This window comes from Actinomycetospora aurantiaca (assembly GCF_037401875.1).
Classification (GTDB): Bacteria; Actinomycetota; Actinomycetes; order Mycobacteriales; family Pseudonocardiaceae; genus Actinomycetospora; species Actinomycetospora aurantiaca.
This window is the reverse complement of sequence record NZ_JBBEGN010000007.1, coordinates 1-225,017: the sequence shown is the minus strand read 5'-3', so window position 1 is coordinate 225,017 and position 225,017 is coordinate 1. Positions and strand designations below refer to the sequence as shown.

At 74.4% G+C, this 225,017-nt stretch carries 233 protein-coding genes and 1 pseudogene (1 of these 234 running past the window's edge); 119 read left to right on the top strand and 115 right to left on the bottom strand.

The features are described from left to right. From WCD74_RS16500 to WCD74_RS16480, 5 genes are all read left to right on the top strand, one after another. Positions 1–1,008: the 3' portion of an NAD(P)/FAD-dependent oxidoreductase gene (locus tag WCD74_RS16500; protein ID WP_337695949.1), read on the top strand. It extends 135 nt beyond the left edge of the window; 1,008 of the gene's 1,143 nt are visible here — the last part of the coding sequence; its start codon lies off the left edge, out of view; the stop codon is at positions 1,006–1,008. Further along, on the top strand, positions 1,005–1,943 hold the full coding sequence (locus WCD74_RS16495) for a sigma-70 family RNA polymerase sigma factor (protein ID WP_337695948.1): 939 nt from the start codon (positions 1,005–1,007) through the stop codon (positions 1,941–1,943). Before WCD74_RS16500 ends, WCD74_RS16495 begins: the two co-directional genes overlap by 4 nt. Beyond that, a complete protein-coding gene (locus tag WCD74_RS16490) occupies positions 1,885–2,697 on the top strand; it encodes a hypothetical protein (protein ID WP_337695947.1) in 813 nt (270 codons plus the stop codon). Before WCD74_RS16495 ends, WCD74_RS16490 begins: the two co-directional genes overlap by 59 nt. Before the next feature lie 42 nt (positions 2,698–2,739). Continuing rightward, positions 2,740–3,645, top strand: coding sequence for an esterase-like activity of phytase family protein (locus tag WCD74_RS16485; RefSeq protein ID WP_337695946.1), 906 nt, complete (start codon positions 2,740–2,742; stop codon positions 3,643–3,645). 96 nt (positions 3,646–3,741) lie between these two features. Next, positions 3,742–5,055, top strand: a complete 1,314-nt coding sequence (locus tag WCD74_RS16480) for a ferredoxin reductase family protein (protein ID WP_337695945.1) — start codon at positions 3,742–3,744, stop codon at positions 5,053–5,055. Positions 5,056–5,068: 13 nt separating this feature from the next. On the opposite strand, the gene WCD74_RS16475 is transcribed toward WCD74_RS16480, so the two are convergent. Both WCD74_RS16475 and WCD74_RS16470 read right to left on the bottom strand, forming a co-directional pair. Beyond that, positions 5,069–5,464: a hypothetical protein gene (locus WCD74_RS16475; protein ID WP_337695944.1), complete on the bottom strand. Its 396-nt coding sequence runs from the start codon at positions 5,462–5,464 to the stop codon at positions 5,069–5,071. Positions 5,465–5,622: 158 nt separating this feature from the next. Continuing rightward, complete coding sequence (locus WCD74_RS16470; protein WP_337695943.1) at positions 5,623–6,051, bottom strand: PaaI family thioesterase; 429 nt, start codon at positions 6,049–6,051, stop codon at positions 5,623–5,625. 101 nt (positions 6,052–6,152) lie between these two features. Here WCD74_RS16470 and ppk2 point away from each other — a divergent pair, with 101 nt between their 5' ends. Further along, positions 6,153–7,091 carry a polyphosphate kinase 2 gene (gene ppk2, locus WCD74_RS16465; protein WP_373696087.1) on the top strand — a complete coding sequence of 313 codons (939 nt, stop codon included), beginning with the start codon at positions 6,153–6,155 and terminating at the stop codon, positions 7,089–7,091. Positions 7,092–7,137: 46 nt separating this feature from the next. On the opposite strand, the gene WCD74_RS16460 is transcribed toward ppk2, so the two are convergent. From WCD74_RS16460 to WCD74_RS16440, 5 genes are read right to left on the bottom strand one after another with little or no spacing between them, the layout of a single operon-like run. After that, positions 7,138–8,229, bottom strand: a complete 1,092-nt coding sequence (locus WCD74_RS16460; RefSeq protein ID WP_337695942.1) for a CHAD domain-containing protein — start codon at positions 8,227–8,229, stop codon at positions 7,138–7,140. After that, positions 8,216–8,479, bottom strand: coding sequence for a hypothetical protein (locus WCD74_RS16455; RefSeq protein WP_337695941.1), 264 nt, complete (start codon positions 8,477–8,479; stop codon positions 8,216–8,218). Before WCD74_RS16455 ends, WCD74_RS16460 begins: the two co-directional genes overlap by 14 nt. 52 nt (positions 8,480–8,531) lie before the next feature. After that, the gene (locus WCD74_RS16450) at positions 8,532–9,413 is read right to left on the bottom strand and encodes a LysR family transcriptional regulator (protein ID WP_337695940.1); all 882 of its coding nucleotides are present in this window, start codon (positions 9,411–9,413) and stop codon (positions 8,532–8,534) included. A 29-nt stretch (positions 9,414–9,442) separates the two neighbouring features. Next, positions 9,443–9,874: an anthrone oxygenase family protein gene (locus WCD74_RS16445; RefSeq protein ID WP_337695939.1), complete on the bottom strand. Its 432-nt coding sequence runs from the start codon at positions 9,872–9,874 to the stop codon at positions 9,443–9,445. Then, positions 9,871–10,176, bottom strand: coding sequence for an NAD-dependent epimerase/dehydratase family protein (locus tag WCD74_RS16440; RefSeq protein ID WP_337695938.1), 306 nt, complete (start codon positions 10,174–10,176; stop codon positions 9,871–9,873). The genes WCD74_RS16445 and WCD74_RS16440 overlap by 4 nt, the downstream gene beginning before the upstream one ends. Before the next feature lie 74 nt (positions 10,177–10,250). Between WCD74_RS16440 and WCD74_RS16435 the strand changes: the two genes are divergently transcribed. The 4 genes from WCD74_RS16435 (at position 10,251) to WCD74_RS16420 (ending at position 13,818) form a co-directional block, all read left to right on the top strand. Beyond that, the gene (locus WCD74_RS16435) at positions 10,251–11,180 is read left to right on the top strand and encodes an AraC family transcriptional regulator (RefSeq protein ID WP_337695937.1); all 930 of its coding nucleotides are present in this window, start codon (positions 10,251–10,253) and stop codon (positions 11,178–11,180) included. A 26-nt stretch (positions 11,181–11,206) separates the two neighbouring features. Further along, positions 11,207–11,947 carry an SDR family oxidoreductase gene (locus WCD74_RS16430; RefSeq protein ID WP_337695936.1) on the top strand — a complete coding sequence of 247 codons (741 nt, stop codon included), beginning with the start codon at positions 11,207–11,209 and terminating at the stop codon, positions 11,945–11,947. A gap of 48 nt (positions 11,948–11,995) precedes the next feature. Next, positions 11,996–13,501 (top strand): mannitol dehydrogenase family protein, encoded by a 1,506-nt coding sequence (locus WCD74_RS16425; RefSeq protein WP_337695935.1) that lies wholly within the window; start codon positions 11,996–11,998, stop codon positions 13,499–13,501. Between the two features lie 77 nt (positions 13,502–13,578). Next, the gene (locus WCD74_RS16420) at positions 13,579–13,818 is read left to right on the top strand and encodes a hypothetical protein (RefSeq protein WP_337695934.1); all 240 of its coding nucleotides are present in this window, start codon (positions 13,579–13,581) and stop codon (positions 13,816–13,818) included. 31 nt (positions 13,819–13,849) lie between these two features. Here WCD74_RS16420 and WCD74_RS16415 read toward each other — a convergent pair whose 3' ends face one another. Genes WCD74_RS16415 through WCD74_RS16400 form a run of 4 tightly spaced genes read right to left on the bottom strand, consistent with a single transcriptional unit; the run spans position 13,850 to position 18,174 of the window. Beyond that, entirely contained in the window at positions 13,850–14,932 is a 1,083-nt protein-coding gene (locus tag WCD74_RS16415; RefSeq protein WP_337695933.1) for an ABC transporter ATP-binding protein, read from the bottom strand. A 13-nt stretch (positions 14,933–14,945) separates the two neighbouring features. After that, positions 14,946–15,827: a carbohydrate ABC transporter permease gene (locus WCD74_RS16410; RefSeq protein ID WP_337695932.1), complete on the bottom strand. Its 882-nt coding sequence runs from the start codon at positions 15,825–15,827 to the stop codon at positions 14,946–14,948. Further along, positions 15,827–16,783: a carbohydrate ABC transporter permease gene (locus WCD74_RS16405; RefSeq protein WP_337695931.1), complete on the bottom strand. Its 957-nt coding sequence runs from the start codon at positions 16,781–16,783 to the stop codon at positions 15,827–15,829. The genes WCD74_RS16410 and WCD74_RS16405 overlap by 1 nt, the downstream gene beginning before the upstream one ends. Beyond that, positions 16,780–18,174 carry an ABC transporter substrate-binding protein gene (locus WCD74_RS16400; protein WP_337695930.1) on the bottom strand — a complete coding sequence of 465 codons (1,395 nt, stop codon included), beginning with the start codon at positions 18,172–18,174 and terminating at the stop codon, positions 16,780–16,782. The genes WCD74_RS16405 and WCD74_RS16400 overlap by 4 nt, the downstream gene beginning before the upstream one ends. A 219-nt stretch (positions 18,175–18,393) precedes the next feature. Between WCD74_RS16400 and WCD74_RS16395 the strand changes: the two genes are divergently transcribed. From WCD74_RS16395 to WCD74_RS16385, 3 genes are read left to right on the top strand one after another with little or no spacing between them, the layout of a single operon-like run. After that, on the top strand, positions 18,394–19,395 hold the full coding sequence (locus WCD74_RS16395) for a LacI family DNA-binding transcriptional regulator (RefSeq protein ID WP_337696012.1): 1,002 nt from the start codon (positions 18,394–18,396) through the stop codon (positions 19,393–19,395). A 46-nt stretch (positions 19,396–19,441) separates the two neighbouring features. After that, a complete protein-coding gene (xylB, locus tag WCD74_RS16390; protein ID WP_337696011.1) occupies positions 19,442–20,848 on the top strand; it encodes a xylulokinase in 1,407 nt (468 codons plus the stop codon). After that, positions 20,845–21,597 (top strand): nucleoside phosphorylase, encoded by a 753-nt coding sequence (locus WCD74_RS16385; RefSeq protein ID WP_337695929.1) that lies wholly within the window; start codon positions 20,845–20,847, stop codon positions 21,595–21,597. The genes xylB and WCD74_RS16385 overlap by 4 nt, the downstream gene beginning before the upstream one ends. Here WCD74_RS16385 and WCD74_RS16380 read toward each other — a convergent pair. After that, positions 21,584–22,561 carry a S1 family peptidase gene (locus WCD74_RS16380; protein WP_337695928.1) on the bottom strand — a complete coding sequence of 326 codons (978 nt, stop codon included), beginning with the start codon at positions 22,559–22,561 and terminating at the stop codon, positions 21,584–21,586. The two genes, WCD74_RS16385 and WCD74_RS16380, sit on opposite strands and share 14 nt — an antisense overlap. Positions 22,562–22,821: 260 nt before the next feature. Between WCD74_RS16380 and WCD74_RS16375 the strand changes: the two genes are divergently transcribed. Further along, complete coding sequence (locus WCD74_RS16375; RefSeq protein WP_337695927.1) at positions 22,822–23,286, top strand: DUF6542 domain-containing protein; 465 nt, start codon at positions 22,822–22,824, stop codon at positions 23,284–23,286. A 452-nt stretch (positions 23,287–23,738) separates the two neighbouring features. Then, entirely contained in the window at positions 23,739–24,923 is a 1,185-nt protein-coding gene (locus WCD74_RS16370) for an LCP family protein (RefSeq protein WP_337695926.1), read from the top strand. Here WCD74_RS16370 and WCD74_RS16365 read toward each other — a convergent pair. Next, complete coding sequence (locus WCD74_RS16365) at positions 24,916–25,251, bottom strand: GNAT family N-acetyltransferase (protein WP_337695925.1); 336 nt, start codon at positions 25,249–25,251, stop codon at positions 24,916–24,918. The two genes, WCD74_RS16370 and WCD74_RS16365, sit on opposite strands and share 8 nt — an antisense overlap. A 31-nt stretch (positions 25,252–25,282) precedes the next feature. Here WCD74_RS16365 and WCD74_RS16360 point away from each other — a divergent pair, with 31 nt between their 5' ends. Next, the gene (locus tag WCD74_RS16360; protein ID WP_337695924.1) at positions 25,283–25,855 is read left to right on the top strand and encodes a mycothiol-dependent nitroreductase Rv2466c family protein; all 573 of its coding nucleotides are present in this window, start codon (positions 25,283–25,285) and stop codon (positions 25,853–25,855) included. Between the two features lie 86 nt (positions 25,856–25,941). After that, positions 25,942–28,194 carry an HNH endonuclease signature motif containing protein gene (locus WCD74_RS16355; protein WP_337695923.1) on the top strand — a complete coding sequence of 751 codons (2,253 nt, stop codon included), beginning with the start codon at positions 25,942–25,944 and terminating at the stop codon, positions 28,192–28,194. 127 nt (positions 28,195–28,321) lie between these two features. On the opposite strand, the gene WCD74_RS16350 is transcribed toward WCD74_RS16355, so the two are convergent. The 5 genes from WCD74_RS16350 to WCD74_RS16330 form a co-directional block, all read right to left on the bottom strand. Continuing rightward, the gene (locus WCD74_RS16350) at positions 28,322–29,173 is read right to left on the bottom strand and encodes a CbtA family protein (RefSeq protein ID WP_337695922.1); all 852 of its coding nucleotides are present in this window, start codon (positions 29,171–29,173) and stop codon (positions 28,322–28,324) included. Next, a complete protein-coding gene (locus WCD74_RS16345) occupies positions 29,173–29,385 on the bottom strand; it encodes a CbtB domain-containing protein (protein ID WP_337695921.1) in 213 nt (70 codons plus the stop codon). The genes WCD74_RS16350 and WCD74_RS16345 overlap by 1 nt, the downstream gene beginning before the upstream one ends. Positions 29,386–29,483: 98 nt before the next feature. After that, complete coding sequence (locus WCD74_RS16340) at positions 29,484–30,530, bottom strand: PIN domain-containing protein (protein ID WP_337695920.1); 1,047 nt, start codon at positions 30,528–30,530, stop codon at positions 29,484–29,486. 13 nt (positions 30,531–30,543) lie between these two features. After that, positions 30,544–31,047, bottom strand: a complete 504-nt coding sequence (locus WCD74_RS16335) for a L,D-transpeptidase (RefSeq protein ID WP_337695919.1) — start codon at positions 31,045–31,047, stop codon at positions 30,544–30,546. Positions 31,048–31,351: 304 nt separating this feature from the next. After that, on the bottom strand, positions 31,352–31,615 hold the full coding sequence (locus WCD74_RS16330; RefSeq protein ID WP_337695918.1) for a hypothetical protein: 264 nt from the start codon (positions 31,613–31,615) through the stop codon (positions 31,352–31,354). A 185-nt stretch (positions 31,616–31,800) separates the two neighbouring features. Between WCD74_RS16330 and WCD74_RS16325 the strand changes: the two genes are divergently transcribed. Beyond that, positions 31,801–33,459, top strand: a complete 1,659-nt coding sequence (locus WCD74_RS16325; RefSeq protein WP_337695917.1) for a class I adenylate-forming enzyme family protein — start codon at positions 31,801–31,803, stop codon at positions 33,457–33,459. Here the strand turns inward: WCD74_RS16325 and WCD74_RS16320 are convergent. Beyond that, entirely contained in the window at positions 33,446–34,123 is a 678-nt protein-coding gene (locus tag WCD74_RS16320) for an SDR family NAD(P)-dependent oxidoreductase (RefSeq protein WP_337695916.1), read from the bottom strand. The genes WCD74_RS16325 and WCD74_RS16320 overlap by 14 nt on opposite strands. An 87-nt stretch (positions 34,124–34,210) precedes the next feature. Here WCD74_RS16320 and WCD74_RS16315 point away from each other — a divergent pair, with 87 nt between their 5' ends. After that, positions 34,211–35,053: a helix-turn-helix transcriptional regulator gene (locus WCD74_RS16315; protein ID WP_337695915.1), complete on the top strand. Its 843-nt coding sequence runs from the start codon at positions 34,211–34,213 to the stop codon at positions 35,051–35,053. Here the strand turns inward: WCD74_RS16315 and WCD74_RS16310 are convergent, their stop codons facing one another. Next, positions 35,054–35,878: an enoyl-CoA hydratase/isomerase family protein gene (locus tag WCD74_RS16310; RefSeq protein WP_337695914.1), complete on the bottom strand. Its 825-nt coding sequence runs from the start codon at positions 35,876–35,878 to the stop codon at positions 35,054–35,056. It abuts the gene before it with no gap. A gap of 33 nt (positions 35,879–35,911) precedes the next feature. Between WCD74_RS16310 and WCD74_RS16305 the strand changes: the two genes are divergently transcribed. Both WCD74_RS16305 and WCD74_RS16300 read left to right on the top strand, forming a co-directional pair. Further along, complete coding sequence (locus WCD74_RS16305) at positions 35,912–36,445, top strand: hypothetical protein (protein ID WP_337695913.1); 534 nt, start codon at positions 35,912–35,914, stop codon at positions 36,443–36,445. Then, on the top strand, positions 36,442–37,056 hold the full coding sequence (locus tag WCD74_RS16300; RefSeq protein WP_337695912.1) for a ferric reductase-like transmembrane domain-containing protein: 615 nt from the start codon (positions 36,442–36,444) through the stop codon (positions 37,054–37,056). Before WCD74_RS16305 ends, WCD74_RS16300 begins: the two co-directional genes overlap by 4 nt. Here the strand turns inward: WCD74_RS16300 and WCD74_RS16295 are convergent. From WCD74_RS16295 to WCD74_RS16285, 3 genes are all read right to left on the bottom strand, one after another. Beyond that, on the bottom strand, positions 36,974–37,633 hold the full coding sequence (locus WCD74_RS16295; protein WP_337695911.1) for a winged helix-turn-helix transcriptional regulator: 660 nt from the start codon (positions 37,631–37,633) through the stop codon (positions 36,974–36,976). The genes WCD74_RS16300 and WCD74_RS16295 overlap by 83 nt on opposite strands. 77 nt (positions 37,634–37,710) lie before the next feature. After that, a complete protein-coding gene (locus WCD74_RS16290; protein ID WP_337695910.1) occupies positions 37,711–38,361 on the bottom strand; it encodes a response regulator transcription factor in 651 nt (216 codons plus the stop codon). Further along, a complete protein-coding gene (locus WCD74_RS16285; protein ID WP_337695909.1) occupies positions 38,358–39,509 on the bottom strand; it encodes a sensor histidine kinase in 1,152 nt (383 codons plus the stop codon). The genes WCD74_RS16290 and WCD74_RS16285 overlap by 4 nt, the downstream gene beginning before the upstream one ends. A 177-nt stretch (positions 39,510–39,686) precedes the next feature. Here WCD74_RS16285 and WCD74_RS16280 point away from each other — a divergent pair, with 177 nt between their 5' ends. Continuing rightward, the gene (locus WCD74_RS16280) at positions 39,687–40,373 is read left to right on the top strand and encodes a hypothetical protein (protein ID WP_337695908.1); all 687 of its coding nucleotides are present in this window, start codon (positions 39,687–39,689) and stop codon (positions 40,371–40,373) included. Positions 40,374–40,453: 80 nt separating this feature from the next. Here the strand turns inward: WCD74_RS16280 and WCD74_RS16275 are convergent, their stop codons facing one another. The 3 genes from WCD74_RS16275 to WCD74_RS16265 all read right to left on the bottom strand — a co-directional run bounded on the left by WCD74_RS16275 (position 40,454) and on the right by WCD74_RS16265 (position 42,463). After that, complete coding sequence (locus WCD74_RS16275) at positions 40,454–40,855, bottom strand: VOC family protein (RefSeq protein ID WP_337695907.1); 402 nt, start codon at positions 40,853–40,855, stop codon at positions 40,454–40,456. Positions 40,856–40,875: 20 nt separating this feature from the next. After that, positions 40,876–41,688 carry an enoyl-CoA hydratase gene (locus WCD74_RS16270; RefSeq protein ID WP_337695906.1) on the bottom strand — a complete coding sequence of 271 codons (813 nt, stop codon included), beginning with the start codon at positions 41,686–41,688 and terminating at the stop codon, positions 40,876–40,878. Between the two features lie 79 nt (positions 41,689–41,767). Next, positions 41,768–42,463: a DUF4383 domain-containing protein gene (locus tag WCD74_RS16265; protein WP_337695905.1), complete on the bottom strand. Its 696-nt coding sequence runs from the start codon at positions 42,461–42,463 to the stop codon at positions 41,768–41,770. Between the two features lie 134 nt (positions 42,464–42,597). On the opposite strand from WCD74_RS16265, the gene WCD74_RS16260 reads away from it, so the two are divergent. Genes WCD74_RS16260 through WCD74_RS16250 form a run of 3 tightly spaced genes read left to right on the top strand, consistent with a single transcriptional unit; the run spans position 42,598 to position 44,983 of the window. Continuing rightward, the gene (locus tag WCD74_RS16260; RefSeq protein ID WP_337695904.1) at positions 42,598–43,518 is read left to right on the top strand and encodes an acetaldehyde dehydrogenase (acetylating); all 921 of its coding nucleotides are present in this window, start codon (positions 42,598–42,600) and stop codon (positions 43,516–43,518) included. Continuing rightward, a complete protein-coding gene (gene dmpG, locus WCD74_RS16255) occupies positions 43,515–44,549 on the top strand; it encodes a 4-hydroxy-2-oxovalerate aldolase (protein WP_337695903.1) in 1,035 nt (344 codons plus the stop codon). The genes WCD74_RS16260 and dmpG overlap by 4 nt, the downstream gene beginning before the upstream one ends. Before the next feature lie 17 nt (positions 44,550–44,566). Then, positions 44,567–44,983: a tautomerase family protein gene (locus tag WCD74_RS16250; protein WP_337695902.1), complete on the top strand. Its 417-nt coding sequence runs from the start codon at positions 44,567–44,569 to the stop codon at positions 44,981–44,983. Between the two features lie 6 nt (positions 44,984–44,989). Here WCD74_RS16250 and WCD74_RS16245 read toward each other — a convergent pair whose 3' ends face one another. Genes WCD74_RS16245 through WCD74_RS16235 form a run of 3 tightly spaced genes read right to left on the bottom strand, consistent with a single transcriptional unit; the run spans position 44,990 to position 47,340 of the window. Next, the gene (locus WCD74_RS16245) at positions 44,990–45,694 is read right to left on the bottom strand and encodes a M24 family metallopeptidase (RefSeq protein WP_337695901.1); all 705 of its coding nucleotides are present in this window, start codon (positions 45,692–45,694) and stop codon (positions 44,990–44,992) included. 14 nt (positions 45,695–45,708) lie between these two features. Beyond that, complete coding sequence (locus WCD74_RS16240) at positions 45,709–46,470, bottom strand: SDR family oxidoreductase (protein WP_337695900.1); 762 nt, start codon at positions 46,468–46,470, stop codon at positions 45,709–45,711. A gap of 18 nt (positions 46,471–46,488) precedes the next feature. After that, positions 46,489–47,340, bottom strand: coding sequence for a DUF1003 domain-containing protein (locus WCD74_RS16235; RefSeq protein ID WP_337695899.1), 852 nt, complete (start codon positions 47,338–47,340; stop codon positions 46,489–46,491). A 189-nt stretch (positions 47,341–47,529) separates the two neighbouring features. Here WCD74_RS16235 and WCD74_RS16230 point away from each other — a divergent pair, with 189 nt between their 5' ends. From WCD74_RS16230 to WCD74_RS16220, 3 genes are all read left to right on the top strand, one after another. Then, the gene (locus tag WCD74_RS16230; RefSeq protein ID WP_337695898.1) at positions 47,530–47,832 is read left to right on the top strand and encodes an ArsR/SmtB family transcription factor; all 303 of its coding nucleotides are present in this window, start codon (positions 47,530–47,532) and stop codon (positions 47,830–47,832) included. Then, positions 47,829–48,347, top strand: coding sequence for an SRPBCC domain-containing protein (locus WCD74_RS16225; protein WP_337695897.1), 519 nt, complete (start codon positions 47,829–47,831; stop codon positions 48,345–48,347). The genes WCD74_RS16230 and WCD74_RS16225 overlap by 4 nt, the downstream gene beginning before the upstream one ends. 177 nt (positions 48,348–48,524) lie before the next feature. Beyond that, a complete protein-coding gene (locus tag WCD74_RS16220) occupies positions 48,525–49,418 on the top strand; it encodes a serine protein kinase RIO (protein ID WP_337695896.1) in 894 nt (297 codons plus the stop codon). On the opposite strand, the gene WCD74_RS16215 is transcribed toward WCD74_RS16220, so the two are convergent. Together WCD74_RS16215 and WCD74_RS16210 are read right to left on the bottom strand one after the other, a co-directional pair. After that, positions 49,415–50,155 carry an SDR family NAD(P)-dependent oxidoreductase gene (locus tag WCD74_RS16215; protein WP_337695895.1) on the bottom strand — a complete coding sequence of 247 codons (741 nt, stop codon included), beginning with the start codon at positions 50,153–50,155 and terminating at the stop codon, positions 49,415–49,417. The genes WCD74_RS16220 and WCD74_RS16215 overlap by 4 nt on opposite strands. Continuing rightward, positions 50,152–50,793 carry an HAD family hydrolase gene (locus WCD74_RS16210; RefSeq protein ID WP_337695894.1) on the bottom strand — a complete coding sequence of 214 codons (642 nt, stop codon included), beginning with the start codon at positions 50,791–50,793 and terminating at the stop codon, positions 50,152–50,154. Before WCD74_RS16210 ends, WCD74_RS16215 begins: the two co-directional genes overlap by 4 nt. A gap of 147 nt (positions 50,794–50,940) precedes the next feature. Here WCD74_RS16210 and WCD74_RS16205 point away from each other — a divergent pair, with 147 nt between their 5' ends. From WCD74_RS16205 to WCD74_RS16195, 3 genes are all read left to right on the top strand, one after another. Beyond that, a complete protein-coding gene (locus tag WCD74_RS16205; RefSeq protein ID WP_337695893.1) occupies positions 50,941–52,731 on the top strand; it encodes a PEP-utilizing enzyme in 1,791 nt (596 codons plus the stop codon). Continuing rightward, positions 52,728–53,879 (top strand): PEP/pyruvate-binding domain-containing protein, encoded by a 1,152-nt coding sequence (locus WCD74_RS16200; protein WP_337695892.1) that lies wholly within the window; start codon positions 52,728–52,730, stop codon positions 53,877–53,879. Before WCD74_RS16205 ends, WCD74_RS16200 begins: the two co-directional genes overlap by 4 nt. A gap of 141 nt (positions 53,880–54,020) precedes the next feature. Beyond that, a complete protein-coding gene (locus tag WCD74_RS16195; protein ID WP_337695891.1) occupies positions 54,021–55,214 on the top strand; it encodes a L,D-transpeptidase in 1,194 nt (397 codons plus the stop codon). Here the strand turns inward: WCD74_RS16195 and WCD74_RS16190 are convergent. Continuing rightward, entirely contained in the window at positions 55,211–56,134 is a 924-nt protein-coding gene (locus WCD74_RS16190) for an NADP-dependent oxidoreductase (protein WP_337695890.1), read from the bottom strand. The two genes, WCD74_RS16195 and WCD74_RS16190, sit on opposite strands and share 4 nt — an antisense overlap. A 52-nt stretch (positions 56,135–56,186) precedes the next feature. Here WCD74_RS16190 and WCD74_RS16185 point away from each other — a divergent pair, with 52 nt between their 5' ends. The 4 genes from WCD74_RS16185 (at position 56,187) to WCD74_RS16170 (ending at position 59,299) form a co-directional block, all read left to right on the top strand. After that, positions 56,187–57,113: a cytochrome c oxidase assembly protein gene (locus WCD74_RS16185; RefSeq protein WP_337696010.1), complete on the top strand. Its 927-nt coding sequence runs from the start codon at positions 56,187–56,189 to the stop codon at positions 57,111–57,113. Positions 57,114–57,265: 152 nt separating this feature from the next. Continuing rightward, complete coding sequence (locus WCD74_RS16180; RefSeq protein WP_337695889.1) at positions 57,266–58,627, top strand: Rieske 2Fe-2S domain-containing protein; 1,362 nt, start codon at positions 57,266–57,268, stop codon at positions 58,625–58,627. Continuing rightward, entirely contained in the window at positions 58,624–58,839 is a 216-nt protein-coding gene (locus WCD74_RS16175; RefSeq protein ID WP_337695888.1) for a hypothetical protein, read from the top strand. Before WCD74_RS16180 ends, WCD74_RS16175 begins: the two co-directional genes overlap by 4 nt. A 16-nt stretch (positions 58,840–58,855) precedes the next feature. Continuing rightward, positions 58,856–59,299 carry a universal stress protein gene (locus WCD74_RS16170; RefSeq protein WP_337695887.1) on the top strand — a complete coding sequence of 148 codons (444 nt, stop codon included), beginning with the start codon at positions 58,856–58,858 and terminating at the stop codon, positions 59,297–59,299. Between the two features lies 1 nt (position 59,300). Here WCD74_RS16170 and WCD74_RS16165 read toward each other — a convergent pair whose 3' ends face one another. From WCD74_RS16165 to WCD74_RS16130, 8 genes are all read right to left on the bottom strand, one after another. Next, on the bottom strand, positions 59,301–60,074 hold the full coding sequence (locus WCD74_RS16165) for an endonuclease/exonuclease/phosphatase family protein (RefSeq protein WP_337695886.1): 774 nt from the start codon (positions 60,072–60,074) through the stop codon (positions 59,301–59,303). 58 nt (positions 60,075–60,132) lie between these two features. Then, positions 60,133–61,320: a cytochrome P450 gene (locus WCD74_RS16160; RefSeq protein WP_337695885.1), complete on the bottom strand. Its 1,188-nt coding sequence runs from the start codon at positions 61,318–61,320 to the stop codon at positions 60,133–60,135. A 65-nt stretch (positions 61,321–61,385) separates the two neighbouring features. Continuing rightward, positions 61,386–61,745 carry a Rieske (2Fe-2S) protein gene (locus WCD74_RS16155; protein WP_337695884.1) on the bottom strand — a complete coding sequence of 120 codons (360 nt, stop codon included), beginning with the start codon at positions 61,743–61,745 and terminating at the stop codon, positions 61,386–61,388. An 8-nt stretch (positions 61,746–61,753) separates the two neighbouring features. Further along, on the bottom strand, positions 61,754–61,957 hold the full coding sequence (gene thmT, locus WCD74_RS16150) for a 2-hydroxymuconate tautomerase (protein ID WP_286055050.1): 204 nt from the start codon (positions 61,955–61,957) through the stop codon (positions 61,754–61,756). Between the two features lie 9 nt (positions 61,958–61,966). Further along, positions 61,967–62,725, bottom strand: a complete 759-nt coding sequence (locus tag WCD74_RS16145; protein ID WP_337695883.1) for a 2-keto-4-pentenoate hydratase — start codon at positions 62,723–62,725, stop codon at positions 61,967–61,969. Then, positions 62,722–63,519 (bottom strand): 2-keto-4-pentenoate hydratase, encoded by a 798-nt coding sequence (locus WCD74_RS16140; protein ID WP_337695882.1) that lies wholly within the window; start codon positions 63,517–63,519, stop codon positions 62,722–62,724. The genes WCD74_RS16145 and WCD74_RS16140 overlap by 4 nt, the downstream gene beginning before the upstream one ends. Then, positions 63,506–64,309, bottom strand: a complete 804-nt coding sequence (locus WCD74_RS16135) for an IclR family transcriptional regulator (protein ID WP_337695881.1) — start codon at positions 64,307–64,309, stop codon at positions 63,506–63,508. Before WCD74_RS16135 ends, WCD74_RS16140 begins: the two co-directional genes overlap by 14 nt. 1 nt (position 64,310) lies before the next feature. Beyond that, positions 64,311–65,018 carry a hypothetical protein gene (locus WCD74_RS16130; RefSeq protein ID WP_337695880.1) on the bottom strand — a complete coding sequence of 236 codons (708 nt, stop codon included), beginning with the start codon at positions 65,016–65,018 and terminating at the stop codon, positions 64,311–64,313. Positions 65,019–65,121: 103 nt separating this feature from the next. Between WCD74_RS16130 and WCD74_RS16125 the strand changes: the two genes are divergently transcribed. From WCD74_RS16125 to WCD74_RS16110, 4 genes are read left to right on the top strand one after another with little or no spacing between them, the layout of a single operon-like run. After that, positions 65,122–66,036 carry a catechol 2,3-dioxygenase gene (locus tag WCD74_RS16125; protein WP_337695879.1) on the top strand — a complete coding sequence of 305 codons (915 nt, stop codon included), beginning with the start codon at positions 65,122–65,124 and terminating at the stop codon, positions 66,034–66,036. Positions 66,037–66,047: 11 nt separating this feature from the next. After that, positions 66,048–66,995, top strand: a complete 948-nt coding sequence (locus WCD74_RS16120; protein WP_337695878.1) for a catechol 2,3-dioxygenase — start codon at positions 66,048–66,050, stop codon at positions 66,993–66,995. Further along, positions 66,995–68,020, top strand: coding sequence for a histidine phosphatase family protein (locus WCD74_RS16115; protein ID WP_337695877.1), 1,026 nt, complete (start codon positions 66,995–66,997; stop codon positions 68,018–68,020). The genes WCD74_RS16120 and WCD74_RS16115 overlap by 1 nt, the downstream gene beginning before the upstream one ends. A gap of 1 nt (position 68,021) precedes the next feature. Beyond that, on the top strand, positions 68,022–68,828 hold the full coding sequence (locus WCD74_RS16110; protein ID WP_337695876.1) for an IclR family transcriptional regulator: 807 nt from the start codon (positions 68,022–68,024) through the stop codon (positions 68,826–68,828). Positions 68,829–68,917: 89 nt separating this feature from the next. On the opposite strand, the gene WCD74_RS16105 is transcribed toward WCD74_RS16110, so the two are convergent. From WCD74_RS16105 to WCD74_RS16090, 4 genes are all read right to left on the bottom strand, one after another. Beyond that, positions 68,918–69,349, bottom strand: coding sequence for a hypothetical protein (locus WCD74_RS16105; protein WP_337695875.1), 432 nt, complete (start codon positions 69,347–69,349; stop codon positions 68,918–68,920). Between the two features lie 110 nt (positions 69,350–69,459). Further along, a complete protein-coding gene (locus WCD74_RS16100) occupies positions 69,460–70,056 on the bottom strand; it encodes a nitrile hydratase subunit alpha (RefSeq protein WP_337695874.1) in 597 nt (198 codons plus the stop codon). Further along, positions 70,053–70,292, bottom strand: coding sequence for an SH3-like domain-containing protein (locus WCD74_RS16095; RefSeq protein ID WP_337695873.1), 240 nt, complete (start codon positions 70,290–70,292; stop codon positions 70,053–70,055). The genes WCD74_RS16100 and WCD74_RS16095 overlap by 4 nt, the downstream gene beginning before the upstream one ends. A gap of 26 nt (positions 70,293–70,318) precedes the next feature. Then, entirely contained in the window at positions 70,319–70,558 is a 240-nt protein-coding gene (locus WCD74_RS16090) for a hypothetical protein (protein ID WP_337695872.1), read from the bottom strand. A 110-nt stretch (positions 70,559–70,668) separates the two neighbouring features. Between WCD74_RS16090 and WCD74_RS16085 the strand changes: the two genes are divergently transcribed. The 4 genes from WCD74_RS16085 to WCD74_RS16070 all read left to right on the top strand — a co-directional run bounded on the left by WCD74_RS16085 (position 70,669) and on the right by WCD74_RS16070 (position 74,566). Beyond that, on the top strand, positions 70,669–71,499 hold the full coding sequence (locus tag WCD74_RS16085; RefSeq protein WP_337695871.1) for a TetR/AcrR family transcriptional regulator: 831 nt from the start codon (positions 70,669–70,671) through the stop codon (positions 71,497–71,499). A 5-nt stretch (positions 71,500–71,504) separates the two neighbouring features. Continuing rightward, complete coding sequence (locus tag WCD74_RS16080) at positions 71,505–72,386, top strand: beta-keto acid cleavage family enzyme (protein ID WP_337696009.1); 882 nt, start codon at positions 71,505–71,507, stop codon at positions 72,384–72,386. Then, complete coding sequence (locus WCD74_RS16075; protein ID WP_337695870.1) at positions 72,383–73,297, top strand: 3-hydroxyacyl-CoA dehydrogenase NAD-binding domain-containing protein; 915 nt, start codon at positions 72,383–72,385, stop codon at positions 73,295–73,297. The genes WCD74_RS16080 and WCD74_RS16075 overlap by 4 nt, the downstream gene beginning before the upstream one ends. A gap of 123 nt (positions 73,298–73,420) precedes the next feature. Further along, entirely contained in the window at positions 73,421–74,566 is a 1,146-nt protein-coding gene (locus WCD74_RS16070) for a cobalamin-independent methionine synthase II family protein (protein ID WP_337695869.1), read from the top strand. On the opposite strand, the gene WCD74_RS16065 is transcribed toward WCD74_RS16070, so the two are convergent. After that, positions 74,563–75,582: a maleylacetate reductase gene (locus WCD74_RS16065; protein ID WP_337695868.1), complete on the bottom strand. Its 1,020-nt coding sequence runs from the start codon at positions 75,580–75,582 to the stop codon at positions 74,563–74,565. The two genes, WCD74_RS16070 and WCD74_RS16065, sit on opposite strands and share 4 nt — an antisense overlap. A gap of 59 nt (positions 75,583–75,641) precedes the next feature. On the opposite strand from WCD74_RS16065, the gene WCD74_RS16060 reads away from it, so the two are divergent. The 7 genes from WCD74_RS16060 to WCD74_RS16030 all read left to right on the top strand — a co-directional run bounded on the left by WCD74_RS16060 (position 75,642) and on the right by WCD74_RS16030 (position 81,859). Then, complete coding sequence (locus tag WCD74_RS16060) at positions 75,642–76,724, top strand: SDR family oxidoreductase (protein WP_337695867.1); 1,083 nt, start codon at positions 75,642–75,644, stop codon at positions 76,722–76,724. A gap of 50 nt (positions 76,725–76,774) precedes the next feature. Beyond that, the gene (locus WCD74_RS16055; RefSeq protein WP_337695866.1) at positions 76,775–77,974 is read left to right on the top strand and encodes an acyl-CoA dehydrogenase family protein; all 1,200 of its coding nucleotides are present in this window, start codon (positions 76,775–76,777) and stop codon (positions 77,972–77,974) included. A 117-nt stretch (positions 77,975–78,091) separates the two neighbouring features. Next, positions 78,092–79,090, top strand: a complete 999-nt coding sequence (locus tag WCD74_RS16050) for a pseudouridine synthase (RefSeq protein ID WP_337695865.1) — start codon at positions 78,092–78,094, stop codon at positions 79,088–79,090. Positions 79,091–79,121: 31 nt separating this feature from the next. Beyond that, the gene (locus tag WCD74_RS16045) at positions 79,122–79,631 is read left to right on the top strand and encodes a 2'-5' RNA ligase family protein (protein WP_337695864.1); all 510 of its coding nucleotides are present in this window, start codon (positions 79,122–79,124) and stop codon (positions 79,629–79,631) included. Positions 79,632–79,635: 4 nt separating this feature from the next. Further along, positions 79,636–80,658, top strand: coding sequence for an NAD(P)H-dependent flavin oxidoreductase (locus WCD74_RS16040; RefSeq protein ID WP_337695863.1), 1,023 nt, complete (start codon positions 79,636–79,638; stop codon positions 80,656–80,658). A gap of 62 nt (positions 80,659–80,720) precedes the next feature. Then, positions 80,721–81,248 carry a hypothetical protein gene (locus tag WCD74_RS16035; protein WP_337695862.1) on the top strand — a complete coding sequence of 176 codons (528 nt, stop codon included), beginning with the start codon at positions 80,721–80,723 and terminating at the stop codon, positions 81,246–81,248. After that, positions 81,245–81,859: a hypothetical protein gene (locus WCD74_RS16030; protein ID WP_337695861.1), complete on the top strand. Its 615-nt coding sequence runs from the start codon at positions 81,245–81,247 to the stop codon at positions 81,857–81,859. Before WCD74_RS16035 ends, WCD74_RS16030 begins: the two co-directional genes overlap by 4 nt. A 46-nt stretch (positions 81,860–81,905) precedes the next feature. Here the strand turns inward: WCD74_RS16030 and WCD74_RS16025 are convergent, their stop codons facing one another. After that, entirely contained in the window at positions 81,906–82,181 is a 276-nt protein-coding gene (locus WCD74_RS16025; RefSeq protein ID WP_337695860.1) for a hypothetical protein, read from the bottom strand. A 44-nt stretch (positions 82,182–82,225) separates the two neighbouring features. Here WCD74_RS16025 and WCD74_RS16020 point away from each other — a divergent pair, with 44 nt between their 5' ends. Both WCD74_RS16020 and WCD74_RS16015 read left to right on the top strand, forming a co-directional pair. Next, entirely contained in the window at positions 82,226–82,813 is a 588-nt protein-coding gene (locus tag WCD74_RS16020) for a TetR/AcrR family transcriptional regulator (protein ID WP_337695859.1), read from the top strand. A 9-nt stretch (positions 82,814–82,822) separates the two neighbouring features. After that, positions 82,823–84,640, top strand: a complete 1,818-nt coding sequence (locus tag WCD74_RS16015) for a glycoside hydrolase family 15 protein (protein ID WP_337695858.1) — start codon at positions 82,823–82,825, stop codon at positions 84,638–84,640. On the opposite strand, the gene WCD74_RS16010 is transcribed toward WCD74_RS16015, so the two are convergent. Then, a complete protein-coding gene (locus WCD74_RS16010; protein WP_337695857.1) occupies positions 84,603–85,136 on the bottom strand; it encodes a hypothetical protein in 534 nt (177 codons plus the stop codon). The genes WCD74_RS16015 and WCD74_RS16010 overlap by 38 nt on opposite strands. A 148-nt stretch (positions 85,137–85,284) precedes the next feature. Beyond that, entirely contained in the window at positions 85,285–85,440 is a 156-nt protein-coding gene (locus tag WCD74_RS16005) for a hypothetical protein (protein WP_018333901.1), read from the bottom strand. 189 nt (positions 85,441–85,629) lie between these two features. Here WCD74_RS16005 and WCD74_RS16000 point away from each other — a divergent pair, with 189 nt between their 5' ends. Both WCD74_RS16000 and icmF read left to right on the top strand, forming a co-directional pair. Continuing rightward, on the top strand, positions 85,630–86,166 hold the full coding sequence (locus WCD74_RS16000) for an NUDIX domain-containing protein (protein ID WP_337695856.1): 537 nt from the start codon (positions 85,630–85,632) through the stop codon (positions 86,164–86,166). Positions 86,167–86,231: 65 nt separating this feature from the next. Next, complete coding sequence (gene icmF, locus WCD74_RS15995) at positions 86,232–89,465, top strand: fused isobutyryl-CoA mutase/GTPase IcmF (protein ID WP_337695855.1); 3,234 nt, start codon at positions 86,232–86,234, stop codon at positions 89,463–89,465. A gap of 47 nt (positions 89,466–89,512) precedes the next feature. On the opposite strand, the gene WCD74_RS15990 is transcribed toward icmF, so the two are convergent. Continuing rightward, positions 89,513–90,148, bottom strand: coding sequence for an FMN-dependent NADH-azoreductase (locus WCD74_RS15990; RefSeq protein ID WP_337695854.1), 636 nt, complete (start codon positions 90,146–90,148; stop codon positions 89,513–89,515). Between the two features lie 92 nt (positions 90,149–90,240). Here WCD74_RS15990 and WCD74_RS15985 point away from each other — a divergent pair, with 92 nt between their 5' ends. Next, positions 90,241–90,729: a MarR family winged helix-turn-helix transcriptional regulator gene (locus WCD74_RS15985; protein WP_337695853.1), complete on the top strand. Its 489-nt coding sequence runs from the start codon at positions 90,241–90,243 to the stop codon at positions 90,727–90,729. A gap of 102 nt (positions 90,730–90,831) precedes the next feature. Then, the gene (locus tag WCD74_RS15980; RefSeq protein WP_337695852.1) at positions 90,832–91,761 is read left to right on the top strand and encodes a DUF389 domain-containing protein; all 930 of its coding nucleotides are present in this window, start codon (positions 90,832–90,834) and stop codon (positions 91,759–91,761) included. Here the strand turns inward: WCD74_RS15980 and WCD74_RS15975 are convergent, their stop codons facing one another. Together WCD74_RS15975 and WCD74_RS15970 are read right to left on the bottom strand one after the other, a co-directional pair. Then, complete coding sequence (locus WCD74_RS15975) at positions 91,762–93,288, bottom strand: hypothetical protein (RefSeq protein ID WP_337695851.1); 1,527 nt, start codon at positions 93,286–93,288, stop codon at positions 91,762–91,764. 5 nt (positions 93,289–93,293) lie between these two features. Further along, positions 93,294–95,054: a flavin-containing monooxygenase gene (locus WCD74_RS15970; RefSeq protein WP_337695850.1), complete on the bottom strand. Its 1,761-nt coding sequence runs from the start codon at positions 95,052–95,054 to the stop codon at positions 93,294–93,296. A gap of 95 nt (positions 95,055–95,149) precedes the next feature. On the opposite strand from WCD74_RS15970, the gene WCD74_RS15965 reads away from it, so the two are divergent. From WCD74_RS15965 to WCD74_RS15950, 4 genes are all read left to right on the top strand, one after another. Beyond that, positions 95,150–95,965 (top strand): mycofactocin-coupled SDR family oxidoreductase, encoded by an 816-nt coding sequence (locus WCD74_RS15965; protein ID WP_337695849.1) that lies wholly within the window; start codon positions 95,150–95,152, stop codon positions 95,963–95,965. A 72-nt stretch (positions 95,966–96,037) separates the two neighbouring features. Beyond that, a complete protein-coding gene (locus WCD74_RS15960; RefSeq protein WP_337695848.1) occupies positions 96,038–96,925 on the top strand; it encodes a GlcNAc-transferase family protein in 888 nt (295 codons plus the stop codon). Further along, positions 96,922–97,521 carry a 2OG-Fe(II) oxygenase gene (locus WCD74_RS15955; protein WP_337695847.1) on the top strand — a complete coding sequence of 200 codons (600 nt, stop codon included), beginning with the start codon at positions 96,922–96,924 and terminating at the stop codon, positions 97,519–97,521. Before WCD74_RS15960 ends, WCD74_RS15955 begins: the two co-directional genes overlap by 4 nt. After that, positions 97,518–97,850, top strand: coding sequence for a hypothetical protein (locus WCD74_RS15950; RefSeq protein ID WP_337695846.1), 333 nt, complete (start codon positions 97,518–97,520; stop codon positions 97,848–97,850). The genes WCD74_RS15955 and WCD74_RS15950 overlap by 4 nt, the downstream gene beginning before the upstream one ends. 7 nt (positions 97,851–97,857) lie before the next feature. Here WCD74_RS15950 and WCD74_RS15945 read toward each other — a convergent pair whose 3' ends face one another. Then, positions 97,858–99,261 carry a WS/DGAT domain-containing protein gene (locus WCD74_RS15945; RefSeq protein ID WP_337695845.1) on the bottom strand — a complete coding sequence of 468 codons (1,404 nt, stop codon included), beginning with the start codon at positions 99,259–99,261 and terminating at the stop codon, positions 97,858–97,860. 82 nt (positions 99,262–99,343) lie between these two features. On the opposite strand from WCD74_RS15945, the gene WCD74_RS15940 reads away from it, so the two are divergent. Continuing rightward, a complete protein-coding gene (locus tag WCD74_RS15940) occupies positions 99,344–100,138 on the top strand; it encodes a helical backbone metal receptor (protein WP_337695844.1) in 795 nt (264 codons plus the stop codon). Here the strand turns inward: WCD74_RS15940 and WCD74_RS15935 are convergent. The 3 genes from WCD74_RS15935 to glsA are packed head-to-tail and all read right to left on the bottom strand — an operon-like array spanning position 100,131 to position 102,952. Beyond that, positions 100,131–101,033, bottom strand: a complete 903-nt coding sequence (locus tag WCD74_RS15935; protein ID WP_337695843.1) for an alpha/beta hydrolase — start codon at positions 101,031–101,033, stop codon at positions 100,131–100,133. The two genes, WCD74_RS15940 and WCD74_RS15935, sit on opposite strands and share 8 nt — an antisense overlap. Positions 101,034–101,044: 11 nt before the next feature. Continuing rightward, positions 101,045–101,806, bottom strand: coding sequence for an SDR family NAD(P)-dependent oxidoreductase (locus WCD74_RS15930; RefSeq protein WP_337695842.1), 762 nt, complete (start codon positions 101,804–101,806; stop codon positions 101,045–101,047). A gap of 30 nt (positions 101,807–101,836) precedes the next feature. Beyond that, complete coding sequence (gene glsA / locus WCD74_RS15925) at positions 101,837–102,952, bottom strand: glutaminase A (RefSeq protein ID WP_337696008.1); 1,116 nt, start codon at positions 102,950–102,952, stop codon at positions 101,837–101,839. A 62-nt stretch (positions 102,953–103,014) separates the two neighbouring features. On the opposite strand from glsA, the gene WCD74_RS15920 reads away from it, so the two are divergent. Together WCD74_RS15920 and WCD74_RS15915 are read left to right on the top strand one after the other, a co-directional pair. After that, the gene (locus tag WCD74_RS15920; RefSeq protein ID WP_337695841.1) at positions 103,015–103,845 is read left to right on the top strand and encodes an LLM class F420-dependent oxidoreductase; all 831 of its coding nucleotides are present in this window, start codon (positions 103,015–103,017) and stop codon (positions 103,843–103,845) included. Continuing rightward, entirely contained in the window at positions 103,845–104,258 is a 414-nt protein-coding gene (locus WCD74_RS15915) for a TIGR03668 family PPOX class F420-dependent oxidoreductase (RefSeq protein ID WP_337695840.1), read from the top strand. The genes WCD74_RS15920 and WCD74_RS15915 overlap by 1 nt, the downstream gene beginning before the upstream one ends. 992 nt (positions 104,259–105,250) lie before the next feature. Here the strand turns inward: WCD74_RS15915 and WCD74_RS15910 are convergent. Beyond that, positions 105,251–105,604: a DUF3099 domain-containing protein gene (locus tag WCD74_RS15910; protein WP_337695839.1), complete on the bottom strand. Its 354-nt coding sequence runs from the start codon at positions 105,602–105,604 to the stop codon at positions 105,251–105,253. A 142-nt stretch (positions 105,605–105,746) separates the two neighbouring features. Then, positions 105,747–106,955 (bottom strand): MFS transporter, encoded by a 1,209-nt coding sequence (locus WCD74_RS15905; protein ID WP_337695838.1) that lies wholly within the window; start codon positions 106,953–106,955, stop codon positions 105,747–105,749. Positions 106,956–107,073: 118 nt separating this feature from the next. Here WCD74_RS15905 and WCD74_RS15900 point away from each other — a divergent pair, with 118 nt between their 5' ends. From WCD74_RS15900 to WCD74_RS15890, 3 genes are all read left to right on the top strand, one after another. Then, the gene (locus WCD74_RS15900) at positions 107,074–107,982 is read left to right on the top strand and encodes a LysR family transcriptional regulator (protein ID WP_337695837.1); all 909 of its coding nucleotides are present in this window, start codon (positions 107,074–107,076) and stop codon (positions 107,980–107,982) included. Between the two features lie 172 nt (positions 107,983–108,154). Then, a complete protein-coding gene (locus WCD74_RS15895) occupies positions 108,155–108,943 on the top strand; it encodes an SDR family NAD(P)-dependent oxidoreductase (protein WP_337695836.1) in 789 nt (262 codons plus the stop codon). 569 nt (positions 108,944–109,512) lie between these two features. Next, positions 109,513–110,562 carry a phenylacetaldoxime dehydratase family protein gene (locus WCD74_RS15890; protein ID WP_337695835.1) on the top strand — a complete coding sequence of 350 codons (1,050 nt, stop codon included), beginning with the start codon at positions 109,513–109,515 and terminating at the stop codon, positions 110,560–110,562. Here WCD74_RS15890 and WCD74_RS15885 read toward each other — a convergent pair. From WCD74_RS15885 to WCD74_RS15865, 5 genes are read right to left on the bottom strand one after another with little or no spacing between them, the layout of a single operon-like run. Further along, complete coding sequence (locus WCD74_RS15885; protein WP_337695834.1) at positions 110,549–111,367, bottom strand: SDR family oxidoreductase; 819 nt, start codon at positions 111,365–111,367, stop codon at positions 110,549–110,551. The two genes, WCD74_RS15890 and WCD74_RS15885, sit on opposite strands and share 14 nt — an antisense overlap. A 23-nt stretch (positions 111,368–111,390) precedes the next feature. Continuing rightward, on the bottom strand, positions 111,391–112,401 hold the full coding sequence (locus tag WCD74_RS15880; RefSeq protein ID WP_337695833.1) for an endonuclease/exonuclease/phosphatase family protein: 1,011 nt from the start codon (positions 112,399–112,401) through the stop codon (positions 111,391–111,393). A gap of 16 nt (positions 112,402–112,417) precedes the next feature. After that, positions 112,418–112,765: an alpha/beta hydrolase gene (locus tag WCD74_RS15875; protein WP_337695832.1), complete on the bottom strand. Its 348-nt coding sequence runs from the start codon at positions 112,763–112,765 to the stop codon at positions 112,418–112,420. Beyond that, positions 112,762–113,592: an alpha/beta hydrolase gene (locus tag WCD74_RS15870; RefSeq protein WP_337695831.1), complete on the bottom strand. Its 831-nt coding sequence runs from the start codon at positions 113,590–113,592 to the stop codon at positions 112,762–112,764. The genes WCD74_RS15875 and WCD74_RS15870 overlap by 4 nt, the downstream gene beginning before the upstream one ends. Before the next feature lie 52 nt (positions 113,593–113,644). Continuing rightward, entirely contained in the window at positions 113,645–114,421 is a 777-nt protein-coding gene (locus tag WCD74_RS15865; protein WP_337695830.1) for a TspO-related membrane protein, read from the bottom strand. A 60-nt stretch (positions 114,422–114,481) separates the two neighbouring features. Here WCD74_RS15865 and WCD74_RS15860 point away from each other — a divergent pair, with 60 nt between their 5' ends. Both WCD74_RS15860 and WCD74_RS15855 read left to right on the top strand, forming a co-directional pair. Then, positions 114,482–115,321, top strand: coding sequence for a hypothetical protein (locus WCD74_RS15860; RefSeq protein ID WP_337695829.1), 840 nt, complete (start codon positions 114,482–114,484; stop codon positions 115,319–115,321). Between the two features lie 32 nt (positions 115,322–115,353). Continuing rightward, positions 115,354–117,594: a molybdopterin-dependent oxidoreductase gene (locus tag WCD74_RS15855; RefSeq protein WP_337695828.1), complete on the top strand. Its 2,241-nt coding sequence runs from the start codon at positions 115,354–115,356 to the stop codon at positions 117,592–117,594. Here WCD74_RS15855 and WCD74_RS15850 read toward each other — a convergent pair. Beyond that, positions 117,591–119,234, bottom strand: a complete 1,644-nt coding sequence (locus WCD74_RS15850) for an L-lactate permease (protein WP_337695827.1) — start codon at positions 119,232–119,234, stop codon at positions 117,591–117,593. The genes WCD74_RS15855 and WCD74_RS15850 overlap by 4 nt on opposite strands. A 193-nt stretch (positions 119,235–119,427) precedes the next feature. On the opposite strand from WCD74_RS15850, the gene WCD74_RS15845 reads away from it, so the two are divergent. Continuing rightward, complete coding sequence (locus tag WCD74_RS15845; protein WP_337696007.1) at positions 119,428–120,894, top strand: peptide MFS transporter; 1,467 nt, start codon at positions 119,428–119,430, stop codon at positions 120,892–120,894. Positions 120,895–120,979: 85 nt separating this feature from the next. On the opposite strand, the gene ypfJ is transcribed toward WCD74_RS15845, so the two are convergent. Together ypfJ and WCD74_RS15835 are read right to left on the bottom strand one after the other, a co-directional pair. Further along, positions 120,980–121,960, bottom strand: a complete 981-nt coding sequence (ypfJ, locus tag WCD74_RS15840; RefSeq protein ID WP_337695826.1) for a KPN_02809 family neutral zinc metallopeptidase — start codon at positions 121,958–121,960, stop codon at positions 120,980–120,982. A 141-nt stretch (positions 121,961–122,101) separates the two neighbouring features. After that, positions 122,102–123,529 (bottom strand): glycoside hydrolase family 183 protein, encoded by a 1,428-nt coding sequence (locus tag WCD74_RS15835; protein WP_337695825.1) that lies wholly within the window; start codon positions 123,527–123,529, stop codon positions 122,102–122,104. Between the two features lie 150 nt (positions 123,530–123,679). Here WCD74_RS15835 and WCD74_RS15830 point away from each other — a divergent pair, with 150 nt between their 5' ends. The 5 genes and pseudogenes from WCD74_RS15830 (at position 123,680) to WCD74_RS15810 (ending at position 128,109) form a co-directional block, all read left to right on the top strand. Further along, positions 123,680–124,864 (top strand): acetyl-CoA hydrolase/transferase C-terminal domain-containing protein, encoded by a 1,185-nt coding sequence (locus tag WCD74_RS15830; RefSeq protein WP_337695824.1) that lies wholly within the window; start codon positions 123,680–123,682, stop codon positions 124,862–124,864. A gap of 84 nt (positions 124,865–124,948) precedes the next feature. Beyond that, positions 124,949–125,287 carry a hypothetical protein gene (locus WCD74_RS15825; RefSeq protein ID WP_337695823.1) on the top strand — a complete coding sequence of 113 codons (339 nt, stop codon included), beginning with the start codon at positions 124,949–124,951 and terminating at the stop codon, positions 125,285–125,287. Between the two features lie 57 nt (positions 125,288–125,344). Next, a pseudogene (locus tag WCD74_RS29965) lies at positions 125,345–125,701 on the top strand (PAS domain-containing protein); the annotation flags it as partial. 82 nt (positions 125,702–125,783) lie between these two features. Then, complete coding sequence (locus WCD74_RS15815; protein WP_337696006.1) at positions 125,784–127,301, top strand: SpoIIE family protein phosphatase; 1,518 nt, start codon at positions 125,784–125,786, stop codon at positions 127,299–127,301. A 79-nt stretch (positions 127,302–127,380) separates the two neighbouring features. Beyond that, positions 127,381–128,109, top strand: a complete 729-nt coding sequence (locus tag WCD74_RS15810; RefSeq protein ID WP_337695821.1) for an ANTAR domain-containing protein — start codon at positions 127,381–127,383, stop codon at positions 128,107–128,109. Here WCD74_RS15810 and WCD74_RS15805 read toward each other — a convergent pair. Then, positions 128,106–128,399: a metal-sensitive transcriptional regulator gene (locus WCD74_RS15805; protein ID WP_337695820.1), complete on the bottom strand. Its 294-nt coding sequence runs from the start codon at positions 128,397–128,399 to the stop codon at positions 128,106–128,108. The two genes, WCD74_RS15810 and WCD74_RS15805, sit on opposite strands and share 4 nt — an antisense overlap. 74 nt (positions 128,400–128,473) lie before the next feature. Between WCD74_RS15805 and WCD74_RS15800 the strand changes: the two genes are divergently transcribed. Genes WCD74_RS15800 through WCD74_RS15745 form a run of 12 tightly spaced genes read left to right on the top strand, consistent with a single transcriptional unit; the run spans position 128,474 to position 140,564 of the window. Continuing rightward, entirely contained in the window at positions 128,474–130,663 is a 2,190-nt protein-coding gene (locus WCD74_RS15800) for a heavy metal translocating P-type ATPase (RefSeq protein ID WP_337695819.1), read from the top strand. Continuing rightward, positions 130,660–131,019 carry an NADH-quinone oxidoreductase subunit A gene (locus tag WCD74_RS15795; protein WP_337695818.1) on the top strand — a complete coding sequence of 120 codons (360 nt, stop codon included), beginning with the start codon at positions 130,660–130,662 and terminating at the stop codon, positions 131,017–131,019. The genes WCD74_RS15800 and WCD74_RS15795 overlap by 4 nt, the downstream gene beginning before the upstream one ends. Continuing rightward, a complete protein-coding gene (locus WCD74_RS15790) occupies positions 131,010–132,023 on the top strand; it encodes a hypothetical protein (protein ID WP_337695817.1) in 1,014 nt (337 codons plus the stop codon). The genes WCD74_RS15795 and WCD74_RS15790 overlap by 10 nt, the downstream gene beginning before the upstream one ends. Before the next feature lie 7 nt (positions 132,024–132,030). Continuing rightward, positions 132,031–132,921, top strand: coding sequence for an NADH-quinone oxidoreductase subunit H (locus WCD74_RS15785; protein ID WP_337695816.1), 891 nt, complete (start codon positions 132,031–132,033; stop codon positions 132,919–132,921). Further along, the gene (locus WCD74_RS15780; protein WP_337695815.1) at positions 132,918–133,403 is read left to right on the top strand and encodes an NADH-quinone oxidoreductase subunit J; all 486 of its coding nucleotides are present in this window, start codon (positions 132,918–132,920) and stop codon (positions 133,401–133,403) included. Before WCD74_RS15785 ends, WCD74_RS15780 begins: the two co-directional genes overlap by 4 nt. Then, positions 133,400–133,714 carry an NADH-quinone oxidoreductase subunit K gene (locus tag WCD74_RS15775; protein WP_337695814.1) on the top strand — a complete coding sequence of 105 codons (315 nt, stop codon included), beginning with the start codon at positions 133,400–133,402 and terminating at the stop codon, positions 133,712–133,714. The genes WCD74_RS15780 and WCD74_RS15775 overlap by 4 nt, the downstream gene beginning before the upstream one ends. Continuing rightward, positions 133,711–135,582 carry a proton-conducting transporter transmembrane domain-containing protein gene (locus WCD74_RS15770; protein ID WP_337695813.1) on the top strand — a complete coding sequence of 624 codons (1,872 nt, stop codon included), beginning with the start codon at positions 133,711–133,713 and terminating at the stop codon, positions 135,580–135,582. Before WCD74_RS15775 ends, WCD74_RS15770 begins: the two co-directional genes overlap by 4 nt. A gap of 1 nt (position 135,583) precedes the next feature. Next, positions 135,584–137,158: a complex I subunit 4 family protein gene (locus tag WCD74_RS15765; protein ID WP_337695812.1), complete on the top strand. Its 1,575-nt coding sequence runs from the start codon at positions 135,584–135,586 to the stop codon at positions 137,156–137,158. Then, complete coding sequence (locus WCD74_RS15760; RefSeq protein ID WP_337695811.1) at positions 137,155–138,546, top strand: NADH-quinone oxidoreductase subunit N; 1,392 nt, start codon at positions 137,155–137,157, stop codon at positions 138,544–138,546. Before WCD74_RS15765 ends, WCD74_RS15760 begins: the two co-directional genes overlap by 4 nt. Before the next feature lie 10 nt (positions 138,547–138,556). Further along, positions 138,557–139,558, top strand: coding sequence for an aminotransferase class V-fold PLP-dependent enzyme (locus WCD74_RS15755; protein WP_337695810.1), 1,002 nt, complete (start codon positions 138,557–138,559; stop codon positions 139,556–139,558). Next, on the top strand, positions 139,555–140,265 hold the full coding sequence (locus WCD74_RS15750) for a TetR/AcrR family transcriptional regulator (protein WP_337695809.1): 711 nt from the start codon (positions 139,555–139,557) through the stop codon (positions 140,263–140,265). Before WCD74_RS15755 ends, WCD74_RS15750 begins: the two co-directional genes overlap by 4 nt. Next, entirely contained in the window at positions 140,262–140,564 is a 303-nt protein-coding gene (locus tag WCD74_RS15745) for a hypothetical protein (RefSeq protein ID WP_337695808.1), read from the top strand. Before WCD74_RS15750 ends, WCD74_RS15745 begins: the two co-directional genes overlap by 4 nt. Here WCD74_RS15745 and WCD74_RS15740 read toward each other — a convergent pair. From WCD74_RS15740 to WCD74_RS15730, 3 genes are read right to left on the bottom strand one after another with little or no spacing between them, the layout of a single operon-like run. Continuing rightward, the gene (locus WCD74_RS15740) at positions 140,550–142,001 is read right to left on the bottom strand and encodes a glucose-6-phosphate dehydrogenase (RefSeq protein WP_337695807.1); all 1,452 of its coding nucleotides are present in this window, start codon (positions 141,999–142,001) and stop codon (positions 140,550–140,552) included. The genes WCD74_RS15745 and WCD74_RS15740 overlap by 15 nt on opposite strands. Next, complete coding sequence (locus WCD74_RS15735) at positions 141,998–142,393, bottom strand: ACT domain-containing protein (RefSeq protein ID WP_337695806.1); 396 nt, start codon at positions 142,391–142,393, stop codon at positions 141,998–142,000. The genes WCD74_RS15740 and WCD74_RS15735 overlap by 4 nt, the downstream gene beginning before the upstream one ends. Beyond that, positions 142,390–143,865 (bottom strand): MFS transporter, encoded by a 1,476-nt coding sequence (locus WCD74_RS15730; protein ID WP_337695805.1) that lies wholly within the window; start codon positions 143,863–143,865, stop codon positions 142,390–142,392. Before WCD74_RS15730 ends, WCD74_RS15735 begins: the two co-directional genes overlap by 4 nt. Positions 143,866–143,893: 28 nt before the next feature. Between WCD74_RS15730 and WCD74_RS15725 the strand changes: the two genes are divergently transcribed. Beyond that, positions 143,894–144,607, top strand: coding sequence for a M50 family metallopeptidase (locus WCD74_RS15725; RefSeq protein ID WP_337695804.1), 714 nt, complete (start codon positions 143,894–143,896; stop codon positions 144,605–144,607). Here the strand turns inward: WCD74_RS15725 and WCD74_RS15720 are convergent. Continuing rightward, entirely contained in the window at positions 144,599–145,303 is a 705-nt protein-coding gene (locus WCD74_RS15720) for a (2Fe-2S)-binding protein (protein WP_337695803.1), read from the bottom strand. The genes WCD74_RS15725 and WCD74_RS15720 overlap by 9 nt on opposite strands. A 60-nt stretch (positions 145,304–145,363) precedes the next feature. Here WCD74_RS15720 and WCD74_RS15715 point away from each other — a divergent pair, with 60 nt between their 5' ends. After that, on the top strand, positions 145,364–146,959 hold the full coding sequence (locus WCD74_RS15715) for a hypothetical protein (RefSeq protein ID WP_337695802.1): 1,596 nt from the start codon (positions 145,364–145,366) through the stop codon (positions 146,957–146,959). Between the two features lie 27 nt (positions 146,960–146,986). Here WCD74_RS15715 and WCD74_RS15710 read toward each other — a convergent pair whose 3' ends face one another. The 9 genes from WCD74_RS15710 to WCD74_RS15670 form a co-directional block, all read right to left on the bottom strand. Beyond that, positions 146,987–147,745: an urease accessory protein UreD gene (locus tag WCD74_RS15710; protein ID WP_337695801.1), complete on the bottom strand. Its 759-nt coding sequence runs from the start codon at positions 147,743–147,745 to the stop codon at positions 146,987–146,989. Then, positions 147,742–148,407: an urease accessory protein UreG gene (gene ureG, locus WCD74_RS15705; protein WP_337695800.1), complete on the bottom strand. Its 666-nt coding sequence runs from the start codon at positions 148,405–148,407 to the stop codon at positions 147,742–147,744. Before ureG ends, WCD74_RS15710 begins: the two co-directional genes overlap by 4 nt. After that, positions 148,397–149,209, bottom strand: a complete 813-nt coding sequence (locus WCD74_RS15700) for an urease accessory protein UreF (protein WP_337695799.1) — start codon at positions 149,207–149,209, stop codon at positions 148,397–148,399. The genes ureG and WCD74_RS15700 overlap by 11 nt, the downstream gene beginning before the upstream one ends. A 111-nt stretch (positions 149,210–149,320) precedes the next feature. Then, positions 149,321–149,794 (bottom strand): methylated-DNA--[protein]-cysteine S-methyltransferase, encoded by a 474-nt coding sequence (locus WCD74_RS15695; RefSeq protein WP_337695798.1) that lies wholly within the window; start codon positions 149,792–149,794, stop codon positions 149,321–149,323. An 85-nt stretch (positions 149,795–149,879) separates the two neighbouring features. Continuing rightward, positions 149,880–151,937 (bottom strand): urease subunit alpha, encoded by a 2,058-nt coding sequence (locus WCD74_RS15690; protein ID WP_337695797.1) that lies wholly within the window; start codon positions 151,935–151,937, stop codon positions 149,880–149,882. After that, positions 151,934–152,236 (bottom strand): urease subunit gamma, encoded by a 303-nt coding sequence (locus WCD74_RS15685; RefSeq protein WP_286055161.1) that lies wholly within the window; start codon positions 152,234–152,236, stop codon positions 151,934–151,936. The genes WCD74_RS15690 and WCD74_RS15685 overlap by 4 nt, the downstream gene beginning before the upstream one ends. Positions 152,237–152,267: 31 nt before the next feature. Next, positions 152,268–153,914 (bottom strand): purine-cytosine permease family protein, encoded by a 1,647-nt coding sequence (locus WCD74_RS15680; protein ID WP_337695796.1) that lies wholly within the window; start codon positions 153,912–153,914, stop codon positions 152,268–152,270. Between the two features lie 67 nt (positions 153,915–153,981). Continuing rightward, on the bottom strand, positions 153,982–154,974 hold the full coding sequence (locus WCD74_RS15675; protein WP_337695795.1) for a cation diffusion facilitator family transporter: 993 nt from the start codon (positions 154,972–154,974) through the stop codon (positions 153,982–153,984). Between the two features lie 379 nt (positions 154,975–155,353). Next, entirely contained in the window at positions 155,354–155,728 is a 375-nt protein-coding gene (locus WCD74_RS15670) for a Uma2 family endonuclease (protein WP_337695794.1), read from the bottom strand. Between the two features lie 228 nt (positions 155,729–155,956). On the opposite strand from WCD74_RS15670, the gene WCD74_RS15665 reads away from it, so the two are divergent. After that, on the top strand, positions 155,957–156,493 hold the full coding sequence (locus tag WCD74_RS15665; protein ID WP_337695793.1) for a GNAT family N-acetyltransferase: 537 nt from the start codon (positions 155,957–155,959) through the stop codon (positions 156,491–156,493). A 13-nt stretch (positions 156,494–156,506) separates the two neighbouring features. Here the strand turns inward: WCD74_RS15665 and WCD74_RS15660 are convergent, their stop codons facing one another. Together WCD74_RS15660 and WCD74_RS15655 are read right to left on the bottom strand one after the other, a co-directional pair. Beyond that, a complete protein-coding gene (locus WCD74_RS15660; RefSeq protein WP_337695792.1) occupies positions 156,507–157,172 on the bottom strand; it encodes a response regulator in 666 nt (221 codons plus the stop codon). Positions 157,173–157,185: 13 nt separating this feature from the next. Continuing rightward, a complete protein-coding gene (locus WCD74_RS15655; RefSeq protein ID WP_337695791.1) occupies positions 157,186–158,340 on the bottom strand; it encodes a sensor histidine kinase in 1,155 nt (384 codons plus the stop codon). A gap of 185 nt (positions 158,341–158,525) precedes the next feature. Between WCD74_RS15655 and WCD74_RS15650 the strand changes: the two genes are divergently transcribed. From WCD74_RS15650 to WCD74_RS15630, 5 genes are read left to right on the top strand one after another with little or no spacing between them, the layout of a single operon-like run. Next, complete coding sequence (locus WCD74_RS15650) at positions 158,526–158,981, top strand: hypothetical protein (RefSeq protein ID WP_337695790.1); 456 nt, start codon at positions 158,526–158,528, stop codon at positions 158,979–158,981. Positions 158,982–159,031: 50 nt separating this feature from the next. Beyond that, entirely contained in the window at positions 159,032–159,664 is a 633-nt protein-coding gene (locus tag WCD74_RS15645) for a class I SAM-dependent methyltransferase (protein ID WP_337695789.1), read from the top strand. Next, positions 159,661–161,241: a Na+/H+ antiporter gene (locus tag WCD74_RS15640; protein ID WP_337695788.1), complete on the top strand. Its 1,581-nt coding sequence runs from the start codon at positions 159,661–159,663 to the stop codon at positions 161,239–161,241. The genes WCD74_RS15645 and WCD74_RS15640 overlap by 4 nt, the downstream gene beginning before the upstream one ends. Before the next feature lie 17 nt (positions 161,242–161,258). After that, positions 161,259–162,530: an ATP-binding protein gene (locus WCD74_RS15635; protein WP_337695787.1), complete on the top strand. Its 1,272-nt coding sequence runs from the start codon at positions 161,259–161,261 to the stop codon at positions 162,528–162,530. After that, positions 162,527–163,684 carry a tetratricopeptide repeat protein gene (locus WCD74_RS15630; protein WP_337695786.1) on the top strand — a complete coding sequence of 386 codons (1,158 nt, stop codon included), beginning with the start codon at positions 162,527–162,529 and terminating at the stop codon, positions 163,682–163,684. Before WCD74_RS15635 ends, WCD74_RS15630 begins: the two co-directional genes overlap by 4 nt. Here the strand turns inward: WCD74_RS15630 and WCD74_RS15625 are convergent. The 6 genes from WCD74_RS15625 to WCD74_RS15600 all read right to left on the bottom strand — a co-directional run bounded on the left by WCD74_RS15625 (position 163,668) and on the right by WCD74_RS15600 (position 167,653). Continuing rightward, on the bottom strand, positions 163,668–163,976 hold the full coding sequence (locus WCD74_RS15625) for an EthD family reductase (protein WP_337695785.1): 309 nt from the start codon (positions 163,974–163,976) through the stop codon (positions 163,668–163,670). The genes WCD74_RS15630 and WCD74_RS15625 overlap by 17 nt on opposite strands. A 29-nt stretch (positions 163,977–164,005) precedes the next feature. Next, positions 164,006–164,992 (bottom strand): phytanoyl-CoA dioxygenase family protein, encoded by a 987-nt coding sequence (locus WCD74_RS15620; protein WP_337695784.1) that lies wholly within the window; start codon positions 164,990–164,992, stop codon positions 164,006–164,008. Then, on the bottom strand, positions 164,989–165,825 hold the full coding sequence (locus tag WCD74_RS15615; RefSeq protein WP_337695783.1) for a class I SAM-dependent methyltransferase: 837 nt from the start codon (positions 165,823–165,825) through the stop codon (positions 164,989–164,991). Before WCD74_RS15615 ends, WCD74_RS15620 begins: the two co-directional genes overlap by 4 nt. 122 nt (positions 165,826–165,947) lie before the next feature. Next, positions 165,948–166,586 carry a TMEM175 family protein gene (locus WCD74_RS15610; RefSeq protein WP_337695782.1) on the bottom strand — a complete coding sequence of 213 codons (639 nt, stop codon included), beginning with the start codon at positions 166,584–166,586 and terminating at the stop codon, positions 165,948–165,950. Then, positions 166,583–167,197 (bottom strand): histidine phosphatase family protein, encoded by a 615-nt coding sequence (locus WCD74_RS15605; protein ID WP_337695781.1) that lies wholly within the window; start codon positions 167,195–167,197, stop codon positions 166,583–166,585. Before WCD74_RS15605 ends, WCD74_RS15610 begins: the two co-directional genes overlap by 4 nt. A gap of 30 nt (positions 167,198–167,227) precedes the next feature. Further along, positions 167,228–167,653: an HIT family protein gene (locus WCD74_RS15600; RefSeq protein ID WP_337695780.1), complete on the bottom strand. Its 426-nt coding sequence runs from the start codon at positions 167,651–167,653 to the stop codon at positions 167,228–167,230. Positions 167,654–167,733: 80 nt separating this feature from the next. Here WCD74_RS15600 and glgX point away from each other — a divergent pair, with 80 nt between their 5' ends. Both glgX and treY read left to right on the top strand, forming a co-directional pair. After that, positions 167,734–169,947, top strand: coding sequence for a glycogen debranching protein GlgX (glgX, locus tag WCD74_RS15595; protein ID WP_337695779.1), 2,214 nt, complete (start codon positions 167,734–167,736; stop codon positions 169,945–169,947). Continuing rightward, positions 169,944–172,307: a malto-oligosyltrehalose synthase gene (gene treY, locus WCD74_RS15590; protein ID WP_337695778.1), complete on the top strand. Its 2,364-nt coding sequence runs from the start codon at positions 169,944–169,946 to the stop codon at positions 172,305–172,307. The genes glgX and treY overlap by 4 nt, the downstream gene beginning before the upstream one ends. A gap of 220 nt (positions 172,308–172,527) precedes the next feature. Here the strand turns inward: treY and WCD74_RS15585 are convergent, their stop codons facing one another. Genes WCD74_RS15585 through WCD74_RS15570 form a run of 4 tightly spaced genes read right to left on the bottom strand, consistent with a single transcriptional unit; the run spans position 172,528 to position 175,391 of the window. Continuing rightward, a complete protein-coding gene (locus WCD74_RS15585) occupies positions 172,528–173,280 on the bottom strand; it encodes a ferric reductase-like transmembrane domain-containing protein (RefSeq protein ID WP_337695777.1) in 753 nt (250 codons plus the stop codon). A gap of 4 nt (positions 173,281–173,284) precedes the next feature. Further along, the gene (locus WCD74_RS15580) at positions 173,285–173,533 is read right to left on the bottom strand and encodes a hypothetical protein (protein ID WP_337695776.1); all 249 of its coding nucleotides are present in this window, start codon (positions 173,531–173,533) and stop codon (positions 173,285–173,287) included. Positions 173,534–173,593: 60 nt separating this feature from the next. Next, entirely contained in the window at positions 173,594–174,634 is a 1,041-nt protein-coding gene (locus WCD74_RS15575; protein ID WP_337695775.1) for an aldo/keto reductase, read from the bottom strand. Positions 174,635–174,689: 55 nt separating this feature from the next. Continuing rightward, complete coding sequence (locus WCD74_RS15570; protein ID WP_337695774.1) at positions 174,690–175,391, bottom strand: hypothetical protein; 702 nt, start codon at positions 175,389–175,391, stop codon at positions 174,690–174,692. A gap of 144 nt (positions 175,392–175,535) precedes the next feature. Here WCD74_RS15570 and WCD74_RS15565 point away from each other — a divergent pair, with 144 nt between their 5' ends. Both WCD74_RS15565 and WCD74_RS15560 read left to right on the top strand, forming a co-directional pair. Further along, positions 175,536–177,614 carry a sensor histidine kinase gene (locus WCD74_RS15565; protein ID WP_337695773.1) on the top strand — a complete coding sequence of 693 codons (2,079 nt, stop codon included), beginning with the start codon at positions 175,536–175,538 and terminating at the stop codon, positions 177,612–177,614. Then, a complete protein-coding gene (locus tag WCD74_RS15560) occupies positions 177,611–178,315 on the top strand; it encodes a response regulator (protein WP_337695772.1) in 705 nt (234 codons plus the stop codon). Before WCD74_RS15565 ends, WCD74_RS15560 begins: the two co-directional genes overlap by 4 nt. Here WCD74_RS15560 and WCD74_RS15555 read toward each other — a convergent pair. Beyond that, positions 178,283–183,214 (bottom strand): SpoIIE family protein phosphatase, encoded by a 4,932-nt coding sequence (locus tag WCD74_RS15555; protein ID WP_337695771.1) that lies wholly within the window; start codon positions 183,212–183,214, stop codon positions 178,283–178,285. The genes WCD74_RS15560 and WCD74_RS15555 overlap by 33 nt on opposite strands. A 104-nt stretch (positions 183,215–183,318) precedes the next feature. Between WCD74_RS15555 and treZ the strand changes: the two genes are divergently transcribed. Continuing rightward, on the top strand, positions 183,319–185,055 hold the full coding sequence (gene treZ / locus WCD74_RS15550) for a malto-oligosyltrehalose trehalohydrolase (RefSeq protein ID WP_337695770.1): 1,737 nt from the start codon (positions 183,319–183,321) through the stop codon (positions 185,053–185,055). Here the strand turns inward: treZ and acs are convergent. Further along, the gene (acs, locus tag WCD74_RS15545) at positions 185,042–186,994 is read right to left on the bottom strand and encodes an acetate--CoA ligase (RefSeq protein WP_337695769.1); all 1,953 of its coding nucleotides are present in this window, start codon (positions 186,992–186,994) and stop codon (positions 185,042–185,044) included. The two genes, treZ and acs, sit on opposite strands and share 14 nt — an antisense overlap. 70 nt (positions 186,995–187,064) lie before the next feature. Next, the gene (locus tag WCD74_RS15540; protein WP_337695768.1) at positions 187,065–187,277 is read right to left on the bottom strand and encodes a hypothetical protein; all 213 of its coding nucleotides are present in this window, start codon (positions 187,275–187,277) and stop codon (positions 187,065–187,067) included. 36 nt (positions 187,278–187,313) lie between these two features. Between WCD74_RS15540 and WCD74_RS15535 the strand changes: the two genes are divergently transcribed. Further along, positions 187,314–187,916, top strand: coding sequence for a GNAT family N-acetyltransferase (locus WCD74_RS15535; RefSeq protein ID WP_337695767.1), 603 nt, complete (start codon positions 187,314–187,316; stop codon positions 187,914–187,916). On the opposite strand, the gene WCD74_RS15530 is transcribed toward WCD74_RS15535, so the two are convergent. Beyond that, entirely contained in the window at positions 187,840–189,015 is a 1,176-nt protein-coding gene (locus tag WCD74_RS15530) for a MalY/PatB family protein (RefSeq protein ID WP_337695766.1), read from the bottom strand. The genes WCD74_RS15535 and WCD74_RS15530 overlap by 77 nt on opposite strands. Positions 189,016–189,041: 26 nt before the next feature. Further along, positions 189,042–190,460: a pyruvate kinase gene (pyk, locus tag WCD74_RS15525; RefSeq protein WP_337695765.1), complete on the bottom strand. Its 1,419-nt coding sequence runs from the start codon at positions 190,458–190,460 to the stop codon at positions 189,042–189,044. Between the two features lie 146 nt (positions 190,461–190,606). Between pyk and WCD74_RS15520 the strand changes: the two genes are divergently transcribed. Beyond that, positions 190,607–191,875, top strand: a complete 1,269-nt coding sequence (locus WCD74_RS15520) for an AI-2E family transporter (RefSeq protein ID WP_337695764.1) — start codon at positions 190,607–190,609, stop codon at positions 191,873–191,875. Here the strand turns inward: WCD74_RS15520 and WCD74_RS15515 are convergent. From WCD74_RS15515 to WCD74_RS15500, 4 genes are read right to left on the bottom strand one after another with little or no spacing between them, the layout of a single operon-like run. Then, on the bottom strand, positions 191,850–192,665 hold the full coding sequence (locus WCD74_RS15515) for an enoyl-CoA hydratase/isomerase family protein (protein WP_337695763.1): 816 nt from the start codon (positions 192,663–192,665) through the stop codon (positions 191,850–191,852). The genes WCD74_RS15520 and WCD74_RS15515 overlap by 26 nt on opposite strands. Then, positions 192,652–194,286, bottom strand: a complete 1,635-nt coding sequence (locus tag WCD74_RS15510) for a class I adenylate-forming enzyme family protein (RefSeq protein ID WP_337695762.1) — start codon at positions 194,284–194,286, stop codon at positions 192,652–192,654. Before WCD74_RS15510 ends, WCD74_RS15515 begins: the two co-directional genes overlap by 14 nt. After that, entirely contained in the window at positions 194,283–195,023 is a 741-nt protein-coding gene (locus WCD74_RS15505; protein ID WP_337695761.1) for an SDR family NAD(P)-dependent oxidoreductase, read from the bottom strand. Before WCD74_RS15505 ends, WCD74_RS15510 begins: the two co-directional genes overlap by 4 nt. Positions 195,024–195,034: 11 nt before the next feature. Further along, positions 195,035–196,177, bottom strand: a complete 1,143-nt coding sequence (locus tag WCD74_RS15500) for an acyl-CoA dehydrogenase family protein (protein ID WP_337695760.1) — start codon at positions 196,175–196,177, stop codon at positions 195,035–195,037. An 84-nt stretch (positions 196,178–196,261) separates the two neighbouring features. Here WCD74_RS15500 and WCD74_RS15495 point away from each other — a divergent pair, with 84 nt between their 5' ends. Further along, complete coding sequence (locus tag WCD74_RS15495) at positions 196,262–196,861, top strand: TetR/AcrR family transcriptional regulator (RefSeq protein ID WP_337695759.1); 600 nt, start codon at positions 196,262–196,264, stop codon at positions 196,859–196,861. Here WCD74_RS15495 and WCD74_RS15490 read toward each other — a convergent pair. From WCD74_RS15490 to ruvC, 9 genes are all read right to left on the bottom strand, one after another. Continuing rightward, positions 196,845–199,148, bottom strand: a complete 2,304-nt coding sequence (locus tag WCD74_RS15490) for a RelA/SpoT family protein (protein WP_337696005.1) — start codon at positions 199,146–199,148, stop codon at positions 196,845–196,847. The two genes, WCD74_RS15495 and WCD74_RS15490, sit on opposite strands and share 17 nt — an antisense overlap. Before the next feature lie 237 nt (positions 199,149–199,385). After that, positions 199,386–201,803: an FUSC family protein gene (locus tag WCD74_RS15485; protein ID WP_337695758.1), complete on the bottom strand. Its 2,418-nt coding sequence runs from the start codon at positions 201,801–201,803 to the stop codon at positions 199,386–199,388. Between the two features lie 103 nt (positions 201,804–201,906). After that, positions 201,907–202,443, bottom strand: coding sequence for an adenine phosphoribosyltransferase (locus WCD74_RS15480; RefSeq protein ID WP_337695757.1), 537 nt, complete (start codon positions 202,441–202,443; stop codon positions 201,907–201,909). Further along, positions 202,440–203,771, bottom strand: coding sequence for a protein translocase subunit SecF (gene secF / locus WCD74_RS15475; RefSeq protein WP_337695756.1), 1,332 nt, complete (start codon positions 203,769–203,771; stop codon positions 202,440–202,442). Before secF ends, WCD74_RS15480 begins: the two co-directional genes overlap by 4 nt. Beyond that, a complete protein-coding gene (secD, locus tag WCD74_RS15470) occupies positions 203,768–205,513 on the bottom strand; it encodes a protein translocase subunit SecD (RefSeq protein WP_337695755.1) in 1,746 nt (581 codons plus the stop codon). Before secD ends, secF begins: the two co-directional genes overlap by 4 nt. Positions 205,514–205,731: 218 nt before the next feature. Further along, positions 205,732–206,163 (bottom strand): preprotein translocase subunit YajC, encoded by a 432-nt coding sequence (gene yajC / locus WCD74_RS15465; RefSeq protein WP_337695754.1) that lies wholly within the window; start codon positions 206,161–206,163, stop codon positions 205,732–205,734. A 50-nt stretch (positions 206,164–206,213) separates the two neighbouring features. After that, positions 206,214–207,287 (bottom strand): Holliday junction branch migration DNA helicase RuvB, encoded by a 1,074-nt coding sequence (gene ruvB, locus WCD74_RS15460; protein WP_337695753.1) that lies wholly within the window; start codon positions 207,285–207,287, stop codon positions 206,214–206,216. Then, positions 207,284–207,910, bottom strand: coding sequence for a Holliday junction branch migration protein RuvA (gene ruvA / locus WCD74_RS15455; RefSeq protein WP_337695752.1), 627 nt, complete (start codon positions 207,908–207,910; stop codon positions 207,284–207,286). Before ruvA ends, ruvB begins: the two co-directional genes overlap by 4 nt. Positions 207,911–208,004: 94 nt before the next feature. Further along, complete coding sequence (ruvC, locus tag WCD74_RS15450; RefSeq protein WP_337695751.1) at positions 208,005–208,574, bottom strand: crossover junction endodeoxyribonuclease RuvC; 570 nt, start codon at positions 208,572–208,574, stop codon at positions 208,005–208,007. A gap of 94 nt (positions 208,575–208,668) precedes the next feature. On the opposite strand from ruvC, the gene WCD74_RS15445 reads away from it, so the two are divergent. Beyond that, positions 208,669–209,136 carry a nuclear transport factor 2 family protein gene (locus WCD74_RS15445; protein WP_337695750.1) on the top strand — a complete coding sequence of 156 codons (468 nt, stop codon included), beginning with the start codon at positions 208,669–208,671 and terminating at the stop codon, positions 209,134–209,136. 12 nt (positions 209,137–209,148) lie between these two features. Here the strand turns inward: WCD74_RS15445 and WCD74_RS15440 are convergent, their stop codons facing one another. Further along, positions 209,149–209,820, bottom strand: a complete 672-nt coding sequence (locus tag WCD74_RS15440) for an alpha-ketoglutarate-dependent dioxygenase AlkB (protein ID WP_337695749.1) — start codon at positions 209,818–209,820, stop codon at positions 209,149–209,151. Between the two features lie 75 nt (positions 209,821–209,895). On the opposite strand from WCD74_RS15440, the gene WCD74_RS15435 reads away from it, so the two are divergent. The 4 genes from WCD74_RS15435 to WCD74_RS15420 all read left to right on the top strand — a co-directional run bounded on the left by WCD74_RS15435 (position 209,896) and on the right by WCD74_RS15420 (position 212,749). Further along, positions 209,896–210,162 (top strand): acylphosphatase, encoded by a 267-nt coding sequence (locus WCD74_RS15435; RefSeq protein ID WP_337695748.1) that lies wholly within the window; start codon positions 209,896–209,898, stop codon positions 210,160–210,162. Between the two features lie 15 nt (positions 210,163–210,177). After that, positions 210,178–211,287: a DNA glycosylase AlkZ-like family protein gene (locus tag WCD74_RS15430; RefSeq protein ID WP_337695747.1), complete on the top strand. Its 1,110-nt coding sequence runs from the start codon at positions 210,178–210,180 to the stop codon at positions 211,285–211,287. A 104-nt stretch (positions 211,288–211,391) separates the two neighbouring features. Beyond that, the gene (locus WCD74_RS15425) at positions 211,392–211,565 is read left to right on the top strand and encodes a CsbD family protein (RefSeq protein ID WP_337695746.1); all 174 of its coding nucleotides are present in this window, start codon (positions 211,392–211,394) and stop codon (positions 211,563–211,565) included. A 179-nt stretch (positions 211,566–211,744) separates the two neighbouring features. Beyond that, positions 211,745–212,749, top strand: a complete 1,005-nt coding sequence (locus WCD74_RS15420) for an FAD-dependent oxidoreductase (RefSeq protein ID WP_337695745.1) — start codon at positions 211,745–211,747, stop codon at positions 212,747–212,749. On the opposite strand, the gene WCD74_RS15415 is transcribed toward WCD74_RS15420, so the two are convergent. Beyond that, entirely contained in the window at positions 212,746–213,510 is a 765-nt protein-coding gene (locus tag WCD74_RS15415) for a uracil-DNA glycosylase family protein (protein WP_337695744.1), read from the bottom strand. The two genes, WCD74_RS15420 and WCD74_RS15415, sit on opposite strands and share 4 nt — an antisense overlap. A gap of 24 nt (positions 213,511–213,534) precedes the next feature. On the opposite strand from WCD74_RS15415, the gene WCD74_RS15410 reads away from it, so the two are divergent. From WCD74_RS15410 to WCD74_RS15385, 6 genes are all read left to right on the top strand, one after another. Beyond that, positions 213,535–214,131: an ASCH domain-containing protein gene (locus WCD74_RS15410; protein ID WP_337695743.1), complete on the top strand. Its 597-nt coding sequence runs from the start codon at positions 213,535–213,537 to the stop codon at positions 214,129–214,131. Then, entirely contained in the window at positions 214,131–214,871 is a 741-nt protein-coding gene (locus WCD74_RS15405; RefSeq protein ID WP_337695742.1) for a hypothetical protein, read from the top strand. The genes WCD74_RS15410 and WCD74_RS15405 overlap by 1 nt, the downstream gene beginning before the upstream one ends. A gap of 82 nt (positions 214,872–214,953) precedes the next feature. After that, positions 214,954–215,568, top strand: coding sequence for a type 1 glutamine amidotransferase family protein (locus tag WCD74_RS15400; RefSeq protein ID WP_337695741.1), 615 nt, complete (start codon positions 214,954–214,956; stop codon positions 215,566–215,568). After that, complete coding sequence (locus WCD74_RS15395) at positions 215,565–216,209, top strand: hypothetical protein (RefSeq protein WP_337695740.1); 645 nt, start codon at positions 215,565–215,567, stop codon at positions 216,207–216,209. The genes WCD74_RS15400 and WCD74_RS15395 overlap by 4 nt, the downstream gene beginning before the upstream one ends. A gap of 28 nt (positions 216,210–216,237) precedes the next feature. Then, complete coding sequence (locus WCD74_RS15390) at positions 216,238–216,729, top strand: hypothetical protein (RefSeq protein WP_337695739.1); 492 nt, start codon at positions 216,238–216,240, stop codon at positions 216,727–216,729. Positions 216,730–216,791: 62 nt separating this feature from the next. Beyond that, positions 216,792–217,067: a hypothetical protein gene (locus WCD74_RS15385; protein ID WP_337695738.1), complete on the top strand. Its 276-nt coding sequence runs from the start codon at positions 216,792–216,794 to the stop codon at positions 217,065–217,067. 9 nt (positions 217,068–217,076) lie between these two features. On the opposite strand, the gene WCD74_RS15380 is transcribed toward WCD74_RS15385, so the two are convergent. Then, positions 217,077–217,511, bottom strand: a complete 435-nt coding sequence (locus WCD74_RS15380) for a DUF3293 domain-containing protein (RefSeq protein ID WP_337695737.1) — start codon at positions 217,509–217,511, stop codon at positions 217,077–217,079. 171 nt (positions 217,512–217,682) lie between these two features. On the opposite strand from WCD74_RS15380, the gene WCD74_RS15375 reads away from it, so the two are divergent. Then, positions 217,683–218,066 carry a hypothetical protein gene (locus WCD74_RS15375; RefSeq protein ID WP_337695736.1) on the top strand — a complete coding sequence of 128 codons (384 nt, stop codon included), beginning with the start codon at positions 217,683–217,685 and terminating at the stop codon, positions 218,064–218,066. A 112-nt stretch (positions 218,067–218,178) separates the two neighbouring features. Then, on the top strand, positions 218,179–218,997 hold the full coding sequence (locus WCD74_RS15370; RefSeq protein ID WP_337695735.1) for an acyl-CoA thioesterase domain-containing protein: 819 nt from the start codon (positions 218,179–218,181) through the stop codon (positions 218,995–218,997). A gap of 11 nt (positions 218,998–219,008) precedes the next feature. Here WCD74_RS15370 and WCD74_RS15365 read toward each other — a convergent pair whose 3' ends face one another. Further along, positions 219,009–219,998 (bottom strand): sensor domain-containing diguanylate cyclase, encoded by a 990-nt coding sequence (locus tag WCD74_RS15365; protein ID WP_373696086.1) that lies wholly within the window; start codon positions 219,996–219,998, stop codon positions 219,009–219,011. Positions 219,999–220,079: 81 nt separating this feature from the next. Then, positions 220,080–220,514, bottom strand: coding sequence for a GNAT family N-acetyltransferase (locus WCD74_RS15360; RefSeq protein ID WP_337695733.1), 435 nt, complete (start codon positions 220,512–220,514; stop codon positions 220,080–220,082). A gap of 77 nt (positions 220,515–220,591) precedes the next feature. Here WCD74_RS15360 and WCD74_RS15355 point away from each other — a divergent pair, with 77 nt between their 5' ends. From WCD74_RS15355 to WCD74_RS15340, 4 genes are all read left to right on the top strand, one after another. Further along, positions 220,592–221,350: a MerR family transcriptional regulator gene (locus WCD74_RS15355; protein WP_337695732.1), complete on the top strand. Its 759-nt coding sequence runs from the start codon at positions 220,592–220,594 to the stop codon at positions 221,348–221,350. A 94-nt stretch (positions 221,351–221,444) separates the two neighbouring features. Beyond that, complete coding sequence (locus WCD74_RS15350) at positions 221,445–221,960, top strand: Uma2 family endonuclease (protein WP_337695731.1); 516 nt, start codon at positions 221,445–221,447, stop codon at positions 221,958–221,960. Positions 221,961–222,029: 69 nt separating this feature from the next. Beyond that, positions 222,030–222,548: a Uma2 family endonuclease gene (locus WCD74_RS15345; RefSeq protein ID WP_337695730.1), complete on the top strand. Its 519-nt coding sequence runs from the start codon at positions 222,030–222,032 to the stop codon at positions 222,546–222,548. A gap of 1 nt (position 222,549) precedes the next feature. Next, a complete protein-coding gene (locus WCD74_RS15340) occupies positions 222,550–224,001 on the top strand; it encodes an FGGY-family carbohydrate kinase (RefSeq protein WP_337695729.1) in 1,452 nt (483 codons plus the stop codon). Here WCD74_RS15340 and WCD74_RS15335 read toward each other — a convergent pair. Next, on the bottom strand, positions 223,991–225,017 hold a 1,027-nt coding region (locus tag WCD74_RS15335; RefSeq protein WP_337695728.1), incomplete at its 5' end, for a zinc-binding alcohol dehydrogenase family protein. The two genes, WCD74_RS15340 and WCD74_RS15335, sit on opposite strands and share 11 nt — an antisense overlap.

The window sequence follows — 225,017 nt, the reverse complement described above, 5'->3', positions numbered from 1 at the left end:
CTGGTCAACGACGGCGACCGGTTCACCCAGCGGATCCGCCTGCACGAGCTGGCCGCGGGTGGGGCGCCGGCGGCGCCGCGACTCACCGACCTGCTCGCCGGGACGGGCGTGACCTTCACCGACGACCGCGCCGAGGCCCTCGACCCGTCCCGACGCCGGGTCCTCCTGCGCGACGGCGGCGCACTCGGCTACGACCAGCTCGTCCTCGCTCTCGGCAGCCGCGCCGACCCGACGGCCCTGCCCGGCCCGGTCCACGACGTCTCCACCGCCTCCGGTGCCGAGAGGCTCCGCGCCCGGCTGGCGGGGCGTCGCCGGACGGTGGCCGTGGTCGGGGGCGGGCTCACCGGGCTCGAGCTGGTCACCGAGCTCGCGGAGGCCGGGCACGCGACGACGCTCGTCACCGCCGAGGAGCTCGGCGCCGACCTCTCCCCCCGCGGCGCCCGCCACGTCCGCGCGGTCTGCGAGCGGCTCGGGGTGACCGTGCTCGACGGACGTCGCGCCGCAGCTGCCCACGACGGCGGGCTCACGCTCGCCGACGGGACCGAGGTGGCCGCCGAGGTCGTCGTCGGGACGGTCGGCTTCGCCGTGCCGGACCTCGCCCGCCGGGCGGGCCTCGCCGTCGACGACCACGGCCGGGTCCGCGTGGACCCCACCCTCCGGTCGACCTCGCACCCGGACGTCCTCGCGGTCGGCGACGCGTCCGCGGCGACCCGGCCGGACGGGCAGCCGCTGCGGATGGCGTGCGCGACCGGCCTCCCCCAGGCCCAGCAGGTCGCGCGCACCGTGGCGTCCGTGCTCGCCGGGACGACGCCCGCGCCACTGCGCTTCCGGTACGCGTTGCGCTGCGTCAGCCTGGGGCGCCGGGACGGCCTGGTGCAGTTCGTGCACGCCGACGACTCGCCCCGCGACGTCGTGGTGACCGGCCGGCTCGCGGCCGCGGTGAAGGAGGCCATCGTCGTGAACGCCCTGCGGGTGCAGCGCCACCCCCGGATCCCGACCAGCGCATGACCACGGGCACCGACGCCTTCGAGGCCGAGCGCGGCCGCCTGACCGGTCTCGCGTACCGGATGCTGGGTGAGCTGCACGAGGCGCAGGACGTGGTGCAGGACGCGTGGCTGCGGTGGTCCGGCGCGCAGGACGAGGTCCGGGATCCGGCAGCCTGGCTGACCAGGGTCGTGGTCAACCTGTGCCGCACCCGGCTCACGTCCCTGCGCGCCCGGCGGACGGACTACGTCGGGCCGTGGCTGCCAGAACCGGTGACGGCGGGACCGTCCGGCGTGGACCTCGGCCCGAGCGAGACCCTCGAGCAGCGCGAGACGCTCTCGCTCGGCGTGCTGCGGCTGATGGAGTCGCTCTCCGGCACCGAGCGTGCGGTCTTCGTCCTGCACGAGGCGTTCGGACACCCGCACGCCGAGGTGGCCACGCTGCTCGACCTGCCGGAGGCGACGGTGCGGCAGCACCTGCACCGGGCGCGGGAGCGGGTGCGGGGTCGCCGCCGCTACGAGGCCGACCCGGAGCAGGCCGCCCACCTGCTGGCCCGCTTCCTCGCCGCGGCCGCCGGGAACGACGTCCCGGCCCTGGAGCGGATGCTGGCCGACGACGCCGTCGCGGTCTCCGACGGCGGGGGGATCGTGAGTGCCGCCCGGCGCCCGGTCGAGGGCCGCGAACGCGTGGCGCGGTTCGTCGCGGGTCTGGCGCGCCAGGCGGCGGCCGCCACGACTGAGATCGGCCGGGCCAACGCCGCGCCGGCGGTGTTCGTGCGCGTCGGCGGGGTGTTGACGGTCGTCATGCAGGCGGACTTCGACGCCGAGACCGGCGAGCTGATCACCCTGTGCGCCCAGTTGAACCCCGCGAAGCTCGTCGCGGCCGGGGAGGATGGCCGCGATGGACACCTCGCGCGAGGCGGTGGCACGCCGCTACGGGGAGCACCTGACCGATCGTGACCTGCTCGCCCTGACCGGCGACCGACCCGACCAGGTCCCGGCCCTGCGGCGACGGCCCGAGCTCGTCCTCGACCTGCTCGACCGTCCCGCGGTGGCCGATGCCGTGCTCTCCGCGACGCGGGACCCGGACGAGCGCTTCCGGTACGTCTCGCCGTTCCTGCTCTTCGCCGCGGCGGTGCACCGCGCGGCCGGCGCACTCGTGGGCCGCGCGTCCGTGCTCGACCGCACCGCGCCGCGCAGCCGCATCCCGGTCCTCGACGGTCCCGTGCTCGCCGCCTTCGCCACGGAGCCCGTCCACCGGCTGTTCCTGGCCGAGCTGCTGAGCTCCTACGCGCGCCTGTCCTCGGGCGTCGTCTGGCGGCGCGACGAGCGCGGGTGGCACCGCCGTCGCTGGGACGACCTGGACCTGACCCGCCTCGCCGAGCTGCTCACCGACCTGCCCGAGTCCGAGCGTCCCGGGGTCTGGCGGCGCATCGGCGACGGGGCGCTGTTCCTGGCCGCGGTGTTCCCGGAGTACGCGGAGCGCACCTACGGCTCGACCGGGACGCTGCACCTGCGGCGGGCCACGCGCATGCGCCTGCCCGGGGAGGGCCCGGTCACCGATCTCCTGGAGGACCTCGCCGGCCGTGCCTACCGGCAGGCCGCGGACGCGATCCCGCCCGGTGTCGTCGAGAGCCCGCACTCCGCGCGCCGGGTCCTGACGGTCGTCGCCGACCGGTACCTGCACCGCGACGCGGTCGTCGGCCCCGGCTGATCGTTCACCGTCCCGCCACCCGGACCGGGCAGGCTCCGCTCCGTGCGCCGCCTGCTGCTCGTCGCCGTCCTCGTCCTCGCCGGCTGCGGCGCACCCGCCCCGACCGCGCCGCCACCACCGGCCGTCGGGAACGCGTGTTCACCGAGCACGACGATCGAGTCGTTCTCCGACGTGCTCGAGGGGCAGGTGGCGAACCTGTCCGCCCTGGCGGCCCGGCCGGACGGGACCGTGTACGCGCTCTCCGACCGCTCCGTGCTGTACACGCTCGACGCCGGCGCCACCCGCCCGCTCGCCACGGTCCCGCTCGCCGACCCCACCGGGAAGCCCGTGGACTCCGAGTCCCTGGTGGTCGACCCGGACGGGACGCTGACGATCGGCGACGAGACCGGACCCCAGGTCCTGCGCTACGCGCCGGACGGGCAGTTGCTCGGGGCGCTGGGCATTCCGGCGAACGTCGCGGGCCGCACCCAGGACAACGCGTCGTTCGAGGGCCTCGCCCGCCAGCCCGACGGGACGCTGATCGCCGCCCTGGAGAAGCCGCTCGTCGGGGAGACCGACAGCCGCCTCGTCACCGTGCCGGACGGCCCGCAGATCCGGGTGCCGCTCGCGCCCGGCCTCGGCATCGCCGAGCTCGTCGCCCTCGGCGACGGCCGCCTGCTCGCGCTCGAGCGCGGGTACGACCCGGCCACCGGCAACACCGTGGCGCTGGTGCTGCTCGACCCGCGGACGGACCCGGCCGGCACCACGCTCGTCGCCGACCTCGGCGCCTGCCCCACGCTCGGCGCGACGTCGCAGCAGCCGCAGCGCAACCCGCTGCTCGACAACGTCGAGGGCATGACGATCACCGGGCGCGCCCCGGACGGCGCGCTGGAGCTGCTGCTGGTGAGCGACGACAACGACGACCCGGAGCAGGTGACCCGGCTCTACCGGCTGCAGGTCCGTCTCTGAACGCACCCCGCCTCTCGTCGCGCGGGCCCCGCCGTTGATCGTCGACGCTCTCAGGTTCGGGGGTCGTCACCGACCGCGTCCCTAGCGTCGCGGCCCGTGCACCTCGCGACACGACGGACGGTCTGGACGGCGGTGGCGGCCCTCGTGGTCCTCGGGCCGGTGGCGCTCTACGCGTGGCGGGCCGAGGGCCGGCCGCTCTCGACGGTCCTGGTGGTGGCCGGGCTGCTCGGGCTGGTGACGATGGCGCTGACGATCGTCGCGCCGGCCCGGCTGCGGTCCCTGACCCGCACGTTCGGCATCGACCGCATCATCCGCGCCCACCGCCTGCTCGGCGTCGTCGCGATCGTCGCGGTGCTCGTGCACCTCGCCACCGTGGTGGTCCGCTCGCCGCGGCTGCTCAACCCGTTCGCGGCGTCGACCGCGGTGCAGTGGGGCTGGCTGGCGACGGTCTGCATGGTGGGCGTCGGCCTGGTGGCCTGGCGGGGCCGTCGCTCCGGGCGGCGCTACGAGGTCTGGGCCCGGATGCACGTCCTGCTCGCCGCGGCCGCGATCGTCCTGGCGGCGATGCACGTGTTCTTCCTCGGCGACCTGCTCTCCGACCCCGTCCTGCGCGTGGTGCTCTCCGCGCTGGCGCTGGGCTTCCTCGCGCTGATGTTCCTGCGCTGGGTCTGGCGCCCGCTGTTCTCCCGGCACGGCGCCTACGTCGTCTACGGCGTGCGCCCGGAGGGCCCGTCGACCGCCACGCTGGTGCTCGCCCCGGTCCACCTGCAGCGCGGGATGCGCTTTCACGCCGGCCAGTTCGTGTGGCTGCGCCTGCGCCGCTCCGTGCTCGGCACCGAGGAGCACCCGTTCACGATCGCGTCGTCGGCCGAGGTCACCGGCCGCCTCGAGCTGACGATCCGGGGCAGCGGGGACTTCTCGACGACGCTGGCGTCGCTGCCGCCCGGGTCCAAGGTGTGGCTGGACGGCCCGCACGGCTCGTTCACCGCCGCGCCGGAGGCGGCCGGGCTGGTGCTGGTCGCGGGCGGCGTCGGGATCACGCCGATGATGTCGATGCTGCGCACCCTGGCCGACCAGGCCGATCCCCGACCGGTGCACATGATCGTCGCGCAGCGCCCGGACGAGCCCCTCTTCGAGCCCGAGCTGGCCTCCCTCGCCCGCCGCCTGGACCTGCACGTCACCCGCACCGCGGGCCGCCGTGTCGACGCCGCCCTGCTCGACGACGCCGTTCCCGGCCGCGGTCGCCGGCACCTGGACTGGTTCGTGTGCGGTTCGCCGTCGCTGCTCGCCGGCTCGCTCGCCGCGATCGAGCAGCTCGGCGTCCCGGCCGAGGCGGTGCACTCCGAGCAGTTCGGCTGGTCGGGTCCGATCCCGGTGCAGGGCTCCCGTCGGCCCGTGCAGTCGCGCTGACGGCGGGGCCCCGTCACGCCCCCCGGACGCAGGTCACCACGAGCCGGACGGCCCCCTCCCGGGGGATCTCGGTCCGCGCTTCCCCTCCCCCGCTCCCCGGTAGACCGAGGAACCCCGGGGCCCACCGGAAGATGCGGACCGTCCGACCGGCGACGTCAGCGGGCAGTCCCCGCATCGTCATCCGGGACAGTCCCGGGTCGATCCGCGGGGTGTCGAGGAGCCGCACGAACGGATCGTCCACGGTCTCGATGACGACGGTGACCCAGTCGACATCATTGTTCCGGACGTCGATCCGCAGGGTGTTCTCGATCCGCTCGTCCCCGAACGTCACGGAGCCGACGGCCTCGATGACGCACCGCGGCGGCGGCGGATCGAACGCGACGTCGAGGACACCCACCCGGATCGACACGTCGTCCCCCCTCGGCCCGGGCCCTGCCGGACGGCCCCGGGGACGATGGTGAGCCCTCGACGCTGCGTGCCGTGCAGTAGTCCGGTACTGCATCACCCGCGGTCCACGCCTCGGGACCGGGAGCGACGGAAGCCCCGGTCGCGAGGACCGGTCCAGCCTCAGAACTCCACGACCGACTTGGTGATCTGCCCCTGCGCGACGACGACGCCGTCGTGCTCGCGGCGGGCGGTGACGCCGACGAAGGCCAGCGACCGGGTGCGGCGCGCGAGCTCGGCGTCGACGCGGACGCGCTGCCCGGCGGTCGCCGCGCGCAGGTACTGCGTGGAGATCTGGTGGGTGACGGCGTGCTCGGCCGTGGTGAGGGTGGGCAGCACCGCGAGGTAGCCCGCGAGCTCGAGCGCAGCGGCCAGGGCGGCCGCGTGCAGGGTCGCGGCCGGCGTCATGGCGACGCCGGCGACCTCGAGGGCCACGCCCGCCAGCGGGTCGGTGGGGTCGACGAACTCGACCCGCAGGGCGTCGGGGAGGGCCACCGCGAGGGCGGCCTCCGCGCGGGCGAGCAGGGCGTCCCCGGCGAGCAGTGCGGCCATGCGGCCCAGCGTGCCCCGGCCCGACGTCGGGAACGTGACGGCGGACCCACGGCCGGGCGACGTTCACCTGACGGCCACCTGCCGCGGCGATCATCGCGCGCGTGACCACCGACGACGAGCTCGCTCCCCTCAGCGACATCCCGATCGACCAGCTCTCCGTGGCCACCGACGGCGCCGAGGACGACGACCCCGCGCTGCTCGGGCCGGACGGCCGCCCGGTGGACACCTGGCGGGAGGGCTACCCCTACGACGAGCGGCTGCCGCGACAGGAGTACGAGCAGCAGAAGCGGCTGCTGCAGATCGAACTGCTCAAGCTCCAGGCGTGGGTCAAGGGCACCGGCCAGAAGGTGGTCCTGCTCTTCGAGGGACGGGACGCGGCCGGCAAGGGCGGCACGATCAAGCGCTTCACCGAGCACCTCAACCCCCGCGGCACCCGCGTGGTCGCGCTGGAGAAGCCGACCGACCGCGAGCGCACGCAGTGGTACTTCCAGCGCTACCTCACCCACCTGCCCGCGGCCGGCGAGATCGTCCTGTTCGACCGCAGCTGGTACAACCGCGCCGGCGTCGAGCGGGTCATGGGCTACGCCGAGGCCCGGGAGTACATGGAGTTCATGCGCGAGGCGCCCGAGCTCGAGCGGATGCTCGTGCGCAGCGGCATCCACCTGGTGAAGTTCTGGTTCTCGGTGTCGCAGTCCGAGCAGCGGACCCGCTTCCTCATCCGCCAGGTCGACCCGGTGCGCCGGTGGAAGCTCTCCCCCAACGACCTCGCCTCGATCCACCGCTGGACGGACTACACCGCGGCGAAGGAGGCGATGTTCTTCTACACCGACACCGCGGACGCCCCGTGGACCGTCGTGAAGTCCAACGACAAGAAGCGCGCCCGCCTCGAGGCGATGCGCCACGTGCTCGCCCGGTTCGACTACCCGGAGAAGGACCCCGAGGTCGCGTACCCGGCCGACCCGGCCGTGGTCGGGCCCGCCTCCGAGCTCTTCGAGCACGGCGAGCAGGCCGGCGCCCGGCAGGCCCCGCCGCTGCGCTGAACCGGCCGGGCCGGGGCACGGGCCACCGTGCCCCGCCCCGCGTAGATCACAGGCCCTTGTGCAGCTTGGGCTTCGTGTAGGCCGTGACCGCCTTCGCCAGGGCCTCGTCGGCCCGCTCCCGCCGCGCCCGCGCCTCGGTGTGGAGCACGCCGTAGGTGAAGCTCGGCTCCCCCGCGCGGTGGGCGAGGTCGGCGAGGTCGACCAGCCAGTGCGCGGCGGACTCGGCGCGGCGGCGCTCGTCCAGGGCGCCCGCCAGCGCCTCCGCGGCGTCCGCGAGGCGCCGGGCCTGCTTGCCGAGCACCGGACGGACCGCGCGGGCGGTCGTCGCCACCGTGGTCGCCGCCGAGATGACGGGACCCAGCTGCGGTCCCCCGGCCAGGTCGGCGTCCCGGGCCTGCGCCACGGCCGCGTCGGCGGCCTCCCGGGCGGCCGCGTCGGCGTCGGCCAGGGCCTTGGCCAGGACCTTCTCGGTGTTCTTCGGCTTGGTGCCGGCGATCGGCGCGGTGAGGACGAGCCGGTCGGCGTGCTCCATCAGGCTCGCCCACTCCGGCTGCGCCAGCATCGCGGTCACGGCGTCGCGCCGCTCCTCGCTGCGACCGGTGACGACGAGCCGCAGCCGCTCGCGGACGGGGCCGAGGCGCAGCGTGGGGTCGAGGTCCTCGACGAGCTCGGAGAGCACGTCGACCGTGCCCTCCAGGCCGTGCGCCTCGTCGACGATCGCACGCGCCCAGGCCAGCTCGGCGCGCAGCGCGGTCACGTCCGGCCCCTCGATCAGGGAGGCGAACCCGGCGGTGACGGCGTCCAGGTCGGCCAGGACCTCCGCGAGGCCCTCCACGTCGATGCCGGCGGCGACGACGGACTCGTCGGAGTCGTCGTCGGAGTCGTCATCTTCGTTGGGGACCTCGTCGGGCATGGCCGGGACGGTCACCGAGGTGCCGCCGTCGGCGTCGTCGGACGGCGCGTCCCCGGAATCGCCGGAATTGCCGGTGTCGCCGGTGACCTCGTCGTCCGCGAGGCTCGGAACCGGTTCGTCGGTGTCGAGCTCCACGGCGGCGTGGAGGGCGGCGACGCGCTCGCGCAGCGCGGCGAGGACGAGGGTCGAGGCGGTCAGATGCTTGCCGGGGTCACTCTTGGCCACGTGCGGGCAGGTACCCCGTCGCACCGTCCGGTGCACCGGCGTCGCCGGACCGATCCGCGCTCGTCACCGGCCGTCCACCCCGCAGCAGGACCGTCCTGCCGACGATGACGCCCGCGGGCGGAACGACCGCGATCAGGGCGGCCGCGAGACCGGCGGCGCCCACCCCGGCCGCGAGGGCCCCCGAGCACACCACCGCCACCGTGAGCAGGAGTGGCAGCAGGCCGGACGACGACGGACGCTCGGAGGGCATGACCGCAGTCTGGGCGCCGCGTGCGGGGTGCTCCTAGACGCGATCGCGGAAGTCAGCCTTCGACTGGGGCAGAGGCTGCCGCCTGGCGCAGGTGATCGGCGAGCGCCTCCGTCCCCGCGGCCGGGTGGGCGCCACGCCGCAGGGCCAACGTCCGGTGCGCCCACGGTTCGGCCAGGTCGGACACGACCAGCCCGAGGGCCGGGTCCACCACGTGCCGCGGCACGATCGCGAGCCCGACCCCCGCCGCCGCGAGCGCGACGACCGCCGTGAGGCCGACCGCGCGGGCCCGGTAGCGCACCTGCGGCGCCCGCTCGGAGAGGTTCGCCTCCAGGGTCAGCTGCAGCGGCGACTCCTCGGGCAGGCCGACCATCGGGTGCTCGGCGACGTCCGCGAACGCGACGAGCCCGCCGTCGAGACCCGAGCCGGGCGCGCCGACGACGACCAGCGAGTCGTCACCGAGCGAGTCCTCCGGGTCGACCGGCCCGCCCGCGATCACCACGCCGAGGTCGGCCTCGCCCGCGGCCAGCCCCCGTACCTGGTCGGCGCTGCGCCGCTCCGCGGTGACCACGTCCAGGTCGGGCCGGGCGGTGAGGAACGAGACCAGGGCCCGCGGGACGAGCCGCTGCATCGCCGAGCTCCCTGCGAGGAGGGTCAGCCGCCCGGCGGCCGGCCTGCTGTAGGTCGCGACGGCGCCGTCCAGGCGCCGCATCCCGGCGACGACCTCCCGGGCGTGCCGCCCGAACGCCACCCCGGCCGGGGTCGGCCGCACCCCGCGGCGGCCGCGCACCAGCAGGTCCAACCCCACCCGCGACTCCAGCCCCCGGACGCGGGCGCTCGCCGACGGGAGACTCAGCGGGACGCGCGCGGCTCCGGCCGTGATGGACCCCTCGTCGAGCACGGCGACGAACAGGGTGAGGTCGAGCAGGTCGTACACCGGCCACAGCCTACGGCGGCGCCGAACCCTCAGAGCAGGCCCGCGACGACGGCGAGCAGGGTCGCGGCCGTGCGCACGCGGTGGGCGCGCACCCAGGGCCCGACGAACCGCTCCCAGGGGCCGCCCGCGTCGAGCCGGCCGTTGAGGGGCACGTTGACCGTCATCGTCACGACGAGGCCCGCGACCTGCAGCGCCGCCGCCGTGACCGTCCAGGGGGTCGGCCCCGCCACCGCAGCGGTGACCGCGAGCACCGGCACCCCGAGGAGCAGCGCCAGGAACGCCGGTCGCACGATCGCGACGTTGATCGCCCGCATCGTCGCGGCCGGGTCCGGGGCGGGCCCGGGCCCCCCGACCGGGACCCGGGTGCGCCGCAGCGCGGGCATCACGGCGAGGTCGAAGGCGAGGTACACGCCGGCGAGCACCCCACCGGCCACGGGAGCGACCACCCCGAGCAGGCTCATCGCGCACCCGCCGTCGGGAACGCGTCGGCGAGGGCGGCGGAGAACGACCGGGGCGCGCGGCCGAGGGCGCGGGCCACCCCGTCGGTCGGTCGGGCGTTGCGACCGTCGAACAGTTCCGCGAACAACGCCGTGAGTCCCGCCGCGTCGGGCGCGAGGACGGCGGGCCACGTGGTCCGGTCGGCCCAGTCGTGGCGGGGCTCGGAGGTCCGGCCGACGGCACGGACCTGCGTGCCCGCGGCACGGAGGCGGGGGACGATGCGGCGGCCGGTCTTGCCCGTGGCGCCGGTGACGACGATCAGCATGGGCCTATTCGACCCCGGGACGCCTGGACGTTCCATGATTGCGCCGCGCTCGTGCATGCGCGATCGTCTCACGGGTGGACCACGTCACCGGGCTGCTGGACGGACCGCGTGCCCGCGGCGCGTTCCTGCTGCGGTGCCTGCTGGAGCCGCCGTTCGCCGTCCGGATCGAGGACGGCGCGCCGCTGACGCTCGTCGTCGTCACCCGCGGGGGGACGTCGTTGCGCGCCGACGCCGGCACCACCGCGGAGGCCGGTCGTGGCGACGTGATCGTCCTGCGCGGGCCGACGCCGTACACGGTCGTCTCCGACGCGGACGCGCCGCTCCAGGCCGTGATCGGGGCGGGCGAGCGGTGCAGCGTCCCGCCCGGTGCCGTGCGGCCGCCCGGCTCGCTCGGGGTGCGCACGTGGGGACACCACCCGAACGCCTCCACCGCGCTGCTCGTGGGGACCTACCCGGTCGGCGGCGACGTCGGGGCGCGGCTGGTGCGGTCGCTGCCCGCGGTCACCGTCCTGCACCCCGCCGACCTGGACGGCGCGCCGGACGGGCTGGTCACGCTGCTGGACGCCGAGCTCGACCGCGACGCCGCCGGGCAGGACGTCGTCCTCGACCGCGCACTCGACCTGCTCCTCGTGACGGTGCTGCGCGCGTGGTTCGCGGGCCCGGCGGCCCCGTCCGCGGCGCTCGCCCGCCGGGACCCGGCCGTCGGACCGGTGCTGCGGGCGATGGAGACGGAGCCGGCTCGCGGCTGGACCGTCGAGGGCCTCGCCCGCGGCGCGGGGCTCTCCCGGGCGGCCTTCGCGCGCCGCTTCACCGCGCTGGTCGGCGAGCCGCCGATGGCCTGGCTGACCGACCTGCGGCTCTCGCTGGCCGCCGACCTGCTCCGGGGCACGGACCTCACGCTCGCGGTGATCGCCGACCGGGTCGGCTACGGCAGCCCGTTCGCGCTCTCCACCGCGTTCCACCGCGAGCGCGGCGTCCGCCCGGCGGCTCTGCGCGCGGGATGACCACGGCACGCGGGATGATCGGCGCCATGCGAAGCATGCTCGTGACCGGAGGCAGCCGCGGGATCGGCGCCGCCACCGCCCGGCGGGCCGCCGCCGCGGGCTGGGCGGTGTGCCTGACCTACCGCTCCGACCAGAACGCCGCGGCCGCCGTCGTCGCCGCGATCGAGAGCGACGGTGGCCGCGCGGCGGCGATCCGGGCGGACGTCGCGGTCGAGGCCGACGTCGTCGCGGCGGTCGAGGCGACCACCACGTTGGGCCCGCTCGGCGCGGTCGTCGCGAACGCCGGGATCGTCGGGGAACGGACCCGGGTCGACGCGCTGACCGTGGAACGCGTCTCGACGATGCTCGCCACCAACGTCACCGGCGCGATCGTGACCTGCCGCGAGGCCGTCCGGCGGATGTCCACCGCGCACGGTCACGACGGCGGGTCGATCGTCCTGGTGTCCTCGGCCGCGGCCCGGCTCGGCTCGCCCGGCGAGTACGTCGACTACGCCGCGTCGAAGGCCGCCGTCGACACCCTCGGGCTCGGGCTGGCGAAGGAGGTCGCGGGCGAGGGGATCCGGGTCAACGTGGTCCGGCCCGGGATCATCGACACCGGGCTGCACGCCTCCGGCGGCCAGCCCGACCGGGTCGCGCGCCTCGGGCCGGACGTGCCGGTGGGCCGGGCGGGGACCGCCGACGAGATCGCCGCGGCGATCGTGTGGCTGTCCTCCGCGGACGCCTCGTACACCACCGGCAGCACCCTCGACGTCGCCGGTGGACGCTGACCCGACGGGACCCGTGACGGCAAGCGCTTGCGCTCCTAGGGTGGGCGGATGAGCGCCGACGCTGTCGCCCTGAACCGCGCCGCCCTTCCGCAGCTGGACGTCCCGGTCCCGGAGTACGACCGGGACGCGCTCGAGGTCGGGATCGTGCACGTCGGGGTCGGCGGCTTCCACCGGGCGCACCAGGCGATGTACCTCGACCGGCTGTTCACGGCCGGGCAGGACCGGGGCTGGGCGCTGTGCGGGGTCGGGGTGCTCGACGCCGACCGCGCCATGGGCGAGGTCATGGCGCGACAGGACGATCTCTACACGCTCGTGCTCAAGCACGCCGACGGCTCGCGCGAGCCGCGCGTCATCGGGTCGATGGTCGACTACCTGGTCGCCCCGGACGACCCGGACGCGGTCCTGGACCGCATGACCGACCCGGCCACGCGCATCGTGAGCCTGACCGTCACTGAGGGCGGCTACCACGTCAACACCGCGACCGGGGAGTTCGACGGCTCGGAGGAGTCGGTCGCGCACGACATCGCCCGCGAAGCCGGGAGCGTCCCGCGCTCGGCCTTCGGCTTCCTGGTCGAGGCCCTGCGGCGGCGCCGCGCGGACGGGACCGGCCCGTTCACCGTCATGAGCTGCGACAACATCGCCGGCAACGGTGACGTCGCGCACCGGATGATCACCGCGTTCGCGCGGCAGCGCGACGAGCGGACCTCCGACGACCTCGCGGACTGGATCGAGCGCGAGGTGCCGTTCCCGAACTCGATGGTCGACCGGATTACCCCGCGCACCACCGACGACGACCGCCGCGAGCTCGCCGAGCGCTTCGGGGTCGACGACGGCTGGCCCGTGGTGTGCGAGTCGTTCACCCAGTGGGTGCTCGAGGACCGGTTCGCCGCCGGACGTCCGGCGTTCGAGGAGGCCGGCGTCCAGGTCGTGGCCGACGTCGAGCCCTACGAGCTGATGAAGCTGCGGCTGCTCAACGCCTCCCACCAGGCGATCGCCTACCTCGGCTACCTCGCCGGTCACCGCTACGCCCACGAGGTCTGCACCGACGAGGAGTTCGTCCGCTTCGTGCGCGGCTACATGGACGACGAGGCCACGCCCACGCTGCTGCCGGTGCCCGGCGTCGACCTCGAGGACTACAAGGCGACGCTGATCGAGCGGTTCGCGAACCCGGAGATCAAGGACACCCTCGCCCGGCTGGCCGCCGAGTCGAGCGACCGGATCCCGCCGTGGCTGGTGCCGGTGATCCGCCAGAACCTGCGTGACGGCGGGTCGGTCGAGCGGTCCGCCCTGATCGTCGCCGCGTGGGCCCGGTACGCCGAGGCGGTCGACGAGGCCGGGGAGCCGATCGAGGTCGTCGACACCGGCCGGGCGGACGACCGCATCGCCGCGGCGCGCCGCTACCCCGACGAGCCCCTGGCCTTCCTCGAGGACCGCTCGCTGTTCGGCGACCTGATCGACGACGAGCGGTTCACCGAGGCCTACCGGCGCCACCTCGACCGGCTGCACACCGACGGCGCCCGTGCCGCGCTGCGGGCGGTCCTCGCGGAGGCGTGACGCCGCCGGGAATGATGTGCGTGCTATCTTGTTGAACGATTCAGTACCGAGCACGCACCACCCGTGAAGGAGACCCCGTGGCCGTCCCCGACGCCGCCACCGACGCGCCCGTCGCCGACCCGTACGTCACCCGCGCGACCCCGCGCCTCCCCGAGACCGAGGCCGCCCGCGACGCGCTGATCGACAGCGAGACCGCCGAGCTCACGCAGCTGCTGGACCGTATCGACGGTCTGACCTACGAGGCCCGGCGCCGGCTGCGCCGCCTCGAGCACCACCGGCGCGGCGTCGCCGTGCAGTGGACCGACCTGCACGGCTGACCCGCCGTCGGGAACCCGCCCCGAGGATCGCTCAGGCGCCGAGACGCTCCCCCGAGGAGGCGTCGAAGGCGTGCACCGCGTCCGGGTCCACCCGGACCGCGATCGTCTCGCCGTAGCGCACCCGCGTCCGGCCGGGCCCCCGCACCACCAGCGTGGTGTCGGGGTGCTCGGCCATGTGCGCGTAGAGGTAGGACTCGCTGCCGAGCTCCTCGACGACGTCGACCACGGCCTTGACGCCGTCGCCGTTCGAGGTCAACGAGAGGTCCTCCGGGCGCAGGCCGACGGTGACGGTGTCCGCCGACCCGGCCGCGTCCGCGACCTCCCGCGACAGCGGGATGCTGGACCCGCCGAGCGTCACCCCGTCACCCGAGCGGTGCAGGTCCATGAGGTTCATCGCCGGCGACCCGATGAAGCCCGCCACGAAGGCGTTGACCGGGTGGTCGTAGAGCTCCGACGGGGTCGCGTACTGCTGCAGCTTCCCGTCGCGCAGCACCGCGACCCGGTCGCCCATGGTCATGGCCTCGACCTGGTCGTGGGTGACGTAGACCGTGGTGACGTCGAGCCGGTTCTGCAGGCCGGCGATCTGCGCGCGGGTCTGCACGCGCATCTTCGCGTCCAGGTTGGACAGCGGCTCGTCCATGAGGAAGACCTGCGGTTCACGCACGATCGCCCGGCCCATGGCCACGCGCTGGCGCTGGCCGCCCGAGAGCGCCTTGGGCTTACGGTCGAGGTACTCGGTGAGCCCGAGGATCTCGGCCGCGTCGTTCACGCGCTTGGCCTGCTCGCTCTTGTCCATCCCGCGCATCTTGAGCGGGAACGCCATGTTGTCCCGCACCGTCTTCGACGGGTAGAGCGCGTAGCTCTGGAACACCATCGCGATGTCCCGGTCCTTGCTCGCCACGTCGACGACGTCGCGCCCGTTGATCCGCAGGTGCCCCTGGTCGATGGGCTCGAGGCCCGCGAGCATCCGCAGGGCCGTCGACTTCCCCGAGCCCGAGGGCCCGACGAGGACGACCAGTTCGCCGTCGTTCACGGTCAGGCTCAGCTTGTCCACCGCGGGCGTCGCGCCCGGGGTGTAGATGCGCGAGGCCTCGTCGAACACCACTTCGGCCATCAGTCCCAGCTCCCTACTTCACTGCGCCGAACGACAGACCCTGCACCAGCTTGTTCTGCGCCACCCACCCGGCGATGATCACCGGCAGCGCCGCCAGTGTCGCGGCCGCCGAGAGCTGGGCGAAGTACAGGCCCTGCGACGTCACGAACTGGACCAGGAACGTGGGCATCGTGCCCGCGTTCGCCGAGGTCAGGTTGACCGCGAAGAAGAACTCGTTCCACGAGAAGATCACGCAGATCAGCGCGGTGGCGAAGATGCCGGGCGAGATGATCGGCAGCACCACCTCGCGCAGCGTGCGGGCCAGCGACGCCCCGTCCATGGAGGCGGCCTCCAGCAGTTCGCTCGGGACCTCCAGGAAGAACGAGCGCATCATCCACACCGCGATCGGCAGGTTCATCGCGGTGTAGAGGACGATCAGCGTCCAGATGTTGTCCAGCAGGCCGATGTTGTTGACCACGACGTAGATCGGCACGATCGCCGCGACCACCGGCAGCATCTTCGTGGAGATGAAGAAGAACAGGACGTCCTGGGTCTTCTCCACCGGCCGCATCGACAGCGCGAAGGCCGCCGGGGTCGCGAGGAGCAGCACCAGCAGCGTCGAGATGACGGTCGCGCCGAGCGAGTTCGCGAGGTAGGGCCCGATGCCGGCGTCGAACACCGTCGCGAACTGCTCGAAGGTCGGGGTGAACACGAACGTCGGCGGGCTGGACTGGGCGTCGCCCTCGGTCTTGAACGCGGTCAGCACCATCCACAGCACCGGGAAGAAGAACCCGATGCCGAGGATCCAGGTCAGCGTGGTCAGCAGGACCGGGCCGGTGCGCCGGGACCGGCGCGGCTCCTCCGTGTCCGTCCTCGACGAGGCGGTGGCCGGTTCGCGCTCGGTGGTGGTGGCCATCATCGACTCCCCTCCGCGGCGCCGAAGCTCCGGAACACCAGTCGCAGCGCGAACGTCGCCACGATGATCGTCATGACGACGACCACGACACCCATGGCCGCGGACTGGCCGATGTCGAAGCCGAGGAACGCCCGCTGGTAGATGTAGAAGGGCAGGTTCGCCGACGCCGTTCCCGGTCCGCCCTGCGTGATCATGTAGACCGCGTCGAAGGTGTTGACCAGGTAGATCGCGCCGAGCACGGTGCCCAGCTCGATGAACCGGCGCAGGTGCGGCAGCGTGAGCTCGCGGAAGATCGCCCACGCCCCGGCGCCGTCCATCCGCGCCGCCTCGATCTGGTCGGTCGGCATCGACTGCAGGCCGGCCAGGAGCAGCAGCATCATGAACGGCGTCCACTGCCAGATCAGCGCGACCATCACCGACGCCAGCGGGTAGTTCGAGATCCACGCCTGCTCGCCCACGCCGAACGGCGAGAGGATGAAGTTGATCAGGCCGTAGGTCGGGTCGAGCAGCGTGGTCTTCCACAGCAGCGCCGCCGCCACCGGCGTGATGAGGAACGGCGTCACGAGCAGGGTGCGCACCACGCCGCGGCCGATGAAGTGCCGGTTGAGCAGCAGCGCGAGCACGAGGCCGAGCACCAGCGCGATGAGCACCGACCCGAGCGTCATGACGACCGTGTTCAGCGCGACGCCGCGGAACTGCGAGTCCTGGAAGACGCTGACGTAGTTGTCGAACCAGACCCACTGCTGGGAGCCCGGGCGGACCAGGTTCCACGACTGCAGCGAGTAGAAGATCGTCAGCAGGAACGGGATCTGCGTGACGATGATCGTGAAGACCAGCGCCGGCAGGAGCGGGGCGCGGCGCACCCAGCCCTCGGCGCGGGCGGAGCGCGTGGGTGTCTGGCCCGGTGCCGGTGGTGGCCCGGACGGCGCCGGGGGACGTTCGAGCGTACTGGTCATGGCTGGTAGCTCTCCCCCACCGTCGTCGCGTACGTCTGGGACTGGTCCAGCGCCTCGGCGGGCGTGATCTGCCCGGCGATCGCGGCGGACAGCTGCTGGCTGACGCGGGTGCCGAGGTCCTGGAACTCGGGGATGCGCAGGAACTGGACGCCCTGGTAGGGCACCGGCTCCACGGTCGGCTGCTGCGGGTTGGCCCGCACGATCGCGTCGCGCACGGTGTTGGCGAAGGCGCCGGCCGCCTGCTGGTACTGCGGGCTGTCGTAGGTCGAGGTGCGCGACCCGGGCGGCGCGGACTCCCACCCGAGCTCGTTGCCGACGCGCTGGATGTACTGCTTGGAGGTCATCCAGCTCATGAACTTCCAGGCGGCGTCGACCCGCGGCGAGGTCTTCGGGATCGCGAGCGACCAGGAGTAGAGCCAGCCCGAGCTCGGCGTCGCGACCACCGGGGCGGAGGCGAACCCGACGTTCCCGACGACGCGGGACTCCTCGGGGTCGATCACGGTGCCGGCGGCGGACGTCGAGTCGTACCACATCGCGACGTTGCCCTGGCCGAACGCGGTGCCGCACTCGGAGAACCCGGCCTGCGACCCGCCGGGGATGCCGTGGGCGCGGGCCAGGTCGACGTAGAACTGCGTCGCCTGCTCGAACTGCGGGCTGGTGAGCTGCGCGTTCCACTGCGGGTCGTACCAGCGGCCGCCGAAGGTGTTCACCACGGTGTTGAACGGCGCCATCATCTCGCCCCAGCCGGGCTTGCCGCGCAGACAGATGCCGGCGGTGTTCCCGCCGCGCTGACGGTCGTCGAGCCGGGCGGCCGCGTCCGCGACCTGCTGCCAGGTCGGCTGCGGCGGCATGGTCAGGCCGGCCTGCGCGAACAGGTCCGTGCGGTACATCAGGAACGACGACTCGGCGTAGAACGGCACCGAGTACATCCGGCCCTCGTAGGAGAGCGCGTCGCGCACGGTGGGCAGGAAGTCGTTCCGGTCGTAGCCGGGGGTCTGCGCCATGAGCGGCTCGAGGTCGGTCAGCCAGCCGTTCTGCGCCCACTGCGGGGTCTCGTAGTTCGAGATCATCACGACGTCGAACTCGCCGCCGCCGGTCGCGACCGACGCGGTGATCTTGGCCCGGGCCTCGTTCTCCGAGAGCGTCACGAACCGGAGCCGGATCCCGGGGTTCTCCCGCTCGAACTCCGGCGAGAGCGTGATCGCGTCCTCCATCTGCGGGTTGGACACGATCGCGACCGTCACCGTCTCGACGCCCTCCTCGGCGCCGAGCGCTCCGGCCCCGGAGCATCCCGCGACCAGCGCGAGCAGGGCGGTCGCGACGAGCGCGAGCGCGGGCCTGCCGCGCCGGCCGGGTCGCGGAGTCCGCTCCGGTGGTGTCCGTCTGAGCACGCCCCGCCCCCGTCCGGTCGGTGAGTGACCTGGTTCACCTCCACGTCACGTCGGGCGACCGTAGGACTCCGATACGTACCGACGCAAGCGCTTGACCGTTCCGGTCGTGCCGTTCGGCGGGATGCGCCCCTGCCCCCGCGCACCTGCCTGGGGGCATCATCGGCGCACGAGGGCTGCGGAGCGTTCCGTACGCCGGAAGGAGGTCCGCCCGTGGTCACGATGGCGGACGTCGCGCGTCGGGCCGGCGTCTCGACGGCCACGGTGTCCCACGTCCTGAACAACACCCGTGCGGTCAGCGCCGACACCCGCGCGGCGGTGATGTCCGCGGTCGAGGAGACCGCCTACACCCCGAACACCGTCGCCCGCTCGCTCGCCACCAACCGGACGACGACGATCGGTCTCGTCCTCTCGGCGATCTCCAACCCGTACTTCGGCGAGCTGCTCTCCTCCGCCGAGTCCGCCGCCGCGGCCGCCGGCTACACGCTGCTGCTGGTGGACCCGCACGAGGACCCCGCCTACGAGCGCACCGTGGTGGCCCGGCTGCACCACCACCGGGTCGACGGGGTCGTCCTCGCCCCGTCCGCCGACCCGACGGAGGCCCTCGACTACCTCGCCCGGCACGAGGTGCCCACAGTGCTGCTGGACCGACTGGTGCCGGACGGGCGTGCCGCGACGCTGGACCAGGTCGGCAGCGAGAACCACGACGCGACCGCGACCCTCACCCGGCACCTCGTCGAGCACGGCCACCGGCGGATCGCCCTGGTGGCCGGGCTCTCCGGGCTGACCACCACCGAGGAGCGACGCCGGGGGTTCGCCCACGCCCTCGACGACGCGCACGTGCCGCGCGACCCCGCCCTGGAGGTCTCGGGCGAGTCGGCCACCGACCCCGCCCGGGCCGCCATGGCGAAGCTGCTCGCGCTGCCCGAGCCGCCCACCGCCGTCGTCGTCGGGAACAACAGCATGACCATCGGGGTCGTCGCCGCGCTGCGCGAGGCCGGCGCGCGCGTCCCCGACGACGTCGCCGTGGTCGCCTTCGACGACTTCGCGTGGGCCGACCTGTTCTCGCCGCGCCTCACCGTGATGGCCCAGCCGTTCGAACGGATCGCGGCCGAGGCCGTCCGGCTCCTGCTGCGCCGCCGCGCCCGGCCGGAGGCGTCGCCGGAGGTGCTCCGCCTCCCGCCGTCGTTCGTGGTCCGGGAGAGCTGCGGCTGCACCGGCTGAGTCCGTCGGTGGCGCCATCGACCCGCCGGGTGCTCACATGGGCGTCATGCCCTCCTACGTCGCAGGCGTCGACTCGTCCACCCAGGCGACCAAGGTCGTCGTCGTCGATCCCGAGAACGGGTCGGTCGTGCGGGAGGCCCGCCGGGCCCATCCCGAGGGGACCGAGGTCGACCCCCGGGCCTGGTGGACGGCGCTGTGCGAGGCGCTCGACGAGGTCGGCACGGGCGACGTCGCCGCGATCGCGGTGGCGGGCCAGCAGCACGGGATGGTGCTGGTCGACGGGCGCGGCGAGCCGGTCCGCGAGGCCCTGCTGTGGAACGACAACCGCTCCGCCGACGCCGCCCACGACCTGATCTCCGAGCTCGGCGGCGCCGCAGCCTGGGCCGACGCCGTCGGCACCGTGCCGGTCGCGAGCATCACCGCGACGAAGCTGCGCTGGACCGCCCGCGCGGAGCCGGAGAACGCCGGGCGCGCCCGGTCGGTGATGCTCCCGCACGACTGGCTGACCTGGCGGCTGCGCGGCGGGGCGCGGGCCGGGGCGGACGCCGTCACCGACCGCGGCGACGCGTCCGGCACCGGGTACTGGTCGCCGCACACCGAGGACTACCGGCCCGACCTGCTGGAGCTCGCCTTCGGCCGGGCGCTGGACGTGCCGCGGGTGGCGGCCCCGGGCGAGGCGGTCGGTCGGGGGCACGAGCACGGTCCGGTCCCGGGGGCGGTCGTGGCCCCGGGGACCGGGGACAACATGGGCGCGGCCCTCGCCATCGGGACCGCGCCGGGCGAGCTGATCGTCTCGATCGGCACCTCCGGGACCGTGTTCGCCTCCGCCGCGAAGCCGACCGCGGACCCGTCCGGGCTGGTCGCGGGCTTCGCCGACGCGCGGGGGCGCCACCTGCCCCTGGTGTGCACCCTCAACGCCGCGCGCGTGCTCGGGGTCGGCGCCACGCTCCTGGGCGTCGACCCCGCCGGGTTCGACGAGCTCGCGCTGGCCGCCGCCCCCGGGGCCGGTGGACTGGTGCTCGTGCCCTACCTGGAGGGCGAGCGGACCCCCGACCGCCCGGACGCCACCGGCACGGTCGCCGGGCTGACGATCGCGAACGGCACGCGGGAGAACCTGGCCCGGGCCACCGTCGAGGGGATGCTCTGCGGGCTGGCCGCGGGCGTGGAGGCGCTGGCCGACGTCGGGGTGGAGGGCTCGCGGGTGCTGCTCATCGGCGGGGGCAGCCGGTCGCGGGCGGTCGCCACGATCGCGCCCGCGGTGTTCGGGCTCGACGTCGAGGTCCTCGCGCCGGCGGAGTACGTCGCGCTCGGGGCGGCCCGCCAGGCGGCCTGGGCGCTGACCGGGGGCGAGCCGGACTGGCGCATCGAGCGGGACACCGTGGTGGAGGCCACCGACGCCGACCGCGAGGCGGCCCGGCAGGTACGGGAGGCCTACGCGACGATCACCGGGTGACCGAGCCCCTCCCCCTCGTCGAGGACGACCTGGACCAGCCGGGCATCATCGCCCCGGGCGCGATGCGCACCCACGGGAGCGTCCCGCCCGACGTCGTCCTGTGCTTCTTCCCGGAGGTCATGGCCGCTCTCGCGCAGGAGCACCCGGAGGTCGCCGCCCTGCACTCGGAGAACGGCCGCTCGCCGGTGTACGGGGTGCCGCTGCCCGACGGCCGGACCGTCGCGGTCGCCCACCCCGGCGTCGGCGCGCCCATGGCGGCGGCCAGCCTGGAGGAGCTGATCGTGCTCGGCGGGCGGCGCTTCGCCGCGGTCGGCGGCGCCGGGGTGCTGGTGCCCGACCTGGTGCTGGGGCACGCGGTCGTCGTGTCCTCGGCCCTGCGCGACGAGGGCACGTCGTTCCACTACCTGGCCCCCGGCCGGGTCGTCGAGGCCGACCCCGACGGCGTCGAGGCGCTGGTGACGGCGCTGCACACGGCCGACGTGGCGCACACCGTCGGGCGGACCTGGACCACGGACGCGGTCTACCGGGAGGCCCGGACCCGCACCGACCGCCGTCGGGACGAGGGGTGCCTGACCGTGGAGATGGAGGCCTCGGCCCTCATCGCCGTCGCGCGCTACCGCGGCGTGGCGATCTCCCAGGTGCTGTTCGCGGGCGACTCGCTGGCCGGCGAGCAGTGGGACCACCGCCGCTGGACGACCGCCCGCGAGGCCCGGGCCGCCCTGGTGGACGTGCTGGTCAGCTCCCGGTGACCAGGGTGAGCCCGAACTGGTTGAGCACCGGGCGCAGCGGCTGGAAGTAGCTGGTCCCGCCGCTGGTGCAGCTGCCGGTGCCCCCGGACAGCGTGCCCTGGGCCTGCTTGGTCGCGGGCGCGAGGAACGACCCGCCGGAGTCGCCGGTCTCCGCGCACGCACTGGTCTGCGTCAGGCCCTGCACCGTCAGCCCGTTGCCGTAGTTGACGGTGACGTTCTTCGCCTGTACCACCCCGCAGCGGTAGCCCGTCGTCGAGCCCGACCGGCACACCTGGGTGCCGACGGGGGCCTCGGTCGCGCCCGTGACGGTGGGGCCGCCCTGGACCTGGCCGGAGCCGCGCCACGCCGTGGTGTTGGTGACCTGGATCAGTCCGTAGTCGGCGCTCGGCCACTGGGTGCGGACGACCCGGCCGATCTCCTGCCGGTTCGCGCCGGACCACGTCGTCGTGTTCTGCGTGCAGTGTCCGGCGGTGAGCAGGTAGGTCGTGGTGCCGCGCCGCACGGACCAGCCGTCGGAGCAGCGCAGGCCGCTGGTGGTGGTCGTCCCGCCCGTGGTGCGGGTGCTGGTCACGGTGGTGATCCCGGCGCCACCGACGAGGGGCGCCGCGGCGAGCGGCCGGATCGGCGCCGACATCGGCTGGACCCGGACCGCGGACGGGTTCTCGTCCGCGGCGAAGTCGGTGGCGGCCTTCGTCGCGGGCCCGACGACCGCGACCACGGTCTGGCTCGTCCCCGGGTCGACGTACCAGGCGGTGACGTTCGCCGGGGCCCGCCCGCGCCGTTCGTCCATCCGCTGCTTCGCGGCCTGTCCGACCCGCGGCTCCACGGGCGTCGCCCGAGTGGTCGAGCCCGGCCCGGACGGCAGGGGCGGCGGGCCCGGGGTCGGCTGCGCGACGGCGGGCGAGGCCAGGGCGAGGGCCGTCAGCAGGGCGATCACGACGGGGACGAGGGTCCTGACGGGCACGTGGGTCCTCCGGGTCGGGCCGGTGCGCCCTCCCCGTCGGACGCCTTGCTCGCTCCAGAACACTACGCCGTTTGGAGCAACTAGCAACTGCTAACGGCGTATCGGGTTGCCGGCGCCTGCCGTCGTCGTGCCTCACCGGGACGGACGAGGCGCTCGGCTATCGTGTCGCCGTGGCCGACCGGTGGAGCCCGCGACCCAGCGGAGACGGATCGGCCCCCTCGCGCTGGTCGACCGGTTCCTGGTCCCGCGGACGGCGACCGGTGCGCGCGGAGTCGCCGGCGGCCCCGCGGCCGCGCCAGACGGGACGGTTCGCGATCGGCCCCGGCTACCCCTGGCCCCTCGTCTCCACGGCGGCCCTGGTGCTGACGAGCCTGCTGGCCTGGTTCCTGCAGCACCGCGCGGGCCTGGTCGGCCTGCTGTTCCCGGTCGGCTACCTGGTCGTGTGCCTGCTCGCGGTGTGTGCGGTCCGGGCCGACGGGGTCCTCGTGCCCGCACTGCAGGCACCCGTGGTCGGGTTCCTCGGACTCGTCGTCGCCGCGGTCGTCGCGGGTGACACGACGAGTACCACCCTGTTCGTGCTCGGGGTCGTCGCGCCGTTGGCGCAGCTGTTCTGGTGGATGCTGGTCGCCTTCTTCGCCTGCGCGATCCTCGGCGTCGTGCGGCGACGCGAGGCGGACCCGTCGTTCTCCCTGCTCGGCGTGGTCCGCGGCGCGAGGAGCGCCTGATGGCCGACGGCCCGGACCGGCCCGGCGGGTTCCGGTTGCCCGGCCGCCGCCCGACCCGCCCGGACGGCGCCGGCGGGCCACCCGGCGCGGGGCGACCGCGACCGCAGGCTGGCCCGCCGCCGGGTCCGGAGCCCGGGCGTGGCCCTGCACCCGGACGAGGCGCTCCCGGACGGGGCGCCCCGTCGCCCGGGGATCGCGGCCGCGTGCCCGGGCCGCCACCTCCGGCACGTCCGCCGGGACCGTCGGGGCCGCCGGGTGCCCCAGGACCGCCGGGGCCGCCGGGGCCGCCGGGACCGCCGCCCGGGGCGGGCCCTGGTCAGCGTCGTCCGGCGCCCACCCCGACGCGCGTCGCCCCCTCGCCCGGCCCCGACGAGTCGGCCCGCACGGAGCACCCGCCGTCGGGTGGGGCGCAGGCGCTGCTCGAGCGGGTCCGCACCCTCGCGGCCGGTCGTGTGCTGCTCCTCGTGGTCGCCGCGGCGTCCGTGGTCGTCCTCCTGCTCTCCGGCGGGACCGTGCTCGCCGCCCGGACGTTCGACTCCGGGCTCTCCCGGGTGGACGTCATCTCGACGTCGTTCGGGTCGGTCTTCGGCACGGACCAGAACATCCTGCTCGTCGGGCTCGACACGCGAACCGACTCGTTCGGCAACCCGCTGCCGAAGGACGTGCTGGCCTCGCTCAACGCGGGCGGCGGCGACTCGGGCGGCGACTCCGCCGACACCATCATCGTGCTGCACATCCCCGGCGGCGGCGGCCCGGCGACCGGGTTCTCGATCCCCCGCGACTCGTTCGTCGAGCTGCCGGACGGCTTCGGCAACCACAAGATCAATTCGGCGTACGCGTACGGTTCGAACGCCGAGCGGCAGAAGCTGCGGGCCGACGGCGTCAGCGGGAACGACCTCGCCGTGCAGTCCGGGGCGGCGGGCGCACGCACCACCATCGGGGCGGTCGAGGGGCTGACCGGCCTGACCATCACCCACTTCGGCGCGGTCAACCTCGCCGGGTTCGCGCAGATCAGCGAGGCGATCGGCGGCGTGCCGGTGTGCCTGAACAAGGCCGTGAACGACTCGTTCTCGGGCGCGAAGTTCTCCGCCGGGCAGCAGACCGTGTCCGGTCCGCAGGCCCTCGCGTTCGTCCGGCAGCGCCACGGGCTCCCCGGCGGCGACCTCGACCGGGCCCGCCGTCAGCAGGTCTTCCTCTCCAGCATGGCGCGCACCGTGCTCTCCTCGGACACCCTCACCGACTCCACCAAGCGGAACGCCCTCGTCGACGCCGTCGACAAGGCCGTGACCGTCGACCGGCAGCTGGACGTCCTCGACCTCGCCGCCCAGCTGCAGGGCGTCAGCTCCGGGTCGATCGGGTTCCACACGATCCCGATCGTCTCGGCGAGCTACGACACCGAGGAGGACGGCGAGGCGGTGAAGGTGGACCCCGCGAAGGTCGCGGACTACATCTCCGACACGATCGCGGGCCGCGAGGAGACCCCCGCACCGAAGGCGAGCGGCGGCTCGTCGTCGGGATCGTCGAACTCCGGGGGCTCCTCCCCCGGCAGCGTCGCCCCGAAGACCAGCGCGGCGCCCGCGGTCCCGGCCGAGGACGCGGGCACCGCCGCCGCTCCGACGGTGCCCTGCGTCAACTGACCAGGTCGAACTGTTCCCGACGACGGGCCGGGACCAGGTCGACGTAGTCCGGGTGCTTCGCGATCCAGCCGCGGATGAACGGGCAGAACGGCAGGACGGCGAGCCCGCGGGCCCGGGCGTCGTCGAGGGCGGCCCGGGCGAGCTTTCCGGCCAGCCCCTGACCGGCGTGGGCGTCGTCGACCTCGGTGTGGACGAAGGCGATCGTCTCGCCGTCGCCGTGTGGGTCCTTCCGCACGGCGTACTCGGCGAAGCCGGCCGTCTCGCCGTCGACCCGGATCTCGTAGCGGTGACGCTCGCGGACGTCGGTGACGTCGGGCTCGTCGGACATCGTTCTCTGCCTCCTCGACCATCCTGGGCGGGTGCGACTCTATGTCGATCCGGTCTGTCCCTTCGCCTACCTGGCCCTGCGCTGGCTGGACGAGGTCGCAACGCTGCGGGACCTGGACCTCGACGTGCGGCTCATGAGCCTGGCGGTCCTGGGCGAGGCCGATCCCGACCGCGAACCGGAGTCCGTGCGGGGCACCGAGAGCGCGTGGCGTCCGGTGCGGGTGGGGGTCGCGGTGGGCCCGCGGCTACGGGAGTTCGTGCTGCGCTTCGGCGGGCTGTACCACGCCGAGGGCGTCCGGGGCCGGGACGAGGTGCTGCGACGGGTGCTGACGGCGATGGACCTGTCGTCGCTGCGAGCGGCGGCGGACGATCCGTCGTTCGACGCCGCGGTGCGCCGGAGCCACGACGAGGGCATGGCGCCGGTCGGGCTCGAGGTGGGGACGCCGGTGATCCACGTCGACGGCGTCGCCTTCTTCGGGCCAGTCCTCGGTGCGGTGCCACGCGGGCAGGACGCGCTGGACGTCCTCGACGGCGCGGTCGCGCTCGCCTCGTACGCCGGCTTCTGCGAGTTGAAGCGGACTCGGACGGGCGGCCTGTCCTTCTGATCGTGATCATTCCGTGATGTTCGGGCGGGGCTCGAGCTGGGGTTCGGCGGGCGTGACTGTCAGGGGTTCGCTCTAGTGTTCGAATCATGACGGTGACCGAGCAGGGCGTCGGGGTGGGGTCGTTCGACGACCCGGTGCCCGCGGTGCCCCTCGGGGATCCCGCCGACTACGTCGGGCAGGACGTGGAGCTGGGGTTGGCGGCCTGGCAGGCGCGGCTGAACCACGAGCACTGGCGGCGGCTGCGGTGGCTGTGGCACACCGCGCGGGCCCGAGCCGACGTGCTGGGTCGTGGGGAACCGGACCCGCGAGTCGTCGCCGCGCGGTTGGGATGGTCGGTGTCGATGGCCGCGGCGCGCCTCGAGCTCGCCGAGGGCGCGTTGGAACGCCTGCCGCGGGTCGGGGAGGCGATGTCTGCCGGGCTGTTGGAGGAGCCGAAGGCGGGCAAGTTCGTGTCCGGGCTGCGCGATGTCACCGACGACCAGGCCCGGGCGGTGGTGGAGCTGCTCGTCGACGAGGCGCCGCGGTTGGGCGTGTGGGAGCTCGAGCAGCGGATCGCCGAGGCGGTCAAGGACGTCGACCCGCAGGGCGCGGAGAACCGCCGGAACGCCGCGGTCGCCCGAGCGCGGGTCACCGCGCGGACCGCGCCGTCGGGTGCGGTGGAGCTGCATGGCTGGGACCTGGACCCGACGGTGGCGGTCCCGGCGTACGAGCGGGTCGAGGCCCTCGGCGAGGAGGTGACCCGGCGCTTGAAGGCGGCGGGGCAGGACGTGGCGGCCGGGCGGGTGGCGGCGCAGGTGTTCCTGCGCCTGCTGCACGGCTGCCCCGCTGGTGCCGACGACCAGGCGATCGTCGAGTACGTCACCGCCGAACTCACCACTCCACCCCATGGCCTCGACGACGGACCCGACGACGGCGGACCCGACGACGGGCCGGACGGGCCGGAGGACGGCCCCGACGAGGGGCCGGATGGCGGTGGCAACGGACCGGAGGACGGTCCGGACGACGGCGACCCCGAGGGCGGGCCGGAAGGCCCCGACGGATCCGGCGACGGCCAGGACGGTGGTCGTGCTGACCGTCCGGACGGCAGCGACGGATCCGGCGACGGGCCCGACGGTGACCTCGGCGGCTCGAGTGGCCCCGGTGGCTCGTCTGCGGCTGACTCGAGCGGCGCCACCGGCTCTGCGACCGGCGACCCGAGCGATCTCGACATCCCGGGCCGCACGGCCCCCGCCGACACGCCACGTAGGTCCGCGACCCAGAGTCGCCGGCGAGCGCAGGATCAGCTCGACCTCGATCTAGACACGGATGCTGAGCAGCCGAACAGCCCGGCTGACCCCGAGGACCCGGACCCGCCGCCGCGGCTGGGGTGGCATCCCGGCGACCCGCCACCCGATCCGCCGCCTCCGGACACTCCCGACCCACACCCAGGGGGGCGGTGGACCCCGCGCGGACTCAGCTTCGCGCCACGAGCGCTGCGGGTCACCCTGGCGACCGTGCTCGGCCTGTCCTGGGCCCACGGCCGCCTACCCCTGGGCGCCCTGACCGGCCTGGACGCCCACCACCTCGCCTGGACCCGCACGTGTGCCCAGTGGCGAGTGCTGCTCTATAACGCCGAGGGCCACCTCGACCACGTCCTGCTCGTGCGCCCGCCGCACATGCCCCGTGCCGACCCCCGCTACCGCGGGCAGGTCGTCGAGCTCACCGCCCACACCCGCGACATCGACACCCTCGACCCCGAGCACGCCCTGATCGGGGTCTACGGCGAACTCGCCGCCCGCGTCCGCACCGCCCTCGCAACCGCCCGAGAACGCGACCCCGACGAGCACCCCGCCCGCAGCACCCGAGAGGCCGAGCGACGCTTCCCCGGCGCCGAGCTCACCCGCTGGATCCAGGCCCGCGACCGCACCTGCCGCTTCCCGATGTGCACCCGCCCCGCCGTGGCCTGCCAGATCGACCACACCCACGACCACACCCTCGGCGGGCCGACCCAGGCCGACAACCTCGGCGCCCTGTCCCTGGGCCACCACCTGGCCAAACACGAGGACGCCTCCGGCTGGACCGTCGCACAACCCGTCGCCGGGACCTTCGTGTGGCGCGCCCCCACCGGCTGCCACCACACCGTCCACTCACCCCGCTACCAGCCCCTGACCCCGATCGCGAGACCCCCGTACGACCACGGCATCGACGGCCCCTGGCACACCCCGAGACCCTGCCCGCCCTGGCAGCCCCGCCGCACCAGGGACGGCCGCATCACCGACGCCGCCCGCACCACCTGGCAGGACCTCCACGACCGCCACCAGCCGCCACCCGACCCCCACGACGACGACCCACCCTTCTAGACCCGAGATGCACGTCCCACGAGGAGCCGGACGAGCTCCGACCTCGGAGAACCCAGAAGGGCTGGAACGACGAACGGCGGGTGCGGGGCGGCCGCAGCCGCTCCACACCCGCCGTCGGGAACGAGGATCAGGCCTCGACGGACTCCCGCGTCTCGGCGACCGACGTGGAGCCGGTCGCGCGCTCGGCCAGAGCCCCGAACACCAGTCCGAGCAGACCCCACACGATCGCCTGAGCGGTGATCGAGTAGACCCGGAACGAGTACAGGAGGTCCGGGTCAAAGCCGGGGAAGACGATCTGCCCGGCCGGGTCACGCAACGGCTGCGGGGTCTCGCCGACCGCGGGCCCGTAGGTCGCGACGTTCACGGCCAACTCGCCCAGCGACGGCAGTACCGCCATGAGCAGGCCCGACAGCACGACGTACGCGACCCCACCGACGAGCACCGCGTTCCACGCTCCGAGCCGCTCCCGCAGCGCCCGGGCGACGAACACCGCGGCCACCAGGAAGACGACCGACCCGACGACCATGACGAGGAACAGCCCCGAGCGGTCACCGATCGTCTCGTCGTGGCCCACGGCCGGAGGGCTCGCGGGGTACTTGACGAACGGCGTGGCGTAGAAGGTCAGGAACCCCGCGCCCGCCACGAGCAGGGCCAGCACCCGCGGGCGTACCGACACCCTGCCCTGCAGCAGCGTGTAGACCACCGCGAACAGCAGTCCGAGCGCGACGCCGGCGAGGATCATGCCCACGCCGATGCCCCACACGCCCTGCACGGTCCGGGTGAAGACCTCCGCGCCCTCCTCGGGCGGCGCGATGCCCGCGGCGGCGTCGAGCGCGGCCTCGGCCTCGCCGCGCTCGCCCTCGTAGTCGATGGCCGCCTGGATCAGCGGCTCGGCGAACACGAGCGAGAACAGCCAGGCGACGACGCCCCCGACCGCGCCGGCCGCAGCGGCGCGCGGGACGACGGCCTTCGCGTGCATCAGTGGCACGGGAAGCCCAGGAAGTGCCGGGCGTCGTGCACGAACTCGTGGACCACGGTCGTGTCGCCGAAGAGCGACGTGGCGCCCTCGTCGAACCCGATGAAGTAGAAGAGCAGCAGGCCGACCACGAGCGAGCCGATCAGGTAGGGCATGTTGCCGACCGCGGTGGTCGCGGTGGCCCGTGCGCGTGCGGTGGCGCCGGCAGTGGTCACGGGAGGTCTCCTCGGGAGTCGTGGAGCGAGCACGGCGACGCTAGGTCCCACCGACTCACACGGTCAATACCTCAGCAATCGCTGAGATGTCATGTGGATCACGCCCGCTGCAGGCGCCAGTCGCCCGCATGCGCATCCCAGTCCATCCGCACCACGCCCCGGGCCCGTGCGGCCTTCGCGAACGACAGGAACGAGGCGAACCCGTACGTCTTCTCGCTGAAGCCCGGCCGCCGCTTGCGCACCTGGTCCTTCAGCCCCGACAGCGGCACCCCGTCCCCGCGCGCGAGGTCGGCGACCACGTCGGCCAGCAGCGCGAAGGCGTCGCCCTCGGCGGGCTCGTCGACCGGGAAGCTCACCTCCGGGTCGCCGTGCGCCGACCCCTCCCCCAGCGCGACGATCCGCCGGTCGGCGAGGTGCCGCAGCAGCTCCCCGAAGCCGCGGAACCCGTGCTCGGCCTCGTCGAACGTCGGGTCCTGGCGCAGGATCGCCCGCTTGAGCCGCGAGGCGAGCACCGGCCCGTCCCCGCGGCGGGCGAGCCCGGACAGCGTCCGCGTCACGAGCCGGTCCACGACCTCCTCGTCGGGGGCCTGGTCGGGCTCGGACGGCTCCTCGCTCTTCCCGACGGCGGGTGCGGGCTCCTCGGCCGCGGTCGGCGCGGCCTCCACGAGGCGGTCGTAGTAGAGGAACTCGTCGCACGCCGGCGGCAGCAGCCGGGAGGTCGAGGACGCCACACCGATGCCGATCACCCGCTTGTCGAGCTCGCGGAGCTTGTGCACCAGCGGGGTGAAGTCGGAGTCGCCGGTGCCGATCGCGAACGTGGTGACCCACGACCGCTCGTAGGCGATCTCGATGGCGTCCACGGCCATCTTGATGTCGGCGGCGTTCTTGCGGGAGCCCCCGAGACGCTGCGGGATGTCGATGAGCTCGACCTGCGCGCGCGCCAGGAGCCGGCGGTCGTCGTCGAAGGACGACCAGTCCGCGTACGCGCGCCGGGCGACCACCCGCCCGCGCACGGCCAGCGCGTCCGCGACCGGACCGAGGTCGAACGGTGAGACGCCGAGCCCCTCCCGGGCCCCGATCGCGAGGTTCTCGTAGTCGAGGAGCAGGGCGATGCGCTCGTCGCGCTCGTCAGGACTGGCAGCCATGGGCCACAGGGTCTCAGGGGACGATCTGCACCTGGTCGTAGACGTTCAGCGAGTCGAAGAACTTCTCCGACGCGGCGTGCGAGAGGTGCACGCAGCCCGCCGAGTCCCGCTGCAGGCTGCCCTCGTGGAACGCGTCGCCGGGCGCGAAGAACACCGAGTTGTTCATCTCGGCGCCGTCGTACTCGCCCGACCGGTGGTCCTCGTCCTTCCACATCACCGAGAAGGTGCCGGTCGGGGTCTCGTAGCCCTTCCCGCCGGTGGTGACCGGCACCGGGCCGTAGACGACCGTGCCGTGCCCGTCGGTGAGCCAGGCCTTCTTGGCGGAGATGTCGACGCACGCCTTCGCGGTCGGTGCGCAGGGGGTGGCGCTACCGGGCGCGGTGGCGGGGGCCGCGACCGCGGGCGCACCCATGGCCAGCAGGCTCACACCGACGGCGCCGACCGACCCGACACCCACGCGCAGTCGCGCGCCGGCGCCCCCTGTGAGGGAGGACGCGGCCTGGTGGTGACGACCCATGGTGTGGTCCCTTCGCGGTCGGTGATGCGGGGTGCTCGGCTCGCTCAACGCTCACGGAGCGAGATCGTTGCGGTCGGGCAACGACGAGTGTGCACCGCCGAATCTCCACCGGGGGACCGGGGAATCCGCCCTGGAGCAGGGCATCTGCGGAGATCGGACCATCAACCGGACGTTCGGCCCGATTCGGCCGAAGGGGACGGAGAGTGAGCACCGGGGACGACACGCCGACGGTTCCTGTGAGTCCGCCGTGCATCGCGGTCCGGGGACCGCCGTGTGGGTGTGACGCAGCTGTCAGCCGCCGATCTCAGGCCACGACGCGCAGGTCCACCCCGACGCTGGCCGCGCTCTCGCGGGCGCAGTCCACGACGCGCGCCTGCGGGGCCGGCAGCGGCTCGGCGTCGACGTACAGCTCGAGGTCCAGTCCCGCGCCCGCGGCGCGCTCGAGGGCGCTGTGCAGCCGGCAGCTCAGGGCCGCGGGGTCGGGCAGCGGGCCACGGGCGTCGATCGGGAGCCCGGGCCGCCGCAGCGTGCGCGTCGGGTCCAGCGCGGGGGTCGCCTCGAGGGTCATGGCCGCCTCCTCCCCGGCCGGCGACGGGGAACGCCGGGCCGGGCCCGAGGGCGACGCCCCCGAGCGATGGCCTCCTGTACCCGATCGTGCGCCGGCTCACTCCTGCCGCACGGGAGGACCCGCGCATCCCGGGCAGATCGCCCGCCCGGGGCCCGCCGTCGCCCGATCGGGAGCAGACTGCGGACGTGTCGATCGACGAGGCCGCACCGTCGCGGACGGACGTGATCGCCGAGCTGACCGGGCCGGGCGGGGCGTTCGAGCTCGCCGACGCGGTCGTGGGCGGGATCCCGCTGCGCGTGCACGTCACCGGACCGCAGACCCTGCGCGAGGCCCACGAGACCCTCGCGGTGCCCGACGACCGCCCCTTCACCGTGTACGCCGGCGAGCGGGTCACGTTCGGCGAGCACCGCGCGCGGGTGGCCACGCTCGCCCGCCGGTTCGCCGACCACGGTCTGGAGCCCGGTGACCGGGTCGCGGTCTGCCTGCGCAACTACCCGGAATGGCCGGCGCTGTGCTGGGCGGCGTGGGTGTCGGGGCTGGTCGTGGTGCCGCTGAACGCCTGGTGGCAGGCGGGCGAGCTCGCGCACGCCGTGGCCGACGCCGCCCCGCGCCTGGTCGTCGCCGACGGCGAGCGGTCCGCGGTGCTGCGCGAGGTGACCCCGGACGACGTCGACGTGATCACCGTCCGGGGGGACGCCTCGCCGACGTTCGCGGACCTCCTCGGCGACGTCGTGCTCCAGGACCTCCCCGAGCACCGCCCCGAGCCCGACGACGACGCGTTCATCCTCTACACCTCGGGCACCACGGGCCGACCCAAGGGCGCGGTCGGCACGCACCGCAACCTGCTCACCGACGTCGCGAACCGGCGGATCGGCACCGTGGTCACGCAGCGCCTGACCGGCGTCGCCCCGCCCGGGCGCCCCGGCACGCTCCTCGCCTTCCCGATGTTCCACGTCGCCGGGCTGTGCGCGATGGTGAACGCGACCCTGGCCGGGTCCGTCCTCGCCACGCTGTACCGCTGGGACGCCCGCGACGCCCTGCGGGTGATCGGGACCGAGCGGCTGACGACGGTCGCCGGGGTGCCCACGATCGCGAGCGACCTGCTGCGGGTCGCGGAGACGACGGGGTCGCACGAGGCGCTCGCCGGCCTCGTGGGCATCGGCATGGGTGGCGCGCCCATCCCGCCCGAGCTCGTCCGCCGGGCCGCACCCGTCGCCGCGCCCAGCAACGGCTACGGGCTCACCGAGACGACCTCGGGCATCGCGTTCAACACCGGCGAGGACTACCTCGCCGCGCCGGACGCGGTCGGCCGCGCGGTCGCCAGCGCGGACGTGCGGGTGGTCGACCCGGCGTCGGGCACGGACCTCCCCGACGGTGAGGTGGGCGAGCTCTGGTTCCGTGGGCCCAACATCGTCCGCGGCTACTGGAACGCCCCGGAGGCCACCGCCGCGGCGTTCGTCGACGGCTGGTTCCGCACCGGCGACCTCGGCCGCGTCGACGACGGCGTGATCCGCGTGGTCGACCGGCTCAAGGACGTGGTGATCCGCGGCGGCGAGAACGTCTACTGCGCGGCGGTGGAGGCCGAGCTGCTGGAGGTGGACGGCGTCCTGGACGCCGCCGTCATCGGGATCCCGCATCCGTCGTACGGCGAGGAGGTCGCGGCCGTCGTCGTGCACGCCCCCGGCCGGGTGCCCGACGAGGACGCGCTCCGCGAGCGGGTCGCCGCGCGCATCGCGGCCTTCGCGGCGCCCACCACCATCCGCACGACGACGGAGCCACTGCCGCGCAACGCCGTCGGGAAGGTCCTCAAGCGCGACCTGCGGGACACGGTCACCAGGGGGTGACGCCCTCGCGGGAGAGCGAGCGGCCCGACGGCCCGTCGACGTCGAGCACCGCGGCCACCAGTGCGTCCGTGCCCTCGTCGAGGGTCTGCGTTCCCCGGAACCCGTTGAACTCCGTCGCGGTGTAGCCGGGGTTCACCACGGTGACGAGGACGTCCGGCAGCGTCTTCGCGTACATGATCGAGAGCATGTTCAGGGCCGCCTTGGACGACGGGTAGGCCAGGTGCGGGTAGTTCTGCCAGCGGCCCGAGTCCATGAGGTCCAGCGAGCCGAGCTGCGAGGACACCATGACGAGCCGGGGGCGCCCGGCGGCCCGCAGCAGCGGCAGGAAGGCGCGGGTCACCCGGACCGGCCCGACGACGTTGGTCTCGAGCACCTCGCGGACCTCGTCGGGCGTGGTGTCAGCGGGCTCGGGCTGCGTCCCGGCGATACCGGCGTTGTTGACGAGGACGTCGAGCGTGCCGACGGTCGACTCGACCTCCTTCACCGCGGCCGCGACGGACGCGTCGTCGGTGACGTCGAGGGCGATCGGACGCACGTCCTCGGGCAGGTCGGCGGCGTGCGGGTCGCGGCACCCGGCGAGGACGGTCACGCCCTGCGCGGCCAGGCGACGGGCGGCGTGGGCGCCGATGCCGCGGGAGGCGCCGGTGATCAGTGCGGTGGTCATGGCGACCACCGTCCGCCCGGCCCGCGGGCGCTGCCAGGGACCGACGGTCCCAGGCAGCCCGGGGCGCGACGGGGCAGGCTGGAGCCCGTGAGCGACACCGGTGACCTCGCCGCGGCCCTGCGCCAGTGGCGGGAGCGCATCTCCCCCGCCGACGTCGGCCTGCCCGCCGGCCCGCGCCGCCGCACGCCGGGGCTGCGCCGCGAGGAGGTGGCCCAGCTGGCCGGGGTGTCGGTGGACTACGTGATCCGGCTCGAGCAGGCCCGCGGACCGCACCCGTCGGACTCGGTCCTGGGCGCCCTGGCCCGCGCGCTGCGCCTCGCCCCGGCCGAGACCTCCCACCTGTTCGACCTCGCGGGCGTCGCACCGCCCGCTCCCGACCGCGTGCGCGACACCGTCCGCCCGTCGGTGCTGCGCCTGCTCGACCGCATGCACGACCTGCCCGCGATGCTGGTCGGCCCCCGCGAGGACCTGCTGGCGTGGAACCCGCTGCTCGCCGCCCTGTGGGGCGACATCTCCGCGGTGCCGCGCGAGCGCCGCAACATGCTGTGGTTCCAGTTCGGCGAGGACGCCGGGCTCCGCCTCGCCACCGACGAGGACGGCGACGCGGGCCGGCTGGAGCTCTCGGCGGTCGCGCGGGCCCGCGTCGCGATGGCCCGCTACCCCCACGACCGTCGTCTGCGCGGGATCGTCGACGAGCTGCACCGCACCCACCCGCGGTTCGCCGCCCTGTGGGACTCCCGCCCGGTCGAGCACAGGCGCGTCGACCGGAAGCGCTACGAGGTGCCCGGTGTCGGGACGCTGGTCCTGGACTGCGACGTGCTGGAGGTCCCGCAGGACGACCAGCGCCTCGTCGTCTACTCCGCCGCTCCCGGGACCGAGGACGCCGAGAAGCTGGACCTGCTGCGCGTGGTGGGGCTGCAGACCGTGTAGTCAGGCCCCCCGGAAGACCGGCTTCTCCTTCGCGACGAACGCGTCGACGGCGTTGCGGTGGTCCTCGGTCGCGCCGAGCCGGGCCTGGGCGGCGGCCTCGTGGTCGAGCACCTCGCGCAGCGACGAGACGGTGCCCAGCGCCACGGCCTCCTTGATCTCCGCGTAGGCCAGCGTCGGGCCGGCGGCGAGGCGGCGCGCCAGCGCGAGGGCGGCCGCGTCGGTGGCCGCCGGGTCGTCGGCGATCTCCCGCACGATCCCCCAGTCGCGGGCCTGCTCCGCGGTGAACGTGTCGCCCAGCATGAGCAGCTCGGTGGCCCGCGACGACCCGACGCAGTGCGCGAGGGTGCCGGAGAGCCCGGAGTCCCCGCCGAACCCGATCCCGGAGAACGCGGTCGCGAACTTCGTGCCCGCCGTCGCCACCCGCAGGTCGCAGGCCAGGGCGAACCCGAGGCCGGCGCCGACGCACGTGCCGTTGACCGCCGCGACCACCGGCTTGCGCATGGTCCCGAGCGCGGCCGCGATGCGGTTGTAGTGCTCGGGGACGGTGGACAGGGCGTCCGCGCCGATCGCGCCGTCCTCCCCCGAGCGCAGCGCCTCGGCGTGCTCGCGCAAGTCCTGTCCGACGCAGAACGCCTTCCCGGTCGAGGCGAGGACGACCGCGCGCACGGACGGGTCGTCGGCCACGGCCTCCAGCGCGTCGCGCAGCGCCACCTTCAGCTCGAGGGTGAGCGCGTTCCGGTTGTCGGGGCGGTTGAGCCGGACGGTGGTGACCGCCTCCTGGTCGTCGGTCTCGACGATCACGGGCGGATTCGCGGCGCTGCTCATGGCCGTGATCGTGACACGTGATTCAGTGGTCCCGTGAGGCCCCATCCCGCCGCGATCACGGTCTTCGTCGCCGTCGTCTGGGTCGTCGGCGTGCTCCTCGCGACCAGCTCGGTGCACGGGACCGGCGCCCGCGACGTCGGCGTCCGCGCGTCCGGGCCGGAGGGTCCGTCGGTCGCGGAGATCGCCACGGGACGCTGTGCGCCGACGGTCACCAACCCGGGCGGGACCAACAACTACGTCCCGAAGGCGCCGTTCGCCGCGCCCCTGGGCTCCGGCTTCACCGTGACCGGCACGGTCCGCGACGAGGCCTGCCGGCCGCTGCCCGGCGTGCGGGTCCAGGTGTGGGCGCAGACCGCGGCGGCGAGCGAGCAGCGCAACCGCACCTCCGTGCGCACCGACCCCGACGGCCGCTACCGCGTGGACTCCGACCCGCTCGTGGCGCAGTTCGGCGAGCCCAACGTCCACGTCGGGTACGACGACCCCGGGCCGTGGCGCCGCGTGTTCCTGCGCAACGTCACCCGCGAGGGCGACACCGGCGCGCAGGTGGACCTGGTGCTGTCCCCGTGAGGCCGGCGTTCGTGACGGCGGGTCTGCTCGGCCTGGCGGGCCTCGTCGTCGCGGCCACGTCGCCGCACCTGAGCGGCGCGCCCGTCGTCCTGGTGGTCTCGACCCTCACGGCCGTGCTCGCCGTCGCCGGTCTCGCGGCCCAGCCCTGGCTGATCCGCCGCCACGTCCGGGTGCACACCGCGACCGGGGCGGCGGTGCTCGCGCTCGTCGCCGTGCACGTCGTGGCCCTCGTCGTGCTCTCCCCCGACGACGCCCTGTTCGCGATGTCGCCGGACGGCCCCACCCGGGCCCGGATGGCGCTGATCTCGCTGGTGCTGCTGGTCGTCGTGGTGCTGCTCGGCCTCGCCCGACGGAGGTTGGGCTGGTCCGGCCCGACGTTCCGCCTGCTGCACGGTGGTTTCGCCCTGCTCGCGACGGTGCTGGGCGTGGGCCATGCCGTGCTCACCGACGGCGCCCTGGAGGGATTCGGGACGGTGGTCCTGCTCGCCTCCGGGGCGCTGTCGGTGCTCGGCGGCCTCGTGGCTGCACTCAGACGGCGGCGGGCTCGGCCAGCGGTTCCGGCAGTGGGAAGAGCGTCAGCAGCCGCTCCACCACCGCACGGTCGCCCGTGACGGACACCGGGCCGTCGTCGAGCGACCCCTCGCCGTAGAGCACGTCCGCCCACGCCTCGGGGGTCGGCGCCGTCACGGTCGCGTCCGCCCGGGCGCTCTCTCCGCGGACCATCGCGAAGCCGTCCTCGCCCACGGTCGCGACGAACGGCTGGTCGGCCAGCACGAACTGCACCGTCGCGGACAGGCCCTCCGCCGCGGGGGCCGAGAACATCGTGCGCATCGACATGACCAGCGAGTCGACCCCGATGTGGTCGGCCTCGGGCAGCGAGCGGGCGGCCCAGCGGCCCAGGGTCTGCAGCACCGGCTCGAGCTCGTAGCCCCACTCGGTCAGCTCGTACACCGCGGACGCCGCGGGCGGGGGCAGCCGGCGGCGCCGGAGCACCCCGGCGTCCTCGAGCTCACGCAGCCGCTGGGAGAGCACGTTCGGGCTGGCGTGGGGCAGGCCGGTGCGCAGGTCGGTGAACCGCTTGGGCCCGAGCATCAGCTCGCGCACCACCAGCAGCGCCCACCGCTCGCCGACGAGGTCCAGGGCGTGGGCGGCCGCGCAGCCGTCGAAGTAGTCGCGACGTGGAGCCATGCGCGCGACGGTACCCCGCCTCCACCGAGAAGTCACTTTGTAGGACCGGGGATCGCCACATCAGGACATCACAGCCCTCATGTCCCGACGACGCCGTGCTCCCAGGCCCAGGCGATCAGACGCGGCCGGTCGGGCTGGGCGAGCTTGTCCAGGATCCGTCCCAGGTGGGTCTTCACGGTCGTCTCCCCCAGGTGCAGCCGGACCGCGACCTCGGAGTTCGACAGGCCCCGCGCGACCAGGCCGAGGACCTCGGACTCGCGGGGCGTCAACGCGTCCAGGACGGCCGGCCGGGCCGGACGGGAGGCCGTCCGACCGTAGGCGGCCACCACCCCGGGGACGACGTCGGGGTCGAGCGCCCCCTGCCCGGCCGCCACCCGACGGACGGCCTCCAGCAGCTGCTCCGGCGGCGCCGTCTTGAGCAGGAACCCGGCGACCCCGGCGCGCAGGGCCGCGTCGACGGTGGCGTGGTCGTCGAAGGTGGTGAGCACCAGCACGCGGGCCGGGCACCCGGCCTCGGCCAGGGCGCGGGCGGCGCCGATGCCGTCGAGGCCGGGCATGCGGACGTCCATCACGACGACGGCGGCCCCGGTCCGGCGGGCGGCGTCCACCGCGCCCCGGCCGTCCGCCGCCTCGGCGAGGACCTCGAGGTCGTCCTCGCCGTCGAGCAGCATCCGCAGGCCCATCCGGACGAGGGCCTCGTCGTCCGCGACCACCACCCCGGTGCTCACGACGCCACCGCGGCCGACGTCGCGAGCGGCAGGACCACGCGGACCCGGAACCCGCCGTCGGGACGGGGGCCGGCCTCCAGCGTGCCGCCGGCGAGCAGGGCCCGCTCCCGGAGGTTGAGCAGCCCGTGCCCGCCGTCGCCCGGGGCGCCGCCGACCCCCTCGTCGAGCACCTCCACCACGACGCGGGCGCCCTCCCAGCCCACCCGGACCTCGGCGTGGTCGGTCCCGGCGTGGCGCAGCACGTTCGTGAGGGCCTCCGCGACGATCCGGTGGGCCGAGGTGTCGGTGGTCGGCGGGAGGCGGCCGGGCTCGCCGTCGACCCGCACGTCGACCGCGAGGCCGGCCCGGGCGAGGCGCTCGACGAGGTCCTCGAGGTGGTGCAGGGACGGCGCGGGGACCAGCACGTCGTCGTCAGGGTCCTCCCGCAGGACCCCCACCACCCGGCGCAGTTCGTCGACCGACCCGCGGCCCAGGTCCTCGACGGCGCGCAGTGCGGTGACCTCCGGGGCGTCCGGCTCGCCGCGCTCAAGCCGCCGGCGCACCACGCCCACCTGCAGCGTCATCACCGACACCGAGTGCGCGACGGCGTCGTGGAGCTCCCGGGAGATCCGGGAGCGCTCCTCGACCAGGGCCAGGCGGGTCGAGCGTTCCCGTTCGGCCGCGAGCTCGTCGGCCAGCCGGGCCAGCTCGGTGCTGCGCCGGCTCTCACGGCGCAGCAGCCACCCGAGCGCCCAGGCCCCGCCCATCGTGGCGCCGAAGAAGATCAGCTCGAACCAGGGCGCGCCGGAGAGCATCGACCCGGTCGCGCCGCCCACGGCGACCACGGCGGCGCCGGGACCGCTGACGCGCAGGGGCAGCCGCCGTCCGCCCTGGGCGACCAGCACCAGCATCGTGATCAGCGCGATCCCGCCGACGCCCGGATGGTCCGGGGCCGCGAGGGCCTGGAGCGGGAAGGTGGCCGCGGCCGCCACCAGGCCCACCCACGGCAGGAACGGGGCCAGCAGCGCGCCCGCGGCGAGCGCCAGCGTCGGCACCCAGTAGAGAGCCGCGTCCACGTCCCGGTAGACGGTCGCCTCGGCCGCGGAGCCGCCCGCGACGGCCGCCGCGGCCAGGAGGCCGACGACGGTCCGCGCGAGGGCCGGGTGCACGCGCCGCAGGGTAGGGCGCGGGCCCTCGCCGGGGGTCCTCCTGCGGGACGACCCCGAGTGGACCCCGGGACGAACAGCTCGGGCCGTGAACACGATCCGTGACGATACGCCGGAGCCTACGGTTCTCGTATCGCTCGAACAGCCGAGCGAGAACCCACCGAGCCACGAGGAGACATCATGACCACGCTCGACGCCCCCACCGCGACGATCACCACCGCCCCGGCCGCCGCACCCCGCCGCAGTCTCCTGACCAGCGCCGGAGGTATCGCGCTCATCGTCTCGCCGCTGCTGCTCGCGGCCGGGATGGCGACCATCCCGCCCGGGGAGGACGGCACCACCGCCGGCTACGTCGCCTCGCTCGCCGCCACGCCGTGGCTGACCGCCCTGTCCGCGGGCCTGCTGCACTACTCGTGGGTGTTCTACGCCCTCGGGTTGCTCGCGGTGCCGGCGCTGGTCCGGGGGACGCGGGGCCGGGGCGTCGTCAGCGTCGTCGCGGTGGCCATGTCCTTCTGCGCCATCCAGATCTCGGGCCTGCTGCTCGGGGACTGGTACGCCATGGCGATCGGACGCGCGGTGCCCGCCGACCAGGCCGCCACGATCTTCGAGTCGGCGACGACCGACCTGTGGACGAGCACCTGGCTCTTCTCGGGCAAGCTCGTGGGCTTCGCCGGCGCCGCGCTCGTCGTGACCGCCCTGGCCTGGGCCCGGTCGGTCAGCTGGTGGCTGCTGGCGCTGCCCGTCCTCGGGACCGCCTCGATGGTGGTGCTCCCGGCCCTCGTGGGGAACGCCGGGCTCGCGGTGGGCACGGTGATCACCTTCGGGCCGCTGTTCGTGATCGGCGCGAAGCTGGTGTCGCAGCGCTGAGGCCCCCGAACCGCACGAGCGGGCCGTTCGCCACGGAAGATCGTGACGAACGGCCCGCTCGTGGTGTGCCGGGTGGTGTCTCAGGTGCCCGGGGCGATGAAGAACTCGAGGGCGATGCCGTCCGGGTCGCGGAACGAGATGCCCGAGCCGTAGTGGGCCTGCTTGATCCCGCCGTGCTGCACGCCCAGCTCGTCCAGGCGCCTGCCCCACTGCTCGAGGGCGGCCGAGTCGGGCAGCGCGAACCCGACGTGGTCGAGCCCCGTGCGGTGCGCGTCGAAGGTGTCCTTCGACTCGCGACCCTGGTGGGTGTGCAGGCCGAACAGCATCCCGCCGTCGAGGGCGAAGACGGTGTGGTGGAACTCGCCGCCCTCCTCGTCCTCGTCCAGGACCGGGTCGGCCCCGAAGAGGCGGCTGTACCACTCCGTGGAGCGCTGCAGGTCGGACACGGTGACGGCCACGTGCTGCAGGCCGGGGAACGACATCGACGGGCTCCTCTGCTCGACTACCGGTGCTGCCAGACGGGCTGGCGCTTCGCGAGGAAGGCGGACATGCCCTCCTGCGCATCACAGGTCATGGCGTTGGTCGCCATGACCTCGCTCATCTCGGCGTACGCCTCGTCCTCGGAGAGGTCGATCTGCCGGTAGAACGCCTCCTTGCCGATGCGCAGCGTCGCGGCGCTGGCGTCGGCCACCTGCCCGGCGAGCTCGGCCACGCGGGCGTCGAGCTGCTCGGCCGGGACCGCCTCGTTGACCAGGCCCCAGTCAACGGCGGTCGCCGCGTCGATCGTCCGGCCGGTCAGCAGCAGCTGCATGGCGCGCTTGCGTCCGATCGCCCGGCTCACCGCGACCATCGGGGTCGAGCAGAACAGCCCGATCTTCACGCCCGGCGTCCCGAAGACGGCGCCCTCGGCGGCCACGGCGAGGTCCGCGGTGGCCACGAGCTGGCAACCGGCGGCGACGGCCATGCCCTGGACGGCCGCGATCACCGGCTGCGGCACCTCGTGGACCGCCCGCATCATCTCGGTGCAGACGGCGAAGACCTCGCGCTCCTCGTCCAGGGTGCGGTCGACCATCTCGGAGAGGTCGTGGCCCGCGGAGAACGCGGGGCCCTCGGCGGCGAGGACGATCGCGCGCACGCCGTCGGCCGCGGAGACCTCCCGCAGGCCGGCGGTCACCGCGCGCATCGTCGCGACCGAGAGGGGGTTGCGACGGCGGGCGGCGGTGAGGACGACCCGGCCGGTCGTCCCGTCCACCTCCACCCGCACGGTGTCGGCGGTGTCTGCGGTGTCGTTGGCGTTCGTCACCGGTGCGGCCATGACCCATGGTCTAGCAGCCATGCCTTCCCGACGACACCTCGACGGGGGCCGGGACCGTGATCCCCTCCGTCCGCAGGGGTCAGCTCATCGCGGATCCGTGCCGGTCGGCGCCGGCCGTGCCCGCCATCCAGGCCTCGCGACGCTCCTCGTGCGTGCGGAGGTGGTCGATCTCGGCGAGCCGGCGCCGCTGCTCGTCGGTGGCCGTGCCGTGCCCGACGGCACGCGACGCCTCGGCCATCTCCCGGTCGGCGGCCTGCTCGCGGCGGTTGTGGGGGCGCGACGGCAGCGACGCCTCCGGGTCGTCCGAGCGCTCGTCGTCGTGCGGCTCGCGGTAGGGATTGTCGTCCGGGAGCTTCGCCGAGACCCGGCCGTAGCTGCCCAGGATCAGCAGGACGAGCCCGGCGCCGATCGAGAAGAAGACGTTGGGCAGCCGGAAGGCCAGCAGGTTGTACGGCGTGGCCATGATCGCGAGGTTCGCGAACGCGGAGACCAGGAAGAGGGCGCCGACGACCATCATCACCGTCGAGGACAGCTTGCCCCCGCGCGCGGCCGCCACCAGCAGCACGACCGCCGTCACGATCGAGATCGTCGAGAGCAGGCCGTTCGAGGACAGTCCGAGGACCGGCGAGCCCTGGGTGTCGAAGAAGTCGAGGCCGCCGACGAAGCCGAGGACGCCGAAGGTCGCGATGCCGAGGGCGACCACCACCGCCCCGACACGGTGGACGACGACGACCCGGTGGTCGGGTGTGAGATCGGAGCGGTCGAGGTCGGTCATGAGGGTCCCCCTGGGCCGGGATGGCGGGCCGATAGGACGGGATTGCCGCTGCGCGTGACCTCAACCACCCACCTTTGCGCACCCGGGAACGGGACGGTTCTGCACCACCGCCGGTCCGTGCCACGGTCGCGGGCATGAGCGACACGGTGCCCGCGGCCATCGTCGGTCCGGGCAACATCGGGACCGACCTGCTGGCCAAGCTCGCCCGCGTGCCCTCCATCGAGGTGACCGCGATGGTCGGGGTCGTGGAGTCGCCGGGCCTGGACCGGGCGCGCGCGGCGGGGATCGCGGCGTCGGCGGAGGGCGTCGACTGGCTACTCGCGCAGGACCCGCTCCCCCGCATCGTCTTCGAGGCGACCTCGGCGACGGCGCACGTGGCGAACGCGCCCCGGTACGAGGCGGCCGGGATCCGGGCCGTGGACCTCACGCCCGCCCACCTCGGGCCCATGGTCTGCCCGGCCGTCAACATGCCGGACCACCTCGACGCACCCGACGTCAACATGATCACCTGCGGCGGGCAGGCGACGATCCCCGTCGTCGCGGCCGTCTCGCAGGTCGTCGACGTGCCGTACGCCGAGATCGTGGCCTCCGCCGCCTCCCGGTCGGCCGGCCCCGGCACGCGCGCCAACATCGACGAGTTCACGCAGACCACCGCGCGCGCCGTCGAGGAGGTCGGCGGCGCCGCGCGCGGCAAGGCGATCATCATCCTCAACCCGGTCGAGCCGCCGATGATCATGCGGGACACGGTCTTCTGCGCGATCCCCGGCGAGCGCTACGACGACGCCACCACGAGCGCGATCTCCGCCTCGGTGCACGCGATGGTCGCGCGCGTCCAGGAGTACGTCCCGGGCTACACGCTGCGGGCCGACCCGCAGTTCGACCCACCCCGCCCGGACTGGGGCGGCGCCGGCCGCGTGGCGGTGTTCCTCGAGGTGCGGGGCGCAGGCGACTTCCTGCCCGAGTACGCCGGCAACCTCGACATCATGACGGCGGCCGCGGCCCGGGTCGGCGAGCTCATCGCCCACGACCTGCTCACGGCGGGAGTGGCCGCGTGAGCCGCCCGGAGATCCGCCACGACGTCCGGATCACCGACACCACCCTGCGCGACGGCTCGCACGCGCAGGCCCACCAGTTCACCGAGGCGCAGGTCCGGGACACCGTCCGGGCGCTCGACCGGGCGGGCGTCGAGGTCGTCGAGGTCTCGCACGGCGACGGGATCGGCGGCTCCAGCTTCAACTACGGCTTCTCGCACACCGACGAGCTGCGCCTGATCGCCGCGGCGCGCGAGGAGGCCCGGACCGCCCGCATCGCCGTGCTGCTCGTGCCCGGGATCGGCACGGTCGACGACCTGCGCCGTGCCCACGACGCGGGCGCGGAGGTCGTCCGCGTGGCCACCCACTGCACCGAGGCCGACGTCAGCCCGCAGCACTTCGGGGTGGCGCGGGAGCTGGGCATGGAGACCGTCGGGTTCCTCATGATGGCCCACCGCACGCCGCCGGAGGACCTCGCGAAGCAGGCCCGGATCATGGTCGACGCCGGGTGCCAGTGCCCGTACGTCACCGACTCGGCCGGAGCGCTGCTCATGCACGAGGCCCGGGCCCGCTTCGAGGCCCTCGTGGCCGAGGTCGGCGACGAGGCGTGGGTCGGCTACCACGGCCACCAGAACCTGTCCTTCGGCGTCGCGAACTCCGTGATCGCCGCCGAGGTCGGCGTGAAGGAGATCGACGGCTCGCTCTGCGCCCTCGGTGCCGGCTCGGGCAACTCCCCCACCGAGGTGCTCGCCGCGGTCTTCGACCGGCTCGGGGTCTCCACCGGGCTCGACGTCATGGCCCTGCTCGACGCCGCCGAGGACGTCGTCCGGCCCTACCTGCACCGCTGGCCGAAGATGGACCGCAACGCGATCGTCCAGGGCTGGGCCGGGGTCTACTCGTCGTTCCTGCTGCACGCCGAGCACGCGGCGGAGCGCTACAAGGTCCCGACGCACGAGATTCTGCGGCGCTGCGGCGAGCTCGGCCTCGTCGGCGGCCAGGAGGACATGATCATCGACGTGGCGCTGGAGCTCGCCCGGGCCCGCGAGCAGGGCTGAGGAGGTACGTTCGGCGCATGCCCGTCGTCGAGATCCACCTGGTGGAGGGCGACCACGACGACCGCCGCGTCGAGGACCTGCTCCGGCGGGTCAGCGAGCGCTACGCGGCGGTCCTGGAATCGCCGATCGAGCGCGTCCGGGCCTTCGTGACGATGCACGCCCCGCAGCACTGGATGACCGGCGGCGTCACCGCGGCGGTGGACGGCGACCCGGCCCCGTACTTCGCCGCGGCCGTCCTCGAGGGGCGCCCGGTCGAGCAACGGCACCGGCTGCTCGCCGAGCTCACCGACGTGATCTGCGAGGTCCTCGGCGCCACCCGCTCGCGGGTGCGCGGGCGGGTCGTCCAGGTGCCCCCGGACGACTGGTCGATCGGCGGGGTGCCCGCCGCGACCCGTCGTCGGGAGGAGATCGTGGCGCGGTCCTCGCGGCTGTAGCTCCGGTCAGTCCCGGCGCAGCGAGAGCAGCTGCTCGGTGAAGCCGCCGTACCCGCGGTCGCGGTCGACGAGGTGGACCTCGAGGATCCAGTGGCAGCGCCGCCCGGCGACGTCGACCGCGGAGTGCATCGGGACGTCGTTGCCGGTGGTGATGTAGCTGTTCCGGCGCTCGGGGTCGATGTGGTCATGCGGGAACTCGCCGACGAGGTGCCCGCTGTGCGGACCGCCGAAGGCCCAGCCGTACTGCTCGGCGAGCGTGCACATGTGCGCGTAGAGCTGCTCACCGGTGATGTCGGGTGTGGCCTCGAAGTACTCCCGGCCGGCCCGCCACACGCTGTCCAGGTCGGCCGCGAGGCGGTGCTTGTACGGGTCGTCGCCGAGGACGAACGTGCGTCCGACGTCGGCCTCCCACTCCGCGAAGACGGGCCCGAGGTCGACGAACACGATGTCGTCCGCGGCGATCTGCCGGTCCGGCGGGTTCTCCTTGTACGGCGCCAGCGTGTTCTCGCCCGAGCGGACGACCCGCTTGTGCCAGTGCCGCGACGTCCCGAACATCTCGGCCCCGAGGTCGCGCACCTCGCGACTCACCTGGGACTCCCAGGCCCCCGGAGCGATGAGCCCGCGCCGGCCGATCTCGGCGAACAGCTCCTCGGCACGCTCCTCGGCGCGGACGAGCTCCTGGGCCCTGGTGTCCTCGTCGAGCGCCGTCACCCCGCCGACCCTACCTACAGCGACGGCACCTGCCCGCCGTCGCAGCGCGTCGCCGTCCCGGTGACGTAGGACGCGGCGGCGCTGCACAGGAAGGCGGCGACGGCGCCGAACTCGGCGGGCTCGCCGAAGCGCCCCGCAGGGACGGCGGAGACGACCCGGGCCTCCGCCTCCGCGACCGTGACGCCGTTCCGCTCGGCGGTGGCGGCGGCGACCGCGGTCATCCGCGGGGTCGCGATCGAGCCGGGCAGCAGCATGTTGACCGTGATCCCGTCCGCGGCCACCTCGCCCGCGAGCGTCTTGAGGTAGCCACCGAGCGCCGCGCGGCCGATGTTCGACAGCGCGAGGCCGGGGATCGGCGCCACCACGCCGCTCGACCCGACGGCGAGGATCCGGCCCCACCCGCGCCGGCGCATGCCCGGCAGCACGAGCGACACCAGCCGCTGCTGGGCCAGCAGCAGCGGGACGAGGGCCTCGGTGATCCGGGCGGTGTCGACCTCGGTCGCCACGCTCGGCGGCGGGCCGCCGCTGTTGAGCACCAGGACGTCGACCTCGCCGGCCGCCGCGACCAGCTGCTCCGGGGCCCCGTCGGCGGTGAGGTCCACCCCGACGCCGAGCGCGTCCGGCAGCTCGGCCGCGATCGCCTCGGCCCGGTCGGTGCGACGGCCGCTCACCACGACCCGTGCGCCCTCCGCCGCCAGCGCCCGCGCGGTCGCCTCGCCGAGCCCGGAGGTCGACGCACACACCAGGGCGGTCCGGCCGCCGAGTCCGAGGTCCATGGCGGCATCCTCGCGCGCTCAGCGCCGCGGCGAGACCCCGGCGTCGTCGTGGGCCCGTGGCGCCGGCGCCCCCGCCCCGTCGTCGGGCAGCGCCGCGACCAGCGACATGATCAGCTCGTCCTGGGCGACGAGGTGCTGGCGCAGGTGCCGGCACTGCTGGAGCACGACCGCGGTGTGGTTCGCCGTCTCCACCACGCGCCGGTCCTGGGCCTCGCCCAGCACGTCCTGCCCGACCATGATCACGAACATCAGCACCAGCTGGGCGAGCGAGGAGCAGAACAGCAGGAAGGGGAACGGGTAGGGGTCCGGGAGCACCCCGACCAGGGCGAGTCCCATCCACCCGAGGACGACCACGGCGGTCACGACGACGGCCGCGGTCGAGCCGAGCGCCTGCACCAGCACGGCGGCGATGCGCCGGCTCCGCGTCGACTCCGCCGGCGCCACCGCCTGCGGCGGGGCGATCATGATCGGCGCGGTGTCGCACGGGTCGAGCCGGTCGTGCGGGTCCGCGGCCCGGTTGAGCATCCGGGCCTGCGCGTCGATGTGCTCCTGCAGGCGGTGGCACTCGCCGAGGATCGCCTGGGCGTCGTCGTAGGTCTGCTGCGACCGCCGCTCGCCCGCCGCGGACAGCGTCCGCTGGCCGACCAGGATCACGAAGATCAGCAGCAGCTGGACGACGTTCCCGACGAACAGCAGCACGGGGTACGGGTACGGGTCGAACCCGAGCACCCCCCGCGCGCCCAGCACCATCCAGACCACCGACAGCCCGACCGTCAGGTACACGGTGAGCATCGAGCTCAGCCGCCGCGTCAGCCACGCCGCCACCCGGTCGCCCGTCGTCCCGAGCTCCGGATCCGTCACCCTCGCCACGCCCTCGTCCCCCGCCCGCGCCGGTCCGCCGTCCCACCCCCGGGCCCGGCCGTCCGGGAGGTGCTGTCTCGATCCAGAGACGTCCGCTGGACGCCCGCCCACCCTGCCCGGTTCCGAGGTTGCGCCGATCGAGGGGGGCGAGCCGACACATCCCTGGACAAGCATATGTCGTCGCGGGAATATAGGACGGTGACGACCACGTGGACCGCACTCGCCGACCCGACCCGGCGCGCGATCCTCGACCTGCTGCGCGAACGTCCGCACGCCGTCGGGGAGCTCGTCGAGCGCCTCGACCTCGCCCAGCCGGCGGCGTCGAAGCACCTGGCCACGCTCCGGCGGGCCGGACTGGTGCGGGCCCGGGTCGACGCCCGGCGCCGCGTCTACTCCCTGGATTCGCGCCCGATCCTCGAGCTGGAGTCCTGGCTCGCCCCGTACCGCGCGCTGTGGTCGCACGCGCTCGACCGCCTCGACGACCACCTGGAGGACCGATGACGACCGGCACCTACCTCGAGATCGACTCCCGCCCCGCCCTGCGCTGGGTCCGCGAGTACCCCGACACCGTCGAGCGCGTGTGGGCGGCGATCAGCGACCCCACCGAGCTCACCGCCTGGTTCCCGGCCCGCGTCTCCTTCCCGGACGACGGGGTCCCGCAGGAGGGTCGGCCGGTCACCTTCTCCTTCACCGAGGACGGCGACGGCGGGACGGGCACGGTGCTGGCCGCCGACCCGCCGTCCCGGCTGGTCTTCACGTGGGAGGGCGACGAGCTGCGCTTCGAGGTGACGCCGCTGAAGGCCGGGACGCGGCTGACCTTCACGACGGTCATCGCCGAGCCCGACACCGCCGCGCGCACCGCCGCCGGCTGGGAGGTCTGCCTGGAGGCGCTCGACGGTGCGCTGTCCGGTGTCACCGCAGAGGCGCCCTCGAGCAGCCCGACGCCGGCGTGGAAGCGGCACTTCGACGACTACGTCGCGGCCGGTGTCCCGTGGGGGGCGCCGATCCCGGACTGAGGAATCCGCTCGCGCGCCCGACGTCGGGTGTGCGTGGATGGGACCCGTCGCGCGGCACGTCGCCGCTCGGCGGAGTCGAGGAGTGCCTGTGCTGACCGTCGCCCGGCCCGGGGCGCGCCCCTGCGCGCCCGGCCGCTGTCGCACCCGCACCCCGCGCTGAGGAGTCCCCGGCGTGGGGTGACCTCCTCACGTCCCCGGAGTTCCTCCCGTGCGCGAACGCATCCCCGTCGCCGTCGTCGGTTCGACGACGACGAACCCCTGCCCACCCGACGCCGGGCCGAGGTCGAGCCGGACGGCCCGCCCACCGGCGACCGCTGGTCCACCTGGGCCGGCGCCGCCCACGGGCCCGAGCCGCACCCGGCCTGGCTCGTCGTCGCCGAGGGCGCCGTCGACACCGAGCTCGGCGTCCTCAAGACCGGCAAGGAGGCCGACGTCCACCTGCTCGAACGGGCCGTCCCGTACGGACCGTCGTGCCTGCTCGCCGCCAAGCGCTACCGGTCCGCCGAGCACCGCGCGTTCCACCGGGACGCGGCCTACCTCGAGGGACGGCGGGTCCGCCGCTCGCGCGAGACCCGGGCCATGGCGAGCCGCACCGCGTTCGGCCGCGACCTGCTCGCCGGGCAGTGGGCCGCCGCGGAGTTCGCGGCCCTCGGCTCGCTGCACACCGCCGGGGTGCCGGTGCCCTACCCCGTGCAGTACGACGGGACCGAGGTGCTCCTGGAGTTCCTGGGCACGCCGGACGGGACGGCGGCCCCGCGCCTGGCCGCGTGCCGCCCCGGACCCGGACGACTCCGCGACTGGTGGGAGCAGCTCACGACCGCGCTGGTCGGGCTCGCCCGGCTCGGCTGGACCCACGGCGACCTGTCCCCGTACAACGTCCTCGTCGACGACGACCGTCTCGTCCTGATCGACCTGCCGCAGGTGGTCGACCTCGTCGGGAACCCGCACGGGCACGACGTGCTCGTGCGCGACGTCCGCCGGATCGGCGAGTGGTTCGTCGCGCGGGGCGCCGGGGTCGACCCGGAGGCGCTGTTCCACCGCCTGGTCGACGAGGCCGGGCTGGTGCCCTAGAAGAGACCTCGCCGGGCGCCGACGTCCAGGGCCAGCGTGGAGCCGGTCAGGGCGTCGGCCTCCGGGTCGAGCAGGGTGGCGACGGCCCACGCCACCTGGGCCGGCGTGACGAGCGCGCCGAGCGGCGAGTCGGCCCGGCGCTCGTCGAGGATCACGTCCACGTCGACGCCGCGGGAGTCGGCCCGCGCCTGCGAGAGGCGGCGCAGGCGGTCGGTGTCGGCCGGGCCGGGGGCGACGAGGTGGGCGGTGACGCCGTCCGGGCCGTGGTGGTCGGCGAGCTGGCGGACGAGGTTGGCCAGCGCCGCGTTCGTGACGCCGGCCGCGCAGGTGTGCGGGGACGGCTCGCTGCCGTAGTGGCCGCCGAGGGCGACCAGGCGGGACCCCGCCCGCAGGCGGTGCTCCACGGCCCGGACCAGGCGCAGCATCCCGCCGACCTTGAGGGCCACCGCCGACCCGAGCGCCGTCGGGTCGATGGTGGGCAGCGGTCCGGCGGCGGGAAGTCCGGCGGCCTGCACCACCATGCGCACGGGGCCATCCAGCGCGTCGACGGCGTCGCGGACAGCCGATGACGAGTCGTCGGAGCCGATGTCGGCGGCGCACGGGACCGTTCCCGACGCCGGGTCGGGAGGCGTCCGCGCGACGGCCACCACCGTGAGGCCGGCGCGGGTCAGCCGCTCCGCGATCGCGGAGCCCAGCGCCCCGGAGGCGCCGACGACGACGGCGGTGCCGCCGCTCATGCTGCGGCCCGCAGGGCGAGGAGGTCGCGGGCCCGGGCGACGGCCGCCCCCGGGTCGCGGAGGTCGACCTCGACGGTGACGAGGCCCGCGGCGCGCGCGCCCGTGCAGTTGCCGGGGATGTCGTCGAGGAACACGACCTCGTCGGCGGGGAGGCCGAGGACGTCGAGGGCGTTCGCGTAGGCGCGGGGGTCCGGCTTGAGCACGCCGGTGACCGAGCCGTCGACGACCGTGTCGAAGCGGCCGAGGACGGGGTGGCGGGTGAGGTCCGCGTCGCCGTGGAAGGCGGCCAGGTCGTTGGTGAGGGCGGCGACGACCAGGCCGGCCGCGTGGGCGTCGTCCATGAGCGCGATGACGACGGGGCGGAAGGGCTCGTCGTCGTCGTAGAGCGCGTCCATCAGCTCCGGGACCGACCCGCCGCCGCCCGCGAGCACCCCGTACTCGGCGGCACGGGCGGCCCAGTAGGCGCGCTCGGTGCCGCGGCCGGCGAGGACGTCGTCCCACGCGGGATCGATGCGCGGCCCGACGACGCCCCGGACCTCGGTGAAGGTCGGCGGCGCGTCCAGGAGGGCCATCCGCTCGTGGGCGGAGGTGAGCAGGACGCCGCCGATGTCGAGCAGGAGCGCGCGAGGAGTGCTCATCGGCCGAACGCTAGGCCCCCTCCGGACGAGCAGGGACCCTCCCGTTCGCCCGGACGCAACGTTCGCTCCCCGGGAACGTGTTGCTTGCGTCACTCCCACGGTTGGATGACCGTCGGCTCGATCTCACCGCCGAGGAGGGTCCAGAAGATGGCCAACGTCGTCCCCGTCGACGCCTGGAGCACGGGCGAGTGGTACCCGGGGTACAAGCCCGAGTTCTTCGACATGCCCTGGATCGTGGACCCGGCCGGCCCGTTCCGGCCGGGCGACGAGAACGCCTTCTGGTTCCTGGACTTCCACTGGTCGCGCGGCCTGACCCCGCTCGGCGCGACGCTCTGGAGCGGGGACGGGTACTGCTGGGGCACCCAGCACGCGGCCGAGTCGCTGCCGCTGCCGCCGGGACGCGGCGTGAGCGCCCGCTTCGCCGGCACCCACCTCTACGGCAGCGCCCTCCCCGAGACCGACCCCGCGCAGATCGAGGCCCGGGCCGGGCGCATCGCCACCAACCTCCCGCACTTCCTGCAGAACTACCGCAGCATCTGGGAGGGCGGGCGCGACGAGCTGGAGAACACCTGGTCGCAGTTCCGCGCGGTCGACTTCACGCAGGTCAGCGGCGACGACCTGCCGAACCTGCTGGTCAAGGCCCGCCGCTACCACAAGCGGTCGATGGAGATCCACTTCGGCGTCATGTACCCGATGCTCGCCAACTTCCTCGGCTTCTACGGCGCCTGCGCGGACATGGGCATCAACCCGAACGAGATCGGCAAGTTCCTCCAGGGCGAGAACACCAAGATCATGGAGACCGACCGGCTGCTCTACGCCCTGGCGATGAAGGCGCGGGCGGCGGGCCTGGAGCCGGTCTTCGAGGCGCACCAGGGGTCGCAGCTGCGGGCGGCGCTGGGGCGCCACGGCGGGGCCGCCTCGACGTGGCTCACCGAGTTCGACGACTTCCTGCAGGTCTACGGCTGGCGCGCCGAGGCGACGTGCGACGTCGGCGTGCCGGCGTGGATCGAGGACAACACCATCCCGCTCGACCTCGTGAAGACGTTCCTGCAGCGCGGCGACGCCCACGACTTCGAGGCCGCCGCCCGCAACGCGTGGACCGAGCGCGAGGAGGCGATCGAGAACGCCCGGGCCGGCCTCACCCGCGAGGAGCAGGCCGTGTTCGACGCCGGCCTCGCCTCCAACCAGGAGGCCAACTTCCCCTGGTGGCAGGACGACCACAACTACTACATCGACCTCAAGGTCATGCTCCCGCTGCGGTGGGGCTGCCAGGAGCTCGCGAGCCGGGTGAAGGCCGACCGGTCCGACGACCTGCTCTACCTGTTCTGGCCGGAGCTGATCGACGTCGCGACCGGGGAGAAGCCCTACGACGCCGGGCTGCGCGGCCTGGTGGACGCCCGCCGCGAGTACTTCGACGAGTGGCACGGGCGGCGCGGGGAGATGCCGAAGGTGCTCGGGACGATCCCGGAGAACGTCGAGGACCCGATCCTCATCGAGATCTTCGGGCTGAACCCGCACTCGATCCGTGCCGTGCAGGACCCGGAGGCGGCCGTCCAGACGGTGATGTCGGGCGTGCCCGCGGCCAAGGGCACCGCCCGCGGGATCGCGCGGGTCCTGCAGTCCTCCGACGAGCTGCACCGCCTCGAGCCCGGCGCGATCCTCGTCTGCGAGTCGACCTCGCCGAACTGGACACCCGCGTTCGGCAAGATCGCCGGCTGCGCCTGCGACGGCGGCGGGATGCTCTCGCACGCCGCGATCGTCGGCCGGGAGTACGGCGTGCCGACCGTGACCGCGATCGGCGTCGCGACCCTCTCGATCGCGGACGGCGACGAGATCGAGGTGGACGGGTCCAGCGGCACCGTGACGGTGCTGCGGCGCGCGGCCGAGGTGGCGGCGTCCGCCCCGGTCGCCGAGCGGACGGAGGAGGTCACCGCATGACGGTGGTGTCGGGGAACGCGGCGGGGGACGACGCGGCCGTCGGCGGGTCCGCGGAGCCGGAGCGGCACAGCTGCGCGGCGATCGCATGGCTGGACGAGGTGGATCCCGCCGCGGCGGTCGCCTGCGGCGGCGCCAAGATGGGCCGCCTCGCCGAGCTGCTCGCCGCGGGGGTCCTGGTGCCCCAGGGGTTCGCGGTGACGGTCGAGGCCTACTCGCGGCACTGCCGGGAGTCCGGGCTGGACGGCCGGATCGACACGGTGCTCGGCGCTCTCGGCCCCGATCCCGACGACGGCGCGGTCGAGGCGGCGTCGGCGGAGATCCGGGAGATGTTCGCCGCGACGCCGATCTCCGAGGCCCTGACGGTACGGCTCACGGAGGCCTACGAGGAGCTGTGCCTGCGCTGCGTCGACGTCAACGTGCCGGTGGCGGTGCGGTCGTCGGCCACCGGGGAGGACGCGGCCGACGCCTCGTTCGCCGGGATCTTCGACACCTACCTCGGGGTCTCCGGGATCGAGCGGGTGCTCGACTCGGTCCGACGCTGCTGGGGGTCGCTGTTCACCGCCCGCGCGCTCGCCTACCGGCTGCGGCGCGGGATCAGCCACCACGACATGCCGATCGCGGTCGGGGTCATCGAACTCATCCACGCCCGCTCGTCCGGCGTGGCGTTCTCGGTGCACCCCGTGACCGGCAAGCGGGACCGCATCGTCATCGAGACCAGCTGGGGCTGGGGCGAGGCGATCGTGCAGGGCCTGGTCGACCCCGACCACGTCGAGGTCGGCAAGGCCGACGGCCGGGTGCTCCGGCACGACGTGGCGCACAAGAAGGTGGTCAGCGCGTTCGACTTCGCCGTGGGCGCGGTGACCGAGGTCGAGATGCCGGCCAAGCTCGCCGACCGGCAGGTCCTCGACGACGAGCAAATCGCCGCGATCAGTGCCGCGGTGGTGGCGATCGAGGAGCACTACGGGCACCCGGTCGACGTGGAGTGGGTGATCGGCCGCCACCGCCGGGCGGGCGACCCGGTGTGCATCGTGCAGACCCGGCCCGTCACCACCGTGGAGCCCGCGGTCTCCGTCGCCCCGGCCTACGACCCGGTCGCCCTCGCCCAGAAGTACCTGTTCTCGGGAAAGCCGATCCCGGGACGGTCGTAGGCCGTGACGTCGGTCCCCCGCGAGCCACACGGAGACTGTCGGTCCCCCGGTGCACGATGGGGGGAACCGGGATGGCGGTGAGGCGTCCCCGGGAGTGCAGCGCCCCTGGCGGGGGGCGCGGGACGTGACGGGGGTTCTGGCATGGCACTCGGGCGCACGGTGCTCGGAGTGATGGTGGCGTTCGCGGTGGCGTTGGCCGCGATCACGGTGTGGGGCACGGTGGAGCGGGCGTCCGGGGCGCCCGCCACGGCGTCGGCGGAGCAGGGATCGGACACGGAGGCCGCGCCGCCGGCGCAGGTCTCCCTGAGTCCGGGGAACGGGACGGCCGGGGTGGCTCCGGCCGCACCGGCCGTGGTGAAGGTCGCGCAGGGCCGGCTGACCGACGTGGCGCTGGTCGCCCCGGACGGCGTCGCGGTGGCGGGCCGCCCGACGCCCGACGGCTGGGAGTCCACGGCGACGCTGGCCTACGGCACCACCTACACCTGGAAGGGCCTGGTCGTGGACGGGGCCGGGAACCCGACGCGGCTGAGCGGGTCGTTCAGCACGGTCACCCCCCAGCGGGAGATCGGGGCGAGCATCAACATCCGCGACGACGCGACCGTGGGCGTGGCCGCGCCCGTCGTCGTGCAGTTCGACGGCGAGGTGGCCGACAAGGCCGCGGCCCAGCGGGCGCTGCAGGTGCGCACCTCGGTGCCCACCGAGGGGTCGTGGGCGTGGCTGCCCGACACCGCGGACGGCTCGCGGGCGCACTGGCGGCCCAAGGAGTACTGGAAGCCGGGCACGCAGGTCGACGTGGCCGCGAACATGGTCGGGGTCGCCACCGGCGACGGCGCCTGGGGCTCGGAGAACGTCACCTCGCACTTCACGATCGGTCGCTCGCAGATCGTCAAGGCGGACGTCAACTCGTTCCAGATGGTCGTGGTGCGCGACGGGCAGACCGTGATGACGGTCCCGGCGAGCTACGGGCTGGGCTCCGACCCCAACCGCAACACCACCAACGGCGTCCACGTGGTCATGAGCAAGGAGGCCAACAAGCTCATGACCAACCCCGAGTACGGCTACTTCAACGTGCCGGAGAAGTGGGCGGTCCGGATCTCCAACAACGGCGAGTTCATCCACGCGAACCCGCAGTCGACCAGCGCCCAGGGCAACGAGAACGTGACCCACGGGTGCGTCAACCTGTCGCTGACCGACGCCGAGGCCTACTTCAACACGGCGATGTTCGGCGACCCGGTGGAGGTCACGGGCAGCCCGGTTCCGATGCCGCGCACGGACATCTACGACTGGTCGCTGACCTGGCAGGAGTGGCAGTCGATGTCCGCCCTCCCGACCTAGGTGTCCGAGGCGGACGAGGGGATCGTCAGGACCACCTTGCCGGTCGCGTGGCCGCCCTCGACGAGCGCGAGGGCGGCCTGCGCGTCGTCGAGCGGGCGGACGTCGGTGACGTGCGGGTCCAGCGAGCCGTCCGCGACCAGGGCGGCCAGCCGGTCCAGCACGGCCGCGCTGCGGTCGCGGACGATCTGCTGCCCGCCGAGCTCGACGGACAGGCCGTAGTCGGCCACGGAGATCAGCTTCGTGGGGTCGGTGAGCAGGGTCGCGACGCTGCGCAGCGGGTCGGCGCCGACGAGGTCGAACACGCCGTCGACGCCGTCGGGCGCGACCTCGCGGAGCCGGTCGAGCACGCCGTCGCCGTACGCGACCGGTGTCGCCCCGAAGCCGGCGAGCAGCGCGTGCTTGCCCGGGCTCGCCGTCGTCACCACTCGCAGGCCGCGCGCCACCGCGAGCTGGATGATCGGGATGCCGACGCCCCCGCCCCCGCCGTTGACCAGCAGCAGGCTCCCGGGCGGCAGGTCGAGCTGGTTCAGCGCGTCCCACGCGGTGCCGGCGGCGACCGGGAGCGCGGCCGCTTCCTCCGGGGACACGCCGTTCGGCCGGTGGGCGGCGAAGCCTGCGGTGACCCGGGCGCGCCGGGCCCAGCCGCCCTGCATGTCCGGGCAGCCGCCGAAGACCTCGTCGTCGACCGCGAACCCGGTCACGTCGGAGCCCAGAGCGAGCACCGTGCCCGCGACCTCGCGGCCCAGGACCGCGGGACCGACGGCGCCGTAGGACCCGTCGCGGACCTTCCAGTCCCCCGGGTTCACGCCCGCGGCACGCACCGCGACGAGCAGCTCACCCGGCCCGGGGGTCGGCTCGTCGACCTCCAGGAACGCCTGCTGCTCCGGACCACCCACCGCGACGAACCCGTAGCCACGCACGGGGCCGCATCCTGCTCCGGCCGTCGGGCGGGCGCACCATGGAGTCGTGGAGATGCCGATGGGGCAGCCCGGCCCGGCCTGGGCGGACGTGTTCACCACGTGGTCGCCGGCCTGGGGCGTGAACGTCGTCCTGCTGGTGCTGGTGGTGCTGTACCTGGGTGCCGCGCGCCGGCACGGGGCGTGGCCGGTCCGGCGGACGGTCTCGTTCCTCGCGGCGATCGCCTCGGCCGTGGTCACCTGGAACTCGGGGATCGCGGTGTTCGGGCACGCGGCCTTCGCGGTCCACATGGTCATGCACCTGATGCTGATCATGGTGGTCCCGGCGTTCTGGGTGGCCGCGCACCCGCTCGAGCTGCTGCGGGCATGCCTTCCGGACCGCGCCGGAGCGCGGTTCGACGCCGTGCTGGACTCGCGGGCGTCGCGGGCCCTGTTCTTCCCGGGCACCGTGCTCGTGGTCTACGCCCTCGTCGTCGTCCTTACCCACCTGACGGGGTTCATGGAGGCGATGGCGTCGTCGATGGCGCTGCACTACTCCGAGCAGGCGCTGTACCTGGTCGCGGGCGTGCTGTTCTTCCACGTCGCGATCGGCGTGGACCTGCTCCCGAACCGGCCGGCGTACTTCGTGCGCTACGTGCTGATGGCGGTCGCGATGGGGGTCGACACGCTCGTCGGCGTGGTGCTCATGCAGGCGCCGGCCACGATGTTCCCGTCCTACGACCTGGAGGGCGTGCACCTCGGCGGCGCGCTGATGTGGGTCGGCGGCGACGGGCTGATGATGGTGATCATGGTCCTGCTGGGCCGCCTGTGGGTGTCGGACTCGTCGGCGAAGGTCGACTTCGGGCCGTGGCTGGAGTCCGCCCGCCGCGATGCGTTCGCCGAGCACACCGGATCGGCCGGGGCCGCCGACCTGGACGACGACGACGAGGCGCTGGCCGCGTACAACCGCATGCTCACCCGCCTGGACCGCGGGGAGCGCTGAGCCGACCGACCCGCGAGTGCGACACAGCGCAGGTTCCGGGGCCCGCGAACCTGCGCCACGTCGCACTCACCGCTGTCCCGGAGTGCGGCACAGCGCGCTTCCTCGGTCATCGGTCGGGCTCCTACCGTCGGGGCGCCACCACCACGAGCCGCATGGAGGCCGCCGTGCTGACCGCCGAGCAGAACGACGAACTCACCGCCGTCGAGGCCGGGACCCGGATGGGCGAGGTCCTCCGCCGCTACTGGTACCCGGTCGCGTTCACCCGCGAGATGGCGGAGTTCCCGGTCAAGCGGGTGGAGCTGCTCGGGGAGTTCTTCGCGCTGTGGCGGTCCCCGAGCGGGCGCTACGGGATCATCCCCGAGCCCTGCCCGCACCGGAAGGCCTCGATGGCCTACGGCGTCGTCGAGGGCGACGGACTGCGCTGCCCGTACCACGGGTGGAAGTTCGACCCCGAGGGCGCGTGCGTCGACCAGCCGGCCGAGAAGGACAACACGAACTTCCAGGGCCGCGTCCGGGCGACGGCGGGGAAGGTCGAGGAGCTCGGCGGCCTGGTGTGGGCCTACGTCGGGCCCGACCCGGCGCCGCTGCTCCCCCGCTTCGACGTGTACGTGATGGACGGCTTCCGCGACATCGGCTGGGCGGACGTGCCGTGCAACTACGTGCAGATCATGGAGAACGCGGTCGACCCGCACCACGTCGAGCACCTGCACGGGCGCTACTTCGAGTTCATCGGCTCGCACGAGGGCTTCACGGCGCCGGCGTCGTTCGGCAAGCGCCACCAGCGGATCGGGTTCGACGCCTTCGAGTACGGGATCATCAAGCGCCGGATCCTCTCGGGTGCGAGCGAGGACAACGACGACTGGAAGGTCGGCCACCCGCTGGTCTTCCCGTACAACATGCGGGTCGGTGGCGGCGGCATCCACCAGATGCAGCTGCGGGTGCCGATCAACCGGACGACCACCCGCTTCATGCTCTACACCGTGCACGCGCCGGAGGGCTACGAGGCGCTCGAGCAGCCGACGATCCCGGACTACGAGATCCCCGTGTTCGACGAGCGCGGGCGGCACGTCGTCAACTACGTCGAGGGCCAGGACATCATGGCCTGGGCGACGCAGGGGCCGATCACCGACCGCACCACCGAGCACCTCGGGCGCTCCGACATCGGGGTCTCGATGCTGCGCAAGATGTTCAAGCAGCAGATGGCCGCCGTCGAGCACGGCGAGGACCCGCTGGGGACGGTCCGCGAACCGCACGAGCGCATCGACCTGCCGTGCGAGAAGGACAAGTTCCACGCCGGGGGTGCGCAGTTCGCGCTGGACTTCTGCGACATGGGCTCGACGCGCTTCTCGCCGATGCTCGACACGATCCGCAAGGTGCACCTCTCGGCGGCCGAGCAGGTCGGCAAGGACCGGGCCGCCGGGCGGGAGTCGTCCACCCCCGTGGGCGGCATCGGCACCGCCACGCTCGAGCCGGGCACGGACGCCCAGGTCGACTCCGGGCTCGTCCCGCGGTGACGGCCCCCGACCGGCGGTTCGTCGCCGACGCCGACGCCCACCGGCGCGACCAGCCCCGGCACTGCCCGGGCTGCGCCGGCTCCCTGGAGCTGACCAGCGAGTTCTGGGAGGGCGACGAGCGGCGGTTCTACTGCTGGTGCGCCGCCTGCGGCTGGACCGGGGAGATCACACCGACGGGCGGCACCGCGACGGGGCACGAGCCCGAGCACTGAGGTGCAGGATGGGCCCGTGGGCGAGTTCGAGTACGGCACCGACGGGCCGAAGCTGATCCTGGCGGCGGTCGACGGGTCGCCGACCTCGCTGCACGCCGGCGCCTACGCGGTCGGGCTCGCGCGGCGCCAGCACTCCGAGCTCGTCGTCATCACGGTGACGACGACGCCCGCCCTGTCCGGGCTGTCCGCGGACGCGGTCACCGTCCTCGCCGAGTCCGCGCAGGCCCTCGCGAGCGACCTCCACGAGCAGGCCAAGGAGTACCTGCGGCTGCTCGAGATGTCCGCGCGCCTGATGACCGTGCACGGCGACCCGTACGTCGAGATCGTCCGCGCCGCCGACGACCTGCGCGCGGACGCCGTCGTCGTCGGGACGTCGATGAAAGCCGGCCACCGGTTCGTCGGGTCGCTGGCCGGGCGGCTGATCAAGGCCGGGAAGTGGCCGGTGACCGTCGTCCCGTGAGTCAGGCCAGCTCGACGACCAGCGCGCGGTGGTCCGACAGCGGTGCGGCCACGGTCTGCCCGTGCACGACGGCGGGAGCCGGTCGCGCGGGGTCGTCGCGCAGGAGGACGTGGTCCAGCTGGACCCGCGGGTCGTCGGCGGGGAAGGTCGGTTCCCGCACCAACGACCGCCACCCGGGCAGCACCAGCGGCGGCACCGGCCCGGGGAGGTTCAGGTCGCCCAGCACCACGACCGGCCCCGGTGCGTCGCGCAGGGCGTGCGCGAGCCGGAGGAGCTGCACGACGTTGAACCCGGGCGCGAAGGACAGGTGCGTGGCGACGACGGTGCCCACCGGTCCCGGCCCGGCGAGCACCGCGGCGAGCGCCACCCGCGGCTCGTCGCGCACCAGCGCGGGCCGGCGCTGGTCGACCAGCAGCGGCAGCCGGGCGGGCGAGGTGCCCAGCGGGATCCGCCGCCACTGCACGACGGGGACCCGGCTGACCAGGCCCACCCCGTAGGACGGCGTGGCCTCGCCGTCCTCCTCCCCCGCCTCGCGCCACCGCGAGCCGGGCGTGCCGACCAGGGCCGGGAGGAAGCGGGCGTCGGCGGCGTCGAGGGCCCGGGCCACCAGCGCGGTCTGGTCCACGTGCCCGGACCGGACCTGCCCGCGGTCGACCTCCTGCAGGCCCAGGACGTCGGCGTCGAGCGCGATGACCGCGTCGGTCAGCCGCTCCGGGTCGACGATGCCGTCGGCCGGGGAGCGGCCGTGCAGGAGGTTGAACGTCGCCAGCCGCACGCCCGCACCCTGCCCTACGGGCGCCGGACCGGCATCACGGGCCGCCGGGGTGGCGTGCTCACCACGTGAGCGGCAGGCTCCGCATGCCGTAGATGAAGGTGCCCTCGCGGAATTCGGCCCGGGCGACGTCCGTCGTGGTGGCCAGGGTCGGGAAGCGACGCAGCAGGGCCGGGAACGCCGTCGCCATCTCCATGCGGGCCAGCGGCGCCCCGAGGCAGTGGTGCACCCCGTGCCCGAACGCGACGTGCGGGGCGGCGGCGCGCCCGACGTCGAGGTGGTCCGGGTCCTCGGCGAGGGCCCGGTCGCGGTCGGCCGACGCGAGCTGCACCAGGACCATCTCGCCCGCGGCCAGCGGCTGGCCGGCGACCTCGGTGTCGGTGACGACCGCCCGGGGCACCGCGGCGTGCACGATCGACAGGAACCGCATCAGCTCCTCAACGGCGGGCGCGACGGCGTCCGGGTCGTCGCGCACGAGCGCGGCCTGCTCGGGGTGGCGCAGCAGGGCGAGGGTGCCGAGCGCGAGCATGTTCGCGGTCGTCTCGTGGCCCGCGATCAGCAGCAGGGTGGCGATGCCGACGAGCTCGTCGTGGGTGAGGTCGTCGCCGTGCTCGCGGACGAGCATGCCCAGCAGGTCGTCGCCGGGGTCGGCCTTCGCCCGGTCCACGAGCGCGCTCATGTACGCGCGGGACTCCACCGCGACCCGCCCACGGTCCTCCATCGGCAGCGTCAGGTCGATCTGCTGCGAGGCGCGGCGCTGGAAGTCGTCCCGGTCGTCGTACGGGACCCCGAGCAGCTCGCAGATGACCAGGCTCGGGACCGGCAGCGCGAAGTCGGTCACGAGGTCCGACGGCGGCCCGGCGGCCTCCATGGCGTCGAGGTGCTCGGTGACGATCTCCTCGACGCGCGGCTGCAGGCGCCGGATCCGCTTGACGGTGAACTCGCCGGTCAGCAGCCGGCGCAGGCGGGTGTGGTCCGGCGGGTCGAGCGCGAGCAGCTGGCCCGCGCGCATCTGCTCCTCGTCGATCCCGGGCATCGGCACGGCCGGGACCCGGGCGTTGGAGAAGCGGGTCGCGTCACCCAGCACCTCCCGGGCGTCCTCGTAGCGGGTGACGAGCCAGGCCTCGCGCCCGAGCGAGTCGTGCACCCGCTCCAGGCCGGGTCGGTCGCGCAGGGCGCTGATCCCCGACGGCGGGTCGAACTGGTCGCGTTCGACGTGGAGCGGGAGCTCGTGGGCCTCGACGGACACGGTGGTGACTCCTCAGGACGACGGCACCACCGACCGTAACACCGCAAGCGGAAGTGTGCTCTCGGTTAGCCGTCCCCCCGGGCGTGGGCGCGGAGCCGCTCGGACCACGACAGGGCGGGCGCGGGCTCCCCCACGTCGGCGCACCACCGCCCGTCGCGCTCCACCACCGGGTACACGCCGAGCTCGTGCCGGTCGGTGGTGCGGCACTCGCCGGTCTCCAGGTCGAAGCGGTACCAGTGCCACGGGCAGCGCACCTCGCCGTCGCGCACGCGGCCCTCGATCAGCGGACCGCCCCGGTGCGGGCAGCCGGCATCGGTCACCCGCACCGCCCCGTCGTCGTGAACGAAGACCGCGAACTCCCGACCGTCCGGGCTCCCGATCGTCCAGGCGGACCGGCCGTCCGGGTCGCCCAGCGGGACGAGCACGACGCCTCCTACCGCCGGCCGGAGGCCCGCAGCTCGGCCAGCGACTCCCCGCCGACGAACCAGTGCTCGGGCTCGCACTCGGTCACGACGACCCGGACGTTGCCGGCCGGGGCGCCCACGGCCTCGGACACCGCGGCGGTGACCTTCTCCCCCAGCGCCGCGAGCTGCTCGGGGGTCCGCCCGCGGGCGAGAGTGATCTGGACGAGGGGCACGTTCTCCTCCTAGGACACAGCCATCTCGACGGTGCCGAGCCGGTCGACCGACACCGTCACCACGTCCCCGGGCACCACCGGGGTGGCGGCCGTGAGGCCACCGGAGAGCACGACGTCGCCGGCCCGCAGTCCCTCGCCGGACGCGGCGAGGCGGCGCACCAGCCACGCGACCGCGGCAGCCGGGTGGCCGAGCGAGGCCGCGCCGCTCGCCGTGGCCTCGACCTCGCCGTTCTTCTCCAGCACCACGCCGACCAGCCGCGCGTCGATCCCCGCCGGCGGCACCGGCGTCCCCACGACGTAGCGCGCCGCCGAGGTGTTGTCGGCGACCACGTCGGCCATCGTGAAGCGGTAGTCGCGGAAGCGGGAGTCGAGCACCTCGATGCCGACCGCGAGCCCCGACGTCGCCGACAGGACGTCCACCGCGGTGGCGTGCGCACCGTGCAGGTCCCGCCCCAGCACGAACACGATCTCCGGCTCGGCCCGCGGCTGGATCAGGTCGCCGGCGACCAGGGGCTCGCCGAGGTCGAGCGCCCCCGTGGCCGGGAGGAACCCGCACACCGGGGCCGACACGCCGACCTGCGCCTGCTTCGCCCGAGACGTCACCCCGAGCTTCCACCCCGCGATCGCGCCGGCCTGCTCGCGCAGCACGCGCTGGACGGCGTAGCCCGCCTCGAGGTCCAGGTCGGGGTACTCGTCGGTGAGCGGGTCGATCGCGGTGCGCTCCGCGATCGCCTTCGAGAGCCGGGCCGCCAGTTCCTCGTGATTCACGGTGCCACCTTGATGCTGATCGGACCCAGCCGGTCGAACTCCGCCCGGTACACCTCGCCCGCCGCCATCGGGACCGCCGCGTGCAGCGCCCCCGTCATGACCAGGTGTCCCGGTTCGAGCGCCACGCCGTGCTCGCCGAGGACGTTCGCCAGCCACGCCACGACCGCCAGCGGGTCGCCGAGCGCGGCCGCGCCGGCGCCGGTGTCGAGCAGCTGGCCGTTGCGCGTCAGCGTCATCCCGACCAGGCGCGTGTCGAGACCCGCGAGCGGCACCAGCCGCGACGACACCGCGACCGCCCCGTTGGAGGCGAGGTCGGCGACCGTGTCCGCGAGCTTGATCCGCCAGTCCGCGATGCGGGAGTCGACGATCTCCATCGCCGCCGCGGCACCCGCCACCGCCCGCGCCGCGTCGGTGGGCCCGACGCCCGGGCCCGCGAGCCGCTCCCCCATCACGAAGACGATCTCGGCCTCGACCTTGGGCGCGATGAAGTCACCGAGCGAGAGGGTGTCGCCGTCGCGGTAGACCGTCGAGGCGAGCACGGGCCCGTGGTCGGGCGCGTCGACGCCGACCATCCGCTGCATGGCCTTCGAGGTGAGGCCGACCTTGTACCCGACGATGCGGTCGCCCTCGTCGAGCAGCATCGGGACCAGCTCACGCTGGATGGCGTAGCCGTCGGCCATCCCGAGGGACGGGTCGTCGTCGGTGAACGGCGGGATCGGGGTCCGCGTGCGCCGCGCCTCGTAGAGCGCGCGGGCCCTGCTTCGGGGACTGGCGGCCGGGTCAGACACGGGCATGCAGGGACTCCCCGATCCTTCCCGACGACAGGTTCTCCGGGTTCCACCCCAGCCGGCGCGACACGGCCTCGCCCGCCTCGACCACGCACCGGACCAGGTGCTCGCGCGGGATCGCGTGGAAGCGGGTGGCCGGGGCACCGACGCTGATCGCGGCGACCACCTCGCCGCCCGGGCCGTGGACGGGGGCGGCCAGCGAGGCGACGCCGATCTCGCGTTCGTCGACCGCCTCGGCCCACCCGCGCCGTCGGACCCGGTCGAGCTCCGCGCGAACGTCGTCCGGCGCGACGAGGGTGTGCGGGGTGAGGGCGCGGAAGCCCGCGGCGACGATCGCCTCACGGCGGGACTCGGGCATCGCGGCGAGCAGGACCTTGCCGGAGCTGGTGCAGTGCAGCGGCACCCGCCGACCGGTCTCGTGGAACAGGCGCAGCGAGTGCGTGCTCTCGAGCCGGTCGACGTAGACCACCTCGTCGCCGTCGAGCACCCCGACCTGCGAGGACTCCCCGGTCTGCGCGCGCAGCTCCACCAGCACCGGGCCCGCGGCGCCGTGCAGGTCCAGGTGAGCACGCACCGCCTCGCCGAGCTCGAACATCACCATGCCGAGCCGGTAGGAGCCGTTCGGGTCGCGCGTGACGAGGCCCTCGGCGGCGAGGGTGGCCAGCAGCCGGTGCACCGCGGACTTGCCCAGCCCCAGGCGGCGCGCGAGCTCCGAGGGCCCGAGCGACTCCTCGCGGGACAGGAACGCCTTCAGCAGGCGCGCGGCGTTGGTCACCGACTGCAGGGTCGCGTCCACGTCACACCGCTCCCGCGGTCCCGGCCGGTGAGCCGCCGAGGGCCGCGACGAGCACCCGGCGCACCGCGTCGGGGTCCGGGGCGGAGCCCGCCGCCAGCGCGGTGTCGACCGCCTCCCCCACCGCGGCATCGTGCGGCGCGATCGCGCGGGCGAGCAGGACCTGGGCCCGGGCGAGTCCGGCGACGGACGCACCCTGCATCTCGTCGACCAGCGCCCCCCGGCCCCGGGCCCGCGAGCGCAACGAGTCGAAGTCCCGTGCCGCGGCGGAGTGGCCGGCCGCGAGCCCGGAGCCGACGTGACCGGCGTGGTGCGGCGACAGACCGGAGCCGGGCTGGGTGACCACGTGGTAGAGCACGGTGGAGATGCCCAGCGTGCCGCGGACCTCGTCGGGACGGGCCCGCTCCCCCTCGTCGATCAGGCCGAGCGCGGGCAGCACCACCGGGTCGTAGAACCGGACCGCCCACTCCATGCCGTCGAGCGAGCCGGGGAGCTCGACCTCCTCGCCGCGCAGCGGCCCGAGTGGCTCGGTGGTGGCGAGGACGTGCAGGTTGCGCGCCCCGGCCGCGACGACGGTGAACGGGCCGGCCGCGAGCAGCGGCATCCGCCCGCGGACCGCCGGCGGGAACGTCGCGGCCTGGGTCGCGTAGGCGGCGTGGATGCCCTCGACGTACCCCGCGACGGCCCGGCGCATCGCCATCGGGTCGGCCACGGCACCTCCTCGGGAGCGTTCCGACCTCCGGAACGGCAGCTCTTCTCCCCGGAACGCTAGGGCGGTTAGCGTCGTGACGTCAAGCACACTGGAGGCATCGCAGATGGGCATCCTTCGCCTCGCACACGTCGACGTGCGGACCCCTGACCTCGACCTCTCGACGGCCTACTACACCGAGGTCATGGGCCTGCAGCAGGTGCAGCGCACCGAGGACGCGGTGTACCTCAAGTGCTGGGACGAGGAGGACCACCACTCGCTGCGGATGCGCTACCACCCGCGCACCGGGATGGACTCGTTCACGTTCCGGGTCGAGGCCGAGGACGACCTCGCCGACTTCGAGAACCGGGTCGAGGCGTACGGCTGCCCGACCACGCGGGTCAGTCGCGGCGAGGCCGTCGGTCAGGGCGAGTCGCTGCGCTTCGAGGTGCCCAGCGGCCAGATCATGGAGCTGGTCTGGGACATCGAGAAGACCGGCAACCTCCTCGGCAAGCACAACCCGTCGCCGACCCCGCCGCCGGACCTGCCCGGCATCGCGCCCCCGCGCATGGACCACATGCTGGTCAACGCCGAGGAGGTCGCGGAGTCGGCCCGGTTCTTCATCGACGTCCTCGGACTGCGGATGACCGAGCAGGTCCTCGACGGCAACGGCCACCAGCTCGGCGTCTGGCTCGCCGGGCGCACGAACTCCCCGCACGACATCGCGATCGTCAACGGTCCGAACGGCGCCCTGCACCACTGGGCCTACTGGCTCGACGACTGGGACCACATCCGCCAGGCCGCCGACACCCTGGCCTTCAACGGCGTGCAGATCGACCAGGGCCCGACGCGCCACGGCGTCACCCGCGGCAACACCATCTACTTCTTCGACCCGCTCGGGATCCGCAACGAGGTCTTCACCGGCGGCTACTGGGTCGACCCCGACACCGAGATCCTCACCTGGACCGAGGACAACTTCGGCAAGGGCCTCTTCTACTACGAGAACGTCGTCAGCCAGCGCTTCCTGCGCATGCACACGTGAGGGGTCACCCGATGCCGAACGGTTCCAGTTCCGACCGCATCCTGCGGCTCCAGCACGTCGAGGTCCGCGTCCCCGACCTCGAGCTCGCCACCGCCTACTACACCGAGGTGCTCGGCCTGATCGAGACCGCGCGCGACACGACGGACGACGCGTCTGCTCGCGTTTTTCTCAAGTGCTGGGACGAGCGCGAGCACCACTCGGTGATCCTGCGGTCCGCGCCGACCCACGGCCTGGACCACCTCTCGTTCAAGCTGCACGCGCCCGAGGACCTCGACCACTTCACGACGAAGCTCGAGGCGGCCGGGGTGCCCGTCAAGCGCTTCGCCGCGCGCGAGCTCGGTCCGGGCTGGGGCGAGGCGATCCGGTTCGAGGCGCCGTCCGGGCACCTCGTGGAGCTGACCCACGGCACCGAGCGCATCGGCAACATGCTGCCGATGCAGAACCCGCCGCCCCGTCCGCAGGACCTGGTGGGGATCGCGCCGCCGCGCCTGGACCACGTGTTCCTCATGGCCGAGGACGTCGAGGCGTTCACCGCGTTCTTCCGCGAGCTGCTCGAGTTCCGGCTCACGGAGCAGATCCTCGCCAACGACGGGCACCAGCTCGCGACGTTCCTGGAGCACTCGCACACCCCGCACGACATCGCCGTCATCACCGGTCCGAACGGCGCGCTGCACCACTTCGCGTTCTGGATGGACGACTGGAACGGCATCCGCGACGCCGCCGACACGCTCGCCTACCACGGGGTCCCGATCGACGTGGCCCCCACGCGCCACGGCGTCACCCGCGGCTACACCACCTACTTCTTCGACCCCGCCGGCAACCGCAACGAGCTCTTCACCGGCGGCTACTGGGTCGACCCGGACTTCGAGCCCATCACCTGGACCGAGGAGGAGATGGGCCGGGCGATCTTCTACTACCACCGCCAGGTCAACGAGCGCTTCTTCACGGTGCACTCCTGATGGCGCGCGACCCGCGGTCCGTGGACCGCTACGAGACGCCGGACTACCTGTCGCGCTACCGGTCCCGGCGGCAGGGCCCGGGCGCGGAGGCACCCGCCGACGACGGGACGCCGCTCTACCTGCGGCGCTTCCGGGAACGGACCACGGAATCGTCGGGAACGGAGACGTCCGTCGTCCACGACGGCGAGCGCTTCACCCCGGCGCTGGCCGAGGCCAGCCGCGGCAAGGAGATCGCCGCGCCGATCGAGCGCAAGGCGTCCGAGAAGATCGTCTGCGAGATCTCGATCATCCGGCACGGGATCACGCAGGGGTACTCGACGGACTCCGGACTGACGCCGATGGGGGCCTGGCAGGCGCACCGGCGCGGCCACGAGCTGGCACGGCGCTGGTCGGACGGCGACCGGGTGCTGCTCGTGTGCGCGGACACCAACCGCGCCCGCCAGACCGCCGACCAGCTCTTCCGCGGCGCCAAGGACGGCCTGTCGATGTGGGGCATCGACGCGGAGATCACCGACAAGGAGCCGATCGCCGAACTGCGCAACTTCGGGGTCTGGACCCCGGACGGGCTGCGCGACGTCACCTCGGCGTTCCGGCAGTACCAGGCCACGAACGAGACGCTGGAGCGGCTCGCCGTCGGGGACCGGCCGCGGTGGCTCGTCGAGATCGACCGGTTCTACCGGACCCAGCTGGGCGGGGCGGACCCGATCCAGGAGTGGCTGACGATCCCGATGATGTACTTCGAGCCGCCGGCAATGTGCGTGCGGCGGTTCTGGCGGGGCTTCCACCGGTTGATGACCCTCGAGCCGGAGCAGCCCTACGACCGGATCCTGGCCGCGACGCACTCCGGCCCGATGCGCGCGTTCGCCACCTGGGCGCACGGCTACGACCCCGGCGAGCCCCTCAACACCGAGGAGATCCGGGTGAAGATGCGCGAGGGCGGGCGCACCGCGTTCGTCTCCTACCGGAATCGGGTCACCGAGGTGAACGTGCCTCCGCCCGACGAGTTCCCGAACTGGGAGGCGTGAGATGACGGTGCTGCCGTTCACCCCGATGGTCCCGGAGGACTCGCTCGACGACTCGCCGTTGCGGTCGGTGTCGACCGCGGTTGCGGTCCTCGACTGCTTCACCGCCGAGCCCGAGCTCGGCGCGACGAAGGTCGCGGCGCGGCTGGGGATCGCGAAGTCCACCGCCTGCCGGATGCTCGCCGCCCTCGCGGCAGGCGGGCTGCTGGAGAAGGCCGGGTCGGGCCGGTACCGGCTGGGCCTCCGGCTGTTCGAGTACGGGCAACTCGCCGTCGACCGGCTGCTGCTGCGCGAGGTCGCGATGCCGTTCCTGGGCGAGCTGCGGGAGACGGTGCGGGAGACCGTGCAGCTGGGCGTGGCGGTGGGCACCGACGTGCTGTACCTGGAGCGGCTGGAGACGGCGGGCGCGGGGCTGCGGTTCCGCACGGACTACCACCGGAACCCGGCGCACTCGTCGTCGATCGGCCGGGTCCTCGCCGCCTCCGACCCGTCCCTGGTCGCCGCCATCCTGGAGCGCGGCCTGGAGCGGCGGACACCGTTCACCGTCGTGGACCCGCTGCGCTGGCGCCGGACCCTGGTCCAGACCCGCGAGCAGGGCTACGCCACGTGCCGGGACGAGTACGACCAGGGCTGGTCGTCGATCGCCGCCCCGATCCTCACCGGGACGGCGGGTCGCCGGCGGGCGGTCGCGGCGGTGTCGGTGGTCGGCGCGACCTCCCGGATGCTCGGGCCGCGCAAGCCCGCCGTCGTGCAGGGGGTGCGCCGGGCCGCGGAACGGATCACGGTCGAGCTGGTGCGGGCGAGCTCGTAGGTCCCGGGGCACCTCCCGGTGCCAGCAAAGCCCTATCGGCGTGCTCCCTTGAATTGCTTGCAGACCCAGCGCCAGGAAACCCGGCACCGTCAGCGGGCGGATCGGGACAGCCCGACCGCCGCCCCGAGCGCAGCGAGGCACATCGTCCCGGCGAAGAGGTTGGGATCGAGGCCGAGCACCTTCGGGGTGTCGAACTCCTCGTCGACCAGCTCCGTCCCCGGGAACGCCGCCGCGCCGTACATCCCGAGCCACGGGGTGGAGGAGATCGCCGCGGCCGCGAGGAGGTTGCGGTCCGGGTCGCCGCGGCGGGTCGTGACGAGGCGCAGCGTGATCCCGCCGAGCAGCATGCTCATGACGATGTACTGCGCGTCGTGGAACTTCGCGTGCCCGGGCCAGCGCGGGTTCCCCAGGTGCTGCCGCGCGGTCTCGGGGACGAGCGCGTCCGCCGCCAGCGCCCCGCCCGCCGTCACGGCGCCCACGACGCCCACGAGCGCCCGGGCCGCCGTCCTCCGCTTGCCCATGCGTCCTCCTCCGTCCGGCCGGCCACGCTGACGGTGCCGGATTCTCTGGCACTCAACGCCAGCAATTCAACGGAGCACGCCGATAGGGCATTGCTGGCACCCGGAGGGTGCTACGGGACCGCCACGCCGATCAGGCAGTCCCGGGTGACCAGGTCGAGCTGCTCGTCCTCGGAGAGCTGCTCGGCACCCTCGGGCGGTACCGGCACGACGAGGTAGCGCGCCTCGGCGCTGGCATCCCAGACGCGGACCTCGACGTCGTCGGGCAGCACCGTCCCGAACTCGGCGAGCACGCCGCGCGGGTCGCGCACCACCCGCGAGCGGTAGGCCTCGGACTTGTACCAGGCGGGCGGCGGCCCGAGCCACGCCAGCGGATAGCACGAGCAGAGGGTGCAGACGACCACGTTGTGCACCTCGGGGGTGTTCGCCACGGCGTGCAGGTGGATGTCCGAGGAGTAGCCGCCACCGGCGATCCCGAGCTCGGCGGCGGCCGCTCCGGCGTCGGAGAGCAGCCGGTCGCGGTACGCGGGGTCGTTCCACGCCCGGACCACCATCAGCGCCCCGTTCAGCGGCGACACCGACGTCCCGAGCAGTTCGATCCGCCGGTCGATCTCCTCCCGGTCGACGATGCCGCGCTCCTCGGCCAGCGCCAGCAGCACGTTCACGCGGGCCTGCAGCTCGCCGTTGCGATGGTGCCCGGACCCGCTCATGCCCGCTCCAGGTACGTCTCGAAGAGGTCGACGTGCACCGTGTCGCGCGGCCCGGCGTCGGGGCCCCACAGCTCGGTGCCGGCGAACGCCACCGTCCAGATCGTCTCCCGCCGCGCGCCGGACCCGACCGCCGCGGCCTCGTCGGGAAAGCGCCCGTCCCCCACGGACCGCACGACGACCCCGCTCCGCCCACGCACGTACGACGGCGCGCGATTGTGCCCAGGAGGGTTGATCACACGCACCCGCACGCGGTCGCCGACGTTCACGGCAGCAGCCGTTCGACCGCGGTCAGCCAGCGCTCGTAGTACGGCATGTCGTAGTACTCCCCCGGCGGGATCCGCTCCATGACGTGCCGGAACTCGTCGAGCGTGTAGACGCCCGCGGCCACGCACGCCTGGTTCAGCGCGAAGATCTGCGCCTCCCACACGGACTCGAACCCGTGCCCCTCCTCGGGCAGGTCGCCGAACCCGTGCATCCCGCCGACGTCGTTCGCGTAGGCCACCTCCCGAGTCTCGCGAGGGGAACCCCCGACCACAAGAGCCGTCGAGTCCTCCGACTGATTCGTCAGTCAGACTTGCGATTCACGCAAGGGTGGCTCTACCGTCGGGCTCGATGGACGACGACGCGGTACGGCGGCGGGTCCGGGCGGCGGTCGACGCGGCCGGTTCCCGACGGCGGGTGGCGACGGCCGTCGGACTCGACGAGACGAAGCTGTCGAAGTCCCTGGCGGGTCGACGGCGCTTCGCCGCCGACGAGCTCGGCCGTATCGCCGACCACACCGGTGTCGAGCTCACCTGGCTCCTGCGCGGCGACGGCGACGGGCCGGTCACGGCCGGGACGGACCTGATCGCCCGCCGACCGGACCCCGACGACGCGCGCAAGCGCATCCTCGATGCCGCCTGGACGCTCATCGCGCGGCGCGGCTACCACCGGGTGCGGATCGCGGACGTCGCCGAGGCCGCCGGCACGAGCACCGGAGGAGTCCACTACCACTTCGCCGACAAGGACGCCCTGCTCGACGAGGCCCTGCGCCACAACGTCGAGCTGGCCCACGACCGTCAGGCCCGCGCCCTCGCCGCGATCGCCGATCCCGTCGAGCGTCTGGAGACGCTCCTCGACCTGCAGATGCCCGACGGCCCGGTGCTCGAGCCGGAGTGGTCGATCTGGATGCAGGTGTGGGTCGAGGCGGTGACCGAACCCAGGCACCGCGACCTCTACGCCCGCGGCCAGGACCGCTGGTTCCGCACCGTGCTGATGACGCTCGAGGCCGGAGCCGAGGCGGGGGTGTTCAGAGGCGGCGACCAGACGGTGCGCGCCCGCCAGCTCACCGCGCTGGTCGACGGTCTCGGCGTCGGCGTGATGACCGGCGCCTCCACCGCGGCCGACATGCGCGCCGCCCTCCACGACTTCGTCGCACACGCCATCCGGAAGGACGACCGATGAGACCGATGAACCGCCGCGTGGTGATCACGGCCGCGCTGACCGGCGCCGCCGACTCCCCCGGCAAGAGCCCGCACGTCCCGGTGACGCCGCAGCAGATCGCCGACGACGCGGTCGCCGCGGCGAGGGCCGGTGCCGCGGTCGTCCACGTGCACGTGCGGCACCCCGAGACCGGCATCCGTTCCCGCGACGTCGCCCTGTACCGCGAGGCCGCGGGCCTGATCCGGGCCGCGGACGTCGACGTCGTCCTCAACCTGACGGCGGGCATGGGCGGCGACCTCGTCGTCGACGCCGACGACCCGCTCAAGCCCGTCGACGGCACCGACCTGGTCAACCAGCACGACCGGATGCCGCACATCGAGGAGCTGCTCCCCGACATCGGCACGCTCGACTGCGGCTCCTACAACTTCGGCGACGGCCAGGCCCTCTACGTCTCGACGACCGACATGCTCCGCGAGGGGGCGAAGCGCTTCCAGGAGCTCGGCGTGAAGCCGGAGCTGGAGGTCTTCGACACCGGCCAGCTGTGGTTCGCGACGGTCCTGCGCGAGGAGGGCCTGATCGACGCGCCCGGCCTGTTCCAGCTCTGCATGGGCGTGCCCTACGGCGCGCCCGCCGATCCGGGCCTGCTCGCGGCGATGGTCAACCTCCTCCCCGACGACGCCGAGTTCACCTCCTTCGCGCTCGGCCGCGACCAGCTGCCGTGGGTCGCGCAGTCGGTGCTGCTCGGCGGGCACGCGCGCGTCGGGCTGGAGGACAACCTCTACCTCTCGCGCGGGGTCAAGGCGACGAACGCACAGCTCGTCCAGCGGGCGGTGACGATCATCGAGTCGCTGGGGGCGTCCGTCGCGACGCCCGACGAGGCCCGCGAGACGTTCGGGCTGCACCGGTGATCGCCTGCATCGGCGCCGGCGTCATCGGCGGCGGGTGGGCCGCCTACTTCCTCGCGCAGGGCCACGACGTCGTCGCCTGGGACCCGGGTCCCGACGCGGAGGCCCGGCTACGGCGCATCGTCGAGGCGGCGCGGCCGGCGCTGAACTCCCTGGGCCTCCCCGACGAAGGGTGGGGCGGATTGCGCGTCGCCGGCTCGCTGGAGGACGCCGTGCGGGACGCGGAGTTCGTGCAGGAGTCGGCACCCGAGGACCTGGAGCTGAAGCGGTCGCTCCTCGCGGACCTGGCCGCGGCGACCGGTCCGGGCACGATCGTCGCGTCGTCGACCTCGGGCTTCCCGATGACGGACATGGCCGTGCGCGCCGCGGACCCGTCGCGGCTCGTCGTCGGGCACCCGTTCAACCCGCCGTACCTGATCCCGCTGGTCGAGGTGGTCGGCGGTGAGGCGACCGCACCCGCCGTCGTGAAGGCTGCGGCGGAGTTCTACCGGTCGATCGGCAAGTCGGTGATCGAGATGGACCGGGAGGTCCCGGGCTTCGTCGCGAACCGGCTGCAGGAGGCGCTCTGGCGCGAGGCGCTGCACATGGTGGCGAACGGCGAGGCGACGGTCGACCAGATCGACGCGTCCATCACCGAGGGTCCGGGGCTGCGCTGGCCGGTCCACGGCCCGTGCCGGACGTTCCACCTGGCCGGCGGCGAGGGCGGCATGGCGCACATGCTCGACCACTTCGGCCCGTCGCTGCAGGCCCCGTGGACGCGTCTCGAGGCGCCGGAGCTGACGCCCGAGCTGCGGGACGCGATGGTGGAGGGCACCGCGACGGAGCGGTCGTTCGCCGACCTGGTCGCCGAGCGCGACCGCGCGGTCATCGCCATCCGCCGGGCCGTCGAGGGAGCAAGATCCGGTTCCAGGTAGCGGACCGATCGGTCCTCGCCCCACTTCGCGCGGCGGAACGAGATCTTGTCGGGGATCCGCCGCGTTCCCGACCCGCGAACACGGCGCTGCCCCCGACGACCGGCGCTTCCTAGCGTCGCGGGCATGCAGCGCAGCGCAGAGCGGATCCTCACCACCCACGTCGGCAGCCTCGCGCGTCCGGAGGCGCTGCTGGACACGATGCGGGAGAAGGAGCACGGCCGCCCGTACGACGAGGCCGGCTTCGCGAAGCAGGTGACCGAGGCGGTGCGCGACGTCGTCGGGCGGCAGGTCGAGGCGGGCCTGGACGTCGTGACCGACGGCGAGATGGGCAAGGTCAGCTTCGCGACCTACGTCCAGGACCGGCTCGACGGCTTCTCCCCCTCGAGCGGGGAGAAGCTGCTCCCGCCGTCGTGGAAGCTCGAGATCGACGCCTTCCCGGAGTACTACGAGCAGTACCTCGGGAAGTACTCGAAGACCGTGGCCCCGATGGTGACGGTGGCCTGCGTCGGCCCGGTCTCCTACACCGGCCAGGACCAGCTGCGCACCGACATCGAGAACCTGCGGGCCGCGCTCGTCGGTGTCGAGTACACCGAGGCGTTCCTACCCTCGACCTCGCCGCGCGGCTTCGGCCGCAACGAGTTCTACGCGACCGACACCGAGTACTACACGGCGGTCGCCGAGGCGCTGCGCGAGGAGTACCTGGCGATCGTCGACGCCGGGTTCCTGCTGCAGATCGACGACCCGTGGCTGATCGAGATCCTGTCCGACCCGGCGCTCACGCCCGAGGAGCGGCAGCAGACCGCCGCCGAGCACGCCGACATCGTCAACCACGCGCTGCGCGACATCCCGACCGAGAAGATCCGCCTCCACACCTGCTACGGCCTCAACCACGGGCCGCGGGTCCACGACATCACGATGGCCGAGGTCGCGGGCCCGATGCTGGCGATCCGGGCGGGGGCGTACTCGTTCGAGGTCGCGAACCCGCGTCACATGCACGAGTGGACGATCTGGCAGGACGACCGCCTGCGCCGGCAGCTCGGCGACGCGGTGCTCGTCCCCGGCCTGCTCGGGCACGCCCAGAACTACGTTGAGCACCCGGAGCTGGTCGCAGAGATGCTGCGCCACTACGTCGACGCGGTCGGGCGCGAGCAGGTCATCGCCGGCGCGGACTGCGGCTTCTCCTCCCGGGCGAGCTACCAGCCCGAGGTGCACCCCACCGTCGTGTGGGAGAAGTTCCGGGCCCTCCGCGCGGGCGCGGATCTCGTCTAGGGCCGCTCGCCCGCCCACGCCCGGCCCAGGAGCGCCCGGAGGCCGTCGCGGGTCAGCTCGGCCGGGTTCGGATAGGGGGTCCCGACGGCGAGCTCGGCCGCGCGGTCGAGGTCGGCCTCGGCCAGGCCGAGCTCGCGCAGGGAGGTCGGGCCACCCGCTGTCGTGACGAGGTCGAACACCCCGCGCGGGGCGTCCTCGACGTCGAGCGCCTCCGCGATCCGGCGCATCGCCTCCGGGGCCGCCGCGACGTTGTAGGCCATCGCGTGCGGCAGGACGACGGTGTGGGTGGGTGCGTGCGGGAGGTCGAACGAGCCGCCCAGGGTGTGGCAGAGCTTGTGGTGCAGCGCCATCCCGACCGACCCCAGGCACGTCCCCGCCAGCCACGCCCCCTGGAGGAGCTGCTCCCGGTCCCCCGAACCACGCAGACCGGCGGCCAGCCGCCGGACGGCATCGAGGGCGAGCAGGTCGACGACCGGGTTCGCCTGCGGGGAGTAGAGCGCCTCCACGGCGTGCGCGAGGGCGTTGACGGCGCTGGTGACGGTGACGTCGTGCGGGAGCGAGCGGGTGAGGTCGACGTCGTAGATCACGGTCTCGGGGAGGATGTCGGGCGAGGTCCGCGTCGTCTTGACGCCGTCCGCCGTCTCACCGAGGACGGGGGTCACCTCGGAGCCGGAGTAGGTGGTGGGGACGATCACCTGGTCCACGCCGGTGCGTACGGCCAGCGCCTTGGCCAGCCCGGTCGTCGAGCCGCCGCCGACGGCGACGACGCAGTCGGCGCCCGCGTCGCGCAGCACGGCCAGGGCCTGCTCGGTCACCTCGACCGGGGTGTGCATGACGGCGCCTCCGAACGCCCCGACGGCGAGCTCCCCCAGCACGCCCTCGACGCGCTCCCGGTGGCGCTCGCCCGCCACCACCAGCACGCGCGACCGGCCGATCCGCTCGACCTCCTCGGCGAGCAGGCCGAGGCTCCCGGTGCCGAACACGACGCGGGCGGGCTGGGCGGTGTAGACGAACACACCTCCTTCTACCGCAGACGTCACGGGTTCGACCGGACCGGTCCGGGCACCCGCGCGGCATGCACGCGCTCTCCCGCCCCCTGATCGTCGGCGTCACCGGTATCGCGGGCCACGCCCTCGCCGAGCGACTCTCCGTCCGCGGGGGCCACGTCCTCGGGCTGTCCCGACGCAGCTCGTCGCCGGTCGCGGAGGTGGAGGGCCTGCACGCCGACCTCACCGACGCCGACGCCCTCCGCGACGCGATCGCCGGCACCCGTCCGACCTCGGTCTTCCTCACCGCCTGGGCGCGCCAGGACTCCGAGGAGGAGAACATCCGGGTCAACGGCGGGATGGTGCGCGACGTCCTCGCGGCCGCCGGCGCCGAGGGCACGGTGCAGCACGTCGCCCTGATGACCGGCCTCAAGCACTACCTCGGGCCGTTCGAGGCGTACGGCCAGGGCACGCTGCCGGAGACGCCGTTCGTCGAGACCGAGCCGCGCCTCGACGCCCCGAACTTCTACTACGCGCAGGAGGACGAGCTGTTCGCCGCGGCGCGCGAGCACCGGTTCTCGTGGAGCGTGCACCGGGCGCACACGGTGGTCGGCTACGCGGTCGGCAACGCCATGAACATCGCCTCCACCCTGGCCGTCTACGCCGCGCTGTGCCGGGAGACCGGCCGACCGTTCACCTTCCCGGGCTCGCGGCAGCAGTGGGAGGGCCTCACCGACATGACCGACGCCGGGCAGGCCGCCGAGCACATGATCTGGGCGACGGACTCGCCGTCGGCGCACGACCAGGCGCTGAACGTCGTGAACGGCGACGTCTTCCGCTGGCGGTGGATGTGGCCGCGCCTGGCCGAGCTGCTGGGTGTCGAGGCCGAGGGTTTCGACGGCACGGTGCGGCCGCTGGAGGAGCAGACCGCGGGGCTCGGCGACGTGTGGGCGCGGATCGCGGAGCGGGAGAACCTCGTCGAGTCCGACCTCGACCGCGTCGCCTCGTTCTGGCACACCGACGGCGACCTCGGCCGCGACATCGAGTGCCTCACCGACATGTCCCGCTCCCGCCTCGCCGGGTTCACCGGCTACGTGCGGACCCTCGACGCGTTCGCTGCCGTGTTCGACCGGCTCGCCGCCGACCGCATCACCCCGCACGTCCGGACGTGACGCGCGCCCGCCCGGGTGCGGCAGGGCTCGTCGTCGGGAATGAGGACCTCATGACCTGGAGCCGGAAGAACCTCGAGGGCGTCGAGACGCTGGCGCCCGCGGCGAGCGTGTACCTCACCCCGGAGCGCGCCGAGCTCCAGGCGACCGCGCGGCGGTTCGCGATGGAGGAGGTCCTCCCGGTCGCCGACGAGCTCGACCCGCAGCGCGGCGAGATCCCCGACGAGCTGCTGGACCGGCTCGCCGAGCTCGGCTACTTCGGGATCATGATCGACCGCGAGCACGGTGGGCTGGGTCTCGGCGTGCTCGAGTACGCGCTGGTCTGCGAGGAGCTGGCGCGGGCGTGGATGAGCGTCGCGAGCATCATCGCCCGCGGCAACGGCACCGGGTGTGCGGGCCGGCCGGACCTGCTGGCGCGGTCGGCACGTGGCGAGTGGATCGGCGGGATCGCGTTCTCGGAGCCGAGCGCCGGGTCGGACCTGGCGAACGTCGGGTGCTCGGCCGAACGCGACGGCGACTCCTGGGTGCTGACGGGAACGAAGCGGTGGGTCGGGCACGCGAAGCGCGCGGACTTCCTGCACCTGCTCGCCCGCACCCGGGACCCGCGCGAGGGGCACGGCCGCTCGGACGGGCTGGAGCTGTTCCTGGTGGAGAAGTCGCGCGGGTCGTTCCCGGCGGGTGTGAGCGGGACGCCCATCGACAAGATCGGCTACTACGGCCTGACGACCTGGGAGCTGCAGCTCGACGGGCTGCGGGTGCCGGCGGACGCGCTGCAGGACACCGGGCAGGAGGAGGGCCAGGGGTTCAAGGAGTCGCTGCGCTGGCTCGGGCCGGCGCGGGTGCAGACGGCGGCGCGGGCGGTCGGGCTGGCGCGCGGGGCGGTGGAGGACGCGATCGCCTACGTGAAGCAGCGGGTCCAGTTCGGGCACCCGATCGGCGACCAGCAGGTGATCCGGCACGCGCTCGCGGACATGGCCGCCGAGGTCGAGGCCGCCCGCCAGCTCTACCTGCACGCGGCGTGGCTGGTGGACGGTGGCGTCGCGGCGGACGTCGAGACCTCGCAGGCCAAGCTCGTCGCCTCGGAGACCGCGGAGCGCGTCACGTCGCGGGCCCTGCAGATCTTCGGCGGCAACGGCTACACCACGGAGTACTCCGCCGAGCGGTACTGGCGCGACGCCCGGCTGACCACGATCTTCGAGGGCACGTCGGAGATCCAGCGCAAGATCGTCTCGGACGCGCTGCTCGCCGACTGAGCGAAGGGCACGTTCGGTCGTATAGACGGGCCGTGGGCGCCCATCGCCATGTGGCGCCCCGATGGGCGGTGGGCGCCCCCGGGCGGATAGATCGAGCGGACGGCCCCTTCGCTCACAATGGGGGCCGTGCGTCCCCCGCCGTCCCTGCCGCCCCGCTTCGGGCTCGACCCGGCGCGCATGCGGCTGCCGGTGTCCGAGCAGTGGGCGACGATCCGCGACCACGTGGTGACCCGGGTCCCGCTGCCGGCCGCACAGGTCGACGCCATGTTCGCCGCCGGACGGTTCCACGACGCCGAGGGCCCGCTGCCGATCGACGCGCCCTACGTCAGCGGCGGGTCGGTGTGGTTCCACCGGGATCTTCCCGACGAGGCCGCGGTGCCGTTCGGCATCGACGTCGCCCACGTCGACGACCGCGTGCTCGTGGCCGACAAGCCGCACTTCCTCGCGACCATCCCGCGCGGACGGCACGTGCGGGAGACCGCGCTGGTGCGGCTGCGCGACGAGCACGGCCTGCCCGACCTCTCCCCCGCCCACCGCCTGGACCGGGTCACCGCCGGCCTGGTGCTGTTCGTCGTCCGGCGGGAGGACCGGGGGGCCTACCAGAACCTGTTCCGCGACCGCCGCGTGGCGAAGACCTACGAGGCGGTGGCGCCGTACCTCCCCGGGCTGGAGTCGACGGTCGTCCGGTCCCGGATCGTCAAGGAACGCGGCATCGTCACCGCGCGGGAGGTCGGCGGCGAGCCGAACGCGGAGACCCTGGTCGAGGTCCTCGAGCACCGCGACGACCCGCTCCTGGGCCCGGTCGCCCGCTACCGCCTCACCCCGCGGACCGGCCGCACGCACCAGCTGCGGCTGCACCTGTGCTCGCTCGGCATCCCGATCCTGGGCGACCCCTTCTACCCGGAGCTGCGGGACGTCGCGCTGGACGACTTCCGCACGCCGCTCCAACTGCTCGCACGCACGCTCTCCTGGCCCGACCCTCGGACCGGGGAAGCCGTCACGGTGCACTCGGGGCGCCGGCTCCACGCCTGGGACGACCCGGCGGGCTGGCTCGCGGGCCCGTCGCCGAGTGCGACAGCAGGCAGGTCCGACGGCCCCCGAACCTGCGTCACGTAGCAGTCGGTGAGGCAGCGGGTACCTCCCGACGGTGCCCGACCCGCTGATCGTCTCCGCCGTCCTCGCCCCCGACGCCCAGGACGAGCTCGACGCCCTGCGCCGGCGGTACTTCCCCCCCGACCGGCTGCACGTCGGCGCGCACGTGACCCTGTTCCACGCGCTGCCGGGTCACCTGCTCGACGACGTGCGCGCGGCCCTGGCCAGGGCGACCCGCCGGAGGCCGCCGCCGATCCGGGTCGACGAACCCTTCCCGATGGGCCGCGGGGTGGGGCTGCGATTGCGCTCGCGGGAGCTCGAGGACGTCCGCGAGGAGATCGCCCGGCCCTTCCGCGACGACCTGACCGACCAGGACGCACGCCGCTGGCGCCCGCACGTGACGATCCAGAACAAGGTCACGCCCGACGAGGCCCGGCGCACGTTGGAGACCGTCCGGGAATCGCATACGCGCCGCGACACCCACGTCGAGACGCTGGCCCTGTGGCACTACCGTGGCGGCCCGTGGGCGGCGGCGGGCGAGTACCGGTTCGGCGATCCGGCATGACGCGGTGAGCCCTCGCCTCCCGATCGTCGCGGCCCCGATGGCGGGCGGCCCGTCGACCCCGGCGCTCGTCGCGGCGGTCGCCGAGGCGGGCGGGTACGGCTACCTCGCCGCGGGCTACCTCACCGCCGACGCGCTCGCCGCCCGGCTCGCCGAGCTGCGGCAACGCAGCGACGCCCCGTTCGGGGTGAACCTGTTCCTGCCCGACCCGACCGGCCGCACCCGTCGTCGCGACGAGGCCGTGGGCGCCTACGGACGCCGGCTCGCCCCCGAGGCCGAGGCGGTCCACGTCGAGCTGGGTGACCCGCACCCCGCCGACGATCCCGACGACGGGCCCGGGCTCGACGCGAAGATCCGGGTCCTCGTCGCGGACCCGCCGGACACGATCGGCCTGACCTTCGGCCTGCCCGACCCCGACCGCCTCGCCGCGCTCCGCGCGACCGGCGCCCGGCTCGTCGCCACCGTCACGAGCCCGGAGGAGGCCGAGGCCGCCGAGCGGCTCGGCCTGGACGGCCTCGTCGTGCAGGGCACCGACGCCGGCGGGCACCGGGGCACGCACCGCGTCGCGGACGAACCGAACGACGACGACACCCTGGACCTGCTGATCGCACTCCGGCCGCGGACGGGGTTGCCCATGATCGCCGCCGGCGGCGTCGCCGACCGGGCCGGGGTCCGCCGGGCCCTCGAGGCGGGTGCGACGCAGGTCCAGCTGGGCACCGCCTTCCTGCGCACCGACGAGGCCGGCACCTCCACCACGCACCGCGACGCGCTCGCCGACCCCGAGTTCTCCGGCACCACCGTCACCCGGGCCTTCACCGGCCGGGCGGCCCGGGCGCTGACGAACCGGTTCGCCGTCGAGCACGGGCCCGCCGCGCCGGCCGCCTACCCCGAGCTGCACCACCTGACCCGGCCGCTGCGCACCGCCGCGGCGAAGGCGGGCGACGCGTCCCGGCTGCACCTGTGGGCCGGGGTGCACTTCCGGCGGGCGGCCGAGGGCCCGGCCGCCGAGGTGGTGCGCGGGCTGGTCTGACCGGGTGCTTCCCGCGGTGATCGATCGGGTACCTGCGCCGCGCCGAGTGGGAGGGAGAACCCATGTCCGACGGTGCCGATCCGAGCGACACCAGCAAGACCGAGCGTGCGGGCCAGCGGCTCGCGGGCGCCGTGAAGAAGGCGGCCGGGAGCGTCACGGGCAACGACGCGCTGCGCGCCGAGGGCGAGCTCCAGTCCGAGCAGGCCGACCGCACGAAGGAGGCGCAGCGCGCCGAGCAGCACGCGCAGCAGAAGCGCGAGGAGGCCGAGGCCGAGGCCCGCGCCGAGGAGCTGCGGGTCGAGCGCGAGCGGCTGGCCGCCGAGGACGCGCGGGCGGAGCGCGAGGAGCGCGCCGAGGCGCAGCGGGATGCCGAGGCACAGCGCGCGCAGGCCGACACCGCCGCGAAGGAGCAGGCCGTGTCGCAGGCGACGCGGGCCCGCGAGCAGCAGACGCGCCGTGACGAGGCCGAGGCCGTGCGCGAGCGGGGCGAGGCGGAGGGTCGCGTCCGCGACGAGGAGGTCCGCGCCGAACGGGCCCGGACCTCGGCCCGGACGCTCGAGCAGGTCGAGCAGGTCGAGGAGGACCGATGAGCAACCCCGTGTCCGCGGTGGCCGGACCCGTCATCTCGCTGGGCTTCGGCGTCGCCCGGCTGCCGGTCGGTCTGCTGGCGCAGATCACCGGCAACGGCCGCAATCCCGAGTTCGGTCCCTCGCTCGCCATCGACGGCCTCGAGGCGGGGGTGCGGCAGGTGGTCGGATCACTGCTCGGCGACCCGGACCTCGCGCGGCAGGGCGAGGTCAAGGACGCGCGCGTGCAGCAGCGGACGGAGGCCGCGGAGCGCGAGGAGGCCGCGCAGGCCCGCCGCCAGGTCGCCGACGACCGTCTCGAGCAGCGGCGCGAGGCCGACCAGCAGGCCCGTCGGCAGGCCCGCGAGCAGGAGAAGGCGCAGCACGAGAAGCTCGAGGAGGAGAAGCGCCGCCGCGAGCAGCAGGCGAAGGAGCGCGAGCAGCAGCGCAAGCAGGACGCGAAGCGCGAGGAACAGCGGCGCCAGGAGATCGCGGACGAGAAGGCGCACGAGGCGAAGCGCACCCGCGTGCAGGCCGAGACCGAGGCGGTCGAGGCCGAGCGCGAGGCCGCGGCCCGCAAGGCGGAGGCCCTCGGCACCGCCGAGGCGGCCGACGCCGCCCGCGAGCAGCGCTGAGGTCGGGGGCCGGCGGAGCCACGCGGCCCCGCCGGCTCCCGCCGGTTCAGGCCGGGGTGCGCTCCTCGAGGTCGACCCACGCCCCGTCGCCCCGCCGGACCTGCGCTCGCAGCAGTTCGCCGACCATACCCGAGACGACGGCGACGACGACCTCCCGGCCGCCGATGGTCGCGCGCAGTTCCTTCTCGCCGTAGAACACGCGACCGGCGTCCACCTCCGCGCCGTCGACGAACAGGCGCACCGCGTTGAGCACCACCTTCCGCCGGTCGAACTCGATCTCGACGAGACGCCCGTCCACCTCGGTCCCGAACCGTGCCGCCACCGCACCCGCCCCCTCGTTCCGATAGTGCGGGTAACGTAACCGAGGTGCCCCGTCCCCGCGACCCCGACATCGACCGCGCCGTGGTCGACGCCTGCGTCGCCCTGCTCGACGAGGTGGGCCGGGCGGGGCTGACCCGGGCCGCCGTCGCCCGGCGGGCCGGGGTGAGCCTCCCGGCGGTCAACCGGCGGTTCGACGACGTCGACGACATCCTGCTCGCGGTGGCCTCGACCCCCGGCCACGTCGATGAACAGGACGCGGCGGAGGACCTCCGCGCCTTCCTCGTCCGCACCCTGCGGCGCATGGCGCGGACGTTCGCCGCCGGTGGCGTCCGCCGGCCCGCCGCCGAGCTGCTCGCCGCCTCGGCCGGGGACGAGCGGATCGAGAAGGCCTTCGGCGCCGCGCTCGCCGACGTGCGCGCCACCGGGACCGCCCTGGTCCTCCAGGCCCAGGCCGAGGGCGCCGTCGCCGCGGACGTCACCCCCGACCTCCTGCTGGACCTCGCCATCGGCGCGCCCTACTACCGCCTGCTCTGGCGGGGCGAGGCGATCGCCGTCGCGGACGTGGAGCCCCTGGTGGACACCGTGCTGCGCGGGTGCGCACCGCCACCGGGTAGGACGCCCGGCGGCGGGTAAGCACCGGACATGCTGGCCATCGAGGACCACGGCGTGATCGGCGACCTGCGGACGGTCGCGCTGGTCGGCACCGACGGGAGCATCGACTTCGCGTGCCTGCCCGACTTCGACTCGCCGGCCGTGTTCTCGGCGCTGCTCACCGAGGACGGCGCCCGGGCCGAGCGCAGCGCGTTCACCGTCCGGCCGGGGTCGTGCACGCGGACCAAGCAGCTCTACCTGCCCGACTCCAACGTCCTGATGACCCGGTTCCTCGACGCGACCTCCGTCGCCGAGGTCGTCGACCTGATGGACCCCGACGGCGACGACGGGAGGCGCCCGCTCGTCCGGACGGTGCGGGTGGTCCGCGGCCGGCAGAGCTTCACCGTCCGGTGCGCGCCCGCGTTCGACTGGGCGCGGGTGCGGCACACCGTCGAGATCGTCGACGGGGTCGGTGCGGTCTTCCTCCCCGACGACGGGAGCGGCGCACTCGTGCTGCGGGTGTCGGTCCCGCTCCGGGTGGTCGACGACCCGGACGCGACCGGACCCGCCGTCGTCGCGGAGATCGACCTCGGCGCCGGCGAGGGAGCGGACTTCCTGCTCGCGTGGCACGACGAGCCCCCGGGCCGCGACGACGTCCGCCCCCTCGACGAGCACGAGGCCGCCCGCGTGCGCGACGCGACGCTGACCTACTGGCAGCGCTGGCTCGCGCGGTCGAACTACCAGGGGCGCTGGCGGGAGATGGTGCACCGCTCCGCGCTGCTGCTGAAGCTGATGGTCCACGACCCGACCGGCGCCCTGATCGCCGCGCCGACGGCCGGGCTGCCCGAGGAGATCGGCGGGGAGCGCAACTGGGACTACCGGTACGCCTGGCTGCGCGACGCCGCGTTCACCTCCTACGCGCTCATGCGACTCGGCTTCGTCGAGGAGGGCCGGTCGTTCCTGGCGTGGCTGGAACAGCGGATGGCCGAGGCCGACGACACCTCCGGGCTGCTGCCGGTCTACACCGTGCACGGGGCCCCGCCGCCCGGGGAGGTCGAGCTGGACCACCTGTCGGGCTACCGCGGGTCGCGCCCGGTCCGGATCGGGAACGCGGCCGGGTCGCAGCGCCAGCTCGACACCTACGGCGAGGTGATGGACTCGGTCTACATCGCCAACAAGGAGACGCCGATCTCCTACGACCTGTGGACCCGCGTGCGCAGCTCGCTGGAGTGGCTGGACCGCAACCGGCACCTGCCCGACCAGGGACTGTGGGAGTCCCGCGGCGAGCCGCAGTTCCACACCTACTCCCGGGTGATGGTGTGGGTGGCGTTCGAGCGCGCGCTGCGGCTGGCCCGGCAGCGCGGGCTGCCCGCGCCGGTGGAAGCGTGGGAGTCCGCCGCCGCCGAGGCCTACGAGGAGGTGCAGCGCGACTGCTGGGACTCCCGCCTCGGCACCTACACGCAGTTCCCGGGCACCGACCAGGTCGAGGCGGGCCTGCTGATCCTGCCGCTGGTGAAGTTCTCCGGGCCCACCGACCCGCGCTTCCTCTCCACCCTCGCACGCATCGAGGACGACCTCGTCGTGGACTCCCTCGTCCAGCGCTACCCGCCCGACGGCTCGGACGGTCTCGACGGCGAGGAGGGTACGTTCAACCTGTGCTCGTTCTGGTACGTCGAGGCGCTCACCCGGGCGGGGCGCCTCGAGGCGGCCCGCAACGTGCTGGAGAAGGCCTTCACCTACGCCAACCACGTCGGCCTGTTCGCCGAGGAGCTCTCCGCCTCGGGTGAGCAGCTGGGCAACTTCCCCCAGGCGCTGACGCACCTGGGGCTGATCAGCGCCGCGGTGAACCTGGACCGGTCGATGGGGTGAGCGCAGGGTCGGGCGCGCGGAACCACGCGTTCGACGCGGGGGCGAACAGCAGGACCAGGACGCCGGCGTTCAGCGCGACCCCGATCACCGGCAGGAGCACGGTGAACGCGACGAGGCTGAACAGCAGGGCGATCAGCAGTCCCATGCCGGCGAGGACCGCGAGCACGACGCGGGCGGCGGCCCCACCGGCCCGCACCCGCCACGCGAGCAGGACCCAGCCCGCGTCCGCGAGGAGGGTGCCCCCGACGACGACCGCGGCCGCGATCGCGCCCTCCGGCGGGCGGGTCGACACCGCGAGGAGGATCAGTCCGAGGATGCCCGCGCCGGCGAGCGCGGCCAGCGCCTGGGCCACGGCGAGCCAGAAGACGGCCTCGACGACGGCGGGACGGCCCGGCGGCGCACCGGCGGACGGGGCCCGGGGTTCCAGGGCCGCCACGGGCAGCACCGTGGTCGCGTCGAAGGTGGAGTGCCGGCCGGAGTACGCAGGAAGAGTCATGGGACGACGATGACGCTGCGTAGCCCGGGAGGGAAGGAAGCTAGCGGCAATCGCCATGAAGTACTACGGAGGGTGACACGCCCGCCCGTCCCCCTCGCCGGGGACGGGCGTTCGCGTCAGGTCGATCCGGGTGCCCCCGCGCCCGGGTCTAGAAGAACGTCTTGCGACCACCCACGCCGCGCCCGACGGCGCCCAGGATGGTGAGGATCAGGCCGACGACCACCAGGATCCACCCGATGTAGGTCAGCACCGAGATCGGGACGATATACCCGACGATCAGCAGGATGATGCCGAGGATGATCATGACACTCCCTCGTGTAGGCCCGGCCGGTCGGCCGGGGACAGCGAAGTACCCGAGCGTCACGTGAGGCACACACAAGGTCCACATATCACCGCAACGGGTGATGGCGCTTCTGACGAGGGGTCGTCGCTTGAGACAGACGTGGCCGGAGTGACTCCCGCCGACAGCTGGGCCACCCATGAGGTGACGACCGTGTGGGGGGCTCCGCTGACGGTCACCACCGACGACGACGACGCCGGGATCCGCGTCGACCTGCACGACGTCACCGCCCCCGAGGGCGACCGGTTCGACTACCCGGTGGTCCACCTGCCGAGCGTGGGCGTGGCCCTGGTGGTGCGGGACGCGCAGGTGCTGATGCTGCGCACCTACCGCTACCCGGTGGGCCGGTACGGCTGGGAGCTGCCGGGCGGTGGCGTCGACGGGGCCGAGGACCCCGGTGTCGCGGCCGCCCGCGAGGCGGCCGAGGAGACCGGGTGGCGCCCGGTCGGGCCGGGACGGGAGCTGATCGCCTTCGACCCGCTGCCAGGGGGCGTCGTCAGTCGCGTGCACGTGCACCTGTGGACCGACGCCGAGCCCAGCGACGAGCCCCTGGACCGGCACGAGCCCGGGCGGGCCCGGTGGGTGCCGGTCGACGACGTGGTGCGACTCGCGGCCGCCGGCGAGCTGCTGGGCTCGGGGACCCTCGTCGGGCTGCTGCAGTACGTGGCGGAGGGCACTCGCGATTACTAGGACGTCCTACTAATGTGCCGGGGGTACCGCTCCGCACCCCGTCGACGACCGAGGACGATCCGCACATGGCCGAGTCCGAGCTGCACGTACCGAGCAACCCGATCCGGGTGGTCACCGCGGCCAGCCTCTTCGACGGGCACGACGCGGCGATCAACATCATGCGGCGCATCCTGCAGCGCCAGGGCGCCGAGGTGATCCACCTCGGGCACGACCGCTCGGTGGACGACGTGGTGTCCGCGGCGGTCGAGGAGGACGCGCACGCGGTGGCGATCAGCTCCTACCAGGGCGGGCACGTCGAGTACTTCACCTACCTGGTGGACCTGCTGCGCGAGCGCGGCGCCGGGCACGTCCGCGTCTACGGCGGGGGCGGCGGGGTGATCGTCCAGCGGGAGATCGACCAGCTGCACGCCCACGGCGTCGCGCGGATCTTCTCCCCGCAGGACGGCCAGCAGCTCGGCCTGCCCGGGATGATCAACACGATCATCCGCGAGTGCGACGAGGACCTGTCGGCCACGGCGCCCTCGTCCTGGGAGGGCCTGTTCACCGGGGAGCGCGCGGTCGTCGCGCGCGCGGTGACGATGGCCGAGGCCGGCGTGCTGCCCGACGAGGTGCGGGAGCGGATCGAGGCCGCGACCACCGAGCGCAGCGTGCCGGTCCTCGGCATCACCGGCACCGGCGGCTCCGGCAAGTCCTCGCTGACCGACGAGCTCGTGCGCCGCACCCGCATGGACCGCGAGGACAAGCTGAAGGTGTCGGTGCTGGCCGTCGACCCGACCCGCCGTCGGGGTGGCGGGGCGCTGCTCGGCGACCGGATCCGGATGAACGCGCTGGGCGGCCCCGTGGCGTTCCGGTCGCTCGCCAACCGCGGGTCGGGCACGGCACTGCCGGAGCGTCTCGCGGACGTCCTCGCGGTGCTCCGTGCCTCGGGCGCCGACCTGGTGATCGTCGAGACCCCGGGCATCGGCCAGGGCGACGCGGGCATCGTCGAGTTCGCGGACGTCTCGCTCTACGTCATGACGCCGGAGTTCGGTGCGGCCTCCCAGCTCGAGAAGATCGACATGCTGGACTTCGCCGACGTCGTCGCGATCAACAAGTTCGAGCGTCGCGGCGGCGACGACGCCCGCCGCGACGTCGCCCGCCAGATCGTCCGGAACCGTGACGCGTGGGGCGCGAACTGGGAGGACATGCCGGTCTACGGCACCTCCGCCGCCACCTTCCACGACGAGGGCGTCACCGCGCTGTACGGCAAGCTCGTCTCGCTGCTGGCGGACAAGGGGCTCCCGGAGGGGGCGGGGCACCTCGAGATCCCGGACACCGCGGTCTCGACGTTCGCCGGCTCGGCCATCCCCGCCGACCGCGAGCGCTACCTCGCCGACGTCGCGGGCACCGTCCGGGCCTACCACGCGCAGACCGACGAGATGGTGGTCGCGGCCCGCCGTCGGGCGGCGCTGCGCGCGGCCGCCGAGGCCCTGGGCGACCGGGACGCCGGCGAGCTGCCGGCCGTGCTCGAGGAGGCCGAGCGCGCGCTGCCGCGCGAGGCCGCCGACCTGATCGACGGCTGGGAGCAGACGAAGGAGGACTACGCCGGCGACGACCTCGTCGTGCACGTCCGGGACAAGGAGCTGCGGACGCGGCTCACGCGGGAGACGCTGTCCGGCTCGAAGGTCAATCGGGTGTCGCTCCCCCGGTTCACCGACGAGGCCGAGGTGCTGCGCTTCCTGCGCGCGGAGAACCTGCCGGGGCACTTCCCGTTCACCGCGGGCGTGTTCGCGTTCAAGCGCGAGGGCGAGGACCCCGCCCGCATGTTCGCCGGCGAGGGCGACGCCTTCCGCACCAACCGGCGCTTCCACTACCTCTCCGAGGACTCCCCGGCCAAGCGGCTGTCGACGGCGTTCGACTCGGTCACCCTCTACGGCCGCGACCCGGCCACTCCCCCGGACGTATACGGCAAGGTCGGCACCTCCGGGGTGTCGATCGCGACGCTCGACGACATGAAGGTGCTCTACTCCGGGTTCGACCTGACGTCGCCGACCACGAGCGTGTCGATGACGATCAACGGGCCGGCCCCCACGGTGCTCGCGTTCTTCCTCAACACCGCGATCGACCAGGTCGTCGACACCTACCGCTCCGAGCACGGCGAGGAGCCCTCGGAGGAGAAGCGTGCGGAGCTCGTCGCCCACGCGGTGGCGAACGTCCGGGGCACCGTGCAGGCCGACATCCTCAAGGAGGACCAGGGCCAGAACACCTGCATCTTCTCGACCGAGTTCTCGCTGCGGATGATGGCCGACATCCAGGAGTGGTTCATCGCGCACAAGGTGCGCAACTTCTACTCGGTGTCGATCTCCGGCTACCACATCGCGGAGGCCGGGGCGAACCCCATCTCGCAGCTCGCCTTCACGCTGGCGAACGGCTTCACCTACGTCGAGTCCTACCTCGCGCGCGGCATGGACATCGACGACTTCGCGCCGAACCTGTCGTTCTTCTTCTCCAACGGCATGGACGCCGAGTACTCCGTGATCGGCCGGGTGGCCCGCCGCATCTGGGCCGTCGCGATGCGCGAGCGCTACGGCGCGAACGAGCGCTCGCAGAAGCTCAAGTACCACGTCCAGACGTCGGGTCGGTCCCTGCACGCGCAGGAGATGCAGTTCAACGACATCCGCACGACGCTGCAGGCGCTCTGCGCGCTGTACGACAACGCCAACTCGCTGCACACCAACGCCTACGACGAGGCCGTGACGACCCCGTCGCAGGAGTCGGTGCGCCGGGCGCTCGCGATCCAGCTGATCATCAACCGCGAGTGGGGGCTCTCGCTCAACGAGAACCCGCTGCAGGGCTCGTTCGTGATCGAGGAGCTCACCGACCTCGTCGAGGAGGCCGTGCTCACCGAGTTCGACCGGATCGCCGAGCGCGGCGGCGTCCTGGGCGCGATGGAGACCGGCTACCAGCGCGGCAAGATCCAGGACGAGTCGATGCTCTACGAGGGCCGCAAGCACGACGGCTCGCTGCCCATCATCGGCGTCAACACGTTCCTGCCGCCGGCCGACGCCGAGCAGGAGGCGCCGGAGCTGGAGCTCTCCCGGGCCACCGAGGAGGAGAAGACCTCCCAGCTCCAGCGCCTCGACGACTTCCAGGCCCGCCACCAGGGCGGGTCCGCCGAGGCGATCCGCCGCCTGCAGGAGGCGGCGACCAGCGGCGAGAACGTGTTCGCCGAGCTGATGAACGCCGCCCGGGTCTGCTCCCTGGGCCAGCTCACCGACGCGTTCTTCGAGGTGGGCGGGCAGTACCGGCGCAGTATGTGAGCTTCGCTCAGGTGAGCACTCATCCGTGTCCGGACACGGATGAGTGCTCACCTGCGGAGCACCTCACCGATCTTCGCCGCCGCCTCGTGGGCCTCGGCCCGGTTCTGCGCGGCCAGGGGGCGCAGCTCGGCCATCGCCGGGACGACGTCGGCCAGGGTCAGCTCGGCCTCCACGACGTGGACGTCGGCACCCCACACGTCGGCGAGGATGCGGGTGATCCAGCCGGTGCCGTGGTCCCAGCCCTCGCGGGGCGTGCCCGGGCCGTAGCCACCGCCCCGGCTGACCACGAGGACGACCTCGGTGCCGGCGAGCGGGCTGGTGCCGGGCGCGAAGCGCGGGTCGGTGATGAGCAGGTCGACCCAGCTCTTGAGGTGCGCGGCGATGCCGAAGTTGTAGAGCGGCGACCCGATGACGACCGAGGAGGCGGCGAGGAGCTCGTCGGCGAGGGCCGCGGCCGTCGCGAGGGCGTCCCGCTGCTCGTCGGTGCGCTGGTCCTCCGGGGTCATCCCGGCGGCGGTGGCCGCCGCCCAGGTCCCGGCCGGGATCGGCTCGCGGCCGAGGTCGCGGCGGACCACCCCGGTGCCCGGGTGGGACTCGACGTAGGAGCGTTCGAGGCTGTCGAGCACCTCGCGGCTGATCGACCCCTGCGTGCGGATGCTGCTGTCGATGCGGAGCAGGCTCATGACTCGATCTCCTGGTGTGCGGCAAGTCAGATGTTCTGTCGAACAGACTATCTGTCCCACCGATTCCCTGCGCAACCGCCTATCCTGAGACGGTGAGCACGCCGCGGCAGGTGGAGTCGGACCTGGGCTGGGCCCTGGGCCGGGTGGCACGCGCGCACCTGCGGACCGCGCAGACGGTGATGGGCGGGCTCCCGGGCGGGCCGCGGGGCTACCAGGTGCTGGCCGCCGTCGCCCGCGGGGAACCGGCCTCGCAACTGGCTCTCGCGCGCAAGCTCGGCGTCGACCGCACCGTCATGACCTACCTGCTCGACGAGATCCAGGCCGCCGGCCTGATCGAGCGCCGGCCCGACCCCGCCGACCGCCGCGCCCGCCGGGTGGAGATCACCGAGGCGGGCGGGGCCCGGCTCTGCGACCTCGAGCGCCGGCTGCGCGACGCCGAGGAGCACCTGCTCGCCCCGCTGCGTCCCGAGGAGCAGGACCTCCTGCGCGACCTCCTCGCCCGCCTCGCCGCGGTCGACCCGGACCAGGCCTCCGCCTGCCAGGTCGCCGCGGACCTCACCGAGGGCGACTGCACCGCCTGACGCCGGGTTCCGGCCCGTGAGTTCCCCGTGTGGGCGTCGTCCGGCTCGGGTATCGCGGGGCGCCCCGAGGCGGGGCGAGCGGCGGACCACGGAGGAGGCGCGGTGCACCACACCGTCGAACTGTCGGTGCCGAGCGCGGCGACGGACGAGGCGCTGGACGCGCTCTCTTATCTGGACGGCGTGCTCTCGGTCTACGTCCACCGCGGGGTGGGCGTGAAGCCCGAGGGCGACGTCATCACCGTGCACGCGCTCAACCGGGCGGTGGACGACGTGCTGTCCACCGCCGCCCGCGCCGAGCGGCACGGGCCGATCACGGTGGTCACCGGCGGCATCGAGAGCATGGTCGCCACCGGCGCCCAGAGCGCCATCGACGACGACGCGGACGAATCGCCGTGGGAGGAGTTCGAGCGCCGGCTGCGCCACCACGGCCGGCTCTCGTCGAACTACCTCCTGCTCATGACGATCGGCGGCGCGATCGCCGTCGCCGGCCTGCTGTCCCCTCCGGTGCCGCAGGCGCTCGCGCTGGCCGCGTCCGCGGTGCTCGCCCCGGCGTTCGAGCCGGTCGGCGAGCTCGCCGTGGCCCTGGTCCGCCGCAGTGCCTACGCGATCCGGCGCGCCCTCGTGTCGGTGGTCGTCGGCTACGTGCTGCTCGCCGTCGGTGGCGGGCTCGCGTTCCTGGTGCTCCGTGCCCTCGGGCTCGCCTCGCCGAAGACGCTGGCGAGCAGCGAGGGGATGCACCTCGTCATCGACCCGACGGCCGCGGACTGGCTGGTCGCCGCGGGTGGTGCGGTTGCCGGGCTACTGATCATCACCTCGTTCCGCCAGGCGGTGCTCGCCGGCGCCCTCATCGCGCTCGCGCTCGTCCCGGCCGGCGGTGTGCTCGGCATGGGCGTCGCGGCGCTCGACTGGGGGCTCGCCCTGCAGGGCCTGCAACGGCTCGCGCAGGACATGGCGCTGGTCCTGGTCCTCGGCGGCCTGGTGATCCTCGCCAAGGACCGCATCCACCACCGGGGCCGCAAGCCGCTCGCGTAGCTACACGCACACGCGCAGCGCACCTCCGGTGCCGGTCAGACCGACGACCAGGTCGCCCTCGTGCACGGTCAGCGCCGCGTACGGCGTCGGGCGCTGCGCGATCGTCGAGGTGCCGAACACGTGCGGCGGGAGGGAGGCCAGGGGCAGGTTCCCGACGACGGGGGTGGTCGCCCGGGTGGGCGGGTCGACGCGCGTGAGCCGGCCCGCGGCGGCCTCCACGACGAACAGCGCACCGGCGTGCGCCACCAGCCCCTCGGGGCGGGCCAGTCCGGCGGCGACCACCGCGCCGTCGTGCAGCCGCACCACCTGGCCCCGCACGGAGTCGCTGACCCACACCTCGCCGTCGGCCTCGGCGAGGTCCGCCGGCCCGTCCAGGTCCGAGACGACCGGGTCGACCTCCGCCGCCCGGCCGATCCGGACGACCCGGCCCGCGCCCGACTCCGCCACCAGCAGCTCGCCGCACGCAGCCACCACCCCGCAGGGCCGGGCGAGGCCGGCCGCGGCCCGGCGCCACCCACCGTCCACCGGTCCCTGCCGGACCTCCCCGTGCTCCGTCGTCACCACGACCTCGTCCCCGACGACGCCGAGCCCGCGCAGCCCGTGCATCTCGACCTCCCGGGCGCGCACCCCGCCGTCGACGAGCTCGGCGAGCGTGTGGTGGTCGGCCGCCAGCAGCCGCCCGCCGACCGAGGCCAGGCCGAAGGGCCCGACCAGTCCCGGCGGGAGGACCTGGCGTCGGGACCCGTCGGGGGCGACCGCGACCAGGCCGCCGGTGAAGGCCCCGGTCACGTACCAGGTGCCGTCCGGGGCGACGGCGAGGTTGTCGGCGCCCACGATCCCGGTCGGCACCACGTCCGTCCCGTCGACCAGCACCGACCCGTCGGCGTTCGACAGCACCAGCATCCGGCCGGCCGCGTCGAACCGCACCGCCACCGGGCGGTCCAGCCCGGCGAGGAGCCGCTCCGGACGGCCGTCGTCGAGCTCCACGGCCCACACCTCGCCGCCCATCAGGTGCGGGTACACCAGCCGGCCGTCCGGGCCCACCGCCATCGCGTTGCCCAGGGCGAGCCCGCGTGCCATCTCGCGCGACCGGCCGTCGGGAAGGATCTCCAGCAGCCGGCCGTCCGGGGCGAGCTCGTTGACGAACAGCCGCCCGCGGTGGGTCGCGATGCCGTCCGGGGCCAGCACGCCGTCCGCGACGACCGCCATTCCGCCGTCGGGGTCGCGGCGCCACACGAGGCCGGGCGGGAGGTCGACGACGTAGCACGAGCCGTCGTCGTCGAACGCGAGGTCGTCGGGGGCGGTCAGCGGGCCGCCGGGCCCGAGGACCGGCTCCAGCACGCCGGTCCGCAGGTCCAGCGCGGACACCGTGCCGCCGAGGAACTGCGCGATCCACAGCCGGCCGTCCGGGCCGAACGCGAGCCCGTTGGACGCCCACAGCGGGTTCGACGGCACGAGCTCGGCGACGGTGACGCCGGGTGCGAGCGGCCGGGGTGGCCCGGCGGGACCGAGGTGGGGGCGACTCACGACGTTCACCGCGGCGTGAACACCTCGTCGTGGTCCCCGTGCTCGCGCCAGTCCGCGAGCACCGCGTGGAACTCCACCGGTCCCCCGCCGAACTGCTCCGAGCGGCGCCGCGGTCGTCCCTCCCCGTTGTAGTAGCCCGGGGTGCACTGGGCCTGGAAGTCCTGCATGTCCACGGCGCGTTCGCGGATGGTGGCGACCCAGCGGTCCTCGGCGGCCGCGCTCGGCTCGACGAGCACGGCCCCGCGCTGCTCGGCCTCCGCGACCACGCCCGCGACGTGCTCGGCCTGCACCTCCAGGACGTGCGCGAAGTTCGGGGAGGCGGCGTTCTGCGTGGAGCCGAGGTGGAACAGGTTCGGGAAGCCGCGGCTGACCCAGCCGTGGAAGGTGCGCAGCCCGTCGGCCCAGTACTCGGCGAGCGGCAGTCCGTCGCGCCCGCGGATGTCGACGCCGGCCCGGGTGGCGGGATCGGCGCCGAGCTCGAAGCCGGTGGCGAGGACGATCGTGTCGACCGGGTGCTCCACGCCGTCGACGACCAGGCCGTCCGGGGTGATCCGCTCGACGCCCGCCCCGCGGGTGTCGAGCAGGGTGACGTCCGGGCGGTTGAACGCCTGGAGGTAGGCGTCGGAGAAGGTCGGGCGCTTGCACATCTGGCGGTACCAGGGCTTGAGCGCGTCGGCGGTGGCGGCGTCGTCGACGAGGTCGTCGACCCGGGCGCGGATCTCGTCCATCTTCTCGGCGTCGGCGAGCTCGACGGCGAGGGCCGGGTCCTCCCGGCCGGTCGCGGCCCGCCGCCGGCCGCGGACCGGGGCGGTGTCGGTCCACCGGTCGTCGACCAGGTCGTCCCCGGCCTCCCGGCCGTCGACCAGCGCGAGGAAGTTCTCCCGCCGGGTCCGCTGCCAGCCTGGTTCCAGCGTCTCCCACCACGCCGGGTCCGTCGTCCGGTCACCGCGTTCGTCCACGCAGGACGGGGTGCGCTGGAAGACGAGCAGGTGGCGCGCGGCCCGGGCGAGGTGCGGGACGACCTGGATCGCGGTGGCGCCGGTCCCGATGACGGCCACCCGGCGGTCGGCGAGCCGCTCCAGGTCGGCGCCGGTGTGTTCGTAGTCCCACCGGCTGGTGTGGAAGGTGTGGCCGCGGAAGTCGGCGATGCCTGGGATGCCGGGCAGCTTCGGGCGGTTGAACGGCCCGCTGGAGATCACTACGTAGCGGGCGCTGACGACGTCTCCGCGATTCGTGCGCACCGTCCAGCGCGCCGCCTCGTCGTCCCACGCCAGGCCGGTGACCTCGGTGCGGAACAGGGCGTCGCGGTAGAGGTCGAAGCGGCGGCCGATGGCCTGCGCGTGCCGACGGATCTCCTCGCCGGGCGCGTACTTGCGGGTCGGCATGACGCCGACCTCCTCGAGCAGCGGCAGGTAGATGTAGGACTCGACGTCGCAGGCCACGCCCGGGTAGCGGTTCCAGTACCAGGTCCCGCCGAGATCGGCGGCCGCGTCGACGACGCGGATGCGCTCCAGGCCCGCGTCCCGGAAGCGGGCCGCGGCGACCAGCCCGCCGAACCCGCCGCCGACCACCAGGGCGTCCACGGCGTCGTGCACCGGCGCCCGGTCCCCGTCGTCGTCACCCGCCCAGGGGTCGCCGGCCCCGCGGTCCGCGCCGAGCGGGGTGTACTGGGCCTCGCCGTCGGGGCGCAGCCGCCGGTCGCGCTCGGCCCGGTAGCGGGCGCGCAGGGCCTCCAGGTCGATGGCGTGCTCCTGGTGCACCGTCACGGATGCTCCCTCCGGTGGACTGGACCCCCAGGCTATCTTTGATGGCACTGAGCGCCATCAATTGCGGAATCGGACACAACCTCGAGGAGTGGCACATGACCGGACGGGTCGAGGGGAAGGTCGCGCTGATCACCGGCGCGGCCCGCGGGCAGGGGCGGGCGGACGCGGTCCGGCTCGCCGAGGAGGGCGCGGACGTCGTCGTCATCGACGTGTGCGGGCCGCTGCCCGGGGTGGACTACGCGTCCGCGACGCCGGCGGAGATGGAGGAGACGGTCGCGCTGGTCGAGAAGACGGGGCGGCGGGCGATCGCGGGACAGGTCGACATCCGGGACCTCGAGGGGCTGCGCGGGATCGTCGACGACGCGGTCGGCCGGCTCGGACGGCTCGACGTGGTGGTGGCGAACGCCGGCATCTGCATCCCGCGCACCTGGCACCGGGTGACCCCGGAGATCTTCCGCGACACCCTCGACGTCAATGTCACCGGGACCTGGAACACGATCATGGTCGGTGCCCCGCACCTCGTGGCCGCGGGCGGCGGGTCGGTCATCGTGATCAGCTCGGCGGCCGGCCTGAAGGTGCAGCCCTTCATGGTCCCGTACACCGCGAGCAAGTGGGCCGTGCGCGGCATGGCGAAGGCGTTCGCCGCGGAGCTCGCGCAGCACTCGATCCGCGTGAACAGCGTGCACCCGACGGGGGTCGTCACGGGCATGACCGGCGAGGCGATGCAGGCCGCGCTCGGCGAGGCGATGGCGGAGAACCCGCGGCCGGCCGGGATGTTCACCAACCTGCTCCCGGTCGACGTCACGATGCCCGAGGACGTCGCGCAGACCGTGCTGTTCCTGGCCTCCGACGAGTCGCGATACGTCACGGCGCACGAGCTCGCCCCGGACGCGGGCGTCACGGAGTTCTAGCGAGAGCGCCTCCGCGGCGACACCCGAACGGCCCTGTGCCTTCCTTGCACAGGGTCACTAGGTTCCGCTGGTATGGGGGGTGCGCCGACGCCGGACGTCTACGTCCAGATCCCGGCCTACCGAGACGGCGAACTCTCGGCGACACTGCGTGACCTGTACGCGCGGGCGGTCCGGCCGGATCGGCTCCGCGTGCGGGTCCTGTGGCAGCGGGGACCCTCCGACGCCTGGGACCCCTCGCTCGCGGGGTTGCCCCATCTCGAGGTCGAGGAGTGGGACCACCAGGACAGCGAGGGGTGCAACTGGGCCCGTCGGCGGCTCCAGGCACAGTGGCGGGACGAGCCCTACACGGTCCTCCTCGACTCGCACCACCGGTTCGTCGACGGCTGGGACGAGCTCGGCATCGGGATGTACGAGGCTCTCCGCCGCTCCGGGGTCGAGCGTCCTCTGCTGACCGCGTACCTACCTCCCTACGACCCCGCAGACGATCCCGCCGGGCGCGACCACCGGCCGTTCGCCATCTACCCGCTCGAGCGCGAGGGCGGCATCCTCACGCGCCTCACCAGCTACTCGATCCCGCGGTGGCAGGATCGCCACGCGCCGGTGCCGGCCGACTTCCTCTCCCTGCACTTCGTGCTGACCGAGGGTGCCTTCAACCGCACGGTGCCCCTGGACGCCGGTGTCTACTTCTTCGGCGACGAGGTGCTGACGGGTCTGCGGGCCTTCACCCACGGGTACGACCTGTACCACCCGCACCGCGTCCTGGGCTGGCATGCGTACGACCGGGCCCGTCGGGTGACGCACTGGGCCGACCACGCGGGTTGGCGTGAGGTGCACGACCGGTCGCTGGAGCGCCTGCGGTCACTGTTCCTCGACCGGGCGGCCTCCGACCCCGCCTTCGGCACCCGGCGCACGGTCGCCGACTACGAACGACACATCGTCGACGACCTGGTCCTGCGATGAGCGCCGACCCGGTGGCCCTGCTCGACGGCTTCTGCGACGCCGGCGAGCGGCTCGCCGTCCTGCACGAGCTCCGCTACTGCCACTGGAGTCCGAGCACCGTGGTGCGGCGCCACGAGGAACGTCTCGTCACCTCCTCCAGCCCCGCCCGGACCAGCACCACCACCGACCAGTGGTGGTTCCCGCCGGAACTCCTCGCGCTGACGGGCCGGATCGAGTCCCGCCTCGCCGAGCGGTTCGCGGTGGAGCCGGACCACCTCGACCCCTGGCAGGCGACCCGCTACGAGGTCGGCGAGACCTTCGGCCTGCATCACGACGCCGGGCACTGGGTACGCTCCCCGGCCGGAGAGCGACGACGGACCGTGCTGATCTACCTCGAGGAACCCGACGAGGGCGGCGGAACCGAGTTCCCCTCCCTCGACCTCCTCGTCGCGCCACGCGCCGGGCGGGTGGCCGTGTGGGACAACCTCCGCCCCGACGGCCGCGTCGACCCCTTCACCCGCCACATCGCCCTCCCCGTCCTCCGGGGGCGCAAGACCGTCCTCACCACCTGGGAGCGGGTCCGACCGACCTGCTCGCGAAGGGAGTCGCTGCCGTGACCGACGACGACCGCGTCCTCGACCTCGTCATCCGCCGACACGGCGCCGTGATCGACGTCCGCGAGAACCCCGAGGCGATCCTCGACATCATCCGCCGGTTCGCCGGGATCATCGACGACGGCGGGGCGCCGCCCGGTGGCACGACGCCGACCGGTCCGACCCCGCCGACCTCGGCGCGGTTCGAGGGCAATCCCGGTGAGCCCGGGCCGAGCACACGTCCCTTCGAGGCGGCCGGACCGACCCTCGCCGACGTCATGCGCGAGGTGCTCCAGCTCCGGCGGGCGGTCGACGAGCTCCAGGCCCGGCTCGCCGACCGGCCGGACGTGTAGACAGAGCTCAACCACCTGGGCGGAGCCCGCGCACCTCCTCCTCGAGGGCCGCGGTGAACCGGTCCATGCCCTCCTCGCCGCCGATCAGGCCGAGGTCCGCGTCGACGCCGAGCCGGACGCGGCCGGCGTACGAGAGCACGGAGACGCCCAGCCCGAGGCGGGCCGAGCACGGGACCCAGAACATGAGGTCGCGGACCCGCACGTCACCGATCGTCAGCTCCTCCAGCGGCCCGGGCACGTTCGAGACGATCAACGACCCGGCCCGGGCGTAGCGGGCGACCAGCTTCTGCGTGTGCGCCGGCGTCCCCAGGCCGGCCGCCGCGATCCCGGTGAAGCTCGCGAGGGCCTGGTTGGTGCGCTTGATCGTCGCCATGGCGCGGTGCATGCGCTCGATCCGGCGCGTCGGGTCGGGCTCGTCGGTGGGCAGGGGCGGCAGGACGAGGCCGAACTCGTTGCCCAGCTCGGCGGAGATCGGCGCGTCCAGCGGACGCAGGTTCGTCGGCATCACCGCTCGCAGCCGGGGCACGTCGGAGCCCTCGGAGCCGCCGAGGTACGTCCGCAGCGCCCCGGCGATCGCGGCGCAGAGCACGTCGTTGACGCTGCCCCCGGCGGCCTTCCCGGCCGCCCTGACGTCCTCGAGCGGCACGGACGTGGTCCACCGGGCCGCCTTCGCGACGCCGGGCCGCCCCTGCAGCGGGGACGGCTTCTCCCGCGGCGGGCTCGCCAGCAGCGACGCCGAGTGCCCGATCGCCCGGCCCGTCGCGGCCAGCTCCGACGCCCCCTCCGGGGTGCCCGACCGCCGCACCGTCGCCCACAGCGACGCGGCGCGGTCGCGGACCTCCCGACGGAAGAGCCGGACGTCGTGGACCGGTCGCGCCTCGCGCGGCGGGGCGGCGTAGGCCGCGGGCGTGCGCGGGTCGGAGACCGGGTCGGCGAGGGCGTGGAAGAGATGGCTCAGGGCGACGCCGTCGGCCAGTCCGTGGTGGATCGCCACGTGCAGCGCGGTGCCGTCGTACCCGGTGATCGCCTCCATCCGCCACCACGGGCGGTCCGCCGGCAGCGGGGTGGACATGAGCTCACCGATCCGGCGGGCCAGCGCTGCGTCTCCTCGTCCCGTCGCTCCGCTCGCCGAACCGTCGTCCCCCGGGGCGGGCAGCGTCATGGTGGTGACGTGCCGCGTGAGGTCCGGCGGGGCGTCGACCCACCGGGCCGGGCCGATCGGGCCGGTCGGCCACGTCGGGCGCTGCCGGAACCCGGGATAGACCGCGACCCACCGCTCCTGCACCCGGGCACGCAGGGCGTCGAGGTCGAGCGGCCCGTCGCAGAACAGGACGCCGTGCACCACCATGCGGTTGGTCTCCTGCTCGAGCTGCAACCACGCCGTGTCGATGCCGGACGCCCAGCGGTCCACGTGTCCTCCCCCGGAAGTGGAAGGTACCGACGGTACCGGGTGGGGCCCTCGGCACGCCGCCCGACCCGGCACACTGGTGACCATGAGCAGCTCCGTCGACGACCAGGGCACGACCATCGAGGTGCCCGAGAAGGTCCGCCGCGTGGTCAGCCTCGTCCCGTCGCTCACCGAGGCCATCGGGGTCACCGAGCCGTCCCTGCTCGTCGGCGTCACCGACTGGTGCACGCACCCCACCGATCTCGACGAGGTCGTCGCCACGCCCCCGGCGCGCATCCGCGGCACCAAGAACCCCGACCTGGACGCGATCGTCGCCCTCGAGCCCGACCTCGTCGTCGCGAACGACGAGGAGAACAAGCCCGAGCACGTCGCGGCGCTGCGCGACGCGGGACTCGCGGTGTTCGTCACCGACGTGCGCACCGTCGACGGGGCGTTCACCAGCCTGGACGCGATGCTCGCGGCGTGCGGGCTGGAGCGCCCGGCGTGGCTCGAGGGCGCCGAGAAGGCGTGGGCCGCGATCGAGCGCGTTCCCGACGACGAGCGCCGGACGGCCCTGATCCCGATCTGGCGCAAGCCGTGGATGGCGGTCGGGTGCGACACCTTCACCGGCGCGGTCCTCGACCGGCTCGGCGTCGACAACCTGCTCGCCGACGGCGGCCCGGGCGCGGAGCGCTACCCGCGTTTCGACCCCGCCGACCTCGGCCCGCACGACCTCGTCGTCCTGCCCGACGAGCCGTACCGGTTCACCGCCGACGACGGGCCGGAGGCGTTCGACCGGCCCGCCGCGCTCGTCAGCGGCCGCCTCCTGACCTGGTACGGCCCCAGCCTGCTGGAGGCCGCGACGACGCTGCCGGGAGCACTGCGGCTGCCGGTCAGCTGAACGCGCGGCGCAGCGCCTCGACCGTCTCGGCGGCCTGGCGCTGCGAGACCGCCGCCCCAGCGACGACCGCCGAGCGGTGGAACGTGCCCGGGAACAGGTGGAGCTCCACGCCGACCCCGGCGGCGAGCAGTCCGGCGGCGTAGGCCAGGCCCTCGTCGCGCAGCGGGTCGTTCTCGTAGAGCACGACGTAGGCCGGGGGCAGGCCGGACAGATCGGTGGCCCGGGCGGGCGCGGCGAGGACCGGCACCTCACCGTCGAGACCGGAGAGGTAGTGCCGCCAGCTCAGCTCGGCGTCCGGGCGGCTCCACAGCGGGGTGTCGACGAAGGCCCGCATCGACGGCGTGTCCAGGCGGTCGTCCACCTCGGGCGCGTCGAGGACCTGGAAGCACACCGCCGGTCCGCCCCGGTCGCGGCAGAGCAGCGTGAGGGCCGCGGCGAGCCCGCCGCCGGCGCTCATGCCGTGCAGCGCCACCCGCGCGGGGTCGACCTCCGGCCGGGCGGCGAGCCAGCGCAGGACGGCCGCGCAGTCGTCCAGGGCCGCCGGGTAGGGGTGCTCGGGGGCCAGCCGGTAGTCCGGGGCCACGACCAGCGCGCCGAGCGCCGCCGCGAGGGCCGCGGCCTGTCCGGCGACCATGTCCGCGGCACCCATGACGAAGCCGCCGCCGTGCAGGAGCAGCAGGCCCGGCACCGGGCCGGACCGCGGGGGCCGCGCCACCAGGACCCGCACCGTCCCGCCGTCCGGACCCTCGACCTCGGTCGCCTCGACCGCACCGGGCGGTGGGGCCGGTGCCCGCGCGGCGAGGTCCCGGACGCGCGCGCGGGCGGTGTCGAGGTCGGCGATGTGCAGGTCGGGCAGCGTCGGCAACGCCGCGGCCAGCTCGGGGTCCCAGCCCATGTGCCGTCTCCTCAGCTGGTGAGCAGGCCGCCCTCCACGGGCAGCGTGGTGCCGGTGACGTAGGACCCGGCGTCGGAGACCAGGAAGATCAGCGCCGCCGCGAGCTCCTCGGGGTCGCCGATCCGGCGGGCGAGCACGCGCGGGAGCTGCGACTCGAGGTAGCCGTCCTGGTAGGAGTCGGTCATCTCGGAGGTGAAGAAGCCCGGCGCGAGGGCGTTCACCCGGATCCCCTTGCGGGGGGTCCACTGCTGCGCGAGGTCCCGGGTCAGCCCGATCAGGCCGGCCTTGGAGGCGGAGTACGCGGCCTGCGGCAGACCCGCCGTCGTGAGCCCGAGGACGGAGGAGACGTTGACGATCGAGCTGCCCTCGCCCATCACCCGCGCGGCGGCCTGCGCCATCCAGTAGCAGCCGTTGAGGTTGATGTCGATCACCTCGCGGAACTGCTCCGGGGTCTCCTTCGTCGCGGGCACCGCGGTGCCGACGCCGGCGTTGTTGACCAGCACGTCGACCCGCCCGAACTCGCTCGTCGCGGCGTCGATCAGCGCCGTGCAGTCCTCCGGGGAGGCCACGTCGGTGCGCACGGCGATCGCCCGGCGACCGGCCTTCTCGACGGCGGCCCGGGTCTCGTCGAGCTTCTCGACGCGCCGCGCGCCGAGCACGACGTCGGCGCCGGCCTCGGCGAGCGTCCGGGCGAACACCGCCCCGAGGCCGGAGGAGGCGCCGGTGACGACGGCGACGCGGTCGTCGAGACGGAAACGATCGAGGATGCCCACGCCCGGCACCGTAGCCAGTTCCGGCCCGGACTACACCGGGGCCGCGCCCTCGATCGCCACCGGCACCGGCTCGTCGTCGGGAAGATCCTCGCGCGGCTCGGGGTCGAGCGCCCCCGGTTCCGGCTCGGGCTCGGGTTCGGGCCACACGCGGCCGCCGAGGCGTCCGAGCTGGGTCTCCTCCGGGTCGGCGAAGATGTGCAGCCCGAAGCGGTCGGAGAGCTCGCGGAAGACGTTGATGCCGCGCACGGAGTTGCCGTGCTGGTCCAGGCCGGGTGAGAACACCGAGAGCCCGACCTGCGTGGGGATCGCGGCCATGATCCCGCCGGACACCCCGCTCTTGGCGGGGATGCCCACGTCGTTGGCCCACTGGCCGGCGGCGTCGTACATGCCGCAGGTGAACATCACGCCGATCACGTCGCGGACGTACGTACGGGCCATGGCCCGCTCGCCCGTCCGCGGGTTGACCCCGCCGTTGGCGAGGGTGGCGCCCATCTCCGAGAGCTCGGCCGTCGTGACGTGCACCGAGCAGGCGGACAGGTAGACGCGCAGGATGTCCTCGACCTCGCCGACGAGCATGCCCAGCGACCGCATGTAGTAGCTGATGCCGAGGTTGCGGTCGGCGTCGGCGAGCATCGCGTCGAGCAGCTCGTGGTCGACGTCCAGGTCGGGGTTGCCCGCGTAGATCCGCATCCGCTCGAGCAGCCGGCCGACCTTCTCCTCGACGTCGCCGCCCCCGAGGATGTCCGCCGCGACGAGTGCCCCCGCGTTGACCATCGGGTTGTGCGGGCGGCGGCTGTTCCAGTCGAACTCCAGGGCGTTGAACGGGTCGCCGCTGGGCTCGACGCCGACCCGCGAGAACGTCGCCTCGCGCCCGTTGTCCTCCAGGGCGAGGGCGTAGGTGAACACCTTGGAGATCGACTGCAGCGGGAAGCGGTGGTCGCAGTCCCCCACCGCCCACTGGGTGCCGTCGACGTGTGTCCCGGCGAGGGCGAACAGGTCCCGCTGCGCGATCGCCTCCGGCGGGTAGTAGGTGACCACGTCGGAGTGGCCCAGGCGCGCCTGGCGCTCCAGCAGCTGTTCGAGCTGTTCCCGGGCCCGCCGCTTCTCCTGCTCGGTGAGCGTCTCTTCCCACGACACGACGCGCATGATGACGTGCCGCATGGCTGATCGTCACGACGGGGAACCCCCCGCGTGTGCAGCACGGCATCATGATGTTCCCGACGGACTACTCGATCGACCCGGCCACGCTGGCCAAGGAGGTCGAGGACCGCGGCTTCGACTCCCTGTGGTTCCCCGAGCACTCCCACATCCCGGTCTCCCGCGAGTCGCCCTACCCCGGCGGCGGTGACCTGCCGCGGATGTACGTCCACACCTACGACCCGTTCGTCGCGCTGTCGTTCGCCGCGGCCGCGACGACGACCCTGAAGCTGGCGACGGGCATCTGTCTGCTCATCCAGCGCGACACGATCCACACGGCGAAGGAGGTCGCCTCGCTCGACCGGCTCTCCGGCGGCCGCTTCCTGTTCGGCATCGGCGGCGGCTGGAACCGCGAGGAGATGTCCGACCACGGCACGAACCCGAAGACCCGCATGCGCCGCCTCGGCGAGCAGGTCGACGCGATGAAGGCGCTGTGGACGCAGGAGGAGGCCTCCTACGACGGCGAGTTCGTGTCCTTCGAGCGCTCGTGGGCCTGGCCCAAGCCGGTCACGCAGCCGCACCCGCCGGTGATCGTCGGCGGCATGGGCCCGACGGTCGAGGACCGCATCCTCGAGTTCGGTGACGAGTGGCTGCCCCAGCGGGTCGGGCCGGACAACCTCGAGGAGTTCGTCGAGCGCGCCGAGAAGCTCCAGCAGCGGGCCGCCGACGCCGGGCGGGGCCGGATCCCGATGTCGCTGTTCGGCGCGGAGACCTCGCAGGAGGCGCTGGACGGCTATCACCGCGCCGGGCTCGACCGGGCGATCTACGGCGTGTCCAGCGGCGACCGCGACACGGTGCTGTCCGAGCTCGACGAGCTCGCGCCGCTGGTGGCCCAGCACTGATGCCGACCCTCGATCCGGACGACGCGCGCCGGCGGTTCGCCGCTGCGCGCGTCGCCCGGCTCGGGACGGTGTCCGCGTCCGGTGAGCCGCACCTGGTCCCGGTGGTGTTCGCCGTGGTGGACGAGCGCGTGCTCATCGCCGTCGACCAGAAGCCCAAGTCGACCCGCTCGCTGAAGCGGCTGCGCAACATCGAGGCCGACCCCGCGGTGTCCCTGCTCGTCGACGAGTACTCCGAGGACTGGTCGGCGCTGTGGTGGGTGCGCGCCGACGGGACGGCGACGGTGCGGGCCGACGTGCTGGACGAGGCCCGGGCCGCGCTCGCCGCGCGCTACCCGCAGCACGCGGCGGACCCGCCGGACGGGCCGGTGATCGAGGTGGCGGTCACCCGGTGGTCCGGGTGGTCCGCGTCCTGACGGTCTCACCCCGTGCGACGGCCGTGCCCTCCGCTGCTCCGTCCGTGCCGGTGATCGCCCCCCGGATGAGCACGGGACGCCGACGTGTGGCATCTCTTCGTGGGTGATCGGGCAATCGGGGCCCGCGAATCACAGATGTCGGCACGATGGAGTGATGAGCACCGCCGCCCTGATCACCCTCGGTGTGCTCGTGCTCCTCGCTCTCGCCGCGGGCGTCGTGCTGGTACGGCGTCGGGGACCCGGGGGCTTGCACCGGGCTCCCCCGGCTCCGGTCCGTCTCCCCCTCGCCCAGGCCGCCGTGGCGGCCGCGGCCGTGGGCGGCACCGCCTGGGCCGTGACGGCGATCGCCGGCACCGGCGGGCCCACCGCCCCGCTGTCGGCACCTGCCCAGCCCCGGGTCCTCCCGACCGTCGGGGCGACCCCGCAGTCTGCCCTGCCCGGCTCCGGCCCGGACCCTGTGGCTGCGGGCCCGGTGGTGCCGGTCGTCCTCGACCCGGCCGAGCCGCCCGCGCGTCGGGTGGCCGTCACGCCGGTGGCGCGCACCGTGCCGACGGCCTCCGATCCGGGCGCCGGACGTCGCGTGTCCTTTGTCGACCGCTCCCGTCCGGTGCCGCGGACGGGCACAGTGCCCTCGGTGTCGACCCCGACCGCGCCGTCACGTCCCGCTCCGCCGCGCTCGACGGGGGCGACCGCGGACCCGACGACCTCACCGGCCGCGAGGCCCACCCGCACGCCGGCGACGACCTCGGCGCCGACCCGGACCCCCACCTCCCGTCCTCTGGGGTCGTCGAGGCCGACGAGGCCGACGAGGCCACCGAAGCCGACGAGGCCGTCGGAGCCGTCGTCGTCCCGGCCCCCCTCGAAGCCCTCGGCGCCGTCGTCAGGGCCGTCCCGCGGCCCGAGGCCGACGGGAGAGCGGGAGGACGACCGCCCGCGGGACGATCGTCCCCGCGAGGACGGCGACCGCGACGGACGTCCGTCGGAGTGAGCGGTCAGGCCGCGCGGTCGTCGGGCATGTCGATGACCTCGTGGGTCGCCGGGCCGAGCGCGCGGGTGGTCGAGCCGAGCTGCCGGTCGTCGGGACGGTAGCGGGCGGGCTTCTCGGCCTTGCGCGGCGGCGCGTCGTTGGCGATCAGCACCGCGATCCACGGCAGCGGGACCGACGCGACGATGAGGGCCACCGCCACCCACGTCCAGCCGAGGCCGATGCCGAACACGCCGGCCAGCACGAGGCACGGGATACGCATGGCCATGATCAGCGAGTAGCGCCGGCGGCGGGCCGCGAACTCCTCCTCGAAGGAGACCTTCGCGCCGGTGATGAGGACGGGGTCGTCGTGACGTCGCACGTGGTGCTCCTCTCCGGGCGCCGTTGCCCGGATGTCGCCGCCTCGCGTCCCCTCTCGTGGGACGGTGTCGGAGCGGCATCGTTTCCAACACCGGACGGTCACGACGCCATCCGGTGGCGGGGTCACGGCGGCGTGGCGTCGGTCATGCCGGGACGAGCGCCTCGGCGCGGCGACGCTCACGGCGCGCGCGGACCTGCAGGCCGCCGCTGACCAGCAGCACCGCCAGCCCGGCGACGGCGAGCACCGCGCCGACGACCGCCGGGGCGAGCAGCCCGTAACCGGCCGCGATGACGATCCCGCCGAGCCACGCGCCGAGGGAGTTCGCGACGTTGGACGCGGACTGGATGGCGGCCGACGCCATCGTCGGGGCCTCGCCGACGATGTCCATGATGCGGGTCTGGATGGCCGGGCCCAGGGCCAGCGAGAACATCCCGGCGCCGAACAGCGAGACGACGGCGAGCCACGGCGTCGAGACCGTCAGCGGGAAGGTCACGAGCACGACCGCGAGCGCGACGAGGCAGCCGCAGAGCGTCCGGAGCGGTGCGCGGTCGGCGAGGCGCCCGCCGAACACCGAACCCGCCGTCATGCCCAGGCCGACGACGGCCAGCAGCAGCGTCACCGTCGCGGGCGAGAAGCCGCCGACCTCGGTGAGCATCGGGGTCACGTAGGAGTAGCAGGCGAACATCGCGCCGAACCCGAAGACCACGGCACCGAGCGAGAGCAGCACCTGCGGGTGGCGCAGCGCGGACACCTCGGACCGCAGGGCCGCCCGGCCACCCCCGACCGGTGCGGCCTCGGGCACGAAGGCCCACACGGCGGCGACGGCCAGCACGCCGATCACCCCGACCACGGCGAACGTCGCTCGCCACCCGGCGGCCTGCCCGAGCAGCGTGCCGAGCGGGACCCCGACCACGTTGGCGATCGTCAGGCCGAGGAACACCCGGGCGACCGCGGTGGCGCGGCGGTCGCGGGCGACCATCGTGGCCGCGGCGACGGACGCGGCGCCGAAGAACGCACCGTGCGGGAGCCCCGTGAGGAAGCGGATGACCAGCAGCGAGCCGATCTCGGGCGCGATCGCGGACAGCAGGTTCCCAGCGGCGAAGGTGCCCATGAGGCCCATCAGCACCTGTCGTCGGGAGAAGCTGACCCCCGCACCGGCGAGCAGCGGGGCACCCACGACGACACCGAGGGCGTAGGCGGAGATCAGGTGCCCGGCCTCGGACACCGACACCCCGAGTCCGGCGGCGACCTCGGGCAGCAGGCCCATGATCACGAACTCGGTGGTGCCGATGCCGAAGGTGCCGACGGCGAGGGCGAAGAGCGCGAACCCTGCGGCAGGACGACGGATCACGACGGCTCCAACGGGATCGATCCAGCAGATGACCGCGTCCAGCGTTGGGATGAGCTCGCCATAAGTCGAAGAACCTCGTGGCGACTCTCGATAAGGTGAGCTTGTCTATGCTGGTGAGGTGCCGACGCTGCGCCAGCTGGAGTCCTTCCTCACGGTGGTCGACGAGGGCTCGTTCACACGTGCGGCCGGGATCCTGGGGGTCTCGCAGCCCGGGCTGTCCCAGCAGATCGCCGCGCTGGAGGCGGATCTGGGGGCGTCGCTGTTCAGCCGGCTGCCGCGGGCGGTCACCCTGACGCCCACCGGGCGGGCCCTGCTCCCCCACGCCCGCGCCGCGGTCGACGCCGCTGCCCGGGGCACGTCGGCGGCCCGCGCGGTGGTCGGGACCGGGGCCGGGGAGTTGCGGATCGCGACCGTCTACTCGACCGGGCTCGGCGTCCTCCCGCCCGTCCTGACGCGATGGCGCGCGGAGCACCCCGACGTGACCGTGCGCCTGCTCGAGCACCGCACCACCGACGCGATGACGACGGCGATGCAGTCCGGGCAGGCGGACGTCGCCGTCGGGCCGACCCCGCCGGGCTGGCGCGGGCGGGTGCGCGTGCTGGGCGTCGAGGAGCTCGTGATCCTGCTGCCGCCCCAGGGCGCGCCCGACGTCCGCGGGCACGAGATCGCGCTGGAGCGGCTCGCGGAGGCGGCGTGGGTGCAGTACGCCCCGAGCCACGGGCTCGCCGAGGAACTGGACCGCGCGGCACGGGACGCCGGGTTCCGCCCGCGGGCCGCGGTGCGCACCGAGCAGACCGCGATGGCGCCGCTGCTGGTCGACGCCGGGCTGGGGCCCGCGCTGGTGCCGGCGGGGATCGTGCCGGCGTCCTTCACGGGTCGGATCGCCCGCCCGGTGCCCGCCCTCACCCGGGAGCTCGCCGCCTCCACGGGGCCGGAGCCGGACGCGCTGACCTCGCGCTTCGTCGCGCTCCTCGCCCGCCGGGCCGTGCTCATGCCGCCGCACGTGGCCGCGCGGCTCGGTGGGTGACGGACGAGTCAGACCCGCGCGGCGAGTGCGACGTCGCGCACGGGGGGCCTACGTTCATGATCAGCAGTTCGGGAGCGACACGCGCAAGCTCTGATGCGACTCGCACACGAAGTCCCGATCATGAAGGCTCCGGCGGTGCGTGACCCGACGCCGGGAGGGGAAGGCAGCGCCCATGGACCTCGGACTGGGTGGAGCGCGGGCGATCGTCACGGGTGCCTCGCGCGGGATCGGACTGGCGTGCGCGCAGGCGCTGGCGGCGGAGGGCGCACGGGTGGCGCTCGTGGCGCGGTCCGCGGACGACCTGGAGGCCGCGGCCGCCCGCGTCGACGGCGAGACGCTCGCGATCCCGACCGACACCACCGACGACGCCGCCGTCCGCGCGATGGTGGACCGGGTCGTCGAGGCGTGGGGCGGCGTCGACGTCCTGGTGAACGCGGCGGCGCGCCCGGCCGGCGGCTCACCGGTCCCGTCGTTGACCGACCTCACCGACGACGCCGTGCAGGTCGAGTTCGACACCAAGGTGATGGGCTACCTGCGCACCGCCCGCGCCGTGGCGCCGTCGATGACCGCGCAGGGCGCCGGGCGGATCGTCAACATCAGCGGCCTCAACGCGCGCCGCACCGGCTCGATCGCCGGCACGATCCGCAACGTGGCGGTCGCCGCGCTGACCGCCAACCTGGCCGACGAGCTCGGGCCGCACGGGATCAACGTGACGTGTGTGCACCCCGGCATCACCGACACCGAGCGGACCCCGGGCATGCTCGCCGACATCGCGGCGAGGCGCGGGATCACCGAGGGCGAGGCCCGCGAGGGGCTGGCCTCGACGACCAGCCTGCGGCGGGTGATCACGGCGTCCGAGGTGGCCGACGTCGTGACGTTCCTGGCCTCGCCGCGCGCGGTCGCGGTGACGGGGGACTCGCTCGGCGCCGGCGGCGGGCAGCCGGGCGTCGTGCACTACTGATGCGGACGCCACGACGGCGCCACCCCCCGTCATCGGGAGTGACGCCGTCGTGGTCTTCGAAGGAACGTTCGGTATCGGGACCCGCCCCGGACACTGCACGTGGGATCGCGGCTCACCGCTCGTGGGTCTGCGCTCTTCTCGGCGTGCCGCGCCGTGCCTCGAGGGCTACGGGCGGCCGGGTTCCTCTGAGCGGCACGAGCCGGTCCGGTGCGGGATGCTCCCTGCGATCAAATGATCACCTGCCTCCTCGTCTCCGACGTCGTCGTGCCGCTGTAGGTCGATCCACGGGTGCTTCTGGAATGGGCTTGTACCCTGTGATCGGGACCACATCGACCTGGTCGACGGTACTCGCGCCGGAGCTGCTGTCAACGGCCCCGTTCGCCCGCCGTTCGGGCGTCGTTCACGCGCCGTGGGTCACTCACATGCGCGCCCGCCCAGGTCGGACCCCATCCGGCGATTGCCCGCGCCGCCGCGCGATGGCCCGGCGTCGGCCGGAGGCGCCGTCGCGACCCGCCGTCACCGACCGGACCACCTTGTCGGGTCGGCGCCGCCTTGCGAGTCTGGCGCGCGTGAGCTGGTCGATCACGTACCCGCGGGTCCTGCCCGAGCGCCGCCCGCCGGGCCACGAGCCGCGCGCCCCGCGCTGGACGCTCGTCCTCGACGCGCCGACGTCGCTGCTCACCGCGGACTACCTCGCCGTCCAGCTGCCGCGGCGCGACGACCCGGCGGAGGAGGAGTTCCTCGCGCTCGCCCGGGCGAGCGCCGACGGCCCGGAGTCGACCGAGCTGCTCGTCGCGACCGGCCCGGAGGGCACCGTCGAGCTGATCCACCTGGCCTACTTCACCGACCCGACCGCCCACGAGCGCTGGCTGCACGACGCCCCGCTGCCGACGTGGTTCGACCGCCTCGACGCGGCCACCGCCACCGTGGGTGCCTGGCACGAGGTCCTGCAGGTCCACCCGGACCGGTTCGAGACGATCTACTCCGACCCCCGCTGGACCTTCGGCTTCGGCCGCTGTGCCGGGACCGAGCGGGAGCCCATGACGACCAACGGCTACTTCGGCGCCGCGCGCGACCGGTTCCCGGCCTCGGCCATCGACCCGCTGGAGGCGGTCGGGAAGCAGGTCCGGCGCACCGACGTCGACTCCCATGGGCGGCGGCTGCGCGTGGAGTCGTCCCACGACACGGCCGTGATCCGCTCCGGGCAGTTCTGGGAGCCGGCCGAGGGCGAGCAGCTCGTCGACTACGAGCACAACCTGCAGTCCAAGCTGCTGACCGGCATGGACCACCTGCGCGAGCACCCGTCCGACACCGGCACGCTCTCCCTGCGCATCCTGACCTCGCTCGACCCGGCGTCCCTCGCCCCGCGCCGCGAGACCTCCGTGCTCGGCTACTTCCACTCGCTCGGCGAGCTCGAGGAATGGGCCGCGAGCCACCACACGCACCTGGCCATCTACGAGCACGCCATCGAGGCCAAGCGCCACTGGGGCGACGCGCGGTCGGTGGTGACGTGGCACGAGGTGGTCGTGCTTCCCCGCAGCGCGCGCTTCGAGTACGTCAACTGCGTCCCGACGACGGGGCTGCTCCCGTTCGCGCCGACGCTGCTCACGGTGTCGTGAAGACCTCCGCGAGCCACTGCCGGTAGGGCCGCGCCGGGTGCCCGGTGCGCCGTTCGACCTCGTCGGTGACGGCCGCGGGCACGCCGTCGGTCTCGCGCCAGTAGCGGAAGAGCGAGTCCACCACGCCCGCCGGGGCGTACCGCGCCATCTGCTCTCGGGCGACGTCCGGGTGGACGGCCCGCACCTCGATCGTCCGGCCGAGCTGCGCGCCGACCTGCCCGATCTGCTCGCGCATCGTCAGCGACTCCGGCCCGGTGAGGTGCGGGGACTCGTCCGCGGGGTCGGCGAGCAGCGCCGCGACCGCGACGTCGGCGATGTCGCGCTCGTCGATCGGAGCGGTGCCAGACTCGGGGAAGGGCAGGTCGACGACGCCCGCGGCGATGCCCCGCGACCACTGGCCCGTGTTGCCGGCGAAGGCGCCCGGGCGCAGCGCGGTCGTCGCGAGCCCGGCACCGCGCAGGGCGGCCTCGGCCTCGGCGTGGTGGGCGGCGATCCCGCCGGGCTCCGGGTCGGGCTCGATGAGCACGGACTCGGAGGAGAGCAGGACGGCGTGCCGCACCCCGGCGGAGGCCGCGGCGCCGGCGAAGGCGGTGAGGTCGCCGGTGACGTAGACGAAGACCCGCTCCACGCCGTCGAGGGCCGGACCGAACGACGACGGGTCGGTCAGGTCGAGCCGGACGCGGTCGGGGCCGTCGAGCTGCTCCGGGTCGCGCCCGGCGGCGCGGACGCCCACGCCGGCGGTGCGCAGGCCCGTGACGACGTGACGGCCGACGGCGCCCCGGGCGCCGGTGACGAGGACGGTCATGACCACACTGTGCTCCTCGGCGATCACCGGGGCAGCGAGAGCCGGACGAGTACCGCACGGTGGTCCGTCCCGGGCACGTCGAGCACCTCGCCGTCGCGGACCCCGACTCCCCCGCCGGCCAGCACGTGGTCGATCTGGATGCCGAACCAGCGCGGGAGCTCGGCAGGGTAGGTGCCGGTCGTCCCGGACCCGAGGGCCTCCAGGGCGTCCGTGCAGCCGGCCGACGCGGCGCGGAAGGCGCTGTGGTCGGTGGTGGCGTTGAGGTCGCCCACGACGGCCACGGGCGCATCTCCCCGGCAGGGCGGCGCGACGAGGTCGGCGAGGTCCCGCTGCCAGAGCCCCACCCGCTCCGGTGGGTACGGCGCCGCGGTGTGCAGCGCGACGACCCGGATCCCGGGGAAGGTCAGGTCGAGGGTGCCGTAGAGGGTGCTCGGCACCGTCGTGACCCGCGGCTCCGGGAGCCCGGGGCCGACGAGCACGGTGACGGACGCGGCGTCGCGCGGGGAGTCGGTCCGGGCGCTCCAGCTGCGGTGCTCCGGGAGCCGGGCCGCGAGCGCCGCGCGGAACGGCTCCCCGGCCTCGGGGAGCACGACGACGTCGGGGCGACGCTCCCGGACCAGGGCGGCGAGGGCGTCGACGTCCGCCCGGCCCTGGTCGACGTTGAGGGTCAACGTGGTCAGTTCGCGGCCACCCGGCGGGGCCGGCTCGTCGGCCAGCAGCCTGCTCCCGACGATGCCCGCCGCGGTCAGGGCCACCAGCGCCGCGCCGACCATCGCGGCGAACCCGACCGCGAACAGCCGGGGCCGGCGCTCGTCCAGCGGCGGCTTCGCGCGGCGGCCGCGGGAGAGGACCACGCCCGCGAGGCGGCCGACGAACACCGACCCGGTGATCACCACGAGCAGCAGCGGCGCCAGTGCGGCGAGCTGCACGAACGGTGTGACCCCGTCCAGGCCGACGTACCCGGGCAGCAGCACCGCGAGCGCCACGGCCGCTCCCAGCACGACGCCGAGGACGGCGGGGAGGGCGCGGCGCACGTCGTGATCGTCGCAGTCAGCGCCCGGACGGGTTCCGACCGGTGGCCACCTGCTCCCGCACGAACGCGAGGACGGCGGGCCGGGCGATCTGCGCGCCCGGAGAGCCGTACGGGTGGTCGAAGACGTGGTCGGCGTAGGGCACCTCGACGAGCCGGCCGGGGACGCCGGCGGCACGCAGGGACGCGTCGTAGCCGCGGACCAGGTCCGCGCGGATGAAGTTGTCGGCGGCGCCGAGCACCAGCAGCGTCGGTGGCAGGCGCGCGTCGACCAGGTCGCCCGGGGACGCGGCGCGGGTGAGCCGGGTGCGGGTGGCGCCCGGCCCGCCGAACACCGCGTCCTGCAGGCCCGACGCGATCTGCGTCATGTCCACCACCGGGTAGAACGCGACGGTCGCGCGGGGCGGCGGGGCGGCGGGCCGGCGGCGCCGTCGGGCAGGGACGAGCGCGGGGTCCCGACGAGGGCCGCCGTCGTCGACAGCGCGAGGGTCGCCCCGGCGGACTGCCCGCCGAGGACGACGGCGTCGGGGTCGAGGCCGTGGGCGGCGCCGGGTCCCCGGACCCAGGCGAGGGCCCGGGCGACGTCGTGGCGCTGGGCCTCGCCGAGGGTCGCGCCCGGCAGGACGGGGTCCGACGGCAGGCGGTACTGCACGGCGACGACGGCGAGTCCCCGGTCGGCGTACCAGCGGTTGGTGCGGGCCCGGTCGGCCGTCGTCCCGCGCACCCAGCTGCCGCCGTGGACCCAGACCAGCACGGGGTGCGGGCCCGGGCCCGACGGCAGGTGGAGGGCGAGCTCCAGCCCGGGGAGGTACTCGACGACGAGGTCGGGCGGGGCCCCGCGCTGGTCGATCGCGGTCAGGGCGAGCCCCCAGTCGATCGGCACCCCGGCGCGGCGGGCGGCGGAGGCCTGGGTGCCGAGCACGACGAGGGTGCCGACGAGCGCGAGGACGGCCAGGACCGCGACGGCGCCGCCGAACCGAGGGGCGCCCAGGGCGAGGAGTCCCGCGCCCGCCGCGGTCCCCAGGACCGCCGCCAGCGCCGCGTGCAGCGGGTACTGCCCGGACACGAACGAGCCGAGGAACCCGATCACCGGCACCCGCGGCAGGAACGTGCCGGCGACGACGACGGCGAGCGCCAGGACGAGCAGCACCCCGACGATCCCGAGGGCGACGCGCCCGACGACCAGGAGGACCACACCGATCATGGTCGCCGAGCGGGGCCCCGTCGGCGCGGCGGGGAGCGCCTCCTCAGACGACCCGGGCCGGACGCTCCGTCGTCCGGCTCGGCGCCGCGACCCGCCGCACCACCGCGGCGACCACGATCACCGCCGCGACCAGGGCCGCGATCACCACGACCACGGGCCGTCCCGCGACGACGATCCCGCCGAGCGCCCACAGCACCGACGCCGCGTAGGCCACCGGCGCCGGACCCGCCGTCGCGACCGCGGCCGCGATCAGGCCGGTGACGACGAGCATCACCACGCCGAGCACGGTGGCGACCGCCCCGCTGCCCGGCAGGCCGGCCCACACGCCGGTGGCCGCGGCGCCCACGACCGTCGCCACGCTGACCCACCCGGCGTAGAACGCGACCGGGATGTGCACCAGCCAGAAGCCCGCACCGGTCGTCGGGAAGGAGGCCAGGCGGGCCAGGACGACGGCGAGGCAGACCAGCAGCGCGACGATCGCGATCTCGGCGAATCCCGGCAGGACCTGGGAGAACAGCAGGACCCAGGCCATGTTCGCGATCGCGGCGCCGACCAGCCACCACCCGGTGGCGCGGTGCTCGGAGCGGGCGCGTTGCGCCGGGAGCACCTGGTACACGGCCAGCACGAGGACGCCGAGGTAGATCAGCCCCCAGATCGCGAAGGCGCCGCCGGCCGGGACGATGGGCGTCTCGAACGCGGCCGACACCTCTCCGATCGGCGTGCCGAACGCCCCGGAGCCCCCGATGGAGCCGACGATGAACTGCGCGACGGCCGTCATCAGCACCGTGGTGGCGCGGACGGTGTCAGATGTCTTGGTCACCAAGAGGAAATGCCCGGGCTGCACCGGGACGAAACCGGCAGGGATGGGATGCTGGGGACCGTGTCGGACCTCTTCCGCGCGGGGCGGCAGCCCCGGTGGCTCCTGCCGGCCGCCCTGGGCGCGGTGGTCCTGCTCGCGGTGGTCCTGCTGGTCGTGGTCGTGAGCGGCACCGGGCCCGCGGCCCGCCCGACCTGCACGGTCACCGCGCCGCCGGACTCCCCCGGGCTGCGCGCGACCTGGAGCGGGTCGCCCGAGCAGATGGACAACGCGGCGACGATCGCCGCCGTCGGCCGCAAGCTCGGCGCGCCGGACCGGGCGATCACGATCGCCCTGGCCACCGCGATCCAGGAGTCGACGCTCGCGAACCTGCGCGGCGGGGACCGGGACTCGGTGGGGCTCTTCCAGCAGCGGCCGTCGCAGGGCTGGGGCAGCGTCGACGAGCTGCTCGACACCGTGACGTCGTCGACGAAGTTCTACGAGGCCCTGCTCGTGACGCCGGGGTGGGCCGGGATGGACGTCACCGAGGCCGCGCAGCGGGTGCAGCGCAGCGGGTTCCCGGAGGCCTACGCCGACCACGAGCCGGAGGCCCGCACCCTCGCCGTCGCGTTCCTCGGGCAGAACCCGGGCGGGCTGACCTGCACCGACCTCGACCTGTCGGACCCGCCGGCCGACCCGGTCGCCGCCCTCGCGCGCGACGAGCTCGGCAACGCCCGCCTCTCCGGCGAGCAGACCCCGGAGAACGGCTGGGCGATCGCGTCGTGGCTGGTCGCGCACTCCACCCGGCTCGCGGTCGACCGGGTCACCTACGACGGCCGGACCTGGACCGCCGAGAGCGGGACGTGGGAGCAGACCGGCGCCGCGGACGGGGTCCTGAGCCTGCACCGGGTCGGGGACGCCTGAGATCGTCGGACCCCCGGGCTACCGTCGTCGCCATGAGCCGGACCGCATCGCACTGGGGCGTCTACGACGTCGGGGCCGACGGGACGGCGCGGGGCATGCCCGAGGACCCGCACCCGTCGCCGCTGGTCGGCGGTCTGCCCGAGCTCGTGCACTCCGACCTGCGGATCGACCGTCCCCACGTGCGCGAGGGCTGGCTGCACCGGCGCGACCGGGCGGGCCGCGGGGCCGAGCGGTTCGTCCCGGTCGACTGGGACACCGCACTGGAGCTGGTGGCCGACGAGCTCACGCGGGTCCGCGCCGAGCACGGCAACGAGGGCATCTACGGCGGCTGCTACGGCTGGGCGAGCGCGGGCCGGCTCCACCACGCGCCGAGCACGCTGAAACGCTTCCTGGCCGGGTTCGGCGGCTACGTGGACAAGGTCGGCAACCACAGCTTCGGCGCGGCACTGGCCGTGATGCCGCACGTCCTCGGGCGGTCCGACGTCCCGAACCTCACGCCGACGTGGCCGGAGGTCGTCGAGCACACCGAGCTCGTGGTGATGTTCGGCGGTGCCCACCTGAAGAACTCCGCGGTCGACCCGGGCGGCGCGCTCGAGCACACCGGGGCCGACTGGTTCGAGCGCGCGCACGCGGCCGGCGTCCGCTTCGTCAACGTCAGCCCGTCGCGGGAGGACGTCACGGCGGCGGTCGACCCGGAGTGGCTCCCCGTCCGTCCGGGGACGGACGTCGCGCTGATGCTCGGGCTCGTGCACACCCTGCTCGACGACGGGTCGGTCGACCGGGAGTTCCTCGCCCGGTGCACCGACGGCTTCGAGACCTTCGAACGCTCGCTCGCCGGGCACGACGCCGACTGGGCCGCCGGGGTCACGGGGCTCCCCGCCGTCCGCATCCGCGAGCTCGCCCGGCGGATGGCCGCCCACCGCACGCTGGTCACCACGAGCTGGTCGGTCCAGCGCGCCCAGCACGGCGAGCAGCCGCCCTGGATGACGGTCGCGCTCGCCGCGGTGCTCGGCGGCATCGGCCTGCCGGGGCAGGGATTCGGGCTCGGCTTCGGCAGCATCCGCGGCAACGTCGTCCCGCGGACCGAGCCGGTGCCGCGGCCGACCCTGCCGCTCGGGAAGAACCCGGTCGACATCGCGATCCCGGTGGGTCGGTTCGCCGACCTGCTCCTGCACCCGGGCGAGGAGCTCGAGTACGCCGGCGGCCGGATCACGCTGCCCGACGTCCGGCTGCTCTACTCCGCCGGCGGCAACCCGTTCCACCACAACGCGAACCTCAATCGGCTCCTCACGGGCTGGCGTCGCCTGGAGACGGTGGTGGTGCACGAGCAGTTCTGGAACCCGCCCGCCGTGTTCGCCGACATCGTGCTCCCGGCCACCACCACCATGGAGCGCAACGACGTCCTCGCCACCGAGTTCGCGCCGGAGTGGCGCGCGATGTACCGGGTGTGCCCGCCCCACGCGCAGGCCCGCAACGACCTCGACGTGTTCGCCGAGCTCGCCGACCGCCTCGGGTTCGGCCCGGACTACCACGAGGGCCGCGACGAGATGGGGTGGCTGCGACACCTCTACGACGTGGCGGCCGACCGTGCCCGGGTCGCCGGCTACGAACCGCCCGGCTTCGACGAGTTCTGGACGACGGGGCGGTGCGTGTTCCCGGCCCCGCCCGCGTCTCCGTTGTTCTCGGACTTCCGCGCCGACCCCGTGGCGCACCCGCTGGCGACATCCTCCGGCCGTATCCAGATCACCTCCCCGACGATCGCGGGGTTCGGCCACGCCGACCAGCCGGGTCACCCGACGTGGCACGAGCCCGACGAGTGGCTCGGCGCCGCCCGCCCCGGGGAGCTGCACCTGCTGTCGAACCAGCCGGCGGCCCGGTTGCACAGCCAGCTCGACCCGTCGTCCGGGAGCCGAGCCACGAAGATCGGCGGGCGGGAACCGCTGCGGATCGCGCGGGTGGACGCCGAGGCACGCGGCATCGCCGACGGCGACACCGTGCGCGTGTCCAACGCCCGCGGCGCCTTCTACGCGGGCGCCCGCCTGACCGACGACCTCACTCCCGGGGTCCTCTCCATCGCCACCGGCGCCTGGTACGACCCGGCCGAGCCCGGGGTCCCGGGCACGCCCGACAAGCACGGCACCCCGAACGTCGTCACGGCCGACTCCGGCTCGTCGCGCCTCGGGCAGGCTCCGGTCGCGCAGTCGGTGCTGGTCGAGGTCGAGCGGGTCGAGGACGCACCCGCGGTCACCGCCTTCGCCGGCGCCCGCGTCTAGGGCAACATCCAGCCGAGCACCGGGGTCGACTGCAGGTACACCAGGACGGCCATCCCGACGAGGAACACCAGGCTCCACGGCAGGACGCGCCGGAAGATCTCACCCTCCCGCCCGGCCATGCCCACGGCCGAGGCCGCGATCGCGAGGTTCTGCGGCGAGATCATCTTGCCGAGCACACCGCCGGAGGTGTTGGCGGCCGCGAGCAGCACCGGGTCGAGCCCGCTCCGCTCGGCCGCCGCGACCTGCAGGGCGCCGAACAGCGAGTTCGAGGAGGTGTCCGAGCCGGTCACGGCCACACCCAGCCAGCCCAGGACCGGCGAGAGCACCGCGAAGAAGCCGCCGGTGGCCGCGAGCCACTGTCCGATCGTGATCGTCTGCCCCGACAAGTTCATGACGTAGGCGAGGGCCAGCACGGCCATGACCGTCACGATCGCGCCCCGCAGCTCGGACAACGTCTGCCCGTAGGCGCTCACCGCGAGGCGCGGCCCGACCCGGAGCACCAGCATCGTCAGCAGCCCCGCGATGAGCAGGATCGACCCGGCCGAGGCGAGCCAGTTCAGGGTGAAGCTCGTGGAGGAGACCTGGGCTCCCGACGGCGAGCGCACGTCGAGGCCGGGCCAGCGGAACTTGGCCGTGGTCGCGTCGAGCGCCGCCTTCACCGGCGGGATCTGCTGGATCGAGAACAGCGCGATGATGATCACGTAGGGCAGGTACGCGAGGACCGTGTCGCGGGTGGAGTCGCGCTCGACGGGCTCGTCGGGCCGGTCGGTCCCGTCGGTCCCGTCCGGTGTCCCTCCCCCGCCCGCCGTGACCGGGACGCGGCTCCGCTCGGTGCTCCGGGACCGGACGGCCAGCACCACGGCTCCGGCGCAGAGCAGCGAGGCGACGATGTCGGTCAGCGGCACGGACAGGTAGTTCGACGTCAGGAACTGCGCCACGGCGAACGTCACGCCGCCGATCAGGGCGACGCCCCAGGTCTCCCGCAGCCCGCGCATCCCGTCCACCAGCGCCACCAGCACGAGGGGCACGAACACCGCGAGCACCGGCGTCTGGCGCCCGACGACCGCCCCGAGGACGTCCTCGGGCAGCCCGGTGACCTGAGCGAGCGTGGTGATCGGAACCGCGATCGCGCCGAAGGCGACCGGCGCGGTGTTGGCCACGAGCGCGACCACCGCGGCCTTGAGCGGCGGGAAGTTCAGGGCCATCAGCATGACGGTGCAGATGGCCACCGGCGCCCCGAAGCCGGCCAGCGCCTCGAGCAGGGCCCCGAACGCGAACGCGATGATCACGGCCTGGACCCGCTGGTCGTCGGAGACCGCGCTGAACGACCGGCGCAGCACGTCGAAGTGCCCGGTCCGCACCGTCATGCGATAGATCCACAGCGCGTTGATGACGATCCAGAGGATCGGGAAGAAGCCGAACACCGCACCCTCGGTGCCGGCGAGGAGGGCCTGACCCACGGGCATCGCGTAGACGACGACCGCCACCAGCAGCGAGACCACCAGCGCCACGATCGAGGCCAGCCAGGCGCGGACCCGCAGCCCGCCGAGCAGGACGAAGAGCACCAGCAGGGGCAGGGCCGCGACCAACGAACTCCAGGCCAGCGAACCGAGCACCGGTGCGTACTGCTGCACGTACATGAGCGGTGACTCCTCGTCGTGGGGTGACCCGGGTCATACCCCGTTCGAGGAGGAATCAGCCACCCGGGATCCACGTGACGGAATTAGAGGCAGCACTGGTGCGGACCTCTCAGGTGCGTCACAGTATTCGTTCGTGACCATCACCCCCGGTAACCCCGACGACCCGCGGGCGGACGATCCCGCACGCGGGAGCGTGACGACGGCCGACCCCGGCCAGGACTTCTCCACCGACCGCCGGTTCTTCGGCCATCCCCTGGCCCTGGCGAACCTGTTCTCGGTCGAGCTGTGGGAGCGGTTCAGCTTCTACGGCATGCAGGCCGTCATGGCCTACTACCTCTACTACTCGCTGGCCGACGGCGGGCTGGGCCTGCCCGAGGAGGCCGCGACCAGCATCATCGGCGCGTACGGCGGCATGGTGTACCTCGCGTGCGTCGCGGGGGCGTGGGTCGCGGACCGCCTGCTCGGAGCGGAGCGCACGCTCTTCTTCTCGGCCTGCACCGTGATGCTCGGGCACATCGCGCTCGCCCTGATCCCCGGGCTGCCCGGTGTGGTGGTCGGCCTCGTCCTCGTGGCGCTCGGCTCCGGCGGGGTGAAGACCGCCGCGACGGCCGTCGTCGGCTCGCTCTACCGCCGCGACGACCCGCGCTGCGACGCCGGGTTCTCGATCTTCTACATGGGCGTCAACCTCGGCGCCCTGGTCGGCCCGCTGCTCACCGGCCTCGCGCAGACCACGATCGGCTTCCACTGGGCCTTCGGGCTGGCCGCGGTCGGTATGGCCCTCGGGCTCGGCATCTACGTGACCGGCCGGAAGAACCTGCCGCACACCGCCGCCGTCGTCCCGAACCCGCTGCCCCGCGGGGCGTGGCAGCGGCCGGTCGGCATCGTCGTGGCCGTCGTCGTCGTGGTCGTCCTGCTGTTCGTGTCCGGCGTGCTCACCGCGGAGAACCTCTCCACCGCGGTGGCGATCGTCGTCGCCCTGATCTCGATCGTCCTGTTCGCCCTGCTGCTCTCCAGTCCGCGGGTCGACGCCGACGAGCGGTCGCGGGTGCGGGCGTTCATCCCGATGTGGCTGGCCAGCGTCGTGTTCTGGTCGTTGTTCCAGCAGCAGTTCACCGTCGTGACGATCTACACCGACCAGCGCCTCGACCGGGTGCTCGGCGGCTGGGAGTTCCCGATCGCGTGGGTGAACTCGCTGAACCCGTTCTTCGTGATCGTGCTGGCGCCGGTGTTCGCACTGCTCTGGACGAAGCTCGGCGACCGGGCACCGTCGACGCCGGTCAAGTTCGCCCTCGGCGCCGGCGGCATGGGCGTCGCGTTCCTGCTGTTCCTGTTCTGGGCCGGCGGGACGGGCCCGACCACGCCGGTGCTGGCGATGGTGCTGATCCTGCTGTTCTTCTCGCTGGCGGAGCTGAACCTGTCCCCCATCGGGCTGTCGCTCTCCACCCGGATCGGCCCGGACGCCTTCCGGTCCCAGACGGTGGCGCTGTTCTACCTGTCGGTGTCGCTCGGGTCGGCGCTCGCGGGGACCATGGCCGGCTACTACGACCCGTCCACCGAGGGCACCTACTTCTCCGTCATCGGGGTCGCGGCGCTCGTGCTGGGCGGCGTCCTGTTCGCCCTCGCGCCGTGGGTGCGGCGGGCGATGCGCGGGGTGCGGTAGCCGACCCGTCCCGAGTGCGACACCTCGCAGGTCCGGCCGCCCCGGAACCTGCGCGGTGCCGCACTCGGGGGCGCGGCACCCGGCGTCAGAGGGCGTTCGTCGCGAAGGTGTCGCAGCGGGTCGGGTCGCCGCCGGTGTAGCCCGTGGTCAGCCAGCGCTTGCGCTGCTCCGAGGAGCCGTGGGTGAACGAGTCCGGGTTCACGGTGCCGCCGCCGAGCGTGCCCTGAATGTAGTCGTCGCCGATGCGTTGGGCGGCGTCCACGGCCGAATTCAAATCCTCCGGCGTGATGTCGGTGATCAACGGAGCCGCGTGGTTCATCCACACCCCGGCGTAGCAGTCGGCCTGGAGCTCCAGGCGCACCGAGTCGGAGGTCGCCCCCTGCCGGGAGCGCACCTTCGCCTCGGTACCGAGCTGGGCCTGCACGTGGTGGCCGTACTCGTGGGCGAGCACGTAGGCGTTCACGAGCGGGCCGCCCTGGGCGCCGAACTGCTGCTGGAGCTGGTCGTAGAAGGTCAGGTCGATGTAGACCAGGTTGTCGCCCGGGCAGTAGAAGGGCCCGGCGCTCGAGTCCGCCGACCCGCACGCCGTGCGCACCCCGCCGGAGAAGAACACCGTGTCCACGCGCTGGTAGGTCGGCTGGGCGCCCCGCACCGCCGAGGCCGCGCGGGCGTAGCCGCCGCCCGCCCAGTAGGCCTGGATCGAGTTGATGTCGGCGACGATCGCGCAGTCCAGCTTCGCGTTCGCGTCCGCTCCGGTCCGGCACTCGCTCGCCAGGTCCCCGGTCCCGACCTGCGCCGGCCCGCCCGGGTCCCCGAACCCACCCGCCACGTTCGTCGACGTGCCGGTCCCGCCGCCGAGGAATTGCACCGCGAGGAACCCGATCACCGCGAGCACGACGACCCCGAGGCTCGCCTTCCCCCCGCGGCCGCGCAGGAGCATCCCGATGATCAGGGCGACGAGACCGCCCCCGCCGCCTCCGCCGCCGCCGAAGCCCGGGGAGCCGCCGGAGCCCCGCTGGTCGGTGACCTCGGACGCGTCGAGCCGGGCGTCGTCGTCGTAGCGCATCGCGTGGTTCCTCCGGCGGTGTCGGTGCGCGACGATCCTGGCGCCTTCGACGTCCCGGCGGGAAGCCCGGGGCCACCGGAGTGACGAGCGGGTCGTCCGTCACGGAAGAAGGTGACGAACGGCCCGTTCGTCCGGTCCGGGTCAGCCGCCGGGGGCGTTCGTGACGGCGGGAGCGGCCGGCTCCGGCGACGCCGTGTCGATCGTCGGCGGGGTGGAGGTGGCGGTGGAGGTGGCGGGGGTGGTCGTCGGGGCCGTCGTGGTGGTCGGGGGCGCGGTGGAGCCGGTCGTCGATGGCACCGGCGCCGCGGCCGGGGCCGCCGCCGGGAACGGTGGGGCCGACACCGACGCCTGACGGGCGGGCGCCGACTGCGGCACCACGTCTGCGGGCAGGGCGGCACCGGCCGCGAGCGGGGTGAGCCGGGTCTTCATCAGCGCCACCCGGTAGGTGGTGAACTGCGACATGGTGAACCAGATGTCGGGCCCGTCGTTCCAGCGCGGCGTGAGGTAGGGGGCGTAGGCCTGCGGGAAGTCCTTCGTCGTCGCGACCACCTGCGCCGGGCTCCACGGGCCGGTGGGGGCCGGGGCGGTGCGGAGCACGATCTCGCCGGTGTCGTCGACCAGCGACATGAGTATCCACTGGTGGTAGAAGCTGTTCCAGCGCACGGACAGCTCCCCGATCGGTCCCTTCACCACCGGCACGGCGTTCGCCTCTCCCGCGACCCAGGCCGTGCCGTTCCAGTAGCGGTAGGCGGCGGTGTCGGTGACCTTGTCGGCCGGCACCTTGGCCAGCGACAGGTCGCCGTAGCGCCCGCCCGGGATGCCGTAGACGTAGATCTCCGAGCCCGGCGCGACGCCGGCCGCGACCGGGGACCCCGGGTCGTCCGGTCCCCCGGGCCGGACGTAGGCGACCTGACCGAACTTGGAGTCCGCGGGCCAGCGGGCGCCGGAGTCGGTCCAGGTGGTGCCGCCGTCGGTGGAGGAGACGATCCCGGAGCCGGTGAGCTGCCAGCGGCCGGGGGTGTCGAAGCTCTTCACCGACATGTACTGCAGGTTCATCGTGGTGTTCCTCGCCCCGGTCGCGATGCCGTAGGTCGGGATGACCGTCTCCTGGATCCCCTTCTTCTTCTGCGAGGGGATGAGTTCCTTGGCGTGCCCGGGGCGGTCGGTGATCATGCCCCGGAACGCCAGGCCCTTCGCCGGCGACGCGGGCGGGTCGATGGAGGCGATGACGTTGGAGCGCCAGTCGGTGTGGGCGACCGAGAAGAAGTCCTTCGCGGGCGGGGCGCCGAACGTGTCGCCGAAGGTCATCGCCATCTGCGGCCCGACCATGAACATGTGCCCGAGGTCCGTCCCCTCGACGCCGTAGCGCGCCCCGGTGTCGTTCAGCGACCCGGCGCCGATCAGGTCGGCCACCCTCGCGGTCGCCGCCCGCTGCACCGCCCACGACCCGCCGGCGGCGGGCGCCGCGACGGCCGCCGTGCCGACGGTGGACCCGACGAGGGCGATCAGACCGACGATCACGACGGCGAGGACCCGCCGGCGGCGCCGCGGCGGGCGTGGGTGCTCCATGCGGGCGCACGGTAGGAAGCACGCGTCGGCCGGACAGCCCACGCAACGCGTGGTCACCCACAGGTGTCCCACGGACCACCCGGGCGCTGTCGGACCCGTCCGGCATGATCACCGAACGCCGACCCCACCCCCGATCGAGGAGTACCGACCGTGCCGGACATCGACACCCGCGCCCTCGAGGCCCTCGTCCGGCCGGGCGCCCGGATCGCGGTGGCCGACGGCTGCGGCACCCCGCAGGCCGCGTTCGCGGCGCTCGGGGCCCTCGCCCGGGACCGGGGCGGTGTGCGCCTGCTGCTCGGGTGGATGCCCGCGGCCCTGACGGGGCTCGACCTCGCGGCGTTCGCCGACGCGCGCACCGTCATGCCGGGCTGGGGCCTGCGGACCGGGGTCGCCGAGGGACTGGTCCGGTCCGTCCCGGCGCGGCTCTCCGCCGTGCCGGCCCTGGTCGCGGGGCCGATGCGCCCCGACCTGCTGCTGGTCGCCGCCGCCCCGAGCCCGTACGGGCTGCTCCTCGGCAGCGAGGTCTCCTGGGTGCGGGCGGCGGTGGACGCCGGGGTGCCGATCGCCGCGGTCGTCGACGAGGCCCTGCCCCGCGCCGCGGCGGGCCCTCCGCTCCCCGACGAGCAGACCACGGTCATCGGGCGCGTCCGGCAGGGCCCGGCCGTCGTCCCCGCGGCCCCGGAGCCGAGCGCGGAGCACCGACGGATCGGCGAGCTGGTGGCCGGGCTGCTCCCGGACGACGCGCGGGTGCAGTGGGCCCCCGGCCAGCTCGGGCAGGCGGTGGTCCGCGCGATCCTCGACCGTGGCCGGCCGGTGCACGCCGACTCCGGGCTGCTGGGCGACCCGGTGGTGGACCTCGCCGAGGCCGGGCTGCTGGCGTCGAGCCCGGTCGCCACCTACCTGGTCGGCACCGCCCGGCTCTACGACTGGGCCGACGCGCAGGGACGGGCGGGGCGCCCGGTGCTGCACGGCGTCGAGGTGACGCACGACCAGGCCCGCCTCGCGGCCGACCCGCCCCTGGTCGCGGTGAACACCGCGGTGGAGATCGACCCCGACGGTCAGGTGAACGTCGAGGGGTCCGCCTCGGCGGTGGTCGGCGGCATCGGCGGGCACCCCGACTACGCCGCGGCCGCGACCCGGTCCCGCCGCGGCCTGTCGGTGGTCGCGCTGGCGAGCACCCACCGCGGGCGCCCGACGCTGGTCGAGCACCTGTCCCGCCCGGTGACGACGGCGAGCCACGACGTCGACGTCGTCGTCACCGAGCACGGCACGGCCGACCTGCGCGGCCTGGACCGCCCCGAGAGGCGCGCGGCGCTGGCCCGGCTCTGGGCATGACGAGGTGTGGCGGGGTGTGACGGGGCGGTGACGTCCCGGTCGCACGCGGCGACATCCGGATGAACCGCAGGTAGCGTCGCCCGTATGGCCGACCGCGTGCTGACCAGCGTCCCGACGGGCCCGGAGGCGGCTCCGGCCCTGCCGCCCGAGAAGCACGGCGACCCGCTGCACGCCCCCGACCTCCTGGCCGCGCTCGACCGCGGGGACGACGCCGCCGTCCGTGCCTGGATCGTCGCCCACACCCCGGAGCCGGAGAGTCTGCTGCTCTACGGCCTCTTCGTCGGCGCCGGGGTGCTCGGACTGATGGAGTGGCCCGCGGTCCTGCTCTCCTGTGTCGGACAGCTCGTCGTCGACCGCCGCTTCGGAGGCGTGGAGAACCTGGCCGCCCAGCTGCGGGCCCGCCTCGACGGCCGCCCGGCCTGACCCCTCCCGCGGGGCGGCGACGCATGCTCGCCCCCCGCTGCTGGGTAGCGTCCCGGCATGGGACGGGACCCGCGGTCCGGTGACGACGTCGATCGTCTGGTAGGCGACGCGGACGTGGTCCGCGCCGGGTTCGATGAGCTGCCCGTCCAGGTCCTGCTCCTCGACGGACCCGAGCACCGCCTCGTCGGGATGAACGCGGCCTACCGCGGGTTCTCCGGGCGCGAGGACCTCATCGGGCTGACCGTGCGCGAGGCCTTCCCCGAGATCGAGGGCCAGGAGATCTTCGCGCTGATCGAGCGGGTCTACGACAGCGGGGAGCCGGTGCACGCCCGCGAGTGGCGGATGGAGTTCGAGCCCGGGCGCGGCGAGGCGCAGACCTTCTTCATGGACTTCGACGTCCTCCCGCGGCGCGACGCCGCCGGGTCCATGCACGGCATCCTGATCCAGCAGACCGACGTGACCGACCGGGTGCGCCGGCGGCAGACGGCGGAGGTGGCTGCGGACGACGCGCAGCAGCGCTACCTCGCCGCCCGCGAGGTCGTCCGGACCCTCCAGCAGGCGCTGCTCCCGACGAGCCTCCCGGTCCTGCCCGCCGTCGACCTGGCTGCGCGCTATCTCGTCGCCGGGGCCGAACGGTCCGCGGGCGGCGACTGGTTCGACGCCCGGGTCCTCCCGGACGGGCGCGTCGGCCTCGCCGTCGGGGACGTCGTCGGGCACGGGGGTCGGGGCCGCCGCGGTGATGAGCCAGTTGCGCGCCGTCCTGGCCGATGCGCTCGAGACGACGGCCGACGCCGAGGCCGCCCTGCGGCAGCTGGAGCGCTTCGCCGCCACGGTCCGGGGCGCCCACGCCGCGACCGTCGTCGTCGCGGTGCTCGACCCGGTGGCCGGGGTGCTGGACTACGTCACGCGGGGACACCCCGCGCCGGTCCTGGTCGACGCCGCCGGGCGCGGCCGCAGCCTGCTCGGCAGCGGCGGCGGGCCGCTCGGCGGCGAGCTCGACGGGCCCGCACAGCGCACGGAGCTCGCCGAGGGCGACGTGGTGATGTTCTTCAGCGACGGGCTGGTCGAGCGCCGGGGCCGGCCCTACCCCGAGGGCATCGACCGGCTGACGCGGATCTCCGAGGGGGCGGTGCAGGGGCGGATCTGGCCCGCGGGCACGGCGTCGTCGGTCGTCGAGCGGGTCTGCGTGGACGCCGTCGACATCCTCGCCCGCGAGGGCCACGAGGACGACGCCACCATCCTCGCGGTGTCCCGCCGTCCGGCCGTGGCCCCGCTGGAGATCCACGCCCACGCCACGCCGTCCAACGTGGCCGAGGCGCGCGCCCGGGTCCGGGCGTGGCTGGCCGACCTCCGTGTCGACCCCACCGACCAGCTCGCCCTGGAGATGGCCGTCGGCGAGGCCCTGGACAACGCCGTCGAGCACGGGCTGGCGCACGATGCCCGGGGCACGATCGCGGTGTCGCTGGTGCTCACCACCGACGGCCGCGTGCACGTCTCGGTCGGCGACGACGGGACGTGGCGTGAGCCCGGGCCGGCGGCCACCGGACGGGGACGCGGCCTCGTCGTGCTCGGGTCGGTCGGTGAGGGCCTCGACATCGCCGCGGACCCCGGTGGCACCACGGTGCGGCTCCACCGTCGGGTCGGCCGGCCGGTGCGGGACCCGGTCCGGGAGGCGCCCACCCCGGACCCGACCGAGGAACCGCCGTTCTCGGCGCAGCCGCTCCCGGGTGCGCCCGACACGATCGTCGTCGCCGGACCGGTGGACAGCCGGTCGGCGGACGAGTTCCGCCGCGCCCTCGCCCACGCCTCGCGCGGCTCGACGACCGACAGCACGGTCGACCTCTCCGCGGTGACGCACCTGACGAGCATCGGGGTCGCCGCTCTCGTGGAGACCCGGGAGAAGGCCGAGCGGGCCGGGCGGCGCTGCCGGTTCGTGGCGCCGACCGGCACGGCCGCCGCCTTCGTCCTGGATCTCGTCGGGCTGTCGCGTGGCGAGCCGGAGTCCGACCACTAGGATTCCGTCCCGTGGTCGACCAACCGGCCCGTGTCGCGCGCGAGGTGTCCCTCGCGCCCGGACGGACCCGGAGAGGTGGATGGCCGAGCACGACCTCGAGCAGCTGGTGGGCGCCCTGCGCGGGGGTTCCGTGGAGATCCTGGCCGACCGGTCGGTCCGGGATCTCGACGACACCGTCCGCCGGCTCCTGCGGGTGGCGATCGCGATGGTCCCCGGCGCCCTCGGGGCGGGCCTGATCGCCTGGGAGGAGGGCGCCGCGCGATCGCTGGGAGCGCTCCCGGGGGGCATCGGCCACCTGGACCGGCTGCAGGTCGAGGGCGGCGGCCCGGCCGCCGACGTCGTGGACGACCCGCCCTCGCTCGGGGCCGTCAGCGCGGACCTCGCCGGAGAGGACCACGAGCGGTGGCCGCGGCTCGCCGCGGCAGCGGGCGACGCCGGCTACCCCGCGGCGATGGCGGTGCACCTGGCCGTCCCGGACCACGTCCGCGTCCTGACCCTCTACGGGGCCGGGACGTTCACCGACCGCGACCGGACCGTCGCCGCGCTGTACGGCCTGCAGGCCGCCGCGGCACTCCACGGGGCCGAGCACGTCGCGCAGCTCGGGCGGGCCCTGGAGTCGCGGGACGTGATCGGGCAGGCCAAGGGCGTCCTGCGGGAACGCTTCGGGATCGACGACGGGGCGGCGTTCGAGATGCTGGTGTCGTCGTCGCAGAGCACCAACATCAAGCTCGCCGACGTGGCCCGGTGGCTGCTCGAGGAGACCGCCGTGCGGGGCGGGAGCGACGCCACCCGGCGTCCGGACGGCTAGGAGCGCACGAGGCGGGCGATGGCCGCGGAGGCCTCCGCCACCTTCTCCTTCGCCTCCTGGTCCCCCGCCTTCGCGGCGTCGACCACGCAGGAGCCCATGTGCTCCTCGAGCAGCGCGAGCGCGAGGTTCTGCAACGCCCCGGTGACGGCGCTGACCTGCGTGAGCACGTCGATGCAGTACTGGTCGGACTCCACCATGCGCGCGATCCCCCGCACCTGACCCTCGACGCGCTTGAGGCGACGCAGGTGCGCGTCCTTGTGCTCGGAGTAGCCGTGCTGGTGTTCGCTCACGGGTGCGAGGATACCGGGACGGGGTATCCCCGTCTCGCTTGACGGCCATACCCCAGGGGGGTATCACTGCACCCATGGCGACGACCACCGACGCGCCCGCGAGCACCGAGCTCGCCATCACCGGGATGACGTGTACCTCCTGCGCGATGCGCATCGAGAAGAAGCTCAACCGGCTCGACGGCGTCACCGCGACGGTCAACTACGCCACCGGGAACGCGCACGTGCAGCACGCGCCCGGGGTCGGGACGGAGACGCTCGTCGCGACGGTGGAGGGCCTGGGCTACGGGGCGACACCGCCGGAGGAGCGCGACCACGCGGAGGACGACGCCGAGACCGCCGACCTCCGCCTCCGGCTGCTGGCGAGCGTGGTGCTGACGGTGCCGGTGGCGGTGCTCGCGATGGTCCCGGCGTGGCAGTTCACGGACTGGCAGTGGACCTCGCTCGTGCTCGCGGCGCCGGTGGTGCTGTGGGGTGGCTGGCGGTTCCACCGGGCCGCGGCGATGAACCTGCGGCACGGCACCGCGACCATGGACACGCTCATCTCCCTGGGCACCCTCGCCGCGCTGGCGTGGTCGGTGTGGGCGCTGGTGTTCGGCGACGCCGGGATGCCGGGGATGACCCACGAGCTGTCGTTCACGAGCCCGCCCGGCGACGCGATCTATCTCGAGACGGCGGCCGCGGTCACCACGTTCGTGCTGGCGGGCCGCTTCTTCGAGGCCCGGGCCAAGCGGCGGGCCGGGGCGGCGCTGCGGGCCCTGCTCGACCTCGGGGCGAAGGACGTCGCGCTGCTCGTGGACGGCGTCGAGCAGCGGGTGCCGGCGGAGCGGCTCGTCGTCGGGAACGAGTTCGTGGTGCGGCCCGGGGAGCGCATCGCGACCGACGGCGAGGTCGTCGCCGGGATCGGGGCGGTCGACGCGAGCACGGTCACCGGGGAGTCGGTGCCGGTCGAGGTCGCGCCCGGCTCGGGCGTGGTCGGCGGCTGCGTCGCGGTCGGGTCGCGGCTGGTGGTGCGGGCGACGAAGGTCGGGGCGGACACCCAGCTCGCCCGCATCGCGCAGCGGGTGGCCGACGCGCAGAACGGCAAGGCGGCGATCCAGCGGCTGGCCGACCGGGTGTCCGGGGTGTTCGTCCCGGTGGTCGTGGCGGTGGCGGTGCTGACCTTCGCGGGGTGGCTCGTCCTCGCCGGCGACGTGGACGGGGCGTTCACCGCGGCCGTCGCCGTGCTGATCATCGCGTGCCCGTGCGCGCTGGGGCTGGCCACGCCGACGGCGCTCATGGTCGGCACCGGCCGCGGGGCGCAGCTGGGGATCCTGCTGCGTGGCCCGGAGGTGTTGGAGTCGACCCGGCGCGTCGACACGGTGGTGCTGGACAAGACCGGCACCCTGACCACCGGCGAGATGCGGGTCGTCGGCGAGCCGGACGCGGTCGCGCTGCGACTCGCCGCCGCGGTCGAGGACGGCTCGACCCACCCGATCGCGCGGGCGGTCGCCGAGGCGGGTCGCCGTCGCGGACCGCTGCCGACGGTGGAGGATGCGCGCACGATCGACGGGCTGGGGGTGAGCGGGACCGTGGAGGGCCACTCCGTGCTCGTCGGTCGCCCGGCCCTGCTCGCCGGGCACGGGCTGGAGCTGTCGGACGCGCTGCATGCCGAGCTCGGGGCGGCGCAGGCCGACGGGGCCACCGCCGTCGTCGTCGGGTGGGACGGCGCGGCGCGGGCGGTCATCGCGGTCGCGGACACCGTGCGGGAGACCTCGGCGGAGGCGGTCGCTGCGCTGCGCGGGCTCGGGGTGCGGCCGGTCCTGCTCACCGGCGACCACGAGACCGCCGCCCGGGCGGTGGCGTCGGCGGTCGGGATCGACGACGTCCGGGCCGGGGTGCTGCCCGAGCAGAAGGCGGACGCCGTCGCGGAGCTGCAGGCGCAGGGCCACGTGGTGGCGATGGTCGGCGACGGCGTGAACGACGCCGCGGCGCTGGCCCGGGCAGACCTGGGCCTCGCCATGGGCACCGGCACCGACGTCGCCATCGAGGCCGGCGACGTGACCCTGGTCCGCGAGGACCTGCGGGCCGTCCCGGACGCGCTGCGCCTCGCCCGCCGGACGCTCGCGACCATCAAGGGCAACCTGTTCTGGGCGTTCGCCTACAACGTGGCAGCGATCCCGCTGGCCGCGGTCGGCCTGCTCAACCCGATGGTCGCGGGCGCGGCGATGGCGTTCTCGAGCGTCTTCGTCGTCGGCAACAGCCTGCGGCTGCGGCGGTTCACGTGAGCGGGTTCGTCGCGCTCGCGGTCGTGGCCGGTGCCGCCCTGGTCGGGGTGGGGCTCGTCGTCGGTGGGTCGTGGCTGGTCCGCGCGGTCGCCGGGACGCGGCGGCCGCTGGTGGCCGCGCCGCACGCGGGCGGGATGCCGGTGGTGGAGCACGCGGTGTCGCGCTGGCACGTCCGGTGGCCGACCCTCGCGCTGGTCTTCCTGGCCCTCGACATGGAGATGCTCTTCATGTACCCGTGGACGCTGGTCGTGGCCCGGTCGGGGCCGGCCGCCGCCGTCGAGATGTTCGTGTTCCTGGGGATCCTGCTGGTCGGCGTGGGCTACGCGTGGCGCGAGGGCGCGTTCCGGTGGTCCTGAGGCGGCTCGCGGCCCGCCGACCGCACGTCCTGACGATCGCCCCCTCCCCGGTCTCCCCCGAGGACCTCGCCCTCCGGCTCGCCGTCGAGGCCGAGCTGGCCCGCCGCCGGTGGCCCGCCGCCCCGTCCCCCGCGGACACGGACGTCGTGCTCGTCCTCGGGTCGCCCGGACCCCGCCTCGCCGAGGTGGTGCGGTCGGTGTGGGCGACGGTGCCCGCGCCGAGACTCCTGGCGGCGGTGCCGACGGCAGGAGAGGTGCGGTCCGTGCTCGACGACGCGGCGGCGCGGCTGGCCGGGGGCGGCGATATGACGTCCGATTGTGACGTCGGACGTCAGCATGGCCGCAGTGCTGACACCGGAGGGGCCCAGATGGCCGACCTCGCGTTCTACGACCGCGACGGGCTCGCCCTGGACGCAGTGCACGCCGCCCTCGGCCCGGTGCTGCCGCACTGGCCGGCGGGGATGGTCGTGCACGCGACGCTGGCCGGGGACGTGGTCACCGACGCACGGGCCGAGGTCCTCGACGTGCCGGCCTCCGTCGGGCCCGGCAGCCGCGGCCGTTCGCCTCTGGGCCCCGACCGCACCCGGCTCGACATCCTCACCCGCGTGCTCGGCCTGCTCGGGGCGGACCACCTGGCGGCGCGGGCCCGGGTCCTGCGGGACCACGACCCCGAGCCCGGTGAGCTGACCACCTTCGGCCGCCGCCTCGCCCGGAACCTCCCGCTGCGGTGGGCCACCCGCGACATCCCGCTGGTCGGCGGCCCCGTCGAGCAACGCACGGTCGAGGAGCGGGTCCGCGCGCTCGCCCGGGCGCTCGGCGGCAGCCTCGCCCCGCCCGCCCGGCCGACCCCGGAGAAGGCCGCCCAGGCCATGATCGGCCTCGAGCTCGGCGCCGCCCGCCTGGCCCTGGCCGCGATGGACCCCGACACCACCCTCGGCGCGGGGCCGGTGCACGCGTACGCCCCGCCCGGCACGGAGACGGAGGTGACCCATCACCGTCATTGAGCTGGTCGTGCTCGCCCCGGCGCTGGTCCTCGTCGCCGGACTCGCCGCCGTCGTCGGGTCCGCAGTGGCGGGCGACGGACCGGCCACTCCCCTCGTCGAGACCGCCCGGTTGCTGCGCACGCAACGTCGTCGCACGCCCGCCGACGACCCCGCGCTCGCCCGGACCGGCCTCACCGTGCTGCCGGTCGCCGCGGTCCTCGCCCTCGCCGTCGTCCCGCTCGGCGACGCGGCCCCGGTCGACCTCGACGTCGGCATCGTCTGGTTCAACGCCATGGAGGTGCTGGCCTGGTTCGCGGTGTGGGTCGCCGGGTGGGGACCGAACGCCGTCACGAGTCTCGCCGGCGGCTACCGGATGCTGCCGCTCGGCCTGGCCTACGAGCTGCCGCACATGCTCGCGATCATCACTCCCGCGATCGCCGCCGGGTCGCTCTCCCCCGGGGCCGTCGCCGCCGCCCAGCACGACCTCTGGTACGCCGTGTGGATGCCGGTGGCCTTCCTGCTCTACCTGCTGTCGGTCGCGGCGATGGCGTTCTGGGGCCCGTTCGCCGCGCCGCTCGGGCGCGACCTCGCGGGTGGCGCCGCCGCCGAGCACGCCGGGCTCGACCGGCTCCTGCTCCACGCCGGCCGGTGGATGCTCCTCGTCGCCGGCGCGGCCATGGCCGTGCCGCTCTTCCTCGGCGGCGGCGCTCCCCCGCCGATCACCGGTCCGGACCCGTTCCCGGGCCTGCCCGCGCTGTGGTTCGCGGTCAAGCTCGTCGTCGTGCTCGGCCTGCTCCTGGTGCTGCGCCGCGCGGTGCCCGTGCTGCGGATGGCCCGCTTCGCCACCCTCGCCTGGACGGTGCTCATCCCGCTCGCCGTCGCCCAGGCCCTCGTCGTCACCCTCGTGGTGCTCGCGTGATCGTCCTGGTCGCGGCCCTGGGCGCCGTCGCCGTCGTCACCGGGCTGCTGGTGTTCACCGTGGACTCGATGGCCCGCGCGACGTTCCTGCTGCTGGCGTCGTTCGTCGCGGTGGCGGTCGTCCTGATCGGCTTCGGGCTGGGCTACCTCGGGACGGTCGTGATCCTCATGATGACCGTCGAGATGATGATCATGGTGGTCTTCATGGTCATGCTGATGATGAACCCGGCCGGGCTGATGCCGATGAGCATGGTCCACCACCGCGCCGGCTCCTGGGCGATCGCGCTGGTCGTGTTCGGGGTCCTGACGGCGGGTGCCTGGCTCGTCCCCTTCCCGACGGCGGGCCCTCCCGCTCCCGCCGACCCCACGGTCGCCCTCGGCGACGCCCTCATGGGTCCGTGGATGCCGACGATGATGGTGCTGGGCCTGGCCCTGCTCGCGACGATCGTCGGGACGACCGCGGTGGCGGTGAGCCGGAGATGACGGCGGAGCTCGTCCTGCGGATCGCGCTGACCGTCGCCGCCGCGCTGGTCGCCACCGGCCTGTACGGAGCGCTGTCCCAGCAGTCGATCGTCATGATCATGATGGGCCTGGAGCTCGTGGTGAACGGCCTCATCCTCGGCGCCGGCGCGTTCTGGTGGGCCGGGGGCGGTGCCGTCGAGGCGAGCGTGCTCGTCGTGGTCCTGGTGACCGTGATGGCCGTGGAGATGGCGCTGGGTTTCGCGGTCGCGCTCGCGCTCTACCGGGCGCGCCAGGTCGACCTCACCGACGACGCCGCGGAGCTCGCCGGATGACCCTGCTGCTCGCGCTGCTGCTCGCCGTCCCGGTCCTCGCGGGCCTGGTGCTGCTCACGGCGTTCCCCCGCGCCACGGGCGCGCCCGTGGTGGCCGCCGGGCTGGTCGCGGCCGTGGTGTCGGTGGTGGTCGCGGTCGAGCTCGCCACGGGGGTCGGCACCCGCGCGACGCCGATGCTCGTCGTCCCCCTGCTCGGGCCCCTCACCTTCACCTACGCCGTCGACGGCCTCGCCGCGGTCCTCGTCGTCACCGTCACCGTGATCGGCGCCCTCGTGCTCCTGGCCGCGTCCGGGGAGCAGCGGCTGCGGCGGGGTCGCTTCGTCGGGATGGTGCTCGTCTTCCTGGGCGCCATGCTCGCGACCGTCACCGCCGCGACGCTCCCGGCCCTGCTCGCGCCCTGGGAGGTCATGGGCGCCGCGAGCTGGGCCCTGATCGCCTTCGACCGCCGCGACCCCGCGGTCGGGCCCGCCGCCGGACGCGCCTTCCTGACGACGAGGACGACCGACCTCGGCCTCTACGTCGCCACCGGCGCCGCCCTCGCCGCCGGGGTGCCCGGGCTCGGCCTCGGGGCCCTGGCGGCGGGTGACCCGGCCTGGCACGGCCTGATCGCGGCCGGGCTGGTGCTCGCCGCCCTGGGCAAGTCCGCGCAGCTGCCGTTCTCCGCCTGGCTCTCCGGCGCGATGCTGGGCCCGAGCCCGGTCTCGGCGCTGCTGCACTCGGCGACGATGGTCGCGGCGGGCGCTGTGCTGCTCCTGCGCGCCGGGCCGCTGCTCGCCGCGACCGGCTGGGCGGCGACGCTCGTGGCCTGGGTCGGCGCGCTGACCGCGGTGGTCCTGGGCCTGGTCGCCGCGTGCCAGCGGGACCTCAAGCAGCTGCTCGCCGCGTCGACCTGCGCACAGGTGGGGCTCATGGTGCTCGGCGCGGGTGTCGGGGCGAGCGCCGGGGCGGCGGGCCTGCTGGTCGCGCACGCGGCCGTGAAGGCGCTGCTGTTCCTGGCGGCCGGCGGGTGGCTGGCCGTGCTGCGGACGCGCGCGCTGCCGGCGCTGCGCGGCGCGGCCCGCCGTCATCCGGGGATCGGGGTGCCGTTCACGGTCGGGGCGGTCGCCCTGGCGGGGATCCCGCCGCTGTCGCTGTGGTGGACCAAGGACGCGGTGCTCGTGGGGATCCCGTTCGGCGAGGGCGGGCTGACGGTCGCGGGCCTGCTGGCCACCGCGCTCTCGGCCGTCGGCGCGACCCGGGCCGCGTGGTTCCTGTGGCGGCCGGTGCGCTCGCCGTCGATCCGCCGCGGCGCGGAGCAGCAGACCCGGCGGCACGTCCCGCTCGCGATCACCGTCGCCGTCGGCGTGCTGGTGGTGCCCGCGGTCGCGCTCGGCGGGGTCGCGGTGGCCGTCGGGCTGGTCCCGCGCGCGGACGCGGGCGAGCTGGTGACGACGGGGGTCGTCGTCGTGCTCGCCGCGGCCGCGACCTGGGTGCTGCACAGCCGGCCGGTGCGGGTGCGGTCGGCGCTGTGGGGTCGGGCCGCCCGGGTCGGCCGGGGGTGGCTGGGGCTCGCCGTGGTGACCGGACCCGCCGTCGGGACCCCCGTGACGACCCTCGCGCGGTGGGTCGAGCGGGCCGACGCGTCGCTGGCCCGGGCCCTGCCCCGGGCGGCCGCGGCCGTCCCCGCGCTCGCCCGCGGCGTCGAGCGGCGCGGCGACCGGCCGATCGTCGTCGCCCTCGCCCGGTTCGCGGCCGGTGTCCGGTGGCTCGGGGACCTCGCGCGCCGGCCGCAGACCGGGCAGCAGCACCAGTACTACGCGCAGGGGGTGATCGCGATCGGGACGCTGGGGGCACTGGCCGCCGTCGTGGTGTGGGCGGGGGTGCGCTGAGGTGCTGACCGCGATGTGGGTGGCCCCGCTGGCCGTGGCGCTGCTGCTCGTGCCCGTGACCCGACGGGAGGTGCTGCTGGGCGGGTGGGTCGGGCTCGCGGTGCTCGAGGTCGTGCTGGCGGTCCTCGCGTGGTCCTCGGTGGTGCCGGGCGGCTACGCCCACGAGGTGTCCGTGCCCTGGATCCCGGCGTTCGGGGTCGGCTACCACCTCGGGCTCGACGGGATCTCCGCCCCGCTGGTGGCCATGACGACGCTGGTGTTCCTCGCCGTCGCCCTGTGGTCGCTGCGCCGCGACCCGGCGGCGGACCGCGACGCCGACGAGCGCCGCGCCCGGGCCTACGTGCTGCTGTTCCTGGGGCTCGAGGCGGTGTCGATCGGGGTGTTCACCGCCCTGGACCTCGTGCTGTTCTTCGTGTTCTTCGACGTGTCGATCGTGCTCATGTACTTCGTGATCGCCGGATGGGGATCGGGGGAACGGGGTCGGTCCGCCCTGCAGTTCTTCCTCTACACCTTCGTCGGGTCGCTCGTGATGCTCCTCGGCTTCCTGTCGCTGGCCGTGGCGGCCGGCGGGGCGAGCGGAGCGACGGGGGATCGGGTCGGCATCACCTTCGACATCCCGGCCCTCGCCGCGGCCGATCCGCTCGCCGGCCGCGGGGTGGCCGGGATGCTGACGCTGGCCGCGATCGGGATCGGGCTGGCGATCAAGACCCCGGTGTGGCCGCTGCACACCTGGCTCCCACCCGCCCACACCGACGCCCCCGCGGCCGGGTCCGCGGTGCTCGCGGCGGTCCTGCTGAAGATGGGCACGTACGGCTTCGTGCGGATCGCGCTGCCGCTCCTGCCGGGGCCGTGGCGTGCCGCGGCGCTCGTCGCCGTGGTGCTCGGGGTGGTCTCGGTGCTGTGGGGTGCGCTGCTGGCGCTGGCCCAGCGCGACCTCAAGCGCCTGGTCGCCTACACCTCGGTGAACCACATGGGCTACGTGCTGCTGGCCCTCGGCGCCGCCGGGTACGCGAGCGCCGGGTCGGAGGCACGGGTCCTCGCGGTCACGGGCGCGACCGTGCAGATGGTGAGCCACGGCGTCGTCACCGGGGCCCTGTTCCTGCTGGCGGGGACGCTGCGGGACCGGGGCGGGACGTCGGTGGTCGCGGCCTGGTCCGGGCTGGCCGGACCCATGCCCCGGTTCTCCTGGACCCTCGCCGTCGCCGCGTTCGCGTCGCTGGGGCTGCCCGGCCTCTCCGGGTTCGTGGCGGAGTTCTCGATGCTGGCCGGGTCCCTGCCCGCGGTCCCGGTCGCGACGATCCTGGCGGCGCTCGGCCTCGCCGTCACCGCGGGGCTGTTCGTCCGCGCGCTGCAGTCGATGCTGCTCGGCGACCGCCACCTCCCCGCCGCCGCGGACCGGCCGCCGGCCCGTACCGGGATGTTCCGCCGCCCCGGCTCGCCGGACCTGCGCGTCGGGGAGACCGCCGCGGTCGGGCTCCTGCTCGCGGCCTCGCTGGCGATCGGGATCGCGCCGGCGCTGGTCACGTCCACGATCGCGCCGGCGGCGGCGACCGTGGTGGACCTGGTGTCGCGGTGAGCGGGCACGACCTGCTCGCCCTCGCCCCGGAGGCGGTCCTCGCGCTGGGTGCGGTACTCGGCCTCGCGGTCGGGACGTGGCTGCCGCCGGGCCGCGAGGGCGCGGTGCGCGGACTCGGTGTCCTGGCCGCGCTGGCCGCCGGGGTCGTGGCCGTGGTGGCCCCGGTCGCCGGGCCGGCATTCGGCGGCACGGTCACGGTGGACGCCGCCACCACGGCGGTCCGGGTGATCGTGGCGGGTGCGGTCGTGGTGACGCTGGTCCTCGCGGGCGACCCGTCCGCGACCGGCGGCGCCCCGGGCCGGCGTGCCCCTAGGACCGGCCGCACCGACACCGCCTTCGCGGTCCTGCTGCAGCTCTCCGCGGTGGGAGCGATGGTGCTGGGCGGCGCCACCGACCTGCTGCTGCTGGCGTCGGCGGTCCTGCTCGCGGGCCTGCCGCTGGCCGCGCTCGCCGGCCTCGCCCGCGACGGGCTCGCCGCCGAGGCGGCCCTGAAGTACTTCCTGTCCTCGGCGCTGTTCGGCCTGCTCGCCCTGGCCGGCACGACGGTGCTGCTCGGCCTGGCCGGCACGACCACCTACCCCGCCCTGGCCGGCCTCACCGGGCCCGGACCCGCCGTCGGGACCGTCCTCGTGCTCGCCGGGCTGCTCATGACCGCCGGTGCCGTCCCCGCGCACTTCTGGGTGCCGGACGCGGTCGACGGCACCTCCCCCGCCACGGGCGCGGTGCTCACCACCACCGCGAAGGTCGGCGCCCTGGTCGCGCTCGGGCGGCTGGCGGTCGCGCTGCCCGGCGTCCCGGTACCGCTGCTGCTCGCGGTCGTCGCGGTGGCCTCGATGACGCTGGGCAACCTCGCCGCGTTCGCGCAGACCTCGCTGCGGCGGCTGCTCGCGTACTCGACGGTCTCGCAGGTCGGGTACCTCCTGGTGCCGCTCGCGGTCGTCCGCGACACCGCGACGGCGGCACCGGCCCTGCTGGGGTACCTCGCGGCCTACGTCGTCACCAACCTCGCGGTGTTCGCGGTGCTCGCCGCGCGGCCGGAGGCCCTGGAGATCGGCGACCAGCGGGGCCTCGCCCGCCGGCACCCCGCGCTGGCGGTGGCGCTCGCCGTGGGGTTGCTCGGGCTGGTCGGGACCCCGCCGACGGTGGTCTTCGCGGGCAAGCTCGCGGCGTTCACCGCGGCCCTCGACGGCGGGGCCGCGTGGCTCGCGGTCGTGGCCGTCGCGAACTCCGTCGCGAGCCTCTTCTACTACCTGCGCTGGATCGCACCGGTGTTCTCGGCGGGCGACCCCGTGCTGCGCGACCCGGTGGCGCCGCGCGCCCGGGCGGTGGCGGTGGTGCTCGCCGCGGCGTCGCTCGTGGGGAGTGTCGGAGCGGTGTTGCTGGTCTAGCGTCGCGGGCATGATCACCGCCTTCGGCGCCGAGTTCGACGTCGGGCCCGGCTACCTCAACAGCCCGTCGGTGGGCGTCCCGCCGCGCCACGTCGTCGAGGCCGTCCGCACCTGGGTCGACGACTGGGCCGCCGGCGGCATCTCGGCGCCGGCCATGGACGAGCCGGTCGACCTCTCCCGCGCGGCGTTCGCCGCCCTGACCGGGGTCCCGACGACGAGCGTGGCCGTGGGCTCGGTCGTGTCCGGCCTGCTCGCGCCGGTCGCCGCGTCGTTCCGGCCCGGCACCCGCGTGCTCACGGCGGCCCAGGAGTTCACCAGCGTCAGCTTCCCGTTCGCGGCCGCCGGCCACGAGGTCACCGAGGCCCCGGTCGCGGAGGTGGCGGAGCGGGCGGACGACCACGACGTCGTCGCGGTCAGCGTCGCGCAGTCCGCGGACGGGGCCCTGGTCGACCTGGAGGGGCTCCGCACGACCGGCGCCGTCGTCGTCCTGGACGCGACGCAGTCGCTCGGCTGGCTCCCGGTGGACCTCACGTGGGCCGACGTCGTGGTCGCGGGCGGCTACAAGTGGCTGCTCTCGCCGCGCGGGTGCGCGTGGGGCGCGTTCTCGGAGCGGGCGCTCGAGCGGGTCACCCCGAGCGCCGCCGGGTGGTACGCCGGCGAGGACCGGTGGAGCTCGGTGTACGGGCTGCCGCTGCGCCTGGCCGGGAGCGCGCGCCGGCTCGACGTCTCGCCGGCCTGGATGTCCTTCACGGGCGCCGCGGTCGCCCTGCCGTGGCTCGCCGGGCTCGACCGGGCCGCCGTCCACGCGCACGACGTCGGACTCGCCCGGCGGGTCCGGACGGAGCTGGGGCTCCCCGAGACCGGCTCCGCGATCGTCTCGATCCCCGGCGACCCCCAGCGGCTGCTCGACGCCGGCGTACGGTGCGCGGCCCGTGCCGGCGCGACCCGGGTCGGCTTCCACCTGCACAACACCGACGCCGACGTCGACCTGGTGCTGGACGCCCTGACGTGACCCGCCGTCGGGAGCCGGTGCAGGAACGCTCACGCGCGACCGTCGAGGGGATCCTCGCCGCCGCCCGGACCGTCCTCGCCGCACGCGGCTACCCCGGCGCGAGCACCAACCGGATCGCCGAGGCGGCCGGCGTCGGGCCCGGGACGCTGTACCGGTACTTCCCCGACAAGGACGCGATCGTCGACCGGGTGGTGGCCGACGTGTCCGACGAGATGGAGTCCCGGGTCCTGCAGGCGTTCCTCGCCAGCCTGCGCGCCGAGGACACCGTGCGGGCGAACCTCGAGGCCCTGCTCGACGCACTGTCGGCGGACGCCGCGCTCCTGCGCACCCTGGCCGAACACGTCCCGGGCACGCTCGAGGCCCGCCGCGCGGGCTTCGCGCGGCGGGTGGACCAGATGCTCGCCGGCGTGCTGCTCACCGAGCACGGGAACGGCGACCGCCCGGTCCCCGCGATGGCGTGGATGCTCGTCCGGACCGTCGAGCACGTCACCGTCCGCTGGGTGGTCGAGGCCCCGGACATCCCCCGCGCGACGCTGCTCGACGAGCTGACCGCCATGATCGGCGGCTACCTGGCGCCGGGGTTGAGCCACCGTGCGGCTCCTCACGAGCCCCCGCCCGACGAGGGACGTGGCAGGCATGGTGGGAGCGACTCCCCGACCACCCCGGAGGTGCCGTGCTCCCCCGACACCGCCACGGACACGCCGTGACCACCCTGCTTCTGCGGGCCCGCTCGACCGTCCTGCGCCGCCGCCGCGCCGGCCGCTACGCCGAGCTGTCCGACGCCGCCGTCAACGTCGTCACCAACGGGTTGACGACGCTGGCCGTGGACCGGACGCCCTGCCCGCTGCGCGACGAGGCGACCGCGCTCGCCCACCGGATCCTCGACGACGACCACCCGGAGGACTCGTCCCTCTGGCCGCCGCCGGGCCCGGACCTGCCGGTGACCAACTGGGCCCAGCTGGTCCGGCGCGCACCGACCACCGAGCCGTCCTCAGCGGTCGCCTAGGGCCCAGCCCCTCGGCTCCGCCAGGCGCAGCGCGGCGTCCGGTCCCCAGGAGCCGGGCGCGTACGACTCGATCGACGTCGACCCGTTGAGTGCGGCCCCGGCCGCGTGCCAGACCTCCTCGAGCCCGTCGGGTCGCGTGAACAGCGAGCGGTCCCCGATCAGGATGTCGTGGATCAGCCGGACGTAGGGCGGCAGCGGGTCGCCGCCGTCGACCTCGTGCAGGTTGATCTCGGTCCACGCCGTCTCGAGGGCCGACTGGCTCCCCGGCACCTCGATGTTCATCGACAGCGCGAGGCGGCCGTCGCCGGAGAGGTCGAAGCAGAGCACGTTGCCGCGCGACGGGATCTCGGCGCCGGCCCCCGAGGTGCCGGTGGGGTGGTACGGCCCGTCGTCGGGATCGCGCATGACGAGCGTGACCTTCTGGTGGCTCTCGGCCATCTTCTTGCCGGTCCGCATGAGGAACGGGACGTCGCGCCAGCGCTCGGTGTCGACGAACATCCGCGCGGCGACGAAGGTCTCGGTGTCCGAGTCGTCGGCGACGTCGTCGATGTCGCGGTAGCCGTCGAACTGGCCGCGCACCACGTCCTCGGCCCGCAGCGGCACGAAGGCCTTGACCGCGTCGGCCCGCGCCTGGGCGACGTCGTCGGAGGCCAGGCTGCGCGGCGGCTCCATCGCCACCTCGGCGGCCACCTGGAACAGGTGGGTGACCAGCATGTCGAGCACGGCGCCGGTCTCGTCGTAGAACTCGGCGCGGTCGGCGACGTCGAGCGTCTCGGGGACGTCGATCTGGACGGACTCGACGTGGTGGCGGTCCCAGCTCGAGCCGAACAGGCCGTTGGCGAAGCGCACCGCCCGCAGCTGCTGCGTCGCCTCCTTGCCGAGGAAGTGGTCGATCCGGTAGATCGCGGACTCGTCGAAGACGCGGTGCACGGCCTGGTCGAGCGAGTGGAAGCTCTCCAGCGAGGTGCCGAACGGCTTCTCGTAGACCACGCGCGAGCGCTCGGCCAGACCGTGGGCGCCGAGGGCGTTCGTGGTCGGCTCGAAGGCGGTCGGCGGGACCCCCAGGTAGTGCACCCGCTGGACCGACGACGGGTCGCCGTCCCCCAGCTCCTGCTCGGCGGCCGCGACCGTGTCGACGAGCTGGCCGGGGTCGTCCACCGAGAAGCCGTTGCTGGCGAAGCGCAGGCGCGCTGCGAACTCCTCCCAGGGCCCCTCCTCGGGCTTCGGCCCGAACTCGGTCAGCTTGTCGTGCACGTGCGCGCGGAAGTCGTCGTCGGAGAGCTCACGGCGGCCGCTGCCGATCAGCTGCCACGCGGGGGGCAGCAGACCCTCCTGCGCCAGGCGGTAGAACGCGGGCAGCACGAGCCGGGCCGCGAGGTCACCGCTGGCGCCGAACAGCACGAACACGGTGGGCGGGGTGTCTCCGGGGTCGGTCACGATCCAGAGCTTCCCCGGCTCCCGCCGGCTGACACTCCCGCCAGGACCGCCATGGCGTCGTCCCGGCGCTCCCACGGCACGAACAGGTGGTCGTGGTGGAAGCCGCTGACCGGATTGACGCTGATGCCGGCCCCGGCGAGGGCCGCGCACACCACGGCGAGGAAGCCGACCGCGGCCAGCGACGACGCCACCTCGAGGGTGATCCAGGCGCACTCGTACTCGGCGCCCTTCGGCCCGGGCCAGGGCACGACGGCCGTGCGGCCCTCGTCCTCGGCGACGACGACGACCGCCTCGGCCAGCACCGGCCCGTCGTCGGGAAGGACCGTGAAGACGTACCTCCCCTCCCGCAGCCGGGGCGACATGCCCGCGAGCAGCGCCGGGAGCTCCGTCACGCCTCCGATCCCCGTCGCTCCGCTCGCCCGACCGGATCCGGGGCCGGCTCCGAGACCCCGCAGTGCGAGCACTCGTGCACCTGGAACCGGGGGGACGGGCGCAGGAGCAGCACGGTCACGACGGCGGCCGCGAGCAGCAGGCAGGCGGCGATGACGACGGCGCGGTGGTAGCCCGCGGAGAAGGCGACCGGGTTCGTGTAGTCGGCGCCGGCGATGCCTGCGGCGGCCGGGATCACGGCGACCGCGAGCAGGTTCGCGGCGCGGGCGACCGCGTTGTTGACCCCGGAGGCGATGCCGGCGTGGCGGTCGTCGGCGGCGTCGAGGACGGTCGCCGTCAGCGGGGCGACCGTCGCGGACAGGCCCAGCGCGAAGAGCACCACCGCGGGCAGGACGTCGGTCCAGTACGACGCCCCCTCCCCGACCCGCAGGAGCAGCAGCATCCCGCCCGCGGCGACGACCAGGCCCGCCGTCATCGGGATGCGGGGTCCGATCCGGGTGGCGAGGCGGCCGGCGCGCGCGGAGAGCAGCAGCATGACGACGGTGATCGGCAGCGTGGACAGGCCTGCTGCCAGCGGGGAGAACCCGGCCACGACCTGCAGCTGCAGCACCAGCAGGACGAACAGGACGCCGAGCGCCGCGTACATCAGCAGGGTCACGCCGTTGAGCGCCGAGAAGCGGGGGTTGGCGAACAGGTCGGGCGGCACGAGCGGCGAGCGCGACCGGCGTTCCACCAGCACGAACGCGACGAGCGCGACCACGCCGGCCACCCCCGTCGTCACGACCGCGACCGACGCCCCGGCCTCCCCCGCCTCGGTCAGCGCCCAGGTCACCGCACCCAGCCCGAGCAGGGCCAGCACGGTGCCGGGCACGTCGAGGTGCTTGACCGCGGCCGGGTCGCGCGACTCGGGCACGTGGCGCAGCGCGGCGACCAGGACGACGGCGGCCAGCGGCAGGTTGATCAGGAACACCGCGCGCCAGTTCCACTCGACGAGCCAGCCGCCGACGAACGGCCCGACCGCCCCGGCCACCCCGGCCAGCCCGGACCAGGCGCCGATCGCGGCCGCGCGGTCCTCGCCGTGGAAGGACGCCGAGATCAGCGCGAGCGAGCCCGGCGTCAGGAGGGCCCCGCCGATGCCCTGCAGCGCCCGGGCCGCGATCAGGACCTCGATCGAGGGCGCGAACCCGCACAGCGCCGAGGCGAGGGCGAACCAGACGACGCCGACCAGGAAGATCCGGCGCCGGCCGAAGCGGTCGCCCAGCGAACCACCGAGCAGGATGAACCCGGCGAGGGTCAGCGTGTAGGCGTTGATCGTCCACTGCAGGCCCGCGAACTCGGCGCCGAAGTCCGAGCCGATGCGCTCGAGCGCGACGTTGACCACCGTCGAGTCGAGCATCGCCAGACCCGACCCCAGCACCGTCGTCACCAGCACCCAGCGGCCCGCCGCGGTGCCCGTACGCAACTCGGTCGACACAGGTCACCACGCTACGGTCACCGGCACTGTGCTCGAACCACTCGGTGACCTCACCTCGGACCAGACCCAGGTCGCGCTGGTCGTCTGCGCCGGCCTGGTCGCGCTGCTCGTGATCGCGTTCGACACGACGTGGCGGGTGGCCCGGTCGGTCGTGACGATCGCGCACGAGGGCGGCCACGCGCTCGTCGCGATCGCCACCGGGCGACAGATGACCCGGATCCGGCTGCACTCGGACACGTCGGGGGTGACGCTGTCCAAGGGCCGCCCGACCGGCGCGGGAATGGCGGCGACGGCCTTTGCCGGCTACGCGACGCCGCCGTTGCTGGGGCTCGGCGCGGCCGCGCTGGTCGCGGGCGGGGCGGTCCCGACGATGCTGGGGCTGACGATCATGGTCCTGCTCGGCACCCTGGTGCTGATCCGCAACGTCTTCGGGGTCGTCTCGGTGGTGCTCACGGGGGCCGTGGTCGGCCTGGTGATCGCCTACGGCTCGGTGACCACGCAGTACGCCTTCGCCTGCTTCGTGACGTGGTTCCTGATCGTGGGCGGGCTGAGGACGGTGCAGGAGATGTCGCGGAAACGCTCGCGGCTGCAGCGCCGCGGCGCCCCGACGTCGGACCCGGACCAGGTCGAGCACCTGACCGGGGTGCCGGCAGGGGCGGTCATCGCGCTCTACGCCCTGATCGGGCTGATCGCCCTGATCCTGGCCGCGAACCTGCTGCTGTCCTGGCCGCCCCTACCCTGAGGCGAGCACGCAGTCGCCGCAGGTCCCGCCGCCGGGCACCTGGTAGAAGAGGCAGCAGGTGCGGCGGGCGAAGCCGATGCCGGTGGGGTGGGCGGGCTCGGGCCGGAACTCCCCCAGCCCGGCCAGCGGCGGGGTCGCGACGACGGCCCGCGCGACGGCGGTGGCCCGGGCGGCCCCGGCCGGGCGGTCGGCGAGGATCATCCGCAGCGCCCCGCCGACCGAGGACGCGACGTTGCCCCGCAGCACCTGGTCGGAGACCGACGCCTGCGTCCGGATCGCGTCGAGGACCGGGCGCAGGGTGCGGTCGATCTCGGCGGTGGCGGAGGCGGCGAGGTCGTCGTGCTCGAGGGACTCGGGCGTCTCGAGCCACAGGGGTGCGGGGCCGCCGGACCAGGGCCGCCAGTGCAGGCGGTCGTGCAGGCGCGGGACGACGCCGTGCAGGGCGGCCGCGCCGAGCACCAGGCCGGTGATCCGGGCGGAGACCGAGAGGCCCAGCAGCGAGCCCGCGACGCGCCGCGAGGCGTTCAGCTGACCGGCGATCTGGTCGATCCGGGCGTCCAGGACCTCGCCCGTGAACTCCGGCAGCGGCCGCCACGACGGGTCGGCGCCCTCGGCCGGGCCGGTGGCGAGGACGAAGAAGCCCCCCAGGGTGTCGACGTCGGCGAGGGCGGCCCCGGCGGTGGTGGTCGCAGCCATGGGCCCATCGTCCCCGACCGCGTGCGGGAGGGTGTCGGACCCGTTCGTTAGGTTCGACGCATGCTGGAGTCCGGTCTGCGCTTCGCCTTCGCGTTCCTGCCGGCGGGCGTGGCCGTCGTCGTCGGCCTCGTCATCGCCGTGCAGCGCCGTCGCGTGCAGCCCGAGGTCTCCACTCCCGCCGTCTGGGGCCTGGTGCTCCAGCTGCTCGCGATCCTCGCGGCGGCGTCGATCAACGTCGTGCCGTCGGCGATCGTGTCCGGCGGCGGGGACCCGCAGACCGCCCTGACGATCTCCTCGGTGATCTCGCTGGCGGTGGCGGCGCTGACGGTGATCTCGTGGGTGCTCATCCTGACGGCGCTGTTCCGGCGGCTGCCGTCGCAGCAGCAGGCCGCGGAGGCACCGACCACGGCGGTGCCCGCGGCGGCGGGCGGGCTGGCCGCGCCGGCGGCGGCATCCTCCGGGGAGCCCTTCGCCGACGACGCCCCGACCGGGCGGCACGCCCTGCTCGACGAGCACGGCCAGCAGGTGGTGGCCCAGGAGGGCGTGCGCCTGTCCGGGCCGCGTGCCGCGGCGGCCGCGGGCGGGGCCGCCGCCGTCGGTGGGGCCGCCGTGGCCGGGGCCGGACTGCTGTCGGCCCCGCACGGCTCCGGGCCGTTCGCGGCCGCGCCCAGCTCCGGGCCCGTCGCCGCGCCGCCCGACGCGGCGGGGCCCACCGAGGACCTGCCCACCGAGGCCGTGCCGGTGGTCGGCCCGGGGCCCGCGGCGCCCGCCGACCCCGGTCCTGCCGGGGTGGACGAGGGCGCCGTCGGGGGCACGCCGACCGCGGCCACCGCGGACCCGGGGAGCCCGGAGGGCGCCGACGAGCCCGACGCCGCGGAGCAGGCGGACTCGGCGGACCAGGCGGAGCCAGCCGACCCGGGGCCGAGCGGTATCGACGAGGCGGCCGTGGGCGGGACCCCGGTGGCGCCGGGTTCCCGGGACGAGGGGGACGAGGCGGACGAGGCGGACGGCACCGACGGCGCCGACGACACCGACTCCGACGACACCGACTCCGACGACACCGACTCCGACGACACCGACGTCACCCCGCTGCCCGCCCGCGCCGCCGCGACGACGCCGAGCCCGCGCCCGTCCCCCGCCGAGCCGGCCGACACGGATGACGTCCAGGAGCAGCTGGCCGACCTCGACGAGGCCGACGACGTCGACGAGGCCGCGGTCGGCGGCACCCCGACGACCGCCGAGGCCGCCGACGCCTCGCCCGCGGCGGCCGTCGGGCCGCGGTCGGACGACGGGGACGAGGGACCGGACGACTCCGATGCCGACGACCACGGTGCCGACGACCGCTCCGACCACCCCGCGCCCGCCAGCCACCCGGGCCTCGCGCCGATGATCCGCACGCCCGCTCCGCCCGAGGAGCAGCGGGAGGAGCAGCAGCCGGCGTCCGCGCGCGGAGCGGATCTCTTCAGCCCGGCCGGCGCTGCTCCGGCCGCGGACGTGGCGGACGAGGCCGTGGGCGGTACCCCGGCGACGGCTCGCACTCCACGGGTGGAGCGGTCGCGCACCCCCGTCGCGGGCTGGTTCGAGCCGGTGACCGACAGCGGCGGCGAGGGCTTCGGCGCCACGGACGAGCCGTCCGAGGAGCGTCGCGGGTCCTGACGCCCGGAAGCCCCGCCGAGAGGGCGCTCATCCGTCCGGCGCGCCCGACGCCGGACCCACCAGCGCCCTCTCGTCGTCCCGGGCCAGCGCCCGCCCGACCCCACGCACCGTCCCGACCGCCGTGAGCAGTGACCCGGGACCTGCCAACGGGCTGCGTGCCCAGACCACGCCGTCCTCCGCGCCGGCGTCCTCCCCGTCCGGGTCGTCGCCCACGAGCAGGACCGTCCCGACCGACCGCGCTCCCCCGGTCCCGCCGATGCCGGTGAGCGCGGGGTCGGCGCCGTCGAGGACGGTCGTCGTCGCGAGCAGGGGCGCGCCGTCGACCACCACGTCCAGTGCGGACGAGCACCGTCCACCCCGCTGACCGGCCCGGCCCAGGACCACCTGCTCCACCACCCGCGCCCGCGCCGAGCCCGCGAGGTCGACCCGGACCGACGACGACCACGCCGCCCCGTCGCACACCACCGTCGGTTCGGGGCGCCAGACGAGCTCCCCGCCGTCGGCGACCCGCAGGTCGACCGCGAACGCCGCCTCCGCGCCCGCCTCCCGGCCGGGCTGCACGACGGTCGCCGCCGCCGTGTGCACGGTCAGCCGCTCGCCCGGACCCACCTCGACCACCAGCCGCAGCCGGTCACCGCCGAGCGGACCGCCGCCCACCGCGACCACGTGCACCTGGCGCGGCCCGGTCCGCCGCAGCACGACCGGGGGCGCCGAGGCCCAGGTGAGACGGCCGTCGACGACGGACACCCGCGCGCACGCGACCACCTCCGTCGTCGGGACCCTCACGCAGGGACCCGGACCTGGGCGCGCACCCAGTCCACGACCTCCGGGATCGGTGCGGTCCGGACGCTCACCAACGCGGTCGGCCTGCCGTCGCGGACCGCCGCGGCATCGCGGGCCATCCGCTCGGTGTCGGCGCCCACGAGCGGGCCGAGGTCGACCTTGTTGATCACCAGGAGGTCGGCCCCCGCGACCCCGGGGCCGCCCTTGCGGGGGACGTCGTCGCCGCCCGCGGTGTCGATGACGAAGATCTGGCGGTCGACCAGCCCGTAGCTGAAGGTGGCCGTGAGGTTGTCGCCGCCGGACTCGACGAGCACCAGGTCGGGGTCGAAGCGCTCGACCAGGTCCTCGACCGCGTCGAGGTTGGCCGTGACGTCGTCGCGGATGGCGGTGTGCGGGCAGCAGCCGGTCCGTACGGCGACGATGCGCTCGGGGTCGAGGACGGCCTCGCGGCGCAGGAAGTCGGCGTCCTCGGTGGTGTAGATGTCATTCGTGACGACCGCGACGTCCATCTCGTCGCGCAGCACCCGGCACAGGGCCGAGACCAGGGCCGTCTTGCCGCAGCCGACGGGTCCGCCGATCCCGATCCGCACCGCATGCCCGGGCTTCGGGTGGTCGTGGTCGTGCGCGCCGCCGTTGAGGTCGAGTTCGTCGAGTCTATGAAGCAAAGAGGGCTCCCTCGGATCGGGCGTGCAGGACCGCCAGCACCTCCGGTACCGGCGTGGTCACGGTGGGCAGGAGGTCGGGGGCGTGCGCGTCGGCGGCGGTGGTGCCCGCGTCGGCGGCCTTCCCGACGACGGGTCCGTGGCCGGCCAGGGCGCGGGCGTGCACCCCCGCGAGGGCGAGCGGGTCGAGGCCGAGGAGCCGGACGGCGGCGGAGCACACCTGACCGGCGAGGTGGTGCAGGGCGAGGGCGGCCGCGTCCTCCGGGGTGCCGCCGGCGGTGTGGGTGGCGACGCCGAGGACCAGCGCCTGGTGCGGCCGCGTCCCGAGCCCCGCGACCGCGGCGTGCGGCCACGCCACGCGGACCGTCCGCAGCATCGCCCGCCCCTGTTGCCGCGACACCTCGCGCAGTGCGGCCACGGGAGTTCGCGCCGAGACCGCGGCGTCCCACGGCGCCCAGTCGACGTCGTCCCGGTCGAGCGAAGGGCCCGTTCGCTCGATAGAGCCGGCGGTGGGCGCCCCTCGCCAGGTGGCCGCGGCGCCACCGGGTTCCGGCGAAGGGCGCCCCTGGCCCGCTAGTTCGACCGAGGGGGCCCTTCGCTCCACACGGGTGACGAGCGCGCACGCCGCCGCAGCCGCAGCCGCCGTCACGAGACCTGCCGTCGGTAGCCGTCCGGCGAGCCAGGCGGCGACGTCGTCGGGACCGGTGACCAGGCCCCGCCGCACGGCCGCCTCGATCCCGCCGGAGTGCGCGTGCCCGCCGGTCGGCAGCCGCGAGTCGGCGAGCAGCCAGAGCTCCGGGGACACGCGGTCACCGTAGTCCGGTCCTGTTACAGGCGATCGCGTCGAGCGTCGCCCAGCTCGTGTGGCGACACGCCCATCAGAAGCGTCGACACGCCACACAAGTCCGTGGCCCGCTCAGCCGAACAGCGTCGGCACTCCGGCGCCCTCGAGGTCCAGCAGGGCGCGCTTGCGCTCCGTCCCGCCGCCGTAGCCGGTGAGCGAGCCGTTAGTCCCGATCACGCGGTGGCACGGCACGACGATGCTCACCGGGTTCTTCCCGTTCGCCAACCCCACAGCCCGCACGGCAGTCGGCTGCCCGATCGCGACCGCGAGCTCCGCGTAGGTCCACGTCGCGCCGTAGGGGATGTCGCGCAGCGCCGCCCACACCCGCGACTGGAACGGCGTGCCCCGCAGCGCCACCTCGACGGTGAACTCCCGCAGCGACCCGTCGAAGTAGGCCGCCAGCTCCTCGCGCGCGGCGGGCACGGCGTCGTCGACCCGCTCCCCCAGCGCCTCGACCGCCGGACCGTGCCGGTGCTCGGTCATGTACAGCCCCGACAGCACCCCGTCGTCCGCCCGCACCGTGAGCGGCCCGAGCGGGCTGTCCATGATCGAGTGGGAGACGTGGCCTCCGGCCCCGTGAGCACTTCCGGCGGTCATAGCCACCGAAAGTACTCACGAGGCCGAAGGCCACCTAGAAGAGGAAGTACCGCTGCGCCATCGGGAGCTCGCGCACCGGGTCCGGGTCGACCACGTCGCCGTCGATCCGCACGGTGAAGGTGTCCGGGTCGACGGCGATGTCCGGGGTCGCGGCGTTCTGCGGCATGTCCGCCTTGGCCACCTCGCGGGTGGAGCGCACGGGCACGAAGCGGCGCGCCACGTCCACGTCGGGCGGGGACACCCCCGGCGCGGTGAAGAAGACCGAGGTCGCGGCGGGCGACGAGCCGTAGGCCCCGAACATGGGGCGGGAGAGCTCGGGCTGCGGGGTCGGGATCGAGGCGTTCGCGTCGCCCATCCGGCCGCACGCGATCACGCCGCCCTTGACCACGACTTGCGGCCGCACCCCGAAGAACGCCGGGTCCCACAGCACGAGGTCGGCGAGCTTCCCGACCTCCACCGACCCCACCTCGCCGTCCAACCCGTGCGCCACGGCCGGGCAGATCGTGTACTTGGCGACGTAGCGCCGGGCCCGCTCGTTGTCGTCGCCGGTCGCCGACACCCCCGACTGCCCCGTCACCCGGCGCCGGGCCGCGTGCGCGGTCTGCCAGGTCCGGAGCACGACCTCGCCGACCCGCCCCATCGCCTGCGAGTCCGAACCGATCATCGAGATCGCGCCCAGGTCGTGCAGCAGGTCCTCGGCCGCGATCGTCGAGGCCCGGATGCGCGACTCGGCGAACGCCAGGTCCTCCGGGATCGACGGCGAGAGGTGGTGGCAGACCATGAGCATGTCGAGGTGCTCGTCGACGGTGTTCACGGTGTGCGGGCGGGTCGGGTTCGTCGACGACGGGAGCACGTGCGGCTGCCCGGCGACGGTGATGATGTCCGGCGCGTGCCCGCCCCCGGCGCCCTCGGTGTGGTACGCGTGGATCGAGCGGCCCGCGATCGCCGCGAGCGTCGAGTCGACGTAGCCGGCCTCGTTCAGGGTGTCGGTGTGCAGCGCGACCTGCACCCCGGTCTCGTCGGCCACCCGCAGCGCGGCGTCGATCGCGGCCGGGGTCGCCCCCCAGTCCTCGTGCACCTTGAAGCCCGACGCGCCGGCGAGCACCTGCTCGTGCAGGGCCTCGTGCCCGACGGTGTTGCCCTTGCCGAGCAGGGAGACGTTCATCGGCACGCCGTCGAGCGCCTCGAACATGCGCGCCAGCCACCACGAGCCCGGCGTCACCGTGGTCGCCTTCGTCCCCTCGGCCGGTCCGGTGCCGCCGCCGATCCAGGTCGTGACGCCGGAGCCGAGGGCCTCGGGGATCTGCTGCGGGCTGATGAGGTGGACGTGGCAGTCGACCGCCCCCGCCGTCAGGATGAGGCCGTTCCCGGCGAGGATCTCCGTGGACGGACCGATGACGAGCTCGGGAGCGACGCCGTCCATGGTGTCGGGGTTGCCGGCCTTGCCGAGCCCGACGATGCGGCCGTCGCGCACGCCGACGTCGGCCTTGACCACGCCCCAGTGGTCGAGGACCAGGGCGCCCGTGATCACCAGGTCGGCCGTGCCGTCCGCGCGGGACGTCCGCGCCTGCCCCATCGACTCGCGGATGACCTTCCCGCCGCCGAACACGGCCTCGTCCCCGCCCCGCGGCCCGCGCGAGCGGTCCTCCTCGACGCGGATCGTCAGGTCGGTGTCGGCGAGGCGCACGCGGTCGCCCGTCGTCGGGCCGAAGAGCGCGGCGTAGCGGTCGCGGCCGACGCTCCACCCGCTGCCAGCTGTTCCCGACGACGAGCCGGCCGGGTCGGGCACGTCGAGGCGCCCGCCGGGGAACGACCCGGCACCGCCCAGGGTGACCAGGTCCACGTCCTTCTCGACGCCGGGTTCGAAGCGCACCGACGTCCCGGCCTGGATCGCGAGCCGCATGCCGGTCGCGGCGTCCCGGTCGAACGCCAGCGCCGGGTTCGTCGACGCGAAGTGCATGTGCGAGCCGACCTGCACCGGCCGGTCGCCGGTGTTCGTCACGGAGATCGTGACGACGGGCGCGCCCTCCCCGGCGACGATGTCGCCGTCGCCGGGGAACACGGCTCCGGGGCCGTTGTCCGTCCCGCTCACTGGATCGGCTCGTGCACGGTGACGAGCTTCGTCCCGTCCGGGAACGTCGCCTCCACCGCGACGCTGGGCAGCATCTCCGGGATGCCCTCCATGACGTCGTCACGGGTGAGCACGTGCTGCCCGTCCGCCATGAGGTCCGCGACGCTGCGGCCGTCGCGGGCGCCCTCGAGGATCCAGGAGCTGAGCAGGGCGACCGCCTCCGGGTGGTTGAGCCTCAACCCGCGGGCGCGCCGCTCCCGCGCGAGGTTCGCCGCCACGTGCAGCAGCAGTTTCTCCTGTTCGTGCGGGGACAGCAGCACCCCGGCTCCTCTCGGTGGACGTGCGGGGAGGCTACTGCGGGGCCGCCGGCAGGACGTGCGCGCCGCTGCGGTCGGTGGACAGGCACAGCGAGCAGACGTGCCCGGTGCCGGTGCCCGACGCCGTCATGTCGGGCCGCTCGAAGTCCTGCCCGCAGACGACGCAGTGCAGCGTCTCCCCGGACGGGTTGCCGTGTTCGTCGTGCATCGGCGCCGCGATCCCGTCGTCGGTGCGGCGCAGGTAGTACTTCCCGCGCGTGGCCAGGGCCAGGACCGGCGGCAGGACGAACGCGAGCACGATCGCCACGAGCGGCGAGTACGAGGCCAGCGTGTCCCCGAGCGCCCCGAAGAACGCGAGGATCGAGACGCCGGCCGCGATGAGCATCGACCCGAACCCGACGGGGTTGACGTCGTAGAGCATGCCGCGGCGGAACTCCGGCTGCTTCGGCGAGATGCCCAGCAGGTACTTGTTGATCGCGATGTCCGAGGCGACCACGACGACCCACGCCATGCCGCAGTTCGCGTAGAAGCCCAGGATCGTGTTCAGGAAGTCGAACATGTTCGCTTCCATGAGGATCAGCGCGATCACGAGGTTGACCCCGAGGAACACGAGCCGTCCCGGGTAGTGCTTGGTCACCCGCGTGTACGAGTTCGTCCAGGCCAGCGAGCCGGAGTACGCGTTCGTCACGTTGATCTTGATCTGGCTGATGACGACGAGGATCACGGCCAGGGTGAGCGCGAGCCAGGCCGGCATGATGTTCGTGTAGATCTCGAGGAACTGCCGGACCGGCTCGTTCGCGAAGTCCGAGGCGCCCGCGACGTTCGCGAGCAGGTACACCGCGAGGAAGAGCCCGACGACCTGCTTCGCGGCCCCGAAGATCACCCAGCCCGGGCCCGCCAGCACCGTCGCGGCCCACCAGCGGCGCGAGTTCTCGGGCGTCTTCGGCGGCATGAAGCGCAGGTAGTCGATCTGCTCGGCGATCTGCGCGATCAGCGAGAGACACACGCCCGCGGCGAGCATCACCGACCCGAGGCTCGGCGTCCCCTGACCCTCCTCACCCTGGTAGGCGAAGAACGCGGACACCGATTCCGGGTGGCTGACCAGCAGGTACACGAACGGCAGGACCATCAGCACCAGCCACAGCGGCGTCGTCCAGAGCTGCAGCTTCGAGAGCAGGCTCATCCCGTAGACCACGAGCGGGAAGATGACGATCGTCGAGGCCGCGTAGCCGATCCACAGCGGGATGCCGAGGCCGAGCTCGAGGCCCTGCGCCATGATCGAGCCCTCGAGCGCGAAGAAGATGAACGTGAACGTCGCGAAGATGACGTTCGTGACGACGGACCCGTAGTAGCCGAAGCCGCTGCCGCGGGTGATGAGGTCGAGGTCGAGGTTGTAGCGGGCGGCGTAGAAGGCCAGCGGGAAGCCGGACAGGAAGATCACGACGGCGAACACCGCGATCCCCCACAGGGCGTTCACCGTGCCGTAGGAGATGCCGATGTTGGCGCCGATGGCGAAGTCGGCGAGGTAGGCGATGCCGCCGAGGGCGGAGGTCGCGACGACGCCGGTCGACCACTTCCGGTAGCTGCGCGGGGCGAAGCGGAGGGTGTAGTCCTCGAGCGTCTCGTTGGCCTTCGTGACCGGCGCGGCCTCCGCCGGCCCGGCCTGCACGTCCTGCGACACCCGCACCACCCCTTCCGTCGCCGGCCCGTCCGGGCGGCGACGTGAAGCCTGGGTGAGTGCTGTGTGCTCAGATTTGCCGCGGTGTCACGGGGTCGTTACGCACTCTCCGAACCGGTGGCGGCGCGCAGTGCTCCTCGTGGTCCGCGTGCTCGGCGGTCTCGATCTGCAGCGTCGAGTGGTCGATCCCGAAGTGCTCGCGCAGCGCCTCCCCCGCCCGGTCCAGCACGCTCGCGCCGTCGGCGCGGCCCTCGCAGTGCGGGGTGGCGTCCTCGTCCACCACGAGGTGCGCGGACGCCGCGGGGACCCGGTCGGAGATGACCCAGACGTGCAGGTCGTGCACCTCACGCACGCCCGGCACCCCGAGCAGGGCCACGCGGACCTCCTCGACGTCGACCCCGGGAGGGGCGCCCTCGAGCAGCACGTGGGCGGTGCTGGACAGGAGTGCGACGGTCCTCGGGACGAGGATCGCGACGATGACGAGGGAGGCGATCACGTCGGCGTAGGGCCAGCCGGTCAGCAGCACGACGCCCGCCGCGACCATCACGGCGACCGACCCGAGCGCATCCCCGAGCACGTGCAGCGCCGCACCGCGGACGTTGAGCGACCCGGAGCCGCCGGAGAGCACGGCCAGCGAGACGAGGTTGCCGACCAGACCGACGGCACCGAACACGAGCAGCGTCAGCCCCGGGATCTCCGGTGGGGTGTCCGCGAGCAGGCGCTCGACCGCCTCCACCGCGACCCACACGGTGACGGCGAGCAGGGCGAGGGCGTTCACGGCGGCGCCCAGCACCTCGCTGCGGCCCAGGCCGAAGGTCCGCCGGGCCGTCGGCGGACGCTGTGCGAGCCGGGCGGCGACCACGGCCGTGACGAGGGCGGCCACGTCGGTGACCTGGTGCCCGAGGTCCGCGAGCAGCGACAGCGAGCCGGTGATCCAGGCACCGACGGCCCCGGAGACGAGGACGAGCGCGGTGATGACGAGCGCGATCGTCAGCCGCCGGCCGTCCGCGGCCGCGCCGTGCGCGTGACCGTGACCATGGCCGTGCCCGTGATCGTGCCCCATGACCCGGACGATACATGCACGCATGCGCATGTCGAGACGACGCGTCGGTGACGTCGGCCGCCTGCCGAGTGCGATCGTCCCGCGATCGAGTGCGACATCTGGCAGCTTCCGGGCGCCCCGGACCTGCGTCATGGCGCACTCGGCGGGGGCGCGCAGGAACTCGGCCGACCCGCCGACCCGGAGGGCTGGCGTCCACCACCTACGACGTCGAGCTGACGGATGGCTGGTCGTGAGGTGCCGCGCGCGACACCCCGTGATCGAGCGTGACGCTCGGCGACGTCCGAGCTCCAGACGTGCGGCAGAACCGATTCCGGTGGAATCGGTTCTGCCGCATGGTTCGTGGGGAGTGACCTCGACCGCCTGCCGAGTGCCGGCCCGCCTACTGCGTGATCGTCGGCCCGAAGGCCAGTGCCGCAGGTCCGTGGTGCTCCGCGACGAGCCGGTACGAGGCTCCGCCGAGCACGAACTCGGTGGTCGGGCCGTCGAGGTCGAGGATCACGTAGTGCGCGATGCCGACCTCCGCGTACTCGGCGAGCTTCGCCACGCGGTCGATCCGCCGCGAGCCGGTCGAGAGGACCTCCACGACCGCGACGACGTCCTCGGGCCGGGCGCGGGCCCGGTCGTCGACGATCGATGTCGGTACGACGAGCACGTCCGGGACGCGGACCGTCGCAGGCCCGGCACCGTCGACGAGCTCGACCTCGGGCAGTGCGGTCAGGTCCGGTGCGAGCCCGTCCCGGGGCTGTCGGCACACAGGTGGTGGGGCGGATGTGGGGGCCGTGCGGGGCCGGCAGCGGTCATGGTCATCTCACCTCCTCCGACGCACCGGATCGTCGCACGGTTCCGGAAGCCCGGATCGCGACGATCGAGTGCGACACCTGGCAGCTGTCGGGCGCCCCGGACCTGCGTCATGGCGCACTCGGCGGGGGGCGCGCGGAAACTCGGCCGACCCACCGTTCCCAGAGGGCTACCGTCCACCGACGTGGAGGTGACCTTCCGCCACGTCACGGCGGACGACTTCGCGCTGATCGGGCGCTGGCTCGCGGAGCCGCACGTCGAGCGCTGGTGGGCGCACGAGTGGAGCCCGGAGGCGATCGAGCGCGACTTCGGGCCCACCCTGCGCGGCGAGGAGCCGGCCGAGGACCTGATCGCGAGCGCGTACGGCCGGCCGATCGGGCTGTGCCAGCGCTCGTTCTGGTACGCCTACCCCGACGAGGTCGAGGAGTTCGCGCCCTACCTCGACGTCCCCCGCGACGCCATGACGATCGACTACCTCCTCGGCGAGCCCGCGGACGTCGGGCAGGGCCTGGGCACGGCGCTGATCCGGGACCTCGCCACGGACACGTTCGCCGCCCACCCCGGCTGCGGCGTGCTCCTCGTCCCCGTGAACGCCGGCAACCCCGCCTCGTGGCGGGCGCTGGAGAAGGCGGGGTTCCGCTTCGTCGCGCACGCTCGCGCCGAACCCGACAATCCGATCGACCCGCCCGACCATCGCGTCTACCGGTTCGACCGACCATGACGCGGGAGGGTCGTCAGTCCGTGCCGCCACCGGGCTCGACGAGGCCGGACTCGTACGCCAGGACGACGGCCTGAACCCGATCTCGCAGACCGAGTTTGCGGAGCAGATGGTTCACGTGGGTCTTCACCGTCCCCTCACTGAGGAACAGGTCCCGAGCGATCTCGAGGTTCGACATGCCGCGAGCGACGAGACGCAGGACCTCCGCCTCGCGCTCGCTGATCTGCGCCAGCACCTCCCGGCCCGCCACCTCGGGCGAAGGTCGAGCGACGAACCGTTCGACGAGCCGGCGCGTGATGGCGGGATCGAGGAGCGACTCCCCGGCCGCCACCACGCGCACGGCGTGGGCCAGGTGCTCGGGCGGAACGCTCTTGAGGAGGAAGCCGCCCGCACCGGCGCGTAGCGCGTCGTAGACGTGTGCGTCCCGGTCGAACGTGGTCAGCATCAGGACACGGGTCGCCGACGACGATCGAGCGATCCGTCGCGTCGCCTCGAGACCGTCGAGCACCGGCATACGGACATCCATCAGCACCACGGCCGGCTGGTGCTCGACCACGACGCGGACGGCCTCCTCGCCGTCCGCGGCCTCGGCGACGACGACGAGGTCCCCCTGCGCCTCGAGGATCATCCGGATCCCGCCCCGGACCAGGGCCTCGTCGTCGGCAACGACCACCTGGATCACGATCGTGCCCGGCTCACACCGGCACGCCCTGTCGAGGCAGACGCGCACGCACCGACCAACCGCCATCGGGGAGAGGACCGGCCGCCAGTTCGCCGTCGAACACCGCCACGCGCTCACGCATCCCGAGCAGGCCGAGACCCGTCCCTCGGGAACCGTCGCGCTCGACGGGAGGAGAGCCGTGGTCGTCCACCTCGACCATGACCTCGTCCGGGGCGTAGTGAAGTCGCACGACGACGCCCTCGCGAGCACCGTGCCGCAGGGCGTTGGTGAGGGCCTCCTGCACGATCCGGTGCACCGTCAGCGCGAGGCTCGGGGCGACGTCCTCGGCCTCTCCGAGCGTGACGACCGTGATGGGGAGACCACCGGCACGGGTGCGCTCGACGAGTTCCGCGACCACGGGTTCGCCGCCGGCCGAGTCCGGGGCGTCCTCGTCACGGCGCAGCAGCCCGAGCAGGCGATGCATGTCCTCGAGGGATCGGCGCCCGTTCTCCTCGACGGCCAGGAGGGCGGCGGTGACGGCGGGCTGGTCGCCGGCCAGCACCTGTCGGGCGGCCCCGGCCTGCAGGGTCATGATGCTGATGCCGTGCGCGACCACGTCGAGAAGCTCGCGTGCGATCCGAGCTTGCTCTCCGCGAACCGCCTCCCGGGTCCTCTCGTCCTGGTCGCGAACCGCCAGGATCGCCTCCACCCGGAGCTGCTCCGCGCGGCTGCGCCACCGCCGTGCACCTCGGCCCAGAGCCCAGACGCCGACGAAGATGGCCGCGTTGGCGACGACATCGGCGATGCTGGTCTCCTGCCAGAACAGCACGTCGTAGAGGTGCACCCCGACGAGGACGCCGACCAGCCCGACAACGGCCCGTCCGCGGCCGCACCGAAGCGCCACGGAATGCGTCACGATGATCAGGACGAGGAAGCCCCCCACGACGGACGCGGCGCCGAGCGGTGTCTGGACGGCCATGGCCGAGGCGCAGGTCAGGGCGGCCGCGAGCGGAGCCGCACGGCGGGCCGCGACAGCGACCGTCGCGACCAGGAACGCGATCCGCTGAGCCCACTCCGGGCCCTCGACGACATCCGCGAACGTCAACTCGAGCTGAGTGGCGACACCGAGCAGGAATGCCAATAGCACGTCGGCGGCCACGGGAGGGAGGCGGGACCACCGCTCGGTCATGGCCGCGGACGCTAGTCGGACGAATCGACCTCCGTCATCCATCCCAGGAGGTGGTCGACCACGTCGCAGGGTCTGTTCACGGTCCTCCTTCATCGGCCGGAGACGGCACCTCGAGCAGACGACCGGTGAGGAGTCGCGCTCATAGCGTCGATCGGACCCGTCCCACCCTGGAGAGGACCCCTCCGATGACGACCACCTCTGCCGATCCCTCCTCGTCCGTCACCCGTCTCGCGATCGGCGCAGGAGCAATTCTCCTCATGATCGTGGCGAGCGTGGTCGGGCTCCTCGTCGGACCGGAGCACCGCGTCGACAGCGGCGACCTGATCGTGCTCTCGCTCCAGCTCGGCGGCGCCGTCCTCGTGTGGGCGGTCGTCCTCCTCCTCGCCCGCGAGCCCGACGCCGGAAACCGTGTTGCGGCGGGTGCACTCGTCCTCGGCGTTCTCGGAACCCTCGGATGCGTCGCCTTCTGGGTCGGGGTCCCGCTGGTGCTCGGGGTCGGCGCGATTGTCCTGGGCCGACTCGGGATCACCCGCGCCGCGCACGGCGCCGGTCGTGTGGTGCTCGCGCGCGTCGGTCTGGCGAGTGGCGTCCTCGCGGTCGTGCTGTGGCTCGCCGCCTTCGTCTTCGTCCAGGAATGGTGAGTCCGGCCGACGACACGGTCGCCGCCTTCGCCCCGGACTAACATGCGCCGGTGCCCGACAACCCCTGGCTCGTCGTCACCGGAGGCACCGCCGGCCCCGGGTACGCGCAGCGCTTCGCGGCGATGGCCGCCGAGGGCGCGGACCTGCACGGCGAGGCCCGCCGGGTCCACGCCCTGCTCGGCGGCCGGCGCAGCGACGTGCTCGACGCCGGGTGCGGCACGGGGCGGGTCGCGATCCACCTGGCCGAGCTGGGGCACCGCGTCGTCGGGGTCGATCTGGACGCCTCGATGCTCGACGGGGCCCGGGCCGCGGCGCCGGACCGGGAGTGGCTCCTGCGCGACCTGTCGACGCTCGACCTCGGCCGGCGGTTCGACCTCGTCGTCGGCGCGGGGAACCTCTGGCCGCTGCTCACCCCGGGGACCCATGCGGGAGTGATCGCCCGGCTCGCCGCGCACCTGCGGCCCGGCGGTCTGCTCGTCCTCGGGTTCGGGCTCGACGACGAGCACGTGCCCTTCACCCTGCCCGACGGCGTCCCGTTCCCCGACCTGCACGCTTACGACACGGCCGCCGTCGGCGCCGGCCTGCAGCTGCTCGCGCGCACCGCCGACTGGGACGGGACCGAGCCCTATGCCGGCGGCGGCTACGCGGTGAGCGTCCACCGTCGAGGGAGCACCACGCCGTGAACGGCCTCGCGCTGCTGATCGTCCTCGTCGTCTCGCTCGGGGTCACCGCCCTCGCCGACCGCTTCCGCATCTCCTCCCCGCTGCTGCTCGTGGTGGTGGGGCTCGGGCTGTCGTTCGTCCCGGGCGTCCCGAACGTGCCGCTGGACCCCGACCTCGTCCTGTTCCTGGTCCTCCCACCGCTGCTGTACTCCGCCGCCCTGGAGTCGTCCGCGCTGCGCATCCGGGAGAACCTCAACCGCATCGGCCAGCTGGCGTTCGGGCTGGTCATCTTCACGACGGCGGTCGTGGGTCTCGTCGCGTGGTGGGTCGTCCCGGGCCTGCCGCTGGCGAGCGCCCTCGTCCTCGGCGCGGTCGTGGCCCCGCCGGACGCGGTCGCCGCCGCCTCCATCGGCCGCCGCCTCGGTCTGAACCGGCGGATGATGACCGTCCTCGAGGGCGAGAGCCTGCTGAACGACGCCACGGCGCTGACGCTGTTCCGGGTGCTCCTGGCGGTCGCACTCGGCGCGGGAGCCTCGATCGGGGAGGGCCTGCTCGAGTTCCTGATCGCGGCGGTCGGCGGGATCGCGATCGGCGCGGTCGCCGGCTGGGTGATCCACCGGGTGCGGCTGCGGCTGGGCGACTCGTCGCTGGAGAGCGCGGTCGGGCTCGTCGTGCCGTTCGCGATCTACCTGCTGGCCGAGGACCTGCACGCCTCCGGGGTGCTCGCCGTCGTGATCGCCGGCCTGTACCTGGGCCACAAGTCCACGGAGGGCGGGTTCGCGACCCGCATCCAGGACCAGGCGGTGTGGAAGGCCCTCGACCGCCTGCTCGAGGCATTGGTGTTCGCGCTGATCGGGCTGCAGCTCGCCGTGGTCGTCGCCGACCTGCGCATCTCCTTCGGCACCGTCGTCGCGTCGTCGCTCGCGGTCCTCGCGGCGGTGATCCTCGCCCGCTTCGCCTGGATGTTCCCGACGATCTACCTGCCGCGGCTGCTGCCGAAGGTCCGGGCGCGGGGCCCGGCGATGCCGTGGCGGGTGCCGACGGTGCTCTCGTGGGCCGGCATGCGCGGGGTGGTCACGCTCGCCGCCGCCTTCGCGATCGACCCCGCGATGCCGGGACGGGACGTCGTGCTCTTCCTGGCGTTCGTCGTCACCGTGGGGACGCTGCTCCTGCAGGGGCTCACGCTGCCGTGGGTGATCCGGCGGCTCGACGTGAGCGACACCGGCGCGCAGAAGGACACGCTCCAGGAGGCGGCCGCCAAGCAGGCCGCCGCCGAGACCGCGCTGGCCCGGCTGGAGGAGCTCACCTCCGGCGACGGCGACCGCACTCCCGACCACATCACCGACCAGCTCCGGTCGTGGGCCCAGCACCGCTCCAACGGCGCCTGGGAACGGCTGGGCCGCCCCGCGGAGGAGATCGGCGAGTCGCCGTCGGTCGCCTTCGTCCGGCTCCGGCGCGCCATGCTCGAGGCCGAGCGGCACACGTTCGTGCGGTTCCGCGACATGGGGCGGCTCGAGGAGTCGGCGATGCGCGAGCTGCTGCGCGAGCTGGACTACGAGCAGGCGATGCTCGAGACCGACCGCCCCGCGTCGGGATGACGCTCTAGCCTGTCCGTGTGACCGGCCCCGACCACGCCGCTCCCCTGCTCGCCAGCCTCCGGGCCGCCGTCGCGGCGGCCCCGGACGACGCCACGCTCCGCCTGCACCTCGCCGAGCTGCTGATCGACGCCGGGCAGCAGCAGGAGGCCGTCACGCACGTGGCGGCCGTCCTGGGTCGCGAACCCGGCCACGCGCACGCCGCCGCGCTCATGGGCCGTGCCCTCGGTGCGCCGCGCGAGCCGGACCCGTCGCCCGGACCCGCCGCCGAGCCGCCCCGACCCGCCGTCGCGAACGGGTTCGACTGGGCCGCGGCGGAGGCCGAGGTGAGCGACGTCGTCGGGCCGCGGTTCGCGCCGGACGACGCGGCCGGGCCCGAGCCCGTCCCGGTCGGGCCACCCACCGGCGGCGGGCGCTTCGCCGTGGAGCGGCCGGACCTGCGCCTGGCCGACGTCGGCGGCATGGACGCGGTGAAGAAGCGCCTCGAGGCCGCGTTCCTCGCGCCGATGCGCAACGAGAAGCTGCGCGCGCTCTACGGCAAGAGCCTGCGCGGCGGGCTGCTCCTCTACGGCCCGCCCGGGTGCGGCAAGACGTTCTTCGCCCGGGCGCTGGCGGGCGAGCTGGGCGCGGGCTTCCTCGCGGTCGGCATCCACGACGTGCTCGACCAGTGGACCGGCAACTCCGAGCGCAACATGCACGACGTCTTCCTCGCCGCCCGCGCCGCCGCCCCGTGCGTGCTGTTCTTCGACGAGCTGGACGGCATCGCGCAGAAGCGGTCCGCGGTGGTCGGCGGCGCGTTGCGGCAGGTAATCACACAGATGCTCGCCGAGCTGGACGGGGTGTCCGCGGACAACGAGGGCGTGTTCATGCTCGCGGCCAGCAACATGCCGTGGGACGTCGACCCGGCCCTGCGACGCCCGGGCCGCTTCGACCGCACGGTGCTGGTGATCCCCCCGGACGACGACGCGCGGCGCGCCATCCTGGAGTACCACCTGCGCGACCGGCCGGTGGAGAACGTGAAGCTCAAGCCGCTCGTCGCGCGCACCGACGGCTTCTCCGGGGCCGATCTCGCGCACCTCTGCGAGGCCGCCACCGAACACGCCCTGCTCGACTCCGTGGCCACCGGCACCGCCCGCATGATCACCCAGGACGACCTGCTCGCCGCTGCGGCCGAGGTGCGCCCCTCCACCGGCCCGTGGTTCACGACGGCGCGGCAGGTGGCGCTCTACGCGAACGCCGACGGCTCCTACGACGACCTGGCCGCCTACATGAAGCGCCGCAAGCTGCTGTGAGCGAGGGCAGCGAGGGTGAGTCCCGCCGTCGGGCGGGTCTGCTGGTCGACGCCCGGCAGTACGACCTCGCCCGCCCGGAGATCGCCCGCGCGCTCGCGGAGGACCCCGAGGACGGCGCCGCCTTCCACGTGCTCGCCCTGCTCGAGCAGCGGGTCGGTCAGTTCGACGCCGCCCTCGAGGCGCTGGACCGGGCCGCGGCACTGGGCGTGCCCGCGGTGTCGACCCTGCACACGCGGATGAACACGCTCTACCACGCGCGGCGGTTCACCGAGGCCGTGCCGGTCGCCGAGGAGCTGTTGCGCCACGCGCCGCAGCACGTGCAGGCCCACGTGCTGCTCGCCCAGATGCTCGGCGGCGAGGGCCGGGCGGACTACCACCGCGCCCGCACGCACGGGGAGTACGCCGTCTCGCTGGCCCCGGAGAACGACCACGCGCACTACGCCCTCGGCCAGGTCCTCGCCTCGACCCACGGCCGCTGGGGCGCCCGGGCCGCCCTCCCCCACCTGCGCGAGGCGGTGCGGCTCAAGCCGGACGACCCCGCCAACCTCAACGCGCTCGGCGTCGTCGACCTGACGCTGGGTCGGTCGGGACGCGCCCTGCGGTCCTTCGCCGACGCCCTCGCCGCCGACCCGACGCTCGAACCGGCCGCGTTCAACGTGCCGCTGGCGATGCTCGGACTGGTCCGCCGGGCCGGGCTGTGCGTCACGCTGCTGCTGCTCGCCGCCGCGGTGACCGGCGTGGCGCTGGCACCGATGCGGTCGGTGGCCGTCGGGGACGGGCCGGGTGCGGGTCCGCTGGGCCACGTCGTCGCGGTCGTGGCGGTGGTCGCGGTGCTGGGGCTGGTCGTCGCGGGGGTGCGGCGGGCGGTCCCGCCGTCGGTGCGTCCCGCCGCGGCCCGGGCGTGGCGCCGCGACCCGGTGCTGGCGCCCCTGGTGTTGTCCTCCATGGTCGCGGCCGTCGTCGCCGTCGTCATGGTGGCGCTGCCCGTGCCAAACGGGGTGCACGTGCCGCCGCTGCTGCTGCTCGCGGTGGCGGTGCGCATCGTGGCCGGCCTGCTCAGCCGTTCCCGCACCGCCCGCTACGGCCGCGACCGGCGCGACGAGCGGGCGGAGCTGTGGCGGCCCCGCCCGCGCGCGGTCACACCTCGCGGGTGAGCTCCTGGAACTCCATGTCCATCCCGGCCTGGGCGAAGTTGTCCAGGTCGGCGACCGCAGCCTGGCCCTCCTCGGAGCCCAGGGACGCCTGCGCGGCCTCCTTGGAGTCCCAGTCGATCACCGCGACGAGCGCGTGCGCCGGCGTGGAACCGTCCGGGGTCTCGCAGACGCCCCAGGAGAACGAGCGCACGTTCGGCAGCTTCGCCGCGAGCTTGGCGTGCACGTCGCGGTAGTGGGTGACGAAGGCGTCCCGGTCGGCGGGGTGGTGGTAGCTGGCGGTCAGGCGGTACATCGACGAACCTCCCGGTTGTGACGGTGGCCTCAGCGAACCAGGCCCGACCCGTCGTCGGGAAGGGGTCCCGTGACGATGGGGTTGCGCGCGCTCGCGGCGGGCTGGCCCGGCTCGGTGTCCGGCACGAACAGCCGCCAGTCGCCGCTGACCATCGTCGGGTGGTCGATCACCCGGGCCCCGTCGGCGTAGTAGGTCGCGCCCAGCACCATCCGGGGCCGGGTGGTGCGGTTCGCGCCGGCGGTGTGGAAGCACAGGGTCGAGTGGAAGCTGACGTCGCCGAGGGCGAACGGCTCGTCGTGCACGACGACGCCCGCCTCGCGCAGCGCCTCCGACACGCGCAGGTCGTAGGACGTCCCCACCTTGTCGAAGGGCAGGTCGGCGAGCAGGCGCCACGTGTCCATCCCGCGGGCGAACGACAGGGGGCCCATCGCGGCCGGCACCGCCTGCAGGGGCATCCACGTGGAGATCACGTCGTGCGAGTCGAGCGGGAAGTGGTGGGCGTCGTGGTGCCAGGGCGTGCGGCCCGCGCCGGGCTCCTTGCACAGGGCGCTGTCGTGGTATAGCCGCAGCGTGTCGTGGCCGAGGAGGGCGGCGCAGATGCCGGCGATCCGCGGGGAGAGCACCGCCGCGCGGACCAGCGGGTCCTCGAGCCACATCATCTCTCGGGCCCGCAGCGACGAACCGGTGGTGGTGGCCAGCAGGTCGACGAGCCGTCGGCGCAGCACCTCGGCGGCGCCCGGGGTCACCACGCGCGGCAGGACGACGAAGCCGTCGGCCGCGAAGGCCCCGGCCGCGCCGAGCGGCAGCTCGTAGGGCACGGCGAGCTCGGCGATCACCGCGGGCTCGTCGGGCAGCGGGCCGGACTCGGGCTCCGGGACGTCGACGAGGGCCGTCTCCGGTCCGCCCTCGGCCAGGGACATGTACCAGTCCCACCACTGCTCGTTGTCGCCGTCCCACGCGGGCGCGACGTCGTCGGCCGCACCGGCCGCGGTGGCCTGCGACAGGTGCGGGTTCATGCGGGGACCTCCCAGACGATGACGTCGACGAGCTGGGTGAAGCGGTATCCGTCCGAGCCGAGCAGCGGCGCGAGGTAGTCGGCCACGGGCCCCTCGACCTCCATCCGCGCGAGGGGCACCGAGTCGTCGAAGACGCAGCGCTGCAGGAAGCCCTCGATCACCGCCCGGTCCGGGTGCCCGACGTCGTAGCGGATGGTGGTGACCTCCGGGACGACGCCGGCCCGGGTGAGGGCGTCGCGGACCTGCTCCGCCGTCGTGAAGGGGACCGCGTCCGGGGAGAAGGTCGCCCGGTAGGCGTCGGCGAAGCGCAGGTAGTGCGAGTCCGACCGGGCGTGGACGATCGCGCCGAACCCGCCCGGGCGCTGCGCGGCCACCATCCGCGCGATCCCGACGCCGATCTCGTGCGGCGGGACGGCGTAGAGGGCGTGCGTGGCCCAGGCGACGTCGACGTCCCCGACGTCCGCGGGCAGGTCCTGGATCCGCACCTCGTGCTCGGCGCGCACCGTGAACGGCGCCTCGAGGACCGACCGTGCCTCGGCGAGCGAGAACGCGGACGGGTCGAGCAGGTCGATCTCGACCCGGACGTCGCCGAGGTCGGCCGCGAGACCCTGCCGCTGGAGCTCGGCGGGGAACTTCCCGCTGCCGCAGGCGACGTCGAGGACGCGGACCCGGCCGTCCCGGGCGTGTGCCCGCAGGTCGGCGGCCCAGTCGCGAGCGGCGACCATCTGCCGGTAGTCCTCGGCGGCGAGGGCGTAGAAGGCCTCCATGCCCGCCCGCCCCTGCTCGGCCCAGTGGGCGAGACTGCGTTCCTCGGTGCTCCCCGGTTGGGGCATGGGGCGGTGCCTCCGTGGTCGGCGCCGCGCCCCGGGAGTGGAGGACGGCAACTCCATGGCACGCAACCACGGGGTGGCCGGAGCGGCAACGCGAACCGTCCCGACCCGTCGTCGGGAACGGGTCAGGTGCGGCGGAGACGCTGGACGACCCGCGTCGTCAGCGGGTCGAGGAACAGTGCGAAGAGGGCGAAGTAGTTGACCTGTGGGAGGACCAGGACGAGCAGGAACGCGAGGCCGACGTCGACGGTGGCGGCCGTCGACCCGACGACGAAGGCCTCCGGTGGCCGACGCGGGTCGTCCTCCGCGAGCGCGGTCCGCCGCATGAGAACGGTCATCGCCGTCAACAGGCCGCTGCAGACGAGGAGCACGCCGATGTAGGTCCGCAGCACGAACGGTTCCGACCCGTAGGTCGCGACCATCTCCGTCATGAACGGCAGCACGACGATCGTCAGCACCCACGCGAGGTTCAGCAGGACCAGCAACCCGGTGAGCCGGCCCCCGAAGCCGAACAACCGGTGGTGGACCAGCCAGAAGCGCCCGATCACGACGAAGCTGAGCAGGAAGCTCCAGAAGACCGGGGCGTTCTCCGTGACCACGTCGATCGGCGGCTGGTCCGGCCGGTCGGAGGGCGGCAGCAGTTCGGTGAGCTGGAGCACCAGCAGCGTCAGCGCGATGGCCACCGACGCGTCGACGAAGGCGACCATCCGCCCCGCACCGGGCAGGGAGTCGGGGTCCGGCTCCCGCTCGGTAGGAGTGCTCACAGCACGTCCGCGACGTGCCCGGTCTCGTTGACCGACCGCACCCGGCGTCGCCCGCTGCGCGAGACGAGCACGCGGGACAGGCCGACGTGGTCGAGCGGGAACGTCAACGGCCGCGCCAGGGCGAGCTCCAGCGCGAGGAACAGGTTGATCGTCCCGGCGTGGCAGACGACGAGCACGGACTCGCGGCCGGCGTCGGCGTGGCGGGCGACGATGCGGTCGAAGGCGTCGCGCACGCGCGCGGTGAACGCCCCGACGTCGACGAACCCGGGCAGGAAGCCCTCGGAGATGCGCTGCCAGTCCGGGTCGTCGGACCCGAGCCGCTCGTGGACCGGGGTGTAGGACGAGCGCCCCATGTCGAACTCCGCGAGGTCCTCGTCGACGACCGGGGTCAGACCGAGGGCGTTCGCGGCCGGCTGGGCGGTCTCCTGCGCGCGCCGCATGCCGGAGACGACGATCTCGGTGATCTTCTCCCCGGTGTTGTTCGCGGCCCACCAGCCGAGGGCGCTCGCCTGCACCCGGCCCCGCGACGAGAGCTCGGGGTCGGCGGGCGGGCCGCCCTCACCGGTGTCGGCGGCGACCGGCTCGGCGTGCCGGGCGAGGATGAGCTGCATCGATCTGTTCCCGTCGCTCCGCTCGCCCCGTCAGGCCGGCACCTGGTCACCGTGGCCGGCGGCGCGCAGACCGGCCCGGAGGCGCTCGGCCTGGTCGTCCATCGCGGCCGGGTCGGGGTCGGTGGCCGCCTGCGTGAAGTCGAAGGCCTCCAGGCCCCACGCCGGGTGGACGTGGACGTGCAGGTGGGGCACCTCGAAGCCGGCGATCATCAGGGCGACGCGGGGCGGGTCGAAGACGTCACGGATGACGGCGCCGATGCTCCGGGCCGTGCCCATGGCGTGCTCGAAGAGCCCGGTTGGCGCGTCGATCCACTGGTCAATCTCCTCGCGGGGGACCACGAGGGTGTGGCCCGGTCCGAGCGGGTTGATCGAGAGGAAGCCGACGACCTGGTCGTCGGACCAGACGAAGCGCCCCGGGATCTCGCCGTTGATGATCTTCGTGAAGACGGTCGGCACGCGGCGGAGCCTAACGACCGGGTGCTGTCGGTGTCGGCCGGTAGCGTGACGGGGTCGGCGAACACGGATGAGGAGAATCGATGCAGCCCTGGCCGGGCACGTCCTACCCGCTGGGTGCCACCTACGACGGCGCGGGGACGAACTTCGCGCTGTTCAGCGAGGTCGGCACGGCGGTGACGCTCTGCCTGTTCGAGGCCGACGGCACCGAGACCCCGATCCCCCTCCCCGAGCGCGACGGGTTCGTCTGGCACGGCTACCTGCCCGGCGTCGTGCCCGGGCAGCGCTACGGCTACCGCGTCGACGGCCCGCTCGACCCGGCGGCCGGGCACCGGTGCAACCCGCACAAGCTGCTGATCGACCCGTACGCCAAGGCGATCGACGGCTCGCTCGGGCAGACCTACGCCTGGGACGAGTCGGTGTTCGGCTACCACTTCGAGAACCCCGACGAGGTCAACCACGACGACTCGGCGCAGCACGTGCCCAAGGCCGTCGTCGTCAACCCGTTCTTCGACTGGCACGACGACCGGCCGCCCCGCACGCCCTACCACGAGAGCGTGATCTACGAGGCGCACGTCAAGGGGCTGACCTTCCAGCACCCGGACATCCCCGAGGAGATGCGCGGCACGTACTCCGCGGTCGCGCACCCGGCGACGATCTCGCACCTGCAGCGGCTCGGCGTCACCGCGATCGAGCTCATGCCGGTGCACCAGTTCGTGCACGACGACGCCCTGGTCCAGCGCGGTCTGCGCAACTACTGGGGCTACAACACGATCGCCTTCCTCGCCCCGCACTTCGGGTACGCGAGCTCCGGCCCCACCGGGACGACGCCGCCGGGCGCGCAGGTGCAGGAGTTCAAGGCCATGGTGCGCGACCTGCACGCCGCCGGCATCGAGGTGATCCTCGACGTGGTCTACAACCACACCGCCGAGGGCAACCACCAGGGCCCCACGCTGTCCATGCGCGGCATCGACAACCAGGCCTACTACCGCCTGGTCGACGACGAGCCGCAGTACTACATGGACTACACCGGCACCGGGAACTCGCTCAACGTCCGGCATCCGCACACCCTGCAGCTGATCATGGACTCGCTGCGCTACTGGGCCACCGAGATGCACGTGGACGGGTTCCGGTTCGACCTCGCCTCCACGCTCGCGCGGGAGTTCTACGACGTCGACCGGCTGTCCACGTTCTTCGACCTCGTCCAGCAGGACCCGGTGATCTCCCAGGTCAAGCTCATCGCCGAGCCCTGGGACGTCGGTCCCGGCGGCTACCAGGTGGGCAACTTCCCGCCCGGGTGGACCGAGTGGAACGGCAAGTACCGCGACACCGTGCGGGACTTCTGGCGCGGCACCCCCGGCACGCTCGGCGAGTTCGGCTCGCGGCTCACCGGGTCGTCGGACCTCTACCAGGACGACGGGCGTCGTCCGTACGCCTCGATCAACTTCGTGACGGCGCACGACGGGTTCACCCTCAACGACCTGGTCTCCTACAACGACAAGCACAACGAGGCCAACGGCGAGGGCGGCCGCGACGGCGCCGACGACAACAACTCCTGGAACTGCGGGGTCGAGGGCCCCACCGACGACGCCGCGGTGCTCGAGCTGCGCCACCGGCAGCGGCGGAACTTCCTCGCGACGCTGTTCCTCTCCCAGGGCGTCCCGATGCTGCTGCACGGCGACGAGATCGGCCGCACCCAGGGCGGCAACAACAACGGGTACTGCCAGGACTCCGAGATCTCCTGGATGGAGTGGTCGCCGGAGAAGTCCGACTCGGCCCTGATGACCTACACCTGCGAGATCTCCGCCCTGCGCGCCGCGCACCCGGTCTTCCGGCGCCGCCGGTTCTTCAACGGCCGCGAGATCCGCCCGGCCCTGTCCGGCTCCTCCGACGAGCCGCAGCGCGACATCGCCTGGTTCACCGCCTCCGGCGAGGAGATGAACGACGAGGACTGGGAGGCCGGGAGCGCGGCGGTCCTCACCGTGTTCCTCAACGGCGACGGGATCCTCGAGGCCGACCCGCGCGGCCAGCGCGTCGTCGACGACTCCTTCCTGCTGATCTTCAACGCCCACCACGAGGACGCCGAGGTCACGGTGCCCGGCCAGGGCCTGCCCGACCGCTGGGGCACCGTGCTCGACACGGTCGACGGCACCGTGGTGGTGGGCACGGCCCGCTCCCTCGCGACCACGACGGTCGACCCGCTGCCCGACGACCTGGAGACCCTCGGCGGCGGCGACACCGTCACCGTCGCCGCGCGCTCGATGCTCCTGCTCCAGCGGACGGACGAGGGCTCGTGACCCGGATCCCGTCCTCGACCTACCGCCTCCAGCTCTCCCCCGAGCAGCCGTTCGCGGCGGCGACCGACCTGGTCGGCTACCTCTCCGACCTCGGGGCCGGGGCGCTGTACTGCTCGCCGCTGCTGCAGCCCTCCCCCGGCTCGATGCACGGCTACGACGTCGTCGACCCGACGAAGGTCAACGCGGAGCTGGGCGGTGAGCAGGCCCGGACGGCGCTCGTCGGAGCGCTGCGCGAGGCCGGCCTGCGGGCCCTGATCGACCTGGTGCCCAACCACATGGGCGTCGCCGTGCCGGAGGCCAACCCCTCGTGGTGGTCGCTGCTGGCGCTGGGCCCGGAGTCGCCCTACGCGTCCTGGTACGACGCCGACCTCTCGGTCCCGATCCTGATCCCCGTGCTCGGGTCGCCCGAGGACGTCGAGAAGCTCGAGCTGTCCGACGACGCCTCCGAGCTGCGCTACTTCGAGCACCGCTACCCGGTGGCACCCGGCACCGGCGAGGGCTCGCCGCAGGAGGTGCACGAGCGGCAGCACTACCGGCTGGTGCACTGGCGGCGGGGCAACGCGGAGCTGACCTACCGGCGGTTCTTCGACGTCTCCGACCTCGCCGCGGTGCGGGTGGACGACCCGGAGGTCTTCGACGCGACGCACGCCGAGGTGCTGCGGTGGGTCGCCGCCGACCCCGACGTCGTGGCCGGGCTGCGCATCGACCACCCCGACGGGCTCACCGCCCCCGGGGCGTACCTGCGCCGCCTGCGGGACCGCCTCGACGGGGCAGGGGAGCACGCCGATAGGGCGTGGCTGCTGGTCGAGAAGATCACCTCGCTGCGGGCCGGCGGCGTCACCGAGGCGCTGCCGTCGTCGTGGCCGGCCGACGGGACCACGGGGTACGACGCGCTGCGCGAGGTGTGCGGGCTGTTCGTCGACCCGCGCGGGGAGTCGCTGGTCGAGCAGGTCGCCGCGGAGCACACCGGGGAGCGGCAGCGCCTGTCGGTCGCCGAGCACACCGCGAAGCGGCTGGTCACCGACGAGATCCTGGTCGCCGAGGTCCGGCGGATCGCCCGGCTCGTCCCGTCGGAGGACGGTGACGACGAGGCGACGGTGCTCGACGCGGTCGCCGAGCTGCTGGCCGCCTACCCGGTGTACCGGTCCTACCTGCCCGAGGGGCGGGCCGACCTGGAGCTCGCGGTCGACACGGCGTCGACCGCGCGCCCGGAGCTGGCGGACGTGGTGCGCCGCATACGCGCCGCGATGCTCGCCGACCCGGACGGGCCGCTGACCCTGCGCGTCGAGCAGACCAGCGGCATGGTCACCGCGAAGGGCGTCGAGGACACCACGTTCTACCGGTGGAACCGGTTCGTCGCGCTCAACGAGGTCGGCGGCGCCCCCGACCGGTTCGGGGTCTCCCCCGCCGAGTTCCACGCCGCCGCCGCCCACCGCGCGGCGGCGACGCCCGCGGCGATGACGACGCTGTCGACGCACGACACGAAGCGTTCCGAGGACGTCCGGGCCCGGCTCGCGGTGCTGTCCGAGCTCACCGCCGAGTGGGGCGCCTTCCTGCGGACGGCCTCGGCCCGCCATCCGCTGCCCTCCCCCTCGTTGGAGCTGCTCGCGTGGCAGTCGGTGATCGGGGCGTGGCCGCTCACCGAGGAGCGCCTCGGCGGCTACCTGACGAAAGCGTCCAAGGAGGCCAAGCTCGTCACCGCGCACGTCGACGCGAACGCCGAGGTCGACGAGCAGATCGCGGCGTGGCCGGGCCAGGTGCTGGGGGACGCCTCGGTCGGCGAGATCGAGGCGTTCGTGGCGCGGATCGACGCCCACGGCCGGTCGAACGCGCTCGGCCAGAAGCTGCTGCAGGTCGCCGGGCCGGGTGTGCCGGACGTGTACCAGGGCACCGAGCTGTTCGAGTACTCGCTGGTCGACCCGGACAACCGCCGCCCGGTCGACTTCGCCCGGCGCCGCGAGCTCCTCGCGCGGATCGACGGCGGCTGGCTGCCCCCGGCCGACGACCCGGACGGTGCCTCGAAGCTGCTGATGACGGCGGCGGCGCTGCGCCTGCGCCGCTTCCGGCCGGAGCTGTTCGACGGCTACGCCCCGGTGCCGGCCTCGGGTCCGGCCGCCGAGCACGCCGTGGCGTTCGCGCGGGGCGGCCCGGCCGGGCGGGAACGGCTGGTCGCCGTGGCCACGCGGCTGCCGGTCGGTCTGGAGACCCGGGGTGGGTGGGGCGACACCGTCCTGCCGCTGCCCGGCGGGGCGTCGGACTGGACGGACATGGTCACCGGGGCCCCGGTCGACGGGTCGGCCCCGGCGCTGGCGGACCTCCTCGCCCGCTACCCCGTGGCGCTGCTGGTCCGCCCGGCCTGAGTGCCCCGGTCGCGAGTGCGACACCGCGCAGGTTCCATCGACTCGGAACCTGCGCCACGTCGCACTCGCGGCACGGGGGCGCACCGGCCCCTCGCGGAGAGCCACACCACGCAGGTTCTGGCACCCCGGGACCTGTGCCATGTCGCACTCGGGGCGGTACCCGAGACGCCGACCGAGCAACCCGGTCCGCCGGACACGGTTGCGGTGAGGTGGGTCCGCCTCAGCGGCGCGGCTTCGGCGCGAGCGGGACGACCCGCCGCGCCGGCGTGCGGGGGATGACCTCGGTCTCGGCGTCGACCGGCGACGACGACGGGGGCGCCATCGTCTCGGTCACCGCATCCTCCTCCTCGGGCGGCGCGGGCCGGGCGATCGGCACCTCGCCTGTCACCGCCCGGATCGCCTCCTCCGGCACCTTCCCCCGCTCGGCGACCGGGACGGCCACCCGTCGCTTGTCCCGGCGCCGGTAGAGCAGTGCGACCACGATCGCCACGGTCGAGAGCAGCGGGACGACCAGGGTCCACCAGGTGGTCCCGCGGAAGGTCAGGTTGAGCACCGCGTGCGCCACGACCACCGGCCAGCACAGGTACGACGACCAGTGCACCCAGAACCACACGCGCCGCGGGATGCGCTGGCGCAGCAGCGAGGTCACGACGATCGCGAGGATCAGGTCGAACGCGATCGTCCCGAAGGCCGCGCCGATCGGGTTGTACAGCGCGATCCCGGGCACGAACACGTCGACGACCCGCAGGTGCACGTAGTCGGTGACCAGCACCGTGAGCACGTGCAGCACGACGAACACCACGGTGATCAGCGACAGGTTCCGGTGCAGCGCGACCAGCATGAACCGGGGCAGGCCCAGGTCGGCGTTCTTCACCACCGAGGTGTTGTGCAGGATCCCCAGGACGACGACGAGGCTGAGCAGCAGCAGGCCGACGGCCCCGAGCGCCCGCGAGACGAACCAGAGCTGGAGCACCGCGTCACCGCGTGAACGGCGTGTAGACGAGCGGACCTTCCTGCGGCCGCGTGTACTGGTACTCCAGCGGCGTCACGCGCGGCACGTCCGGCGCCGAGGCGGTGGCCGAGATGGCGGCCTGCAGCCCGACCGTCAGCGCGGCGGCGATCGCGGTGACCCACGCCGTCGTCTCGACGATCATGCGCTTGTTCGTCTCGTGCTGTGACTTCTTGCGCGAGCCCGTCCTCGCACGCACCGCTCCCGACGCCGTCACGCCCCTCAGGATGCCGGATGAAGCCGGCGTGAGATCACCCGAGGGGCGCGACGCGCGGTCCTACCCGAGCAGCGTGCGGTCCGCTGGCGAGAGCCGGTCGGTGATCGTGTTCTTCTGGTGCCAGTACGGGTAGAGCAGCGGCATCGCCGACACCTCGTCCAGGCGCCGCATCTCGTCGTCGGACAGCGCGAGGTCGGCCGCGGCGAGGTTGTCCGCCAGCTGCTCCTCGGTGCGGGCGCCGATCACCAGCGAGGTCACCCCGGGCTTGTGCAGCAGCCACGCGTTCGCGACCTGCGCGACCGAGACGCCGTGGGCGTCGCCGATCTCCGCGGCCACCTCGATGATGTCGTAGAGCCGCTCGCGGTCCGCGACCGGCGGCTCGGACCACTCGCCGAGGTGGCGCGAGGTCTCCGGGTCGTCCTGCCCGCGCCGGAACTTGCCGGAGAGCAGGCCGCCCGCGATCGGGCTCCACACGAGGATGCCGAGCCCCTGGTCGATCGAGACCGGGACCAGCTCGTTCTCCGCCTCCCGGGCCTGCAGCGTGTAGTGGATCTGCTGGGACACGAAGCGCTGGTACTCGCCGCGCTCCGAGACGCCGAGCGCCTTCATGATGTGCCACGCCGAGTAGTTGGAGCAGCCGACGTAGCGGATCTTGCCCTTGCGCACGAGGGTGTCGAGGGCCTCGAGCGTCTCCTCGAGCGGCGTCAGCCCGTCCCAGCCGTGCATCTGGTAGAGGTCGATGTGCTCGACCCCGAGGCGGCGCAGGCTGTCCTCGCACGACCGGACGATCCGCTGGCGGGAGGCCCCGCCGTCGTTCGGGCCGTCGCCCATCGGGAAGCGCATCTTGGTGGCGATCAGCAGGTCGTCGCGGTGGTTCTTCGTCGCCTGCCCGACGATCTCCTCGGACTGCCCGGCCGAGTACATGTCGGCGGTGTCGACGAGGTTGACGCCGTGCTCGACGCACAGGTCGATCTGGCGGGTCGCGCCCTCGACGTCGGTGGTGCCGAGCTGGGAGAACATGCCCTGCCCGCCGAACGTCATCGTGCCCATCGTCATCGTCGAGACGTTCAGTCCCGACCGGCCCAGTTGCCTGTACTCCATGCACGCCGGATGCCCGCCCGGGGTGTCCCCCGAACGGGCATCGGTCCCGTGTCACTCAGCGCCGGGTCAGGTCCGGGCGCATCGCGAGGAGCACGCCGAGGGCGGCGTAGCCGACGAGGAAGTGCGCGCCCGCGACGACGGAGCCGATCTCCCGGCCGAACACCATCAGGGACGGCAGCGCGACGAAGATCCAGGTCTCGGCCACCACCGGCCACACCCGCAGGGCGCCGCGCCACCGGCCGGCGACCGCGACCTTCACGCCGATGACCGCCATGCCGAGCATCGACAGCGGCCAGAACGGGTCGAGGACCGTCGCGACCGTGCCCCACTCGCCCCCGTTCGCCGGGAGCGTGAACACCGACTGGACCGTCGCGATCCCGAGGACCACGGCCTCGACGACGAGCATGGCCCGGGCGAGGCGCGTCGTCCCGGTCGCCCGGGTCCGCCACATCGCCGCCAGCAGGCAGAACACGCCGAGCTGGAAGAACAGACCGGTCAGGGAGATGGCGAAGGTGCCCTGCTCGGACTCCGCGCCCGACGTCATGAAGGCGACGCCGTAGGCGCCCGCACCCGCGGCCAGACCCGCGCCGAGCAGACGGAGCGTTCCCGACGACGGGTGCCGGTCCGGCGGGACCGGCGCGGGCGGGGCCACGTCGGTGCGGGCGGGGGCGGGGACGTGGCTCGTGGTGGTGCGGAACGTGGTCATGACGGGCTCCTGGGGGAATCGGTCGACGGTGGCGGGGTGCCGCTCGGTCATGGCGAGAACTCTGGGCCCGGTCCGTCCCGGTCCCCCAGGGCCGACGATCCCGTGTCCCGTCCCGTGCGTGTCCCGGGTCGACGGGACACCGGACGGGACGCCGGTCCCTACGGGATCCACGGGCCGACGTGGCAATCTCGGCGCGTGACGGAGACGATCGCGCGCGCCCCCGCGGCGCCGACGCCCGCGCCGGCCGGGCGGCGGCACCGGGTCGACGTGCCGCTCGCGGTCGTCGCGATGATCGCGCTCGCCGCCTCCGTCGCGGTCGTCGTGCTCGACGTCCGCGCCGCCGGGCAGGTCCTCCCGCCCGGGGTCGATCCCTCGCCGCAGTGGCCGATCGCCCTGTCCGGGCTCGCGCTGCTGGTCCCGGGGCTGGTCATCGTCCGGGGCCGGCCACGGCACCGCGTGGGGCTGGTCCTCGTGGTCGGCGGGGTCGCGTGGGTGCTCGACGCCCTCGCCGGCGCCTGGTACCTCGAGGCCCTCGTCCACGACCGGCCGCTCGGCGGCCTGGCCGTCACCGTGATCGCCCGCTGGGGCGCGTTCCTGCTCCTCACGCTCCCGCTGATCCTGCTGCTGTTCCCCGACGGCGAGCTCCCCCGCGGGCGCTGGGGTCGCGCCGCGTCCGTGACGAGCCTGGCGGCGACGGCCCTGCTGCCGCTGTGCCTGGTGTTCGTGCCGTCCGCGGTGCTGGACGCCCGCTTCGGGGAGACGACCGCCCCGGAGGTCCGGGCCCTCGGGATCGACGCGCTGTCCGTGCCGTGGGCGGGGTGGCCGGTCGTGCTCACCGTGGCCTACGCGTTCCTGCCGCTCGGGCTGCTCGTCCCGCTGGCGGTGGTGGTCACCCGCTTCCGGCGGGCCTCCGGAGTACGCCGACAGCAGATGCGCTGGCTGGTCTGGGCCGCCATCGTGGACGCCCTCGTGATGCTCGTCGGGCGGCTCCTGCCGACGTGGGCGTCGGGGCCCGCGCTGTGCGTGGCCCTCGCCGTCACCAGCGCCGCGATCCTCGTGGCGGTCACGCGCCACCGGCTCTACGACATCGACCGCCTGCTGCCGGCGACGATCCTGACGGCGCTGCTGGCGGTCGGGGTCGTCGCGGTCGACCTCCTCCTGGTCCTGACGGCGGGTGCGCTCCTCGGTGACCGCGACGCCGGCCTGATCGCCGTGGCGGTGGTCGCCGTGGCCTACACGCCGCTGCGCACGCGGCTGTGGACGCTGTCCCGACGCCTGGTCCGCGGCACCCGCGACGACCCGGAGGGCACGGTCGCGGCCCTGGCCGGACGCCTGGAGTCCGCGTCCGCGCCCGACGCGCAGCTCGCGGCCCTGGCCCGCACCGTCGTCGAGGCGTTCCGGCTGCCCGGGGTGCGGGTGGAGGTCGACCGGGCGGACGGGGCCCGGGCCACGGTCGAGCACGGCCGACCCGGCGCCGACGTCGTCGAGCTGCCCCTGCGCTACCGCGACGAGGTGATCGGCCGGGTCGCACTCCCCGCCCACGCCCTCGACGCCCTCTCCGCCCGCGACCAGCGCCTGCTGGCCGACCTGCTGCGGCAGGCCGCCGCCGCGGCCCGCGCCGGCGCGCTCGGGGCGTCACTGCAGCGGGCCCGCGAGCAGATCGTCACCGCCCGCGAGGAGGAGCGCCGACGGCTCCGCCGGGACCTGCACGACTCCGTGGGGCCGGCCCTCGGCGCGGTCACGCTGCGGATCGAGACCGCCCGCGAGCTCGCGACGGTCGACCCGGCCGCCGCCGACGAGATGCTGGGCCGGGCCACGACGGACGTGTCCGCGCTGCTCGCCGACGTCCGCCGCCTGGTCCACGACCTGCGCCCGCCCGCCCTCGACGAGCTCGGCCTGCTCGGCGCGCTGCGGGCCCGCGCGCGGTCGCTGTCCGGCGACGACCTGACGATCACGGTGCGCGGGGACGACCCCGGCGAGCTGTCCGCGGCGGTCGAGGTGGCCGCCTTCCACATCGTCTCGGAGGCCCTGACCAACGTGGTCCGGCACGCGGGCGCGCACGCCGCGGAGGTGGTGGTCGGCCGCGAGCCGGACCGCCTGGTCGTCACCGTCGCCGACGACGGCCGCGGCATCGACCCGGCCGTGACGGCGGGTGTGGGCAGCCGGTCGCTGCGGGAGCGCTCCGCCGAGCTCGGCGGGTCGACCACGGTCACCTGTCCCGACGCCGGCGGCACCGTGGTCCGCGCCGAGCTGCCCTGCGCGGTGACCCCGTGACCCGGGTCCTGCTCGTTGACGACCACCCGGTCTACCTCGAGGGACTCGCGGCGCTGCTGGGCGCGGCCGGCGCGGCCACCGGGATCGAGGTGGTCGGCACCGCCACCGACGGCGCCGACGCGGTGCGCGCGGCCGCGGAGCTCGCCCCCGACGTCGTCGTGATGGACGTGCGCATGCCCGGGCTGGACGGGATCGCGGCCACGCGCCGGGTCGTCGACGCCGCCGCGGACGCCGGCCGCGACGTCGGCGTGGTGGTGCTGACGATGAGCGAGGAGGACGAGACCGTCTTCGCGGCCATGCGCGCGGGGGCCCGCGGCTACCTGCTCAAGGGCGCCACCCGGGCCGAGATCACGAACGCCATCGCGACCGTCGCCGCCGGCGGCGCCGTCTTCGGCCCGGCCATCGCCCGCCGCGTCGCGGACTTCCTCGCGCCGGCGCGCAGCGGCACCGAGGGCCTGTTCCCGGAGCTCACCGGCCGGGAGCGGGAGGTCCTCGACCTGGTCGCGGCGGGCCGGGCGAACCCGCAAATCGCGGCGGCCCTGCACCTGTCACCGAAGACCGTGCGCAACGTGGTGTCCTCGATCTTCACCAAGCTGCACGTGGCCGACCGGGCGGAGGCGATCGTGCGGGCCCGCGAGGCGGGTCTGGGCCGCGGGACCGGTCGTGCCTCAGGTCCGCGCGACGGGATCGTCGGCCGGTGACGCCAGGCCGTTGAGGGCGAGCACGCGGGCGGCCGGACCGGTCCGCGGCAGCACCAGCTCGGCGCCGCGGTCGGCCGCGGTGAGCAGGATGCCGACCCCGGCGCTCGCGAGGTGGCCGACCCGGGTCACGTCGAGCGACCACGACCGCCCGGGCGGGTGCGCCACGACCCGGCCCAGCACGTCGGCCCCGGCGAGGTCGAGGTCGCCGGTGACCGTGACGGTGCTGCCCTCCACGACCACCGACGCGGTCTCGTCGGCCGGTTCGTGGTGCGGCGGGCGGAGGCGGCCGCGGGTCGGGGCGCGCCGGGCGGGCGGCACGGTGAACGACACCGTCGTGCCGTCGGCGCCGCCGTCGACGACCACGTCGGAGGCCAGCGCGCGGATCATCGAGAGCCCGCGGCCGCGGTGTCCCGGGTCCCGCGGGAGGTCGCGCCACGCCCCGCGGTCGGTGACCTCGACCGCGACGCCGCCGTCGGGGCGGACCGCGAGCCGGACGCCCACCTCGGACCCCGGCGGCGGCGTCGTCCCGTAGGCGTGCTCGACGGCGTTCGTCGCCGCCTCGCCGAGGGCGAGCTGCAGGTCCTCGGTGACCTCGTCGCGCAGCCCGGCGGGTGCGGCCCAGGCACGCACCGCGCGGCGCAGCACCCCGAGCTCGGCCGGGTCGGCCGGGAACGTCAGCGCCAGCGGGGCGGGCGCCAGCCGCACCACGACGACCGCGACGTCGTCGACCGCCTCGGCGGGGGCGAGCGCCTCCAGCAGCGTCGAGGCCACCCGCTCCGGGGCGCCGTCCTGGCACGCGGCCGCGACGGTCAGGAGGCGGTCCAGCCCCTCGTCCAGCGACTCCCCGCGGCGCTCCACGAGACCGTCGGTGTACAGGACGATGTCGTCGCCCGGCACCACGGTGGTGACGCCCTCGGTGCGGGGCGGGCGGCGGTCGTGGGCGATCCCGAGCAGCGGTCCGTGGCCCGCCGGGTCCGTGAGCAGACGTGGGCCGTCGGCGTCGACCAGCAGCGCGGGGAGGTGCCCGGCGCGCGCCCAGTGCACCTCGCCGGTCTCGGTGTCGACCACCAGGCAGATCGCGGTGGAGGCCCGGGCTCCCGGTACCCGCGCGACGAGGCCGTCCAGCAGGTCCAGCGCCGGCCCCGGGCCGTGCCCGGCGAGCAGGTAGCCGGACAGGGCGGTGCGGAGCTGGCCCATGACCGCCGCGGCGGCCGTGCCCTGACCCACCACGTCGCCGACGACCACCGCGACGTGGTGCGGGCCGACCTCGACGACGTCGTACCAGTCGCCGCCCGCCGACGTGCCGACCGCGCCCGGCAGGTAGCGCACCGCGATCGGCAGCCGCGTCACCTCGGGCAGCGCCTGCGGCAGCAGCGAGCGCTGCAGGGTCTGCGCGATCTCGTGCTCGGCGCGGTAGAGGCGGGCTCGGTCCAGGGCCACGGCGCAGGGTTCCGCGAGCGCCTGCAGGGTCAGCCGCTCGCCCGCGTCGAGCCGGCCCCGGGTGTCCCGCCCGACCGCGAGCGCCCCGACCACGCTGCCGGCCGCGATCAGCGGGATCGTCACCACCTTCTGCAGCCCGCGGGCGCGCATCAGCGCCACCAGCTCGGGGTCCTGCGCGCCCTCGGGCTCCCCCGGCTCGGGCTCGTGCACCCACAGGGACCGCTCCGTGAGCACCGCACGGGTCAGCAGCGTGTCCGCCTCCAGCGGGACGTCGTCGCCGTGGGACTGCGCCGGGGCCTCCACCGGGCGGCGGGTGACCATCCGCAGCCGGCGCTGCGCGGCGTCGTACTCGAAGACGGCCACCTCGATGTCCTGCCCGAGCAGCTCGACCACGTGCTCGGTGACCGCGCGGGCGACCTCGGCGGGCGTCGCCGCCGCGGAGAACGCGGCGGTCGCGTGGTGGACGATCGCGAGCCGGTGCGCGGCGCTGCGCTCGTCGGCGTAGAGCAGGGCGTTGTCCAGGCCGGGCAGGGTGCGGGCGACGACCTCGTCGACGAGGGCGCGGTCGGCGTCGGTCCACGGGGCGCTGCGCCCGTCCCGCTCGAGCACGAGCACCCCGAGCGTCCGGTCGCGGACCCGCAGCACCCGCTGCAGCGTGCGCGGGTCGGGCTCCGGCTCGTCGTCGAGGACGGTGACCCGGTCGGCGAGGTGCGCGTCGTGCAGCGTCCGCGACAGCTCGCGCAGGCGCCCGGCCACGGTGTCGGTGGACTCCATCGCCGCGCCCACCTCGGCGAGCAGCCGCGCCCGGTCGGCCTCGCGCAGGCGGGTCTCGACGTCGACGTCGGACCCGACCCAGCCGGTCGCCCGCCCGTCCGGTCCGGGCACCGGCGTGGCCTGTTCGACGAGCCGGTGGTAGGTCCCGTCGGCGTGCCGGAGCCGGAAGTCGGTCTCCCAGGCGCGGCCGAGCTCCCGGCCGCGGGTCACCAGCTCCTCGTAGCCCGCCCGGTCGTCGGGGTGGACGCCCTCCGCCCAGCCGTCGCCCAGCTCGTCGGCCTGGTCGCGCCCCGTGAAGCGGCTCCACCCGGCGTTGAGGAAGACCCGGCGTCCGGAGGCGTCGGACACCCAGATCATCGCGGGGGCCAGGTCGGCGACCGCGGTGAAGCGGGCCTCGGCCTCGCGACGGGCCCGGCCGAGCTGCAGGTGGGCCTGCACGCGGGCCTGCAGCTCACCGGGGGCGAACGGCTTGACGAGGTAGTCGTCGGCCTGCGCGGCCAGGCCCTCGACGGCGGCCTCCGCCCCCGCGCGGGCCGAGAGCAGCAGCACCGGCACCCGGGCCGTGCGCGGGTCCGAGCGCAGCGCCGAGAGCAGCGACAGCCCGTCGCGGCCCGGCATCATGACGTCGGAGACGACCATGTCGGGCGGGTCGGCGAGGGCGAGCTCGAGCGCGGTGTCGCCGTCCGCCGCGGTCGTCACGGTGCAGCGCGGTGCGAGCAGCCGGGTCACGTAGTCGCGCATGTCGGCGTTGTCGTCCGCGACCAGGACCCGCCCGATCACCGCGGCGTCGCCGTCCGGCTCCGCCGTCGCGGCGGACGTGGGCACCCAGAGCTCCGCCTCGTCGGCGAGGGCCCGGGTCCGCGACGACAGGTCCGGCTCCCCGTCGCCGGTGAGCGCGGGCGAGGCGGACGGGTCGGACGGGTCGGACGGGTCGGACGGGTCGGCCTCCACCACCGGCAGCGTCACGGTGAACGTGGTCCCGACCCCGACCTCGCTGGCCACCTCGACGGACCCGTCCTCGGCCTCGACGATCTCGCGGACCAGGGCGAGCCCGATCCCGCTGCCCTCCGCCGACCGGGCCCAGGTGCCCTCGACGCGGTGGAACCGGTCGAAGAGCCGGGGCAGCTCGTCGGCCGCGACGCCGATGCCGGTGTCGGACACGGTGAGCACCGCGCGGCCGTCGGCCCGCCGCAGCCGGACCTCGACCCGCCCGGTCCGCGTGTACTTCAGCGCGTTCGCGACGAGGTTGAGCACGACGCGCTCCCACGCGTCGCGGACGACGAGGACACCGACGGGCCAGGACGGCGCGTCGACCACGTACTCCAGTCCGGCGCGCTGCATCGCCGAGGCCACCATGCCCGCCACGTCCGCGGTGACCCGGCCGAGATCGACCGGGGCCGGCCGTCCGCCTGCGCTGCCCGCCTGCAGCCGGGCCACCTCGAGCAGGTCCCCGACGAGCCGGGTCAGCCGGCGGGCGTTGCGCGCGACCACCTCCAGGTCGTCGCGCGCCCGGGCCGGGGCGAGGTCCGGGTCGGCCAGCAGGCCGTCGACCGGGCCGGTGATCAGCGTGAGCGGGGTGCGCAGCTCGTGGCTGGCGTCGGCGAAGAACCGCCGGCGGGCCTCGTCGAGCTCCGCGAGCGCCTCGGCGCGGCGCCGCTCGGACTCCGCGGCCCGTGCGTCCAGCACCCCGGACGCCACCTGCGCGGCCACGAGCTCGACGAAGTCGCGGTAGCGGTCGTCGAACGCCAGGAACCGCGAGAGACCGACGACGAGGACGCCGAGCAGGTCGTCGGTGCCCGCCCCGGGCGGGCGCAGCGGCACCAGCGCGGCCCGGTCGCAGTCCTCCGGGACCGCACCGCGCGCCGCCGCGGGCAGGTCGACCACCTCGGTGCCGGCGCGCGCCCGCCCGAGCGGCCACGGTCCGTCGTCGCCGGCCAGGTCCACGGCGGCCGGCGCCGCGGGGCCGCCGTGCGGGGTGCCGACCGCCGCGGCCAGCCCGACGACCTGCCCGGCGACCTGCCCGCGGTCCGGGTCCCGGAGGTAGACCAGGCCGAACGGGGTGTCGCGGTGGTCGTCGGCGAGGACCTCCCGCGCCGCGGCCGCGACCTCGGGCAGTGACCGGGCCGAGGTGGTCGCGGTCGCGAGGTCGCGCAGGAACGCGAGGCGGCGCTGCGCGAGCACCTGCGGGGTGGTCTCGGTGACCGCGCAGAACAGGCCCTGCACGCGGCCGTCCTCGTCGGAGAGCGGGCTGTAGGAGAACGTGTGATAGGTCTCCTCGGGCCAGCCGTTGCGCTCGAGGAAGAGCAGCAGGTCCTCGTCCCAGGTCGACTCGCCCCGTTCGGTCACCGCCCGCACCTGCGGCAGCACCGCGTCGTAGACCTCCGACCAGACCTCGCGGAACGGCCGGCCCAGCGCCCCGGGGTGCTTCGCGCGCAGCGTGTCGCGGCGGTAGGCGTCGTTGTAGAAGAACGTCAGGTCGGGGCCCCACGCCATCCACATCGCGAACCGCGAGGTCAGGAGCACGCGCACGACCGCGCGCAGCGCCTGGGGCCAGGTGCGCGACGGCCCGAGCGGCGTCGCGGACCAGTCCACGGCGGCCATGGCCGCGGCGACCTCGCCCCGCCCGGCGAACAGGGGGTCGACCGGGTCGCCGGGGGGTGGTCCCGCCCCGTCCGTCCTGTCCATCCCTGACGCTCCTCCGCACTGCTCCGGCCGGACGACGGTACCCGGCACGCCGGTCGCCCCACTCGTGCGGCGACCTGCCGTCGGGACCGGGATCATCTCCGGACATGACGGGACTGGGCGTCGACGGGACGTTCTCGGTGTGGGCTCCGGCGGCGGAGTCGGTGTCCGTGGTGGTCGACGGGACCGGGTGGCCGATGGTCCACGACGACGGGTGGTGGAGCGCCGCGGTGGACGGCGCCGGGCCCGGCAGCCGCTACGCCTACGCGGTCGACGGCGCCGACCCGCTGCCCGACCCGCGCTCGCGGCGCCAGCCGGACGGCGTCCACGCCGCCTCGCAGGTCTGGGCGCCCGGCGCTCTTGCTGACGACGGCTGGACGGGGCGCGCGCTCCCGGGCGCGGTGATCTACGAGCTCCACGTGGGGACGTTCACGCCGGCCGGGACGTTCGACAGCGCGATCGAGCGGCTGGACCACCTCGCCGACCTCGGGGTCACCCTCGTCGAGGTGCTGCCGGTCAACGCCTTCGACGGCACCCGGGGCTGGGGCTACGACGGCGTGCTCTGGTTCGCGGTGACCGAGAGCTACGGCGGCCCGGACGGGTTCCGGCGGTTCGTCGACGCCTGCCACGACCGCGGGCTCGGGGTCGTGCTGGACGTCGTCTACAACCACCTCGGGCCGTCGGGGGCCTACCTCGACCGCTTCGGCCCGTACTTCGCGGGCTCCAACGACTGGGGCTCCGCGCTCAACCTCGACGGCCCCGGGTCGGACACCGTGCGCGCGTACATCCTCGAGAACGTCGCGATGTGGTTCACCGACTTCGGCGTGGACGCCCTGCGGCTGGACGCGGTGCACGCCCTGCGCGACACCCGCGCCACGCACGTGCTCGAGGAGATGGCCGTGCTGGTGCAGAGCCTGGAGGCGACCTCCGGTCGGCCGCTGACCCTGATCGCCGAGTCCGACCTCAACGACCCGCGCCTGGTCACCCCCCGCGAGGCGGGCGGCTACGGGCTGGACGCGCAGTGGTGCGACGACGTCCACCACGCGCTGCACTCGTCGCTGACCGGCGAGACCCAGGGCTACTACGTCGACTTCGGCGAGCTGGAGACCCTCGGCGCCGTGCTGCGCGAGGCCTACGTGCACGCCGGCACGTGGTCGACGTTCCGCGGCCGCACCCACGGGCGGCCCGTCGACCTCGCCCGCGTCCCCGGGTGGCGCTTCATGGCCTACCTGCAGGACCACGACCAGGTGGGCAACCGCGCCGCCGGCGACCGGCTCTCGGCCACCCTCTCCCCCGGCCTGCTCGCCTGCGGGGCGGCGCTCGTCCTCTGCTCGCCGTTCACCCCGATGCTGTTCATGGGCGAGGAGTGGGGCGCGTCCACGCCGTGGGCGTTCTTCGTCGGCTTCGACGACCCGGGCCTGCAGGACGCCGTCCGGGAGGGCCGCCGCCGGGAGTTCGCCGAGCACGGCTGGGGCGCCGAGGAGGTCCCCGACCCCACGGACGTCGCGACCTTCGAGCGCTCCCGCCTGGACTGGACGGAGGCCGAGGAGGGCCAGCACGCCTGGCTGCTCGAGGTCCACCGCACGCTGATCGCCCTGCGCCGCACCGAGCGCGAGCTGGCGGACCCGCACCTGGACCGGGTGCACGTCGACGTCGACGCGGGCGCCCGCACGCTCGTGGTGCACCGCGGAGCCCTGCGACTGGTGGTCAACCTCGGCGGCGGCGAGGTCACCGTGCCGGTGGACGGCGCGACCGAGGTGGTGTTCTCGCCGTCCGAGGTCGGGCTCTCCGAGGCCGCCGTCGTCCTGCCGGCCGAGTCGTTCGCGGTGGTCAGGACGTCCTGAGCGCCGCCCGGGCCTGGTCGAGGGCCGTCGGGTCCACGATCGACGTCGTGTCCCCCGGCTCCCGACCGGACGCGAGGTCGAGCAGGAGCCGGCGCATGATCTTGCCGGAGCGCGTCTTCGGCAGGACCGACACCACGTGCACCTGCTGCGGGCGGGCGACCGGGCCGAGCTCGCGGGTCACGTGGGCGCGGAGGTCGGCGAGCAGGTCCTCACCCTCGGCCGCCTCGCCCCGGGTGACGACGAAGGCGACGACCGCCTGGCCCGTCGTCGCGTCCGGCGCGCCGATCACGCCCGCCTCGCCGACCCGCGGGTGGCTGACCAGCGCCGACTCCAGCTCGATCGAGGACAGCCGGTGCCCGGAGACGTTCATGACGTCGTCCACGCGGCCCTGCAGCCACACGTACCCGTCGTCGTCGATGCGGGCGCCGTCGCCCGCGAGGTACCACCGCTGCGCGCGGAACTTCTCGAAGTAGCTCTCGACGAAGCGGTCGGGGTCGCCCCACACGGTGCGCGCCATCGAGGGCCACGGACGGTCGACGACGAGCAGGCCGCCCTCGTCGGGATCGGCGCCGGTGCCGTCCTCACGCACCACCCGTACCGAGATCCCGGGCAGGGCCTGCGTGGCCGAGCCCGGCTTCAGCGTCGTGACACCGGGCAGCGGGGCGACCATCGCGGCCCCGGTCTCGGACTGCCACCACGTGTCGACGACCGGGCACCGCCCACCGCCGACGTGGGTGTGCAGCCAGCGCCACGCCTCGGGGTTGATCGCCTCGCCGACGCTGCCGAGCAGCCGGAGCGACGACAGGTCGTACCCCGACAGGATCTCCGTGCCCCAGGTCATGAAGGTCCGGACGAGCGTGGGTGCGGTGTAGTACACCGTGACGCCGTACCGCTCGACGATCTCGGCGTGGCGGCCGCGGTGCGGGGTGTCCGGCGTGCCCTCGTAGAGGACCTGCGTGACGCCGTTCGCGAGCGGGCCGTAGACCTCGTAGGTGTGGGCGGTGACCCAGGCGAGGTCGGCCTGGCACCAGTAGACGTCGTCGTCGCGGTGGTCGAAGCACGCCCACGCGGTCCAGGCGGTCTGGGTGAGGTAGCCACCCATGGTGTGCACGAGGCCCTTGGGCCGGCCCGTCGTCCCGGAGGTGTAGATCAGGAAGAGCGGGGTCTCGGCGTCGAACGCCTCCGCCTCGTGGTGCTCCGGCTGCACCCCGACGGCCTCGTGCCACCAGACGTCGCGGCCCTCGGTCCACGGCACGTCCTGCCCGGTCCGGCGCACGACGAGCACGTGCTCGACGGTGTCGACGGCCGCGACCGCGTCGTCGCAGTTCTCCTTGACCGCGATCGCCTTCCCCCGCCGGTACTGCCCGTCGGTGGTGACGACGACCTTCGCGGCGCCGTCGGTGACCCGGAAGCGCAGCGCCTCGGCCGAGAAGCCGCCGAAGACCAGCGAGTGCACCGCGCCGATCCGGGCGCAGGCCAGCATGACGACGACCGTCTCCACCAGCACCGGCAGGTAGACCACGACGACGTCGCCGCGCCCGACCCCGAGCGCGGTGAGCGCGTGGGCGGCCCGGGCGACGCGGCGCTGCAGGTCGGCGTAGGTGACCGCCGTCCGGTCGCCCGGCTCGCCCTCCCAGTACAGCGCGACCTTCTCCCCGCGCCCGGCCGCCACGTGCCGGTCGACGCAGTTGTGCGCGACGTTGAGCCGGCCGTCGGCGAACCACGTGACGAACGGGTGCCCGGAGCCGTCGTAGCCCTGCGTCGGCTCGCGCTCCCAGTCGAGCTCCCGCGCCCGGGCGAGCCAGAACGCGTCGAGGTCGGCGTCCGCCTCGGCCCGCAGCCGGGCGGCGTCGTCCGCGGTGACGTTCGCGGTGGCCGCCAGCTCGGCGGGCGGGGCGTAGGTGTCGGGGCGGTAGGTGTCGGGGCGGTCGTCGGTCATCCCGACCCACCCTGCCCACGTGTCAGCACTGCGGCCATGCTGACGCCCGACGTCACAATCGACGGTGGTATCAGCCCGGATCGCCGTCGATCAGCTCGTCCAGCGTGACGAACAGCGGCTCGCCGCGCTCCGCGGCCCGCGCACTCGCCCGCCGGGCCGCCGCCGCGATCCGGCCCAGTTCCTCGGCGGACACCACCCGCGTCTGCACGACCTCGCCGTCGTCGTCGGTCAGGGTCACCGCGACGAGCCCGGTCTCGGGCTCCTCGGAGAACGACAGGCCCATGACGGCGACCCTAGCGGCCGGGCGCAGGATGGGCCGGTGCCGACGACGACGTGCCCGCCCCGCACCGACGGCGTCGTCGCGCTGCGCGCGCTGACGCCGGACGACGTGGGCCCCCTGCTCGCCGGGGAGGACGACGACCTGGCCCGCTGGCTGACCGGCGCCCACGCCTCGGAGTCCGGCGTGCGGCGCTGGATCGACGACGGGGCCGCGACGTGGGCGGGCGACTGGTACGCCCCCGGCGCCGCCCTGTCGTGGGGGGTCTGCGACGCGGCGACCGGGCTGCTCGCGGGCACGGTCGAGGTGGAGCTGTCGGCCGCGGGCCTGGCCGCCGGCGAGGCGAACCTGTCCTACGGCGTGTTCGGGCCGTGGCGCGGCCGCCGATACGCCGCGCGGGCCGTCGGACTCGTCGTCGCGTGGCTCGGCGGGTCGACGGGGGCCTCGACCGCGGTGATCCGCGTCGACCCGGCGAACGTCCACTCGATGCAGGTGCCGGTGGATGCCGGGTTCGCCCGCGACGGCCGCGCCCGGCGTGCGGTCCGCTTCGTCCGGCCCGTCGGCGCCGTCAGCCCCGCGCGTCCAGTGCTTCCGCCATCCGCTCCAGGGCCTCGGCGAGCACCGGGCGTGCCATCGCGAGGTTGAGCCGCATGCCGCCGGGCCCGGCACACGCCGCCCCGTCGGTCATGACCACGCCGGCCTCGCGGGCGAAGAACGCGGCCGGTGGCTCGTCGAGGTCGAGCCCGCGGCCGTCCAGCCAGGCCAGGTAGGTGCCCTCCGGGACCGTGGTCGCGACACCGGGGAGGGGCGTGTCCCGCAGCAGGGCGCGGTTGCCGTCGAGGTAGGCGAGGACGTCGTCGAGCCAGTCCCGGCCGTGGGTGTAGGCGGCGGTCGAGGCCAGGACCCCGGGGGTGGCGGTGCCGTGCTCGGCCAGGTAGCCGTGGTCGGCCCAGCGCCGCGCGTCGGCGTCGCTCGACAGGATCACCTGCCCGCACTTCAGCCCCGGCAGGTTCCACGCCTTGGACGCCGAGGTCGCGGTCACGGTGTGCGCGGCGGCCGCGGCCGAGGTCGCGGCGTAGGGCCGGTGGCGCAGGCCGTCGAAGGTGATCGGCGCGTGGATCTCGTCGGCGAACACCCGACCGCCGTGCCGCTCCACGACGGCGGTGACGTCCGCGAGCTCCTCGGCCGTGAGGACCCGGCCGGTCGGGTTGTGCGGGTTGGTCAGCACCAGCAGCTCCGCGCCCGAGGTGCGGAACGCGTCGTCGAGCGCGTCGAGGTCGAGCGCGAACGGATCCCTCGCCATCGGGACCGAGACCATCTCCCGGCCGAGCATCCCGGGCACCGTCAGGAACGGCATGTAGGCCGGGGTCGGCAGCAGGACGGGGCTGCCGGGGGTCGTGAAGTGCTCGATCGTCGCGGTGAGCGCGGTCATCACGTCCGGCACCGGACGGATCCGCTCCGGTTCGATCGCCCACCCGAAGCGGTCCGCCCAGAACGCCGCGCACGCCTCCGCCAGGTCGGCCACCCACCCGTCGGCGAGGTAGCCGAACCGGGAGGTGTCCGCGCACTCGCGCACCGCCGCCGCGACCGGACCCGCCGTCGGGAAGTCCATCTCGGCCACGAAGGCGCCGATCAGGCCGCGGCCGCGCGCGTCGGCGCCCGCGACCATCTCGCGGCCGGTCCACTTCCACGAGCCGCCGGCCCGCATCGCCTCGGCGGTCAGGGCGTCGAACGGGTGCGCCATGGAGCCCATGATCGCGTACCCGGCCCCTAGTGCGTGTCGTCCCCGAGCCGGTGCACGCGGATCAGGTTGGTCTTGCCCGCCTGCCCGGGCGGCGACCCGGCGACCACGACGACGAGCTCGCCCGGCGCGAACCGGCCGATCTGCTGGATGGAGGCGTCGACCCGGGCGATCATCGCGTCGGTGGTCTCCTCCCACGGCACGAGGAAGGTCTCCACCCCCCACGACAGCGCGAGCTGCGAACGGATCGCGGGGACCGGGGTGAACGCCAGGACGGGCAGCCGGGTGTGCAGCCGGGCGAGGCGGCGCACGGTGTCGCCGGTTCGGGTGAACGCCACGAGAGCCCGCGCGTTCAGCCGCTCGCCGATGTCCCGCGCCGCCGTGGTCACCACGCCGCGCTGCGTGCGCGGCACGTGCTGGATCGCGGGCACCGAGGCCGGGCCGGACTCGACGGCCTGCACGATCCGCGACATCGTCTGGACCGTCTCGATCGGGTAGTCGCCGACCGAGGTCTCGCCGGAGAGCATGACCGCGTCCGCCCCGTCGAGGACGGCGTTCGCGACGTCGCTCGCCTCGGCCCGCGTCGGGCGGAAGTTGTGGATCATCGACTCGAGCATCTGCGTCGCGACGATCACCGGCTTGGCGTTCTCCCGCGCGATCTGCACCGCACGCTTCTGCACCAGCGGGACGTCCTCGAGCGCGAGTTCCACGCCGAGGTCGCCGCGCGCGACCATGACGGCGTCGAACGCCAGCACGATCGCCTCCAGCGCGTCGACCGCCTCCGGCTTCTCCAGCTTGGCGATGACCGGCAGCCGGCAGTCGTACTCGTCCATGATCTTGTGGACGAGCTCCGCGTCCGCGGGCGAGCGCACGAACGACAGCGCGATCATGTCCACGCGCAGCCCGAGCGCGAAGCGCAGGTCGGCCTCGTCCTTCTCGCTCATCGCGGGCACCGACACCGCGGTGCCGGGCAGCGAGATGCCCTTGTTGTCCGAGACCGTGCCGCCCTCGACGACGCGGCAGACCACATCGCGGCCCTCGACGTCGATGACCTCGACCGAGACGTTCCCGTCGTCGATCAGCAGCGACTCGCCGGCCCGCACGTCGTCGGCCAGGCCCTTGTAGGTGGTGGACACCCGGTCGTGCGTGCCGGCGACGTCCTCGGTGGTGATGCGGACGGTCTCGCCGGTGGCCCACGTCTGCGGCCCGTCGGTGAAGCGGCCGAGCCGGATCTTGGGGCCCTGCAGGTCGGCGAGGATGCCGACCGCGCGTCCCTGGGCGTCGGCGGCCTCGCGCACGAGGCGGTAGACCTCCGCGTGCTGGGCGTGCTCCCCGTGGGAGAAGTTCAGCCGGGCGACGTCCATCCCGGCCCGGACGAGGGCGTGGATCCGCTCCGGGGACGACGTCGACGGACCCAGCGTGCAGACGATCTTCGCGCGGCGGCTCACGCGGGACACCCTACGCCGTTCTGCACCGATCCAGGAGGGCCGGGACACACTCTTCCCGACGACGGGTCGGGGCCTCTCGGCCGCCACCCGGCCGACATCCCCTGGTCACCGGGCCGCCGACCCGGCGCGCGACTACGGTGACGCCCGTGGCGGCGCAGCGCGGTACGGAGCCGGGTGCCGGGGCGCCGGAGGTGGTCTCCGGGGTCGGGGTGCGCGGCGGCGACGCTCCGACGGCCGCCCCGTCCACCGACCCCGCCGCCCGCCCGCGGACGCGGTGGATGATCCCGCACGGCCTGGACGTGGCCGCCGGCCTGGCCTGGCGGGTCGTCCTCGTGGCCGCGGCCGGCGCGACCGTGATCTACGTGGCGGGGACGCTGTCGGTCGTCCTGGTCCCGGTGGTGCTCGCCCTGATCGCGGCCTCGTTGCTCGCGCCCGAGGCGCACGTCATGAGCTCGCGGGTGCGCTGGCTGCCGCACGCGGTCGCCACGGCGATCGTCATCATCGCGGGGCTCGCGGTGGTCGGCGGGGTCTTCACCGGGGTCGTCTACGCCTTCATCTCCGGGCTCCCGCAACTCACCAGCCAGCTCACGAACAGCTTCACCGAGATCCAGGCCTGGGTGCGCACCGGCCCGCTCGGGCTCAACAACCAGCAGTTCACCCAGATCGGCGACCAGTTCCTGACCAGCCTGCAGGAGAGCCAGGCGACGATCGCCGCGAGCGCCCTGGGGGCGGTCGGCACCGTCGGGGAGCTGTTCACCGAGGGTCTGCTCGCCCTGTTCACGCTGATCTTCCTCATCCACGACGGCGGGGCGATCTGGCGCTTCCTGCTCAAGGCCGTCCCGCGCACCGTCCGCGGCCGGGCGGACGTCGCCGGGCGCCGCGCGTTCGCGTCGCTGGTCGGCTACACCCGCGCGATCATCGTGGTCGCGTTCATCGACGCGGTGACCGCCGGGATCGGGCTCTGGCTGATCGGCGTCCCGCTGGCCGTGCCGCTCGCGGCGCTGATCTTCTTCGGGGCGTTCGTGCCCACCCTCGGCGCGGTGGTCTCCGGGGCGGTCGCCGCCCTCGTCGCCCTGGTCAGCGGGGGGATCACCGACGCCCTGCTGGTCGTGCTGCTGCTGCTCGCCGTCCAGAACCTCGAGGGCTACATCCTGCAGCCGCTGTTCCTGGGCAAGTCGATCAAGCTGCACCCGCTGGCGGTGGTCCTGCCGATCGCCTGCGGCCTGGTCGTCGCCGGCATTCCCGGTGCCCTGCTGGCCGTCCCGCTGGTGACGGTGCTGGACACCGGGATCCGGTCGCTGACCAGGCCGGGCGACGCGGACGTGGACCCGGCGTCGGTGAACCCGCTCGACCCGCGTAGCGCGCGCCCGGAGTTCGCCGACCCGACGATCAACGTGGGCGCTCCGGATCCGTGACCGACGGCCACGCGGGAGCCCGCTTCTCCCGCAGCGCCGCGACGCCCTCGTGCACGTCCGGGCCGAGGAAGCACAGCATCTCGTAGGCCGCCGACTGGTCGAACGTCGGACCCATCGCCCGCAGCCAGTTGTTCAGCGACTTCTTGGTCAGCCGGATGGCCTGCTGCGAGCCGGTGGCCAGCACGTCCGCGACGCGCAGCGCCTCGTCGAGCACCTGGTCGCGCGGCAGCGCCTTCGCCACCATCCCGAGCTTCTCCGCCTCGGCGCCGGTGACCATCTCGCCGGTCAGCAGGTAGTACCGCGCCTTGGCCATCCCGGCGAGCAGCGGCCAGATGATCGCCGCGTGGTCGCCCGCCGAGACGCCCAGCTTGACGTGCCCGTCGCCGAGCTTGGCGTCCTCCGCGGCGATCGCGACGTCGGCGAGCAGGGCCACCACCACGCCGGCGCCGACCGCGACCCCGTTGATCGCCGAGATGATGGGCTTCTCGCAGTCGATGATCCCGTAGACCAGCTCGGACATCTCCTTGAGCATGTGCGAGACCCGCGCGTGGTCACCCGCCATCCGCTCCACCATCGCGAGGTCGCCGCCCGCGGAGAACGCCTTTCCGGCGCCGGTCACCACCGCGACCCGCACCGACGGGTCCGCGTCCACGTCCCGCCACACCCGGGCCAGCTCGCCGTGGAGCTGCTCGTCGGTGGCGTTGTACTTGTCCGGGTTGTTGATCGTGATCAGCAGGACACCGTGCTCACGGCGCTCGAACAGCAGCTGCCCGTAGTCATCCCAGGACACTCGTTCCTCCTCGCACGTCGGTGAACAGCCCGGCCGCGACGTCCGCGGCCGCCTGCTCGGTCGCCCGGTAGTGAATCTTCTTCCCGGTCGCGGTGAGCGGCAGCGCGTCGACGAACCGGTACGCCCGCGGCCGCTTGTAGCGCGAGAGCATCGGGTGGTCGCGGCAGTGCGCCTCGCAGTCCGCGGCGCTCAGCGCCGGGTCGGCACGCACCACGTACGCGACCACCCGTCGCCCCCACCGCTCGTCGGGCACGCCCACGACCAGGGAGTCGGCGACGCCGGGCAACTCGTTGAGGGCCTCCTCGACCTGGACCGGGTGCACGTTCTCGCCCCCGGAGACGAGCATGTCGTCGGCCCGCCCGACGATCGTCACGAACTCCCCCGCGTCCCAGGTCGCGAGGTCGCCGAGGTGGATCCAGCCGTCGGCGTCGAACTTCGCCGCCTCCTGGTCGGGGGCGTTCACGTAGCCGTACCCGGCCTTCGGCGAGCGGACGATCACCTCCCCCACGGCCTCGCCGTCCTTCGGGACCTCCTCGCCCGCCCCGCCCCCGATCTCCACGACCCGCACCTCGTCGTCGGTGCACGCCCGCCCGGCGGCGCCCGCGTGATCCGGCAGATCGGTCGGGCGCAGGAACGTGTTCCAGAACGACTCCGTCGTCCCGTAGCCGTTGAAGATCCGCTCGGTGAGCACGGACTGGTAGCGCAGGCACGCCTCCCGCTCCAGCGGCGCTCCCATCGTGACGATGCCGCGCAACGTCGAGAGGTCCCGCGCCCGGCGCTCCTGGGCCGCCGCGAGCATCGCGAGGTTGGTCGGTGCGCCAATCAAGAACGTCAGCCCGTGCCGTTCGACGAGGTCGAGGACGTGCTCGGGGTCGAACGCGCGCAACGGCACGACCTGCGCGCCGACGTAGAACGCCGGGTTCGGCCCGCCCGAGTACAGCCCGCCGCGGTGGAACCACGGCGTCATGTTCAGCGTGACGTCCTCCGGCCCGAGCGGGAAGTGCATCGCCACGTCGTGCGCGCTGAACACCTCGACCAGGCTGTTCAGTGGGACGCCCTTCGGCATCCCGGTGGTGCCCGACGTGTAGAGCCGGGTGGTCTCGTCGTAGACCGACCCCTCCGGCGCCGGGACCGGCCCGCCGCCCGGCAGCAGGTCGGCGAGCGGCTCGCCCTCCCCCACCGCGATCACGACGTCGGGTCGGTGCGGGCTGCGGCGCAGCGCCTCGGCCACGGTCTCCTGCAACGAGGCGTCGTACACGAACACCCGCGGCGCGCTGTCGGCGAGCACGTGCGCCACCTCGCCGGACGCGAGCCGGAAGTTGATGGGCGAGCCGACGGCGCCGAGGGCCTGGGTGGCGAGGTAGAGGCGCGCGAACTCCGGGGAGTTGTAGAGCTGGAACGTGACGACGTCGCCCGGCCGGACGCCCGCGGCGGCCAGGCCGGCGGCGAGGCGGTCGACGTCCGCGGCGAGCTCGGTGTAGGTCCACGTGGTGCCGGTCGCCGGGTCGGTCATCGCCGTGCGGTCCGCGAACCGGGATGCGGTCCGCCGGAAGCCGGCGAGGTAGGTGAAGGAGTGCTCGAAGAAACGGCGGTACGCGGTGGGGTCGTACGTGTAGGTCATGACATCGACATCCCGCCGCTGACGCTCACCGTCTGACCGGTGACGAAGCCGGCCTCGTCCGAGGCGAGGAACGCGACCATCGGAGCCAGGTCACCGGGCTGCGCGAGGCGGCGCAGCGGGATGGCCCGGATCAGTCCGTCGCGGAGCTTGTCGTTCCCCTCGACCACGGAGGCGAACAGCGCGGTGTCCGTCGGCCCGGGGCACACGCAGTTGGCCCGCACCTGGTGGCGGGCCATCTCCCGCGCGATCGTCTTGGTGAAGGCGATGACCCCGCCCTTGGCCGCCGAGTAGACCGCCTCGCCGGAGGACCCGACCCGGCCGGCGTCGGAGCCGAGGTTGACCACCGCGCCGCCGCCCTGCTCCACCATCACCGGCAGCACGGCATGACAGGTGTTCAGCACGCCGTAGAGGTTGATCCCGACGATGCGGCCCCACCGGTCGGGGTCGGAGTCCACGAACGGCCCGACCTCGTCGTAGCCGGCGTTGTTCACCAGGACGTCGATCCGGCCGTGCTGCTCCACCACCTGGGCCACCAGGGCGTCGACCGCCGCGCGGTCGCTGACGTCGGCGGCGATGCCGGTGCCCCCGACCGTCTGCGCGGTGTCCTTCGCGGTCGCCTCGTCGACGTCGGTCGCGACGACCGTCGCGCCCTCGGTCGCCAGTGTCTCCGCGATCGCCCGCCCGATCCCGCGCCCGGCGCCGGTGACGATCGCGACCTTCCCGTCGTGCCTGCCCATCCGTGGTCCTCCTAGGGTGCGAGCGCCCGGCCCACGCGCTGCCGGGCGATGACGAGCTTCATGATCTGAGCGGTGCCGTCGCCGATCTGCAGACCGAGGACGTCCCGCATCCGCTGGTCGAACGGCTTCTCCGCGCGGTAGCCGTACTGCCCGTGCAGCAGCAGGCAGGTCGTGATCGCGTCGTGGGCGGTCTTCGGGGCCCACCACTTGCACATCGCGGCCTGCGCGGTGTGCGGGCGGCCGGTGTCCTTGCGCCACAGCGTCTCCAGGCACTGCAGGCGCGCGGCGGCGAGCAGGGTCTCCGCCTCCGCCAGCGGGAACGCGACGCCCTGCTGGGACGACAGCGGCCGGTCGAACGCCTCCCGCTCGGACACGTAGGCCCACGTCTCGTCGATCGACTGCTCGGCCGCCCCCAGGCACTGCAGGCCGATCAGCGCACGACTGAAGTCGAAGCCCTGCATCACCTGGCCGAACGCTCCGCCCTCGGCGCCGATCAGGTTCTCCGCCGGGACGTGCACGCCGTCGAGGTTCACCGCGCCCCGGCCCACGGCCGCCGTCCCGATGTCCGGGAAGGCCTCGCGTGTGACGCCCTCGGCGTCGAGCGGGACGAGGAACGCGCTGATCCCGCGGCCGCGCCCGGCCTCCTCGGTGCGCGCGAACACGACGACGGCCGCGGCGTCCGCCGCGAACGACAGCGACTTCGTCCCGTGCAGCAGCCACCCGTCGCCGTCCCGCATCGCCGTCATGCGGGGCACCCCGGCGTCCGACCCGCCGTGCGGCTCGGTCAGCCCGATCCCGACGACCTGGTCGCCGGACGTGATCCGCGGGACCCACTCCGCCGCCAGCTGCGGGGCATTCGCGACGAGGATCTGTCCCACGAGCGAGCCCACGACCTGCAGGTACACGACGTTCAGGTCGCCCCGCGCCAGCTCCTCGCAGATCAGACCGGTCGTGACGCGGTCCGTGCCCCGGCCGCCCACCTCGACCGGCAGCTCCGGCGCGATCAGGCCGAGACCACCCAGCTCCCGGCGCAGGGCCGGCTCGACGCGGCCGGCGCGCGCCCGCTCGGCGTACCCCGGCAGCAGCGTGCCCGTCGCGACCTCCCGGGCCGTGTCGCGGGCACGGCGCTGGGGGTCGGTGAGCTCGAAGTCCATCGTCGGCCTCCGTCCTGGTACTGACGAACGTGCCGAAGTTCGACCCAAGAGTCAAGAACCGGCTCGTGAGTTAGGCTGCTCGCCGTGAACCGGGTCCAGCGCAAGCGCGACGAGCGCGTCCGGCGCATCCTCGCGGCCGCGGCCGAGGTGTTCGGCGAGCGCGGCTACGAGGCGTCGACGCTCGAGGAGGTCGCGGAGCGGCTCGACGTCACGAAGGGCTCGCTGTACTACTACTTCGCCGGCAAGGACGAGCTGGCCACGGCCGCGATCGAGACGCTGGGGACCGACTGGACCGAGCGCCTGGAGGCCCTGGCGGAGTCCCTGGTCGACACCCCGCGGGCCGAGCGGCTGCGGACCCTGCTGCGCGAGCACATCGCGATCGCCGTGCTCGAGTACCCCGCGGCCCTGCGTCTGTTCCTGGTCCCCGACTCCTGGCCGGCCGCACTCCGCGCCCGCATCCGTGAGCTCCGCCGCCGCCACGACCAGGTGTTCCGGCGGGAGGTCACCACCGGCGTCGCCGCCGGGGAGTTCCGCGTGGTGTCGGTCGATGCGACCCTGCAGGCGATGCACGCCACGATGAGCCAGGCGCCGCTGTGGTGCTCGCACCTGGCCGCGGAGGCCCGCGAGCAGGCGATGGACGACCTGGCCGACACCCTGCTGGGGCTGGTCAGCTCGCCGAGGTGACCCGGTACACGTCGTAGACGCCCTCGACGTTGCGGACCACCCGCAGGACGTGGCCGAGGTGCTTCGGGTCGCCCATCTCGAAGCTGAACCGGCTCACGGCCACGCGGTCACGGCTCGTCGTCACCGACGCGGACAGGATGTTGACCTTCTCGTCCGCGAGCGCCTTGGTGATGTCGGAGAGCAGCCGGTGCCGGTCGAGCGCCTCGACCTGGATCGCGACCAGGAAGACCGCGGTCGACGACGAGGCCCAGCTGACGTCCATGAGCCGCTCGGGCTCCGAGCGCAGGTCGTCGGCGTTGGTGCAGTCGGTCCGGTGGACCGAGACCCCGCCGCCGCGGGTGACGAAGCCGAGGATGTCGTCGCCGGGGACCGGCGTGCAGCAGCGGGCGAGCTTGATCCACAGGTCGGTGGAGGAGTCGCCGTCGTCGTCCATCCCGTTGACGACGACGCCGACGTCGCCCGTGCCGCGGCGGCGCTGGACCGTCGAGGGCGTGGCGCGCTCGGCGAGCTCGTCCTCGTTCTGCTCGACGCCGCCGAGCAGCGCGACGAGGCGCTGCACCACGTGGCGGGCGGACACGTGGTGCTCCCCCACCGCGGCGTACAGCGCGGAGACGTCGGAGTAGCGCAGCTCGCGGGCCAGCGCCCCCATCGAGTCGGCACTGACGAGGCGCTGCAGGGGCAGGCCGGTGCGGCGCGCCTCGCGGGTGATCGAGTCCTTGCCCTCCTCGATCGCCTCCTCACGACGCTCCTTGGCGAACCACTGCTTGATCTTCTGCTTCGCGCGCGGCGAGGAGACGAAGCCGATCCAGTCCTTCGACGGCCCGGCGCCCTCGGCCTTCGAGGTGAAGATCTCGACGACCTCGCCGTTCTCGAGCTGCCGCTCGAGCGCCACCAGGCGGCCGTTGACCCGGGAGCCGATGCACTTGTTGCCGACCTCGGTGTGCACCGCGTACGCGAAGTCCACCGGGGTGGATCCGGCGGGCAGGGTGATCACGTCGCCCTTGGGGGTGAACACGAAGATCTCGCGGGTCGCGAGGTCGTAGCGCAGCGACTCCAGGAACTCGCCCGGGTCGGCCGCCTCCCGCTGCCAGTCCAGGAGCTGGCGCATCCAGGCCATCTCGTCGAGCTCGAGCCCGGCGGCCCCGTGGACGCCCTTCGTCTCCTTGTACCGCCAGTGCGCCGCGATCCCGTACTCGGCGGTGCGGTGCATCTCGTGGGTGCGGATCTGCACCTCGAGCGGCTGTCCGTCCGGCCCGATCACGGTGGTGTGCAGGGACTGGTAGACCCCGAAGCGCGGCTGGGCGATGTAGTCCTTGAAGCGGCCCGGCATCGGCTGCCACAGGGCGTGGACCATGCCCATCGCGGCGTAGCAGTCGCGCACGTCCTCGACCAGGATGCGCACGCCCACCAGGTCGTGGATGTCGTCGAAGTCCTTACCCTTGACGATCATCTTCTGGTAGATCGAGTAGTAGTGCTTGGGTCGGCCGAGCACCTCGGCCTTGACCCGCGCGGCCTCGAGCTGCCCGGACACCTCGTCGATCACGGTGTGCAGGTAGGTGTCGCGCGACGGGGCGCGGTCGGCCACGAGGCGGACGATCTCGTCGTAGCGCTTGGGGTGCAGGATCGCGAACGCGAGGTCCTCGAGCTCCCACTTGACCGTCGACATCCCCAGCCGGTGGGCCAGCGGCGCGAGCACCTCGAGGGTCTCGCGCGCCTTCTTGGCCTGCTTCTCGGGCTTGAGGAAGCGCATCGTGCGCATGTTGTGCAGCCGATCGGCCAGCTTGATGACGAGCACCCGCGGGTCGCGCGCCATCGCCACGACCATCTTGCGGATCGTCTCCGCCTCGGCCGCCGCCCCGAGCTGGACCTTGTCGAGCTTCGTGACCCCGTCGACGAGGTGGGCGACCTCGGCCCCGAAGTCCCCCGAGAGCTTCTCGAGGGAGTAGTCGGTGTCCTCGACGGTGTCGTGCAGCAGCGCGGCGGTCAGCGTCGTGGTGTCCATGCCGAGCTCGGCGAGGATCGTCGCGACCGCGAGGGGGTGGGTGATGTACGGGTCGCCGGACTTGCGCATCTGGCCCTCGTGGGAGGCCTCCGCGGTGTCATAGGCGCGCTGCAGGATCGCGAGGTCGGCGCTGGGGTGCAGCTCCCGGTGCACCGTGGCGAGCGGCTCGAGGACCGGCTTGACCGGCCCGGTGCGCTGCGCGGTGATCCGCCGGGCGATGCGGGCGCGCACGCGGCGGGTGGCGGAGCGCGGCCGCCCGGTGGCGGCGCCCCCGACGGGCTCCAGACGGCGGGCCTCCCGCGGCTCGGCGTGCCCGACCTCGGGCAGGTCCGGGCCGCCCTCGGCGGCGGACGACCCCGTGTCCTCGGCGACCGTCTCGGCCGGCCCCACGTCCTGGCTCACGGTCACCTCCGCTGGTCCGGCGCCGGCCCGGGGGCAGGACGCCGTCGTGGTCGGATCGTTCCAGACTAGGTCAGGACACGGGCCGGTGTCCGTCGGCCCCGCTCGCCGGCCGCCGTCCGGTCACCCTCCGTCGGCGGCTCGCCCGCCCACCGGTCCGGACGCCGGCGTGACTCGGCGAGCGGTCGCCGGGCGGGGGGCGGGGCCGGTCGCCCGGAGCACGATGCCGTGCTCCCCCGGCCCGGACACCCGTCCGGCGTGCGGGGCGTGTCCGGCCGCCGCGACGACCAGTTGCCACGACCGCTCCTCCGGCGCGACCGCGACCGCGAAGCGGCCGTCGTCGTCGGAGCGGACCCGGGCCCGCTGCGCGCCGTTGCCGTCCACGAGGGTGACGACGGCGGGCAGGCCGCGGCCGCCGTCGTCGGTCACGCGGCCGTGCAGGCCGGTCCCGACGGCGGGTGGTGCGGCCGGGGCGGCCGGGGCGACCGGGGCGACGGTGGGGTCGATCTCGTGCAGCGCGACGAGGGCGCCGTGCAGGGCCGCCAGCTCCGCGAGCAGGTCGTCGGGGCCGTCGTCGGGCGGCCGGTGCCGGTGCTCGCCGGGGTCGCGCCCCTCCGCGAGCGCGTCCACCAGTCCCTGCACCGCGCGCACGGCGGCGCCGACCCGGTCGTGGCGCTCCGCGGGGTCGGACCGCCGGGTGCGCTCCAGCTCCTCCGCGGCCTCGACGAGGGCGCGCACCCGCACCGCGCAGCGGACCCAGGCGGCGAGCCGCCGGACGAGCAGCGGCCGCCGCCGCGCACCCCCGGGAACGGTGCGCAGCGAGAGCGGCACCCCGATCAGCGCGAGCTGGTGGACCGCGGCGTCCAGGGACCGGGCGCGGGCGTGCAGGTCGGGACGCGCCCCCGGACGGCCACCGGGGTGCACGAGCGCCGCGACGTCGCCCGTCGCGGCGCGCAGCTCCTCGGCCAGCCGGGCGCGGGCCGCGTGCTCGGCGCGCACCGCCGTCGTCGGGAGGAAGGTCACCGCGACGATGCCGCCGACGAGCGCTCCCAGCGCGGTCTCCCCCACGCGCAGCGCGAGCAGGCCGCCGGAGTAGGTCCCGAGCAGCTCGTACAGCTCCGCGACCACGAGGGTGATCGCGAACGCCAGCGAGGTGTAGGAGACCCGGAAGAGGTAGAAGCCCGCGAAGATGGCCACGAGGATGACCGCGAGCGCGACCGCGGGCGACGGGCCGAGCAGCGGGACGACGACGAGGGCGACCACCACCCCGACCACGGTGCCGACCGTCCGCTGGACCGCCTTGCGCACCGTCTCGGCCGCGGTGGCGGTGCCCGTGAACGCCAGGAAGCACGCGAGGACCGCCCAGTACCAGCGCTGCCCGGAGACGGCGTCGCCCAGCGCGATCGACAGCCCGCCGGCGAGCGCGATCTGCAGCGCCTGCCGGGTGCTGAGGAGCAGCCCCGCGCCCGCGTGGCCGCCGGCGGCGCCCTCGTCCGGTGCCACCATCGGCCCGACGGTGACCGCGCTGCCGGGCAGGAACCCGGCGAAGAGCTCCGCGGCCGGCGCGAACGGCACCGGCTCGTCGTCGCCCACGCCGCGCCGCGGCCGGGCGTGCCGGTCGTCGTCGAGCACCGCGTCCAGGTCCGCCAAGGCGGCGTCCACGCCGTCGGGGTCACCCGGGTCGTCGAGGGCGCGGGCCAGCGCCGCCTCGGCGCGCAGCACCGCCGCCCGCACGTCGCCCGCCCGGTGCGGGTCGGCCAGGGCGCCCGGGACCGCGAGCTGGCCGTCGACGAGCACCGCGGCCTCGTTGACGCGCAGCACCGCGCGGTCGGCGGCGGTCTCGTCGCGGCGACGCCACGGAGGTCGCCGGTCGGGGTCGCGGTGCTCGGCGAGGGCGATCCGCGTCCGGGCCGCGAACGCGTCGACCATCCGCTGCAACCGGCGGGCCGGCCGCTGCGGGGCCACGACCAGCGCGATCACCAGCAGCAGGACCGTCGTGGTCGCGACCGCGGCCAGCACGACCGGCAGCTGGGCGAACGACAGCTGCAGGAACAGGGCGATGAAGTAGCCCATCCACGCGACCATCCCGCAGGCGAAGGCGCGCGGCCCGAACCGGCGCACCCAGACCGCCGCGAACATCACGACCACGAACACCAGCAGCGAGAGCACCCGGTGCCGGTCGACCAGGGTGCTCACCGTGATCCCGGCGAGCATCGCGACCGGGAGGCAGAGCTGGGTGAGCGCCCGACCGGCCGGGGTCGGGTCGGACGCGGTGAACGTCGTGATCATCGTCAGCACCGCCCCGAGCACGATCACGACGACGGCCTGGTTGCCGGCCAGCCCGAGCAGGCTCGCGAGCAGCGCGGCGACACCGAGCGCGACGCCGAGCGTGACCGCGGCGCGGGTGGCGAGGGTCAGGCGCACGTTGCCCGGGTCCGAGGCCAGGAGCCGGTCACGGACGCCGGTCCGACGCCCTCCGGAGGAGCTGGTGGGGCCGGTCGGGCCGACCCCCGCCGTTCGCCTGGTCGCCTGGGTCGTCATCCGCCTCCTCGATCGCCGACCTAGATGTTAGCTGCCGCAACCATCAGGTCGGGACGAGACCCGGGAGACGTCCGGCGACGTGTGGCCGATCCCTCGCCTCGGGTCAGCGCCGGAGCACGGTGTGCACGGGTCGCCCGCCGAGGCGCTCGCGCCCACCGAGGGCGGGCAGCTCGAGCACCACGGAGAACGCCGTCACCTGCGCACCCTGGCTCTCGACCAGTTCGCTCGCCGCGGCCGCGGTGCCGCCCGTGGCCAGCACGTCGTCGACGAGCAGGACCCGGGCCCCGGACGCGAGCACCCCCGCGGGCAGCTCCAGCGTGGCCGACCCGTACTCCAGGTCGTAGGAGCGGGACGCCGCGACCGCGGGGAGCTTGCCGTGCTTGCGGACCGGCACGATGCCGAGCCCGAGCGCGTGCGCGACCGCCGCGCCCAGCAGGAACCCGCGCGCCTCGATCCCGACGACCACGTCGACCGGCGTCTCCGCGGCGGGGGCGCTGAGCAGCCGCGTCGTGGCCGCCAGCCCCTCGCCGTCCGCGAGGACCGGGGTGAGGTCCCAGAACCGGATGCCGGGTCCGGGGAAGTCCGGCACGTCGCGCAGGAGCTGCTCGACAGTGCCGGCGTCGGTCCCGGTGGGGCTCACCGGCGGCGCTTGCCGCTGGGGCGACCGGACTTCCCGGCCGGACGGGCGCCCGGTCGGGGGGCGGCGGCCGCGCCGGCACCGCTGCCGGAGGTGACACCGCCGCGGGGTGCGCCGGCGGCGGCGGCGACCGCGCGCGAGTCCAGGACGTCGGTGCTCTCCCCCGCCGCCCGGGCGGGGTCGTCGGTGCGGCGGGTGTTCTTCGCCCGCCGCGCCGCGACGCGCTGGGCCTGCTGGACCCACACCCGGTCGCGCATCGCGAGGTCGACGACGATCGGTGTCGCCAGCAGCACCGAGGACGCGGCCCCGACGATGGTGCCGACGAGCTGGACGAGCGCCAGGTCGCCCAGGACGCCGACGCCGAGCAGGACCACGCCGATGACGAAGAGCCCGATCAGGGGCAGGGCCGCGATGAGCGAGGTGTTCAGCGAGCGCATCAGGGTCTGGTTGACCGCGAGGTTCGCCGCCTCGGCGTAGGTGCGGCGGGTCAGCCCCTGCAGCCCGCGGGTGTTCTCCCGGACCTTGTCGAACACGACGACGGTGTCGTACAGCGAGAAGCCCAGGATGGTCAGCAACCCGATGACGGTGGCCGGGGACACCTCGAAGCCGACCAGGGAGTACACGCCCGCGGTGATGATGATGTCGTTGGCCAGCGCGACCATCGCGGCGAACGCCATGCGGCGCTCGAAGTAGAACGCCAGGTAGACCGAGACGAGCACCAGGAACACCACGAGGGCGATCAGCGCCTGCCGCGTGATCTCGCCGCCCCAGCTCGCGCTCACGGCGCTGTCGCTGACCGCGTTCGGATCCGGCGCCCCGGCCGCGTCGAGGGGCTGGAAACGGTTGAACAGCGCCTCGCGGAGCGCGACCACCTCGGCCTGCGAGAGCCGGTCGGACTTGATCAGGACCGTGGCGGAGTCGCCGGCGCCCGCGGCCTGCACCGTCTCGGCCGGGCGGCCGACCGACTGGTCGAAGACCTCCTGGACCTGGGAGACCTCCGCGACCCCGGTCGCGCCGCGCGCCGGGAACTGCACCGACGTGCCGCCCTCGAAGTCGATCGAGAAGTTGAACCCGCGCAGGATCATCGACAGCAGGCAGACGACGATCAGCGCACCGAAGACCGCGTACCAGGTCTTCGAGCGCCCGACGATGTCCAGCCCGCCGTTGCCCTCGTAGAGCGAGTCGAGCCGGCTGCGCCGACCGCGCCGCCCTGCGGCCGCGGCCGGCTCGTCGTCGGCGTCGGGCTCGACGTCGTCGGCGAGGGCGTCCTCGGGCTCGTCGAGATCGCCGGCGTCGGTGGGGCCGCGGTCGCGGCCGCCTGCGCGGGTCATCGGGCACCTCCGCGGCCGGAGCCGCTGCGCGTGGTCGATCGGGTGGTGGTGCTGCGCCGGGCGCCGTCGGGGCGGGCGCCGACGCGTGGCGTGGCCCCGGGCCGCGGACCGGAGCGCCCGGTCTGGTTCGCCACCTTGCCCAGACCCGACCACGCGGGGCTCGCGAAGAGGTTCGAGTTCGAGGCGAGGGCGAGCAGCGGGTGGGTGACCAGGAAGACGACGACGAGGTCGAGGATCGTCGACATCCCCAGGGTGAACGCGAAGCCGCGGACCTGACCCACGGCGAGCACGTAGAGCACCACCGCGGCCAGGAAGCTCACCGCGTCGCCGGAGAGGATCGTGCGCCGCGCCCGCGTCCACCCGCGGGGTACCGCGGAGCGGAAGCTGCGCCCCTCGCGCATCTCGTCCTTGATCCGTTCGAAGAAGATGACGAACGAGTCCGCGGTGATGCCGATCGCGACGATGAAGCCGGCGACCCCGGCCAGGTCGAGGGTGAACCCGATCCCACGCCCGAGCAGGACCAGCACCGCGTAGACGATCAGGCCCGAGAGCACCAGCGACAGGATCGTCAGGACCCCGAGCGCGCGGTAGTAGAACAGCGAGTAGACGAAGACCAGGATCAGCCCGATCACGCCCGCGATCAGGCCCGCCTGCAGCGAGGCCAGCCCGAGCGTCGCGGAGATGGTCTGGGCGTCGGAGGTGTCGAAGGACAGCGGCAGCGAGCCGTAGCGCAGGACGTTCGCCAGGTCCTGCGCCGACTGCTGGTTGAAGTTGCCGCTGACCTGCGAGTTCCCGGCCGGCTGGGCTGCCTGGATCACCGGCGCCGAGACGACCTGGGAGTCCAGGGTGAACGCGACGGCCTGACCGATGTTCGCGCCCGTGTACTGCGCCCAGATCCCGGCGCCCGCGGACTTGAAGTCGACGTTGATGACGTAGCCCGCGCCCTGCGGGTTCGGCGCCGCGGTCGCGCCCGCGACCTCTGTGCCGGAGAGGATCGACGGGCCGAGCACGTACTTGGCCGTCCCCTCGCGGTCGCACGCGACGAGGGGCCGGGTCGGGTCGTCGTAGCCCCGCAGCGGGTCGTCCGCGGCGCAGTTCAGCGTGGTGAGGGCCTGCGCCTGCACGGCCGGGTCGGCGCTCTGCCGGGTCTCCTTGGCCTGGGCGATCGCCGCCGCGAGCCGCGGGTCCTGCGAGGTGGCGCCCCCCGGGGAGGGAGCCGGCGGCGGCGTCGGGTCCTGCGCGGGCAGCCGCACCGACTGGCCGCCCGGCGCCTGGCCGGGCGTGGCGGCCCCGCCGCCCCCGGCGGGTGCCTGGCCGGGCCGGCCCGGCTGCTGGCCGGGCGCGGCCGCGGGCGGGGTGGCCGCGACCGGGCCGTTGGTGACGGGCCGGAAGTACAGCTGCGCGGTCTGACCGAGGCTCCGGGCCTGGTCGCCGGAGCTGCCCGGGACCGTGATGACGAGGTTGTTGCCGTTCTGCACGACCTCCGCGCCGGACACGCCGAGCCCGTTGACGCGCTGCTCGATGATCTGGCGCGCGAGGTTGAGCTGCTCGTCGGTCGGCGCCGCCCCGGTCTCGGTCCGTGCGGTCAGGGTGACCTGCGTGCCGCCCTGCAGGTCGATGCCGAGCTTCGGCGTCGGCCGACCGTCGCCGGTGAGGAACACCAGGCCGTACAGGACCGCCACGATGGCCACGAAGACGGCCAGGTAGCGCCCGGGCCGGAACCGGACGGTGGGAGGGGCCACGCTGCGAACTCCAGGGTCAGGCGGGATCGAGTCCTCGGGTCGGTCCTCGCGCCGGGTGGTCCGGACGATCCGGACACCCGGGCATCCACGTGCCCGGGCGCTGCGACCGCGTGGCCGCAGCCGCCCGTGAAGGACCTGACCGCAGGGTAGGACCACCCTCCGACGACGACCGCACCCGGCCCGCGGCGGACGGCGATCGGCCGTCCGCTACACGGGGCTCAGTTGTTGCGCGTCTCCTTCGAGCCCGCGGAGACCCCGTTGCCGGTCGGGGCATCCGTCGGCTCGGTGGTCGTCGCCGTGACGGGCGCCTGCACCGTGGTCGACGAGGCGGCGGGCTCCAGCACCTCGGGCTCGGTCCCGTCCACGTCGGCCAGGTCGTCGGCGTGCTCGGTCTCGGTGGAGAGCTTCTCCCGCACCGCGGCCCGCAGCCACGTGGTGATCACCTCGGGGGCGATCTCGAGGTCGATCGTGCGCTCGTCCTCGGTGTCGACGACGGTGCCGCTGATCCCGCTCGTCATCAGGACGACGTCGCCGACCTGGATCGAGTTCTGCAGGTTCTCCTGCTGCTGCTGCTGCTTCTTCCGCTGGCGGTTCGAGAAGAAGATCATGCCGATCATGAAGACGATCAGCAGGGGGAAGAGGAGGTCCATCTCTCTCCGATCCGGGTACTCGGTGTGGTCTGTCCCCCGAGTCTGCCAGCTCAGCCGAACAGCGTCGGCGGACCCTGGGCGTCCGGTTCGTCCGCGACGTCGGGTTCGGGGGGCCGCTCCCCCAGGTGCCGCCACGCGGCCGGCGTCGCCACGCGGCCCCGCGGGGTGCGCGCCAGCATCCCCGCCCGGACCAGGTAGGGCTCGCAGACCTCCTCGACGGTGCCCGGCTCCTCCCCCACCGCCACGGCCAGCGTCGAGACCCCGACGGGCCCGCCGCCGAAGGACCGCACCAGCGCGCCGAGCACCGCCCGGTCCAGCCGGTCGAGGCCCAGCTCGTCGACGTCGTACACGGCGAGGGCGGCGCGGGCGACCTCGCGGGTCACCCGCCCGTCGGCACGCACCTCGGCGTAGTCGCGCACCCGGCGCAGCAGCCGGTTGGCGATCCGGGGCGTCCCGCGTGAGCGGTGCGCGATCTCCCGGCCGCCGTCGGCCACCAGGTCGACGTCGAGGATCCGGGCACTGCGTGCCACGACCAGCTCGAGGTCCTCCGGGTCGTAGAACTCCATGTGCCCCGTGAAGCCGAACCGGTCGCGCAGCGGGCCGGTGAGCGAGCCCGCGCGCGTGGTGGCCCCGACCAGCGTGAACGGGGCGACGTCGAGCGGGATGGAGGTGGCGCCCGGTCCCTTGCCCACCACGATGTCGACCCGGAAGTCCTCCATCGCGAGGTAGAGCATCTCCTCGGCGGGCCGCGCCATCCGGTGGATCTCGTCGATGAACAGGACGTCGCCCTCGACGAGGTTGGACAGCATCGCGGCGAGGTCGCCCGCGCGCTCCAGGGCCGGCCCGCTCGTGATGCGCACGGCGCTGCCCAGCTCGGTGCCGATGATCATCGCGAGGCTGGTCTTGCCGAGGCCGGGCGGCCCGGAGAGCAGCACGTGGTCGGGCGGGCTGCCGCGACGCAGCGCCCCCTGCAGCACGAGGTCGAGCTGCTCGCGCACGCGCGGCTGCCCGATGAACTCCTCGAGCCGGGCGGGCCGCAGCCGGTTCTCCAGGTCGGACTCGCCGACCTCCCGGGTGGCCGCGAGGGCGCGTTCGAGGTCGGCGGAGAGCTCGTCGCCGCTCACCGGTTCGGGCCCAGGCGGTGCAGGGCCGCCCGCAGCACCGCCGACGAGCCGGCGTCCTCCCCGAGCGCGCCCACCGTCTCGTCCACCGCCTTCTCGGCCGGCTTCGCGGCGAACCCGAGGCCGACGAGGGCCTCGACCACCTGGTCGCGCATCGTCCCGGACGCGACGACGGAGCCGGACGGGAGGTCCTCCGCGCCGAGCTGCTCGGCCCCGGCCGCCTCCGGCGGGGCCACCTTGTCGCGCAGCTCCACCACCAGCCGCTCGGCCCCCTTGCGGCCGATGCCCGGCACGCTCATCAGCGTCGTGAGGTTGCCGTCGGCCAGCGCCCGCGACAGGGCCGCGGGGTCGAGCACCGCCAGGGTGGCGAGCGCGAGTCGCGGCCCGACCCCGGTGACGGTCTGCAGGAGCCCGAACAGCTCGCGTTCGGCGGCATCGGCGAACCCGAACAGGGTGAGCGAGTCCTCGCGGACGACCAGCGCCGTCTCCAGCCGGGCGCTCTGCCCGCGGCGCAGCCCCGCCAGCGTGGTGGGCGTGGCCTGCACCGCCATCCCGACCCCGCCGACCTCGACCACGGCGTGGTCGAGCCCCACCGACAGGACCTCCCCGCGCACCGACGAGATCATCGCCCGCTCCTCACGCTCACGAACACGTGTTCGACACGCTACCGCGGGGGTCCGACGGCACCCTCCCGACCCGCCGTCACGCGGTCGGGGGACCTCACCGCGCCCGGCGGCGGGTCGCGGCCGCCAGCTTGGCGGCGTGCACCCGGGACACCTCGGCGGCCCGGGCCTGCGCCTCGGCCATCCGCGCGGCCATGGGCGCGCGCCAGCAGTGGCAGACGGCGAGCGCGAGCGCGTCCGCGGCGTCGGCCGGCTTCGGCGCGGCGTCGAGGGCGAGGACCCGGGTGATCATCGTGGTCACCTGCGCCTTGTCCGCCCGGCCCGAGCCGGTCACGGCCGCCTTCACCTCCGACGGCGTGTGGAACGCGACGGGCAGCCCCGCCCGGCCGGCCACGAGGGCCACGACGCCGCCGGCCTGCGCGGTGCCGATCACCGAGCGGACGTTGTGCTGGCTGAACACCCGCTCCACGGCGACGACGTCCGGGCGGTGCTCGGCGATCCAGCGCTCGACCGCGTCGGCGATCGCGCCGAGCCGGGCGGCCACGTCGTCGTCGGGCGGCGTGCGCACCACGTCCACGGCGACGGCCCGGACCTCCCGTCCGCCGCCGCCCTCGACCACGCCCAGACCGCACCGTGTCAGCCCCGGGTCGACACCCAGCACCCGCATCGTCCCGCTCCGCTCACCCGACTCCCGCGGCACGCTACCGACCGCCGGGGCGCGGCCCGGACGGCGACGCGCGCGCCGTGGTGAGCTGCTCGTCATGAACAGCCCGTCCGAGGAGCCCCGCCCCCCGTTCCCCCCGTTCGACGCCGAGGCCGCGGCCCGCAAGGTGCTCGCCGCGGAGAACGCCTGGAACACCCGCGACCCCGAGCGGGTCGCCCTCGCCTACACCGCGGACACGGTGTGGCGGAACCGGGACGAGTGGGTGCACGGACGCGCGGAGGTGGTGGCCTTCCTGGCCCGCAAGTGGGAGCGCGAGCTCGACTACGCGCTGCGCAAGGCCCTCTGGACGTTCGGCGGGAACCGCATCGCGGTGCGCTTCCAGTACGAGTGCCGTGACGACGACGGGCAGTGGTGGCGCTGCTACGGCAACGAGAACTGGGAGTTCGCCGAGAACGGTCTGATGCGCCGACGCGAGGCGAGCATCAACGACCTGCGGATCGACGAGGCCGAGCGGCGCATCGTCGGGCCCCGCGCCGAGGGCGACACCGCGGAGATCCCGGTCTGAGAGCGCCCGGGCTCACCGCAGGGCCCACGCCGGGATCTCCCGCGCCCGCTCGGAGCGCGCGGCGACCGGGCCGGGGTCGGAGTGCCGGAAGGTCACGCTGATCCGCGGCCCGGCCCCGGGGTCCTTCGGCACGGTGTGCTGCCACTCGTGCTGACAGCGCCCGCCCATGACCAGCAGGTCTCCCCCGCAGACGGTCAACCACCGGGTGGTGCCCGCCCCGGGACCCACCGGACGCAGGCCGAACCGACGCGGGGCGCCGAGCGACACGATCGCGACCACGGGGGACGGATGGGTGAAGCGGACCCGGTCGCCGTGCCAGGCCACCGAGTCCGCGCCGTCGCGGTAGAAGTTCGCCGACACCCGGTCGAACGCCTCGCCGTAGCGTGCGGACAGCTCCGCCCCCAGCTCCGGCGCCGGGCCGGGCGCCTCGTCCAGCGCCCACCCGCACGTGAGCCGCGGCTCGACGATCTCCTGGTCGAACATCTTCCGCCGCCGCTGGTTCCACGGCACCTCCCGGACGAGCCGGGAGAACCACTCCTCGGCGCCCGGTAGCCAGCCGGGCACGACGTCCACCCAGGACCGCTCGTCGAGCCGCGTCCGGTGCGCGCCCGACCACGAGGGACCGGCGCCGGGCCCGTGGAGCGCGACGTCGTCGAACAGGGAGGGGGTGAACACGGCCGTCATGGGCTACAGTCGAACACACGTTCGATCGACGGGCAAGCGGCATCACCCGGCTGCCGTCAGGGTACGGAGCTGCTCATGAGCGCCCGGCACCTCGTCGTCCACGGCACCGTCCAGGGTGTGTTCTTCCGCGCGAGCGCGGAGCAGGAGGCGCAGCGGCTCGGCGTCGCCGGGTGGGTCCGCAACCGGTCCGACGGCACGGTCGAGATGCTGGTGGAGGGCGCCGAGGACGCGGTCGGGAGCATGGTGCGGTGGGCGCACGAGGGGCCGGCCCGGGCCGAGGTCACCGGGGTGGACGTCAGCGAGGCCGAGCCCGCGGGGCTCGACGGCTTCACCCAGCGGTGAGGCGGTGACCCGGCGGTGAGCGAGGTGCCGGTCGTCCCCTGGTCGCAGGCGCTCGCCCGGCGCCAGCACCGGCACTTCCTCGCCGGCGGGCCGGACGGTTCGGCCGCGTCGCCGGTCGAGGTCGCCGCACGGCTGCTCGGCGTGCAGGCGCAGGTCACGTCCTCCGCGGAGCAGGCCGTCGCCGTGCGGGGGCCGGCTCCCGCGACGGTCCGGGCCGGGCTCGCCGACGGCTCGCTGGTGCGCACCTGGGCCGCCCGGGGCACGCTGCACCTGCTGGACACGGCGGCCGCACCGGCCCTGCTCGCCCTGCTCGCGGCGGCGCGCTCGTGGGAGAAGGGGGCGTGGCAGCGCGAGTTCGCCACCGCGGACGAGGTCGCGCGGCTCGCGGAGCTCGTGGTCGACGTGCTGGCCGACACCACTCCCACCCGCGACGAGCTGGTCGCGGCGTTCGCCGCCCACGTCCCGGCCACGCTCGCCGCGCGGCTGTCCTCCGGCTGGGGCACCGTGCTGAAGCCGCTGGCGTGGCAGGGACTGCTGGTCAACGGGCCACCGCGGGGCAGCCGCCCCACGTTCGCGGCTCCGCCCTGGTCCGGGCTGCCGGACGCCGACACCGCGGCACGCTCGGTCGTCCCGGCCTACCTGGACGCCCACGGTCCCGCGAGCCCGGAGACCTTCGACGCCTGGCTGCTGCGCGGCGCCACCCCGCGGCGCACCCTGCGGCGCTGGTTCGCCGAGCTCACCGAGGAGGGGCTGATCACCCCCGTCGCGATGCACCCGGACGACGACCCCGCGGACGTCACGACGCTCCACGCCCGCACGGCGGACCTCGACGAGCTCGTCTCCCCGCCCGAGGTCGTGACCGACGTGCGTCTCCTGCCCGCGTTCGACCAGTGGGTCCTCGGTCCCGGGACGAAGGACCCGCACGTCCTGCACCCGGAGCACCGTGCCTGGGTGAGCCGCACGGCGGGCTGGATCACCCCGGTCGTCATCCGACGGGGCCGCGTGGTCGGCACGTGGTCCGGCGACGACGCCGCGGACGTCGAGCTGTTCGCCGGGGAGCCGGACCTGCCCGCCGACGCCCTCGCGGCCGAACGCGAGCGCTGGCGGTCGGTGCTCGGGCGGTGACGCCCTCCGTCCGGGCAGGGGTTCCCCCACCCGGCCGATTGGGTACGTGATCACGTGAGCGGATCGGAGCCCGATCCGACGCCATCCTGCGGAAGGGGTACGCCATGAGCGGCGCCGACAAGGCCGAGAACAAGGGCGAGGAGCTCAAGGGCAAGGTCAAGGAGTCCGCCGGCAGCGCGGTGGGCAACGAGTCCCTCGAGGCCGAGGGCAAGGCCGACCAGACCAAGAGCAGCCTCAAGCAGGCCGGCGAGAAGGTGAAGGACGCCTTCAAGTCCTGATCACCCCGACCGACCCGACGGCGCCCGCGGCCTCCCGGCCCCGGGCGCCGTCGTCGTTCGCCCCGGACCTCCGACGCCGGGCACTCCGGGTGGATCGTGTGGCGCGTGGTTCGTGTCCGTTCGGGTGAGACGACCGGATCCTCGCGCACGGACGCCCCAGCGGCGGCTACTGTCCGTCCGTGCCGCCCGGCTCCACCTCGTCGACGTCCCGGCCCGACGCCGTCGTCGTCGGGGCCGGGGTCGTGGGACTGACCTCCGCGGTCGTGCTGGCCTCCACGGGTCACCGCGTCGAGGTGTGGACCGCCGACGACCCGGCCGCCACGGCGTCGGCCCGCGCCGCCGGGGTGTGGACGCCGCTGACGCTGGCACCGCTCGCCAGCTCGCTGGCCTGGGCCGAGCAGTCGTTACAGGACCTCTGCGGGCTCGCGCGGGTCGCGGGCTCCGGGGTCCGGATGGTCGAGGGGCTGACGCTGCGCCCGGCCGACGGGACCGTGCCACCGCTGAGCCGCCTCTCCCCGGACCTGCGCGACGCCGACCCCGACGAGCTCCCGGAGGGGTACACGGTCGGCCAGCGGTACCGCACCCCCGTCACCGACATGATCACCTACGTCCCGTGGTTGCTGCGCCGCCTCGAGGCCTACGGCGGCCGGGTCCGACGACGGCGGGTGGAGGACCTCGCGGAACCGCTGGCCGTCGCGCCCGTCGTGGTGAACGCCGCGGGCCTGGCGGCGGCCGGGCTGGCCGACGACCCGACGGTCCGCCCGGTGTTCTCGCAGTACGTGGTGACCGAGAACCCGGGCATCGACCGTCTGCTGGTGGACACCTCGAACCCCCGGGGCTGGGTCTCGATCATCCCGCACCCTGACCGCGTGCACCTCGGCGGCGTCCGCAAGGCGGGCCGGACCGACGGCCGCGCCGACCGGGAGCTCGCCGCGGACGTCCTGCGGTGGTGCCGGGAGATCGAACCGCGCCTGGTCGACGCGCGCATGCTGCGGGTGGACGCGGCGCTGCTGCCGGGGCGCCCGACGATGCGGGTCGAGCTGGAGCGGCGGGACGACGGGGTGGTCGCGCACGCCTACGGGCACGCGACCGCCGGCGTCACCTTCAGCTGGGGCGCGGCCCGGGAGGTCGCGCGCCTGGTCGGGCCGGCGCGGCGGGCGGGGACCGCCCGGGCCGGCGCCTAGAAGGGCCGGCGCCGCTGCGCGGCCGCGCGCGGCGGGCGGACGGTCTCCCCGCGGGCCCCCCGGGCGGCGTCGCGCAGGACCTCGACGAGACGATCGCCGTTGCGCCGTCCCGTGACCGGGTCCAGCCGGTCGTGCACCAGCGGGTTCGGGTGCGGGGCGCGGGAGACCGTCGGGGTGGTGAGCTGCCACGGCAGCCCGGCCCGGCGGGCGAGGACGTCCCAGGCCTTCGCGGCCGGGGCGCCGAGCAGCACGACCTCGGCGGGGGGCCCACCGAGCAGGTCGAGGAACTCCCCCAGCCGCGGGCGGGCGCGCACGACCTCGCCGGCGAGGCGCCGCGGTGGGTGGGCCGGGTTCGCGATCCACCACGGCACGAGGTTCCAGTGCAGCGTCGTCGCGTGCTCCAACCCGGCCCGGTCCGCCGCGCGGTACAGGTTCGCCGAGACCGCATCGTTGGCGTAGCGGCTCACGAAGCCGCAGTGGTCCTCGGCGTCGCCGGCCGGCTCGTGCAGCAGCACCAGCACCCGCACGCCGTCGGCCGCCGCCGTCGGGTCGACGTAGGGGACGTTCTCCAGCGTCGTGTCCCGCAGCCGGTCGACCCAGCGGTTGAGGCGGCCCGCCCACCCGTCGTGGCGACGTGCCCACCACCACGCGTGCCGCTCGGGCTCCAGTTCGCGGCTGAACAGCTCGCCGCGCCGCTGCGCGAGCCGGTTCCACACCACGCGCTCCGGCCGCGTCACCGGACGTCGCTCGTCCTGCACCACGCCGCCCAGCCTAGGTGCGCCACAATGCGCGGCGTGCTGTTCGGCCTGCGCTTCGCGGAACCGATCGCCCGCGGCGAGGTGGACCTGACCTTCCGCCGGTGGACGCGGGCGCAGGTGCGCGCCGGCCGCCCCTACCGCACCGCGGTGGGCCGCCTGCACGTCGACGAGGTCGACCAGGTGGACCCGAGGTCGGTGACCGACGACGAGGCGCGGCGGGCCGGGTTCGACACGGCGACCGCGGCGCTCGCCGAGGCGGGCCGCCACGCCGCCGAGGACACCCCGCTCTACCGGGTGCGCTTCCACCTGCTCGACGAGCCGGACCCGCGCGCCGAGCTCGCGCGCGACCTGCCGTCGGGACCGGAGCTCGAGCAGGTCGCGGCGCGGCTGGACGCGATGGACCGCCGCAGCGGCCACGGCCCGTGGACCTGGGCGACGCTGCGGGCGATCGCCCGCGAGCCCGGGCGTCGTGCGCCCGACCTGGCGGCCGGGTTCGGCCGCGAGACCGCGCCGTTCAAGGCGGACGTCCGCAAGCTCAAGGCGCTCGGGCTGACGCACTCGCTGCCCGTCGGCTACGAGCTCTCCCCGCGCGGGCGGGCCGTCCTGGCGCACCGGGACGGCTGATGGCGGACGCGGTGGTGGTGCGGCTGGTGGGCGGGCCCGACCATCCGGGCGAGCTCGACGCCGCCGGGCTGCGGGGCCTGCTCGCCGCGGTGCAGCTGGTGAGCACGCGCGTCGCCCGGTACCTGGTGGACCAGGCCCGGCCGGGGCGCAGCGCGGGCGTCGTGGAGCGCGCCGCCCGGATCCGTCTCGTCGGCCTCGACGCGGAGGGGACCGCGACGGTGCTGCGGTTCGCCGTCGGCGAGGAGGGCGTGCTCGGCGACGGGCTGGAGCACGAGGTCACCGACGCGCTGTTCGAGCTGGTCCGCGGCCTGTGGAACGAGCGGCCGCCGCCGTGGACGACGCCGCTGCTCGGCGAGGCGTGCGTGGACCTGCTCGACGCCCTGGCGCGGGTCGCCCGCACGGCCGCCTTCGGCGGCGCCCGGTTCCGCGAGGTCAGCTTCGCCCCGGCGGCCCTGTCCCGCGACGAGTGGCCGCGCGAGGACGCCCCGCGCCGATACGGGGAGACGGCGACGGTGCGGGGACGGCTCGACCGCGTCGACCTGCGACGCCGTGTCCTGCGGGTCCTCGACGAGACCGGCGCCGACGTCGTCGTCGAGAGCGTCCTCGCCGGCTACGACGTCGAGGGCGACCCGCTCGTGGCGGCGGCCCGGCTGCTCGGCAGCGAGGTCGTCGTGTCCGGGCCCGCGAGCCGCGGTCCGGGCGGGCTGCGCCTGCGCGGGGCGACGGTGCGCCCGGCCTGAGCCGGTTCGCGGGAATTCCCCGGAACCGATCGGGGCGCGGCGCACTCCAAGGGGACGAGACCGTCGTCCCCGAGGAGCCACCGTGACCGCGACCGCACGCCCCACCCGTCCACCCCGTCCGATCGTGGGTCCGAGCCGGTTCCCCCTGTCACTGCCGGGGTGGGACGGCGTAACCCTGACCGCGCGCATCCACCCGGCGGCGACGGGCCTGCTGCAGCGCACCCGACGCGGCGACGTCGTCCGGCTCGTGCTCGCGATCGCCGACCACGAGGTGCGCCGCGCGTACGTCGGGGCCGACCGGTGGCACACCGACGAGCGGGGCGGCGTCGAGGCCCGCGGCACGGTGGGCCGGCCGCCCGGTCAGCCGCTGTGCTCGCCGGGCTCGCTGGAGGTGCTCGGCCGGAGCTGGGCGCTGTCCGAGGGGGCCGACGTGCGGCCGGGGACCCGGCTCGAGGTCGCGGGGCTGCTCTATGTCGCCGGGGGCACGTCGCTCCGGGGCGAGCCCGCCCGGCCGTGGGTGGTGCGGGCGCTGCGCCGCCACGTCCCGCAGGGCGACCGCGTGGTGGGGGTCCCGATCCGGGAGCTCCCCGACGACGGCCCCGACGAGGACGGCCGGGCGTTCTTCGCCGTCGACCTCGCCGACCCCGCCGACCCCGCCGATCCGGCCGACGGCGCGTCGCCCGGCAGGATGGCGTGAGGGGCCCGGCGCCGCGCCGTCCCCGGCGCCGACCGGTACGCGTCGCGGGGCAGCGGCAGCGGCCGGAGCAGGTCGTCACCCGGCACACCCGGACCGACGAGCTGGCGGTCCAGCTGCCGCGCACGTTCCTCGACGACCCGGACCTGCGGGGGCTGGCGCCCGGGGACGAGATCGACGTGGCGCCGGCGCTGTTCGTGGCGGAGCGCCTCCCGGCCGGGCCCGGGGTGGACGGCTGGGCGCACGACGACCTGGGGCTGGTGAGCGCCCGCGGCACGGTGCTCACGGCGATCCCGACGAGCGGTGGTGGTCCCCAGCCGGTGAGCGTGCTCGACGCGGGCGAGCGCCTGTTCCCGCTGTTCTGGTCGACGGTGCCCCCGACCGAGGGTCCGGTCGCGCTGGCCGGGGCGCTGTACCTCGACCCGGACCTCGCGCCCGGGACTGAGCTCGGCGAGCAGGTGGCGCTGTGCCGCGAGCGCTACCGGGTCACCGGGCTCCGGCTGTCCTCCCGGCTCTCGTGGCGGCCCGGTCCGGTCCGGCAGCTCACCGAGGTGCCCCCGGACGTCGACGAGGACCTCGTGCTCGTCGTCGGGCTCCTCCCGGTCGGGGTCCCCGGCACGCACCGGCCCTCGCGGATCGGGTGAGATGGTCGCGTCGGGGGGAGGGTCGACGGTGGTGCTCGACGGGCGGGTGTCGGCGGTCGTGCCGGCGTGGATGCTGGGCGACGGGGAGTACGTCGGGCTGGGGGTCGGGGACCGGGTGCGCACCGGGTTCGCGCTCGCGGTGACCTCGACGCAGCCCGGCGGCGCGGCGCGCCTCGACCAGGCGGCGGACCGGCCGGGGCTCACCACGGTGGGCGGCCGCACCGACGCGGCCGGCGGCACGACGATCCTGCGCTGCGACGTGTGGGTCTTCGTGCTGCTCGCGAGCGGCCGGGTGACGCCGGACGCGGAGCTGTCCGCCGAGGGCTGGCTCACCGTGGAGCCCTACCTCTGGGCGGCCGGCGGCGTGCTGGCCGACGCGGTCCCGGAGGGGGTGGCGGACTGGACGGTCGCACGGGTCCGGCAGGTGGACGACGCCGCGCGCGACCTCGACCGGTTGCCCCGGGCCGCTGCGGCGGACCCCGATGCCGCCTACGTGCTCGACCTGGCGGGGCGCGGCTGACCTCCGCAGGAATGGCCTGTGAATCTTGACGCGACGGCGTGACGGCGGTCACCCTCTGTCGAATGACCAGGGAACGGATCACGAACACGCTCGGGGTCCTCGGGGCGATCTTCTGCCTCGTCGCCGTCCTCACCGGTTTCGGCCATGCCGCCGAGGCCGACGACGATGACGACGACACCCCGGCCGTGCCGCCGCCCACCAGCCAGGTCGTGCCCGCCCCCGTCCCCGGGGGCACGGCACCGCAGGCACCGGCCCAGACGCAGGCACCCGCGCCGGCGCCGCCGCAGGACGCCGACGGGGACGACGACGGGGACGACGACGGGGACGACGACGGCTAGACCGCCGGTTCACCGCACCGTCCGCCACCCCTGGTGCACCGGCGGCCCGCCGTCGCAGGGCAGGATCGACCAGGCCTCCGCGGTCCAGCGGAAGACGGCGTCCTGCCCGTGGCGGCGGGCGAGATCGAGAGCCTGCGCGTCGGTGAGCCCGCGAACGACCACGCTGGCCTCGGCGTGCGAACCGTCCTCGGCGCCGGCCACCGCGCTCCACCGCTGCACCCCGGCCGGCAGGTCCTCGAGCAGGGCCTGCTGACGACGCTCGTTCTCGGCGGCCCCGTATCGCGCGGGACCCGGGTCGTACGCGGTCAGCACGTGCACCGGGCCGTCGAAGGGGAACTCGTCCGTGCCCTCGTCCGCCGGGCGGAGCTCCGTCAACCCGGGCACGCGCAGCCCCGCCCGCCGGTAGCCGGCGAACCGCTCCTCCCGCTCCTCCCACGCCTGCACGGTCCGAGGATGCCCGCCCGCCCCTGCTGAGCGACGGGCACCCTCAGTCGATCTACCCGCCGGTGGGCGCCCTTCGCCAGCCGGCGCCCGGTGGGCGGTGGGCGCCCTTCGCCCGCCTGTCCGAGCGAGGGTGCCCTTCGCTCGGAACGGCCGGCCGCGATACTGCGCCGCGTGACCGACCTGACCGACGTCGTCCGACGGATCCTCGACGGCGACCCGGCCACGCCCGCCCCGGAGGCCGACCGGGCGGTGTTCGCCGAGCGGGCGCACGCGGCGGGGGTCCCCGGCCCGGTCGTCGACGAGCTCCTCGCGCTCTACGCCGTGCACGACGGGCTCACCGACGAGACCGGTCTCGGCTTCCACCCGTGCGCCGACGCCGTGATCTTCGAGTGGTGGCCCGACGGCGGGTTGTGGCTGGGCCAGCGCCACCTCCACACCGTGCGCTGGACGCCGACCCACGGCTTCTCGACAGGGGACGCCTCCGACGTCTCCTTCGGCCCGGGCGACGAGTTCGCGTCGCTGCTCGAGCTCCTGGAGGCCGCGGCCGACGCCTGACCGCGCCGAGTGCGGCAGGAAGCACGTCGCAGGCGCCCGGACGATGCCTGACGTCGCACTCGGCACCCGGGCCGATTTGACCATGCCCGCCCGGGTGCGTACGGGTAGCGGGGTGCGATCATCCACGGCGTTCTTCCGCGCCGACGGCGAGCTCCTGGTGCCGCTGCGCCGCGCCCGCAGCGGCTGGGGCGGGGCCGACGGACCGGAGCAGATCCGGGGCACCGCGGTCAGCGCCGTCCTCGCCCGCGCCGCCGAACGGGCGGCAGACGACCTCGACCACCCCGAGCGGTTCCGGCCCGTCCGCTGGACGCTGGACCTCTTCCGGCCTGCGGCGATGGGACCGGTCACGACGACGGCGACCGTGCTCCGCAGCGGCCGGCGCCTCCGCCTGGTCGACGTGGCGCTCGTGCAGGACGATCGGCCGGTCGCCCGCGCCTCGCTCCTGCTGCTGGCCACCGGCGGGCCGACCGCCGGGACGACGTGGACGGCCCCGCTGCCCGGCACCCCGGCCCCACCCCCGCACGACCTGGCGCCCGACCCGGACGAACCCACGGTCTACCGCAGCGACGACGGCTGGTCGGTCGACCGCACGCGGCACGCGAACGTCGCGCGCAAGACCACCTGGTTCCCGGTCGCGCCGATCGTCGAGGGCGAGGAGCCGAGCGGACTGGCCCACGTGGCCGCCGTCGCGGACGCCGCCAACCTCACCTCGAGCTGGGGGACGCTCGGCGTCGAGTACATCAACGCCGACCTCACCCTCACGCTGACCCGGGTGCCCGCCCGCGGGTCCGGCGTCGGCCACCACGCGGAGTCGCGGATCGAGGACGACGGGATCGCCTGCGCGACGACGACGGTGTTCGACGAGCACGGTCCGCTGGGCAGCGTCGTCATCGCGACGCTGGCGAACGGGGAGCGCGCGGTCACGGTGTGAGTCGCGCGGGCTCAGGCGTCGGTGCTGCCCGACCGGCCCTTGCGGGCCCGCTTGTCGTCGTACATGGCGGCGTCCGCCTCGGAGATCGCCTCCGAGAACCCGGACGCCACCCCGACCGGGGCGACACCGATCGAGCACGGCGTCCCGGCGTCGTCGAGGACCCGCTGCAGGCGGGCCACGAGGGGCCCGGCGTCGTCGGGTCCGATGGTGGCCACCATCGCGAACTCGTCGCCGCCGAGGCGGGCCAGCGGGTCGCCGTGCCGGGTGGCCCGGCGCAGGGTCTCGGCGGTGCGCTGGAGGTAGCGGTCCCCCGCCTCGTGGCCCTGGGTGTCGTTGACCTGCTTGAGGCCGTCCAGGTCCATCATCAGGACGCAGGCCGGGTCGCCGAACCGCCGGAAGCGCTCCTCCTCGCGCTCGAGCCACCGGGTCCACCCGCGCCGGTTGAGCAACCCGGTGAGCTGGTCGGTCTCGGCGTCGGACACGGCACGCTCGAGCTCACGGGCGGAGTCGACGGTGTTCGTGTCCGCCTCCAGCACGCTGGAGAGAAGGCTGGAGAGCAGGTCGAGCAGGCCCTCGTGGGCGACGAACCCGGCGTCCACCGGCTGCTGGTTGATGCCGATCAGGGTGCCGAAGAGCTCGCCGTCGGGGTGCACGATCGGGGTGCCGACGTAGGCCGCGACCGGGACGTCGGCCGCGGCGGCGGTCTCGGCCGGGACCGCCAGGGCGGGGACCCAGGTGGTGTCCGGCACGATGCGCGGCGTCTCGCCGGTGACCATGGTGCGGCACATCGTGGCGGACCAGCGGTTGCCCCAGCCCGGCTGCAGCCCGTAGTCACGATCGTGGGCCACCAGCACCGTCTGCCAGCCGGCGGCCACCCGGGTCACCGCCCAGGCGCCGAGCGGCAGCGTGGCGGCCAGGTAGTCGACGACCATCCGGCACGCCTGGTCGAACGCCCGAGGCGGGGCGAGGTCGGGTAGGACCGTGCTTCCGTCGTTGCTCACCATCGTTCCTCTTGCCACTGCACGTTCATCCCCCACGACACATTGTGACCGCTCCCGGGGCCGCGTGGCGCGCGGGGCCGTTCACGGTGGGGTGACACGACGCAGGTGGATCAGCGGGTGGGGCAGCCCGTCGCCGTCGGTCTCCGACCGCCCGATCTCGACGAAGCCGCGCCGCCGGTACCAGTCGCGGGCCCACGGGTTCTCCTCGTTGACGTCGACGGTGAGGATCGGGGCGCGGACGTCGTCGAGCAGGGCCGTGCCCACGCCCTGCCCGTGGACGGCGGGGTCGACGAAGAGCATCGCGACGTCGCCGCCGAGCCCGCTGCGGAAGCCCCACGCCTCGTCGTCGGGACCGACCGCGACGCGCACCGCCGCCCGCGGCAGCTCGTCGCGCAGCCGGCGCTCGAACCCGTCGACCTCCGCCGTCGTCAGGAAGTCGTGGGTGGTCTCCACCGCGCGCCGCCAGATCGCGACGAGGACGTCCAGGTCGGTCGACCGGGAATCTCTGATCTGCATGCTCTCCCGTCGCTTCGCTCGCCCCGGAACTTGACCCTCACGCGACGTCAGCCCGGAACCTGGACATCATGACCGGGATGACGGACACGGCGCTCACCGTCGGCCAGGTGGCCGAGCGCTACGGGCTGACGGTGCGGACCCTGCACCACTACGACCAGATCGGGCTGCTGCGCCCGAGCGGTCGCAGTGCGTCGGGCTACCGCCTCTACGCCCCGTCCGACGTCACCCGCCTGCAGCACGTGGTGGTCTACCGCCGGCTCGGGTTCGCCCTGGAGGACATCGCCGTCCTCCTCGACGACCCGGCCGCGGACATCTCCGGACACCTGCGGCGGCAGCGGGACGCGGTCACCCACCGGCTCGACGAGCTCACCGACCTCGTCGTGGCCATCGACCGGGCCCTGGAGGCGGAGATGAACGGAATACAGCTGACCCGCGAGGAGCGCAGGGAGCTCTTCGGGGAGGGATTCAAGGACGAGTACCAGGCCGAGGCGCGCGAGCGCTGGGGCGACACCGAGCAGTGGCGCCAGTCGCAGGAGCGGACCGCGCGGTACACGAAGGACGACTGGGTCGCGATCAAGGCGGAGACGGACGCGGTCAACGCGGCGTTCGTGGCGGCCAAGCGGTCCGGCGCCGCGCCCGACTCGGAGGCGGCCCGGGCCGCCGCCGAGGCGCACGGGCGGCAGATCCACGAGCGGTTCTACGACCTCTCGCCGGAGATGCACCGCAACCTCGCCTGCCTGTATGTCCAGGACGAGCGCTTCGCGAAGACCTACGACGACCTCGAGCCCGGCCTCGCCCAGTACGTGCACGACGCGATCAACGCCTATCGGAGTTGACCGGAACCGATCGCGGGGACCGTGCGTCGCCCCGTCCGACGAGCCACGTCGGAAGGGGCTGGGATGGAGGAACCGTGCGACCTACCCTCGAGCCATGAGAGCCGTCGTCCCGGAGGTGCTGCTGGACGAGCGGCGCCGCCTGGGTCTGGACCGGAAGGACGAGCTCTGGGACGGGGTCCTGCACATGGTGCCCCCGCCCGGTGACCCCCACCAGGAGCTCTCCGCGGAGGTGTTCCTCGTCCTCGGGCCCCTCGCGAAGGCGCGGGGCCTCGTCCCGCGCATGGAGACGGGGCTGTTCCGGACCCGGGACGACTACCGGGTCCCCGACCAGCTCTACCGTCGTCCCGACGCCGGGTCCTCCCGCGGCGCGGAGAGCGCCGAGCTGGTCGTGGAGATCCTGTCGCCGGGCGACGAGACCTTCGCGAAACTGCCCTGGTACGCCGAGCTCGGTGTCCGGGAAGTGCTGGTCCTCGATCCCCTGGACCGCACCGCCCGGCTGTTCCGCGGGGCCACCGAGGTCGACACCAGGTCCGAGATCCTCGGTGTCGCGTTCGCGACCGTCGAGCAGGCCCTGCGCCTGACGTGGGACGGCGGGTCGTCGACGCTCTGAGCGGTGTCGCGGAACGGACCCACCCGACGTCGGAAAGGTGCGAGCATGAGCGGCGACCGGGGAGGTGACATGAGCATCAGCTACTCCGCTCCCTCGCGGCTGCTGGAGCTCGCTGACTGGGACGCGCTCCCGTCCGACGAGCTCCATCACGTCGAGCTCGTGGAAGGGGTCCTGGTCGTGACTCCCCGGGCGCGGTTCATCCACGGCCGCGCGGTCGCGCGGATCGTTCGTGCGCTGGACGAGCAGGTGCCGACCTCCTCGGCCACGCTGATCGAGGTCGAGATCGTCGTCGAGGGCGACCCCTTCCCGACGGTGCGAGTACCCGATGTCGTGGTGGTCCCGGCCGACATCGTGGACCGGCGGGCGAGGTGCGACGCCGACGAGGTCCGGATCGCCGTCGAGGTCCTCTCCCCCGGCTCCCGGCGGACCGATCGGATCATGAAGGCGGCCGAGTACGCGTCGGCGGGGATCGGCCACTACGTGCTCGTCGACCCCGAGGGCCCGACGACGATCCTCGCGCTCGCCGAGGGCCGGTACGTCGAGGTCGACGTCCTGGAGCTGGACGGCGTGCGGATCGACCTCGGCTGAGATGCCGACGTACCTCGGCATCGACGTCGGGACGTCGAGCTCGAAGGGTGTGCTCGTCGGCGACGACGGGACCGTCCTGGCCCGCGCCCAGGTGGAGCACGCGACGTCGTACCCGGCGCCGGGGCACGTGGAGCACGACGCCGAGGGCGTGTGGTGGCACGACGCCGTACGCCTGGTCCGCGAGCTCGGCGGGACGCCGGACGCGGTCGGGGTCAGCGGGATCGGCCCGGTCCTCCTGCCCGCCGATGCCGGCGGCCGTCCGCTGCGTCCGGCGATCCTCTACGGCGTCGACACGCGGGCGTCCCGGGAGGTCGCGGAGCTGACCGAGCGGTTCGGCGCGGCGGAGATCCTGCGCCGGGGCGGGACGCCGCTGTCGAGCCAGGCGGTCGGCCCGAAGATCGCGTGGCTGCGTCGTCACGAGCCGGAGGTCTGGGACGCCACGGCGATGCTGCTCATGGCCAGCTCGTTCCTGGTGCACCGGCTGACCGGCGAGTACGTCCTCGACCACCACTCGGCCAGCCAGTGCGACCCGCTGTACGACCTCGACGCCGCGGACTGGGCGGCCGACCTGGCGGACGAGGTCGCGCCCGGCCTCGCGTTGCCCCGGCTGGCGTGGCCCACCGAGGTCGCCGGGCAGGTCACCGCGGCCGCCGCGGCGGAGACCGGGCTGCGCGAGGGCACCCCGGTCACCGTCGGGACCATCGACGCGTGGGCGGAGGCGGCCTCGGTGGGTGTGTCCGGGCCGGGCGACACGATGGTCATGTACGGCACGACGATGTTCCTGGTCCAGACCGCGGACGCCCCGGCCCGGCACGAGACGTTGTGGTCGGCCCGCGGGGTCCGGCCGGGCTCGTTCACGGCGGCGGCCGGGATGGCGACCGGAGGCGCGGTCACCACGTGGGTCCGCGATCTCGGCGGCGGGGACCACACCTCGTTGGCCGCCGCGGCCGGCGAGGTCCCGGCCGGCGCGGGCGGTCTGCTGCTCCTCCCCTACTTCGCCGGCGAGCGCACGCCGATCTTCGACCCGGACGCCCGCGGGGTGCTGATCGGCCTGACCACGCAGCACGGCGCGCCGGAGATCTACCGCGCCGCTCTGGAGGGCATCGCGCACGGCGTGCGACACAACCTCGCGGCGTTCCCCGCGGCCGACCCGCGCCTCGTGGCGGTGGGCGGCGGGACGACCGGCGGGGTCTGGACGCAGATCGTCAGTGACGTGACCGGTCTGCCCCAGGACGTCCCGGCCGACACGACCGGCGCGGCGCTCGGTGACGCCTGGCTGGCGGCGGTGGCCACCGGGAACGAGCCCGACATCGCGGCGTGGAATCCCGTCGTCGGGACCGTGGAGCCGGACCCTGCGACCCGGGAGCTCCACGACGCGATGCACGAGCACTACCGCGCCCTCTACCCCGCGACCCGGGAGACGGCGCACTTCCTGGCCGGCCTCAGACGGTGATCGCGACCTTGCCGGTCATCCGCCCGCTCTCGACCAGCTCGTGGGCGCGCTGCAGGGTCTCCGGGGTGAGGCCGTCGAGCCGGTCGGAGAGCGTGGTGCGGATCGTCCCGGCCTCGACCAGCTCCGCGGTGCGGTCCAGCAGCTCGTGCTGGGCGACCATGTCCGCGGGCTCGAACATCGGCCGCGTGAACATCAGCTCCCAGTGCAGGGCCAGACTCTTGTCCTTCAGCGGCAGCGTCTCCAGGCCCTCCGGCTCGTCGATCGCGACGATGCCGCCACCCGGGTTCAGCAGCTCGGCGTAGGTCTCGATCATCCCCTCGGTGAACGGCGAGAACACGAGGTCGACGCCGTCGGGGGCGACCTCGCGGACGGAGGCGACGAGGTCGTGGTGGTCGGCCAGGTGGTGGGCCCCCATCGCGGTCGCCCAGTCCCGCGACGCCTCCCGGGACGCCGTGCCGATCAGGGTCAGGTCGGTCAGTGCCCGGGCGTACTGCAGCACCATCGACCCGACCCCGCCGGCCGCGCCCATGACGAGCAGCGTGCGCGACCGGCCGTCAGGAAGGCGGAAGCGGTCGAAGAGCGACTCCCACGCCGTGATCGCGGTGAGGGGCAGGGCGGCCGCCTCGGCCCAGTCGAGCGTCGAGGGCTTGCGGCCGACGATCCGCTCGTCGACCACGTGGTACTGCGCGTTCGTGCCCGGGCGGAGGATCGACCCGGCCTCCATCACCTCGTCGCCGACGGCGAACAGCGTCACCTCGTCGCCGACCGCGGTGACCACCCCGGCGGCGTCGAACCCGAGGACCTTCGGCTCGCCGCCGGGGTCGGCGCCGTGGTGGAGCTTCGTGTCGACCGGGTTCACCGAGACCGCGCGGACCTCGACGACGAGGTCCCGCGGACCGGGGGTCGGCTCGGGCAGGTCGATCTCGGTGAACGGACCGGAGGTCTGGTGGTAGGCGATGGCCTTCATGGGTGTGCGGTACCCGCAGGTGAGCACTTTCCCGTGTTTGAGCGCGGAT

Coding starts and splice junctions, on each gene's coding strand:
- WCD74_RS16495 (WP_337695948.1), top strand. CDS start 1,005: ATGACCACGGGCACCGACGCCTTCGAGGCCGAGCGCGGCCGCCTGACC.
- WCD74_RS16490 (WP_337695947.1), top strand. CDS start 1,885: ATGGACACCTCGCGCGAGGCGGTGGCACGCCGCTACGGGGAGCACCTG.
- WCD74_RS16470 (WP_337695943.1), bottom strand. CDS start 6,051: ATGGCCGCACTGCTCGCCGGGGACGCCCTGCTCGCCCGCGCGGAGGCC.
- WCD74_RS16455 (WP_337695941.1), bottom strand. CDS start 8,479: ATGCCCTCCGAGCGTCCGTCGTCGTCCGGCCTGCTGCCACTCCTGCTC.
- WCD74_RS16445 (WP_337695939.1), bottom strand. CDS start 9,874: ATGAGCCTGCTCGGGGTGGTCGCTCCCGTGGCCGGTGGGGTGCTCGCC.
- WCD74_RS16440 (WP_337695938.1), bottom strand. CDS start 10,176: ATGCTGATCGTCGTCACCGGCGCCACGGGCAAGACCGGCCGCCGCATC.
- WCD74_RS16430 (WP_337695936.1), top strand. CDS start 11,207: ATGCGAAGCATGCTCGTGACCGGAGGCAGCCGCGGGATCGGCGCCGCC.
- WCD74_RS16425 (WP_337695935.1), top strand. CDS start 11,996: ATGAGCGCCGACGCTGTCGCCCTGAACCGCGCCGCCCTTCCGCAGCTG.
- WCD74_RS16415 (WP_337695933.1), bottom strand. CDS start 14,932: ATGGCCGAAGTGGTGTTCGACGAGGCCTCGCGCATCTACACCCCGGGC.
- WCD74_RS16410 (WP_337695932.1), bottom strand. CDS start 15,827: ATGGCCACCACCACCGAGCGCGAACCGGCCACCGCCTCGTCGAGGACG.
- WCD74_RS16405 (WP_337695931.1), bottom strand. CDS start 16,783: ATGACCAGTACGCTCGAACGTCCCCCGGCGCCGTCCGGGCCACCACCG.
- WCD74_RS16395 (WP_337696012.1), top strand. CDS start 18,394: ATGGCGGACGTCGCGCGTCGGGCCGGCGTCTCGACGGCCACGGTGTCC.
- xylB (WP_337696011.1), top strand. CDS start 19,442: ATGCCCTCCTACGTCGCAGGCGTCGACTCGTCCACCCAGGCGACCAAG.
- WCD74_RS16365 (WP_337695925.1), bottom strand. CDS start 25,251: ATGTCCGACGAGCCCGACGTCACCGACGTCCGCGAGCGTCACCGCTAC.
- WCD74_RS16355 (WP_337695923.1), top strand. CDS start 25,942: ATGACGGTGACCGAGCAGGGCGTCGGGGTGGGGTCGTTCGACGACCCG.
- WCD74_RS16350 (WP_337695922.1), bottom strand. CDS start 29,173: ATGCACGCGAAGGCCGTCGTCCCGCGCGCCGCTGCGGCCGGCGCGGTC.
- WCD74_RS16340 (WP_337695920.1), bottom strand. CDS start 30,530: ATGGCTGCCAGTCCTGACGAGCGCGACGAGCGCATCGCCCTGCTCCTC.
- WCD74_RS16335 (WP_337695919.1), bottom strand. CDS start 31,047: ATGGGTCGTCACCACCAGGCCGCGTCCTCCCTCACAGGGGGCGCCGGC.
- WCD74_RS16330 (WP_337695918.1), bottom strand. CDS start 31,615: ATGACCCTCGAGGCGACCCCCGCGCTGGACCCGACGCGCACGCTGCGG.
- WCD74_RS16320 (WP_337695916.1), bottom strand. CDS start 34,123: ATGACCACCGCACTGATCACCGGCGCCTCCCGCGGCATCGGCGCCCAC.
- WCD74_RS16310 (WP_337695914.1), bottom strand. CDS start 35,878: ATGAGCAGCGCCGCGAATCCGCCCGTGATCGTCGAGACCGACGACCAG.
- WCD74_RS16295 (WP_337695911.1), bottom strand. CDS start 37,633: ATGGCTCCACGTCGCGACTACTTCGACGGCTGCGCGGCCGCCCACGCC.
- WCD74_RS16280 (WP_337695908.1), top strand. CDS start 39,687: ATGACCACGCTCGACGCCCCCACCGCGACGATCACCACCGCCCCGGCC.
- WCD74_RS16275 (WP_337695907.1), bottom strand. CDS start 40,855: ATGTCGTTCCCCGGCCTGCAGCACGTGGCCGTCACCGTGTCCGACCTG.
- WCD74_RS16270 (WP_337695906.1), bottom strand. CDS start 41,688: ATGGCCGCACCGGTGACGAACGCCAACGACACCGCAGACACCGCCGAC.
- WCD74_RS16265 (WP_337695905.1), bottom strand. CDS start 42,463: ATGACCGACCTCGACCGCTCCGATCTCACACCCGACCACCGGGTCGTC.
- WCD74_RS16260 (WP_337695904.1), top strand. CDS start 42,598: ATGAGCGACACGGTGCCCGCGGCCATCGTCGGTCCGGGCAACATCGGG.
- WCD74_RS16250 (WP_337695902.1), top strand. CDS start 44,567: ATGCCCGTCGTCGAGATCCACCTGGTGGAGGGCGACCACGACGACCGC.
- WCD74_RS16240 (WP_337695900.1), bottom strand. CDS start 46,470: ATGGACCTCGGACTCGGCGGCCGGACCGCCCTGGTGTGTGCGTCGACC.
- WCD74_RS16225 (WP_337695897.1), top strand. CDS start 47,829: ATGACGACCGGCACCTACCTCGAGATCGACTCCCGCCCCGCCCTGCGC.
- WCD74_RS16215 (WP_337695895.1), bottom strand. CDS start 50,155: ATGAGCGGCGGCACCGCCGTCGTCGTCGGCGCCTCCGGGGCGCTGGGC.
- WCD74_RS16210 (WP_337695894.1), bottom strand. CDS start 50,793: ATGAGCACTCCTCGCGCGCTCCTGCTCGACATCGGCGGCGTCCTGCTC.
- WCD74_RS16205 (WP_337695893.1), top strand. CDS start 50,941: ATGGCCAACGTCGTCCCCGTCGACGCCTGGAGCACGGGCGAGTGGTAC.
- WCD74_RS16200 (WP_337695892.1), top strand. CDS start 52,728: ATGACGGTGGTGTCGGGGAACGCGGCGGGGGACGACGCGGCCGTCGGC.
- WCD74_RS16195 (WP_337695891.1), top strand. CDS start 54,021: ATGGCACTCGGGCGCACGGTGCTCGGAGTGATGGTGGCGTTCGCGGTG.
- WCD74_RS16185 (WP_337696010.1), top strand. CDS start 56,187: ATGCCGATGGGGCAGCCCGGCCCGGCCTGGGCGGACGTGTTCACCACG.
- WCD74_RS16180 (WP_337695889.1), top strand. CDS start 57,266: ATGGAGGCCGCCGTGCTGACCGCCGAGCAGAACGACGAACTCACCGCC.
- WCD74_RS16140 (WP_337695882.1), bottom strand. CDS start 63,519: ATGCCCGTGTCTGACCCGGCCGCCAGTCCCCGAAGCAGGGCCCGCGCG.
- WCD74_RS16125 (WP_337695879.1), top strand. CDS start 65,122: ATGGGCATCCTTCGCCTCGCACACGTCGACGTGCGGACCCCTGACCTC.
- WCD74_RS16120 (WP_337695878.1), top strand. CDS start 66,048: ATGCCGAACGGTTCCAGTTCCGACCGCATCCTGCGGCTCCAGCACGTC.
- WCD74_RS16115 (WP_337695877.1), top strand. CDS start 66,995: ATGGCGCGCGACCCGCGGTCCGTGGACCGCTACGAGACGCCGGACTAC.
- WCD74_RS16110 (WP_337695876.1), top strand. CDS start 68,022: ATGACGGTGCTGCCGTTCACCCCGATGGTCCCGGAGGACTCGCTCGAC.
- WCD74_RS16105 (WP_337695875.1), bottom strand. CDS start 69,349: ATGGGCAAGCGGAGGACGGCGGCCCGGGCGCTCGTGGGCGTCGTGGGC.
- WCD74_RS16100 (WP_337695874.1), bottom strand. CDS start 70,056: ATGAGCGGGTCCGGGCACCATCGCAACGGCGAGCTGCAGGCCCGCGTG.
- WCD74_RS16085 (WP_337695871.1), top strand. CDS start 70,669: ATGGACGACGACGCGGTACGGCGGCGGGTCCGGGCGGCGGTCGACGCG.
- WCD74_RS16080 (WP_337696009.1), top strand. CDS start 71,505: ATGAACCGCCGCGTGGTGATCACGGCCGCGCTGACCGGCGCCGCCGAC.
- WCD74_RS16070 (WP_337695869.1), top strand. CDS start 73,421: ATGCAGCGCAGCGCAGAGCGGATCCTCACCACCCACGTCGGCAGCCTC.
- WCD74_RS16060 (WP_337695867.1), top strand. CDS start 75,642: ATGCACGCGCTCTCCCGCCCCCTGATCGTCGGCGTCACCGGTATCGCG.
- WCD74_RS16055 (WP_337695866.1), top strand. CDS start 76,775: ATGACCTGGAGCCGGAAGAACCTCGAGGGCGTCGAGACGCTGGCGCCC.
- WCD74_RS16050 (WP_337695865.1), top strand. CDS start 78,092: ATGGGGGCCGTGCGTCCCCCGCCGTCCCTGCCGCCCCGCTTCGGGCTC.
- WCD74_RS16035 (WP_337695862.1), top strand. CDS start 80,721: ATGTCCGACGGTGCCGATCCGAGCGACACCAGCAAGACCGAGCGTGCG.
- WCD74_RS16030 (WP_337695861.1), top strand. CDS start 81,245: ATGAGCAACCCCGTGTCCGCGGTGGCCGGACCCGTCATCTCGCTGGGC.
- WCD74_RS16015 (WP_337695858.1), top strand. CDS start 82,823: ATGCTGGCCATCGAGGACCACGGCGTGATCGGCGACCTGCGGACGGTC.
- WCD74_RS16010 (WP_337695857.1), bottom strand. CDS start 85,136: ATGACTCTTCCTGCGTACTCCGGCCGGCACTCCACCTTCGACGCGACC.
- WCD74_RS16005 (WP_018333901.1), bottom strand. CDS start 85,440: ATGATCATCCTCGGCATCATCCTGCTGATCGTCGGGTATATCGTCCCG.
- icmF (WP_337695855.1), top strand. CDS start 86,232: ATGGCCGAGTCCGAGCTGCACGTACCGAGCAACCCGATCCGGGTGGTC.
- WCD74_RS15990 (WP_337695854.1), bottom strand. CDS start 90,148: ATGAGCCTGCTCCGCATCGACAGCAGCATCCGCACGCAGGGGTCGATC.
- WCD74_RS15965 (WP_337695849.1), top strand. CDS start 95,150: ATGACCGGACGGGTCGAGGGGAAGGTCGCGCTGATCACCGGCGCGGCC.
- WCD74_RS15960 (WP_337695848.1), top strand. CDS start 96,038: ATGGGGGGTGCGCCGACGCCGGACGTCTACGTCCAGATCCCGGCCTAC.
- WCD74_RS15955 (WP_337695847.1), top strand. CDS start 96,922: ATGAGCGCCGACCCGGTGGCCCTGCTCGACGGCTTCTGCGACGCCGGC.
- WCD74_RS15940 (WP_337695844.1), top strand. CDS start 99,344: ATGAGCAGCTCCGTCGACGACCAGGGCACGACCATCGAGGTGCCCGAG.
- WCD74_RS15935 (WP_337695843.1), bottom strand. CDS start 101,033: ATGGGCTGGGACCCCGAGCTGGCCGCGGCGTTGCCGACGCTGCCCGAC.
- glsA (WP_337696008.1), bottom strand. CDS start 102,952: ATGCGCGTCGTGTCGTGGGAAGAGACGCTCACCGAGCAGGAGAAGCGG.
- WCD74_RS15920 (WP_337695841.1), top strand. CDS start 103,015: ATGATGTTCCCGACGGACTACTCGATCGACCCGGCCACGCTGGCCAAG.
- WCD74_RS15915 (WP_337695840.1), top strand. CDS start 103,845: ATGCCGACCCTCGATCCGGACGACGCGCGCCGGCGGTTCGCCGCTGCG.
- WCD74_RS15895 (WP_337695836.1), top strand. CDS start 108,155: ATGGACCTCGGACTGGGTGGAGCGCGGGCGATCGTCACGGGTGCCTCG.
- WCD74_RS15885 (WP_337695834.1), bottom strand. CDS start 111,367: ATGACCGTCCTCGTCACCGGCGCCCGGGGCGCCGTCGGCCGTCACGTC.
- WCD74_RS15875 (WP_337695832.1), bottom strand. CDS start 112,765: ATGACGCAGATCGCGTCGGGCCTGCAGGACGCGGTGTTCGGCGGGCCG.
- WCD74_RS15855 (WP_337695828.1), top strand. CDS start 115,354: ATGAGCCGGACCGCATCGCACTGGGGCGTCTACGACGTCGGGGCCGAC.
- WCD74_RS15850 (WP_337695827.1), bottom strand. CDS start 119,234: ATGTACGTGCAGCAGTACGCACCGGTGCTCGGTTCGCTGGCCTGGAGT.
- ypfJ (WP_337695826.1), bottom strand. CDS start 121,960: ATGCGCTACGACGACGACGCCCGGCTCGACGCGTCCGAGGTCACCGAC.
- WCD74_RS15835 (WP_337695825.1), bottom strand. CDS start 123,529: ATGGAGCACCCACGCCCGCCGCGGCGCCGCCGGCGGGTCCTCGCCGTC.
- WCD74_RS15825 (WP_337695823.1), top strand. CDS start 124,949: ATGGCCGACCGCGTGCTGACCAGCGTCCCGACGGGCCCGGAGGCGGCT.
- WCD74_RS15810 (WP_337695821.1), top strand. CDS start 127,381: ATGGCCGAGCACGACCTCGAGCAGCTGGTGGGCGCCCTGCGCGGGGGT.
- WCD74_RS15800 (WP_337695819.1), top strand. CDS start 128,474: ATGGCGACGACCACCGACGCGCCCGCGAGCACCGAGCTCGCCATCACC.
- WCD74_RS15775 (WP_337695814.1), top strand. CDS start 133,400: ATGACGGCGGAGCTCGTCCTGCGGATCGCGCTGACCGTCGCCGCCGCG.
- WCD74_RS15770 (WP_337695813.1), top strand. CDS start 133,711: ATGACCCTGCTGCTCGCGCTGCTGCTCGCCGTCCCGGTCCTCGCGGGC.
- WCD74_RS15755 (WP_337695810.1), top strand. CDS start 138,557: ATGATCACCGCCTTCGGCGCCGAGTTCGACGTCGGGCCCGGCTACCTC.
- WCD74_RS15720 (WP_337695803.1), bottom strand. CDS start 145,303: ATGGCTGCGACCACCACCGCCGGGGCCGCCCTCGCCGACGTCGACACC.
- WCD74_RS15715 (WP_337695802.1), top strand. CDS start 145,364: ATGCTGGAGTCCGGTCTGCGCTTCGCCTTCGCGTTCCTGCCGGCGGGC.
- WCD74_RS15695 (WP_337695798.1), bottom strand. CDS start 149,794: ATGGACAGCCCGCTCGGGCCGCTCACGGTGCGGGCGGACGACGGGGTG.
- WCD74_RS15675 (WP_337695795.1), bottom strand. CDS start 154,974: ATGGGGCACGATCACGGGCACGGCCATGGTCACGGTCACGCGCACGGC.
- WCD74_RS15655 (WP_337695791.1), bottom strand. CDS start 158,340: ATGACCGAGCGGTGGTCCCGCCTCCCTCCCGTGGCCGCCGACGTGCTA.
- WCD74_RS15650 (WP_337695790.1), top strand. CDS start 158,526: ATGACGACCACCTCTGCCGATCCCTCCTCGTCCGTCACCCGTCTCGCG.
- WCD74_RS15625 (WP_337695785.1), bottom strand. CDS start 163,976: ATGTACCGCCTGACCGCCAGCTACCACCACCCCGCCGACCGGGACGCC.
- WCD74_RS15620 (WP_337695784.1), bottom strand. CDS start 164,992: ATGAACCCGCACCTGTCGCAGGCCACCGCGGCCGGTGCGGCCGACGAC.
- WCD74_RS15615 (WP_337695783.1), bottom strand. CDS start 165,825: ATGCCCCAACCGGGGAGCACCGAGGAACGCAGTCTCGCCCACTGGGCC.
- WCD74_RS15605 (WP_337695781.1), bottom strand. CDS start 167,197: ATGCAGCTCATCCTCGCCCGGCACGCCGAGCCGGTCGCCGCCGACACC.
- glgX (WP_337695779.1), top strand. CDS start 167,734: ATGCAGCCCTGGCCGGGCACGTCCTACCCGCTGGGTGCCACCTACGAC.
- WCD74_RS15575 (WP_337695775.1), bottom strand. CDS start 174,634: ATGGAGTACAGGCAACTGGGCCGGTCGGGACTGAACGTCTCGACGATG.
- WCD74_RS15570 (WP_337695774.1), bottom strand. CDS start 175,391: ATGACCGAGCGGCACCCCGCCACCGTCGACCGATTCCCCCAGGAGCCC.
- WCD74_RS15555 (WP_337695771.1), bottom strand. CDS start 183,214: ATGGACAGGACGGACGGGGCGGGACCACCCCCCGGCGACCCGGTCGAC.
- treZ (WP_337695770.1), top strand. CDS start 183,319: ATGACGGGACTGGGCGTCGACGGGACGTTCTCGGTGTGGGCTCCGGCG.
- acs (WP_337695769.1), bottom strand. CDS start 186,994: ATGACCGACGACCGCCCCGACACCTACCGCCCCGACACCTACGCCCCG.
- WCD74_RS15540 (WP_337695768.1), bottom strand. CDS start 187,277: ATGGGCCTGTCGTTCTCCGAGGAGCCCGAGACCGGGCTCGTCGCGGTG.
- WCD74_RS15530 (WP_337695766.1), bottom strand. CDS start 189,015: ATGGCGCACCCGTTCGACGCCCTGACCGCCGAGGCGATGCGGGCCGGC.
- WCD74_RS15510 (WP_337695762.1), bottom strand. CDS start 194,286: ATGACCTACACGTACGACCCCACCGCGTACCGCCGTTTCTTCGAGCAC.
- WCD74_RS15505 (WP_337695761.1), bottom strand. CDS start 195,023: ATGGGCAGGCACGACGGGAAGGTCGCGATCGTCACCGGCGCCGGGCGC.
- WCD74_RS15500 (WP_337695760.1), bottom strand. CDS start 196,177: ATGGACTTCGAGCTCACCGACCCCCAGCGCCGTGCCCGCGACACGGCC.
- WCD74_RS15485 (WP_337695758.1), bottom strand. CDS start 201,803: ATGACGACCCAGGCGACCAGGCGAACGGCGGGGGTCGGCCCGACCGGC.
- secF (WP_337695756.1), bottom strand. CDS start 203,771: ATGACCCGCGCAGGCGGCCGCGACCGCGGCCCCACCGACGCCGGCGAT.
- yajC (WP_337695754.1), bottom strand. CDS start 206,163: ATGGACCTCCTCTTCCCCCTGCTGATCGTCTTCATGATCGGCATGATC.
- ruvA (WP_337695752.1), bottom strand. CDS start 207,910: ATGATCTCGTCGGTGCGCGGGGAGGTCCTGTCGGTGGGGCTCGACCAC.
- ruvC (WP_337695751.1), bottom strand. CDS start 208,574: ATGCGGGTGCTGGGTGTCGACCCGGGGCTGACACGGTGCGGTCTGGGC.
- WCD74_RS15445 (WP_337695750.1), top strand. CDS start 208,669: ATGAACAGCCCGTCCGAGGAGCCCCGCCCCCCGTTCCCCCCGTTCGAC.
- WCD74_RS15440 (WP_337695749.1), bottom strand. CDS start 209,820: ATGACGGCCGTGTTCACCCCCTCCCTGTTCGACGACGTCGCGCTCCAC.
- WCD74_RS15435 (WP_337695748.1), top strand. CDS start 209,896: ATGAGCGCCCGGCACCTCGTCGTCCACGGCACCGTCCAGGGTGTGTTC.
- WCD74_RS15425 (WP_337695746.1), top strand. CDS start 211,392: ATGAGCGGCGCCGACAAGGCCGAGAACAAGGGCGAGGAGCTCAAGGGC.
- WCD74_RS15410 (WP_337695743.1), top strand. CDS start 213,535: ATGCGCGGCGTGCTGTTCGGCCTGCGCTTCGCGGAACCGATCGCCCGC.
- WCD74_RS15405 (WP_337695742.1), top strand. CDS start 214,131: ATGGCGGACGCGGTGGTGGTGCGGCTGGTGGGCGGGCCCGACCATCCG.
- WCD74_RS15385 (WP_337695738.1), top strand. CDS start 216,792: ATGACCAGGGAACGGATCACGAACACGCTCGGGGTCCTCGGGGCGATC.
- WCD74_RS15360 (WP_337695733.1), bottom strand. CDS start 220,514: ATGCAGATCAGAGATTCCCGGTCGACCGACCTGGACGTCCTCGTCGCG.
- WCD74_RS15355 (WP_337695732.1), top strand. CDS start 220,592: ATGACGGACACGGCGCTCACCGTCGGCCAGGTGGCCGAGCGCTACGGG.
- WCD74_RS15350 (WP_337695731.1), top strand. CDS start 221,445: ATGAGAGCCGTCGTCCCGGAGGTGCTGCTGGACGAGCGGCGCCGCCTG.
- WCD74_RS15345 (WP_337695730.1), top strand. CDS start 222,030: ATGAGCATCAGCTACTCCGCTCCCTCGCGGCTGCTGGAGCTCGCTGAC.
- WCD74_RS15340 (WP_337695729.1), top strand. CDS start 222,550: ATGCCGACGTACCTCGGCATCGACGTCGGGACGTCGAGCTCGAAGGGT.